The sequence below is a fragment of the Rathayibacter sp. Leaf248 genome, assembly GCF_920939495.1.
Taxonomy (GTDB): Bacteria; Actinomycetota; Actinomycetes; order Actinomycetales; family Microbacteriaceae; genus Rathayibacter; species Rathayibacter caricis.
The window spans coordinates 395129-614745 of the sequence record NZ_CAKLAV010000001.1 but is presented as its reverse complement, the minus strand read 5'-3'; the positions used below and the strand labels follow the sequence as shown (position 1 = coordinate 614745).

Below are 219617 nucleotides of genomic sequence, written 5' to 3'. Positions count from 1 at the left end.
ACTGAATACTGTCTTCATTCTGACGATGCTCAACGACGGGCCTAGGAGCAAGCGGAACATCAACGTTCGGCTCGGGCCTAGTGGCGTGACAGAAGGTTGGAAACGCATAGGCTTCCGCGCTCACGTGGGAGTGGAAGATAAGGATGCCCGGATTGAGTCTGTGGCAGACGACCTTGGAGTCGGCATTTGGAGACGAATCAACCTTATCGGCGCCGGAGAAACAGTCATCGTCAAGATCTACTCGCGAGGCGACGTTGATCGCGAACTGTATGTCCTCTTCACGGACTCTAAGGGCCGACGCTGGTATCTAGACCCAAAGATCGGTGAACCCCGTCGCGCAAAGAGCATCAACGAAGAAAAGCAAGGCGAGCAGCAAGCGGTCGTTCGCTTGGAGCGTCCAGCTCGGAAGCGGCTCAACTAGTAGCTCTTGTAATCGGGTCCAACTTTGCCTATAAGTAGTTACAAGATGACTGATTCCAGCAAGATGCCCTGCAAACTCGGATCGCCCGCATGATGGGCTCCTTCGCATTCGACTCATTCAGCTTCGGGTCATACCGCCGCATCACCGCCGCGCGTGCCCTAGTAGAGCACACGCTTAGCATTACCCTGCTCCGTGACACACCCGCGCTAACCGTAATCGGGTCCTCGTGACCGAAGGCATCACATGGCAACAACCCTCAAGATCCAGTCATTCGTCGAGAGTAACATCCGAGAACGCGGCGAGCTAGCCGCTACCGCACTCGCGGGTGCGACCTCGATCTCAGTCCGAAGCGCCGAAGGTTTCGAAGTCGGCCACACCATCTATGTCGGAGCGCTCAGCCGTGAGGGCTGCGAGCGCGTCGTCGTCGCGAGCGCGACTGATCCGACCGTCCTCAGCCTGCTCACGCCCCTGACGTTGAACCAACCGCAGTTCGAGCCCGTCACGTCCGTCGTAGGCGACCTGATCCACATCTACCGCGCGGCCAACATTGACGGTTCGGTGCCGGCCGACGACTTCTTCACCGTCTTGGCCACGCGAAACATCGATCCTGACCAGCTCTCGAGCTACTACACGGACGCTGGTGGCTCCAGTGCGTTCTGGGATCGATCGACCTACTACAACGCCACTACGAACGACGAGACGGCCTTGTCCAACTCGGAACCCGTGCGCGGCGATGACTTCGGCCACTACGCGACCATCGCGGCGATCCGTAGCGAGGCAGGCTTCGGCCAGGCTCACAACCTCAGCGACCTCGACGTCGACCAGCAGCGGCGCGCTGCTGAGACCGAGATCAACACAGCACTTGCCGGTGCCTACACGGTGCCGTTCAAGCCGGTACCTGACGCCGTCCGCGTCCTGACCGTGAAGCTGGCAGCAGCGATGCTGTTGACCAACGCCTACGGAGACGGGAACCCATACGGCCAGCGGCTCAAGGACGCACGCGCCGCGACCCAGACCTTCGCGACCAGCGCCTCCGCGATCACCGATGAGGACGGCACGAGCCTGACGACCAACGAGGGGGTGTCGAGCGACTTCGGTGACGAGCCCCGCATGTTCACCGTCAGGCAGAGGTGGTAGCGATGGCTGAGATTGTCGTCACCATCCAGGGCGGCGAGGAGCTCGCAGCTCGCATCCGCAAGTTCGGCTCATCGATCCTCGACCTCTCCGACTCCATGAACGAGATCGCTGGCTACCTCGTCGGCTTCTTCTCCGGCGAGGTCTTCGTGTCTCGTGGTGGCGTCATCGGCAAGCCGTGGCAGCCGCTGAGCGATGCGAATGCGCCGGAGAAGGCACACGAGTTCTCTGGCCGAGCACCGCCAATCGCAGGCGGTGTGACGAACGAAGGCTTCCACTTCACCGCGGACCGCAAGAGTGCCGGCTTTTGTAACGAGGACTATTTTTACTCCCAGGATGACGGCGGCGAGCCGTGCTTCGCCGCCCTCACACCCATGCTTTCGACCGTTTCTCCACAGTTCCGGTTAGTGCGTCCTCCTGTTCCTGCGTTCTCGGTCAGGGTTCGTGCGGGAGGTCTTCATGGACAAGGACGAGTTGGGTCGGCGGGGCGAGGAGATCGCTGCGGCGCATCTGAGGGCGCAGGGCTTCGAGCTCCTGGACCGCAACTGGCGGGTGCGGGAGGGCGAGCTCGACATCGTCGCGCGTGAGGGTGCGGCGTTGGTGGTGGTGGAGGTGAAGACGCGCTCCTCCGCGCGGTTCGGGATGCCGATCGAGGCGATCACGCGCGCGAAGGCGCAGCGGCTGCGGCGGTTGGCGTACGCGTGGGCGCGGGAGCACGATCAGCGGGCGCGGCATCTGCGGATCGACGCGGTGGGCATCATCGCGCCGGACGGGGTTCCGGTGCAGGTGCGGCACTTCCGGGCGGTGGCGTGATGGGCATGGGTCGCACGTCCGCGGTGGGCCTGGTTGGGTTCACGGGCGCGTTGGTCGGAGTCGAGGCGCACTCCTCCGATGGCACTCCCGCGATCGGGATCATCGGGCTGCCGGACGCGGCGCTGTCGCAGGCGAAGGAGCGGGTGCGGTCGGCGGCGATCAACTCGGGCAGTGTGATCTCGGAGTACAAGATCACGGTGAACCTCTCACCCGCCGCGATGCCCAAGCACGGTTCCGCGTTCGATCTCGCGATCGGCCTGGCTGCGCTGGCGGCACTGGGCGAGGTGAACGGCGAGTCCGTCGCGTCCTTGGTGCATGTCGGCGAGCTCGGTCTGGACGGGCGGCTCCGTTCTGTTCCGGGTGTGCTGCCCGCGGTGCTCGCCGCGGCGAGGGCGGGTCGTCGCCGCGTCATGGTGCCGCTCGAGGACCGCGCCGAGGCGGAGCTCGTCGACGGCGTGGAGATCATCGCCGTCTCGTCGCTGGCTGCAGCGGCCGTGTGGCACGGAGCGGAGTGGGAGGTCCCGGTCCTCCCCGAGCCCGCCGCACACGGGCAGGCTCCGGTCGAGCCGGTGTCGCGCCTGGACTTCGCCGACGTGATCGGCAACGAGGAGGCGGCGGAGGCGATGATCGCCGCGGCCGCGGGCGGTCACCACGTGTTCCTCCTGGGTCCGCCCGGCGCGGGCAAGACGATGCTCGCGAACCGGCTCCCGGGAATCCTGCCCGACCTCGACGACGACGCCGCCCTCGAAGCCACGTGCATGCGCTCCCTCGTCGGCGCGCCCACCAGAGGCAGCCTCGTGCGCCGCCCGCCGTTCGAGAGCCCGCACCACTCCGCCTCGGCCGCCGCGATCGTCGGAGGCGGCAGCGGACGCATCCGCCCGGGCGCCGTCGCTCGCGCCACAAGAGGGGTGCTCTTCTTGGATGAAGCTCCCGAGTTCAGCGCGGTCGCGCTCGACGCGCTCCGGCAGCCGCTGGAGTCGGGGGTCATCCGCATCCACCGCGCTAACGCGGTCGCCGAGTTCCCGGCGCGCGTGCAGCTGGTCCTCGCCGCGAACCCCTGCCCGTGCGGCCGCCACGGCATCCCGGGGGAGACGTGCACGTGCGCGCCCGCCCTACGGCGCCGCTACCTCGCCCGCTTAAGTGGACCGCTGCTCGATCGGGTCGACATCCGTCTCACCGTGCGCCGCATCGGAGCCGCTCAACTCGCCGCTCGGAGGGAGGAGCAGGGCGTCACCACGGCGGACGCACGCTCGCGGGTCACCGCGGCCCGCGAACGAGCCCGCGGGAGACTCCGGCGCACACCCTGGACGACGAACGCCGAGGTTTCCGGAAGCTGGCTCCGCTCCGGTGAGCAGCGACCGACCTCCTCGGAGTCGCGGACCCTCGACAAGGCGCTGGAGCGCGGCCTCGTTACGATGCGCGGCTACGACCGCGTTCTCCGCCTGGCCTGGACTCTCGCGGACCTCGACGGCGCCGAGAGGCCGACCGCCGGCCATCTCGGACGCGCCCTCGTCCTCCGAGGTGGTGCGGCATGACCGCGAACCTGTTCGATCGCTCCGAGCTCCGCGCCGCCCGTTCCCTCCTGGCCGAGGGGGACGCCTCCGATGCCGCTGATGTGCTCGCTCGTGCGGCATGGAGCGGCCTGACCGAGCCGGGCGACGCCGTCGCGGCGACGCTCATCGAGGCCGTCGGCGCCACGGCTGCGCTCGCGCACGTCGTCTCCTCCGCGACCGCGTCCGATGTCCTCGCCGACTCCGACTGCACACCCGGCGAACTGTCCGCCCTCGCAACAGGGCTCGAGCGCTGGCGACCGCGCTTGGACCGCGCTCTGGTCCTGCGTCGCATCGACATCGCGCAGAAGCTCAAGGCCCATCTGCTCCTGCCCGGCTCGCCCGGATGGCCGGAGGCACTCGACGACCTGGGTCCGCACGCCCCGCTCATCCTCTGGTCCCGCGGTGACCCCTCCGCGTTCGCACCCGCCCACCGGCTCGCCCTGGTCGGCGCTCGAGCGGCCACCGGGTACGGCGAGCACGTCACCGCCGAACTCGCCGCAGGAGTCGCCGACCGCGGCGTCCTCGTCGTCTCCGGAGGTGCCTTCGGCATCGATGCGGTCGGCCACCGTGCGGTCCTCGGCTCCGGCGGTCGCACGGTCGCCTTTCTCGCAGGGGGACCGGACCGGCTCTACCCAACGGCGCACTCCGAGCTGCTGCACCGGATCATCGCGACTCCCGGCTGCGCGGTGGTGACGGAGGTGCCGCCGGGGACGACGCCCACGAGATGGAGGTTTCTGCAGAGGAACAGATTGATAGCGGCTTCGTCGGGAGCGACGGTCATCGTCGAGGCCGGCGCTCGTTCTGGGTCCCTCAACACCGCCGGCCACGCGGCGGCGCTCGGCCGACCCCTCGGAGCCGTCCCCGGCCCCGTCACGAGCGCGTCCTCCGCCGGCTGCCACCGCCTCCTCCGCGAGTTCGCGGCGACCTGCGTCAGCACGGCGCCGGAGGTCCTCGAGCTCCTCGGCGTGGGGGAGAGCGTCCCGGCGGATCTCGTTCCCGGACCGGCCTCCCGCCTCGTCGCCGCGCTGCGGGAGCGCGGACAGCAGGACACCGACGCGCTCGCGCAGCATCTCGGGCTCCGCGTGTCCGAGACTCTCGCGATCCTCGGCGCGCTCCTGGCGGAGGCCCACGTGCAGCGCTCCGACGACGGGAGGTGGTCGGTGACCCCCCGCTGATCACGCGGCGCGGCCGACTGCGGCCCTTCGCGCCGGCCCCGCGGCTCGCCGGACACCCGCTGTCGGTCGTCCGCCCTACGCTGAAACCAGGTCAGCGAGGGGAGCCGCATGGACGACGAGGCGACGACGACGGCGGAGCATCCGCAGCTCGGGCACTTCCGGGCGGCCGATCGGGTGATCGCGCACCTCAGCGACACGCACTTCCTCGCCGAGGGCGCTCCGCTCTACGGAGTGGTCGACACAGTGGCGCGCCTCGACCAGGCCCTCGCACGGCTCGAGGAGCGCGGCGGTCGACTCGACGCGATCGTCGTCACGGGTGACGTGGCCGATCGGGGCGAGGAGGACGCCTACCGGCGGGTGAAGGCGGCACTCGATCCGCTCGCTCAGCGCTTCGGTGCCCCGATCGTGTGGGTGATGGGCAACCACGACGAGCGGCGGGCGTTCCGACGCGTGCTCCTCGACCAGCCGCACGACGACAGCGAGGCGCCGGTCGACCAGGTCGTCGACCTGGACGGACTGCGGCTCATCGCGCTCGACAGCGCGGTTCCCGGCTTCCATCACGGCGCGCTCACCGACGAGCAGCTCGAGCGCCTCCAGCGCGAGCTCGCGACTCCGGCTCCGCTCGGCACGATCCTCGCCCTCCACCATCCGCCGCTCCCCACTCCGCTCGGTGCGATGACGGTGCTCGAGCTCCGCGGCATCGAGCGGCTCGACGAGGTCGTCCGCGGCACCGACGTCCGCGCGATCCTCGGCGGCCACCTGCACTACCCGACGGCGGCGACCTTCGCCGGTGTCCCCGTCTTCGTCGCCGGCGCGACCAGCTACACGATGGACCTCGGCGCGCCCGAACGGGAGTTGCGTGGGATCGACGGCGCCCAGAGCTTCTCGCTCGTCCACGTGCACCCCGAGACCATCGCGACCTCGCTCGTGCCCAGCGCGACCGCTCCGATCGCCACCCGCTTCGGCACCGATCTGATCGAACGGCTCGAGGAGCTCGACGAGCAGGGCCGCATCGACCTCTGGTCGCGCATGCCGGCTGTGGAGGCGTGAGGAGACGTGCGTGACGCGAGCCTCGCCGGAGCCGTCGACGACTTCCTCCGCTACGTGCTCGACGAGCGCTCGCTCTCACCCGCGACGGCGAAGGGATACCGGGGCGACCTCGCCACCCTCCTCGCCCACGCGGCGACGAAGGGCGTCGCGAGCCTCGCCGACGTCGACCTCGAGCTCCTCCGCGACTGGCTGTGGCAGCAGACGCAGACGGGAGTCTCGCGCGCCACGCTCGCCCGTCGCACCGCGGCGGTCCGCTCCTTCTCCTCCTGGGCGCAGCGCACCGAGCGCACGCCCACCGACGTCGCCGCGCGGCTCCGCACTCCGAAAGCGGGCCGCTCCCTCCCGCGCGTCCTCACGCAGGCGCAGACGGAGCAGGTGATCGACTCCGTGACGGCGCGCGGAGCGACCGACGACCCCGTCGCACTCCGCGACCTCGCGATCATCGAGCTGCTCTACGCCTCCGGCATCCGCGTCTCGGAGCTCGTCGCGATCGACATCGGCGATCTCGACCTCTCACGTCTCACCGTCCTCGTCACCGGCAAGGGCTCGAAGCAGCGCGTCGTCCCCTTCGGCGTCCCGGCGAAGGAGGCGCTCGTCGCCTATCTCGACACGGCCCGTCCCGTCCTGGCGAAGCCCGAGTCGCAGAACGCCCTCCTGCTCGGCCGACGGGGAGCGCGCCTCACGCCCCGCACGGTCTACGGAGTGGTCACCCGCCTCCTCGAGGACGGCTCCGGCCCCTCCGGCCCGCACACGCTCCGCCACTCCGCCGCCACCCACCTGCTCGACGGGGGAGCCGACCTCCGCTCGGTGCAGGAGATGCTCGGCCACGCGAGCCTGGGGACGACCCAGATCTACACGCACGTCTCGACCGAGCGCATCCGCGACGCCTACCGGCTCGCGCACCCGCGCGCCTGACGCGCTGTCGAGAGGCAGCAGCACCGCGCGGGGGATCCCGCCGAAGAAGCGCATCGGAGAGACGTACTCCCCGTCCTCCCGGACGCCCAGGTGCACGCACCGCCCGTCGCAGTGGCCTCCGCCGCCGACCGTCCCGATCACGTCCCCCGGAGCCACCACCGCGCCCGCCGACACGGTCGCCTCCACCGGCTCGACGCTCGACACCAGCCCGTCGGCGTGCTCGATGCTCACCACCCCGCGGTCCACCACCCGCCCGGCGAACGACACCGTCCCGCCGGTCGCGGCCACGACAGGCGCTCCGGCGGTCGCCTCGAGATCGATGCCCCGGTGGCCCGCCGCGTACCGGTGCTCGGGCGCCCGCCAGGGCTCGACCACGACGAATCCGGGCACCGGTGAGACCCACAGCGATCCCGGCGGCACCGCCTCAGACGAACCCAGGAGGCCGGAGAGGAGCGCCAGGAACACGCCCGGGCGCAGGAGCATCGACGTCGTCATCCGCTCACCCTGCTGCTCGACCGCCGAGTCCGGCGGCCGCCCGCGCTGACCGGGGGAGAAGCTGCGCGAGCCCCGTCCGGTGGAGGACGGTCTCGGATCGCTCGCGAATGCAACCCGTCGAGCCCGATCCGCACTCGGGAGTAACGTCGCTTCGCGTGAATCCGGCACGGGGCGCCATCAGCGCCGCCGGCCGGCAGCCAGAGCGGAGACGATCATGACCACGGGACGATCCGAGACACCGGCCCCTTCAGCAGCCAAGCTCCGGAGGAAGGTGATCGGGCTGGCCATCGCGGCCGCGGTCGGCGGCTTCCTCTTCGGCTTCGACTCCTCCGTCGTGAACGGAGCGGTCGAGGCGGTGCAGGGCGAGTTCGACCTATCGGCCGCGCTGATCGGCTTCGCCGTCGCATCGGCGCTGCTGGGCTGCGCGCTCGGCGCGTACCTCGCGGGCCGCCTCGCCGACCGCTGGGGCCGCATCAAGGTGATGCTGCTCGGCGCCGGCCTCTTCTTCGTCTCCTCCATCGGCGCCGGCGCGGCGTTCGCCGTCTGGGACCTCGTCCTGTGGCGTGTCGTCGGAGGCCTCGGCATCGGCATCGCCTCGGTGATCGCCCCCACCTACATCTCCGAGATCGCCCCGAAGGCGATCCGCGGGGCCCTCGCCTCGCTGCAGCAGCTCGCCATCACGCTCGGCATCTTCGCCGCGCTGCTCTCGGACACCCTCATCGCGAACGGCGCGGACGGCGCCGCCGAGCCGTTCTGGTTCGGAGTCGCCGCCTGGCGCTGGATGTTCATCGCCTGCGCCGTCCCCGCCGTGATCTACGGCCTGCTCGCACTCACGCTGCCGGAGTCGCCCCGCTTCCTCGCCACCCGCGGCAAGACGGAGGAGGCGCGCCGCGTCCTCGCGACCGTCACGCCCCGCGAGGAGGTCGACGACGCCCTCGCCGACATCCAGAAGCGCATCGACGAGGACGCCGAGAACGCGAAGCGCTCGAGCCTGCGCGGCCCCGCACTGGGCCTCCTGCCCGTCGTCTGGGTCGGCATCCTGCTCTCGGTGTTCCAGCAGTTCGTCGGCATCAACGTGATCTTCTACTACTCAACCTCGCTCTGGAGCGCGGTCGGCTTCGACGAGTCGAACTCGTTCGCCATCTCGGTCTTCACCTCCGTCGTGAACGTCGTCGTCACCTTCGTGGCGATCTTCCTGGTTGACAAGGTCGGCCGGAAGCCGCTGCTGCTGGTCGGATCCGCCGGCATGGCGATCTCGCTCGCGCTGATGGCGATCGCCTTCAGCCAGTCGACCATCAACGGCGAGGACGTCTCGCTGCCCGGCGCGTGGGGCCCGATCGCCCTCGTCTCGGCCAACGCCTTCGTCGTCTTCTTCGGCGCGACCTGGGGCCCGCTGGTCTGGGTCCTGCTCGGCGAGATCTTCCCGAACCGGATCCGCGCCGCCGCGCTCGGTCTCGCCGCCTCGGCGCAGTGGATCGCCAACTTCGTCATCACGGTGACGTTCCCGATCCTGTCGCAGGACGTCTCGCTGACGCTCGCCTACGGCCTCTACGCCGCGTTCGCCGCGATCTCGTTCGTCTTCGTCTTCATGTTCGTGCCCGAGACCAAGGGCCGGTCGCTGGAGGAGATGGACACCCTGCACATCCGCACCGTGATGAAGTCGGCGCGCAACTAGCAGCGCCCCTCGACACCCCGGAGGCCGCCCTCCCGCACCAGCGGGGGAGGCGGCCTCCGCGGTGCTAGGATGCTCGGAGCACCTCGCTCGTCGGGGTGACTACGCGCGCCCATTCGGCCTCCGCTCCTACCGGTCCTCCTCCGCTCACGCGGGCGAGGCGGGAGCACGCCGGGCGCCAGGGCGACGTGCCGACCGGCCGTTGCAGACAACCGAACGGGAGTTCGGCGCCGTCGTGCGCCCGGACCCCGAGACAAGGAGAACGACTCATGGCAGTCGTCACCATGCGCCAGCTGCTCGACAGCGGCGTCCACTTCGGGCACCAGACCCGTCGCTGGAACCCGAAGATGAAGCGCTTCATCCTGACCGAGCGCTCGGGCAGCTACATCATCGACCTCCAGCAGTCGCTGGCCTACATCGACAAGACCTACGACTTCGTCAAGGAGACGGTCGCCCACGGCGGCACCATCCTCTTCGTCGGCACGAAGAAGCAGGCCCAGAACGCGATCGCCGAGCAGGCGACCCGCGTCGGCCAGCCCTACGTGAACCAGCGCTGGCTCGGTGGGCTCCTCACCAACTTCCAGACGGTCTCCAAGCGCCTCGCGCGCATGAAGGAGCTCGAGGAGCTCGACTTCGACGACACCACCAAGAGCGGCTTCACCAAGAAGGAGCTCCTCATCAAGAAGCGGGAGCTCGACAAGCTGCACAAGTCGCTCGGCGGCATCCGCAACCTGTCGAAGACCCCCTCCGCGCTGTGGGTCGTCGACACCAAGAAGGAGCACCTCGCGATCGACGAGGCCAAGAAGCTGGGCATCCCGGTCATCGGCATCCTCGACACGAACTGCGACCCGGACGAGGTCCAGTACCCGATCCCGGGCAACGACGACGCGATCCGCTCGGTGAGCCTGCTCACCCGCATCGTCGCCGACGCCGCGGCCGAGGGCCTCATCCAGCGTCACCAGAAGCCCGAGGCCGAGGGCAACGTCTCCGCCGTCGAGCCGCTGGCCGAGTGGGAGAAGGAGCTTCTCCAGGGCCAGGAGCCGCAGGCCGGCGCCGAGACCGAGAAGGTCGCCGACGCCGAGGCCGCCACGGCTGACGAGGCCGTCGCCGAGGCCGAGGCGCCCGCCGCCGACGAGGCGCCCGTCGAGGCCCCCGCCGCCGACGAGGCGACCACCGAGGCTCCGGCCGACGAGACCGCCACCGCCTGACACCCCTCCTGAGCCGGAGCCGGGCGCCGCTTACCGCAGGCGCCCGGCTCCGCTCGGACAGGCACCGATCGCCACCGCGATCACCACTTCAGACAGACTGGAGTCCCGCAGTCGACCGGGAACCACCGGGTCGACCGGACGCCAGAACCACAGAGGAGTTCGCAGAACTATGGCCACTTTCAGCCTCGCTGACGTCAAGACGCTGCGCGAGCAGCTCGGCACCGGCATGGTCGACACCAAGAACGCGCTCGTCGAGGCCGACGGCGACCTGGACAAGGCGGTCGAGATCCTCCGCCTCAAGGGCGCCAAGGGCAACGCGAAGCGCGCGGACCGCTCCACCAGCGAGGGCCTCGTCGCCGCCGCTGAGAACGGCGGCGTCGCCACCCTGATCGAGCTCGCGTGCGAGACCGACTTCGTCGCCAAGGGCACGAAGTTCATCGCCCTGGCCGACTCGGTGCTCGCCGCCGTCGTCGCCGCCGGCTCCACCACCGTCGAGGAGGCCCTCGCGGCCCCCGCCGGTGACAAGACCGTCGCCGACCTCATCAACGACGAGGCCGCGATCCTCGGCGAGAAGGTCGAGCTCCGCCGCATCGCCACCGTGCAGGGCGAGAACTTCGCCATCTACCTGCACAAGACCAACAAGGACCTGCCCCCGCAGGTCGGCGTGGTCGTGGGCTACTCCGGAGACGACGCCGAGACCGCTCGCTCGATCGCGCAGCACATCTCGTTCGCCAACCCGTCCTACCTCGCGCGCGAGGACGTTCCGCAGTCGGAGGTCGACAACGAGCGCCGCATCGTCGAGGAGATCTCCCGCGGCGAGGGCAAGCCCGAGGCCGCCCTGCCGAAGATCATCGAGGGACGCGTCAACGCGTACTTCAAGCAGGTCGCGCTGCTCGACCAGGACTACGCCAAGGACAACAAGCTGTCCGTGAGCAAGGTCGTGGCCGACGCGGGTCTGACCGTCTCGGGCTTCGCCCGGTTCAAGGTCGGCGCGTAACACGCAGCAGGGGAGTCCGGGTCGTTCAGTCGACCCGGACTCCCTTCGCTCTGCCCGGGGGAGGCCCCCGGGCGTGGTCGCGGGGCGTGCTCCGCGCGGGATAGGTTTGTACGGGTCCACGGGAGGAAGACGTCCATGACGCAGACGGATGCTACGACGACGGGCAAGCGCCGCAGGGTGCTTCTGAAGCTGTCGGGGGAGGCGTTCGGGGCCGGGACTCTCGGGGTGAACCCCGACGTGATCAGCGCACTCGCTCGCGAGATCGCCGACGCCGCCACCGAGGTCGAGATCTCGGTCGTGGTCGGCGGAGGCAACTTCTTCCGCGGCGCCGAGCTCTCGCAGCGCGGCATGGACCGCGGTCGCGCCGACTACATGGGCATGCTGGGCACCGTGATGAACGCCCTCGCCCTGCAGGACTTCCTCGAGCAGGCCGGCGCCGAGACGCGCGTCCAGTCGGCCATCGCGATGACCCAGGTCGCCGAGCCCTACATCCCCCGCCGGGCGATCCGGCACATGGAGAAGGGGCGCGTCGTGATCTTCGGCGCCGGAGCGGGACTGCCGTACTTCTCCACCGACACCGTCGCCGCTCAGCGCGCGCTCGAGACGCACGCCGACGTCGTGCTCGTCGCGAAGAACGGCGTCGACGGCGTGTACGACGCCGACCCGCGCACGAACCCCGACGCGAAGAAGCTCGACACGCTGACCTACCAGGAGGCGCTCCAGCGCGGCCTGAAGGTCGTCGACTCGACCGCGTTCAGCCTCTGCATGGACAACGGGATGCCGATGCAGGTCTTCGGCATGGAGCCGTCCGGCAACGTCGCGAAGGCCATCCGGGGCGCCCGGCTCGGCACTCTCGTCTCGAACTAGACTGACCACTTCTCTCTTCTAAGGAGCCCCCGTGATCTCGGATGTACTCGCCGACGCGACGACCAAGATGGACAAGGCCGTGGAGGTCGCCAAGGAGGACTTCGCCACCGTGCGGACCGGCCGCGCGAACCCCGGCATGTTCCAGAAGGTTCTCGTGAGCTACTACGGCACCCCGACGCCTCTCTCGCAGCTGGCCTCGATGCAGAACCAGGAGGCGCGCACCCTCCTCGTGACCCCCTACGACAAGGGCTCGCTGCGCGACATCGAGCAGGCCATCCGGGACATGCCGAACCTGGGCGCCAACCCGTCGAACGACGGCAACGTCATCCGCGTCACCCTGCCCGAGCTCACCGCCGAGCGTCGCAAGGAGTTCGTGAAGATCGTCCGGACCAAGGCCGAGGACGCCAAGGTCGCGGTCCGGAACATCCGCCGCAAGGGCAAGGACGACCTCGACGCGCTGAAGGGCGAGCTGGGCGACGACGAGGTCGGGCGCGCCGAGAAGGAGCTCGAGGCCGTCACGAAGAAGCACGTCGACGCCATCGACGAGGCGCTGAAGCGCAAGGAATCCGAGCTGCTCGAGGTCTAGTGGTGGCCGACGAATCCGAGGGCTCCGAGCGCGGGGAGGAGCGCAAGCCGCACGTCCCGGGTGCCCGGGGCTCCCGGATGGTCACCCGTGACGCCCTGGTGGCGCGCGCCCAGCAGCGCAAGGCCGACGTCGAGCGCCAGCTCGAGGCGACCAGGGCGCAGCTCGAGGCGACGAACGACCGCCTGACCGCGCGCTCCGGCCGCAACCTCGTCTCGGCCACCCTGATCGGAGTGATCGGCGTCGGCGCCATGGGCGTCAGCCTCCTCCTGATCAAGGAGCTGTTCATGGTGCTCGCGGGGGCGCTGGTCGTCCTCGCGGCGCTCGAGCTCTCGAACGCCCTCCGGCACGCCGGGCGGGACATCCCGCGGATCCCGACCGGCATCGCCGCGGTGATCGTCGTGCCGGCCGCGTACTACGGCGGTATCTCCGCCGCCTGGCTCGCCGTCCTCGGCGGCTCCGCGTTCGTCGCGCTGTGGCGCCTCGGCGAGCAGTTGCTGCGCCGGACGAGCTCGACTCGCCGCGACCTGCTCCTCGACATGGGGCTCGGCGTGTTCGTCCAGGCCTACGTGACCTTCCTCGGCGCCTTCGCCGTGCGCCTCGTGGCCGAGGAGGGCGGACAGCTCTGGGCGCTCTCGTTCCTCGTGCTCGTGATCCTCGTCGACATCGGCGCCTACGCCTCCGGCCTGACCTGGGGCAAGCGCCCCATGGCGCCGCGGATCAGCCCGAAGAAGACCTGGGAGGGCTTCGCCGGCGCCGCGGTCGCGGGGATCGTCGCGGGCGTCCTCCTCGCCGTCCTCCTCCTCGGCCAGCCGTGGTGGGTCGGCGCGGTGTTCGGCGCGGTCATGCTGTTGAGCGCGACGCTCGGCGACCTCGCGGAGTCGCTCATCAAACGCGACATCGGGATCAAGGACATGAGCTCGTGGCTCCCGGGCCACGGCGGCGTGCTTGACCGGCTCGATTCGATCCTCCCGTCGGCGGCCGCGGCCTACGTCCTCTACTTCCTCTTCGCTCACTGACGGGTCGGCAGGGCTCGGCGACGCGCCGCTGCCCGCACTCGGCTCCGCTGTTGACAGAATGTCCGGGTGACCGCTCCCTTCCCGCGCGCCCGTGACAACCGCCCCGGCTACGACGTCGAGGAGGTCGACTCCTTCCTCGCCTCGGCCCGCGAGGCGTACGCCCAGCTATCGGGCGGACCGGCCGACCTCCGCGCGGCCGACCTCCGCCACACCGCGTTCTCGCTCCGCAAGGGCGGCTACTCCGCACCGCACGTCGATGCCGCGCTCGAGCGGCTGGAGGATGCGTTCGCGAGTCGCGAGCGTCAGTACGCGATCGCCGAGAAGGGCGAGGACGTCTGGCTCAGGGAGGCCCGCGCCACCGCGCAGGAGGTCGTGAACCGGCTGGCCCGTCCGCAGCGCGAGCGCTTCCAGCGACTCAGCGCGCTGACCACCGGCTACAACATCCGGCAGGTCGACGCCTTCGCCGACCGCATCTCCGGGTACTTCCGCGACGGCTCCGTCCTCAGCGTCGACGACGTCCGCACGGTCTCCTTCGCTCCTCAGCGAGGGGGCTACTCGGAGCCGCAGGTCGACTTCGTGCTCGACACCGTCATCGACGTCATGCTGGCCGTCCGCTGACCTTCCGCGCCGTTCCTGGCCCAACGGGCCCGCGTCCGTTATGCTTTCGTAATCGTGGGTCAGCTTGAATCGAACGCCGTCGCCCAGCCACCCGTCTCCCGGCCCCTGGCCGTGAAGCCCCCGGTTCCGCGTCAGGCCCCAGCACGTCGCTCCCGAGCACGCCTCCCCTTGGCGGTGCTCGCCTTCGCGGCATCCATCGGATTCGTGATGGTGTCGGTCGTCGACCCGTCCAGCGGCGCGGTCGCCTCCCCGTACTACCAGGCCCCTGCCCGCTTCGACGGCGATCCCGCCCAGCGACTCGTGGTCGCCGCTCCGGTCGAGCGCGCCGTGCAGCGCGACACCTTCGACGCGCAGGCGAAGCCGACCCCGACGCCCACGCCCACCCCGACCCCCACCGAGACCGAGGAGGCGGAGGAGGAGGGGCAGCAGTCGGAGCGCTCGGCCGCTCCCGTCGCTCGTTCGGCCGCGCCCGATCCCGGATCCGCGAAGGCGATCGCGTACGACATGGTCGTCGCTCGCGGGTGGGCCGACAGCGAGTACGACTGCCTCGTGCTCCTGTGGACCCGCGAGTCCGGCTGGAACACCTTCGCCGAGAACAAGTCGAGCGGTGCCTACGGCATCCCGCAGGCGCTCCCCGGCAGCAAGATGGCCTCCGCCGGCTCCGACTGGCAGACCAACCCGGCGACTCAGATCACCTGGGGCCTCGGCTACATCTCCGGCCGCTACGGGTCGCCGTGCGGCGCCTGGGCGCACTCCGAGGCGATGAACTGGTACTGAGGACTCGCGTCCCTCCGCCGACGGGCCCCTCACGACAGTGACGGGGCCCGTCCGCGTTCCCGGCCCCGCTCTCGATAGCCTGAGCGCGTGGACTACGCGCTGCTCGGGGTCGCCGGGATCATCACGGTCGTCACAGTCGCGCGCTTCTCGAGTCGGCTCGGCATCGCCGCACCGCTCATCCTGGTGGTCGTCGGCATCGGCGCCTCCTATCTCCCGGGAGTCCCCGAGATCGAGGTCGAGCCCGAGCTGATCCTGGCGGGCGTGCTGCCGCCGCTGCTCTACTCCGCCGCGATCCAGGTCCCGCTGACCGACTTCCGGCGGAACCTCCGGTCGATCTTCGGCCTGTCGGTGCTGCTGGTCCTCGTGACGGCGATCGCCGTCGGCGTCTTCCTCTACCTCCTCCTCCCGGATCTCGGCCTCCCCGCGGCTATCGCGCTGGGCGCCGTCGTCAGTCCGACGGACGCCGTCGCCGCGACCTCGATCGGTAAGAAGCTCGGCCTGCCACCACGCCTCGTGACGGTGCTCGAGGGCGAGAGCCTGGTGAACGACGCGTCCGCGCTCGTGCTGCTGCGGGCCGCGACCGCGGCGACGGCGGTCGTCGGAGCGAGCGTCTCGTCCGACGCGATCGACGTCGGCGAGGTCGGCGTGCTGTTCGTCTACTCCGTCGTCATGGCGGTGGCACTCGGGCTCGTGATGGGCGTCATCACCGTCTTCGTCCGCTCGAAGCTCCGCGACCCGGTGCTCGACACCGCGGTGTCGTTCGCGGTGCCGTTCCTGGCCTACATCCCGGCGGAGGAGCTGGGCGCGTCCGGCGTCCTCGCCGTCGTGGTCACAGGGATCTACACGGGGCACAACAGCGCCCGCTTCCTCAGTCCGCAGTCGCGGATCAGCGAGCGGGTGAACTGGCGCACCGCGCAATTCCTCCTCGAGAACGGGGTGTTCCTGCTGATGGGCGCCGAGATCCGGGTGATCATCGGCGAGGTCGAGCCGGGGGAGCTCGGCATCGTCGAGGCGGTCCTGCTCGGGCTGGCGACCGTGGTGCTCCTGATCGTGCTGCGGACGCTGTTCGTCTGGCCGCTGCTCGTCTGGCTGCGGAACTCCGGGCGGCGGGCGGAGCGGATCAACCGCCGGCTGGCGGTCGGAGTGATGCGGCTGCGCAACAGCGCGACGAGCGACGACCGGTTCCGACGGCGCCAGCAGCGCGCCGAGCGCCTCTACCAGCGGCGCGAGACCGATCTCGCGGCGACGACCAGTGAGGCGTTCGGCTGGCGCGGCGGAGTGATCCTGTCGTGGTCCGGGATGCGCGGCGTGGTCACGCTCGCGGCGGCCCAATCGCTTCCCGGGGAGACGCCGTACCGCGAGCAGCTGATCCTGATCGCGTTCACGGTCGCCGTCGTGACGCTCCTGCTGCAGGGGGCGACGCTGCCGGCGCTGATCCGTCTGACGGGCATCCAGGGGAGCGACCGCGACGCCGATCGGCGCGAGCTCGCGACCCTCCTCGACGAGGTCGCGGCGACCGGCATTCAGGCGCTGCCCGAGGCCGTGGCCGAGCTGCCCGAGGGGGCGGTCGGCCCGCGGGTGCTCGAGCGCGTGCGTCGCGACACGCTGACGCGCTCGCAGGTCGCGTGGGAGCAGGTGGATCGCCAGGAGGACGCTCCGCTCGGACCTCACGCCCAGTACCTGATCCTCCGGCGTGCGGTGCTGCTGGCCGAACGGGAGGCCCTGCTCGAGGCGCGGGGCCGCGGCCTGTACTCGTCACGGATCCTGCGACGCGCGCAGCTCATGCTCGACGCCGAGGAGACGCGGCTCGAGATGGACGACACCTCGCACTGACGGTCGCCGCGTCCGGAGCGGCTCCTACACTGGAGGAATGCCGCGCAGCAATCGACCTCGGGGGAGTCGGCGCGAGGGCGACGACGAACCGCGCGACCTGTCGCAGATGATGGCCGGCTGGCGCCGCACCGAGGTGCGATCCGGCCGCGACTGGAACGTGCAGCCCGTCTCGTCCGCCCGGGCCGTGAAGAACTACCTCTGCCCCGGCTGCGGCCAGACCATCGACATCGGCCTCGCGCACGTCGTCGTCTGGCGCGGCGACGGGGCCCTCGGCGACGCGGCGGACCTCGCCGGCCGCCGTCACTGGCACAACCACTGCTGGCGCATCCAAGGAGCACGATGACGAACGAGATCCGGGGTGGCGTCGTCCTCCCCGCGCGGCGCGAGGAGATCGAGCTCCACACTTCGGACGGGCTGACGCTCGTCGGCGAGCTCGCCCTGCCGCTCGACCGCGAGCCGGTCGCGACGCTCGTGACCCTGCATCCGCTGCCCACCCACGGCGGCTTCATGGACTCGCACATCCTGCGCAAGGCCGCGGCGCGGCTCCCGGCGCTGGCCGACCTCGCCGTGCTGCGCTTCAACACCCGCGGCACGTCGTCGCCGCGAGGCACGAGCGAGGGCGCCTTCGACGGAGGGACGGGCGAGCGCGCCGACGTCGCCGCGGCGATGCAGCTGGTCGCCGAGCGCGGCCTGCCGCATCCCTGGCTGGTCGGCTGGTCGTTCGGCACCGAGCTGGCGCTGAAGTGGGGGAGGGAGCACCCGATCGAGGGGGCGATCCTCCTGTCGCCACCGCTCCACCGCGCCACGGCCGATGAGGTGGCCGCCTGGGCGGCGGACGGCCGGCCCCTGGTCGCGCTGATCCCCGAGTTCGACGACTATCTGCGTCCGGAGGCGGCCGCTGAGCGGTTCGCGTCGGTCCCGCAGAGCGAGCTGGTGCCGGTCGCCGGGGGCAAGCACCTCTGGGTCGGCGAGGCGCAGACGCGCCGCGTGCTGGACGAGATCGTGCGGGTGGTCGCTCCGGCGTCGTCGCCCCTGCCGACGGAGTGGGACGGCGAGCCGGGCTGATGTCCGGGACGGACGAGGGGAGCCCGCGTCGGCGGACTCCCCTCGGTCACGTCGGGCTCGAGCGGGTCAGCGAGTAGTACCCGTGGTGCCCTCGCGGTCGCTGTCGTCCCGATCGGCGTCGTCCGGCTCGGACCCGTCCTGCTGAGCGGCGTCCTCCGTCGCGTCGTCGCCGCGCGAGTCGTCACGGCCCGAATCGCCGCTGCCGGACTCGTCGCTCACCGAGTCCTCATCCGAGTCGTCGTCCGAGTCGAGCGAGATCTCGTCGATGTGGCCGATCAGTCCGCGGAGCCCCTTCACGTACCCGGCGATGGCGTCGCGCTCGGTGCGGATCTCGTCGAGACGCCCCTCCGCCGTCGCGACGAGCTGCCGGTTGCGCTTCTCGGCGTCGGCGAGCATCTCCTGGGCGCGCTCGCGGGCCTCGGCGAGCAGGCGGTCCGACTCGTCCTGGGCGTCGCGGCGCAGTCGCGTCGTCTCGTCGAGCGCGTCGCTGCGGAGCGCGTCGGCCTCGAGCCGCTTGTCGTTCGCGCGACGGAGCGCATCGGCGAGCTGGAGGTTCGACTCGTCGAGGTATCGCTGCGTCTGCGCGACGGCCTCCTGGTGACGGAGGAGGTGGTCGCGGTCGGCCTCCTCGCGTCGGGCGGCGAGCTCGACGGTCAGGTCGATCCGCGCCTGCTCGACCTCGCGCGAGAGCGCCGCGGCCTCGTCGGCGGCGGCGCTGCGGAGCCCGGCGACCTCGGCGTCCAGCAGAGCGACGGCCTCGGCCCGGTCGTGCGCCAGGCGCGTGCGCTGATCGTCGAGCTCGCGGGCGGCATCGGCGCGGCCGGTGGTGATCTCGGCGTCGAGCGCGGCTCGGGCCGACGCGACATCGGCGTCGAGCGCGGCGCGGGCGGACGCGACCTCGGCCGCGACGGCGGCCCGCGCCTGGGCGATCTCGGCCTCGACCGCCGCGCGCAGGCGGGCGACCTCGGAGGCTACCTCGGCGCGCTGCAGCTCGGTGCTCTGCGCGAGGCGGGCGGCCTCGGCGCGGGCGATCTCGACCTCGCGGGCGGCGACGGCGCGCATCTCGGCGGCCTCCCGCTCCGCCTCCGAGCGGATGGCTGCGGCCTCGCGCTTGGCCGTCGCGCGCGTCTCGGCCGCCTCGGTGGCCACCGTGCCGCGGATCGCCGCGGCCTCGCGGACGGCGTCCTGGGTCATCACGTCGCGGTCGTCGGCGGCCTTGCCGAGCGTGGCGGCGGCCTGCGCCTCGGACTCGTTGCGGGTGCGGTCGGCGCGACGGCGAGCCTCCGTGACCAGGCGCTCGGCCTCGTCGCGCGCCTCCTGGAGGATCCGATCACCGTCGTCGCGGGTCGAGCGCCGCAGGGCGGACGCGTCGTTCTCGGCCTGGGCGATGATGCGCTCGGACTGCTCCTCGGCGACCCGGAGCGTGTGCTCGAGCTTGGCGCCGAGGCCGGCGTAGGTGGGCGCGCCGACCTGCTGCAGCTCCTTCTCCAGCTGGTCGATGCGCGAGGCGAGCCGCTTGGACTCGCGACCGCTCTCGGCGGCCTGGGTGTTGGCGTGGATCAGCTCGCGCCGCAGACCCTGGATGGCCTTGTCGACCTCGTCGCGGTCGTACCCGCGGAACGCCTGGGTGAATTCGGCCTCGTCGCTTGCCACGTCGTCTCCTCCGGAAGGGTCAGCGCCACGCTCGCGGCACTCCGGGAAGTTTAGTCAGCGGTCCGTGCCGGGCCCGGGGGCGACACCCGCTCGCGGCGCCCGCCGCGGGCACTCTCGGCGGATCTCCTGGGTCGCGCCGAGGGCATCGGCTATCGTGGACTGTCTTTATCTGTTGCCGTCGTGCCCCGGTCCGGCCGTTCCAGCCGAACCGGCTGAGGCCGCCACCCCGATCCGGCAACGCAGGAGGAGTACTTTCGTGCGGTTCGTCTTCGCCATCATCGCCACTGTCATCGCTGCCGCGCTGATAGCGCTCGGCATCGGTCAGCGGACGGTGTGGGCCCCGCCCGAGTCCCTGACCGCGAGCACCGCCCTCGAGTCGGACGCGCCGTACGCCGTGATCGACGGCAGCGTCCTCGCCTCGAACGAGGGTCGGCAGTCGATCACCGTGGAGGGCGAGGGCGACCTCGTCCTCACCTACGCGCGCACCAGCGACGTGCTCGGCTGGGTCGGCGGGTCGGAGTACGACGAGATCGGCTACGACGCGGAGACCGACGAGCTCACCGCCTCGACCGAGACCGGCACGGCGATCGACCTGGCCGCCGACGTGCTGACGGCCGACGCCGAGATCGTGGATCCCCGGGGCGCCGACCTGTGGCTCGAGCAGCTCGAGGGCGCCGGCAGCATCGACGTCGCGCTGGACGTGCCCGAGGACATCTCGCTCCTGATCGCGACCGACGGGACCGCCCCGGCCGCGGACGAGATCCGGGTCAGCTGGCCCGTCGACACCGCGACTCCGCTCGCCGGCCCGCTGCTCGCCGGCGGTGCGCTCTTCCTCCTGATCGGCCTCGGCCTCTACATCTGGGCCTTCGTGCACCTGCGCCGCCAGCACGGCCCGCGTCGCAAGGGGCCGCAGGGCAAGGTCCCGCGCGGGGTCCGGCGTCCGCGCCCCCGCGCCGGGATCCAGGCGTCGGTCGCCTCGCCCGCGCGGAGTCGCCGCCGCGGGCTGCTCGTGCTGCCCGTCGTCCTGGGCACCAGCGCCCTGCTCGCAGGCTGCAGCTCCGACTACTGGCCCGACCTCGCAGCCGGCGCCACCGCGACTCCCACCGCCACCGCGACCTCCACCGCGGGTGCCGAGCCGGTCGCCGAGATCCCGACCCCGGTCGTCACCACTCAGCAGGCGGAGGCGATCGTCGCGTCGATCGCCGACACCGCCTCGGCCGCGGATGCGGCCCGCGACGCCGCGATCCTCGCCGAGCGCTTCCAGGGCGAGGCGCTCACCGAGCGGACGACGAACTACGAGGTCGTGAACAAGGGCGGCACGATCGACGCGCCCCAGGCGATCCCGGCGTCGCCCGTCAGCGTCGTCCTCCCGCAGGACACCGACACCTGGCCGCGGGTGGTGACGGCCGTGGTCGGGGACCCCGCCGACACCACGACCGCGCCGATCGCCCTGATGATGAGCCAGGCGAGCCCGCGGGTCGACTACAAGGTCGACTACGCGATCTCGCTCGAGGCCAACGCGCGGATCCCCGACGTGGCTCCCGTCACGGTCGGCACGTCGATCGTCGCTCCGGACTCGCGCCTGATGACCCTCGCTCCCGAGACCGTCGGGGCGGCATACGCCGACATCCTCGCCACCGGCGACGCCAGCCAGTACGCCGAGCTGTTCTCGCCCGACGGCGACACCCTCCGCGGGCAGGTCGGCGTCGACAAGAAGAACGCCGATCGGGAGGCGCTGCCCGACACCGCATCGATCGAGTTCTCGAACAAGGCCGGCACGTCTCCCACGATCGCCCTGGCGACCAACGACTCGGGCGCCCTCGTCGCCGCGAGCATCGCCGAGGTGTCGACGGTCCGGCCCACCGCGGAGGGATCGACCGTCTCGACCTCCGGTGCCTCGCAGACCCTGCTCGGCACCGACAAGTCGACGACGGGGATCGAGACCACCTACGGTTATCAGTTGTTGTTCTACGTACCGCCCGTCGGATCGGAGGAGAAGATCGTGATGCTCGGATGGAGCCAGGGACTCGTCTCGGTGGTGCAGCTGCCGTGAGCGCCGTCCCGCCCCTGCCCGGAAACCTCCGCGGCGCCGTCGACCTGTCGAGTCTGGTGAACCGGCGCGCGCCCCAGGCGCCCGCTCCGGCCGCCGCTCCCGGAGGCGCGCCCGCCGGATCCGCCCCCGCGAACCCGCTGCTGCTGACCGCCGGGGACGCCGAGTTCGACCAGGTCGTCCAGCTCTCGTCGCGCGTGCCGGTGATCGTGGACCTCCGCGGCTCCTGGTCCGAGCAGAGCACGAGCATGACCGCACTGCTCGAGAAGGTCGTCGTCTCGTACGCCGGAGCGTTCGTGCTCGTCGGCGTCGACGCGGAGTCGAGCCCCCAGCTCGCCCAGGCGTTCCAGGTGCAGTCCGTCCCGACGGTCGCCGCCGTCATCGCCGGGCGCCCGGTGCCGCTGTTCAGCGGCCTGATCGCCGAGGAGCAGCTCCGCGACCTGCTCGAGCAGCTGCTCCAGCTCGCCGCGCAGAACGGAGTGACGGGGTCGGTCCCCGTCGAGGGCGTCGCGGCCGAGGACGGTGCCGAACCCGAGGCAGCTCCGCTGCCCCCGCACCACCAGGAGGCGTACGACGCGATCGACGCCGGCGACTACGACGCCGCGATCACCGAGTACGAGACCGCCATCGCGCAGAACCCGCGCGACGACCTCGCCGTCGCCGGCCTCGCCCAGGTCAAGCTGCTCAAGCGACTCCAGGGCAGGACGCTGGAGGAGGTGCGCTCGACCGCCGCCGCCGAACCGTCCAACCTCGACGCGCAGCTCGCCGTCGCCGACCTCGACGTCTCCGGCGGCCACGTCGAGGACGCCTTCGACCGGCTCCTGTCGATCTTCCCCCGGCTCGACGCCGACGGGAAGGCCGCCGTGCGCGCCCGACTGCTCGAACTGTTCGAGATCGTCGGTACGACGGACCCGCGCGTGAACAAGGCCAGGGCGCGGCTGACGGGCCTGCTGTACTGAGCACCGGAACGAGCGCGGAGCGCTCGTTCCGGTGCTCAGTACAGTGCGGGACGAGCGCAGGCGCTCGCCCCGCCGCGGTCGGCACGGTAGGTGGTCGCGTTTTCAAGAGCGGCGTGCGATCGGCTCGCTCGAAACGCTCGCACGCGTTTCTCGCCCATCGCCTTCGAGACGGGCGGCTGGTCAGTCCGCTCGGACTCGAGCGTGGTCTCCGCTGTTCGGTCGGTTGAGTAAGTCATTGCGCCTCGTTGAGCGTGCTGCGCACGACTCGGCGGAGTGAGCGTGCTGCGCACGGCTCGGCCGCGGAGGGGCGGGCGGCGGCTTACTCCGGCGACTGCGGTGTCGCCCCGGACACGTCCCCTCGGCGCGAGGTCTCTGTTCGATGCGGTGGAACGAGAACGGCGGGCGGAGGGGCGCTGGGCGCCCGCTCCGCCCGCCGGTGAGGAGGCCCTGAGGGTCAGTCGGAGGCGGGGCGCAGGTAGAGAGCGGCCAGCGGGGGGAGGACGACCTCGGCGGAGGCGGGGCGGCCGGACCACGGCTCGTCCTTGGCCTCGACGGAGCCGAAGTTGCCCACACCGGAGCCGCCGTAGATCTCGGCGTCGGTGTTGACGAGCTCCTCCCAGCGGCCGGCGACGGGCAGGCTGACCCGGTAGCCGTGCACGGGCGAGCCCGAGAAGTTCACGATCACCGCGACCGGCCGACCCTGCTTGTCCTTGCGCAGGAACGAGATGACGTTCGGAGCGGCGGAACCGCCGTCGATCCACTCGAAGCCCGCCTGATCGAAGTCGAGCTCCCACAGCGACGGCGTCTCGCGGTACACGCGGTTCAGCTGGCCGACGAGATCGAAGAGACCGCGGTGCGCGGGCTGGTCGAGGATCCACCAGTCCAGGCCACGCTCCTCCGACCACTCGGAGTACTGGCCGAACTCCTGCCCCATGAAGAGCAGCTGCTTGCCCGGGTGCGCCCACATGAAGGCGAGGTACGCCCGCAGGTTCGCGCGCTGCTGCCAGTGGTCGCCGGGCATCTTCTGGATCAGCGACCCCTTGCCGTGCACGACCTCGTCGTGGCTGATCGGCAGGACGAAGTTCTCGCTGAACGCGTAGACGAACGAGAAGGTGATCTCGCCCAGGTGGTACTGGCGCCACAGCGGATCGTTCGCCATGTAGTTCAGCGAGTCGTGCATCCAGCCCATGTTCCACTTGAGCCCGAAGCCGAGCCCGCCCGAGACGGTGGGCTGCGTGACGCCCGGCCAGCTGGTCGACTCCTCGGCGATCATCATGATGCCGGGGTAGAGCTTGTAGGCCGTCGCGTTCACCTCCTGCAGCAAGCTGATCGCCTCGAGGTGCTCGCGACCGCCGTGCTCGTTCGGCAGCCACTCGCCCTCCTTGCGGGAGTAGTCGAGGTACAGCATCGAGGCGACCGCGTCGACGCGGAGTCCGTCGACGTGGAACTCCTCGAGCCAGTAGAGCGCGTTCGCGACGAGGAAGTTGCGCACCTGCGTGTGACCGAAGTCGAAGACGTAGGTGCCCCAGTCCATCTGCTCGCCTCGGCGCCAGTCCGGGTGCTCGTAGAGCGGCTCGCCGTCGAAGCGGGCGAGCGCGAAATCGTCCTTCGGGAAGTGCCCGGGGACCCAGTCGACGATGACACCGATGCCGGCCTGGTGGAGCCGGTCGATCAGGTACTTCAGGTCATCGGCCGTGCCGAAGCGGCTGGACGCCGCGTAGTACCCCGTGACCTGGTAGCCCCAGGAGCCGCCGAACGGGTGCTCGGCGAGCGGCATGAACTCGACGTGGGTGAAGCCGAGCTCGGTCACGTACTCGATCAGCGGATCCGCCAGATCGCGGTAGCCGAGTCCGGGACGCCAGGAGCCGAGGTGCATCTCGTAGACGCTGAGCGCCTGCGTGTGCGGGTCGACCGCCGCGCGCTGCGCCATCCAGTCGCCGTCGCTCCACTGGTGGTGCGAGACCGCGATGCGCGAGGCGGTCGCCGGCGGGACCTCGGTCGAGCGGGCCATCGGGTCGGCCTTGCGGACCCAGTGGCCGTCGCGCGAGAGCAGATCGAACTTGTAGGGCGCGCCGGGCTCGAGGCCGGGGACGAAGAGCTCCCAGACACCGGTGACGCCGAGATTGCGGAGGGCGTGGCCCTCGCCGCTCCACTGGTTGAAGTCGCCGACCACGCGGACCGCCTGGGCGTGCGGCGCCCAGACCGAGAACGAGGTGCCCCAGACACCCTCGTGCTCGCGGTGGCGGGCGCCGAGCGCCTCCCACAGCCGCTCGTGGCGGCCCTCGCCGATGAGGTAGAGGTCGAAGTCGCCGACGGTCTTCGAGAACCGGTACGGGTCGTCCGTCGTCCACTCGCTGCCGTCGCCGTAGCGGGCCTCGATCGTGTACGCCTGCGGGCCGAGGATGTGGAAGCCCTGCCAGATGCCGTCGTGGAGGTGGGTCAGCTCGACGCGGGCGCCGGTCGAGAGCACCGCGACGACCTTCTCGGCGAGGGGTCGCCGGGTGCGCACCACGGTCACGGGGTCCGCGACGCCCTGCGCAGCGACCACGTGCTGGCCGAGCACGTGGTGGGGGAGCGCGTTGCTGCCGGTCGCGAGCTGCTGGAGGATCCACTCCTCGATGACGGGGAGCTCGATGCCGGAGGAGCCTTCGACGACCGGCTCGGAGGCGGTCGAGGAGCCGCCCGACGCAGCCGCGGCCTCGTCGGTCCCGGAGCCGGTGGTCGTCGCCGAGCTCGTGCCGGTCGTCACGACGGTATCGACGCGCGGGGCGAGGCCCGCCTGCTCGGCCGAGGTGGCGGTGTCGTCGCCGGGGGTGGTGCCGCTCATCGCTCGTCCGCCTTCACGCTCAGGATGTGCACCGGCTCGACGAACGAGTCCAGCCGCACGTAGTTGTCGCTCGACCAGGTCCAGACGGCCCCGGTGATCAGGTCCTCGACCTGGAACGAGTCGCCCCACTCCAGACCCAGTGCGGGCAGGTCGAGGTGCACGGTCGTCTCGCGGGCGGAGTGAGGATCCGTGTTGACCACGACGATCAGGGTGTCGGCGCTGCCGGTGCCCGTGAACTCCTTCTGCAGGTGCTTCGTGTAGACGATGATCGCCTCGTCGTCGCTGCGGTGCACCTGGAGGTTGCGGCGCTGCGCGAGTGCGGGGTGCGTCTTCCGGATCTCGTTGAGCCGGGTGATGTACGGCGCGAGCGAGCGTCCGGAGGCGTCCGCCGCCGCCCAGTCGCGCGTCTTGTACTCGAACTTCTCGTTGTCGATGTTCTCCTCGGCGCCCGGGCGCGCGACGTTCTCGACGAGCTCGTAGCCGGCGTAGACGCCCCAGAGCGGCGAGGCCGTGGCGGCGAGGGCTGCGCGCACCTTGTAGGCCGCCGGTCCGCCGTACTGCAGGTACTCGGTGAGGATGTCCGGCGTGTTGACGAAGAGGTTCGGCCGCATGTAGTCGGCCGTCTCGTGCGAGATGCTCGTGAAGAACTCCTCGAGCTCCTCCTTGGTGTTGCGCCAGGTGAAGTACGAGTACGACTGCTGGAAGCCCACCTTGCCCAGCGCCCGCATGATCGCGGGCCGCGTGAACGCCTCGGCGAGGAACACGACGTCGGGGTGCTCGGCGTTGACCTCGTGGATGATCCACTCCCAGAAGTCGAGCGGCTTCGTGTGCGGGTTGTCGACGCGGAAGATCCGGACTCCGAGCGAGATCCAGTAGCGCAGGATCCGCAGCGACTCCTGGCGGATGCCCTGGGGGTCGTTGTCGAAGTTGATCGGGTAGATGTCCTGGTACTTCTTCGGCGGGTTCTCGGCGTAGGCGATGGTGCCGTCCGGGAGGGTCGTGAACCACTCCGGGTGGCTCGTCACCCACGGGTGATCCGGCGAGGCCTGCAGCGCGAAGTCGAGGGCGAGTTCGAGGCCCGCCTCCTTCACGGCGTCGTGGAACGCGGTGAAGTCCTCGACGGTGCCGAGGTCGGGGTGGATCGCGTCGTGGCCGCCCTCGGCCGCGCCGATCGCCCACGGCGAGCCCGGGTCGGCCGGGCCGGCGTTCAGCGTGTTGTTCGGTCCCTTGCGGAACGTGCGGCCGATCGGGTGGATCGGCGGCAGGTAGAGCACGTCGAAGCCCATGGCGGCGACGGCGGGGAGGCGGTCGGCAGCAGTGCGGAAGGTGCCGCTCGTGACCGTGCCGTCCTCGTTGCGCACCGCGCCCTCGGAGCGCGGGAAGAACTCGTACCAGGCGCCGACGCCCGCGCGGGTGCGCTCGACGTGCACGACGCGCGGCTCCGAGAGGCTCGAGAGGCTCATCACCGGGCGCGCCGTGAGCGCCCCGTGGACAGCGGCGTCCTCGGCGGCCGCGAGGCGCGCCTCCGGAGCGAGCGAGGTGTCGGCGACGCTCGCCGCCGTGTCGGCCAGCAGGGTGCGCTCGGTTCCCGAGCGCGACTCGTCGCCGGCGGCCGAGCGGAGCAGCCCCGCACCTACCGCGAAGGTGACGTCGACGTCGAGGCCGGCCGGGATCTTGATCTCGGCCGTGTGCAGCCAGGTCGCCCAGTCGTCGGCGAAGGAGCGGATGCGGTAGGTCCAGTCGCCCTCGGCGTCCAGGCGGACGAGCCGGCCGTAGCGGTCGGTCCCGGTCGCGATCAGGCTCATGCGGTGCTCGGACTCGGCGCCCGAGGGCGAGGTGAGGAGCAGGTCGACGCCGATGAGGTCGTGGCCCTCGCGGAACGCGGTCGCCGCGAACGGCACCACCTCTCCGACGAAGGCCTTCGCCGGCCAGCGGTCGTCCTCGAGCCGCGGCTGCGGGTCGATGATCGGGAGGCGCTCGGCTCGGGTGCGGTATCCGCTGCCGACGGGGGCGGGTGCCGCCGGTTCCGCGACCGGCGCGGGTTCGGGGGGCGTCACCGCCTCGGGGGTCGGAGCGGGGCGCCCGCGGGCCGCTCGCCGTGCGTCTTTGCCGTGTGAGGACGTGCCGAAAGGTGTCTGAGCCACGTCACGACAGTAGCGACCCGGGCGTGCTTCGGCACGCCGCTTGCGCCCGCACTCGGGCCTGTGCAAACGGTCCCGGGCGCGCCCGCTCCCGCGCCGCGGAGGTCCGCTAGGGTGTGCGAGCGCGCGCGACCCCCGGCGCTCTGCGCCCGTGCACGCCGGGACCCGCAGAGAGTCGAGGAGTGCCGTGAAGGCCATCCGCCGCTTCACCGTCCGTTCGGTCCTGCCGCCCGAGCTCTCCGCGCTCGGCGAGCTGGCCGGCAACCTGCGCTGGGCGTGGCACGAGCCCACCCGCCGCCTGTTCGAGCGGGTCGATCCCGCGCTGTGGCGCCGCGGAGGAGCCGATCCCACGGCGCTGCTGGGCACCGTCAGCCCCGAGCGGCTCGCCGAGCTCTCCCAGGACCGCGGCTTCGTCGAGGACGCGTGGCGCCTGCGCGAGGAGCTCGAGCGCTACCGCACCGAGCCGCGCTGGTACCAGTCGCTGCCGGAGTCGGCTCCGCGCTCCCTCGCCTACTTCTCTCCCGAGTTCGGCATCGCCGCCGCCCTCCCTCAGTACTCCGGCGGCCTCGGGATCCTGGCGGGGGACCACCTCAAGGCCTCGTCCGACCTGGGCGTCCCGCTGACCGGCGTGGGTCTCTTCTACCGGTCCGGCTACTTCTCGCAGGGTCTCTCGGCCGACGGCTGGCAGATCGAGTCGTACCCCTCCCTCGACCCCGACGGACTGCCGCTGCGCGTCGTCCGGCTCGCCGACGGGTCGGCCGCGCGGATCGTGCTCGCGCTGCCGGACGGCCGGGCCCTGTACGCGCGCGTGTGGCGGGCCGAGGTGGGCCGGGTGCCCCTCCTCCTGCTCGACACCGACATCCCCGAGAACGAGGACTCCCTCCGCTCGGTCACCGACCGCCTCTACGGCGGCGGCGGTGAGGACCGGCTGCTGCAGGAGCTGCTGCTGGGCATCGGCGGAGTCCGCGCCCTCGAGCTCTGGTCCGAGGTGTCGGGCACGCCGCTCCCGGAGGTGTTCCACACCAACGAGGGGCACGCGGGCTTCCAGGGGCTCGAGCGCATCTCGGGGCTGATCGGGTCGGGGCTCGCCTTCGACGAGGCCCTGCAGGTCGTCCGCGCCTCCACCGTCTTCACGACGCACACCCCCGTGCCCGCCGGCATCGACCGCTTCGACCGCGGGCTGATCGAGGAGTACTTCTCGACCGAGCTGCTGCCGGGCGTCCAGGTCGAGGACGTGCTCGCGCTCGGCGCCGAGTCGTACGACGGCGGCTCCGAGCACGTCTTCAACATGGCCGTGATGGGACTCCGCCTCGCGCAGCGCTCGAACGGCGTCTCGCAGCTGCACGGCGAGGTGAGCCGCGGCATGTTCTCGGGCCTGTGGCCGGGATTCGACACCGCGGAGGTGCCGATCGGCTCGGTCACGAACGGCGTGCACGCGCCGACCTGGACGGATCCGGTGCTGACGGCGCTGGCCCGGGACCGCCTCGGCACGGAGGACACCACCCGGGCCGACTGGTCCTCGGGGGCCCTCAGCGACTACGACCTCTGGGCCGCCCGGCGGACGCTGCGGGAGCAGCTGGTGCGCGACGCCCGGGTGCGCGCGGCGCGGTCGTGGCGCGAGCAGAACCCCGGCGGTCTCACTCCCGGCTGGCTCGACGAGCTGCTCGACCCGGACGTCCTGACCATCGGCTTCGCGCGGCGGGTGCCGACCTACAAGCGGCTGACGCTGATGCTGCACGACCCGGAGCGGCTGCGCGCCCTGCTCACGCACCCGCAGCACCCGATCCAGATCGTGATCGCGGGGAAGTCGCACCCGGCCGACGAGGAGGGCAAGCGGCTCATCCAGCGCCTGGTCCGCTTCGCCCAGGAGGCGGACGTTCGCCGGCGGATCGTGTTCCTGCCCGACTACGACATCGCCATGGCCCAGCTGCTCTACCCGGGCACCGACGTCTGGCTGAACAATCCCCTCCGGCCGCTCGAGGCGTGCGGCACCTCCGGGATGAAGGCGGCCCTGAACGGCTCGCTGAACCTGTCGATCCTCGACGGCTGGTGGAACGAGTACTTCGACGGCGAGAACGGCTGGGCGATCCCGTCCTCCGACCGCGCCCTCGACCCCGAGGCGCGCGACACGCTCGAGGCCGACGCCCTCTACGAGCTGCTCGAGAGCGAGGTCGTGCCCCGGTTCTACGAGCGCGACCACGACGGAGTGCCGCGCCGCTGGGTCCGCTCGATCCGGCACACGCTCGCCACGCTCTCGCCCGAGCTGTCGGCCGAGCGGATGGTGCAGCAGTACGTCGAGTCCCTGTACCGTCCCGCCGCCGAGGCGCACCGGGCGGTCGCCGTCGACCACTTCGAGCCGGCGAAGGAGCTGTCGGCGTGGAAGCGCCGCGTGCGGGCCGGCTGGCCGGGGGTGGCGGTCGCCTCCGTCGAGTCGGGTGGGATCGACGCCGTCCCGCAGCGGGGCGACCGGCTGGCCGTCCGCGCGGGAGTACTGCTCGGCGAGCTCGCGCCCGAGGACGTGACGGTGCAGGTCGTCTACGGCACGACCGCACCCGACGGCTCGCTCACCGACGTGCGCAGCCAGGACTTGGAGGTCGCCGAGTCCGCGGGCGCCGTGGTCCCCGCCGATGCCGTCGGGCGGACGCCGTACGCCGGAGTGGTCGAGCTGGATCGCAGCGGCACCTTCGGCTACACGGTGCGGGTGGTGCCGAGGCATCCCCTGCTGGCGCGAGCGGCGGAGCTCGGGCTGGTCGCGGCCGCGGGCTGAGCCGTCAGCGGCCGATGGCTGCCGTGATCGCCCCGGTCGCGGCGATCAGGTCGGCCGGGGCCAGCTCGATGTCGAAGCCGCGCCGGCCGCCCGAGACGAGGACGGTGTCGTACAGCTCGGCGGTCTCGTCGAGCACGGTGCGGTGGTGCGTCTTCTGCCCGAGGGGCGAGATGCCGCCGAGCACGTAGCCGGTGCGCCGCTGGGCGAGCGCCGGATCGGCCATGGCGGCCTTCTTGCCGCCCACCGCCGCCGCCAGCTCCTTGAGGTCGAGCGATCCACTGACCGGCACGATGCCGACCACGAGCTCGCCGTCGACGTCGGCGAGCAGCGTCTTGAACACGCGGTCCGGCTCGACTCCGAGCGCCTCGGCCGCCTCGGCGCCGTATCCGCTCGTCCCCGGATCGTGCCGGTACTCGCGCGGTGTGAACGGGATGCCCGCCGCGACCAGGGCGACGGTCGCCGGGGTGCCGGGGCCGCTCCTCGCCATCAGTCGCCCGCTCCGGAGGGGGTCACCTCTGCCGAGTGGGCCGCGAAGAGCTGCATCGACGTGCCCGCGACGCGGATCATCTGGCCCGCCTCGAAGGACTCGCCGTGCTCGAGCGGCACGGGCTCGTCGCTGCTCCACAGCCTGGTGTAGCCCGTCACGCCCTCGCTCGCGGCGAGGACGACGCTCGTCTCGTGCTCGACCCCGTGCACCACGAGGAGGACGCGGTCGAGCTCCTCGGTCTCGGGGGTGGAGGTGGCGAGGTACTGCATCGTCCGGTTCTCGGCCGAGGTCCAGTCGTGCTCGGACATCCGGCGGCCGTGGACGTCGAACCAGTGCATCGTGCTCGCGCTCGGTGTCACCTCGCCCTCCCGGCCGTAGCGGGAGGGGCGCAGCGCCGGATGCTCGCGCCGGAGCCGGATCAGCGCGCGGGTGTGCTCGCGCAGCTCGAGCTGCCACTCGCTCCGGCTGTCCCAGCGGAGCCAGGTGAGGTCCGAGTCCTGGCAGTAGGCGTTGTTGTTGCCGCGCTGGCTGCGCCCGAACTCATCGCCCGCCGTGATCATCGGCACGCCGGCCGAGAGCAGGAGCGTGCCGAGCAGGTTGCGCATGGCCTTGCGGCGGGCGAGGGTGACGCCCTCGTCCGGGGTGGGCCCCTCGAAGCCGTGGTTGAAGGAGCGGTTGTTGTCCGACCCGTCGCGGTTCGACTCGCCGTTGCCGATGTTGTGCTTGACGTTGTACGAGACGAGATCGGCGAGCGTGAATCCGTCGTGCGCGGTGACGAAGTTGACGGAGGCGAGCGGGCCGCGCTCGGTGGAGAACGTGTTGGAGGACCCGGTGAGGCGGGTGGCGAAGCCGCCGATGCCGACGGGGGCCGTACCGGCGCGCCGGGCGTAGTCGATGTCCGACAGCCAGAAGTTGCGGACCCGGTCGCGGTAGCGGTCGTTCCACTCCGACCAGCCGGTGGGGAACTGACCCGTCTGCCAGCCGCCCATGCCGACGTCCCACGGCTCGGCGATCATCTTGACGTCGGCGAGCTCCGGGTCCTCGACGGCGGCGACGAGCAGCGGGTGATCGGAGCGGAAGTGGGCGTTCTCGTCGCGCCCGAGCGTCGCGGCCAGGTCGAGCCGGAAGCCGTCGATGCCGACCTCGGACGACCAGTACCGGAGGGAGTCGAGCACCATCCGCTGCGCGACGGGACGTCCGAAGTCGATCGTGTTGCCGCAGCCGGTGACGTCGACGTAGTGGCCCTCGTCGGTCTGGCGGTACCAGCTCGCGTCGTCGATGCCGCGCAGGCTCGAGCGCGGGCCGTTCGGCCCCTCCTCGGCGGTGTGGTTGTAGACGACGTCGAGGATCACCTCGAGACCGGCCTCGTGCAGGAGCTTCACCATGCCCTTGAACTCCCGCAGCACGGCGGTCGGCCCGCCGCGCTGAGCCGCGGGGGAGGCGTAGGCGGCGTGCGGGCTGAAGAAGTTGAGGGTGTTGTAGCCCCAGTAGTTGGTCAGCCCCTGGCGCAGCAGCCGCTGCTCCGACACGAAGGCGTGCACGGGCAGCAGCTCGACGGCGGTCACCCCGAGGTCCAGGAGCGACGCGACGGTCGACTCGTGCGCGAGCCCCGCGTAAGTGCCCCGCAGCTCGACGGGCAGCGCCGTGTTGAGCTTGGTGAGGCCCTTCACGTGCGCCTCGTAGACGACGGTGCGGTCCCACAGCGTGCCCGGCTTCGCCGACCCGCCCCAGTCGAAGGAGTCGTCGACGACGACCGAGCGCCACTCGTTCTCGGCGACCCGCAGCAGGCCCTTCGAGTAGGGCTCGAGCAGTGCCGTCCGCGGATCGAACCGGTGGCGCGGTCCGTCCGGACCGTCGACGCGGATCGCGTACCGGCGGCCGGGGGTCAGCAGCGCCGACCGCGCCGACCACACGTCGCCCTCGCCCCGGACCAGCGGCACCGTGCGCGCGACCCAGGCCGGGTCCTTCTCGTCGTACAGCAGGAGGTCGATGGCGCTCGCATTCGCCGACCAGACCCGCAGCTCGCCGCCCTCCCCGTCCACGGTCACACCGAGCCGGGACAGAGGGTCGCGAGAGATCATGCGACTTACAGTAGTGAAGGGCCGGAGACCTCCTCCGCGCCCGCACGCGGACGGGGGACAGCGGTGATCTACCTCGACCACGCGGCCACGACTCCGATGCGCGCCTCGGCGCTCGCCGCCTTCGTCGAGGCCTCGCAGAGCCCGGGCAACCCCTCCTCGGTGCACGGCGCCGGGCAGGAGGCGCGCCGCCGCCTCGAGGACGCGCGCCAGATCCTCGCCGAGTCGCTGGGCTGCGAGCCCGTCGAGGTGATCCTGACCGCGGGCGGCACGGAGGCGATCAACCTCGCGCTCAAGGGCCTCTACTGGCAGCGCCGTGCCGAGGATCCGGCCCGGCGGCGGATCCTGGTCCCCGGGGGAGAGCACCACGCGACGATCGACAGCGTCGAGTGGCTCGCACAGCACGAGGACGCCGCGGTCGAGTGGCTCGAGCTCGACTCCGAGGGCGTGCTGCGCCCCGAGGTGCTCGCCGCGGCGATCGCCCGCGATCCTGCCTCCGTGGCGCTGGTGTCGGCGCTGTGGGTCAACAACGAGATCGGCACCATCGCGTCGGTCGTCGAGCTCGCGACCGTCTGCGCCGAGGCGGGCGTGCCGCTGCACCTCGACGCCGTCGCCGCGTTCGGCCACGTCCCGCTCGAGATCGCGGCGGTGCGCCGCACCTCCGGCTCGGGCGGGGGAGCGGGACTCGCAGCCGTGAGCGTCTCCGGCCACAAGGTGGGCGGGCCGATCGCGACCGGCGCGCTCGTCCTCGCACGGGACGCCCGGGTCGTCCCGGTGCTGCACGGCGGCGGCCAGCAGCGCGGCGTCCGGTCCGGGACGCAGGACGTCGCGGGCGCCGCCGCGTTCGCCGCGGCCGCCGCGGAGGCGACCGCCGAGCTCTCGGCGGAGTCCGTCCGTCTCGCCGCCCTGCGCGATCGGCTCGTCGCCGGCGTGCTCGAGGCGGTCCCCGGAGCGACGCTGACCGGCCCCGCCGTCGACTCCGACCGCCGCGTCGCGAACAACGCTCACTTCGCGTTCCCCGGCGCGCAGGGCGACTCCCTCCTGCTGCTGCTCGATCTGGCGGGGATCTCGGTCTCCACCGGGTCGGCGTGCACGGCGGGCATCCCCGAGCCCTCGCACGTGGTGATGGCGCTCGGCCGGAGCGAGGACGAGGCGCGCGGAGTGCTGCGCCTGACGCTCGGCCGCACGACGACCGACTCCGACGTGGACGCGGTCCTCGCGGCGTTGCCCGGGGCCTACGCACGCGCGGCGCGAGCCGGGCTCTCCAACCGGTCCGTCCTGCCCACCGACTGAGCGGGGACTGCGCCGTCCGCACGAGCGCTCGTAGACTCGGACGGTGAAGGTTCTCGCGGCGATGAGTGGTGGAGTGGACTCGGCGGTGGCCGCGGCCCGGGCGGTGGACGCGGGGCACGACGTGGTCGGCGTGCACCTCGCGCTCAGCCGGATGCCGGGCACGCTGCGGACGGGCAGCCGCGGCTGCTGCACGATCGAGGACTCGATGGACGCGCAGCGCGCGGCGAACGTGCTCGGCATCCCCTACTACGTGTGGGACTTCTCGGAGCGCTTCAAGCTCGACGTCGTCGACGACTTCGTGGCCGAGTACTCCGCGGGCCGCACCCCGAACCCCTGCATGCGCTGCAACGAGCGGATCAAGTTCGCCGCACTGCTCGAGAAGGCGCTCGACCTCGGCTTCGACGCGGTCTGCACCGGCCACTACGCCTCCCTCGTCACCCTGCCCGACGGCGGGCGCGAGCTGCACCGGGCGAGCGACGAGGCGAAGGACCAGTCCTACGTCCTCGGCGTCCTGACCACCGATCAGCTGGCGCATTCGATGTTCCCGCTCGGGACCACGCCGTCGAAGGCCGTGGTGCGGGCCGAGGCCGCCGAGCGCGGCCTGAGCGTCGCGAACAAGCCCGACAGCTACGACATCTGCTTCATCCCCGACGGGGACACCCGCGGCTGGCTGTCCGAGCGGGTCGCTCCGGAGCCGGGGACGATCGTCGATCGAGACGGGGCGGTCGTCGGTGCGCACGAGGGCGCCCACGGCTACACGGTCGGGCAGCGCCGGGGCCTGCACCTCGGCGTGCCGGCGCCGGACGGCCGCCCCCGCTTCGTGCTCGAGGTGCGACCGAAGACCAACGAGGTCGTCGTCGGACCGCGCGACGCCCTGCGGATCGGGCGCATCGCCGGCTCCCGGTTCACGTGGGCCGGAGCGGCGCCCGAGGACGCGACGACGCCCTTCCGCTGCGACGTGCAGATCCGCGCGCACGCCGATCCCGTGCCGGCCTCGGCCGTGGTGTCGGACGTCGATGGCAGTGTCGAGCTCGTGATCACCCCCGACTCCCCGCTCGACGGCGTCGCCCCCGGGCAGACCGCGGTCGTCTACCTCGGCACGCGCGTCCTCGGCCAGTGCACGATCGACCGCACCGTGGCCGCCGATCTCGTAGCCGCCGACCTCGGAGCCGCCTACCTCGGGGGCGCCCGCTGATGGCCGCCGACGAGACCGTCGCCGCCCGGGTCGACGAGCTGCGCGAGCGGATCCGCTCCGCGAGCGAGAACTACTACGCGGCCGACGCCTCCGTCCTCTCGGACGCCGAGTACGACTCGTTGGTGCGCGAGCTGGCCGCCCTCGAGGCCGAGCACCCCGAGCTCGCCGCCGAGGACTCGCCGACCCGCACCGTCGGCGGCGTCGTCGCGGCCGGTCTCGATCCGATCGACCACGCCGAGCGGATGCTGTCGCTCGACAACGTGTTCTCGGCCGACGAGCTGCGCGAGTGGTGCGAGAAGACCGTCGCGTCGGCCGGCCGCGAGATCGCCTGGCTCACCGAGCTCAAGATCGACGGTCTCGCGATCTCCCTCCACTACGAGAACGGGCGTCTCGTCACCGCCGCCACCCGCGGCGACGGGCGGACGGGGGAGGACGTCACGGTCAACGCCGTGCGGCTGCCCGGCATCCCCGAGCAGCTCTCCGGCGAGGGCCACCCCGCCCTGGTCGAGGTGCGCGGCGAGGTGTTCATCCCGGTGAAGGCCTTCGCCGAGCTCAACGCTCTGCAGGAGCGGCTGCGCGAGGAGGCCGTCGAGGAGTCGCGCGCCCGGTGGGCGGCTCGTCCCGAGACCACCCGCAAGCCGTTCGAGGAGGAGCGGGCCCGCGACAGCGCGCTGCGCCGGTTCCCGACCTTCGCGAACCCGCGCAACGCCGCGAGCGGAGGGCTGCGCCAGCAGCTCGACAAGAAGTCCGGGCTCGATCTGCGCGCCGGGGAGGCCCGGGTGCAGTCGCTCGCGCTCTACGTGCACGGCATCGGAGCGTGGCAGGATCCGCCGGTGTCCTCGCAGTCGGACGTGTACGGCCTGCTGGCCTCGTGGGGGCTGCCGGTCAGCGCGCACAACCGGGTGTCCGCCTCCGTCGACGAGGTGGTCGCCTTCGTCGAGCAGTACGGGCGCGAGCGCCACTCCGTCGAGCACGAGATCGACGGAGTCGTCGTCAAGGTCGACGAGCTCGCCCTCCACGACGAGCTCGGTGCCACCAGCCGCGCGCCGCGCTGGGCCATCGCCTACAAGTACCCGCCGGAGGAGGTGCACACGAAGCTCCTCGACATCGTCGTGAGCGTCGGACGCACCGGACGGGCCACTCCGTTCGCCGTGATGCAGAAGGTGAAGGTCGCCGGATCCGAGGTCCGCCAGGCCACCCTGCACAACGCCGACGTGGTCAAGGTCAAGGGCGTGCTGATCGGCGACACCGTGGTGCTGCGGAAGGCCGGCGACGTGATCCCCGAGGTGCTCGGCCCGGTCGTCGAGCTGCGCGACGGCAGCGAGCGCGAGTTCGTGATGCCGACGACCTGCCCCGAATGCGGCACGACCCTCGCTCCCTCGAAGGAGGGCGACGTCGATCTGCGCTGCCCGAACGCCGAGTCGTGCCCGGCGCAGGTGCGCGGGCGCGTCGAGCACATCGGCGGTCGCGGGGCACTCGACATCGAGGCGCTCGGCGAGGTGAGCGCCGCCGCGCTGACGCAGCCGCTCGTCCCCGCGGAGCCTCCGCTCCGCACCGAGGCAGGGCTCTTCGAGCTCACCCTCGCCGATCTGTTCCCGATCGAGGTCGTCGTCCGCGACTCCGAGACCGGTCTCGAGAAGCTCGACGCCGTGGGTCGGCCCAAGGTCGTCCGGCCCTTCCAGCGCAAGCGCCAGATCGCGAAGGACGGCCCGTTCGATCCCGACGCGGGCGTGTTCGCGGGGGACGAGTCGTCCGTCCCGTCCACCAACGCCACTCGCCTGATCGAGAACATCGACAAGGCGAAGACCAAGGAGCTCTGGCGACTGCTCGTCTCGCTGAGCATCCGGCACGTCGGTCCCGTCGCGGCGCGCGCGCTCGCGGGGTACTTCGGCTCGCTCGACGCCATCCGCTCGGCCAGCCGCGACGAACTCGCGGCCGTCGACGGGGTGGGCGGCATCATCGCCGACGCCCTGCTCGACTGGTTCGAGGTCGACTGGCACCGCGAGATCGTCGATCGCTGGGCGGCCGCGGGGGTGCGCTTCTCGACTCCGGGACACCCCGGCCCCGGTGCCGCCGAGGCGGCGGGAGGAGTGCTCGCCGGGCTCACCGTCGTCGCGACGGGATCCCTCGAGGGCTACTCCCGCGAGGGCGCTCTGGAGGCGATCATGCAGGCCGGCGGCAAGGCGGGCTCGAGCGTCTCGAAGAAGACCGACTACGTGGCGGCCGGGCCCGGTGCGGGCAGCAAGCTCGGCAAGGCGGAGCAGCTCGGCGTCCGCATCATCGACGCCGCGCAGTTCCACCTGCTCGTCACCGAGGGACCCGCGGCGATCGCCCCACCCGAGGAGGACGCCGAGTCCTCCGCTCCCGGCCAGGCCGAGCCCGACGCCGCGGAGTCGTCCGACGAGTCCTGACCCGCCTCGGTGTCCGCACCACGGCTGGCCGAGCGGCGCGGAGCCGCTCGGTACACTGGACGCCGCATCCTCACGAACCACCGATGGAGACGTATGTCCGAGATCACGGCCGAGACGGTCGCCCATCTGGCCCAGCTGGCCAGGATCGACCTCACCCCGGAGGAGATCCAGACCATGACCCGGGAGCTCGGCCAGATCGTCGACTCCGTGGCCGCCGTCCAGGCCGTGGCCACCCCCGACGTGCCCGCGACCAGCCACCCCATCCCTCTCGAGAACGTCTTCCGCCCCGACGTGGTCGGCGAGACCCTCACCCGCGAGCAGGCCCTGTCCGGTGCCCCCGAGCACGACGGCAGCCGCTTCCAGGTGTCCGCGATCCTGGGGGAGGAGCAGTGAGCGCCCACGGAGCGGAGATCATCCGCCTGAGCGCCTCCGCGCTCTCCGAGAAGCTCGTCGACGGGTCGATCTCGTCGACGGAGGCGACCCGCGCCCACCTCGACCGCATCGCGTCGGTCGACTCCGCGGTGCACGCGTTCCTGCACGTGGCAGAGGAGGCCGCCGTCGGCACCGCCGCCGACATCGACCGCCGTCGCGCCGCCGGCGAGGCCCTGCACCCGCTGGCGGGGATCCCGCTGGCCGTCAAGGACGTCATCGTCACGAACGACATGCCGACCACGAGCGGGTCGAGGATCCTCGAGGGCTGGCGTCCGCCGTACGACGCGACGGTCATGACGAAGGTCCGCGCCGCCGGCCTCGTGCCGATCGGCAAGACCAACATGGACGAGTTCGCGATGGGCTCGACCACCGAGCGCTCCGCGTACGGCCCGACCCACAACCCGTGGGATCTCGACCGCATCCCCGGCGGCTCGGGCGGCGGCTCTGCCGCGGCGGTCGCGAGCTACGAGGCGCCGCTGGCCCTCGGCTCCGACACCGGCGGCTCGATCCGCCAGCCCGCGCACGTCACAGGCACCGTCGGCGTCAAGCCGACCTACGGCGGCGTCTCGCGCTACGGAGCGATCGCACTCGCCTCGAGCCTCGACCAGATCGGACCCGTCTCGCGGACCGTCCTCGACTCCGCCCTGCTGCACGACGTGATCGCCGGGCACGACCCGCGCGACTCGACGTCGCTGCGGGACACCTGGCCCTCCTTCGCCGATGCGGTCCGCCGCGCCGACGTGAAGGGCCTGCGCATCGGAGTGCTCAAGGAGCTCGACGGTGGAGAGGGCTTCCAGCCCGGCGTCCTCGCGCGCTTCCACGAGGCGCTCGCGGTGCTCGAGGGCGCCGGAGCCGAGATCGTCGAGGTGAGCGCCCCGAGCATCGAGCACGCGGTCGCCGCCTACTACCTGATCCTGCCCGCCGAGGCCTCCAGCAACCTCGCCAAGTTCGACTCCGTCCGCTTCGGCCTGCGGGTCACGCCGAAGGGCGGCGGCACCGTCGAGCAGGTCATGGCGGCCACGCGCGAGCAGGGCTTCGGCCCGGAGGTCAAGCGCCGCATCATCCTGGGCACCTACGCCCTGTCGGCCGGCTACTACGACGCCTACTACGGCAGCGCGCAGAAGGTGCGCACGCTCGTGCAGCGCGACTTCGACCGGGCCTTCGCCTCGGTCGACGTCATCGCCTCGCCGACCGCGCCGACCACCGCCTACCGTCTCGGCGAGAAGCTCGACGACCCGCTGGCGATGTACCGCGGCGACATCGCGACGATCCCGGCGAACCTCGCGGGCATCCCCGGCATCTCGGTCCCCGCGGGGCTGGCCGACGAGGACGGGCTGCCCGTCGGCATCCAGTTCCTCGCTCCCGCCCGCGAGGACGTCCGCCTCTACACCGTCGGCGGAGCGCTCGAGGCCCTGCTCGAGGAGTCGTGGGGTCACCCGCTCCTCGCGAAGGCCCCCGATCTCGCTTCCGCCGAGCAGTTCGCCTCCGAGGAAGGTGCCGTCTGATGGCCTCCGCGCACACATCCGTCCCCGAGCTCATGGACTACGACCAGGTCTTCGAGCGCTTCGAGCCGGTCCTCGGCTTCGAGGTGCACGTCGAGCTCAACACCAAGACGAAGATGTTCTCGGACGCGCCGAACGAGTTCGGCTCCGAGCCCAACACCAACGTCACCCCGGTCGACCTGGGGCTGCCGGGCTCGCTCCCGGTCGTCAACGAGCAGGCCGTGCGCTACTCGATCAGCCTCGGCCTCGCGCTGGGCTGCTCGATCGCGCCGTCGAGCCGCTTCGCCCGGAAGAACTACTTCTACCCGGACCTCGCGAAGAACTACCAGATCTCGCAGTTCGACGAGCCGATCGCCTTCGAGGGCTCGGTCGAGGTCGAGCTGGCCGACGGCACCCTGGTCGACATCCCGATCGAGCGCGCGCACATGGAGGAGGACGCGGGCAAGCTCACGCACGTGGGCGGCTCCACCGGCCGCATCCAGGGCGCCGAGTACTCGCTCGTCGACTACAACCGCGCGGGGGTCCCGCTCGTCGAGATCGTCACGAAGCCGATCTTCGGAGCCGGGAAGAACGCACCGGAGTTCGCCAAGGCGTACGTGGCGACCATCCGCGACATCGTCCTCGCCCTCGGCATCTCCGACGCGAAGATGGAGCGCGGCAACCTCCGCTGCGACGCCAACGTCTCCCTCCGCCCGTGGGGCCAGGAGAAGCTCGGCACCCGCACCGAGACCAAGAACGTCAACTCGCTCCGCTCGGTCGAGCGCGCCGTGCGCTACGAGATCCAGCGCCAGGCGGCGATCCTCGCCGCGGGCGGCACGATCACGCAGGAGACGCGCCACTGGCACGAGGACACCGGCCGCACCTCCGCCGGCCGCCCCAAGAGCGACGCCGACGACTACCGCTACTTCCCCGAGCCCGACCTGCTCCCGGTGGTGCCCGCACCCGAGCTGATCGAGGAGCTGCGCGCCGCGCTCCCCGAGAAGCCCGCTGCCCGCCGTCGGCGGCTGAAGGCCGACTGGGGCTTCACCGACCTCGAGTTCCAGGACGTCGCCAACAGCGGCCTGCTGGTCGAGATCATCGACACGGTCGCGGCCGGAGCGACGCCCCAGGCTGCCCGCAAGTGGTGGACCGGCGAGATCGCCCGACTCGCGAACGCGGCCGGGCAGGACCCGGCGGCCCTGGTCACTCCGACCCAGGTCGCCGAGCTCGCCGGTCTCGTCGAGAGCGGCACGCTGACGGATCGGCTCGCCCGCGAGGTGCTGCAGGGCGTCGTCGCCGGGGAGGGCTCGCCGCAGGAGGTCGTCGACGCCCGCGGGCTCGCCGTCGTCTCGGACGACGGTGCGCTCATCGAGGCGATCGACACCGCCCTCGCCGCGCAGCCCGACGTCCTCGCGAAGATCCGCGACGGCAAGGTGCAGGCCGCCGGTGCCGTCATCGGCGCCGTCATGAAGGCGATGAAGGGCCAGGCCGACGCCGCCCGTGTGCGCGAGCTCGTGCTGGAGCGCGCCGCCGGCTGAGCCGGTGCGCGGGGAGCGGAGGAGACGATGAGCGACCAGCCCGACGACTCCGTCCCCGCGCGGCTCGACCTGCCGAGTGGTGACTTCCTCCGTCCCCTGGTGTCGAGCGACGCCGACCTCCTCGGTGCGGCGATCGGGGAGCGCCGCGCGTGGCTCGAAGCGCTCCTCCCAGGAGGAGCCGATCCGCATGACGATGTGGAGGCCCTCCGGCTCGTCGAGGGCGCTGCCCGCGCGGGCCGGGCGCACGCGTTCGTCCTCGTCGACGACTCCTGGACCACGGTGCGAGGAGCGTTGAGCGTCGTGCCCAACGAAGGGCGCACGGCGACCGCGTCCTGGTGGGTCCTCCCGGAGCTGCGCGGATCGCGCACCGAGGAGGAGTTCGATGCGTTCGCGCGTCGCTGGCTGCTGACACGGTGGCCGTTCGATTCCGTCGAGACTCCGGACAACCACCCCGAGGACCCGGCTGCTCTGGCCGGAGCGAACATCCTCGCGGTGCTGCCCGACGCCCCGCAGCGCACGCCCCTGCCGGAGCCCGACCTCGACGCCGCGCGGCGGCTCTGGTCCGAGTACCCGGGCTCCGGACCGCATCCGCTGCCGCCGGTCGAGTCCTTCGGCGACTCCGTCGAGCTGGCCGACGAGCTGCTCGCACTGGTCGCGCGCGGAGTGAAGACCGCGACCGCGTCCCTGGTCGGCGACGATCCGGTTCCCGTGGCCGGCGATCACTGGATCGTCTGCGACGGGACCGGCGCACCGCGGCTCGTCCTGCGCGATGACGACGTCAGGATCGGACCGCTCGACTCGGTCGACGAGGCGTTCGCCTGGGCCGAGGGGGAGGGCGATCGCACCCGCGAGTCCTGGCTGTCCGGGCATCGGCGCTACTTCGCTCGCGAGGACCCGGAGTCCGAGCTCGAGGAGGTCGTGTTCGAGCGCTTCCGGGTCGTGTGGCCGCAGGCCGCCGCCGATCGCGCCGCCGCCTTCGCGACATCCGCGGCCGCGGCGCTCCCGGACTAGGCCGACTCGGGGTCCCAGCCCCCACTCTCGGGGGTTCCCCGGATGCCGCTCCCAGGAGTGCTGCGACAGAGTGGATCCATGGCCACTCTCACTCGCCCCCGTCGGGGCACGATCATCGCCGGTGTCTGCGCCGCGCTCGCCCACCGCTTCGGCTGGAGCCCGTTCCTGGTCCGTCTGCTCTTCGTGCTCTCGTGCCTGCTGCCGGGACCGCAGATCATCGCCTACATCATTCTGTGGATCGTGATCCCGAAGCAGAGGTGATTCCGCGCTCCCGTGTGGAGCGCACTCTGAGCGCACGTTCAGGAGTCCTGCGTGCGAGCGTCCTACCGTGTCGCTGAGCGACCGCTTCCACGCGGCGCCGAGGAGGAGATCATGGGATTCCTGGACCGACTGCTGGGACGCGAAGAGCCCGCCGAGAACGCACGACGCGATTCGGGACGGCCGGACGGGCAGCAGCCCGCCTACGGCACCCCGCCCGGACGCTCCGCCCGCAGCGAGGACGAGATCGCGATCGAGCGGTACCGCTATCTCCTGCGCACCGCGCCGCCCGAGGCGCTGGAGCAGGTGCACCGTGAAGCTTTCGAGCAGCTGACTCCGGAGCAGCGCCAGCAGGTCTTCCGCGAGCTGAGCGAGGGCGCGCCGGTCGGCGACGCCCCTCGGAGCGACGACCCCCAGGCGCTCGCGCAGTCCGCGACCCGCAGCGAGCTGCGTCAGCCAGGCTTCATGGAGCGGCGGTTCGCCGGCGGCGGCGCGGGCGGGATGGGCTTCGGGGGAGTCCTGGCGTCGTCGATGCTCGGCACGATCGCCGGATTCGCCATCGGCTCGGCGATCGCCGGTGCGTTCCTCCCGGACGCCGGCGGCGAGTACGCCGGCGGTGAGGGCGGCGAAGGCGATGCCGGAGCCGACGGCGGCGACGCCGGAGCGGACGCGGGAGGCGACTACGGCGGAGGCGACTACGGCGGAGGCGGGGACTTCGGCGGAGGCGACTTCGGGGGCGGCGACTTCGGCGGCGGCTTCGACATGTGACCGCACGACGGAGCCCCCGGACCGCGCGAGCGGGGACCGGGGGCTCCGTGCTGTCCGGGGCGCTCAGCTCTCGTCGAGCAGCATCGCCTTCACCTCGCGGCGCAGCACCTTGCCGATCATGTTGGTCGGCAGCTCGTCGATGACGACGATCCTCCGCGGCACCTTGTAGGGCGTGAGCGCCTCGCGGACGAGCGCGCGCGCCTCCGACTCGTCGAAGTGCGCGCCGGGCTCGAGCACGACGGCGGCCGCGACCATCTCGCCGCTGCGGGCGTCGGGGAGGCCGACGACCGCCGCGTCCCTGACCGAGGGGAGCCGGCGCAGGACCTCCTCGACCTCGGACGGAGCGACGTTGAAGCCGCCGGTGATGATGAGCTCCTTGATGCGGTCGACGAGGCTGATGAAGCCGTCCCCGTCCATCGTGGCGATGTCGCCGGTGCGGAACCAGCCGTCCGAGGTGAACGAGTCCGCGGTCTCCTGCGGCTTCCGGTGGTATCCGCGGAACACCTGCGGTCCTCGCACCACGAGCTCGCCCTGCTCGCCGAGCGCGACGTCGACGGAGGGGTCCTCCGGTTCGACGATCCGCACGTCCGTGCCGGGCAGCGGCAGGCCGACGGTGCCCGCGCGCCGCGTGGGGCCGACGGGGTTCGCCATCAGGACCGGCGAGGTCTCGGACAGGCCGTAGCCCTCGACGAGGGTGCCTCCCGTCTCCTGCTCGAAGCGGGCGACGAGCGCGGGGTCCAGCGGCATCGCCCCCGAGATGGCGATCTCGATGCCCTGCAGCGAGACTCCCTTCTCGCGGGCCCGCGCGGCGAGCCGCTCGGCGATCGGAGGAACGGCAGGCAGGAACGTCGCGGGGTGCTTGCGCACGACCTTCAGCACGAGGTCGGGGTCGAACTTGGGGAACAGCACCAGCCGCGCCCCCATGCTCATCGCGAAGGTGAGGCAGAGGGTGAGGCCGTAGGCGTGGAACATCGGCAGCACCGCGTAGACCACGCAGTCGCCGCGGCGCACCGTCGGCACCCAGGCGCGGGACTGCGCGGCGTTCGCCGTCAGATTGCGATGCGTGAGTTCGGCGCCCTTGGGAGTGCCGGTGGTCCCGCTCGTATACTGGATCACCGCGAGGTCGTCGGCTGTCGGACGCGGGTGAGCGGAGTCGATCCGGCGACGCAGCAGCGAGTCCCACTCGATCGCGCCGCGCACGCGCCCGGTGAGGGCGGCGCGGGATTCGCGCGCCTTGCGGATCGGCAGGCGGAGGGCCGCGCGCATCGGCGCGGGCATCGCCCTGGTGAGGTCGACCGCTACGACGGTCTCGACCCCGAGATCGGCGGGCAGCTCCTGGACCAGGGGCACGATGCGATCCCAGGCGATCGCGACGCGCGCGCCGTGGTCCTCGAACTGGTGCCGCAGCTCCCGCGGCGTGTAGAGCGGGTTGTGCTCGACGACCACCGCTCCCAGCCGGAGGACGGCGTAGAAGGCGACCACGTGCTGGGGGCAGTTGGGCAGGATCAGGGCGACCGGATCGCCCTCGCGGACGCCCAGTCGGCGCAGGCCCTCGGCCACGCGCTCCACATCATCCGCGAGCTGGGCGTAGCTGGTCGCACGGCCGAAGAACTCCAGCGCGACCTTCTCGGGGTACTGCGCCGCCGACTCCGTCACGATGTCGAGGAGCGAGCCCTCGGGGGGCTCGAGCTCCGTCGGCACTCCGGGTGCGTAGCTGCGGATCCAGGGACGGGGCGCGGGGCTGCTCACCCGCACCACTCTAGGCGCACGGGCCGACGCCGCCCCTCGGGCGGGCGTCGGCCACCGGCGTCAGGCTCGGGCGACCGCGTCCTCGACGGGCACGTCACCCGAGACGAGCTCCCAGGTCCGTCCGATGGACGCGGGCTGCTCGAGCACGGCGACGACCACGGCCGCGACGTCCTCGCGGGGGATGCTGCCGCGCTCGACGGTCTCGCCCAGCTCGACCCGGCCGGTGCCCTCGTCGGTCGTGAGCCCGCCCGGGCGCAGGATGGTCCAGTCGAGATCGGTCTTCCTCAGCGCCGTGTCGGCGTCGCGCTTGGCCTCGACGTAGGCGCGCCAGACCTCCTCGGTGTCCTCGGCCAGCGGCTCGTCGACGCCGATCGCGCTGATCTGGACGAAGCGGCGGATTCCGGCCGCGGCCGCGGCCTCCTGGCTGAGCACGGAGGCGCCCAGGTCGACGGTCCGCTTGCGCTCGATCCCCGAGTCGGGGCCGGCGCCGGCGGTGAAGACGAGGGCGTCGACGCCCTCGAGCAGCGCCGCGAACTCCTCGGCGCTCGAGTTCTCGAGGTCGTGGACGAGCGGCTCGCCGCCCAGTCGCACGATGTCCTCGGCGTGCTCGGGGTTCCTGATCACTCCGACGGACTCGTGCCCGGCGTCGTAGAGCAGGTGCAGGATCTGCTGACCCACCTTGCCGTGGGCTCCGATGACGGCGACTCGTGTCATGCGTGTTCCTCTCCTCGGCGGGGCGCGGAGCCCCGGTGCTTCCTCCGCCGCGGCGGCGGTGGCCCCATCCTGCCTGCGGCGGATGGGAGTGGCGTTCAGGCTGCCAGGCGGTCGTCGCGCCCGGTGACGGCGAGCAGGCGCGTCTGCAGCGGGGCGTCCTCGCCGACGGGGACCGGAGCCGCGAACAGCCCGCTCGCGCGCAGCGTCTCCTCCTGCGGCGCGAACAGCTCCCAGACGGCCGCCACGAGCTCCTCGTCGAGCGTCTCGTCGGTCCCGGTGGCGCGGGCGAGGTCCCAGGCGTGGATGGTGACGTCCGACACCTGCTCCCTGACCAGCTCGAGCGCCGTGACGGAGTCGCGACCGAGGCGCAGGACGGCCTCCGGTCGGGCGGAGGAGGCGGCTGCACGCGTGTCGGCAGTGACGCGGCTCCACTCGCTGCGCAGGTCGCTGCCGACCGGCTCGAGGCGGATCGGGGACTCGTCTCCGCCGGACAGCAGCGTGTGCGCGCGCTGCTGCTCGCGGACGACGTGCAGCACGAGCGCGCGGGTGTCCCATTCGGTGTCGGGGGTCGGCGCCGACCAGTCCACGACGGCGGCCAGGCGGCTCTCGAAGGCGGCGTGCGCGCGCTGCTGCAGGTCGAGCCAGCGGCTCATCTCGGTGGCGGTGGGGGAGGCGGGCTCGTGCGTCATGTCTTCTCCGGAGCGTCGTCGTCGGTGCTCGGGACAACCCCGATCGGCGCCGGGCCATTCCCGCAGCGGGTGAGCGCCTCCTCCTCGCTCGTCGCCGAGCGCCGTGTCGGAGGTGCGTGCGAGCATGACAGGACGGCATCGGCAGAGGGCGAGCAGGACGGCACGTGAGCAAACAGGACGGAAGCGGCCGGCAGGTCACGCTCGACCCCGTCGACGATCCGCGCGCCAGCATCCTGCACATCGACATGGACGCGTTCTTCGCCTCCGTCGAGCTGCTCGAGCGGCCCGACCTGCGCGGTCGCCCGGTGATCGTCGGGCACATCGGGTCCCGGTCCGTCGTCACCGCCGCGACCTACGAGGCCCGGCGCTACGGGGTCAACTCGGCGATGCCCATGGCCGTGGCGCTCCGCCGCTGCCCGCAGGCCGTCGTGCTCGAGCCGCACATGGACCGCTACCGCGAGGCGTCCCGGCGGGTCATGGCCATCTTCGACTCCTTCACCCCGCTCGTCGAGCGGCTGAGCATCGACGAGGCGTTCCTCGACGTGGCGGGAGCGCGCCGCCTGTCCGGCACGCCCTTCGCCATCGGCACCGCGATCCGCGAGCGCGTCCACTCCGAGCTCGGCCTCACCTGCTCCGTCGGGATCGCCAGCACGAAGTTCGTCGCCAAGCTCGCCTCCGGACGCTCCAAGCCCGATGGCCTGCTCGTCGTGCCGTCCGACGGCGTGCGCGAGTTCCTCGATCCGCTGCCCGTGAGCGCACTCTGGGGCGTCGGAGCGAGCACGGAGGAGGCGCTGCTGCGCCGCGGATTGACCACCGTCGCCGACGTCGCCGCGACCCCGCTGGCTGTGCTGATCTCCTCGCTCGGCGAGGCGACCGGCCGCCGCCTGCACGCCCTGTCGAACGGAGTGGATCCGCGCCCCGTCGACACCCGCGTCGTCGAGAAGAGCGCAGGCCACGAGATCACCTTCGCCGACGACGTCGCCGACCCCGAGCTGGTCCGTCGCGAGCTCCTGAGGCTCTGCGACAAGGTCGCGGTCCGCCTGCGTCGCGGCGGAGTGCGCTGCCGCACGGTGGCGGTCAAGGTGCGCTTCGGCGACTTCAGCACGCTCACGCGCTCCCGGACGCTGCCCGAGGCGACGGACGTGGCGCGGGTCCTCTACGAGGCGTCGTCGGCACTGCTGGAGGCGGCGAACCCGATGCGCCGACCCGTGCGCCTCATCGGCGTGCGCGGCGAGCAGCTCGTCGACGGCGACGAGGTCGCCTTCTCGCTCTGGAACGACTCCGACGACTGGCGCGACGCCGAGCTGGCGGTCGACGGGGTCGCGGCGCGCTTCGGCACCGGGGCCGTCCGACCCGCGTCGCTGCTGGCGCGCTCGGCGCCGGAGTCGGCGAAGGGCATCGACCTCAGCGACACGCTCGCTACGCGGAGCCGATCGTCAGACTGACGGGCCGGTGGTCCGATCCGTTGGGCGGCAGTACCTCGACGGTCGCGGCGGGCACGCCGTCGGCGAGGGCGTGGTCGAGGCCGACCAGCGGGAGGAGCGACGGCCACGTGGCAGGGAACCCGATGCCCGAGGTGCGCACGAGCCCGGCCTGCTCGAGCACCGGGGCGAGCAGGTGGTCGTCGGTCGCCGTGTTGAAGTCGCCCACGACGAGAGTCCTCGGGGACTCGTCCGCCGCGAGGGCATCGGCCAGACCGGCGAGAGTCGCATCGCGCTCCTCGTGGTCGCCGAGACGGAACGAGGCCAGGTGCACGACGAGGAGCCGGCTCGTCCCCACCGTCGTGCCGATGTCGACCGCGAGCGCGCGGTCCCAGCCGAGCCCCAGATCCAGCGGCTCGCCGTTCGAGAGCACCTCCCGGCTCCAGACGCCCACTGTCCCGACGACGTAGGAGTGCGGGTAGGCCTCCGACAGCTCGTCGTCGACCGCGTCGCGCGCGTCAGCGGTCAGCTCCTGCAGCGCGATCACGTCGGGCTCGGCAGAGGCGAGCTCCGCCGCGACGGCGCCGGCCTCGCCGCTGCCGCCGATGTTCTGGCTGACGACCGTGAACGAACCGGAGCGTACAGCGGCAGCAGGCACCGCGACGGGCAGGACCAGCACCCCGTAGACCATCGCGAGCACCGTCACGGCCGCACCGGCACCGCGCGAGCGCAGGGCGACGGCCGAGGCGACGAGCAGGAGCACCGCGAGTCCGGACCACGGGATCGCGGTCTCGACGACCGACAACCAGCCCGACGCCTCCGGGAGCACGCGGTGGAAGGCGAGGAACGCGGCCAGCCCCGTGCTCGTCACCGCGACCGCGGTCGAGCGGACCGGGTGTCGACGGCGGGGGCGGGAAGGCATCCTCGATCATCGCATCGGCTCCCTCGACCGGGATGGGGGAGTGCTGTGCGCGCCCGCGCGGCGGTTGTCGCCGCCGAGAGCCGCGGAGTAGCGTTCGGGCATGCCCAACATCGCCGTGTCCCTGGCCGACAAAGTCACCTCCGCGGGTACCGCGACGATCTACGGGGAGCCCGTGAGCGTCGACGGCGCCACGATGGTCCCGGTCGCCCTCCGCTGGTTCGGCTTCGGCGGGGGCAGCGGATCCGAGGACGGTCAGGAGGGCGGCGGTGGTGGCGGCGGCGGTGCGGTCGTGCCGATCGGCGCCTACATCAAGGACGACCTCGGCCTGCGCTTCCAGCCCAACATCGTGTCGGTGCTCGCTGTCGGCATCCCGTTCGTGTGGGTGACCGGCAAGGCCCTCGCACGCATCGTGCGGGCCCTGAAGAAGTAGGGGCGCTCAGCGCGTCCGGATCGGGCGCGCGGTGAACCAGGTCGTCTTGGTGCGGCCGAATCCGACGACGAGTCGCTCCGCGTCGGTCGGGCGACGCGGGTCGTACACGACGACGACGGGCTCGCCCGCCATCCACGCGTCCCCTCGACGCTGCGGCGTCTTCAGAGCGCGCCGCTCCTCGCCGTTCTCGGGCCGGTAGGCGACGAGCAGACGCCCGGCGCGCGCTCCCGGGTCGTCCGCGATCACGCGCCCGCGGACCCGCCTGCCCTGTGCCAGCAGCTCGCGGCGGAGGCGTCGTCGCCGCTGATGGACGAGCACCTGCAGCAGCAGGAGCAGCAGGACGGCGAGAACGACGACCACCGACCACAGCATGCTGTCTATGATTGCTGACGAACACGGGAGTCCGGTGCACCGGACTGAGAGGAAGGCTTTCAGCCTTCGACCGTCGAACCTGATCTGGGTCATGCCAGCGAAGGAACGTTTCGATCTCCTCTTACTACCCGTGCCCTCCATTCGCTTCCACGAAAGGGCACGTCAGTGCAGAACACCACCACCCCCTCCGCCCGCACCGCTCCGCGCCGCGATCTGCGCTGGCGCGTCGTCGACATCGTCGTGGCGAGCGTCGTCGCCGTCGCGAGCGGCATCGTCTTCTGGGCCTGGGGCCTGGCGACGAACGTCCTCGGCCTCGCGTTCGAGTTCCTCCCCGGGCTCGGCGGGATCCTCGGCGGCGGCTGGCTCTTCGCCGGCGTCCTCGGCGGTCTCATCATCCGCAAGCCCGGTGCAGCGCTCTACACCGAGCTGCTCGCCGCGGTCGTCTCCGCGCTCATCGGCACCCAGTGGGGCTACCTGGTCCTGCTCTCCGGGCTCGTGCAGGGTCTGGGAGCCGAGCTCATCCTGGCCCTGTTCCTCTACCGCAGCGGCCGCCCGATCGTCGCTCTGCTCGCCGGAGCGGGGGCCGGGCTCGCGCTCGCGATCAACGATCTGCTCCTCTGGTACGTCGGAGTCGACGGGCTCTTCGCCACGGTCTACATCGTGTCCTCGATCGTCTCCGGCATCCTTCTCGCGGGCCTGCTCCCGTGGCTCGCGGTCCGCGGACTGGCCGCCTCCGGAGCGCTCGACCGCTTCGCCTCGGGACGCGAGGGCCGGGTGATCGACGGAGCGGCCACGGGCGCCCGATGAGCGGCGCGGCGGTCTCCGCTCGCGGATGGAGTTGGCGGCACGCCGGGCGCTCCCGTTCCGCGGTCACCGGGCTCGATCTCGAGATCGCAGCCGGGGAGCGGGTGCTCCTGCTCGGCCCCTCGGGCGCGGGCAAGAGCACTCTCCTGCACGCTCTCGCCGGAGTCCTCGGCGGCGAGGAGGACGGTGCGTCGACCGGCGAGCTCGTCCTGGACGGGGACGCACCGGTCCGTCGTCGCGGAGTCGCGGGCCTCGTGCTCCAGGATCCGGACACGCAGGCGGTGCTCGCCCGCGTGGGCGACGACGTGGGCTTCGCCTGCGAGAACCTCGGTGTCCCGGCGGGCGAGATCCCGGAGCGGGTGCGGCAGGCGCTCGACGACGTCGGGCTGGATGTCGCGCTGGACCGGTCCACCTCGGCGCTCTCGGGCGGTCAGAAGCAGAGGCTCGCGCTCGCGGGTGTGCTGGCGATGCGTCCCCGACTCCTGCTGCTGGACGAGCCGACCGCGAATCTCGACCCCGACGGGGTCCGCGAGGTGCGCGACGCGGTCCAGCGCAGCACGGCGCGCAGCGGGGCGACCCTCGTCGTCGTCGAGCACCGGGTCGACGTGTGGGTCGATCTCGTCGATCGGATCGTCGTGCTCGGCTCGGACGGCGCGGTGATCGCCGACGGTGCGCCGTCGACCGTGCTCGAGGAGACGCGTGCGGTCCTCGTGGACGCCGGCGTGTGGCTGCCGGGGGAGCGCCCCGCACGCCGCCCGGGACCGGATGGCGCCGCCCCTCGAGCGCTGCGCACCGTGGATCTGGCCATCGCGCGACCGCTCTTCGGAGTCCGCCACCCGCCCCGCGTCGCGGAGGGACTGGACGTCGAGATCGGGCAGGGCCGCGTCACCGCCGTCCTCGGGCCCAACGGAGCGGGCAAGTCGACGCTCGCGCTGACCCTGGCCGGGCTCCTGGATCCGGCGGCGGGACAGGTCATCGCGTCGGACGAGGTCCGGGCCGGGGCGTCTCCGCATCCGCACCGCTGGCGCTCGAGGGAGCTCGCGGACCGGGTCGCGATGGTCTTCCAGGAGCCGGAGCACCAGTTCCTCACGGCGCGCGTGCGGCAGGAGCTGCACCTCGGCGCCCGCGACGAGTCGGAGCGCTCCCGCGCCGACGCGATGCTCGAGCGGCTCGGGCTGTCCTCGCTGGCCGACGCCAATCCGTTCACGCTGTCGGGTGGGGAGAAGCGGCGCCTCGCCGTCGCCTCCGCTCTGGTGCGCCGGCCGTCGGTCGTCGTGCTCGACGAGCCGACCTTCGGCCAGGACCGCCGCACCTGGGACGTGGTCGTGGACCTGCTGGCCGAGCTGCGGGCGGACGGGCGCGCGATCCTCACCGTCACGCACGACGAGCACCTCGTCGACGCCCTCGCCGATGGCGTCCTGCCGCTGGGCGCGGCTCAGGAGATCCGGCGATGACCCTCCTCGACGCCGTGCCCGCCCGCGGAAGGATCGCCCGGGCGAACCCCGTGGCGAAGCTGCTCGCGAGCCTCCTGATCGCGATCGTCCTGGTCCTCACCCTCGACGCGGTCTCGGCGGCGACCGCGCTCGCCCTCGAACTGCTCGTGCTGCCGTTCGCGGGGCTGAGGCTCGGCGACCTGCTCCGCCGCACGGCTCCCGTGCTGTTCGCCGCTCCGCTGGCCGGGATGACCACCGTCCTCTACGGACGCGACAGCGGGGCGGTGCTCGCCGAGTTCCTCTTCGTCAGCGTCACCGACGGCTCGGTCGCGCTGGGAGGTGCGATCACCCTCCGCGTGCTGGCCATCGGCCTCCCGAGCGTCGTGCTGATCGCGACGACCGATCCGACGGACCTCGCCGACGGACTCGCGCAGATCCTGCGCCTGCCGTCGAGGTTCGTCCTGGGCGGTCTCGCCGGCATGCGTCTCGTGGGCCTGCTCGTCGACGACTGGCGGACGCTGTCCATGGCGCGGCGTGCCCGCGGCGTGGCCGACGGCCGCGGCCCGGTCCAGGCTCTCCGCAGCCTCGCGGGTCGCACGTTCTCCCTGCTGGTGCTCGCCATCCGGCGGGGGAGCCGACTCGCGACCGCGATGGAGGCGAAGGGGTTCGGAGCGGACACGCCGCGGACCTGGGCGCGGGTGTCCCGCTTCGGCGGCGGTGACGCCCTCCTCGTGCTCGGCGGAGCCGCGATCGCGGGCATCGCCGTCAGCGCCGCCGTGCTCGCCGGCACCTGGAGCTTCGTGCTGCGTGGCTGAGCCCCTGACTCCCCGCGTCGCTCGCGCGCTGGCCCGCCGGATCGTCGATCGACGCGCTCGCACCGTGCTCGTCGACGGTCCGAGCGGATCGGGCAAGTCGACCTTCGCGGTGGACCTGCTCGCCCGTGTCCGCGCGGCCGCCGGCGCACCCGAGGCCGCACTCGTGCGGATGGACGATCTGTATCCGGGCTGGTCGGGCCTGGACCGGGCGGCCACGGAGGTCACCCGGGATCTCGTGCGCCCGCACGCCCTGCACGGGACCGGCCGCTGGCAGCCCTGGAACTGGGCGAGCGGGACGTCGGCTGGTCCGGTCGTGGTGCGCTGCCCATTGCTCGTCGTGGAGGGCTGCGGTGCCGCGACAGCCGCGAGCCGAGCGGTGGCGGATCTCACGATCTGGATCGAGACGGGCGACGTCGAGAGGCGCCGGCGCGCACTCGCTCGGGACGGAGCGCTCTTCGAGTCGCACTGGGACGAGTGGGACGAGCAGTTCCGGCGCTACCGGCTGCGCGAGCGGCCCCGCGAGGGCGCGGACGTCGTGCTCGACACCGGCTCCTGACTGGGGCTCAGGCCCAGCCGAGCTCGTGCAGCCGGTCGTCGTCGATCCCGTAGAAGTGCGCGATCTCGTGCACGAGGGTCACGTGGATCTCGTCCCGCAGCTCGTCGAGCGTCTCGCAGGCGGCGAGGTGGGGCTCGCGGAACAGCACGATGCGGTCGGGCATCTCGCCGAAGCCGTACCGCTCGCGCTCGGTGAGCGCCACTCCGTCGTAGACGCCGAGGAGATCGAGGGAGCCGTCCTCGGGACGGTCCTCGACCACGAACACCACGTTGTCGAGGCCGTCGACCATGTCGTCCGGGAGCTCATCGAGCTCGGCGATCACGAGTCGTTCGAACGCCGCTTCGTCCAGTTCGAGCATCGTCGCCTCCGGTATGGGAAAGGGCCCGGAGTCGTGACGACTCCGGGCCCTCCTGGGGTGAGTAACGGGGCTCGAACCCGCGACCTCCTAGACCACAACCAGGCGCTCTGCCAACTGAGCTATACCCACCAGGACGGTGTTCCGAGAGGGTGACCCTCCCGAAGCAACTGTACGAGACTACTACATCCGCGAGGCGAACTCGTCCACGACGGCGGCCGACACGGCCTGGACATCGGCGGTCGACGGACCCGGCTCGGCGACGAACGCGGCCCGGCGGTAGTACCGGAGCTCGCGGATGCTCTCGAGGATGTCGGCGAGGGCCCGGTGCCCGCCGTGCTTGGCGGGGGCGTTGAAGTAGATGCGCGGGTACCAGCGCCGCGCGAGCTCCTTGATGGAGGAGACGTCGACGTTGCGGTAGTGCAGGTGCCCGTCGAGGCGGGGCATGAACTTGGCGAGGAAGGCGCGGTCGGTGCCGATCGTGTTGCCGGCGAGGGGAGCGTGCTGCTCGCTCGGCACGTGCTTCAGCACGTACTCGAGGACCTGGTACTCGGCCTCGGCGACGCTGACTCCGGAGGGGATCTCCTCGAGCAGCCCCGAGGTCTCGTGCATCGTGCGGACGAAGTCGCCCATGTGCTCGAGCGCCGACGCGTCGGGCTTGATGACGATCGAGAGGCCCTCGTCGAGGGGCTCGAGATCGAAGTCCGTGACCACGACGGCGATCTCGACGAGCTCGTCGACCGAGAGGTCGAGTCCCGTCATCTCGCAGTCGATCCAGACAAGACGGTCGGGGGCGCTACTCATGCGGGGCAGTCTATCCGCGGCCACCGACGCGCCGCGGGCGGCTCGGCCGGGCCTCGTACACTCGTTCTCCGTGATGACCCTCGTCTGCTGGATGCTGATCGCCAACGCCGTCTGGAACGCGGTGGTCTGGCCGCCCTTCCTCCGTCGCGTGCGGAAGGACCCCCGAGCCCGCGATGCGGACGGGCGCGCGACGACCTTCCTCCGGGTGCACTCGATCCTGATCGGGATCTCACTGCTGCTCGCGGCCGTCTCGCTCGTCGTCGGCGTGGTCGGGCTCGTCCGGGGCTGACCGCCCGGGTCGGTCCCGCGTCGCTCCCGACCCGCCGACGCTGTCCCGGTACTCTGGACGACGGACGCCCCCGTAGCTCAGCGGATAGAGCAGGAGCCTTCTAATCTCTTGGTCGCAGGTTCGATTCCTGCCGGGGGCACGCATCTACTGGCATCTGAGACCATCAGCATTGCTCTGAAACCGGCGGGCCAACGTTTACTCGACGAAAACCAGCACGAGGACGGGACCGGCCGCCATCGAGCGCAGGCGCCCTTGCACGTAGGGCTGATGAGAAGAGGTTCCGGATGGTCGGATGGACGGGTGAGAACCGATCGATACGTTTTGGGCTAGATGACCAGCTCGAAGCGCATTTCAGGACGAGCTTGCACCGGCACTGTCGGCGTTTCATGTCGGCGATCGAATCGCTCGAACAGGCGCTAGGGAGCGTGGGCAGCCGCAGCGACGATGTTTGGGATGCAGCGCAACGAGCCTTGACCGAAGTCGGGATGATGTCGAAGGTGTTGTGGCCAGTCGACCGCAAAGACCGAGCTCGCGGTGTTCTTCTGCGGGAGTCCATCGGCGTTCCGTTGTCGTCGATGCTGTCTGACCGAGCGGTTCGCAACGCTTTGGAGCATGCCGACGAGCGCCTCCAAGATTGGTACAACAGCAGCACGCGGCGGAACTACACGACGCTGATCGGTCCTCGTTCTCTTGTGGGCGGAATGGAAGACTCGGACGTAGTTCTTCACTACGACGAAAATCACTTCCTCCATGCCTGGGGTGAATCTGTCGACATGCGCGCGCTGCACCGCGAAGTTCGGACTTTGATGGACACACTCGAGTTCCAGGAGCAAGCGAATCCTCGTAGTAGTCGCTTTAGATTGTTCCGTTAGTTCTCGGGGTGAGCTCTAGGAGCTACGTCGAGGTCGGGCATCAGTGGCGTCGCCCGCCGCGGCCGCGCAGCTGCCCCTCGGTGTCGCCCTCCCAGACGTACATGTACCGGCCGGTGGTCGGGTTCGTCACGACTTCCCCGCCGCGCCAGAGGAGCAGCCAGGGCGCTTCCTCACCGTGGTCGCGGTACGCCTCGACGGCGGAGTCGAGGTAGCCGGTCGGCCGGTGGGGGTGGTTCGGGTCGTACTTCGTTCCCATCAGACCATCGTCGGGCTGACCACCGACATCAGCGGGTCGAGCTGCGCCAGGTGAGGAACGCGCGCGCCGCGTCCGGTAGCGTGTCGCCGCCGCCGACCACGAGCTCGTCACGAGTGACGCACACGAAGGTCGGGACGCCGGCGTAGTCGACGAGGCGGATCCACCCGAGCTCCTCGCGCTTGTCGCCCATCCGCCACTCGCCGGGCGTGATCGAACGGGAGACCATGCTCATCGGGGTCCAGTGGTGCGACATCACGGTGAGGCTAGACGGCCCTACCGACACCAGCTCAGGCCTTCGCGGGCGTAGGAGAGATGGCGCGCTGCCACCGGCCCGGCATCCGGAACGCGAAACGCAACGGGGTGCGGAGGGCGAGGCGGTAGATCACGAGGCACAGGACGGCGATCACGGCGGGGCCGACGATCGGCGCGGCCGCCGCGGCTGCGGGAGACTCGAGCGCAGTCGTCCAGTCGATGAACGACGCGGCGACCATCACGATCGGGAAGTGGAGGACGTAGATCGGAAGCGTGCTCCGGCCCACCCGGCTCAGCACCCGTCGGACCGGCGCCACACGGCAGACGAGCACGACGGCCAAGAGCCCAGCGCTCAGAGCGGCAGCGTCACGCGCGACGAAGAGAACGGCGTTCGCGAGCGGCACCTCGACGACCTGCTCGAGCACGAAGAAGACTGCGAAGACCCCGCCCGACACGACTGCACGGATCGGTGTCGCCCGGCCCGCCTGCTGCTCGATCAGCGGTCGGAGGTAGACGCCGGCCGCGAAGAAGAGGAAGTAGTAGGGCACGCGGGCCCACAGCTCGAAGCCGAGGACCGCCTGCGCCGTGGTCGAGAGGACGGCCAGTGCGGCGAGAACGTAGGCGGGCCGGGCGCGGGGGAGTGAGCAGAGGATGGCGGTGTAGACGGCCAGCGCGAGGATGAACCAGAGCGGCGTGTCAGGGATGAGGAGCTGGCCGAGGAAGTCACCCGGGCTCGTGATCCTGTCGGTGTTGACGGCGAGTGGGATGAGAGAGATGAGGCCGTAGGCGACGAGCCAGACCACGTAGAGGTAGTAGGAGCTCGCGACGCGTGCGGCATTCGATCGGTCGCTCCACCCCGCGCGGACTCGGCGGGAGACGACGAAGCCCGACACGGCGAAGAGGAGCGGCATTCGGAAGGCCGCGAGTGCCGCGCCGAGCAGAGACCACCCGGTCGTGACCGGTCCGGCAGGCGCGGCCGGTTCGAAGATCACGATGATGAAGTGGAACATGACGACAGCGAGGACGCATCCGCCGCGGGCTGCGTCGATCCACGGGATCCGCTTGCTTGCTGTCTGGTTCCCGCTCATAGAGCTGAACGATAGCTGTCGGGTACCTCCCCCGCCACCAACGACGAAACGCCCCCACCCTGCCGCCGAAGCGGAGGGTGGGGGCGTTGCCGTGTTGTCAGGCCGCTCGCATGACGACCAGCGGTGCGACGTCCGTGAGGCCGCCGGGCGCGAAGGTCGAGTTGAACGGCAGCGTGAAGCCGTTCACCTCGATGCCGGTCGTGTACGTCGCCGAGGAGAGCATCGTGTCGATGTCCGTGGAACGGAAGCCGAGGAACGGCGTCCTCCCCAGCGCCGTCCCGGCTCGGATGACCGGCAGTGTGGCCGGGCCGGACGGGACGACGCCGCCGACGTAGAAGCGCTGCCCCTCACGGACGCGGAAGTTCGCGGCCAGGCTCTTCGTGCCCGTCGTCGAGCAGTCGACTGCCGTCGACGTGAAGTGTGGGACGAGCTTGTCGCCCTCGTACCGCAGCACCATGACGTAGAACGTGGCCGACGAGGAGCCCGCCGTCGTCACCGAGATCGAGACCTGGTCGACGAGCCCGGACGCAGGTGCGACCCACTCGAGGCCACGGAACCGATCCACAGCGGACGCTGCCACCAGCGTGGTGCGGGTCGAAGCGCCCGGCATGTAGAGCCGGCCGGCCAGCAGACTTCCCGACTGGTTCCCGTCCGCGCGCAGAGATTCGATCTGACCCGTGACCGACGCCACCTTGCCCGCCGTAGAGCCGTGCTGCCGCTCGAGTGCCGACAGCCGTGAGTCGACCGTCGCGGTCCGGGCTGCGACGAACGCCTGCATCGCGGCCAGCCGATCCTTCTGCGGAACGGCGAGCACGTCCGCGGCGAGCGGCAGCCAGACGCTGCTGTCCTCCGCGCCCTGCGCCTGCACCCACTCGGCCGCCTGCTCGAGCTTCTGCGGCTGCTCGTAGGCGATCTCCCCGCCGGGCGCGAGAGCGATCACGTTGCGGTACAGGTTGAGGCCCTCGGGCACCGAGTAGTTCGTGTTCCCGAACCGTCGGGCGAAGACGTGGCGGGTAGCTCCGACGAAGGTGTTGTCGAAGATGTTGAGGTCGTGCCCGCCGGGGACCGGGTCGAAGTCGTAGGACAGGATGTCCGCGGACTTGTAGTCGGCGCCCCACGAGTAGCCGGCGAAGTAGACCGTGTTGTCGTGGATGTTGACCCGCTGGTAGCCGACGAGGGTGCCGCCCTGCTCGGTGTTGAACCAGTGCTCGAACCCCTGGGCCGCGCGGACGATCGTGTTTCCGGCGACCTCGACGTCCTGCCAGCCGTTCGATCCGCCGGGGTACGACTTGCCCTGAGCGGTCCAGCCGACGTCGAACACGTCTTCGGCGTAGTTGTTGAGCACGGCGATGCGCGATCCGGAGATGTAGGCCTGCCACGCGTTGCCGGCGCGGGTGCCTGGTCCGTGCTCGGCGCCGCCGATGCGTCGGAGGACGAGCCCGACGGTCGACCAGTCGTTGCGTTCGATGGCGGAGACGCCCATGCCGCCGGCGCCGACGATCTCGAGGTTGGTGAAGGTGGTGTTCACGCCGGGTTCGATGCCGTTGCAGTTGACGGAGATGCGCAGGTCGTCGGTGATGCTGGCCGGGTTCCCGTCCGCGCGCACGTAGGCGTACGTGGCGTCGCAGGCGTACGACCAGAGGCGCTGGTTGCCGAGCTCGCCGATCGTGTACACGCTGCGGTGGCCCTTGAGCTGTCCGTCGACGTAGAGGTGTGCGACGTTGGTCGAGGGCTCGGAGGAGTTGCCGGTGATGCCGGGCGCGCCTGCGGTGATGTTCGCCTTCCACACTCCGGCGGCATGCGGTGTCCACGAGGCGGGGTCGTTCGCGATCTTGTAGAGGTCGAAGACAGGCATGCTGTCGCCCCACTGGTCGAAGACCAGCCGGGTCGTGCCGCGCAGGGCCACCGGCGTCGCAGCCTTGATCCCTCCCGGGATGTGGATGTCGCCGCGGCCGGCTGCGACCACCAGGTCACCGCGGCCGATCTTCCCTGCGGCGATCAGAGCGTTCACCGGTGCGACGGTCTTGAACGGGAAGTAGATCGACGTTCCGACGTTCGTGTCCGAACCGGCGAGTGGGTCGATGCGGTAGATGCTCACAGTGCGCTCCACTTCTTCGGCAGGACGGCCGCCAGGCCGAGCATGCTCATGCTGAGCGGCGAGCTCGCAGGCGCGGGCAGCTGGGCAGCCGGAATGCGCGCGTCGGCGTCGAGACCGGCGACACCGTTGGGCTCGCCGATCATGTCGGGCGGGATCGCTCGGAAGGTCTCGGTCATGACGTCGCTCCGATCGTGATGGTGAGGAAGCCGTCGAGGTCTCGCCTCACGGTGAACCCGCCGGACGCCGCCTGCTCGGCCGCATCCCGTGCCTGATCGCGGTAGGCGCGAGCGGCATCCCGCGCGTCGATCGCGTCCTGCGCGGACGGGAGGAACGTGAGGTCCTTCGCGCCGACCTCGCCGGACCGGACCAGGTCAGTGACCGCGACTCGCCGGTCGTCGGGGATGACGGGCGGCAGCCGGTACAGCCCCTCCTCCGACGTTGCCCCGGGGATGTCGAGCTCGGTGTGGAACCCTGCGGATCCTGGCGGGATCTCGAGGGTCACTTCGCTGACCTCTTCGTTCCCGAGCAGCCACCTTCCGCGTTCGATCCGCAGCACGGTTGGCGCTCGGGTGACGATGCGGTCCTGGTTCGGGAAGGTGACGCGCTGGGAGATCGAGTAGCGGCCGTTGCTGACCTTCTGCTTCGTCGCGTCCACGTACCCACCCGGCGGCAGGAGCAACGTGATGGTGCCCGTGTACGTCTCTGCCGGCGCGGTGATGAAGATCGCGCGCGGCGCCGAGTCCGCCCAGTTGCCGCGAGAGTCGGTCGCGCGAACGACGAACTGCAGGGTGTAGTCGTCGCCGGTGATCGCCGCGAGGAGCGTGTCGCGCGGGATGTCGACGAACCAGCCGCCGCCCGGGTTGAGCGGCTCCATCGCGACGATGAGGCGCTTGCTGTCAGCGTCCCGAACCTCGACCGAGGAGACGGGCGAGGAGGCGTCGTAGGCGCTGGCAGTGACTCGGAGGAAATCCGGCACCACCGTGCCCTCGTTCGGCTCCACGATGACGACCACGGGCGGCGTGATGTCATCGCCGACGACGGGCGCGATCGACACCTCGATGGGTTCCGACCAGGACACGTTGCCGGTCCAGTCGACGGCGCGGATCCGGTACGACAGCAGCCCGATCGCGCGGAGCCGCTCGAGGTCGATGTCGACGCCCCACAGGTCACCGCCGAGGGGGCTGGCCGCCTCGATGGGGGTCTCGCCCCAGTAGATCGATGCGGCCGCGACTCCGGACTCGGAGTCGGACACGTCGAACCGGAACGCGACCATCGGCCCGACCAGCTCGCCCGCCTGAGGCATTCCGGGGACGATGGTCGGCGCAGCGCCATCGCGGAGAGTCGATGCGGTGACGGGCGCGGACGGCTGCGAGAAGGTCCCGTCACTGCCCTTCGCGATGACGTAGCCGGTGTGCGTGCTGCCCGGCGCGGTCGCGAGCTCGTACGAGCTGCCGTCCACCTCGATCGCCGGCTGGTTGTCGATGACCAGGAGGTAGCCGTCGATGCTGCCGGTCGCACCGAACCAGGAGAACGTGATCGTCGTGTAGGTGACGGTCGGCGCTGCCATGGTCGGAGGCGTCACGGTGACGGGCGGGGTGCCCGAGACTTCGTAGACCTGCGTCCCGACGAGGAACAGGTCTCCGACTGCGGCGTCTTCGGGGATGGCGTCCACGGAGGCGAGCTTCCGCAGGGGAGGCTCGCCTCCGGAGATGTGACCGAACGCCCCCGTCGACATCGTCAGGACGAGGTCTCCGGGCGCCAGGGTGGCGGGTATCTCGTCGACGGTGTCGGCGACGACGACGGGGATGTCGGTCACGGTCAGCTCCTCACTAGGCGGCGACCCACGAGGAGCCGTTGTACTTCTTGGACGAGAAGCCGTTGCTGGTGTCGTCCCAGCGGTCGCCGGTCAGCGGCGGCTTCGGCTCGGTGGAGCCGACGGAGTGCCACGGGGGCGAGCCGATGAGGCGCAGCATGGTGAGCGTTCCGCCGTTGCCGTGGTAGGGAAGCTCGGCGGTGGACCCGTGCACGATCGGCTTCGGTCCGCGTCGGATCGACGGGGAACCCGACTTGAGGTGGATCAGTCCGGCGGGCGAGTTGTCCTGCTCGTAGACGGTGACCTTGCCGATGTGCAGGTAGTTCTGCCCGAACGAGGCGTTCGTGCCGGAGGATGCGCCCTGCACCCAGATGCCGCGAGCGAGCAGGCCCGACGAGGGCGCGCCGGATCCGCGGTAGTCGAACACGACGTCGTCGATCAGGTACTCGGCCGATGAGCCGGACCCGCGCGGCAGCGAGTTGATGCCGATCGCCGCGAAGTTCATGCCCTTCAACGTGAGGCGCCGGAGGTCCGCGTTGTGACCGGCCGTGCTCACACCGACTTGGTCGAAGCCGTTCGGTCGGAACGTCTCGGCGGCCTCGTCGATGGTGTTCTGCTCGAGCGTGGCGAACTCGATGCGGAGGTCCTCGACGACGGACGAGAACCGAGTCGAGTCCGATGGGTACGTCTCTCCGAGGTCGACACCCACCTTCTGGATCCCGATCATCGTTCCCTGACGGACGATGGACCGGGAGTGGAGCCCGTCGTACGTGTAGCCCTTCTCCGAAATCTGCACGCCCACCGCGGCGCCGATGATCGTGAAGCGCTCGATGATCGTGCCGGTCCCGCGGGAGGAGATGCCCTTCGACGGCGAGTCCTTCCGGCCGGCGGCGCCGGAGAAGTCGACGGTGATGTCCGAGAAGTGGGCGCCGTGCACGCCGGGGTGCGTGTCGTAGGGGTGCGCCCACGTGCCGGAGGCGTCGCCGTGGATCTTCGGGAAGCGGCCCTTGCCGGCCGACGCGAGGTACGAGTAGGCGTCGGCGACCGCGTAGTTCCCCATCGACCCGTAGATGTACGAGTTGGTGGTGAACAGGTGCCGGGCGTTCGTCCCGCCGATGCGGAACTTCCCCTTGTAGGAGGCGGCGCCGTACTCGTAGTTGTAGCCGTAGGCGCCCTGCTGGTCGTAGCCGTTGTCGCCCTGGGTGGCGTCGTTCGGCTGCAGGATCGTGTTCGATTCGACGTCGGCGTTCGCCATGGCGACGCCGATGACGCCCGCCTGGTAGGAGCCGCGGACGGTGTACCGCAGGCGCGCGTTGGGGCGGCCTCCGAGGATCACCGAGGGACGCCGCTGCGCCTGGTCGATCATCGCGTCGGGATCGGTCGACGTCGGGAGCGTGTCGAGGGTCATTCCCTCGATGTCGGTGACGCGCTCCTTGTAGATGTCGAGGTAGAGGTTCGCCGTGGTGAACGTGTCCTCGAAGAGGTCCTTCAGGAGGATCGCGCCTACGTCTGCGATCGTGCCCGCCGTGGGCGCAGTCGAGGACTTCGACCCGACGCGGATCTCCTCGCCCTTCGTGAAAGCGCCTGTGAGGCTCTTCAGGACCATCTTCCCGGCGGTGAGCGTGTCGGGCGCGTACGCGGCGACGTGGCCGATGGCGCCGGAGGTGACGCCGTAGATCATGTCGCCCTCGCGCGGGCCCAGGCCGCCCTTCGTGACCGGGTAGTAGACGCCGAGGAACTGCGTGCCGGACGCCTTCAGGGGGCCCTGCGAGTCGGAGGACACGGTCTTCCACGTGTACCGCTGCGATGAGGAGTAGACGCGGCCGTAGGCGCCGACCTTGATCTTCGCGAGCGTCGTCTGCGCGGTGGGGACGAGGACGGTGAGCAGCTGCTTCCCGGACGGGTTGCGCTCGAGACCCTGCACGAACGCGGACGTCACGGAGGACAGCGCGTACCGGTCGGGGAGCTCGACGGCGGATAGCACCGGGGTCGCGCCGACGGAGTCGTAGAGCGTGAACTTCCCGTACCAGCGGATGTCCTGACCGCGAGCGGAGACGCCGGACGCGCAGTTGAAGTGCCCGTTCAGCACGACGGGCAGTCCGCGCTCGGACGCGTAGTCCTGCGCGGCCTGGATGGCGGCGGACGCATCCTTGCTGAGGTCCGCGAGCGAACCGGTGGCGCCGAACTGCTGCGGCGTGACGAAGCCGTACGCAGAAGCGAGGCCCGCCCAGTCGTAGTCGGCGGTCGCGGCCGACCCCTTCATGAGGAACTGCTTGCTCGTGCCGCCGGAGGGGACGTTTCCGGTCGCGCCGCCGACGTTGCGCCAGACGCCGTCCTCGAAGAGAACCTTCGTCGTGCTGCCGGCGGTGGCGCCGGTGCCGAGCTGACTCGGCGGCACGAGGCCGTTGACCTTGTCCGCCTTGCCGCCTGCGAGGGCAGCGAGACCGGTGACCTTGGACGAGTCGACCTCGGAGATCTGCGCGCTGGTGATCGTGTTGTCGGCGATCTTCGCCCCAGTCACTGCCTTCGCCTGCAGGTGGCTGGTCTGCACGGACCCGTCGGTCAGCCCGGTGCCGGTGCCGCCCGTGCCGTCAGCTCCCTTCGGGATGCCGAAGCTGATTGTGTAGACGTTGTCGACGCTCGTCGCGGAGGCGGTGGCCTGGGTGCCGGCGGCGAGGGTGGTGACCGTGCCGATCTGGATGGTGGGAGTGGCCCCATCGTCGCCGGGTTCGCCGTCCTCGCCCTTGAGCGAGGCGATGAACTCGGCTTCCGAGCCCGTGAAGAGCCCCAAGCGGACGGCGATGTCGTAGGCGGAAGGACCCTTCAGGTCCGCGAGTGTGGTGGTGCTGACGGCCATGAGGGCTCCTTCGGAGAAGCGGGTACGCAAAAGCCCCCGCCTGTTTGGGCGGGGGCCGGAGGGGTAGTGGAGGGGTGCGCTACTCGGCGCGGTGGCGGCCGATGGACTGCAGCGCGGACGATGTGCCGGTCGGCTTCCAGAGCCCGTAGTGGATGCCCACAGCGACGAGGAACGTCGCGACGCCCGAGAACACACCGGCCGCGAGGTCGTAGCTGACGCCCGCGTTCAGCGCCGCGAGGAGCTCCGTGCCGAGGCCGGAAGCGAACGCGAGGACCGCCAGGAGGATCGCCTTCGCCGACGCCGAGGTGGCGCGGGTGGTGACGAGGCCAACGAGCAGCGGCAGGACGATGGACACGAGCAGGCTGAGCAGCTGCGGCCAGGTGGGGTCGAACATGATCACGAGGTAGTTCCTTCCGAGGTGGTGGAGAGTCGAGTGGGTGGACGGACGCGCCAGCGAGGGCGCTCGGGCGGTCCGGGCGGATTCGGGATCAGCGGCTCGAGGAGCTGGATGTGCCGGTTCTGCTCGTCGATGACTTCACCGAGGTAGTCCATGCGCTCGGCCTGCTCGCGGAGCTGCTTCTCCTGACGGTCACGGATGTCGTTCGACCGGCGGAGCTCCTCACGGAGATCGACGAGGAGCTGGTTGCCGATGCGCTCGACAATCTCCTCGCGTGAGAGACCCATCTCGTCGATCTTGCGAGCGGCCGCGGCGCGCTCTTCCTCGGCGGCTCGGACGAGCGCGGCGTCCTCGAGCTTCACCTTCCGCTTCCAGGTGCGCCACACGACGATGCCGCCGGACACGGTGACGAGTGCACCGATCGCGGAGACCGCGGTGCCCGCCACGCGGAGGATCTCGTCGAGGGTCACCGGTCGCTCACCATCGCCGCAGCGTCGCGCGCTGCCTGGCGCTTCTGCTTCTTGAGCGCGGTCTCCTTCGCCCACTTGTTGATGAGGTCGGGGAACCGCTTGATGACGACCGCGATCGGGATGATGACCCCGCCGACGACGTAGAGCCGGCCGCCGCCGACGTCGTCGCCGAACTCGGCGAACACGAGGATCAGGAGCGTGAGCTCGTAGGCGATGAGGCCACCGCCGATGAACAGCTTCGCGATCATCTCGAGCGGCCACAGCTTCGGGATGACGACCCCGACGAGGGCGACCGCGCCGAGGGCGATGAGGGCGTAGCAGAGGGCGTCGACCATCCAGGCGGGGAGGATCTCTTCGAGCGCGGGGACTGATCCGATGGCGCCGCCGACGCCGACGAGCATGAACGCGAAGTCGACGACGACGAGGTCCCAGCGGAGTGGTTCACGGGGCTGGACGGGGGTCTCCGTCATGAGTCCTCCTCTCAGAGGAGAGGAGTCAGGACGCGAGGCTCGCCGCGAGGGTGGACGGGATCGCTGCGAAGTCGTCTTTCAGCGCCTGGTCGACCTTCTCGGCGATGAGGTCGGTGAGGCCCTGCGGGTCGACGCCCTGCGCGAGGGCGAGCGTCTGCACCGCGGCCGTGAGCGCCGTGATCCGGGCGTCGACTCCGCCGAGGATGACGCGGGTGTGGTCCGCGAGGATGCCCATGGTTACCGGCTGCGGCTCGCCCTTCTCGTTGACCAGGACGGTCGAGGGGAACGGCTGGTCGCGCGAGCCGGCGGCGGCGACCTTGGCGGCCTCGGCGGCCGCCGTGACGTGGACGAAGAGGTGGTTGAGCAGGGTGCTGATGTACACCGTCTGCTTGCCCCCTCGGAGGTCGTCGATCTCGATCTTGTCGGACAGCTGCATGTCGTACTCCTCGGGGGGTGCGGTGACGGTGGTGGCCCCGCCGCCGGTGGCGACGAGGTAGAGGGCGGGGTCGACCTGGCGGCCGTTCTTGCGCAGTTCCTGGTGGCAGTGGACGAACTTGGTCCCGGTGTTGCCCATGACGCCGATCTCTTCGGCCTGCTCGACCCACTCGCCGACCTTCGCGAGGAACTCGGCGAGGTGGGCGATGAGGGTCTCCCAGTGGTCGCCGTTCTCGTCGTAGCCGTGGTCGATGACGATGCGGTTTCCGTAGGTCCCGTACCAGCCGGCGACGGTGACCGTCCCGGCGGCGGGTGCGACGATGCGGAGGTCGTCCTTCGTGGCGTTGCCGTGGCCCCAGTCGGTGCCGCCGTGGCTCTTCACATTGGCGCCGGGGACGTTCTTCGCGCCGAACGGGCTGGTCATGCGGCCTCGAGCCGCCTTGATGATGCGCATGCGCGGCTCCTCAGTTGTCGTGGGAAGAAATGGGAGGTCAGGCGAGCGCGCCCGGCGCCGAGACCCCGCGGATCCAGCGCGCTCTGACCTGCGATGACGCGAGGAGGCTGACGGTCCCGGACCCGCCGCGGAACTGCAGCGATACGCTGAGCACGCCGCCGGGGTGGTCGACGTACGCGGTCAGGTGGGTGGGGCGTGCGGAGTAGATGTGGTCCGAGCGCACCTTCTCGACGTCCGTGCCATTCACGACGAGGACCGTCTCGCCAGTGGACGCGGTGTTCACCTCCGCGGTCCCCGCGACGCCGTTCGCGCTGATCGCGTACAGCCCGCGCGCCTGGAAGTCGCGCTTGAAGCCGACGTACTCGCCCGTCCCGCCGGGGGCCACGTTGTCGGGGTTCGTGCGCGTCGCGTCGAGGTTGCCGTCCCACGCGAACAGGTCGGTGGGGAATCCGTCAGCCATGACCGTCAGCGAGATTGTCCGCATCGCCGTGAACGCGTACGAGGCCCACACCCACCCGAGCGGCACATCGAACAGCAGGCCCGCTTCCCGATTCAGGGTCGGGAACCGCAGCGGCGGCCGCTCGGGCATCTTGTCGGCCGTGAACTGCCCGGTCGTCTCGCTCGCGATCAGCGGGTACGTGACGGTGCGCGCGCTCCAGTTGAACCGCGCGACACCGAGGAACCACTGCCCCCTCCCCGATGCAGGGGTGGGGACGTCGATCGTCACGGAGTCGGCCACTCCCTCGCGCTGCACGATGACGCCGCACGCGGACAGCCCGCCCGCGGAGAGCTGCAGTCGACGGTTGCCGCCGAGCGCTGTGAGGACGAACGACTGCCGGGTGAGGACATGACCCGTGTCGCCGGCGGCGAAGAACATGCGCGCCATCTCGCGCTCGTTGATCCGGGTGACCCTGTCGCCCTGCGTGAATCCGGTGTAGGTGACCATCTACCTGCTCTTCTCTCTGCGCGCGTTCGCTGCCGCGAGGGCGTCGATCGCGTCGCTCGTCTCGCGTGCGGGGTCGTCGACGTAGCCGCCGACGGTCGGGGTGATCACGCGCCCGTCGCGTTCGGTGATCTCGAGGCGCACCTCGGTGATGTGGTCTCGGATCGGCTCACCCGCGCCGGCGACGATCGCTATGCGTTCTCCGCGGAGGAACCCGCGGACGCCGTCGCGGTAGCCGTAGTAGAAGCTCCCCGCCTCCGCGAGCTCCGCGGACACACCCGCGGTCGGGCGGCCCTCGGCGAGCGTCTTCTGCCCGGCGGTCTCGAGAGACGTGGCGAGCTCGGCGTTCGACTCCGGAGTGACGTCGGAGCGGAGCGGCGCGTACTTCGCGACCTTCTCCGACTCGTCGAGGTCCTTCGGCCACTCCGGGGTCGCACCGGTCGCAGACGTGAACGTCTCGCCGATGAAGCCCCAGTCACGCTCGAGGCCGGTCTCGTCGCGGTACTCGGCGAAGACGCGTGCGGCGTCCTCTCCGGGCCCGCCGACGATCACGCGTGTCGAGGTGGGAGCGTCGCGGGTCCAGCTGCCCGAGACGAGAATCCCGGACTGCGCATCGATGACGGGCGCGTACTCGCCGCACTCGTACACGTCGATGTTGATGAGGGGGCTGCCGGGTTCGAGCCAGATGGACAGGCCGAGGCCTGCCGCGTCGAGGATCGGGACGATCGTCTCCTCGAGCGTCGCGAACCGGCCGACGGCGGGGAGGGCGATGGTGCCACCGCGGCCGAGGTCCTCGCGGATCGCGACCGGCAGGCCGAGGCGCTGGGCCAGGTTCGCGCCGAGCAGCCACTTCACGGCGGACTCGACAGGCATCTGAGAGGCCGGCCACGCCATCACGCCCGACTGCCCCTCGACCGTGCCGCGACGCAGCGCACCGGTCACGACGGCCTGCGCGGGATCGTCGAGGGACGTCGGCACGAGCGGCCCGTCAGGGACGATCCACGCCAGCGCTTTGCTCAGCATCGCCCAGTCGTCACCGACCGTGTAGCGGACAGCCCCGCCGGCGAGCAGCTGCCCACCAACCGAAGTCACCGGGCCGGAGTGGAAATGCTTCCCGTCGAGGCGACACACCACGCGAGCGCCAGGCGCCTGCAGGAGCCCCGAGGCCGGTGCATCGTCGTCTAGGACCAGCTCGAGCGTTCCGGCCGCCAGATGACGCACCGTGCCGTCCAGAGCCTGAAAGTGGGGGACCGGTGCGACCCGGCGGCGGCTCCGGTCCCAGACGGTGATGTCGAGGCCGTAGTCGGCCGCGTCGACGATCACCCGCGGGCCTGCCGGTACTGCGGCGTCCACTCGAGACGCGCCGACCCGGTGCCCTCACGCTCAATCGACACCGTCGACGTACGGCCAGGAGCGAGACGGGCGAAACCCCAGGAGGTCAGCTCACGCCACATGTCGATCACCTCCGCGCCGGTGTCCAGCAGTGCCGTGTTCGAGTCGGAGTCGATGCGGAGCGTCTGCCCCTCAGGGATGATGAACTTCCCGCCCACGGACCGGCCGTCGATGATCGTCTCGAACCCGTTGATCGGGCCCGTCAGGATCCACCGCACCGGCGCCGGCACGTTCCCCGGGTTCCGCAGCAGCTTCACGATCGGCAGATACGCGGGCGACAGCCACCAGTCGGGCGCACCCTCCTGGCCGTGCACCTCGTCGCGGCCGAAGAAGTCCGCGTCCGGCTCGTTCGACGCGAAGTCGTACGTCTGAAGGGGGCCCCGCCAGAGCGGATCGTCGGCGATGACGTCGACAGTCGCTTCGTAGACGTGCCGGCGGTCCGGGTTCTGGACGAAGTCGAGGTCGCCGCCGTCGAAGAACAGGTCGAGGTAGCGAGGCTGCTCGCCCTTCGTTGCGACCTCGAGCGTCGCTGGCTGGTCGTAGGACCACGCCGACGCCCAGCCACGCTCGACCGAGATCAGCTCGTTCTGCTTCCCGGTGATGTTGACGTACACCGTGATCGAGCCCGGGCGCTTCCGCAGGACTGTTGAGGTGCGCTGCTGGCCAGCGCGCGTCACGCCCTGCCGTGCACGGACCACGGGTGCAGGAGCCCCGAAGAGCCCCTGCACCCCCTCGGGTGCGACCCGCACGTCCCCGGTGAGGAGGTCACGGATTACGCCGTCTGCGCCGATGAGCTTCAGGTGCATGCCGTCACCCCCTCCTCGACGTGATCAGTGCCTTCGCCCGACGTGCGGCCTGCGCCGCCTCTTCGCGTACCTGGCCGCGGATGACGCCGAGGAACTCGCCGGAATCGAGGTACAGGTCACCCCGCAGCTCACGGCTTCCGTTGGCAGGTGCGGGACCGGACAGGCGCTGGTTCGTCTGCGCGATCATGCGGTTGACGGCGCCGGTGTCGACGATCGACTCCGGCTTGCCCGCCTCTGCGACGCGCACGATGGTTCCACCCGGTGTCGGGAGGATCGTGCCGCCTGTCGCCATGTCGGGCGGGGAGCCGACGCCCTTCGCGGGGCCCCCGCCACCGCCGCCTACGACGGACTGCGCGGCGGCCAGTGCGTTCCGGACGACAGCGACCGCTGCGGCCACGGCTCTGCCTGCCGCGGACTGGATGCCGGCGATGAGGCCGCCGATCAGGGCGGCTCCGACTCCGACCAGTGCCCCGCTGAGGTTGCCCATCGCGCCGATGAGGTCACCGACGAGACGAGCCCCAGCAGCTACGGGCTTCTGCGAGAACGTCGACCAGAACGCCGTCCAGGCGGCGCCGACCTGCGCGACGAAGCGAGCGATCGCAGCGATGCCGTCGCGGGCGAATGCCGCGATCGCTGTTGCAGCGTTCGCGAACGCTTCGCGGGCGATGTCCACCAGGTTCGCGAGTACCCGCAGGGCAGGGGCGGCGACTGTGGCGATGGTGCTGATGAGGGTGATCATCGTGCCGTTGAAGCCGGTCATCTTGCCGCCGAGCTGCTCGACGCTGGCGGAGTTCCCGTTGAAGAAGTCGGTCAGGGCGGACGCGGCCGCCCCGGCCTCCCCGAACTTCTGCACCACTGGTGCGAGGAAGTCCGCCAACGGCCCGATCAGGGACGACAGCAGCGCGACCGCGTCGACGAGTCCGACAATGAGGTCGAGCGCCGCAGGACCCTTCTCGATGAGTGAGTCGAGCGCGGCGGGCAGCTTCTCGAGGATCTCCTGCAGCGCGGCCGCGAGATCGGGCAGTCGCGCGGAGATGTCGTCGAGCAGCTGCGTGATGAGCGGCAGGAGCTCGGTGAGTCCCTTGCCGAGCGTCTCACCGAGCTCGACGGCGAGAGTGCCGGCGAGAGCGCCGAGGCTACGCACGAACTCGCCGAAGGCGGCGGGGTCGAGGTTCTCGAACAGCGAGATGATGCCGTCACGGAGGCCTGCGATGAACAGCAGGAGGCCCTGACCGACGGCAGGCTGGTTGAGGAGGTCGGACACTCCGCCGAGGAGCTCGCCGAAGGCCTGCCCGCCGACCGCGAGGAACGTCGAGAGGTCCGCGGAGCGGTCGGCGAGCATCTGCCCGAAGCGGGCGAGGCCGCCGTTGACCCCGTCGAGGGCGGCGTTCGCTCCCCGGAACAGGCCGGTGAGGCCCGTCTGGAACGCAGGGGCCGAGAGAGCTTCTGCTGCGCGGGACAGGCCGCTCGCCATGGTGGCGAGGCCGTCCCCGCCGGCAGCGGTCGCCGCTCGGGAGATCGCGGCGATGATGCGCACCGTGTCCGCGAGCACGGACCCGAGGAGCTTCGCCGACTCGATCCCGGCGTCGATCCAGCCCTTGAGGCGTCCGTCTGCAGCGGCCGCGTTGACGAAGTTGTCGAAGCGGGTCGTGAGGTTCGCGATCCACTGCGCGAGGCGGGGCAGGTAGTCGGAGCCGACGAGGCCGAGGCCGACGAGCGCAGACGCGAAGGAGTCGGTGCCGGTCGCGGCGATGTCAATGGACTCGACGATCCGGTCGAACATGCGGCCGACGCGCTCGCCAGTGAGGGCGGTGCGGAACCCGTCCGCGAGGGACGCGGTCCACTTGCCGAGAGCCGTCGAAGTGCGACCCAGGCCCTCGAGCATGGACGGGAAGAGGTCCTCGGCAAGCCGCCGGATGGGAGCCTCGGCCTCGCCCCAGAAGTTGTCGCCGATGCGGGTCTTCAGCCGGTCCCAGAGCGGAACCAGGTCGTCGAGCCGATCGCCGACCTGCGACAGCGCGACCATGAGCGTCGCGATGGACACTCCGGCGCCGGCGATGAGTGCGGGCGCCAGGGCGGAGATCGCGAGGATGGACGACAGCGATGCGGCGAGGGTGGCGAGGCCACCAGCTGCAGCGATCGCCGCGGCCGCGAGAGACGCGATACTGCTGACCATGGCGGCCATGCGGGGGAGGCTGCGGTCGAGGTTCAGGATCCCCTCGCCGAGCCGCTTTCCCAAGTCGGTGAACATCCGTCCACCGGACAGGGCCGCGATCGCCGCTCCCACTTTCGCGATTGACGCCTTCGTGACCTCGAGGTTCAGCGGGACGACGCGAGGACGGGCGGCTTGCGCGATCCTGGCGTTGCTGAGCGAGGCGCCGTTGACGTCGACGCTGAGGTGGATCTCCTCGCCGGACCAACGATCGATGAACCGCTTGATCGTGCGCTCCGCCGGCCGCATGTTCGCGTCGACGTCGATCTTCAGGATGTTGCTCTTCTCGATGCGCTCGAGCGTCTTCTTCAGGTCCTCGCGGAACCGGGTTGCGTCGGGGACCACGCGGATGGTGACGCGCCCGACGGACTTCCCTCCGCGTCCTGCAGGTCCGGCCATGGCGTCTCCTCAGGGTCAGCCCGCGAGCAGGCGCATGAATCCGTCGACGTCGAAGTCGCCAATCGAGGGGACGATCGGTTCCTCTTCTGCAACTCGAGATCGGGGGAATGCGTAGTCCGGGTCCCACTCGGGCACCTTGAGTGCCGTCAAGCGGTCGAAGAGCAGCTCCAGCGCAACCCGGGTGGGCGTGCGCCCGTACTCCTCGGGATCACTGAGTACGGCCGCGCGGAACCGCGACCAGGGGTGGTTGAGGAGCCCCTGGATGTAGAGCAGCACGGTTCGCGCTGAAACGAGCCCCACCCAGACGTCGTCGACGGTGCAGCTGTAGATCTCTGCGAGGTCCGCGACGAGCTCGACCTCGTACTTGGTGAGGAGGTCGAGCAGTTCGTCTATTCCCCCACTGCGCTCGAGTATCGAGAGAGGAGGGCGGAGAGCTGGTCGTAGGAAGCTCCCTCGGCCCACTCGACGTAGGCGGCGGGGTCTTCCGCGATGGATTCGGCGAAGTCATCCACATCACTGAAGATGTCGAGCAGATCCGCCATGCGCGGATCCTTGACGTCGATGTCGAATCCGCTGTCGTCGTCGGGCATGAACGGCATGAACTTCAGCGCGATGCGCATGATGCGGCTGCGCTGGCGAGCTCTGAGCCGATGCGGCGGCCGCAGGGCGGGCATGCCCGCGAGGAGCTCGTCCTGCTCGGCGTCGCTCTCGCGCCGTTCGGCCGCCGTGGGCGCCTTGGTCTTGTGGTCCTCGGGAACTCGCGTCTGAGCCATGATCGTGCCTTCCTGTAGCGGGTGGAGCGGGTGGGGTCCTGCCTGGCCGACCCGCTCGGCAGCCAGGCAGGACGTTCAGGGGTTACGAGCGCGCGAAGGTGAACGGCAGGCTCGTGCCCGAGTCGTTCGTGACCGTGATGTTCGCGGTGCCCGCCGACCCGGCCGGGACGACAGCGTCGATGCGCGTGTCGGACTTGACCGAGAACTGGGCGATCGCGCCACCGAACTTGACGCCGGTCGCGAGGGTGAAGTTGTGGCCGATCAGCTTCACGGTGGCGCCAGCAGCGGCAGGCGTGGCCGGGTCGGTCGAGTCGACCACCGGCAGGCCGAGGCCGGTCTTGTAGAGCTTCATGATGCCCGCGCGGCCGTCGTCGGTCGCCGGGATCTTCGCGGAGTCCGCGGACCGGATCGACGCGGTAAGCGGCATCTCGAAGAAGTTCGCGGTGTCGATCGACGGAGCGTCACCGCCCGTGATCGACGAGTTCTCCGACCAGAAGCCGAGCTTCCCGGTGTTGTCCTGCATCAGCAGGAAGAACTGCTTCTCGAGGCCGTTGTTCATGCTCGGGATGACGTAGCCGCCGTCAGCATCGAGGAAGCCGCCGAACGCGAGGTCCAGGGTCGGCTTGTCGATCTGCAGCGCGTTGATGCCGAGGGCCCAGGCGACCGACGAGTAGATCGTGTCGACGTTGTCCTCGAGCCAGGTCCCGAGGGACTCGGCCTCGCCGCCCTCGCGGCCGAACGCGGCGGTGTTCGCCTTCGACGTGTGGCCGAGGCGCTCCCACCCGGCGGGGATGGCACCCGACAGGGCGAACGCGGCCAGGGGGTTGGTGGGGAACGTGGCGGAACGGTCAGCGGTGAACATCGTGCCGTAGCCGGGGATGACCAGCTTCTTGCGGTCGACCATGGTGTGCCTCCTCAGGCATGGTGAAGTGAGCCGGCACCGGGTCCCGGGCGGCGAAGCGGGTGCAGCTACAGAGAGCTGACGAGCAGCCCGAACGAGCTGCTGTACTGCGCGAGGTCGTTGTCCGGGATCAGCGGCGCCGCGACCCGCGATGGGAGGCGGATGTCGGTGACGATGTCCACGCCAGCACGCAGCTCGACACCGTCGATCTCAGCGTCGACGACACCGACCTCCGGGATCTCCCACGTGTGCACGTGGTCGTAGAGGCGGTGGGCGAACCCGCGCGCCTCGGTTTTCGTCGAGGCGAAGATCTGCACGTCGAGGACCAGTGAGTACGCCGGCCCGTTCGACTGCTGCCCGTCGCCGTCCACCGAGTAGACGCCGTACGGCAGCGCAAACGGATCTGCCGATGCCGCGTCGACCTCGTCGAGGATCGTGAGGCCCTCGATTGCCCCGTCGAGCAACTGGAACATGAGCGCGTCGACGTCAATCACTCGGTCACCTCCGGCATGTCCCTCAGGGCGTTGCGCATGATGTGCTTCCCGGGAACGTGGGTCACGCTCGCCGACGCGCGGCGCCCACCCCTAGACCGACTGATCTTGAGGATGGAATGCCCGAACTCGATCGACAGAGCGCCCTCGCCTTCCATGACGACGAGGCGGTCGGTGACGCCGTTGCGCCCCCTCGCGTCCTCGACCTGGATGCCAGCGAGAGTCGCGCCAGTGTCCCGAGCGCGGGCGGCGTTCATCTTGGCCTTGCCTGCTAGTACCGCCGCGGCGAAGTCCATTGCGGGAGCCCGTCCAGCCATGCGCGCGACCGTGATGCCGGCGCTCTTGTACACCTGCGCCATCAGCCGACCCGCAGCTTCAGGACGACCTCGCGGTGCGCGGTGCCAGGAGACATGTCGAACTCTTGGACTCCGACGAAGTCCCACCGGCGGCCGTCACTCGTGGTGACGATCGAGTGGGCGTCGCCCGGCCACAGCTCCTTCGTGTTGAGCTGCTGCGAGACGACCTCCTGCAAGCCGTACGCGCGCGACCCGTCAGCAGACATCGGGTGCAGGTTGCCCCGCACGATGACCGGATCTCCGTCGGGCTCGTACTCGTAGCCGGCGGACTTCTTGACCCGCTTCTGCAGCTGCACCGTCACCGCATGACGCGGAGTGTCGAGTAGCCCCATCAGTGGATCCTCTGGTCCAGCGACATGCGGACCGTGCCGGGGATCATGCCCGACGCGGACCCGGTGAGCCGCTCCCGGTCGCTGTCCGTGAAGAACAGCGACCCGGACGCGACATCGGCGCGCTTCCCGTAGCCGTACGACCCGTCGTTCTCCGACGTGTACCCCTCAGGGTTCCGGAGGACACGGAGCACAGCGTCAGCGATCACGCGCTTGTACCGGTTCGCGGTGAGGCGACCCGACGTGAGGCGCTCCTCAATCTTCGAGCCCCACAGCCCGTCGGCGTCGTCGACGGCGTCCGTGATCTGCGTCTCCACCTGCGCCTTGGTGAATCGGGAGCCGAGGTCGAACCCGAGGGCCCGGCTCTCGACGTCTTCGTACGACACAGTCACGGACGCCATGCGACTACTCCTCGGTGTTGTCGGAGCCGCCGGCCGCCTTGTCGCGGTCGTCGGCCTCGAGACGGGCGATCAGGTCGTCCTTCTTGCCCTCGATGTCGAGCCCGCGGTGCACGAGCTCGGCCTTCAGGTCATCGACCTTGCCGGTGTACGGCGCGACGAGGGGGACGTACTCCCCACCGACCGAAGGCGACGCCTCGGCGGCGGGGATCGGCTCCACGGTGCCCGGCAGCGTGACCCACGCCTTCGGGTTCGGGATGAGCTCGGTGAGCTCCTCCGTCTCGACCGTGCCGGCCGGGTACAGAGTCGCGCCGATGACGCCCGGAACGTGAACGTCGGTGGCCAGGATCCGGCCGGCCATCAGAGCACGTCCACCGCGAGCGTGGCGTTCGCGTTCGTGAACGTCGGGAGGACGATCGCGGACACGAGGACGTTGTGGCCCTCGGGGTCGTCGGAGTCGATGTCGGCCGCGAAGATGCCGGGTCGCTCGGAGTCGGCGATCCCGTACTTCTGGTTGATCGCCTCGGCGGGGATGCCCCACTCGGTGGTTCCGAGCGAGCCCTGGCCGTCGAGGTCGGCGGCGGTGCTGTTCGGCTCCGGGAGGAAGAGGAGCTTGTCGGCGGACACGACGCGGGTCGCGGCGCCGCCCACGCGCACCTGGTCGTCGTTGATGACGATCCGGCCGAAGCCGTAGGTGTCGAAGACGCTGCGCACCGCGTCGATCGAGATGATCGACGGCAGGTCGCTGCCGCGCCCGAGGGCCGCCTTGATGATCGACGTGTTCTTCTGGTACGCCGACAGGATCGCCGTCGACAGCATGGCGACCGCGGGCGGGTAGCCGTTCGTCGCGACGAACACGGCTCGCGCGGTGTTCAGGTCCGCGAGCGCGTCGGCGGTGATCGTCGAGTGCGGGGTCGGCACGGTGATGCTGTGCCCGCCGGCGCGGCCGAAGTCGATCGTGAAGTTGAGCTTGTTCTCGACGATCGTGATCGTGCCGGTCTCGGCGCCCTGGCCCTGCGCGAGCGCGACGCGAGCCGCGATCTGTCCGCCGAGGCGACGGGCGTAGGTGTCGAACATGTTGCCGATCGCGTCGCTCTGGCCCATGAGGCTGAGCGTGTCGAACTCGGTGACCCGCAGCTTGCGGCTGATCGGGGGGAGCTTGCCGCTCTTCGACTGCGTCCCGGGGACCGACCCGAAGGGCGCCTCGGTGTCGAACGCGCGGTAGGTGGCCGCGTCGGTCAGGCTCAGCGCGTTCACGTCGAAGTCGAACGAGAGACCGTAGTTCTCGCGCGACGGCAGCCACGCCGCGAGCTGGAAGCCGCCGAGGAGGATCTCGGCGGCCGCACGCGCCTCAGCGGTGAGCTGAGCGGCGGTGCGGAAGGTGGAGTTGTAAGGCATCGGTGCTCCTAGCTCTCGAAGACGAAGTCGCCGGAGGTGGCGCCCGTCGTCACGTCGGACGCTCCGCCGGCGCGCTGCGCGGCGACGGGGAGCGCGGGGGTGTTGATGATGGCGTGGCGGACCACGGCGACGGCGACCTTCGCGGACGTCGCACCGTTGGCGAGCAGCAGCGGCACCTCGACGGCGGTGAAGCTGTCGTAGGCGGTCTGCCGTCCGTCGGTCGCGGTCGTGTCGTACGGGCCGTACAGCCCGCCGGCGGTGATCTTCGCGATCGCGATGCCCGACTTGAGCACCTTGGTGGCGGCGTCGTAGTGGACTCCGGAGACGAACTTGGTGACGTCGAGGGTGCGGGGCAGAGCGTTGCTGAGCCCGTGGTCGGACGCGAGCCAGGTCTTGTCCGAGCCGCCCGTCGACGTCGAGGTGATGCTGAGATCCATGAGGGATTCCTTCTCTCGATGTGTAGGTGGTTACTTCTTCGCGGTGAGCGCTTCGCGCCGCTGACGCTGCATCTCCCTGATGGATCCGCTGCCGCCACCGGCCTGCTGCTGACGCTGCCGTTCGAGCGCTTCCATGACGGGGTTGCTCGGGGGGATGGGGGTGGTCTGCTTCGTGCCGAAGGTGCCCGCGAACGCCGCGAGGGCGTCCGTGTTGATCGAGCCGTCCTGGCCCGTGAAGGTCGCGACGTCGACGTGCGCGAAGGCCGTGGCGGCCTCCTCGTCGGTCTTCCCGGTGAGTCCGATGAATCGGGCGATCACCGCGTCGCGGAGGTAGCGCTGGGCGCCGAGGTTCTCGCCGTCGCGGCGAGCTTCCTCGAGCGCCTTCTCCTGGTCCGTCTGGCCCTCGGCGCGGATGCGTGCGAGCTCCTCGGAGTCGGCCTTCAGCTGGTCGTAGTCGCCGCGGGACTTGACCGTGGCCTCGTGCCGGCGGGCGTAGTGCCTCCAGTACGCCTCCCGCTGCTCGACAGTCATCTGTTCGAGCGCGGTGTCCTTCGGGAAGCCGAGGTCCGGGCCCTGGTCCTCGTTGCCGCCCTCAGGCGGGTCGATGAACCGGAGTCCGGGGTTGCGGTAGATGCGGCGCCCGAAGGCATCGAGTACGAACATGAGCGGGTGATCCTCCGTGTCGGATGGGTGCGCCGGCCGCCGTGGCAGCGGCTGGCAGGGTCACGCGGACGCGATCTGACGATCGAGAGCCGCGAGGTAGTCGCGCAGCCGCTTGCTGGCTACGAAGAGTCGGGTCCGTTCCGGGGTTCCGGTCGCGGATGCGTCGGGGTTGGCTGCGTCGTAGGCGGCCAGAGCCGCCTCAGCGCCGGTGAGAGCGTCGCTCGCGACCTCTCGAGCGCGTCGCCGTTCGTCTGCGAGTGCGTCCTCGGTCGGGGCCTTGTACGGCTTCCTACCGACGTCGCTCGGGTCTCGGAACTTGTCGCCCTGCTTCACGAGGACGGGCCCGAGTTCGCCGTGCTCCGTGACCGTGACGCGCGTGTTCAGCAGCTCCCCGGCGGAGTTGCCTCCGGCAGCCGCGTAGACCGTCTTCAGGTCCTCCGCGTTGAGCCGGAACCCGGGGTCGTCCGAGGCCGTCACGGGGAGCGTGTCGCAGTTGCAGCCCTGGTGGAGTGGCAGCAACTCGTCCGTCGAGTAGAGGTTCGCCGCGGCGACCACGCACAGGCCGCACGTGCCCGACCGCGACAGTTCCGGGTGGATCACCCGTCGGTACGCGGAGACCCGCGCCGCCGCCTCGTACACGCGCATCGCCTCGTCGCGTTCCGCGAGGCGCACATCGGTCTCGACCAGATCCGCGAGCCGCTGCTCAGCGACCTGCTGTGCTTCCTCGACCGTCGCGCCCTGCGAGAGCGCGTACCCGTACTGCTCGACCGGCCGGCGGTACACCTCGAGAGGCGACACTCCCGACCGAGGGTAGAAGTCGAGCAGCGGCGGGAGCGCCTCGGGCAGAGCGTCGACCTCGCGGAGCGCCGACTGCAGGTACGACCGCTCGAGCCGCCTGGTGCGGGTGAGCGCGGACATCATCCGAGTCGCGGTGAGTGCCGCCTGCCCGTTGAGGAGCGGCTCGCTCCGCCACTGGTCGAACGGCCCCCACGCGCCGAGGAGGAGCTTCAGGAGCTCGACGATCAGCGACTGCCGCTTCGCCGCGTGCTGCTCCGTCAGGCGGGCGAGCTTCGCGTCGGCCACGACCTACGCCACTGCCGGCTCGAGGAAGGCCTCATCCGAGTCGTCCTGCTGCGCCTGCTCGATCTCGTCCGGGGTCAGCTGGTAGATCTTCTCCCGGATCATCCGCTTCGGCATGGTGTCCTTCGCCTGCGAAGCTGCAGAGGAGCGCTCGGTCCAGGACGCCCGCTCGAATCCGGCCCAGATGGTCTTGATGCGCGCGGCGTCGCTTCGAACGTCGTCGCCGATCGCGCGGAACGCGAGCGCATGGACGAGCGCGAATGCTCCCGCGAACCGGTCTGCGAGTTCCTCGACGGCGAAGATGTTCGTCTCCCGCGCGAGTGAGGCGCCCTCCGCGCTACCCGCAGACGCGTCTGGCGCGAGGACGTAGAGCGGAGTCGCAGAGACTGCAGCGAGGTGCCGAATGTCTCGATCCTCAGCGGTCAGCACCGGAGTGATGTCGGTCGTCGCGGACTCCCACACCTTCGCGCCTGCGGGGATTCGCCAGAGCGCAGCCGGCCCGGCCTTGAAGATGCTGTTGTAGTCGATGCGCGTCCCGCGAAGCGCCTCGTCCTCGTAGTCGTCCGGGTAGAACTCAGGGAGGTCGCCCTCGATAGCACGCTGCCGGAAGGCCTGCATCGCGATGATCGTGGTGCGGTCGAGGATTGTGCCGTTGATGCGGTCGAGCGTGTCGAGGTGCGGCTCGAAGGCGCCCTTTCCGTCCCGCGCGGCGACTCGCACGATGGGTGTGTCCTGCGTGTAGGCGAGGAGGATCGGATCTCCAGCCCAGGACCAGCCACTCCCGGGCGACCACGGGGTGCCGTCTGTCGGGAACGACGACACCTTCGCGCGACGAGTGAGGAGCCGCATGTAGCCCCGGCGGTACAGGGTGATGATGTCGACACCCATCACCGGATCGTGCCCAAAGGTCGCGGCCGACTCGGTGATCCACGGTCGGGCGCGGTACTGCTCGGTGACGGTCGACCAGCCATCGGAGCCGAGGAAGAACACCTCGCCGTCGACGGTGGGGACGTCGGGGCCGGCGACGGTGACGAACGCCTCGCCGTAGTCGGCGACTGCCGACGCCAGATCGCGGAACCCGACCGTCATGTTCGATCGGTCCCACGGCACCATGGCGAGGGCGTCTCCGTTCTTGTCGCCGGCGACCGCCGTGCGGAACCCGAGCGGACGGAGCCGGTTCGTCCGGCTGCTCGCGATGAGCTCCGCCAGGTTGAGGCGGCACCGGTTCACGAACGCGAGGTACGCCTCACGGACGGGGCCAGAAGCGAAGACGGGGACCATCACGGTGCCGTCGCGGTAGGACCGGAGCTTCCCCAGTCGGGGGAGGCCGCGGCCCCACTTCGTCGCTAGACGCTGGACGACCCAGTCGTCAGAACCGGGGACGCTCGACTCGGGGAGCATGGCGACCGTCCTTTCACTTCATCGGATCGCGAACGGCACGGACGCCTGCTTCGCGGGTTGGCTCTTCGCCGCATAGTCGGCGGCCGCCTCGAACGCGAGCGCGGCAGCCACCGCGGCGTCGATCTTCTTCGGCGAGTTCTTCTTCTCCTTGCCGATGACCGTCCCGCCGCGCCGCGACCAGCGCCGCGCGTTCAGGACATGCCGGGTGAGCGCTCGGCCGAGGTCGGTCAGGTCCTCGTGCGCCATCGTCCCCAGCGCGACCGCGGTGTGCAGACGCTCGAGCGCGAGCGCCATCTGCACGTCGCGCTTCGTCCACCAGCCGACCGAGTGCTTCCCAGACGCGTGCACCCTCAACTGCGAGCCGTACTCCTTGGCCCAAGCGTCCACGTAGTCCTGCCACAGCGGCGGGTCCGCGTAGAACCCGACGACCGTGTACTTCGCGAACGCCCGGGCGACAGCAGCATCGACCGACGGCCGGTCGACCTCCCAGTCGTCGTGCCCCGGCATGTCCGGCTTCTCCTCGATCAGCAGCGGGAACAGGTACCGGTCGGACACGCGGCACGCGATCAGCGCCGTCGCATCATTCGTCCCGGAACCGTCGAACCCGAGCGTGACCACGTCGCCGCGCTTGAGCGGCTCGGGCTGCATCCGATCGACGGCGAGCCGCCCGTGACCGCGCGACTTCCACGCCTCGATCTCGATCCACGCGTTCTCACCCTCCGTCACGGAGTTCAGCCGCATCCGCCGAGTACGGGCGACCGGCCGGCGCGGGTCGTACGCCCGGTTCAGGAGCATCTCGACGGGATTCCACGCGAGCGAGTCCCCGTACGCCTCCCGGAACGCGTCAGCGAGCTTGTCCTCGTCGCGCCAGTCCTCGTGCGAGATCTCGCCGTAGCGGTGATCGAACAGCAGCCGCGACCGGCGAGCCTTGCCCTCCGCGATCGCGTCCGCGAGCTCGTACGTCGACTCCGCCACCGACTCCTCGCCAGGGCCGAACATCGTCGTCGTCTCGAGGTACCACGGCTCCGCGTCCCCGGCACGCTTGCCGAGGTTGTCCGTGACCGTCTGGTACATCGCCCGCAGCTGCGGCGTCACGTACAGGTGCGTCTCGTCGAACACGACGAACGTCTCGAGGCCGCCATCCTTCGACGCGGCGCCGGACGTTGACCGGACGATCTGCCCGCCGCCGGGGATCACGATCTTCGATAGGCCCGGCTGCACACCCCACGCGAGTAGGTCGAACAGCGGCGCGCGCGAGTCGGTCAGGTTGAAGTAGATCGTCCCGAAGGTGTTCCCGGTCTGCTCTTCCTCGGTCGCGAGGATCCGCACCATCGGCGCGGTGATCGTCCGTCCCATCGGCTCGCCGCGGGAGTAGGTGTAGACGCGGCCGAGGTACTCGTACGTCTCCCCGCCCTCAGCCCAGCCGTCGAAACGGCACGGACCGAACGCCTCGAGCAGCGACAGCTTCGCCGCGAGCCCCGACTTGTCGCAGCCCTTCGGCCGCGAGAAGAACGCCGAGTCGTACAGCCGCCGCCCGTCACCGTCGAGCGCGTACACGTCCAGAACGAACCCGTACTGCTCATCGTTCAGCTGCACCCGCTGGCCCGTCATCGCGCCCGCCCCGTGCAGGGTGAACGTCTCGAGCCACCACGTGCCCAGATGGCCGAGCGACCGCTCCCGACTGTGCCCCGGCGCCGTGATCAGCCGGCGCGGCATCAGCCGGCAGCCGACGAGACCCGCTTGCGCCGGTCAGCATCGATCGACGTAACGTTCCCCGCCGTCGGCGCGACCGTCGACCCGGGAGTCGCGCCAGGAAGGCCCGTCCCGATCTCGACACGTAGACGCGACCGGTCCTCCGGTGTCGCACCGAACTTCGATTCACGAAGCCGCAGTTCCGCAGCGAGCTCCCACCGACCCGACGTCCAGAACTCGTGATGCACCCGAGCCGTCACCAGCAGGTACTCCCAGTCCGGAGCCGTCATCATCCGCAACGCCTGCGGCGACGTCCTCCACGACGCCCACCACTTCTTCGTCTGCGGATGCCACGGCACGAGCTTCCCGTTCATCCGCAGCTGCGGCAGGTTCGGGCCCCGCTTCTTCCCGTCCGAGACGAGCTGAGTCGTCTGCTTGTCGTTCCTCGAGCGAGTGTGCGACTCGGCGGGAGCGGGACCACGTCCGGGCATCAGGGCCTCCATGTCGGTGGCGAGACGCAGCCATGACGGCACGCCTCAGAAGGTCAAACGGCGCACCCCCACAGAGCACCCTCTGAGAGCCAGTGATCGGCGTCCTGACGGGCGCAAACCGCCCCCAGGTACCCGAGGGCGCAAAACCCCTCAGACTCCTGCGCACCGCGTCCAGCAGTACGCGAAGCGGGCGCCCATTGACCCCCCAGGGGGAGGTGGGGGCCGGGGGGGGGGTGTCAGGCGGCGATGGTGGTGGGCGCGTCGAGCTCGGTGAGCATGCGGTCGCCGCGCCGTGCGTTGCAGATGGCGTGGGCGGTGCCGAGGTTGTCGGGGTCGTCGGTGCCGCCGTGTGCCTGGGGGATGAGGTGGTCAAGGGTGGGGGCGAGCGGGTCTCCGACTGTCCACGTGGGGCTGGTCGGTGTGCCACAGAGCCAGCAGGTGTACGCGTCGCGGTCGTGGATGGCGGCGGCGTGCTTGCGGTAGGGGCGGTCGTGGTACTTGGCGCGCTGCCGTTTGCGGCAGGGCCGTGAGCAGTAGAGCTTGCCCCAGTGGGGTGAGGCGACGAACAGGGTGCCGCAGTTGAGGCAGTGGCCGTAGGTGATGGGGCACTCGGTCTTGAGCACGTACGCCCGCGGCGTGAGCGGTAGCCGCGGGCGGGCGGCGAGGACGGCGATCCCTCGGGCACTGGCTGCTGCTTGCTGGCCGGCGAGGAGGTTCGCGATGTCTCGGCAGGTGCGGTCGCAGTATCGCTGCGCCTGGTAGCGGGCGGTGTAGCCGAGGCCGCAGGCTTCGCAGGTGCGGGCCTCCGCGTACCTGGTGCGCTTCGAGTCTTGCCCGGTGATGCGACGTGCCGCCCGGTAGTGGGTGACGCAGATGCCCTTGGCGTAGTGGGGGCGGGTGCAGCCGTCGTGGTCGCAGGTACGCTCGTGCATGTTGACCTCTAGCCAGGTTGGCCATGCCCCCGGACAGTTGGCGCTGTCGCGGGGGTCTCTCGTGCCCGAGTGTACTCAGCCGTGCATGCGTCGTTCTTCGTCGACGGCGATCTGCTTGGTGATGGCTTCGTGTAGGTCGGTGGTGGTGTAGCCGAGGGCGCGGGTGGTGGCCATGGTGGCGTCGACGAGGGTGTGCAGGTCGCCGCGGTTGGGGATGGTGTCGCCTGCCCAGGTGGTGACGTCGTCGGACTCGACTTTGATCTCGACCTCGGTGGCGCCGGTGACGGTGCGGATGGTCGTGGTCGCCATGGTCAGTCCTCGTCGTCGAGCGGGTCGCGGTCGGCGGTGATGTAGTCGACCAGGTGGGTCAGGACGGCCGTGTTGTCGAGGTCGACGCTGATGCCGTCCTTCCACGGGTTGTCGCGCCAGTCCTTGTCGTGCTTCCGGTGGTAGTCGATGCCGCCGATGCGCAGGCGCTCGATGAGCTGCTCGCGGGTCAGCGTGTACGCGTCGCCCTCCCGTGCGGTGAGGCGGGCGTCGGCTGCCTTCCGATCGACGGCGAGCCGGACGATCTGCTCGGGACGGTCGCCCTCGGCGACGAGGACCGGGTGTGCGAGGACTCCTCCGGCGGAGTAGCTGGGGTCGTACGTGGCGGCGAAGATGTCGGGCTTGCAGGGGTAGAACTCGCCCTGCACGCCGCGGATGATCCAGTCGCCCGAGTCCGCCGCCATCGCCCCTTCGAGCGTCTCGATGACGACGGTCCAGTCGTCGGTGCCCTTCTTGCGCGCGGCGAGCGTGGACCCGAGCGTGAGCGGATCAGCCCAGGCGAGCACGGCGCGCGCTGACTCCTCAGTGCCGTCGTGCTGCATTGCTTCTATGACGACGGGCTTCTTGCGGTGTTTCGTGGGCAGGGACATGAGCGGGTGTCCTTCGTGTAGCGGGTGGGTGTGGATCTCGTCATCACGGGCGGTGGGCGCGAGCGTGATCCGGTTGTTCGGGCCGCGCCCGACTGTCGGAATGCGCCGTCGGGCTAGAAGCTCAGGGCTTCTATATGCCCGATATCAGCTGTGGGCTGATCAGAACGGATGCGGTCCGGGCACTGCGGGGCGGTGCCAGCGCTGCTCCGTCTCGGTGAGGAGCCCGGGGTGTTGCGGTTGGGCGGCGTCCCGCTTGGCACGGCGTGCGGCGCCGGAGGCGTAGCCGGCTTCCCGGTTGGTCTTCTCGTCGTGGTGGTGGCTGCACTTCGCTGCGAGGTTCTCGGGGCGGTGGTCGGTGCGGTCTTCGAGGTGGTCGCAGTCGGTGGCGTGTGCGCCGCAGATGCGGCCGGTGTCGTAGCGGATGTGTTGGCAGCGGTGGCCGTCGCGTTCGAGGACGTGGCGGCGGATAGTGGGCCAGTCGGGTGGGAGTGTCTGCTTGCGGGTGGAGCCGCGCCAGCCGGTAGGCATCAGGTCACTGGGTCGAGGGTGTAGCCGGTGGCGCGGAGGCTGCCGAAGAGGAGCGCTGTGGTGTTGCCGACGAGCTCGGCGAGCGTCTCGGTGTGGTTGATGATGTGCGCTCGGGCGGTCGCGTGGGGCAGCTGCTTGAGGACGGTCTCGGCGTAGACGAACAGCGCCCAGTGGGTGACCTCGTGGGCGATGACGGCCAGCCAGAGGGAGTCGGCGGCGAGGTGGATCTCGATCGCGCCGTTCTCGTAGGTGGTGGTCGCGACGGCATCACCGTTGAGGTCGCCGTAGTGGTCGGCTCGCCAGTCGCGAAGCTGTTCGACGGTGGGGTGCATGAGCACAATGACCTTGTGGGGGACGTAGTCGTCGGCGTCCCACTCGTGCCGAGTGACGAGGTGTCCGCTCACCAGTCACCGCCTTGCTCGAGCGCTTGAACGATGCCGCGGAGTGCGGCGGCGGTCGCCGGGTCGACGCGGTCCTGCAGCTGAAAGCCGTAGCCGCGTGAGGGCTCGTAGATGCCGACCATGTGCTCGACGTCCTGAGGTGTCGACATCAGCCCTCCTCGTACACTGGTCGCGTTCGGGTGGGGCTAGTAGTCCACTAGCGGCCAAGGTGGCGTCGTGCTTCGGGGCGATGCGTAGGGCATGTCTGGCGCTCCAGCTGCCTATTCGAGCGGGCCTCGTGCCCGTGTCCAGGGTTCGAATCCCTGCGGCTCCACCCGAACAGTCAGCCCTTGCCCACTGGGTTGCGGCCCTGTCTCGCGCTCGGCGGGTACCCGAAGACGTCCTCGAACCATGCGGACACCACCTGATTCACGTAGCTCGCGGGGATGTACTTGATGAGGTGACGCCGGAGCGCCGTCCAGGGGTGCGGGGATCCGCGCCACTTGGCCAGCCCGGGCCCGCGTGTCCAGTACCAGCGCAGGTAGCCCCTGCTCCCGGGTCTCGGGTCGGCGACGGCGTCAGGCTTGATCGTGGCCATCGGTGTCCTCCTCGAGCTGGTGTCGGTAGAGCGGGGCGCCCATGGCGTCGTAGCCGATCGGGGTGAGGTCCATCCGGTCCTCCGTCCATGCGGAACGCCCCCGGCCTGGTGTGGTCGAGGGCGTCCATGGTGGCGCTGGTGCGGCTACCAGATGGTGCCTGCTCCGGTGAAGATCAGGAGCACGGTGAGGCAGCCGAGGATGAGGCCGATGGTCGCGGGTGCTGCGCCTCGTCCGGCTGCATGTGCCCGGTTGAGGCTGAAGATGCCGAGGATGACCGCGAGTACCGCTGGGGGCCCGCCGAGGAGCAGCCCGACGAAGAACGGGATCGGGATGAGGAACAGGCCGATGCATCCGAGGATGAGTGCTGCGATCGCCATGCCGTTGGTGGGCCGGGGCGGTGCGAGGGGTGCTCGTTGCTCGGTCCAGGCGGTGCCGTCCCAGTAGCGCTGGGTGGCGGGCTGTGTCGGGTCCGGGTACCAGCCGGGCGCGGCGTTCGTCATGTCCGGAGTCTTTCAGGGTGGGCGCACGTCCGCCACCGTCGGCGCACCGTTGCAGCCGGTTCGGTGGGGTGCCGTGCGGGTCAGAGGGGGCGGCCGAGGAGCAGGAGCTGGGCGCGCTTCCACCAGGACGCCGCGAGGACGCACGGGCCGAGGTGGATGCTGTGCCCCTCGGCGCGGCGGCAGGTCCAGCCGGGCCGGGAGTAGGCGACGCAGGGGCGCCACGCGTCGCGCATCAGGCGAGCCTGATCTGCGCGATGTCGAGGCAGGTCGAGCACACCGGGTGGCGAATGGGGTCCGACTTCGGCACCCACACGTGACCGCAGAGGGCAGTTAACTCCAGGCCGTTCGCCTTCGCCTCGTCCACCCACTCCTGCGCGGAGGGCTTCTCCATCGGGCAGTCGACCATGTGGGTCAGCTTGCTCGCGTCCTGGTCGAGGACGGTGCCGGCGTCGAGCTCGGTCGCGATGCTCATGTGCTCTCCCTCGGTGGTGGGTGGTCCCGGCCTCGGCTGCGCTCTGGACACAGTGGGCTCGGTGGTCAGCGGGCCGGGACGTTGCAGCGTTGGTGACCCAGACGCATCCCTGGGCTTCCACGCCGGGCGTGGGGCGGTGGCGCGAGTGGGCGCCGCTCGAACGACGAAACCCACCGGGCCGCTGTGCGGTGGTGGGTTTCGTGTCGATCATCAAGGTAGATGGCGAAAACGATGGTCCGTCAAGCTTTTCGGCCGGATTCGTGTCGGATTGGCTTGGAGCTTGGTTCGGAACCAGAGGAGGAGCACGTCTTCGTCGATCTCGACGCGGTGGGTTCCGAGTCGTCGGTGGGGCATTCCGTCTCTGAGCCAGTACTGGATGGCGCGGCGGGTGCGGTGCACTCGTCGTGCTGCACCGCGAACCGAGTACACCCCCTCGGTCACGTCGTGGGCGGTTCGGGTAGCGGCTCCGGGTAACCCGCGGCGCGACGGCGGATCACGGCCTTGCCTTCGCCATCCTCAAACCAGGTGTAGATGTCGCGCTTGCCCTGCTCGCCGAACTCGGCAGGCCAGAACTCGCCGCCGTCGGGGTAGAGAATCCCGTACTCCCACATGGCCGAGTCGTCTATCGCCCGAAGCACTTCTTCCGCGGCCATCAGGCATGAAACCGCAGGCCCCCAATGTTCGGCCTTCGCGCGCTCCCACTGGTCGGGATGCATCTGCTCCAGCGGCCCGGTGAACAGCAGCTTGGCGACCGCTTCGATACGCGGGTCAATGGGGGCGGTCATGCGTTGCACCCCCACCGGCATGGTTCGTCGTGCTCGTCCTGCCCCACACACCCGGCCGTCCTGGTGTCGTCCATCAGGCAGTGGCGGCAGTGGGAGTAGACATCCGGAGCTGGGGACGCTTCCTCCCGCAGTCGACGCAGTTCGGCGATCAGCGCGGTTGCATCGACGAGCGCCACGAACGTCGCCCCGCCCCTGGTGAGCGTGTGCGTGTTGAACACCTCGTCGCCGCCGGTGGATTGGTAGCGGATCTCGGTACCGTCGAGGCAGTCGCTCACCACCTCCCAGACGGCTCCGGGGATGCGGCTTTCGGGATTGGCAAAGACGGCTCCGACCGGCAGCGCGTCGAGGTCGAGCGGTTCGGTGTCAGTCATTGCTGCTCCTGGATCTCGTGGGGGTAGTGGTCGAGGACGGCGACAGTCCGTCTCCCGTTCTGGGTGTCCCATCGGACGCGGACCTTCGTCTTCAGGTGGTGGGTGACCTGCCCCACCCAGTGGACGGTGACGGTGTGCTTCCCGCCTCGGGTCGTGGTGCGGGTGACCCGGGAGCCGATGGGCGGGAAGTTCGCCAGCCGGAGGAGGACGTCGGCGTGGCACGGCTGGTCGAGGGGGCACCAGCAGGCGAGGTCCCGGCCTCCGAGCTCGGTGCGCAGTTGCTCGAGCGTGGTCGGGTCGTAGCCGGAGACGCCGATCGGGCCCAGCAGCTTCTGGAACAGCTCAACCGCATGCGCTCGAGCCTCGGTCGCCGTCTCCACGATCGTCCCGTCGCTGACCTCCCAAGGGAACTCGCGCGGCCCGGTCTTCGCGACCCGGTACGGGTTGCCCCACTTCGACGGCCGGGACACGACGACGGCGCCTGCTGGCTTTCGGTAGCCCTTCTGCCGGGACAGGCGGATCCGCTCAGGCATCGTCGCTCTCCTCGTCGTCCTCGTAGGTACCGCCGCCTGCGGGAGAAATGTCCTCGCGCCAGTCGTCCTGCCAGGACCGATCGTCACCCGCGTCGTAGTGCGAGTAGCGATGCCCGAGGTAGTCCGTGCAGTGGCTGCCGTACGGCCCGGGCTCGGCGCATGTGTCCGGTCGCGGGGCGCTCACTGTCCGGCCTCCTCGGGGGTGGGCGGGACGGGCTCCCAGACAGCGGGGATGAAGCGCTGCTGTCTGGGCGACTGGTCGGCACGCAGCTTGACGGAGCGGATGTCGCCCACAGTCGGCTCCTCCGCCGTCTATACGGTGCGCGAGGGACCGAGGAGGGCTCGCAGGTCTGCGATCTGCTGCCGGCTGAGACGGACGCACGAGCTGTTCTGTCGAGTGCCGACTCCCACGTCGAAGCCCTCGCCCCACGTCGACGGAGCGACGTACACGTGGCGGCCCATCTCATCGTCGGGACCCCGCCCGTCGAGGTCGGCGTCCTCTCGCGAAAGGGACGCGGACAGGGCGGCGATCGCGCGGCGGGCAGTGTCGGCGGAGCGCTGGTCGAAGCACGGCCAGAGGTCGGAGCACTCGATGCACTTCCCGGTGTCGAGCCGGGACTCCTTGTGGTGAGAGGCGCTCGCGGCGACGACGGCCAGGTCGTCGATGAGGGCGCGCACCCCTTCCGGGGTGAGGGGTTCGGTCATGAGCGGTTCTCCTTCGTGGTGTGGGTGATGCCGGGGTCGCCGGCCGCGATGTGGAAGCCGACGATCGCGGCCCCAGCAGTCAGGACCGCGGCGAGGACGAGCAGCGCGGGCCTCATGACGCCTCGATCGGCTCGGTGCACTGCTCGCACTTCGACTCCGGCATCCCTGCTCGGACGACGTAGCGGGTGCCGGGTCGCGCGGGGTCGAAGTGGTAGTGGCTCTCGGGCTCCGGGCCGCACGGGTACGGCTTGATCAGCTCAGGATCGACGCCGTAGACCTCGGCTCGCTCCCACACGAGCTCGCCGCTCTCCTCGGCCGCGTGCCCGACTGCCCACGCCCACGCCTCGTCGCCAGCCATGCCCTGCGCGAGCGCGTCAGCGAGGAACGCCACGTGACGCGACAGGATCAGCTCACTGGTCCGGGCGACGGACCGCGCGCTGGCCGCAGGGGTCTTGTAGTCGAACCACCCCGTGCCCTCCACCTCGAAGCCCTGGGCTCGCGCGTACAGGTAGGGCACCTCCTCCGCGAGGGGGCGGATCTGGCCTTCCTCCGCGTGCGGGTAGAGCTCGTGGGCGTACCGGCGCTTCGTGCGGCGCTCGGGCTTGGTCTGCTCGTTCTCGGTCATGCTGCGTTCCTCTCGGTGTGGCAGTAGCACTCGCACGGCGCGAGAGCATCCTTCTCGTAGTCCCACGCGTCCCCGAAGCACGACCGATGCGATCCGACCCTGCAGTCGGGGTTCACGGGGCGGGGGAAGCCGGTCATCGCGGCACATCCTTGAATCCGAGCGCCCTCTGCGCCTCGAGTAGTGCCTCCCGGGCCCCGTCGAGAGTGAGCGACAGCGTGGTCGGGATGCCGCTTGCGGTCGGCTGAGACCAGGTGAACTGTCCGACGGCGAGCAGGTTGGCGATGCGCTGCTGCTCTGCGAGAGCGAGTGTCGCGTGCGCCATGGCTGCCAGCGGAGACGCGAGGATCGTCGCGTCGGTGAGACCTTCGCGGCTCACGAGTTCGTCATAGCCCGCGAGCCATGTGGTCGCTTCTTCGATGTGGTCGGTCATGCTGCTGCTCCTTCGGTGATGACGTGCACGATGTCCTCGCCCTCCCAGGTCTGGTTGCAGCCCGACCCGGTCTCGTGGGTGGACGAGCGGACCCCGCACATCAGGTAGGGGTGGTCGGTGCCCGCGTCGTGGAGGTAGACGCGGGCGGCGCCGCAGGTGGGGCAGACGAGGCCCGGCATGCGGCGGGGGCGGGGCGGGTCCATGGGGAACTGTCCGCGGACGCGGCGGAGGAGGTCGTCGAGCTCGTCCACCCACACGCCCGCGGTGGGGAGCGCGGCGATCGCGACCGCGTGGCTCTTCTCCCAGGCGATCACCTCCCCGAGGTACGCCTCCACCTCCCGGACGCTGTCCGTCCCGGTCGGGAATCGGTACACGTCCAGGTCCCGCACCCACGCCCGGACGAGGATCCCGGGAGGAGTGACGGCGAGCTCGGTCGCGTGGTTCTTGACCATGTCGCACAGCTGCCCGTACGCGAGGTCCACCGTCTCCCGGGCGTTCTCGTTCCACGGGAGCCGCCACTCCTGCGACGCGTCGACCCGTTCGCCGGCGGCTCTCGTGATCGACGGGCGGATGAGGGTCCACCCGTGGGCGACATTCTCCGCGATGCGGGGGAGCGCTTCGAGGGCGACGTGGTAGCAGCGGTCGCACAGACGACCGACGCGGGCGGGCGCGGGGACGCAGCCGGTGCACACCTCGAGCTGGTTCACGTCCTCGACGGTCGCGTCGCAGTCGTCGAGGTGGCGGCCCCAAAGGGCGTGACCGCGGATGCAGGGGACGGTCTGCTCCTCCCGGGTGAGGAGGGCGAGCTGCTGAGCGGTGGTCATCGGGTCTCCTTCTCGTATTCGTCGAGCGCCTTGTGGGCACGCCATCGGTTCGCGAGCTCGATCTCTGCGACGAGCCAGTCGCCATCGACCACCACGGCGTCGGGCCCGTAGTGCTTGGGTGCCGCTCCTGGCTGCGGGTAGCCGAGGTAGCTGCTCGGCTTGTCGTCGGGCATGTTCGTCCACTCGCGGTCCCGGAGGCGTTTGACCTCTTGCGCCAGTACGGCGATCAGCAGGTCGGCATCCGCGGTGCCGCCCTTCTTGGCCCAGTTCAGAGCTCGGGCGAAGTTGTGGTCGTCGAGCGGTTCGGTGTTCGTCATCGGGTTCCTCTCGATGCGCGCTCACGCCAGATGAGGGCGAGGCGACGGTGACGGCGGGCGTCGAGCTGGGCGTCCAGGACTCGCTCGTTCTGGAAGACGCCGTCGCCCTGATCGGCCGTCTGCTGGTAGACGGAAGCCAGGACTTCGTGGTGATGTGCGGCGAAGAGGCAGACCCACCGTCGGAGCGTGTTCCTCATCGGGGGTTCCTCGTCTCCTTCTTGTCGCACCAGCGGCACTGGCGCTCTTCCTGGCCCTGCCAGTTCGTGTACGTGCGGGTCCACGCGTGGTAGCCGACGGCGGCGCATCCGAGCGCGAGCAGCGGGTTCCGCATTAGAACGGGGTCTCGTCCTGGTAGCTGCCGAAGGTGGTGTCCTGCCCTCGGCTGGGCGCAGGAGTGGTCGCCCAGACGTCGCCGCCGCTCTGCGCCCCTGAGAAGCCCTGAGACTGCCCACCCCCTCCGGGAGTGCCAGAACCACCCGAACGGCCGCCACGCGAACCATCACCGGCTGCCCGGGTGACCTGAGCGGTGGCGTATCGGAGCGAGGGACCGATCTCGTCGATCTCCAGCTCGATGCTGGTGCGCTTCTCGCCTTCCTTCGTCTCGTAGGAGCGCTGCTTGAGCTTCCCCGTCGCGATGACGCGGGCGCCCTTCGTGAGGGAGGCGGCGACGTGCTCGGCGAACTCGTTCCACACCGACGCGCGGAGGAACAGCGGGTCGCCGTCGACCCAGTCGTTCGACTGGCGGTCGAAGGTGCGCGGGGTGCTCGCGATGGTCAGGTTCGCGACGGCCTTGCCGTTCTGCGTGTAGCGCAGCTCGGGGTCGGACGTGATGTTGCCGATGACAGTGATGATCGTTTCGCCAGCCATGGTCAGGCTCCTTCGTCGTAGGGGATCGCGGTGGACGGGATGTCGTAGTAGGTGAGGGAGGACAGCTGCCGCAGCGGGACCGGCGCCGGCGAGGGCTCCGCGCCCTCGGCCTCGTCGGCCGCGTCGTTCAGCTCCTGCGCGAGCTGCCGCGCCTCGGCCGGAGCGAGGCCGGTGCGCTTCCGGTGCATCCGGAGCCGCACCAGCTCCTCCTCGGCGTAGACCTCGGCGGTCGTCTCGGTCTTCTGTCGTTCGATCACGAGCGGGCTCCGTTCTGGGTGGGGGTCCACGGGAACGGCGACGCCCCGCGGGAGATGTGGGAAGGCCAGTCGCGGGCGTCGCGGTCACCGCGCCAGCGGACGAGCTTGAAGTTCGACCCGGACACCCGGCCCTGCACCTTCTGCGGGGTGATGCCGAGCCCGAACTCGGGCCAGCCGAGCAGCGCCGCCGAGCCGCGCGGCCGGAGCTCGCGGTCGCCCGTCGCGCCGGACGTCGTGTGGCCGGCGTGCGCCTCCATGAGGAGGGCGACGCCGCGGTCGCGGATCGTGTCGAGCGCGGCGAGCAGCGGCGCCGCGTCGTCGTCGGAGGTGATCGCTCGCGGGACGAGGCGGTACAGCGGCCCGATCGCGAGGACGTCGGGCTGGTGCTCGTCGATGAGCGAGTGCACCTCGGAGAGGTCAGAGTCCTTCGTGAGGTCCAGGCGCGAGGTGCACCAGAGGCGGACCTTCGCGGCCGGGTTCTCCGTCGACCGCAGAGACGCCGCCTGCACGAGCCGACGGGACGAGCGGCGCCACTGCTTCTCGGTGTTCTCCGCGTCGATGACGAGTCCGCGGACGGGCGTGATCGGCGCGAACGTGAACGGGTGGATCCCGGCCGCCGCGAGAAGCACGATCTGCCGGATCAGCATCGACTTGCCACCGCCCTCGACGCCGGTGAGGACGAGGCGGTCGCCGCGCTCGAGCAGGTCGGGGACGACCCAGTCGTAATCGTCGACGCCCTGCATGACCGCCTCGAGCTGCACAGCGAGCGCGCGACTGCGGGCGGCGCCGGAGCGGATGGCCTTGAGCCCCTCGGCGGCCTTCGCGAGGGTGACGCCCGAGTCGGTGCGGCCGGCAGCCTGCTGGATGTTCTGGCCGAGCGCGAGCAGCTGCCGACGGACGGACGCCTCCCGCACCTGCGCGGCGTACCAGGAGGCGTTTGTTGCGGTCGGCACTTCACCGGCGAGCTCGTGGAGGTCGGCGGGGGTGTAGGCGGTGACGCCCCAGTCCTGTAGGCGGCCTGCGACGGTGATGACGTCGACGGGGCGGCCCTCGGCGAGGAGACGCTTCATGCCGCGGAGGAGCTCGCCGAGGTGCGGGTCGAGGAAGTCGCCGGGGGCGACGAGCGGGGTGACCTCGCGCATCACCTTGCCGTTGAGCAGCAGCGCGCCGATGACCGCGCGCTCCGCGAGCTGGACGGACTCTTCGCCGCTCATGCCGCCACCAGCTCGACATCGTGCCCGAGGGACTCGGCGACCGCGGCCATCAGGTCACGGGCTGCGGGCGGGGTGACGGCGTTGCCGGACTGCTTGACCTGCTCGCGCTTGTTACCGAGGAGGACGTAGTCGCGGGCGAACGCCATGCCGACCTTGATCTCGTGCGGCTCGAGCATCCGGAACAGGCAGTCGTCGACATCGAGCGAGACCGGGGCGGTCGGCTCGAGCAGCGACTGGTGGCCGCCCGTGGTGAGCGTGCGCATCGTCTCCGCGACCGGGGTCGACATCTCGGCGCCGCCCTGGTTGTTCCGCATGAGCAGCCCGTGGTGGTTGCCGTTCGCGGAGACCGTGTCGATCACGGCCGTCGCGGGCTTCGTCACCCCGTGGTTCCGAAGCGGCACGACCAGTGCGTTGCGATCCACGGTGGCAACGGTCCCCATCGGATCGGCTGTTGGTCGCGCTGTGCCCGTCGAGTAGTAGGGGACCAGGAGGGCGGTCTCGTTGCGGGTCGACTGGGTCCGCATGGGCAGCCCAGCCGAGGCCGCCGACTTCCCCTCGCGCCCCTCCACCGGCACCAGGAGCGAGGCGTGCAGTCCGCCACCGACGAGGGTCGGCAGGGCGGCCGAGTGCGGCTGCGACCGGGACTCGTCCGCGCCGGACACGTGGTTGATGACCAGCGGCGGCACCGCGACGCCCTTCGACACCGACGTGTGCAGAGTCCGCAGCGGCTGCTCGGTCGGCCACGCCCGGACGTACCCGGTCTGCTCGCCGTGCGCGGGGTGCTTCGGGTCCATCGAGTCGTAGGTGTTCCCTCCCGCCTCGACGACGAGCGGACGCCAGTACCGCTCGATGCCCGCCTGGATCCGCGCTCTCGTCTTCTCCGCGAGCGCCTTGTCCCGGTCGCCGATCCGCTGGCCCGGGATTGACCAGTCAATTGCGGACGATGCGGGCAGCCAGGCCGGCTCGACGACGACCGCGCACTGCGGGCACCGGTAGACGTACTGCGCCCGGTACCGGCCCCACCGCTCGGCCTTCTTGAACACCTGCACGGCGCGGATCACGCCGTGCGTCTCGCAGAGCGCCTGCGGGCGGGTCCACTTCTGCAGCTCGGGCTTCGTCTGGCCCTTCTTCCAGAACACGACGTACATGCGGTCTCGCGACTGCGGCGCCGGGAGGCCCATGGCCTGCGCGTGCATCGAGTTCAGCCACACGATGTCGTGCTCGTAGCCGAGCAGCTCCATCGCGAGCAGCCACGCCGGGAACTGCACCCACCGGTACGCGTCGACGACGTTCTCGATGATGATCGCCCGGTACTGGTGGTACTCGGCGAAGCGAGGGACGTCCCACATCGTGGCCCGCGATCGGATCGCGGCCTCGTCGGCGAGAGGCTTCTCCTCCATCCCCGGCAGCGCGGCCTGCAGGGCGCGCTGCCGCTTGATGCCCTTCGCCACCGAGTGGTTCGTGCACTCCGGCGACGCCCACAGGATGTCCGTCGTTGGGTACCGGGACGGCTCCACCTGCGAGAGGTCCGCAGAGTCGTGGTCGGTGTCGGGGTGGTTGGTCTGGTGGGACTCGATCGCGAGGTTCCAGTGGTTCGCGGCCATGCGGATGCGCACGCCGGGGATCTGGACCATGCCCGACGAGGACCCTCCTGCTCCGCAGAACAGGTCGGTGACGGTCAGCACGATGACTCTCTCTCTGCCCGGATGTGGGCGTGCTTCTTGGCGGTACGGATGAGCCGGAGGACGTTCTGCCCCCGGGCGAGGACGAGGTACGGGTCGTCTGAGTGCCAGACGATCCAGTCGCAGCGAGGACCGGGCTCGAGGGTGACGAGCACCGCGAGCCGACCCCGCGCGCCGGGGACCGGGACGCGGACCGCGCGCTCGCCGCTCGGCGGCATGTAGGTCTGCGCACGCAAGGCAGTCGAGGGCGTTGTCCCGATAAGGTCGCGAGCATGATCGATAGAGACGGCGCAGCCCTGCTCGCGCAGATAGTGGCGACAGTGCTTGTTGCGGTAGCCGTCAGCACCTTCATGACGGTCCGAGTAACCGCGGCGTACAGCCGACTTCTCTACGTGGTAGAGACTGTTCTCTCGCTCGCGCTGGTGCCTCTGCTGATAATCACGACTAACGATGCCGTCGCGGGGAACACGATTAGCGGAGGCCGCTACACCTTGGTCGTCGCCCTTTGCTACGTCAGCGCCCCGCTCTTCTTCTTCTTGACCGGCGCCAGTGTCGTCAGTCGGGCGCGCGACCGCGCAGCCAAGAATGCGACCGGCTGAACACCTCACGAGCGGACCGCCAGCCAGTCGAGGCCCTCGTCGTCATCCGAGTAGGCGCGCGGCCGGTCGGAGCGCTCGGGCAGCGCCTCGTCCTCCCAGCCCTCGCGGTTCAGCCAGGTCGCGGGGTACGGGATGAACTGCTTCTCCGGCAGGTTCGGGTCCTGAGCGAGACGACGAGCGCCGGCGATGATCTGCTCGACGTCGTGCTTCTTCGCCATCCGGAGGAACGCAGCCCGCGCCGCACCCTTGCCTGCGGCCCTCGGGTAGGCGGCCCAGAACTCGTCGAAGCGGTCGCTCGCGCTCGGCCCGGCAGGGACGAGCATGAGTACTTCCGAATGGTCTTCTTCTAGATGTTCTTCTTTGTGGCCGGATTCACCGGATACGGATGAACCGGATACGGATAACCCGGAAGCGGTCGAGTGCGGGTCGCGGAGGCGATAGTCGACCTCACCGAAGAGACCGCCCTCAGCGTGCCCCTGCGTGCGCTCGAGGTACCCGTGCTCGACGAGCTCGGCGACCGCGGCGTAGACCGCGTCTCGGCCCTCCTTGCCGACCTTCGCGAGCTGTCGGACGGACACCTTCCAGCCAGGACGGTGCGAGAGCAGCTCGGCGAGGAGTCCCTTCGCCTTGCGGGAGAGGCGCGGGTCCCGGGCCCATGCGTTCGGGATGAGGGTGAAGTGTCCCTCGAAGCCGAGGTTCGGACGTTCGATCATCGGAGTCGCCTCCTTTCTGTGGATCGTGGTTCGTGAGTGGGATAGCCGTGCTCGGCCATGAAGGCCTGCGCCTTGAGGGCGTCGATCGGGTGGAAGGCGCCGACGTCGTCGAGGCGGATCCAGCCGTGCGGGGTGAGGAGCGGGACCTCGGCGGGGAGCGGCCCGTACTGGCGGACGAGGAACCCGCGAGCGAGGGCGTCCGTCCGGCGGGACTCCATCTCGCCGTGGCAGAGGGTGGTGGCCGAGCCGTGCACGAGGCAGAGGTTCCCGGCGAGATTCGTGTCGGGCCGGCCGCTGCCGCCTGCGGCGCGGGGCCGGCGGTGCTGCAGCGAGTAGTCGCTGAGATCCACCGGGCGCCCGCACCAGCGGCAGCGGCCGGAGTCGCGGTCGATGACCAGGCGGCGCACCGCCGGTCGGACCGCGGAGGCGGTCACTTCCGGGGAACGACGGTGAGGCGGGCCGTCTCGGTGAAACCGGGGACCGGGCGCCCCTTCTCGGTCTCGAGGAACGCGACCTGGTAGGTGATCCCCGCCGCGTCCTGCCTGTCCTCGACTCGGGCGACGACGTAGACCGAGCCGCCCCGTCCGACGCGCACCCGGTCGCGCCGCCGGATCGTCTGCCCGGTCACGGCCGGTACCGTCCCGAGCCCGACATCGTCGACTCGACGAGGCGCGCCTGCGTCTGCACAGCCGACTGCCGCTTCTCCGCGAGGGACGCGAGGCCCTTCGCGTAGTCGTACGCGATCTCCGCCGCGTCGACCCGGTCCTGCAGCTCGGCCGTCTCGAGCGTGATCGCCGCGTCCCGAGCCGCCTGCGTCGACCCGGCGACCGTGCCCTTCAGCGTCGCCTTCCGCCGCTCGAGCGCCGCTTTCGACGCGCGCTTCGTCTTGTCCGCGTCGCGCACGATGACCAGCACGTCGGCGAGCACGTCGTGCACCGCGTCGAGCTCGTCGATCACGTCGTCGGGCGTCTTGATCGTGCTCGCCTGCGACAAGCGGAGCATCGGCACCCGGTCCTCGACCAGCGCCTCCGTCGCCTCCGGATCCACCAGCGCGCTCACGACTGCTGCTCCTCGTCGGCGAGCGCCGCCTCGAGCTGCTCGGTGCGGCGAGCGAACGCCTCGGCGACCGCGTCGTCCCATTCGTTCCGACGCTCGCACGCCGCCCGCAGGTCGAGCAGGTCGGCCATGTCCGTGGCGCCGCCCATCATGTCGGTCCACGGCATCGGCAGCTGAGGCTGCGCCTCCGCCTGGCTCGGTGCCGGGGGAGCGGTCTCGAGAGCGCGCTTCCGAGCCCAGAGCATGTCGCGCACCGTCTCGCCCGACTCGAGCACGTCGCCGAAGACGCCCGCCTGCTCGGCCTCCTCGTACAGCGGCCGCAGCTGAGCCATCGACGTGCACTCGATCGCCCGCTGCTGCCAGCTGTCGTCGGCGACGACCGTCGCGTCCTGCGGCTCGTCGGCCCGCCCCTGGGGTTCGGGGGCCTGCCGCTCCTGCTGTCGCGTCTGAGCGCCGTTCACCGGCGCGGAGGTGGTAGCGGGCGCCGCGTTCGTCGCCTGCGCCATCTCCTCGCCCGAGTACAGGCCCGACAGGTCGTTCGGGAACGCCTTCCGGAGCGCGAGCATCTCGGCGACCTTCGCGAGCATCAGGTCCGGCATCTTCTGCCACATCGCGCCGACGCGCTTCTCGCCCGTCTTCGCACCGCGCTCCCACACGTCCTCCATCGGGGCGTAGGACTCCCACCGGGCGACGACGGACAGCGCCTCCCGGAAGCCCGCCTTGTAGACGCCGACCCGAGCGAATGCCGGGTAGGGGCGATCGGTCGTCGGCATCCACGCGGCCGACCACGACTGGCCGTCGTTCGAGAACTCCGGCGAGGTCTGCCCCTCGTACTTCCCGGACCGCTCGGCGACCAGGCGGGCGCCGTCGATGCTGATCTGCGTCTGCCACTTCCCGCCCCGCTCGATGCAGTAGATCTGCCGAGCGAACGGGTCGAGCTGCGTCCGCTGGCACTGCAGCAGGAACGCCTCGACCACGGCGCGCGGCGCGAGCTGCGGCGGCTGGTTCCGCTTCCGCGACACCAGGCCCGCCGCGTCGACGAGCGCCTTCTCCTGCTCGGTCCACGACGCCGAGTCGCCGGACGTCGGCAGCGCCAGCACTCCAGCGCCAGCCCTCACCATGTCGGTCGTCATGCCGCCTGCTCCTTCGTCTTGGCCGGCGTGACCCGCAGGGTCGCCGCCTTCGTCGTCTCTCTCGTCGTCGTGAAGGTCGCGGCGTGCGCGGCCCATCCGGTGCGCGCGGCCTCGTACAGCTGCCACAGCGCAGGCGCCGCCTCCTTCGCGGCCGCCTCGTCCGGTGCGCTGACCGTCGAGGTCCCGCCCGGCTTGTACGTCACGAGTCCCGCGGGGGTCCGCTCGGAGAACTCCTCGCCCTTCTCCGTGCCGATCCGCAGCAGCTCCGACTTCGCGAGCTCCTTGCGGCGAGCGCCCTCGGCCTCCGTCGCGAGCGCCTCGGCGTACTGCGCCACCCACACCTCGAGCTCCGACGGCTCCGCCTGCTCCTCGGCTGCGGGCTGCTCGGCGCGGGCCCGGTCGAGGGCGTCGAGGAAGACGTCGGCCTGCTCCACGAGGAACGCGATCCGCTCCTCGTCGCGGAGGAAGATCCGCGTCCGGACCGTCTCGACCGTCGGGCCCTCGTCTGGCCAGCGCGAGTAGTCGCCGTCGTGCCGCTCCCACGCGAACACGACACGTTCGGCGCCCGTCACGTGCAGCTGCCACTGCATCTGGTCGTAGTAGCCCGTCGACCAGAACTTCGGCGGCCGCGGCCGCTGCATCATCGTGCGCACCACGTCGAGCGGGACGACCCCCGCACCGGGCGCGGGCGCCAGGTCGAACTTCGACGCCTTGCACTCCAGCAGCTCCATCGCCCCGAGGAACGACTCGCCGATCCCGTCCGGCGTCGCGATGTGCCGCTCGTTCCCGAGCGCGTGCACCAGCCACGAGTTGCCGTCGATGTGCGGCCACTCCGACTGCACCGCCGCCACGATGTGCGGCTCGCGAATGTTCCCCCACTCCATAGCCGGCGTCGCCCGGATCGACTTCGGTGCGAGCTTGTCGCGCAGGACCGCCATGCCGTCGCCGGCTGCGATCTTCGCGATCTCCGTCGCCGTCACTCCGCCGAGCCGCTTCTCGAGCCAGACCTCGCGGTCGTCCGAAGTCGCGACGCGGCGCGACATCAGCGCCTGCAGTGCGCTCACTCGGCGTCACCGCCCTCGATGTCCAGGTCGAGCTGAACGTCCGGCGCGGCCGCCATGAAGCCGCCCCGGGTGTTGCAGTACTCGCGCATCATCGCGATCGCCTTGTCCTCGTCGCCGACCGGCACGAGCTCGACCTGCTTGATGACGGCCTTCGCGACCCGCGAGCCGTCCTCCTTGATCGACAGGTCCGATCGCTCGACGCGAGCGATGACGAGCACGCCGTGCGGCGACTCCACCCGCGACCAGTCGCTCTCGAGCGCGGTCATGCCGTTCTGCTCCTCGCCCGGGAACTTGCCGGCGAGGGTGATCTTGTTCGTGGTGGTCATCGGTCCTGGTCCTTCTGGTTGGGCCACGGGAGGTGTGCTCCGGCGGCGGTCTGCTTCTTGCTGATCGGCTCGGCCTCGAGAGGACGGCCGAGGTTTCGGGAGCCCATCGCCAGCAGGGCGAGGGCGTCGGCGGCGTTGTCGTCGGACACCCGCACGTCCGGGAAGGCGGCCCGCATCGCGGCGAGCACCTCCGGCTTCTTCGCCTTCCCGGAGCCCGTCGCGTACATCGCGCGGGTCGCCTGGGAGACGGTCATCACCTGGCCGCGGCGCAGGAGCACCCGGACGATCAGGTAGTAGAGGGCGTGACGCTCGACGGCGAGGCCGCCGGTGAGCATCGGGGGAGGGGTCTCGATCACGAACAGACCCGAGGTCGGCAGCCACTCCAGCGCGCGCGCCGCGACGTACTCAATGCGGTCGGACTGCGCCCGCAGGTCCTCGCCCTGCTTCCGCGTCCTGACGACCGCAGTCACGAGACGCTCACCCTCGACGTGTCGAGCGAGCCCGCACGCCGTCAGCGACGAGTCGATGCCGGAGACGTTCATCGGCGGAACGGCGCGATCGCAACGAGCGACAGCAGGTCCCGCTCGGAGTGGAAGCACTTCTTGCACGCCCACCCCGCGACGAACTTGTCGAGCTCGAGGTCTACGGTCAGATGCTCACCGCAGAGGAGATCGACGTGTCCGCAATGGCGGCACTGGCCGGAGAAGTCAGCAGCGTTGTCGCACTTCTCGCGGCCACACGGCGTCTCGAAGTCGAGGTGCTCGACGGTCGCGACGTCGATGTCCTGGTCGACGGCGCTCATGCGGTCGCGTCGATCCACGCGAACACCGCGGCGGCGAGGAGGAACAGCGAGAGCGCCACGGTCCCGTCGATGAGCGGGATCTGCGGGAGGCCGGCGAGGGCGAGCGCAGTGTGCACGGCGAGCTTGATGACGATCAGGATCAGCACGACCGCGAGGAGCAGCAGGATGATGCGGCGGTTCTTCATGCCGCACCGCCGTGAAGCTCGATGAGGGCGCGGACTGCCTCGACGGGGACCTGCGAGTAGACGGTGCCCGTGGGGTGGTTCTCGTCCTCGACCCACTCGGACCACTCGCCCCAGGGCTCGGGCCGCTCCGAGGGGTAGCCCACCTCGACGGCCGTGTACGGCCCCTCGAAGTCCTCGTCGGCGGTGAAGAAGGGACGCGGCGAGCAGTACATCCCGTTGCCGGCCTGCACGGACAAGCGGAACCCGTCGGCGCAGTCGATGTGGCCCGAGGGCTTCCCGGTGCGTCTGTAGTCGGCGCGGATGGTGCCTTCCGCGATGATCTGGTCGAGCTGCGACATGGTGATCGGTTCCTTCCGGCGGCTTCAGGGCGCGCCGATCAGCGCCCCCCGGAGGGCGCATCGAATACGGGAGAAGGGGTGGGGCCGGTTGGTCTCCGTCAGCGACTCAGAACGTCGTGTGGACCGGCCCCGGCCAGCGGGATTGCTGGCGGTCTAGGCGGAGCGCCGGCTGGCGATCGACGTCACGTTCGACGTCGGCAGCTGAGCCGCGATCCATGCATCGACGTCTTCACGACGCCAGCGCAGGTACTTCCCGACCTTGAAGGCCGGAGGGAGCGCGTCGGGGTTCCGGTTGCGCAGTTGGTAGACGGTCGCCTCGTCGATCTGCAGCTCGCCGGCCAGGTCGGAGACGGTCAGGTGGACGGCCATCAGGCCACCGCCTGCACGTTCCGGACCTGCTCGGCGAGCGATTCGGTCGGCACGACCTCGAAGGCCTCGCCGATCCCGAGCCCGAAGGTGTCCACCATCGCGACGATGAACGCCGCGGAAGGCTGGGACCCCTCGTCGACCCTGCGGAGGGTCGCCCGGTTCACGCCCATGAGGCGCGCCTGGTGCTCCTCGGTGGGGATCTCGCGAAGCTCTCGGAGCCTCTTGAGCAATCCCGGCTTGATCCGGAGCGTGCTTGCCATTCGGTCCTCCTCGTTGCGGTTCCGCGTTGTGGTGTCGCAAGTATGCGACGCTGTGACGCACATATGCAACACCAACGGGGGGCGTTGTTGCACAAGTGTTAGTCAAGATTCCCGTGATTCCGCGGCTGAATGGCTTGCGGATGTTGCAAAGTTGCGACATGCTCGCAGTGTGAATGACGCGCTTCGGGAACACATCGAACATCTGGCCGGGACGAAGAGTCTCCGATCGGTCGCCCTCGCCGCCGGGATGCACCCGAGCACCCTCGTCCGCCAGCTCGACGGTGAAGTGAAGGTCGGGACGGTCGTCGCCATCTGCCGCGCATACGGTGCGCCGATCCTCCCCGCGTTCGTCGCCGCCGGCTTCATCACCAGCGACGAGGCAGAGCGCACCTCGACCGAGGCCGCTCTCCGCGACGCCTCCGACCGGCAGCTCGCCGAAGAGATCCTGCGCCGCGTCATCGAGGCGGAGGGGGAACACCCCGAGCTGACCGAACCGCTCGACGACGACCAGGTCGAACAAGCGGTCGAGAAGTCCAACATCCGTCGGCTGAATGTCGGAGGTCGACCCGACACTCTGACCGACGAAGAGATCGCAGAGCGCTACGGCGATCGCATCGCAGCAGACACCTCAGACCCCGAGCAGGACCTCGACCACAGGACGCCATGACGCACAGCCCAGCCGCCTATGACCCGTACGAACACGCGGAGCGGCTGGGCATCCCGGTCCTTCACGGGCGGATCCGCTCGGCGAACGGCCTCTGGATCCCCGAGGAGCGCGTCATCATCCTGAAGCGCGGGCTCCGCTCCTGGCACGAACGTCAGACCCTCGCCCACGAGCTCGGCCACGTCTGCCTCGGTCACTGCGAGACCACGCCGCGGATCGAGCGCCTCGCCGACCGGTGGGCGGCCCGGAAGCTCATCGCTCCCGACCACCTCGCCGACGTCGCCCGCATGAGCCCCGACCCTGGCGTCTGGGCTCTCGAGCTCGGCGTCACCGACCACCTCCTCGAGCTCTACCTCCGAGACCACCGCGCCGCCTAGGAGACCCGCATGCCACGTCCGCCGCTACCGATCGGCTCGAACGGGATCGTCACCGTCACCCCCGCAGCGAAGGCCAAGGGGCCATGGGTCGCCCGAACCCGGTTCCGGGACTACGACGGCGTCACTCGCACCGTCGAGCGCAAGAGCGCGCAGAGCGCAGGGAACGCGCGCGAACTACTCGCCCGCGCGCTCCTCGAGCGGCGCGCACCGGGCGGCGACGACCTCACGGCCGAGACACGCATGAAGGCCGCGGGGGAGAAGTGGTGGGCGGACGAGATCGACGGGCAGCGCGCGACGACCACCGAGCGCCGCTATCGGCAGACGCTCGCGCACATCGACCAGGGCGTCGGCGGCCTCCGGCTCCGCGAGATGACCACCGCCCGCTGCGACACGTTCCTCCGCACCCTCGCGCGCACCCGCGGCCCCGCGACCGCGAAGCAGGCGAAGAGCGTCCTCTCGGGCATCCTCGGCATGGCGGCCCGCCTCGACGCGATCCCTGCGAACCCCATCCGCGACGTCGGGGCCATCCGGCAGATCACCCCCGAGGTCCGCGCGCTCACCCTCGACGAGCTCCGCGCTTTCCGGACCGCGCTCGCGGCCGACCGGCGCAGCGTCCTCGGCGACGTCGTCGGCCCCGTCGACTTCATGGTCGGGACGGGTGCGCGCGTCGGTGAGGTGTTCGCGCTCCGCTGGGCCGACGTCGACCTCGACGCGGCGACTCCGACCGCGACGATCAACGGGACGACCCTCTGGACGAAGGGCTCCGGCATGACGATCCAGACGCACCCGAAGTCCGCGACTTCGCGCCGGCGGTTGCTGCTCCCCGACTTCGTCGTCGAGATGCTCGCGGCGCGCGACCGCGACGCCGAGCTGGTGTTCCCGTCGCTGTTCCTGACCCGGTCGACGGTCCGCGATCCGAACAACTTCCGGAAGCAGCTGCGCCGGTTCACCGAGGGCACGGACTGGGAGTGGGTGACGCCGCACACGTTCCGCAAGTCGGTCGCGACGCTCGTCGAGGACCTCGGCGAGGCGTCCCGGCAGCTCGGCCACGCGGGCACCGACATCACCGAGCGGCACTACCGCGTGCGCACGCACGAAGGCCCCGATCTCCGTGCACGCCTGCAGCTGGTGGCAGGGTGACGGAGGCCGGGGCACTCATCGTTTACTCGACGAAAACAGGGCTACGAGCGGCCATCGACGGCAAGGCAGCGCGAGTCAGCGCCGCACATTCGGCCCGGTCAGCGCCAGGAAGCGGCACTCAGTGTCAGCCATAGCAAGGCATCGGGTCGGATTCTCTTGGTCGCAGGTTCGATTCCTGCCGGGGGCACGTCGACGCCGGTATCGCCGTTGTGCAGGCGATCGGTCTTCGTCGCGCAGCGCCTCCTCACCGAGGACGAGGGCTGACGGTCCGCATCCGGCAGCCGCGCTTCGGGGTGAAGTGCAGAGCCGTGCTTCCTTTTCCGCCGATTTCCAACCCTGAATGGGTGGCAAAGTCGGCTTTTCTCGCCTAACACACTGCTCTTTTCCGGGCAACACCGGCGTGTTTTCGAGTTTTGAGCACTGTGCTCGCCTTTGGGCACCTAGTCTGGGGGTGTCCGGAATTACAACGACGTAACGAACGGAGGTACGACCATGCTGCTCCTCGCTCTTCTCGCTGGAATCGCGGTTGCGTGGACGATCATCGCGGCGCCCCTCGCCGTACTGGTCGGCCGGGTTGCGCGTGCACGTGACGCGCACATCTGAGACGTGTGATCTACACCACAGAGAAGGCCCCGACCGCATCAGCGGTCGGGGCCTTCTCGACATGAGGGGCTCGGCTCACTCGACGGGGCGGGCGGCGTGCGCCGTGCGGGCGTCGTCGGAGTGCTCGCCCTCGACCCCGGTCTGCGGCGCGGAAGTCGTCGTCTGCTCGTGCTCGACGGGCGGGAGCTCTTCGACCGGGCGCTCGCGCGAGGGCACGTCGAGGCGGTCGACGTCGTCCAGAAGCTGGCGCGTTTCGTCGTGTCCATCGTTCTCGGAGGCGGCCGGCAGGACGATCGTCGGCGTCGAGGACGGACGCTGGTAGTCGGTCGCTCCCTCCGAGGCGCCGACCACGACGGGAGCGGGGGTCGCCGCGCGCTCGGGCTCCGGCGTCGGGCGGGCGGACTGCCCTTCGGGCTGGACGGCCTTCGTCTCGGGACGCGAGGTCTCGGAGAAGCGCCAGCGCTCGAGGTCGGCGAGGAACGCCTTGCGGGCACGCCCGGGCTTGTCGCGCCAGAGCACGAGGCGGTCGCGGAACTCGCCCACGCTCGCCTGGGTCTGATAGCCGCCGGTCGCCGAGGAGTGCTTCAGATCGGCGAGCTCGTGCGCGGCCCAGTTCGCCGCGACTCCGGAGCCCTTGACGGGCAGGAGGCGCAGGTGCGTCTCGGCCTGAGCGGACGCGCGGTCGCTCAGGATGCGCTCGGTCTGGCTGAGCACGTTCCACGCGGAGGCATCGACGGCGGCGTCGATCAGGGTCGCGATCACGGCGTTCTTGCGCTCGTGATCCTGCTGCCGGATCAGCCGCGCGATGGCGGAGCGGAACACGGCGGCCGTGATGACCACTCCGATCACCACCGAGAGCAGGACGATCACCGCCAGGAACACCGCCCGGTAGCCGTCCGCCGTCTGGATCCATTGCACGAAATCGCTCCACCACTGCATGTGCCGAACGTTAGCCCGGGCGCGCGGCGACAGGCGATCGGCACGCCGACCACCGGACGATCGATGCCCTCAGGCGACGCGGAAGACCTCGATCGCGTCGTCGACGCTCCAGAACTCGCCGAGCTGCGGACCCGCGGGCATCCCGGCGCGCAGGAGGCGGGCGCGGTACTTCTCGCCCTGCGGGTCGTCGACCAGCTCGATGTGGCCGACGATCGCGCCGGACGCGGTGCTCACGCGCCAGAGCCGCCCGTTCACCCGGGTCAGCTTCGGGGGAGTGCGGGTCGCGTGCAGAGTGGACAGGGACATCGGTTCCTCCTGCTCGGATCGGGGAGCACCCACCGGCCAGGGTGCTCTCGCAGACTACGAGCGACCACCGACATCCCCGTCGGCTCCGCGGACTCAGCGCAGAGCGGTCCCGTGCACGGCGAACTCCTCGATCGCCGCCGTCTCCGACTCCGTCAGCGGACCGGCGTCGAGCGCCGCGACGTTCTGCTCGAGCTGGGCGACACTCGAGGCGCCGATGACCGCGCTCGTGACGGTGGGAACGCGCAGGACCCAGCTCAGCGCGAGCTGCGCGAGGGTCTGGCCGCGTCCCTCCGCGATCGCGTTCAGTCCGCGCGCCCGGGCGAGGTAGTCCTCGTCGATCCGGTCGGAGGAGAGGAAGCGCGAGGTCGCGGCGCGCGATCCGTCCGGGACGGTCCCGTCGAGGTAGCGGTCGGTCAGCAGCCCCTGGGCGAGCGGCGAGAACACGATGCAGCCCGTCCCCAGCTCGTCGAGGACCGGGAAGAGGCCGTCCTCGATGTGGCGGTCGAACATCGAGTACCGCGGCTGGTGGATGAGCAGCGGCACTCCGGTGGACGCGAGGGCGGCCTGGGCGGCGCGGGTCTGCTCGGGGTCGTAGTTCGAGACTCCGACGTAGAGCGCCTTGCCCTGCTGGACCGCGGAGGCAAGCGCTCCCATCGTCTCCTCGATCGGCGTCTCGGGGTCCGGCCGGTGCGAGTAGAAGACGTCGACGTAGTCGACTCCGAGGCGCTCGAGGCTCTGGTCGAGGGAGGAGAGGAGGTACTTGCGGGACCCGCCGTCGCCGTACGGTCCTGGCCACATGTCGTACCCGGCCTTGGAGGAGATCACGATCTCGTCGCGGTAGCGACGGAAGTCCTCGGCGAAGATCCGGCCGAACGCCGTCTCGGCCGCGCCGTAGGGCGGTCCGTAGTTGTTCGCGAGGTCGAAGTGGGTGATCCCCAGGTCGAACGCGCGGCGCAGGATCGCGCGCTGCGTGTCGAGGGGGCGGTCGGAGCCGAAGTTGTGCCAGAGGCCGAGGGAGAGCGCGGGAAGCTTCAGCCCGCTCCGTCCCACTCGTCGGTAGTCCATGCGGTCGTAGCGGTCGGGGGCTGCGTCGTAGCTCACTCCTGGACTCTATGCCAGCCGCCCCCGGGCGCGGAATGCCGCGGGCCCGGAGGGTGTTGACTCAGACGACGCGCCCGGCACTCCGGATGCGTCGCCGCGACAGGAAGTGAGTCACACGCACATGCGCACATTCGTACTCGCCGGGGGATGCTTCTGGTGCCTCGACGCCGTCTACCGCGTCCTCGACGGCGTGAGCGACGTCGTCTCCGGCTACACCGGCGGATCCACCGTCGATCCCGACTACGAGGACGTCTGCACGGGACGCACCGGCCACGCCGAGGCCGTCGCCGTGACGTTCGATCCCGACGTCATCCCGGAGCAGGTGATGCTCGACGTCTTCTTCACCCTCCACGACCCCCGTCAGCTCAACCGCCAGGGCAACGACGTCGGAACGCAGTACCGCTCCGCGATGTACTACTCCACCGACGAGGAGAAGGAGCTGTTCGAGGCGGCCCGCGACCGCGCCTCGGAGTGGTGGGACGGCTCGATCGTCACCGAGATCTCGCCCCTCGGCGTCTACTACCCGGCCGAGGACTACCACCAGGACTTCTTCGCGAAGAACCCGGGTCAGGGCTACTGCCTCGCTGTGGCACTTCCCAAGGTGAACAAGATCCGCAAGTCGTACTCGAAGTACATCACCGCGTCGTAGTCGTCCTCCCCAGGCGTCGATGACGCCGGTCGTCCCCAGAAGGGCCCGTCTCCACTCCGGAGGCGGGCCCTTCGTCACGACACTGTCCTCACGGCACCCGGGTGGTACCAGCCCCCTCCGCCCGGGTGCCGCTCCGGTCGCGATCGCGACCATCGACGAGAGGACACGACCATGACCGACACCCTCACCCTCATCGGAGTCATCGGCACCGATCCGCGGAGCATCGACACCGCGAACGGCAGCACGATGGCCAGCTTCCGGCTGGCCTCGGCGCAGCGCCGCTACGACCGCACCGAGCAGCGCTGGGTCGACGGATCCACGAACTGGTACACCGTGAACGCCTTCAACGGACTGGCCGGCAACGCCCTCGCCTCGCTCGCCCGCGGCGACCGGGTCATCGTCACGGGGCGGCTCGCCGTGCGCTCGTGGGAGAGCGGCGGCAAGTCCGGCACCGACGTCGCACTGACGGCCGAGGGGATCGGCCACGATCTCGCGTGGGGGACCACCCGCTACACGAAGACCGTCGCGCGAGCGGCGCCCGTGGCGGCCCCCACCGCGCCCGAGGCCTGGAGCGAGGAGCCACCCAAGGCCGTCGACGGAGCGGCCACGGGGGACTGGGGCGCGGTGACGACGCCGCTCGAGCCGTCGTTAGAATCGGTCGACACCCCGTTCTGACGAGGGTGTCCGGCGCGAGATCCGCGGCCGCCGGAAGGAGTCGAGTGAGCACACGGACCCCGGTCGACGAGCGCCTGCGCCGTGTCGCCGCCCTGCTCGCCGGCCCCGTCCTCGCCGTCGGGATGCTCGCCGGCTGCACCGCTCCCGCCGCTCCCGAGACCACCGCGTCGTCTCCCGTCGCGGAGGCGACCGCCGGTGCTCCGGCGGAGCCGGCACCGGTCGCCCTCGTCCCGGGCGGCTCCGCAGAGGAGAACCTGCCCTTCTTCGAGCAGGTGATCAGCGGACTGGTCTCCGCTGACGCCGAGGCACCCGGACTCAGCGTCGTCGACGCCCTGGTCGCGGCCGGATTCTCGAAGGAGTCGATGCAACTCACGGCCGACGAGACCTCGATCGGGCTCGACGCCGACACGGTGCTCGTCTCGGTGAAGCTCGGCGACTCCTGCCTGCTCGGCCAGTACGGGCCCAAGAGCGACGGCGTCCACGCGGTGGTCGCCGCGCCGATCGCGACCGGCGCCTGCCTGGTCGGCCGGACCGTCCCGCTCGAAGGCTGATCCCGCGTCCCCCCAGCCGGTAGCCTGGTCACGGCCCCCGGCCTCCGATCCGTCTGCGCGAACCGCGCCGCGACCGACGGAGGCCGTCATCCGGCCGCGGGTCTCCCGGTCACCGGGGAGGTCCCGCCGGAACGCGGGGCTCCGAGAACGTACGAGCGGTTGAGGGACTGAAGTGGCTGAATACATTTACTCGATGGTGCGCGCCCGCAAGGCGGTCGGCGACAAGCTGATCCTGGACGACGTCACCATGTCGTTCCTGCCCGGCGCCAAGATCGGCGTGGTCGGCCCGAACGGCGCCGGCAAGTCGACGATCCTGAAGATCATGGCCGGGCTCGACACCCCGAGCAACGGCGAGGCGCGGCTGAGCCCGGGCTACTCCGTCGGCATCCTGATGCAGGAGCCCGAGCTCGACGAGACCAAGACCGTGCTCGAGAACGTCCAGGAGGGCGTGGGCGAGATCAAGGGCAAGATCGACCGCTTCAACGAGATCTCCCTCGCGATGGCCGACCCCGACGCCGACTTCGACTCGCTGCTCGCCGAGATGGGCACCCTGCAGGAGGCCATCGACGCCGCCGACGCGTGGGATCTCGACTCCCAGCTCGAGCAGGCGATGGACGCTCTGCGGACGCCCCCGGGCGACTCGCTCGTGACGAACCTGTCGGGCGGTGAGAAGCGCCGCGTGGCGCTGACCAAGCTCCTCCTGCAGAAGCCCGACCTGCTGCTGCTCGACGAGCCCACCAACCACCTCGACGCCGAGAGCGTGCTCTGGCTCGAGCAGTTCCTCTCGAAGTACCCCGGCGCCGTCCTCGCCGTCACCCACGACCGGTACTTCCTCGACAACGTCGCGGAGTGGATCGCCGAGGTCGACCGCGGACACCTCTACCCCTACGAGGGCAACTACTCGACCTACCTCGAGAAGAAGCGCGCGCGGCTGGAGGTCCAGGGCAAGAAGGACGCCAAGCTCGCCAAGCGCCTGACCACCGAGCTCGAGTGGGTGCGCAGCAACGCGAAGGGCCGCCAGGCCAAGTCGAAGGCCCGCCTCGCCCGGTACGAGGAGATGGCCGCCGAGGCCGAGAAGACGCGCGTGCTCGACTTCGAGGAGATCGTGATCCCCGTGGGCCCGCGCCTCGGAGCCCAGGTCATCGATGCGAAGAAGCTGCACAAGTCGTTCGGCGAGCGCGTGCTCATCGAGGACCTCAGCTTCACGCTCCCGCGCAACGGCATCGTCGGAGTCATCGGCCCGAACGGCGTCGGCAAGACCACGCTGTTCAAGACGATCGTCGGCTTCGAGCCGCTCGACGGCGGCGACCTCAAGATCGGCGAGACCGTCGACATCTCCTACGTCGACCAGAGCCGCGGCGGCATCGACCCGAACAAGAACCTCTGGGAGGTCGTCTCGGACGGGCACGACTACATCCAGGTCGGGAAGACCGAGATCCCGTCGCGCGCGTACGTCTCGCAGTTCGGCTTCAAGGGCCCGGACCAGCAGAAGAAGGCGGGTGTGCTCTCCGGTGGAGAGCGGAACCGCCTCAACCTCGCGCTGACGCTCAAGCAGGGCGGCAACCTGCTGCTGCTCGACGAGCCCACCAACGACCTGGACGTCGAGACCCTCGGGAGCCTCGAGAACGCGCTGCTCGAGTTCCCCGGCTGCGCCGTCGTGATCACCCACGACCGGTGGTTCCTCGACCGGATCGCGACGCACATCCTGTCCTACGAGGGCACCGAGGAGGACCCGGCGAACTGGTACTGGTTCGAGGGCAACTTCGAGGCGTACGAGGAGAACAAGATCGAGCGCCTCGGTCCCGACGCGGCGAAGCCGCACCGCTCCGCCTACCGCAAGCTGACGCGCGACTGATGCGCCTGCACGTCGCCATCCCGCTGCGCTGGTCGGACTTCGACGCCTACGCGCACGTCAACAACGCCGAGATGCTGCGTCTGCTCGAGGAGGCGCGCATCCAGGCGTTCTGGCGGCCGGACTCTCCCGGCGCAGCGGGGATGGCGACGGCGGTGCTGGACGCCCGACCGGGCGCCCCGACGATCAGCCTGATCGCGCGGCAGGAGATCGAGTACCTCGCTCCGATCCCGTACATGCGGGCGCCGATCGACATCGAGATGTGGATCGGGCGGATCGGCGGCGCCAGCCTCGAGATCTGCTACGAGCTGTACTCGCCCGCCGGCGTCGAGCCGCGCATCCTGTACACGAAGGCGGCGACCACGCTCGTCATGGTCACCGCCGCCACGGGCCGTCCCGAGCGGATCCCCGACGAGCTCCGCGAGGTGTGGGCTCCGTACGTCGACGAACCGGTGCGCTTCGCGAAGCGAGGCTGACCGAGCGCGTCCCGCTCAGTGCAGCGGGACGCGCACCATGCCCTCCTGCGCGACACTGGCGACCAGCAGTCCGTCGCGCGAGTAGATGCGACCGAGCGAGAGTCCGCGGCCGCCCGAGGCGCTCGGAGCCTCCTGGACGTAGAGCAGCCACTCGTCGACGCGTGCCGGGCGGTGCCACCACATCGCGTGGTCGAGGCTGGCGATCCGGAGCCCGGGCGTCGTCCACGCGGCACCGTGCCGGCGCAGCGTCGACTCCAGGATCGTGTAGTCGCTCGCGTACGCGAGAGCTGCGCGGTGCAGCATCGGATCGTCGGGCAGGGTGCCGAGGGAGCGCATCCAGACGCTCTGATGCGCCCGGCGGTCGGGATCGGCACGGAGGTAGACCGGCTGCTCCACGTGCCGCACGTCGAACGGCCGCTGCGTCGCCCAGAAGCTGCCGACCGGGTGGTCGACACCGGCGAGGATCTCGGCGGTGCTGGGCAGCGACTCCGGATCGGGCACGCCCTCCGGCATCGGAGTCTGGTGGTCCAGGCCCTCGTCCTCCGTCTGGAACGACGCGATCATCGACAGGATCGGCGCGCCGTTCTGGTACGCCTGGGTGCGCCGGGTGCAGAACGACCGGCCGTCGTGGATCCGATCGACCGAGAACGTGATCGGCAGCTCCACGTCGCCCGGGCGGAGGAAGTAGCCGTGCATCGAGTGGACGCTGCGGCCCTCGACCGTGCGGCCCGCCGCGATCAGCGACTGCGCGAGCACCTGGCCGCCGAACACGCGACCTTCCGGCATCCACTGCGACGGTCCCGTGAAGATGTCCTCGCTGGTCCGCGCCCCCGTGTCGGTCAGATCGAGCGCGGTGAGGAACGAGGACAGGGGATCGGACACGGTACCTCCGGGATGTCGGCCGATCGGTCGAGCGGCTCGGGGTAAGTTTATCGATGCGATGAATGCGTCCTTCTCCCTCGCGGATCCGCCCAGCCTCTCGGATCTGCGGGTCTTCCTCGGCCGGTCCGCCCGCGTCGACGACGGGGCGGTCCGACTGGTCGCCGACGACCACGTCCTGGCCACCTACACCGCGATCCTGCAGCCGCGCGGGATCCTCGACCGCTCCGCGACCGTGCTCGGACTCCGCGTCTTCGCGCTCGATCAGCCGGCCGCGTTCGACCGGGTGATCCCGATCCGCGCGCTCAACGACCGCCTGGCCCGCCTGCAGTGGGAGCCGGGAGGAGCCGACGGCAAGCCCGTCGTGCTCCCCGACGGTGACGACGCGACAGCCGGCGCCTGGGCGGGCATCGCGCCTCCGCGCGGCGGCTGGGCCCGACGCGAGCCGGTGGACCCCGCCTTCCTCGAGAAGGTCGCCCGCGACGGGATCGACGAGATCGCGGCGGCCGTCGGCTCGGCGACCGGGGAGCAGATCGTCGGACGGGTGCGCTCCTCCGTCTGGGGCCGGCCCCTCGACGGTCTCGAGGACGTGCCCGCCGGAGCCGCCTTCGCCCTCTTCGCGCTCGGCTTCCTCGGAGCGGACGACCCGGTCGCCCTCCTCGAGAGCGGTCCGTGGCGCCGCCTCACGTCGAGGCGGGGCCACGTCCTCGTCCGCACCCCCGCCTGACTACTCCTCGAAGGTGTTGACCATGGCGTGCGCGGCGCGCTCGAGGTAGTCCCAGAGCAGAGCGTCGTCCGCGGGTGCCAGCTCGAGCTCGTCGACGGCGACGCGCATGTGCTGCAGCCAGTGATCGCGGGCCGCGGTATTGACGCGGAACGGCTGGTGGCGCATCCGCAGCCTCGGGTGCCCGCGCTCCTGGCTGTAGGTGCCCGGGCCGCCCCAGTACTGCTCGAGGAAGCCCGTCAGCCGCTGGATCGCACCCTCGAGGTCGTCCTCGGGGTACATCGGCCAGAGCACCTCGTCCTCCCGCACGCCCTCGTAGAAGCGCCGCACGAGCCGTTCGAACGTCGGGCGGCCGCCGATGTGCTCCCAGAAGCTCCGGAGCGGCGGGGTGCCGCCGATCTGCAGTCCGCTCACGAGCGGGGTCCTTCCGTCGGGGGAGTCGGGTCGCCGTCGCGCGGACGGGAGCGGAGGGCCCGGGGGAGCCGCACGGGCTTCCCGTGCTCGGTGGTGACGGTCGGGGACGGCGTGGTGCGCGGCGGCTTGGCTCCTCCGACGCTGGTCGCCCCCTCGAACCCGCTCAGCACGACCGCGTTGAGCGAGGGCAGCTTGACGTCGAGCGCATCGAGGGCCCGCTTCAGACGCAGACGGAGCTCGCGGGCGACGTCGTCCTTGGCGGTCGTGCGGGTCTTGATCACCAGGCGCACGACGAGCGCGTCGTCGGCGATCGACTCCAGGCCCCACAGCTCGGGCTTGTCGATGATGCGGGCCCGCCAGCGGCTGCTGCCGGCCAGCTCAGTCGCGGTGGCGAGGACGGTGCTCTGCACCTGCTCGAGGTCGGTCTCGTACGGCACCGCGAGGTCGATGATGACCCGCGACCAGCCCTGCGACATGTTGCCGACCCGCGTGATCTCTCCGTTGCGCACGAACCACAGCGTGCCGTTGACGTCGCGGATCTGGGTGATGCGGACGCCGACCGCTTCGACGACCCCCGTCGCCTGCCCGGTGTCGACGACGTCGCCGACGCCCAGCTGGTCCTCCGCGACCATGAACAGGCCGTTCAGCACGTCCTTGACGATGTTCTGGGCGCCGAAACCGAGGCCGGCGCCGAGTGCCGCGGTCAGCAGGGCGAAGGAGCCGATCAAGGTGCTGTCGATCGTGTTGACGATCATCACGAGCGCGATGACCACGATCAGGATCGAGCTGATGTTGTTCAGGATCGACCCGAGGGTGCGGGTGCGCTGGACCACGCGGACGGCGGCGAGCGGTGAGGCCGCGATCGACTGGGTGTCCTCGACGCGCTGGCGCCGCTTGACGCCCGAGACGATCTGGTCGACCACCCGGCCGACGACGAAGTGCGCGATGACCCGGGCGATCAGCGCGCCGAGCACGATCGCGAGGACCCAGACGCTCTTCCAGAACACCGGGGTGTCGAAGAACGAGATGGTGGCGGAGACGGGATTCGGGGTGGAGGTCTCGAAGAGCAGCATGACCCCTCCAGGCTACGGGACGCCCTCCTCCCCGTCCGGTGTGCGCGCACCGCTCCTGGGTGCCGCGCGGGGTGTATAGATTCGGGAGGAGGGCCGCGAGGCGGTCCGCCACCGAGGGAAGGACCTCCCGTTGCTGCACTCGACCCGGACGCCCGCCGACAAGCGCCGACTCCTCCGCGAACGCCTCGCCACGGGCGAGCTGCTGCAGCTGCCGGGCGCGTTCACCCCGCTCTCGGCGCGGCTGATCGAGGCGAAGGGCTTCGACGGCGTGTACGTCTCAGGCGCCGTGCTCTCGGCCGAGCTGGGGCTGCCGGACATCGGCCTCACCACGCTCTCGGAGGTCGCGGGTCGCGGTCAGCAGATCGCGCGCATGACCGACCTGCCGGTCCTCGTCGACGCCGACACCGGCTTCGGCGAGCCCCTGAACGTCGCGCGCACCGTGCAGATGCTGGAGGACGCGGGAGTGGCGGCCCTGCACATCGAGGACCAGGTCAACCCGAAGCGGTGCGGGCACCTCGACGGCAAGGCCGTGGTCGACGAGAGCACCTCGGTGCGCCGCATCGCCGCGGCGGTCGACGCGCGCCGCGATCCCGACCTCCTCGTCATGGCGCGGACCGACATCCGGGCCCTCGAGGGTCTGCAGGCGGCGATCGACCGCGCGAAGCGGCTGGTAGACGCGGGAGCGGACGCGATCTTCCCCGAGGCGATGCGCGACCTGAGCGAGTTCGAGGCGGTGCGCGCCGCGGTCGACGTGCCGGTGCTCGCCAACATGACCGAGTTCGGCAAGAGCGAGCTGTTCACGACGCAGCAGCTGGCGGACGTCGGCGTGAACATCGTCATCTACCCCGTGTCGCTCCTGCGCATCGCGATGGGCGCGGCGATGCGCGCGCTCGACGGTCTGAAGGCCGAGGGCTCGCTCCGCTCCGAGGTGCCCGGCATGCAGACCCGTGCCGAGCTCTACGAGCTGCTCGACTACGAGTCCTACGGCCGTTTCGACGAGGGCGTCTTCGACTTCAGCCTGGCCGACCACTACGGCGCCTGAGCGCCCGCACTCCCCGGTGCGGCGCCGCACCGGGTCCGTCTCGCGAAGGAGCGATGCATGAGCACGACGAGTCAGGACATCAGGAAGGGCCTCGCGGGGGTCGTCGTCGACACCACGTCGATCTCGAAGGTCGACCCGGAGTCGAACTCCCTGCTGTACCGCGGGTACCCGGTGCAGGAGCTCGCGTCGCGGTGCTCGTTCGAGGACGTGGCCTGGCTGCTGTGGCACGGGGAGCTCCCGACGGCGGAGGAGGCGGCGGCGTTGTCCGACATCGAGCGCGCCCACCGCGCCCTGGACCCCGCCGTGCGGGCCGTGATCGATCTCCTGCCGCTGACGGCCCATCCGATGGACGTCGTCCGGACCGCCGTCAGCGTCCTCGGCGCCCTCGATCCGGAGCCGGGAGCGGACGCGCCGGGGGAGGTGCTCGCGCGCTCGGTGCGAATCTGGGCCGCACTGCCCGCCGTCGTCTCCTTCGCGCAGCGACGTCGGCGCGGCCAGGAGCCGATCGCGCCGCGGGACGACCTCGACTACTCCGAGAACTTCCTCTGGACGACCTTCGGCGAGGTGCCCGACCCGGTCGTCGTCGACGCCTTCCGCGTCTCGCTGATCCTGTACGCCGAGCACTCGTTCAACGCCTCGACCTTCACCGCGCGGGTCGTCACCTCCACGCTGTCCGATGTCTACTCAGCGGTCACGGCGGCAGTCGGCGCCCTCAAGGGGCCGCTGCACGGAGGCGCGAACGAGGCGGTCCTGCACGTCTTCGACGAGATCGGCCTCGGCCCCGACGCACCTGCGCGCTCCCGGGAGTGGCTGGCCGATGCGCTGGCCGCCAAGCGGAAGATCATGGGCTTCGGTCATCGGGTCTACAAGTCGGGGGACTCGCGCGTGCCGACGATGGACGCCGCGATGCGCCGTCTGGCCGAGCACGCGGGCCGTCCGGACGTCGTGGAGCTGTCGGACGCGCTGGCCGAGGCCATGGCGGAGCGCACGGGCATCCTGCCCAACCTCGACTACCCCTCCGGACCGGCCTACCGGCTGATGGGCTTCGACACCGAGGTCTTCACTCCGCTGTTCGTCGCGGCGCGGGTCGTGGGCTGGACGGCGCACGTGATCGAGCAGCGCTCCGCGAACGCGCTCATCCGACCCCTGTCGCAGTACGACGGCGTCGCTCGACGATCGGTGCCCGAGCGCTAGGGTCGCTCGCCGATCGGCGCCCGAGCGGTAGGGACGAAAAAGGGGCGCCGGATCGCTCCGACGCCCCTCCGGGACCGATCAGCGGGTCGATCAGCGCCCGTCGCGCTCCTGGGCGCGCAGGGCGCGCTCCACACCCGCCAGGTTCTCGACGACGAGACGGCGCAGTGCCGGCACCTCGGGGTTCGCCTCGAGCCACTCCCGCGTCGCCGCGACGATCTCGGGTGTCGGGGTGGCAGCCGGGTAGAAGCCGACGACGAGGTACTCGGCGATCTTGTAGCTCTTCGAGTCCCACAGCTCGCGCAGAGCGTCGAAGTAGACCGGCACCATCGCGTCGAGCAGCTGCGGGTCGCTCGTGCGCTGGAAGCCGAGGCCCGTCGAGCGCACGATCGTGTTCGGCGCGGAGTCGTCGGCCGTGACCGACTCCCAGGCCGCGCGCTTCGCCTCGGCGGTCGGGATCGCGGCGCGGGCCTGCGCCGCCGACTGCTGACCGGTGGCCGTGGTGTCGGCGGCGAGAGCGGAGTCGATCTCCTCCGTGCCGGCCCGCCCGCCCGCGACGAGCGCGATCAGCAGCTCCCAGGAGAGGTCGGTGTCGATCTCGAGGCCCTCGAGCGAGGTCGAGCCGCTGCGCAGCGCCTCGAGCGCGTCGAGGTGCTCGGGCGTCGACGCGACGGCGGCGAAGAACTTCACGAACTGGAACTGCGCGTCGCTGCCGGCCTCCGCCTCCTCGGCCAGGGTGCGGAGCCGGTCGCCGACCTGAGCGACGGTCTCGGAGCGGTGCTCCGGAGCGACGTACTGGGTCGCGGTCGTGACCAGCTGGCCCAGCACCGTGCGGAGCGTGGTCGACTCGGTCTCGGTGGCGATGTTGCCCAGCACGAGGCGGACGAAGTCGCGGGGAGCCGACTCGGCGTCCCGCGTCGCATCCCAGGCCGAGCCCCAGACGAGCGAACGCGCCAGGGGGCTCTCGATGCTCGCGAGGTGCTCGATCGCGACGTCGAGCGAGGCGTCGTCGAGCCGGATCTTGGCGTACGCCAGGTCGTCGTCGTTGAGCAGCACGAGGGCCGGGCGGGTGCGGCCGATCAGCTCGGGCACCTCGGTCCGCTCGCCGTCGACGTCGAGCTCGAGCCGGTCGATCCGCACGAGGCGGTCGCCCTCGAAGTCGTAGAGGCCGATCGCGAGGCGGTGCGGACGGATCGTCGGGTACTCCTCGACGGCGCTCTGCAGGATCGCGAAGGAGGCGATCGAGCCGGACTCGTCGACCGCGATCTCGGGACGCAGGGTGTTCACTCCGGCCGTCTCGAGCCACTGCGCGGACCACTCGGTCAGGTCGCGGCCGCTCGTCGCCTCCAGCTCGACGAGCAGGTCGCGCAGCTCGGTGTTCGAGAACGCGTGCTTCACGAAGTACTCGTGGACGCCCGCGAGGAACTCCTCCTCGCCGACCCAGGCCACCAGCTGCTTGAGCACCGAGGCGCCCTTGGCGTAGGTGATGCCGTCGAAGTTGACCTGGACGTCCTCGAGGTCGTTGATCGTCGCGACGATCGGATGCGTCGAGGGCAGCTGGTCCTGGCGGTACGCCCAGCTCTTCTCCATCGCGGCGAAGGTCGTCCAGGCCTCGGTCCACTCGGTCGCCTCGGCGGTGGCCAGGGTGGACGCGTACTCGGCGAAGGACTCGTTCAGCCAGAGGTCGTTCCACCACTTCATGGTCACCAGGTCGCCGAACCACATGTGCGCGAGCTCGTGCAGGATCGTGACGACCCGGCGCTCCTTGATCGCGTCGGTGACCTTGGAACGGAACACGTAGGTCTCGGTGAAGGTGACCGCTCCCGCGTTCTCCATCGCGCCGGCGTTGAACTCGGGGACGAAGAGCTGGTCGTACTTGTCGAACGGGTACGGGACGCCGAACTTCTCCTCGTAGAACGCGAAGCCCTGCTTGGTCTTCTCGAAGACGTAGTCGGCGTCGAGATGGGGAGCGAGCGAGGCGCGGGCGAAGACGCCCAGGGGCACGGTGCGGCCGTCGGAGGAGACGAGCGAGTCGCGCTCGACCACGTACGGTCCCGCGATGAGGGCCGTGATGTAGGAGGAGATGCGCGGCGTGGGCTCGAAGCTCCAGGTCGCGACGCCCTCGCCGGCCGGCACCGGCTCCGGGGTCGGCTGGTTGGAGACGACCTGCCAGGCGGCGGGCGCGGTGACGGTGAAGCGGAACTCCGCCTTGAGGTCGGGCTGCTCGAACACCGCGAACACGCGGCGGGAGTCCGGCACCTCGAACTGCGAGTACAGGTAGACCTCGCCGTCGACGGGGTCGACGAAGCGGTGCAGGCCCTCGCCGGTGTTGGTGTACATCGCGTCGGCGACGACGGTCAGCTCGTTCCGGGCGGCGAGGGAGTCGAGGCGGATCCGCACGCCGTCGGCGACCTCGGCCGCGTCGAGCTCGACGCCGTTCAGCACGACCGAGTGGACGGTCCGCGTGATCGCGTCGAGGAAGGTCGACGCACCCTCCACCGCGGTGAAGCGCACGGTCGTCGTGCTGAGGAACGTCTCCGGCCCCTGCGTGAGGTCGAGGCTGATGTCGTAGTCGATGACCTGGATCAGCGAGGCGCGCTCCTGCGCTTCGCTCCGGGTGAGGTTTTCTCCTGGCACGGGTGCTCCATCCGTTCGTCTCGGGCGCGGCCGCCGGGCGCCGGGGTGCGGGCGCCGACGATCAAGCCTAGGGCCGTGGCGCCCGGTGGCACCCGGGCGGCGCTCAGGCGCACGGAGGGTGCGGACGGCGGCGTAACGTGAGGGCATGACCTCCGTGGATTTCTGGTTCGACCCCTCCTGCCCCTGGGCCTGGATGACCTCCCGCTTCGTCGACGAGGTGACGCCCGCCCGCGACCTCGACGTCACCTGGCGCATCATGAGCCTCGCCGTCCTCAACGAGGACAAGGACGTCGACGAGTCCTACCGCAGCTTCCTCCCGCGGGCGCTGCGCTACACGCGCCTCGTCGCGGCCGTCGGCGAGCGCGAGGGCCGCGAGAAGGTCAAGCCGCTCTACGACGCTCTCGGCACCCGGATCCACGTCGGTGGCCGCACGGACGTCGACACGATCATCGCCGAGTCGCTCGCCGAGATCGGAGTTCCGGCCGAGCTGGCCGCCTACGCCGACTCGGAGGAGTACGACGCCCCGATGCGCGCCTCGCACTTCGAGGGGATCGACCGCGTCGGCCAGGACGTCGGCACCCCCGTCATCGCGATCGGCGACGTCGCCTTCTTCGGCCCCGTCCTCTCGCCCACTCCGCGCGGCGAGCAGGCGCTGACCCTGTGGGACGGCATCGTCGCCGCCGCCTCGTACGACGGATTCTTCGAGCTCAAGCGCTCGCGGACCCGCGACCCCCAGTTCGACTGAGGGCGACCGCCCTCCGCGGGCGGTACTCTGACTCCCGGCCCGCTCGAGCGGGCATCGATTCGGCACTCTCAAAGGACGAGCGCGTGCGCATCCACATCGCAACGGACCACGCCGGGCTGGACTTCAGCCGGCACCTGATCGAGCACCTCGGTGCGGCGGGCCACGAGGTCGTCGACCACGGTCCGACCTCCTACGACCCGCTCGACGACTACCCGTCGTTCTGCATCAACGCGGCAGCGGCGGTCGTTCGCGACCAGGAGGCCGGCGTGCAGGCGCTCGGAGTCGTCTTCGGCGGCTCCGGGAACGGCGAGCAGATCGCGGCGAACAAGGTGGCGGGCGTCCGCGCCGCCCTGGTCTGGAACCTCAGCACCGCGGTCCTCGCCCGCCAGCACAACGACGCCAACGTGATCTCGATCGGCGCCCGCCAGCACACGGTCGACGAGGCGACGGGATTCATCGACGCGTTCGTCGCCGAGCCCTTCACCTTCGAGGAGCGGCACGTGCGCCGCATCGCGCAGCTCGCCGAGTACGAGGCCACCGGCGACATCGCCGGCCGAGCCGTCGACTCGACCGCGAAGAGCCGCTAGGTGCCGGAGGGGCACTCCGTCCACCGCATCGCGCTGCAGTTCGAGCGCGACGTGGTCGGGCACGCGGTGGCCGTCAGCAGTCCGCAGGGACGGTTCGCGGAGGGCGCCGCGGTGCTCGACGGGCGGACCGTCCTCGAGTCGACCGCGGTCGGCAAGCACCTGCTGCTGCGCTTCGAGGGCGATCTGTTCCTGCACGTGCATCTCGGCCTCTACGGGGCGTGGGACTTCCTCGGGCACGTCTCTCCGCTCTTCCCCGACGGGAAGGCGGGCAGCAGCATCGGTGCCCCGCGGCGGCGGCGCGCGGTCCGGCTCTCCGAGACGGAGCACGAGACCGACAGCGACCTCGACGAGTTCCCGCCCCCGCCGATCGGCGCCGTGCGCGTGCGCCTGCAGACGGAGGAGACGGTCGCCGACCTGCGCGGACCGACGGCGTGCGAGGTGATGGACCCGTCGCAGGTCGAGGCCCTGCTGGCGCGGCTCGGCCCCGATCCGGCCGCCGACGACTCCGATGCCGCGCGCGAGCGCTTCGTGACGCGGCTGCGCAAGACGGCCACTCCGGTCGGACTGGTGCTGATGGACCAGTCGGTCGTCAGCGGCATCGGCAACATCTACCGGGCCGAGCTGCTCTACCGCGCGGCGCTGGACCCGCACACGCCCGGCAAGCAGGTGCCGCTCGAGCTCGCGAACGAGCTGTGGGCCGACTGGGCGCTCCTGCTCGAGGACGGCATCCGCACCGGCATGATGATCACCCGGCGCGGGCTGACCGCCTCCGAGCGGTCGAAGGCCGTCCGCAGCCGCGCCGAGCGCAACTACGTCTACAAGCGCGAGGGCCTGCCCTGCCGCGTCTGCGGCACGAACGTCCTCCTCGAGGAGATCGGCGCGCGCAAGCTCTACTGGTGCCCGGTGTGCCAGTCGTGATCGAGGCCGGACGACGATGAGCGGATCGCTGCTGCTGCGCGGCGCGAGGCTGCTGGGCGCCGATGCTCCGGTCGACCTGGTGGTGCGGGACGGGGTGATCGACTCCGTCGGCGCCGCGGCCGGACCGGTCGACCACGTCCGCGACCTCGACGGCCGGTGGCTGCTGCCCGGACTGTGGGACGAGCACGTGCACTTCTCGCAGTGGGCGATGACCGCTCCGCGCCTGGACGTCTCGTCGGCCGTCTCGGCTGCCGAGGTCGTGGCGGCGGTCCGCGACCGGCTCGCCGTCTCGCCCGCGGGAGCGACGACCACGCTCGTCGGCTTCGGCTACCGCGACGGCCTGTGGCCCGAGCCGCCGACCACCGGGCAGCTCGACGCCGTCGCGCCCGAGCGGCCCGTGGTGCTCGTCGGCGGCGACCTGCACTCGGTCTGGCTCAACTCCGCGGCGCTCCGGCGCTACTCCGTGCCGTGGACGGACGATCTCCTGCGCGAGGACCCGTGCTTCGAGCTCGTCACGGCGCTCGGCGCCATGACCGACGACGAGCTCGACCTGCTCGTCGACACGGCGGCCCGGCAGGCGGCCGCGCGCGGGGTCGTCGGAGTCGTCGATCTCGAGATGCGCTGGAACGTCGGCGACTGGACCCGCCGCGTCGCTCACGGCACGCGGTCCCTCCGGGTGGACGCCGGGGTGTACCGGGACGACCTGGACCGCGCGATCCGCGAGGGGCTGCGCAGCGGGGACGAGCTCGCCGGGGGAGAGGGCCTGCTCCGGATGGGCCCGCTCAAGGTGCTGATCGACGGCTCCCTCAACACGCGGACCGCCTTCTGCGAGCACCCGTACGAGGGTGCCGGCGCGGGGCGCGGGGTCCTCACCGTCGATCCGGTCGAGCTCGACGAGCTGCTCGCCCGCGCGGCGGCGGCCGGGATCCGGTCGACCGTGCACGCCATCGGCGACGCGGCCGCCACGGTCGCGCTCGACGCCCTCGCGCGGGTGGGCGGCGGCCGGATCGAGCACGCGCAGCTGCTCTCGGACGCCGACATCCCGCGGTTCGCCGGCCTGGGAGTCGTGGCCGGCGTGCAGCCCGAGCACGCTCTCGACGACCGCGACGTCGCCGACCGCTACTGGGCGGGACGGACCGGCCGCGCCTTCGCGCTCCGCTCGCTGATCGACTCCGGAGCGACGGTCGTGCTGGGATCGGACGCCCCCGTCGCGCCGCTGGACCCGTGGGTCGCGATGGCGGCGGCCGTGGCCCGGGCTCGCCTCGGCGATGAGCCCTGGCACCCCGAGCAGCGCCTCGATGCTCGGGAGGCGATCACCGCCTCGACGAGGTCGCGACGGCTGCGGCCGATGGCGGGCGACCCCGCCGACCTCGTCGTCGTCGAGCGCGACCCGCTCACCGCGGGTCCGGACCGGCTGCGGACCATGCCCGTGGCGCTGACGCTCCTCGCGGGCCGCGTCACCCACGAGGCCTGACGCCGGTCCCGGCCGACCGGGCAGACGGAAGGCCCACCGGATCCGAGGATCGGGCGGGCCTTCCGGGTGCGTCCGGGGGCGGGTGCTCAGCTCTCGCTGACGTGCGCGAAGAGGAACCAGCGGTCCTTCTCGAGGCCGCGGCCGATCTCGATGGCGACGTCCTGGCTGCTGGCGTCGATCTCGGCGAGCTCGGCGATCGCGGTGTTCACCGTGGCGATCGCGACGTCCATCTGGGTGATGATCTCGACGATGGCGTTCTCGGAGCGCTGGAACCCGGGGGTGAGGGGCTGGGTCCGCGTCGCCGAGGCGACGGTCTGGATGCGGGCGTCGACGGGGAGGCCGAGGGCGACGACGCGCTCGGCGGCGAGGTCGGCCCACTCGATCGAGTGCGCGACGATCGTGTCGAGGAGCTCGTGCACGCCGATGAAGTTGGCGCCGCGCACGTGCCAGTGCGCCTGCTTGCCGTTGACGGCCAGCGCGGTCATCTCGACGACGACGGGGCTGAGGAACTGAGCGACTCCGGATGCGACATCCGGGTTCGACGAGGTGAGCGACGTGACGGATGCAGTGGACATCGATCGGGTCCTTTCGAGAGGGGGTGACTGATCGTCAACTGTACGCCGCAGCCCCGTAGCCGCAAGGAAGCGGAGGCTCCGCTAAGCGCCGCTGAGGTGAGGCTGTCCTCCTCCGCGAGGGCCGCAGGAGCGACGGAGACGGGGGTCCGCCCCCGGGTGCCGAGAGGGCGCCGCCGATACGCTCGGACCGGCGTCCCCCTCCCGCGGCGGGCGTGAAGGAGGGCCGTGATGAGCGCTGCGTCGTCACCGCTGGCCGAGGCGACCCGCGCCTACCTCCGCCTCTGGCGCGGGGTGCCGCGTGAGGCGCTCGCGCTGGTCGTCGCGGTGCCGTTCGCGGTCGTCGGAGCGACGACGGTCGGCCTCGCGCTCGTCGCCGCGCTCGGGCTCATCGGGGTGCTGATCGGGGTCGTCCTGGTCCCGGTCGCCCTGATCGTCGCGCGCTTCTTCGCGCGCGGCACCCGGTGGCTCGACCTGCTCGCCGGTCGCCCGGACATCCCCGAGCCCCGAGCGCGCCGGGCGCCCGCCGGTGTGGCCCCCGCCACCTTCGCGCTCTACGGTCCCGTGATCGACGGCCACTACTGGCTGGCTCTGCTGCACACGCTGATCGTGGCTCCGCTGCTCTCGACGGTGCTCGGGGCCGTGCTGGTGCTGTGGCTCTGGGCGGGGGCGGGGACCCTCGTGACGGCGCTCGACGGCACGGGAGGCGGCTCAGCGACCGCCGCGCGCTGGGTGGCCGACCGCGTGAGCTCACTGCTCGGCGTGCCCGAGCCGCCGGAGATCCTCGTCGTCCTGGCCGCAGTCGCCGTCGTGGTGCTGTTCGTCTCGACCCTGCCGTTCGCGACGCGCGGCCTCACCCTCGCCCGCTACCTGGTCGACAGGCTGCTGCTGGGCCCGTGGAGCTCGGAGGCGCTGCAGCGCGAGGTCGAGGAGTTGAGCGCCTCTCGCGGAGCCGCCGTCGCCGCCGAGGACCGCGAGCTGCGCCGGCTGGAGCGGGACATCCACGACGGACCGCAGCAGCGGCTCCTCCGGGTGCAGATGGACCTCGCGTCGGCGGAACGCCGTATCGGCGCGGATCCGGAGGGAGCGACGGCCCTGATCGCGCAGGCCCGCGAGCACGTCGGCGCGGCGCTGGACGAGCTGCGCGCCCTGTCGCGCGGCGTCGCCCCGCCGATCCTGCAGGACCGCGGGTTCGAGGCGGCCGTGCACTCGATCGCCGCGCTAAGCCCCGTTCCGGTGGACGTCGTCGTCGACCATCCGATCCGGGGGGTGCCGCCGGAGGTCGAGCGGAGCGTCTACTTCGTCGTGGCGGAGCTGCTCGCGAACGCATCGAAGCACGCGAGGGCCCGGCGCATCCGGGTCCACCTCGACGTGCGCGATCCGGGCGCGTCCGGGGAGAGCTGGCTCGACGTCTGGGTGATCGACGACGGAGTCGGCGGGGCGGCCGCGATCCCCGGCCACGGACTCGAGGGGGTCGAGGGGAGGCTCCGAGGTCTCCGCGGAGTCCTCCGCCTGGACTCACCCGCGGGAGGACCGACGATCGTCGGCGTCCACGTGCCGTTCCGCCCGCTCCCCGCCGATGCCCCCCGCTCTAGGCTGACGGAGTGAGCTCCGCACCCGTGATCCGCGTCGCCCTCGCCGAGGACTCGGTACTCCTCCGGGAGGGCCTCGTCCGACTGTTCGAGGACGCGGGGTTCGCCGTGGCCGGAGCGTTCGGCGACGCCGAGGGACTCGTGGCCCTCCTCGAGCGCGAGCCCGCGGCGGTCGACGTCGCCGTGCTCGACGTCCGCATGCCGCCGACCTTCCGCGACGAGGGGGTGCGTGCGGCCCTCCGGATCCGCGCCGCGCACCCGTCCGTCGCGGTCCTCCTGCTGAGCCAGTACGTCGAGGTGACCTACGCGCACGAGCTGCTCGGATCCGGCGAGGGCGGGATGGGCTACCTCCTGAAGGACCGGGTCGCCTCCGTCGACGAGTTGCGTGACGCGGTCGAGAGGGTGGCGGCCGGAGGGACCGTGCTCGACCCGCAGGTCGTGGCGTCGCTCCTGCAGCGCCAGCGCGATCCGCTCGCCTCGCTGACCCCGCGGGAGCGGGAGGTGCTCGAGGCGATGGCGGAGGGGCGCACGAACGCGGGCATCGCGGCGTCGCTCTTCATCGGGGTCGGTGCGGTCGAGAAGAACGTGACCGCGATCTTCCAGAAGCTCGGTCTCGAGGACTCGGGATCGGACCACCGGCGCGTCCTCGCCGTGCTCGCCTGGCTGCGCTCTGCCCGCTGAGGTCCCGCTCGCCGGGCGACGGTGCGAGGATGCGGGACGAGCGTCCCGGAACGACGAGAGGAAGACGACGATGTCGAACGATCAGCAGGGGCCGCGCCTCCTCGGGCTCGGCGAGGGGCGATCGCCCCGCCTCGCCCGCACCGCCTGGGCGGCGCCCGGCGCCGTCCTCGTCGGCGACGTCGCCGTGGGGGAGCGCGCGAGCGTCTGGTACGGGGCGGTGCTGCGGGCCGAGAGCGCGTCGATCCGACTCGGCGAGGGCAGCAACCTGCAGGACGGCGTGATCGTGCACGTCGACGCCGGGTTCGGTGCGACGATCGGCGCCGGGGTCTCGGTGGGGCACAACGCCGTGCTGCACGGCTGCACGCTCGAGGACGACGTGCTGGTCGGGATGAACGCGACGGTGCTGAACGGCGCCGTCATCGGGACCGGCTCCCTCGTGGCGGCGGGTGCCGTCGTGCTGGAGGGCACCGTCGTCCCGCCCGGGTCACTCGTGGCCGGAGTGCCGGCGAAGGTGCGTCGCGAGCTGACGGAGGAGGAGCGCGCCGGCATCCGCAGGAACGCCGAGTCGTACCGAGCGCTGACCGAGCTGCACCGCGGAGCGTCGGACGCGACGGCCTGACGCGGCCGATGCGGTTCCGAAGACCGGGCCGTTCAGAAGAGGGGCTGACGAGAATCGAACTCGCATCATCTGTTTGGAAGACAGAGGCTTTACCACTAAGCTACAGCCCCGGATCCGCGGCGCGAGGCTGCGGAGCGAGTGTGCGCCCGTCTCTCGATCGGGCACCATGACACTGTAGTACATCCCGCGGCCGAGGCGGACACGTCCTCGCGGCACTGCTCGCGGCGCGCGGTCGGTACCTCGTTCCTGCCGGGCGAGTCGTGGTGGAGTACACTTGCGAAGGCCATTTCGGCGTGTCGCGAGAGCGGACGTGCGGAGAGGGCTCGACGAGAGTCTCACAGCACGGTGCCCCGGCCCGCGCATCCGGGGCGTAGCTCAGCTTGGCTAGAGCGCCCGCTTTGGGAGCGGGAGGTCGCAGGTTCGAATCCTGTCGCCCCGACCACGATTCTCATCGTGACGACCTCGACCCGTGACGACCGTTTGCACGGCGCCGACACCAACCAGCACAGGAGATCCCCTCACGTGAAGACCACGGTAGAAAAGCTGAGCCCGACCCGCGTCAAGCTCGCGATTTCGGTCACCCCCGACGAGCTCGGCCCCAGCATCACGCACGCGTACGGCCACATCGCCGAGCAGATCAACGTCCCCGGCTTCCGCAAGGGCAAGGTCCCGCCGGCGATCGTCGACCAGCGCGTCGGCAAGGCGGCCGTGCTCGAGCACGCCGTCAACGAGGGCCTCGACGGCTTCTACCGCGAGGCCGTGCGCGAGTCCGAGGTGCGCCCCCTGGGCCGCCCGCAGGCCGACATCGTCGCCTGGCCGAGCGACAAGGACTTCACCGGCGATCTCGAGCTCGCGATCGAGGTCGACGTCCGTCCCGAGGTCGACGTGCCCGACTACGACGGCATCGAGCTGACGGTCGACGCGGCCGAGGTCACCGACGCCGACGTCGACGCGGAGCTCGACCGCCTGCGCAGCCGCTTCGGCACGCTCGTCACGGTCGACCGTCCTGCGAAGACGGGCGACTTCGCCCAGATCGACCTGATCGCGACCATCGACGGCGTCGAGGTCGACACCGCCAACGCGATCTCCTACGAGCTCGGCTCGGGCGAGCTCATCGAGGGCATCGACGAGGCGCTCGACTCCCTCACCGCCGGTGAGAGCACCACCTTCACCGCTCCGCTGCTCGGCGGCGACCACGCCGGCGAGCAGGCCGAGATCGCCGTCACCCTGACCGCCGTCAAGGAGCGCGAGCTCCCCGACGCCGACGACGACTTCGCGCAGATCGCCAGCGAGTTCGACACGATCGCCGAGCTCCGCGAGTCGCTCAAGGAGCAGGCCGCTCAGCAGAAGACCTTCGGCCAGGGCGGCCAGGCGCGCGAGAAGCTCGTCGACGCCCTCCTCGCCCTCGTCGAGGTGCCGGTCCCCGCGTCGCTCGTCGAGGACGAGGTGCGCCGCCACCTCGAGGGCGAGAACCGCCTCGAGGACGACGAGCACCGCGCCGAGGTCACCGAGGCGAGCGAGAAGACCTTCAAGACCCAGATCCTCCTCGACCACGTCGTCGAGCAGGAGAAGGTCCAGGTCAGCCAGGACGAGCTCACGCAGTACCTGATCCAGGGCGCTGCGCAGTACGGCATGGAGCCGAACGAGTTCATCAAGATCCTGTCCGAGAACAACCAGATCGGTCAGATGGTCGGCGAGGTCGCCCGCAACAAGGCGCTCGCGATCGTCCTCGGCAAGGCGAAGGTCGTCGACACCGACGGCAAGGCCGTCGACCTGACCGCGTTCACCGCCGTTCCCGGCGAGGACGACGAGTCGTCGACCGACGAGACCGCTCCCGCGGTCGAGGACGCCGCCGCCGACGCCCCGGTCGAGGCGCCCGCAGAGGCCGGCGACGCTCCTGCCGAGACGACCGAGGCTCCGGCCGAGGCCGCAGCGGAGGAGCCCGCCCCGGCTCCGAAGAAGAAGCGCGCCCCCGCCAAGAAGAAGGTCGCCGCTCCCGCCGAGGAGACCCCGGCCGCCGAGTAGCACTCGCGCAGACGACCACAGGAGCCGCCCCCGATCCGTCGGGGGCGGCTCCTGTCGTTCCGGCGCAGGCGCGCCGCCGGTCCGCCCCCGGCGAACACCGGCCGCTCCCGCTCCGCCCCGGGCGAACACGGCCGGATCGGCGGGGGAGCGTCCGATAGATTCGCCTCCGAAGCGACAACTGAAACGGAGCAATACATGGCCGACATGGTTATGCCCAACAGTGTTTTCGACCGCCTGCTCAAGGACCGGATCATCTGGCTCGGTTCCGAGGTGCGCGACGAGAACGCGAACGAGATCGCCGCGAAGCTCCTCCTCCTCGCGGCCGAGGACGCAGAGAAGGACATCTTCCTGTACATCAACTCGCCCGGCGGCTCCATCACCGCCGGCATGGCGATCTACGACACGATGCAGTTCGTCCCGAACGACATCGTGACCGTGGGCATCGGGATGGCGGCCTCGATGGGCCAGCTCCTCCTCACCGCCGGCACGCAGGGCAAGCGGTACATCACGCCGAACGCCCGCGTCCTGCTGCACCAGCCGCACGGCGGCTTCGGCGGCACCGCGTCCGACATCCAGACCCAGGCGCAGCTCATCCTCGACATGAAGAAGCGCCTCGCCGAGATCACCGCGAAGGCGACCGGCAAGACCGTCGAGCAGGTCAACGAGGACGGCGACCGCGACCGCTGGTTCAGCGCCGAGGAGGCCCTGGCCTACGGATTCGTCGACCACATCCGCTCCTCCGCGACCGACGTCGCCGGCGGCGGCGGAACCGCCACCGAGTGAGCCTTCCAGACGCGCCGAGAGATCAGGAACAGACAATGAACGCACCCACCTTCGGCGGAACGGCCTTCGGCTCCGGAGCCGCGCCGTCCTCGCGCTACATCCTCCCCACCTTCGAGGAGCGCACGGCCTACGGCTACAAGCGCCAGGACCCCTACGCCAAGCTCTTCGAGGACCGCATCATCTTCCTCGGCGTGCAGGTCGACGACGCCTCGGCGGACGACATCATGGCTCAGCTCCTCGTGCTCGAGAGCCAGGACCCCGACCGCGACATCGTCATGTACATCAACTCGCCCGGTGGATCCTTCACCGCGATGACGGCGATCTACGACACGATGCAGTACATCCGACCGCACATCCAGACGGTCGTCCTCGGGCAGGCGGCGTCCGCCGCCGCCGTGCTGACCGCCGCGGGCACGCCGGGCAAGCGCCTCGCGCTCCCCAACGCGCGCATCCTCATCCACCAGCCCGCCGTCCAGCAGGGCGGTGGCCAGGCCTCGGACATCGAGATCCAGGCGGCCGAGATCATGCGCATGCGCGAGTGGCTCGAGGAGACGCTGTCGAAGCACTCCAACCGCTCGATCGAGCAGGTCAAGAAGGACATCGACCGCGACAAGATCCTCGGCGCGGACGACGCGCTCGAGTACGGGCTGATCGACCAGATCCTGACCAGCCGCAAGAGCCTCCCGGCTCTCACGGCCTGATCGACCCTCGGAAGGGCCGGCGCGGAGAGATCCGCGACCGGCCCTTCCGCACACCCGGGGTCCCGCCCGGGCGTCCGTAGCAAACCGTCACGACGGGCGCAACGGCCGCGAATCCCGGCCCGCCTGCCGAGCCCTCGCGATGCAGAGGCTAGGCTCGGAACCAGTTCCTCGGTCCCCGCACGACCGACGCACGACACGACCGACGCACGACAAGGAAGTGGGGCATCCCCGTGGCACGTATTGGCGAAAGCGCCGACCTGCTGAAGTGCTCGTTCTGCGGCAAGAGCCAGAAGCAGGTCCAGCAGCTCATCGCCGGTCCCGGCGTCTACATCTGCGACGAGTGCGTCGAGCTGTGCAACGAGATCATCGAGGAGCGGCTCTCGGAGTCGAGCGAGGAGACGAGCCACGAGTTCGACCTCCCGAAGCCCAAGGAGATCTTCGGCTTCCTCGAGGAGTACGTGATCGGCCAGGAGCAGGCCAAGCGAGCCCTCGCCGTCGCGGTCTACAACCACTACAAGCGGGTGCGCGTGCGCAACACGATCACCGCGGCCGATGCGATCCACGACGAGATCGAGATCGCCAAGAGCAACATCCTGCTGATCGGCCCGACCGGCTGCGGCAAGACCTACCTCGCGCAGACGCTCGCGAAGCGGCTCAACGTGCCCTTCGCAGTCGCCGACGCCACGGCCCTCACCGAGGCGGGCTACGTCGGCGAGGACGTCGAGAACATCCTGCTGAAGCTCATCCAGGCTGCCGACTACGACGTCAAGCGCGCCGAGACCGGCATCATCTACATCGACGAGGTCGACAAGATCGCGCGCAAGGCCGAGAACCCGTCGATCACGCGCGACGTCTCGGGCGAGGGCGTCCAGCAGGCCCTGCTGAAGATCCTCGAGGGCACGGTCGCCTCCGTGCCGCCGCAGGGCGGTCGCAAGCACCCGCATCAGGAGTTCATCCAGATCGACACGACGAACGTGCTGTTCATCGTCGCGGGAGCGTTCGCCGGACTCGAGGACATCATCTCGTCGCGCGCCGGCAAGCGCGGCATCGGGTTCGGTGCCCCGCTGCACAGCAAGGGCGACGAGATCAACATCTTCAGCGAGGTCCTCCCGGAGGATCTGCACAAGTTCGGGCTCATCCCCGAGTTCATCGGCCGCCTCCCGGTCGTCACCACGGTGACGCAGCTCGACCAGGATGCGCTGATGCAGATCCTGACCGAGCCGCGCAACGCGCTCGTCAAGCAGTACCAGCGCATGTTCGAGCTCGACGGCGTCGAGCTGGAGTTCGACCGCGGCGCCCTCGAGGCGATCGCCGACCTCGCCGTGCTGCGGCAGACGGGCGCTCGCGGGCTCCGCGCGATCCTCGAGGAGGTGCTCGGGCCGATCATGTTCGAGGTGCCGTCGTCCGACGAGGTCGCCCGGGTCGTCGTCACCCGCGCCGCCGTGCTCGACAACGCCGCGCCGACGATCGTGCCGCACGCGCCGCGCCGCCAGGAGAAGAGCGCCTGACCCCCTCCGCCCCCGTCGCGCCAGTTCACCAGGATTGGCCCGGCGGGGGCGTCGTCGTGCCCGCTCCGGTTCCCTAGCCTGGCGGAGCGGGTCGTGGACGCGCCGCCCGGCCGGTCCGGGCGTCCGCGAACGGAGGAGCCGTCATCGTCCAGCCCCTGCTCGCCGGGATCGTCGCCGCCCTCACCGGCTTCTCGAGCTCCTTCGCGATCGTCCTCGCCGGCGTCGTCGCCGTCGGCGCGACCGATCGCCAGGCTGCGTCAGGACTCCTGGCGGTCTGCGTGCTGCAGGGTCTGCTGTGCATCCTGCTGAGCATCCGCTACCGCGTTCCGATGACCTTCGCGTGGAGCACCCCCGGAGCCGCACTGCTCGCGGCGACGGCGGCGCTCCCCGGCGGCTTCGACCGCGCGGTGGGCGCGTTCCTGGTGGCGTCGCTCCTCCTGGTGATCACGGGGCTCTGGCCGGCGCTGGGGCGGCTGGTGTCGCGCATCCCGCGACCGCTCGCCAACGGAATGCTCGCGGGGATCCTGTTCCCTCTCGTGCTCGCGCCCGTCCGGGCGGCGGTCGAGATCCCGGCGCTGGCTCTGCCGGTGATCCTGGTCTGGCTCGTGCTCGTGCGGCTGCTCCCGCGCTGGGCCGTGCCGGCCGCGATCGGCCTGGCGATCGTGCTGCTGCTGGTCACCGACGGCGCGGCCCTCGCCGGTGCACCGCTGCTGCCGGCGCCCGAGTTCGTCGCTCCGGTCTTCGAGATCGGCGCGATCGTCGGCATCGGACTCCCGCTCTACGTGGTGACGATGGCGGGGCAGAACATCCCAGGCATCGCCGTGCTGTCGAGCTTCGGCTTCGCGCCGCACTCCCGGCCGGCGATCGTCTCCTCGGGAGCGCTCTCGGGCGTCGCCGCCGTCTTCGGCGGAGTGCCGATCAACCTCGCGGCGCTGAGCGCGGCGCTGACCGCGGGACCGGAGGCGTCCCCCCTGCCGGAGCGCCGGTGGATCGCGTCGGTCTCGGCGGGCGCGTCCTACCTCGTCCTCGGCCTCGTGGCCGGCGCCGCGACGGCGCTGGTCTCCTCCGCGAGCCCGCTGCTCATCGAGGCCGTCGCCGGGCTGGCGCTGCTCGGAGTGTTCGTCGCGGCGGTCCAGGCTGCCGTCGACGAGCCGCGGCTGCGCCTGCCCGCCGCGGCGACCCTCCTCGTCACCGCGTCCGGCACCACCGTCGCGGGGATCGGATCCGCTTTCTGGGGGCTGGTCGTCGGGCTCGTCGTGCTGGCGTGGCTCGTGCCGCGCCGGTCCGCCGCGTGAGAGCTCAGCCGCGGGGGAGCAGTCCCCGTCGTCGCAGCAGCGGCTCGGTGCGGGCGTCGCGACCGCGGAACCCGCGGTAGGCGTCGAGCGGATCGCGCGAGCCGCCGATCCCGAGGATCGTCCGGCGGAAGCGCTCGCCCGCCGCGCGATCCAGACCGCCGTTCTCCTCGAACCACTCGACGGTGTCGGCGTCGAGGATCTCGCTCCAGATGTAGGAGTAGTAGCCCGCGGAGTAGCCGCCAGAGAACACGTGCGCGAAGTAGGTGCTGCCGTACCGCGGCGGGATCGCGTCGAGCAGCAGGCCGGCGCGGCGCAGCGCGTCGTCCTCGAAGTCGCGCACGTCGACGCGCTCGACCGGATGGGCGCGCTCGTGCCAGGCGAGGTCCAGGAGCGCCGAGGCGAGGTACTCCGCCGTGGCGAAGCCCTCACCCCAGAGGGCGGACTCCTCGAGCCGCCGCACGAGCTCGGCGCTCAGCGGCTCACCGGTCTCGACGTGGCGCGCGTAGGAGGACAGGAGCTCCGGTCGGCGCACCCACATCTCGTTCACCTGACTCGGGAACTCGACGAAGTCGCGGTAGACGCTCGTGCCGCCGAACCGCGGATACCGCACCGAGGCGAGGAGGCCGTGGAGGGCGTGCCCGAACTCGTGGAAGAGCGTGTCGACCTCGTCCAGAGCGAGCAGTGCAGGCTCGCCCTCGCCGGGCGCCGAGATGTTCAGGGTGTTGACGACGACGGCGGAGTCGCCGAGGAGGCTCGTGCGCGTCGACAGCGAGTTCATCCAGGCGCCGCCCCGCTTCGAGTCGCGGGTGAAGGGGTCGAAGAGGAAGAGCCCGAGCGCGGAGCCGTCCTCCTCGTGCACCTCGAAGACGCGGACGTGCTCGCTGTGGCCGACGAGGTCCGTCCGCTCCTCGAATCGCAGACCGTAGAGTCCCGCCGCCGCGGCGAAGACGCCCTCGTGCAGCACCCGCTCCAGCTCGAAGTAGGGCCGCAGCGCGCTCGAGTCGACGTCGTAGGACGCGGAGCGCACCCGCTCCTCGTAGTACGCGCGATCCCAGGCCTCGAGGACGAACCGCGGTGCACCCGCGGCGTCCTGCTCCGCGTCGGCGAACGCCTGCATCCTGGCGAGCTCCTCGGACGCGTTCCGGGCGGCGGGCTCGGCGAGCTCCTCCAGCAGAGTCCGCACCCGCTCCGGGGAGCCGGCCGTCTGCCCCGAGATCACGAACTCGGCGTGCGAGGTCGCCCCGAGCAGAGCGGCGCGCTCCGCCCTCAGCGCGACGGTGTCCTGCAGAACCTCGCGGTTGTCGTGCTCGCCGCCCTCGCCCGCCCGGCCGACGGAGGCCCGCAGGATGCGCTCGCGCACCCAGCGATCGCGCAGACGGGCGAGCCACGGGTGGCCGGAGAAGAGCGGCAGCGTGACGAGGACGCCCTCGAGACCGCGTTCCCCGGCGGCCCGCTGAGCAGCGGACACCTCGGAGTCGTCGAGCCCGTCGAGTGCCGAGGCGTCGTCGAACGCGACGGCGCGCGCGTTGGTCTCGGCGAGCAGGTTCTTCTGGAAGAGCGTGGTGAGGGTCGAGAGCCGCTCGTTCAGCTCGCCGAGACGGGCCTTCCCGTCGTCGTCGAGGAGCGCTCCTGCGCGGGCGAACCGCGTGAGCACCCGTTCGAGCAGGTAGGCCGTCTCGTCGTCGAGGTCGAGTCGATCCCTCTGCTCGCCGAGGACGCGGAGCCGCTCGTAGAGCCGCGGGTCGAGGGTGATCGCGTCGTCGTGCGCCGACAGCAGGGGAGCGAGCTCCTGCTCCAGCGCATCGGTCTGCGCCGTGCGATCGGACGCGCAGACGGTGAAGAAGACCGCGCTCACCCGGCGCAGGGCGCGACCGGAGCGCTCGAGCGCCACGAGCGTGTTCTCGATGCTCGGCGCCGCCTCCGTGGAGACGATGACGTCGATCTCGGTGCGGTGCCGGCGCAGCGCCTCCTCGAAGGCGGGCCGGTAGGCGTCCGGGTCGACCGCCGCGAAGTCGGGCAGACCGTGGGGGAGGGTGCTGGGCTCGAGGAGGACGGCGACGGAGTCGATCATCCTGCGAGCCTAGGCCGCACCCGGCGGGCTCAGCCCCAGTCGTCGTCCTCGCCCTCGACGCCGCCCTGCGGCTGCGTGATGTAGGCCGCGTCCTCGTCGGGACGGTAGGTGACCGTCGTACCGTCGTCGAGCTCGAGGACTGGCTTGCCCTCGAGCCAGGTGAGCTGCCAGCGCCAGTCCGCCGTCTCGGTGCCCGCCTCGGCGAGCTCGTGCTCGACGTCGCGGACCGCGGTGACGACGATCTCCGGGAGGGTGGTCGGCGGCCGGCCGCCGAGGTTCCAGCGTGTTCCGAGCTGCATGGTGCGTCCTCTCGTCGGTGCTCGGGAGGCGGGCCGGTCGGGCCCGCCTCCCGGCGCGTCCTAGACCTCGGTCTCGAGCTCGATCTCCACCGACAGTGTCGCACCCTCGGCGAAGTCGAGGGCGGCGATCCGGCCCACTGCGGCGATGTCACCCGCGGCGAGGCGGAGCGAGGCGATCAGGTCGGCGGGAGCCGTGACGACGGCCGCGCGGGCCGGCGTCTTCTGCGAGGCCTTCGCATCCGTCTTCGCGCGGCGGACCGCCGTGAGCACGGTGCTGGCGGCGGCGAGGACCGAGGCGTCCCCACCGAGACCGGTCTGCTCGGGCCACGGCTGCGTGTGGATCGAGGCGTCGTGCGACCACGACCACGTCTCCTCGGTGGCGAAGGGGATGAACGGAGCGAAGAGGCGCAGCAGCGCATCGAGCGCGAGGTGGAGTGCGGCGGCCGCCGAGGCGCCGTCCTCGCCGTACGCTCGCTCCTTGACGAGCTCGAGGTAGTCGTCGCAGAAGGTCCAGAAGAACGCCTCGGTGCTCTCGAGCGCCCGCGCGTGGTCGTAGTTCTCGAGGGCGGTCGTCGCCTCGGCCACCACGGCGTCGAGCGTCGCGAGCATGCTCAGATCGAGCGGATCGGTCACCTCGGCGCCCTCGGCCTGCGCGAAGCCGTGGATGAACTTCGCCGCGTTCAGGACCTTGATCGCGAGACGCCGGCCGATCTTGATCTGGGTCGGGTTCTGCGGATCGAACGCCGCGTCGGTCCCGAGCCGCGACGAGGCCGCCCAATAGCGCACCGCGTCCGAGCCGTGCTGCTCGAGCATGCCCGCCGGGGTGACGACGTTGCCCTTCGACTTCGACATCTTCTTGCGGTCCGGATCGACGATGAAGCCCGAGATCGTCGCGTTGCCCCAGGGCGCGCGCGAGTCCTCGAGCTGCGAGCGCAGCAGGGTCGAGAAGAGCCAGGTGCGGATGATGTCCTGGCCCTGGGGGCGGAGGTCGTACGGAGCCACGAGCTGCCAGAGCTCGTCGTCGCGCTCCCAGCCGCCCGCGAGCTGCGGGGTGAGCGAGGAGGTGGCCCAGGTGTCCATGACGTCGAGCTCGCCCTGGAAGCCGCCGGGCACGCCGCGCTGGTCCTCGGAGTAGCCGGGGGCGGGGTCCGAGGACGGATCGACGGGCAGCGCCGACTCCTCGGGAACGAGCGGGCGGTCGAAGACGGGGTTGCCGTCGCCGTCCAGCGGGTACCAGACGGGGATCGGCACGCCGAAGAAGCGCTGGCGCGAGACGAGCCAGTCGCCCGAGAGGCCGTTGACCCAGTTCTCGTAGCGCACGCGCATGAACTCGGGCACGAAGCGGACGTCGCGGCCGAGCTCCAGCAGGCGCTCCTTGAGCGCGGCGTCGCGAGCGCCGTTCACCAGGTACCACTGGCGGGTCGAGACGATCTCGAGCGGCTTGTCGCCCTTCTCGAAGAACTTCACGGGGTGGGTGATGGGACGCGGCTCGCCAGTCATCTCCCCTGACTCGGTGAGGAGCGCGACGACGGCCTGCTTGGCCGAGAACACCGTCTTGCCGGCGAGCTGCGCGTACGCCTCGCGGCCCGCGTCGCTCGTGATCGCCTGCGGCGCCTCCGAGACGATGCGGCCGTCGAAGCCGATGATCGCGCGGTTGGGCAGGTCGAGCTCGCGCCACCAGACCACATCGGTGACGTCGCCGAAGGTGCAGATCATGGCGATGCCCGAGCCCTTGTCCTTCTGCGCGAGGTGGTGCGCGAGCACGGGCACCTCGACGTCGAAGAGCGGGGTGCGGACGGTCGTGCCGAAGAGCGGCTGGTACCGCTCGTCGTCGGGGTGCGCGACGAGTGCGACGCAGGCGGGCAGCAGCTCCGGGCGGGTCGTCTCGATGAAGACGTCCTCCGCGCCCTCGCGGTGGAACGCGATCCGGTGGTACGCCCCGGGCTGCTCCTTGTCCTCGAGCTCGGCCTGGGCGACCGCGGTGCGGAAGGTGATGTCCCACAGGGTCGGCGCCTGGGCCTGGTAGGCCTCGCCGCGGGCGAGATTCCGGAGGAACGCGCGCTGCGAGGCGGCCTGCGACTCCGCGCCGATGGTGCGGTAGGTCTGCGACCAGTCGACGGAGAGGCCGAGGCTGCGCCAGAGGTCCTCGAACTGCTTCTCGTCCTCGAGGGTGAGGCGCTCGCACAGCTCGATGAAGTTGCGGCGCGAGATCGGCTTCTGGTCGGCCGCCTTGCTGCTCTTGTTGTCGCCGCCCTCGAACGGAGGAGTGAAGTCGGCCTCGTAGGGCAGCGTCGGGTCGCAGCGGACGCCGTAGTAGTTCTGCACGCGGCGCTCCGTCGGCAGGCCGTTGTCGTCCCAGCCCATCGGGTAGAAGACCTTGCGGCCGCGCATGCGCTGGAACCGCGCGACGACGTCGGTGTGCGTGTACGAGAAGACGTGCCCGATGTGCAGCGAGCCCGACGCGGTGGGCGGGGGCGTGTCGATCGAGTAGACGTCGGCGCGGGTGAGACCGGTGCGGTCGAACCGGTACGTGCCGTCGGTCTGCCAGACGAGGCCCCACTTGCTCTCGAGCCCCTCGAGGGCGGGCTTCGCGGGGAGTTGCGCGGCGAAGGTCATGATTCTCCGGTTCGATATGGGCGGCACCGTGTCGGTGGTGATGATGCCTGGATGGCGGCTCCGGAGCGGATCGCTCACCGGCCGCGCCGATCCTATCGCGGAGCCGCGGTGCGGCCGTCGGGAGCGGCCCGGCCGACGACCGGGGCGAATCCGGCGCAGACCGGGGCGAGCGCCTCGTCGAGGTAGGGCACGAGCTCGCCGCGGGTGGGCCCCGCCGCTGCCCACGCCTGCACCGCGGCGACGGCCGCTCCGACGCTGGCGTAGGCGATCGCCCGGGAGAGATGGGTCGGGAGCGGTCGCGCGGCCCGCTGCTCCACGAAGGCGGCCACGATCGCCGCCTGGCGCGCGAGCCGCGACAGGGCCGACGCCTGCAGCTCGTGCACGCTGCCGATCAGCGCGCTCTGGGTGAGCGCCCAGGGCACGGAGGAGGGACCGAAGCCGGCGCCGACCGCCAGCAGCGCGTCGCGCAGCGCGTCCATCGCCGGCCGCTCCGGCGCCGTCGCCCCGAGTGCGGCGGGCAGCTCGGCCAGCCGGTCGTCGACGAGGACCCAGAAGACGTCGCTCTTGGACTCGAAGTAGTTGAAGAACGTGTTGCGCGAGACGCCGGCGCGCTGGGCGATCTGCTCGACGGTCGTGCCCGCGTAGCTCTGCTCCAGGAACAGGTCCAGCGCGGCGTCCTCGAGCATCGAGCGCGACGAGGCGCGCGGCCGTCCCCTGCTCGTCGCTCCCGCCATGTGCGCTCCTGCTCCTCCCGCCCCCGACGCGCTACGATAGCCCTCAACGACTTCGACCCGGCCATCACCGGCGAGTCTCCGGAAGAACGGCGTCGGCTCCGGCCCCCGCCCAGTAGAACCGGACGGGTGCGGCCCGTGACAGCCGGTCGAGTGGGGACGTCTCCGAGGCAGCGCCGAGGGAGGTCCCAAGCGAGGTGGTACCGCGACCCCGGCCCGGGCTGACAGATCCGGGCGGGCCGTCCTCGTGCAGCCCAGCATCACTGCCAGGAGAACGCACGTGACCTATCCCTTGACCCCTCCCACTTCCGGCGACTCCGGATCCGCCTTCGGCCGCGGGGTGACCCCGTCGCCGCGCTTCCCCGAGATCGAGGAGGCCGTCCTCGCGCACTGGAAGGCCGACGACACCTTCCAGGAGTCGATCCGCTCGCGCGAGGGCTCTCCCGAGTGGGTGTTCTACGACGGACCGCCCTTCGCCAACGGCCTGCCGCACTACGGGCACCTGCTGACCGGGTACGCGAAGGACCTCTTCCCGCGCTTCCAGACCATGCGCGGCAAGCAGGTGCACCGCCGCTTCGGCTGGGACACCCACGGTCTGCCCGCCGAGCTCGAGGCCGAGCGGCAGCTGGGCATCACCGACAAGTCCCAGATCGAGGAGATGGGCATCGCCGCGTTCAACGCCGCGGCGAAGGAGTCGGTGCTGCGCTACACGGGCGAGTGGCAGGACTACGTCACCCGCCAGGCGCGCTGGGTCGACTTCGAGAACGACTACAAGACGCTCGACCCCTCCTTCATGGAGTCGGTCATCTGGGCGTTCAAGCAGCTCTACGACGAGGGCCTCGCCTACGAGGGCTACCGGGTGCTGCCCTACTGCTGGCGCGACCAGACCCCGCTCTCGAACCACGAGCTGCGGATGGACGACGACGTCTACAAGATGCGCCAGGACCAGACGGTGACGGTCACGTTCCCGCTGGTCGGCGAGACGGCGGAGGCGCTGAACCTGACCGCCGTGCGCGCGCTCGCCTGGACGACGACTCCCTGGACCCTGCCGACCAACGCCGCGCTGGCCGTCGGCCCCGACATCGAGTACGCCGTGCTCGCCGCGGGCCCGAACGGCGCCGCCGACGGGAAGGGCGAGCCGGAGGAGCGCGAGCTCTCGGCCGAGTACCTCCTCGCCATCGACCAGGTCGGCGCGTACGCGAAGGACCTGGGCTACGACGACGCCGAGTCCGCGCGCGCCGCCGTCTCGCGCACCCTCCGCGGTCGCGAGCTCGAGGGCGTCAGCTACGACCGCCTCTGGGACCACTACGCCGACACCGAGACCTGGGGCACGCAGAACGCGTGGCGCATCCTGGTCGCCGACTACGTGACGACGAGCGAGGGCACGGGCATCGTGCACCAGGCCCCCGCCTACGGCGAGGACGACCAGAAGGTCTGCGAGGCCGCGGGCATCCCGGTCATCATCTCCGTCGACGACGGCGGCCGCTTCCTCCCGCAGATCGCCGAGGTGGCCGGCCTGCAGGTGTTCGAGGCGAACAAGCCCCTCACGCAGCTGCTCAAGGCGCAGCACCGGCTCCTCCGCCAGGCCAGCTACGAGCACTCGTACCCGCACTGCTGGCGCTGCCGGAACCCGCTGATCTACAAGGCGGTCTCGAGCTGGTTCGTGCGCGTCACCGCGTTCCGCGACCGCATGGAGGAGCTCAACCAGGAGATCACCTGGGTCCCCGAGAACGTGAAGGACGGCCAGTTCGGCAAGTGGCTCTCGGGCGCGCGCGACTGGTCGATCAGCCGGAACCGCTACTTCGGCTCGCCGATCCCGGTGTGGAAGAGCGACGACCCCGACTACCCGCGCATGGACGTGTACGGCTCGCTCGACGAGCTCGAGCGCGACTTCGGCGTGCGCCCGGAGGACCTGCACCGCCCCTTCATCGACGAGCTCACACGGCCGAACCCCGACGACCCGACCGGGCGCTCGACGATGCGCCGCATCACCGACGTCCTCGACGTCTGGTTCGACTCGGGCTCCATGCCGTTCGCGCAGGTGCACTACCCGTTCGAGAACGCGGACTGGTTCGACTCGCACAACCCCGCCGACTTCATCGTCGAGTACATCGGGCAGACGCGCGGCTGGTTCTACACGCTGCACGTGCTCTCGACCGCGCTCTTCGACCGGCCGGCGTTCCGCAACGTCGTCAGTCACGGCATCGTCCTCGGCAACGACGGCCAGAAGATGTCGAAGTCGCTGCGCAACTACCCAGACGTCGCCGAGGTCTTCGACCGCGACGGATCCGACGCGATGCGCTGGTTCCTGATGTCGAGCCCGGTGCTGCGCGGCGGCAACCTGGTCGTCACCGAGGAGGGGATCCGCGAGGGCGTGCGCCAGGTGCTGCTGCCGCTCTGGAACACCTGGTACTTCTTCTCGCTCTACGCCAACGCCTCCGGCGAGGACGGCTACGAGGCGCGCCGCCGCACCGACTCCGAGGACGTCCTCGACCGGTACCTGCTCGCCAAGACCCACGACCTGATCGAGACCGTCACCGGGCACCTCGAGGCGCTCGACTCGACCCTCGCCGCGGCCGCGCTGCGCGACTTCGCCGACGTCCTCACCAACTGGTACGTGCGCCGCTCCCGCGACCGCTTCTGGCAGGGTGCCGACTCGGACGGCCGGGGCGCGGAGGCGTTCGACACGCTGTACACCGTCCTCGAGACCGTGACACGCGTCGCCGCTCCGCTGCTCCCGCTGATCTCGGAGGAGATCTGGCGGGGACTGACCGGCGGGCGCAGCGTGCACCTGACCGACTGGCCCACCGCCGACGAGTTCCCGGTCGACGAGGCCCTCGTCCATGCGATGGACGCCGTGCGCGGCATCTCGTCGACGGCGCTCTCGCTCCGCAAGCAGGCGGGACTGCGCGTGCGCCTGCCGCTCGCGCGCCTCACCGTGGTCGTCGCGGACGCCGACGAGCTCGCGCCGTTCGAGGCGATCCTGCGCGACGAGCTGAACGTGAAGGAGGTGACCCTCGTGCCGCTCGTCGAGACGAGCGCGTCCGACTACGGAGTCACCTCCCGCCTGGCCGTCAACGCCCGTGCCGCCGGACCGCGGCTCGGACGCGGCGTGCAGACGGTCATCAAGGCCGCGAAGGCGGGCGACTGGAGCGAGGTCGACGGAGTCGTGACCGCGGGCGGCGTCGAGCTGGCCGGGGGGGAGTACGAGCTCACGCTCGAGGTCGGGGGAGCGGGCGCCGACGATCGCGCCATCGCGCTCCTCCCGCGCGGAGGGTTCGTCCTCCTCGACACCGCCACCACGCCCGAGCTCGAGGCCGAGGGGCTCGCCCGCGATCTCATCCGCGCCGTGCAGGACGCCCGCAAGGGAGCCGGTCTCGACGTGAGCGACCGCATCGTGCTCGACGTGATGCTCGACGAGGTCAGCCTCGGCGCGCTCGAGCCGCACGCGACCTGGATCGCCGAGGAGACCCTCGCGACCGGGTTCGCCTTCACCCCGCTGACCATCGCCCTCGAGGGCGGCGAGGGGGCCGTCGCCTTCGGTCCCGCCGGCACCGCCATCATCCGCGTCGAGAAGGTCGAGGCCGCCGATGTCTGATCCCCTCGAGAACGACGCCGACCGGGCGGCGGCCGACGCCGTCTACGCGACCCTGCTCGAGCGCCTGGGCGAGTCGAACGTCCGCCCGAGGCTCGCCCCGACGCGACGCGCCGTCGAGATACTCGGCGACCCGCAGCGGGCCTACCCGGTGATCCAGGTGGCCGGCACGAACGGCAAGACCTCCACGAGCCGGATGATCGAGAGCCTCCTGCGGGCCCACGGCCTGCGCGTCGGGCTGTTCACGAGCCCGCACCTCGAGCGCTTCAACGAGCGCATCGTCATCGACGGCGAGCCCATCTCCGACGAGAGCCTCGTCGCGAACTGGCAGGACGTCGAGCCCTACATCCGCATGACCGACGCCGAGCTCGCCGAGCAGGACGAGCCGCCGCTCTCCTTCTTCGAGGTCATCACCGTGCTCGCGTACGCGGCCTTCGCCGACGCGCCGGTCGACGTGGCCGTCATCGAGGTCGGGATGGGCGGCGAGTGGGACTCGACGAACGTCGCCGACGCGCAGGTGGCCGTCTTCACGCCGATCGCGCTCGACCACACGGACCGCCTCGGCTCGACGATCGACGAGATCGCGCGCACCAAGTCGGGCATCGTGAAGCCACTGGCCGCCGTGGTGTCGGCGAAGCAGACCCCCGAAGCGGAGGCGGTGCTGCGGCACGCGGCCGAGGCCACCGAGTCCTCCATCGCCTTCGAGGGCTCGGAGTTCGACGTCACCTCGACCACCGTCGCCGTCGGCGGCCAACTGGTCTCGGTCCGCGGTCTCGCGACCTCCTACGACCAGCTCCTGCTGCCCTTCTTCGGCGACCACCAGGCCGAGAACGCCGCCGTCGCCATCGCCGCGGTCGAGACGTTCATCGGAGGCGGCACTCAGGAGCTGACCGGCGACGTCCTCGACGAGGGGCTCGCGGCCGCGACCTCCCCGGGGCGTCTCCAGGTGGTCGGCAACTCCCCGCGCACCCTCGTCGACGCCGCGCACAACCCGCACGGCGCCGCCTCGCTCGCTGCAGCGCTCGGCCGCTACTTCGACTTCGACCGCGTCACCGCGGTCGTCGGCGTCCTCGCCGAGAAGGACGCCGAGGGCATCCTCCGCGCGCTCCTGCCGGTCGTGGACGAGCTCATCGTGACCCGCGCGCCGAGCGATCGCACCCTCGCGGCCGACGACCTCGCGGCACTCGCGCGCACCGTGTTCCCGGAGGAGTCGGTGCACGTCGCCGAGGACGCGGCGGGAGCGCTGACCGCGGGTCGCCTGCTCGCGGCGCGCACCGACAAGGGCGCCCTCGTGATCACAGGGTCGATCACTCTCGTCGGGCGCGCGATCGCCGTCGCCCGCGACGAGAACTGGCAGGGCTCGTGAGAGCCGGGCGCCCGCGCCGGGCGAGGACCGTCCGCGAGAGCCTCGCGTCGATCGTCCTCGGCTTCGAGGTCGTCATCGTGTTCCTCGCGACCCTCGTGGGCTTCGGCCTGAAGGTCGCCGATCCGGTGGTGGTGCTGGTCGGCGGGGGAGTGCTCTGCCTCGCGATGCTGGCGACGCTCCGCCTCCTCGACCGCCCGCTCGGCATACGGATCGGCTGGGTGCTGCAGTTCGTTATCGTTGCCTCGGGTCTGCTCGTCCCGATCATGTTCGTCATCGGCGCGGCCTTCGTCGCCCTCTGGACGTACTGCATCGTGACCGGCACCCGCCTCGACTCCCAGGCCGGCCCTCCGGCGGCCGGGACCACCGACCCCACCGAAGGAGACCGCTGAACCATGGCCATCCAGGAGACCCTCGTCCTCGTCAAGCCCGACGGAGTCGCGCGCAACCTCACCGGCGAGATCCTCCGCCGCATCGAGGCGAAGGGCTACTCGCTCGTCGACATCAAGCTCGTGGAGGCCGACCGCGACCTCCTCGGCGCCCACTACGCCGAGCACGAGGGCAAGCCGTTCTACGAGCCGCTCGTGGAGTTCATGGAGAGCGGTCCGATCGTCGCGATCCGCATCGCCGGCGACCGCGTCATCGAGGGCTTCCGCTCCCTCGCCGGAACGACCGACCCGACGACCGCGGCGCCCGGCACGATCCGCGGCGATCTCGGCCGCGACTGGGGCCTGAAGGTGCAGCAGAACCTCGTCCACGGCTCCGACTCCGTTGAATCCGCGGAGCGCGAACTCGCGCTCTGGTTCTCCTGAGTTCGTCGCTCCGCGGTAGCCCGCGGAGCCGCGGTCGGCTCGTGTAGGCGGTCCGATCTGCAGAGCGTCGCGCCTCCGGCGACGGGAAAGCGCTCGAACGCGCTTTCCCGGATACGCCTCGCGATGCTCGGCGATCCGGTGAAGGGCACCTCGGGACGTTCCCGGGGTGCCCCGTCACCGGGTTAGTCGTCACCCCGTCGGTGTCTCGAACGGTGCGCCAGCTCCCTGCTGATCGAGTAGCCCGCGGAGCGGGCGTATCGAGATCCACGTGCTCCAGGAGGAGTGCTGCCGTCAGCGCCCGAGCAGCCTCACAGGTACGAGAGCACGTCCAGGCGGAGCTGCGCGATCACCGCGATCGCGAGGTAGCAGAGCAGCGTGATGAACGGGATCCAGCCGTAGGCGGCTCCCGCGAAGCGCCGCACCGCGGCCGGGACCGGGAACACGCCCTCGCGCAGGTTCCGCAGGGTCACGAGCCAGAAGCCAGGGATCACGACCGCCCAGGTGAGCATGCACCACGGGCAGAGCGTGCCGAGGAGGAAGACGCTCTGCGTGATCAGCCAGATCACGAAGCCCAGGGCGAAGACGAAGCCCAGGTTGAAGACCGCCCAGAACCAGCGGTCGAAGCGCGCCCCGGCGAGCAGTCCGAATCCGACCACGATCGGCGCGATCCACGCCGCCACGCCGATCAGCGGATTGGGGAAGCCGAAGACCGCTCCCTGAGGCGAGTCCAGATTGGCGCTGCACTGCACCAGGATGCTGAAGTCGCACCCCAGTCCCGTCGACGGATCGGTCAGCGCCGCGAACTTGTCGAGCGTCAGCGCGAAGGCCGCGATCCACCCCGTGATCCCCAGGACGACCAGCAGTGCGGCGAACAGGATCGGGCGTCGGGGGGCGGGGGCGTCGGACACCGGGGGATTATCGCACGGGCCGAATCGGCGCCTCTGGGAATGCGTGCGATAATCGGAGCCGTCGGTCCGGAAGATCCCGCGCCGGCACCAGAAGGTTTACCGGGCGAACACCGGGCCACAGGAGATCGACCGCGTTCCGCGAATGGACGCGACGGGTCACCCGCTCCACCACGACGCGACCGACGGTCGCAGCGAGACGGAGCACGTGTCGGATAGTCAGTTCCGAGAACGAAGCTGCACCCGGAGTCCTGCGCCACGTGAGCGACCGGATCGGGGGAGCGGAAGGATTCGCGACGGGCCCCACGCGGCCCCTCGCACGAGGAGAGATCCGGGTAGGAAGGCGCGGCGGACGACCCGGCCGAGGAGTGCACCAGGAATGGTGGAAGACAAGAATTCGAGCGGATCCGATCCGGACCGCGACGAGCCCCGCAGCGGGGCCAAGAAGATCAGCCGCCTCTTCGGTGGCCGCCGGGCGACCCGGCGGACCGAGTCGAGCGCGCCAGCGACAGGGGGAACGATCATCGATACCGACGAGACCGACACGACCGCGCAGGAGACGCCGACCGAGGACGTGAGCGAGGCTCAGAGCCCCACGTCCTCCGTCGCGTTCTTCAACGCCCTTCCCGAGACGGCGCCCGGCCAGGAGGACGCGCGACCCGCCCGTCCCGCACTGCCGAGCACGTCGCTCCTGTTCCAGGCGCCCGAGCTGCCCGACTACGTCGAGCTCGCGCCGCTTCCCCCGCGCGGCGCCCCGCTGGGTCTGCGCGAGGAGCGCGAGGCGCCCGCGGAGGAGCAGGGCTCCGTCCGCCGCCGCTCGCGCCGCCGCACCGGCGAGAGCGACCGCGGCGGGTCGGACGACCCCGAGAACACCGTCGTCCGGGTCCGTCAGCCGCGGGAGCCCCGCGAGCAGCGCGAGCCCGAGCTGATCACCGAGCCTCAGCGCATCAAGGGCTCCACTCGTCTCGAGGCCAAGAAGCAGCGCCGCCGCGACGGCCGCGACGCCGGCCGCCGACGCACGGTGGTCACCGAGTCAGAGTTCCTCGCCCGCCGCGAGGCCGTCGATCGCGTGATGGTGGTCCGCTCGAAGCAGGACAGCATCCGCATCGGCGTCCTGGAGGACGGCGTCCTGGCCGAGCACTACGTCGCCCGCTCGCAGGAGGCGTCCCTCATCGGCAACGTCTACCTCGGTCGCGTGCAGAACGTCCTCCCGAGCATGGAGGCGGCGTTCGTCGACATCGGTCGCGGACGCAACGCGGTCCTCTACTCCGGCGAGGTCGATTGGGACGCCGCGGCGAACCCCGGCGGCCCCCGTCGCATCGAGCTCGCCCTCAAGCCCGGCGACCGCGTCCTCGTGCAGGTCACGAAGGACCCCGTCGGCCACAAGGGCGCCCGCCTGACGAGCCAGATCTCGCTCCCGGGCCGCTACCTCGTCTACGTGCCCAACGGCTCGATGAACGGCATCTCCCGCAAGCTCCCCGACACCGAGCGCGCCCGCCTGAAGAAGATCCTCAAGGAGGTCCTCCCCGAGAACGTCGGCGTCATCGTGCGCACGGCGGCCGAGGGAGCCACCGAGGAGCAGTTGACCGTCGACGTCGAGCGCCTCACCGCGCAGTGGACGGCGCTCAGCGAGAAGGCCGCGACCGGCCAGGCGCCGGCTCTCCTGCACAGCGAGCCCGACCTGCTGATCAAGATCGTCCGCGACGTCTTCAACGAGGACTTCGAGAAGATGGTCATCGCCGGCGAGGACGCCCGCGAGACCATCGAGCTCTACCTCAGCCAGGTCGCCCCCGACCTGCTCGAGCGCGTCGAGGTGTACTCGGGCGAGCAGGACGCGTTCGACGAGTTCCGCATCACCGAGCAGATCGAGAAGGCTCTCGAGCGCAAGGTGTGGCTGCCCAGCGGCGGCTCGCTCGTCATCGACCGCACCGAGGCGATGACCGTCGTCGACGTCAACACCGGCAAGTTCGTCGGCTCGGGCGGCAACCTCGAGGAGACCGTCACCAAGAACAACCTCGAGGCCGCGGAGGAGATCGTCCGCCAGCTGCGCCTGCGCGACATCGGCGGCATCATCGTGGTCGACTTCATCGACATGGTGCTCGAGTCCAACCGCGACCTCGTGCTGCGCCGCCTGGTCGAGTGCCTCAGCCGCGACCGCACCAAGCACCAGGTCGCCGAGGTCACCTCGCTCGGCCTCGTGCAGATGACCCGCAAGAAGCTCGGCCTGGGCCTCCTCGAGACCTTCAGCGAGAACTGCGAGGTGTGCGCGGGCCGCGGAGTCATCGTGCAGCACGACCCGGTCGTCAAGCACCGCTCCACCGCCGCCCCGCAGCAGGAGCGCCGCCGCGGCGGCCGCTCGGGCGACAGCGCGTCCGGAGGCTCACCCCGCCAGAACGGCTCCAGCGGCTCGTCCGCCGCGAACGGCCAGAACGGCTCCGGAGCGAAGAGCGTCAGCACGCACGCCATCACCGACGACGCGAAGAACGCCCTCGCTCAGATCGCGGCGAGCACCATCCACCCCGCGAACGTGCGCCAGGCCGCCGAGGAGGCCGCCGCGCTCGTCGACGAGGCGTCCGCCGAGTCCGCCCGCACCGAGCCCGTCGAGACCGTCGAGACCGGGGACTCGGAGCAGGCCGAGCAGACCGCACCGCGCGAGCAGTCGCGTCGCGGCGAGCGTCCCGCCCGGGGTGAGCGCCGCCGCCGGGGCCGCGACCGCGAGCCGCGCCAGGAGAGCGCGGGCGATGAGACGGTCGAGGCGCCGGCGGAGCAGTCCGCTCCGCCCGCCGTCGAGGCGCCGGTCGTGCCGATCCTCGACATACCGATCCCGCCCGCTCCCGCGACCACCGGTCGTCGGGTGCGCAGCGAGGTCGCCGAGCACCTGCTCGACTCCGTCCTCGATGCACTCCCGGCCCCCAAGCAGCCGGGTCAGGGCCGCGCCAAGAGCCGCCGGGTGACCACCGCCGCTCTCACGGGCGTCGCGGTCATCCCGGAGCAGACCCCGCGCCGCGCCGAGCAGCAGTAGCGACCGCGCGAGCGATCAGTGGGGCCCGGTGCCCGGCGAGAGCCGGCGCCGGGCCCTCTCCGTCTCCCGGTCCCGGCCCTTCACGCGCAGACCGCTGCTCCGGAGCCGCTCCACCAGTTCGCGTGCGCCGACGGGGATCGCGCCCGCGGCGAGCAGCTCGGCACGGCGCTCCTCGGGGACGTCGTAGTGGTCGAGGTCGAAGCTGCGCTCGGGGACTCCGGTGCGCCGCGCGAACGCGTGCAGCTCCTCCAACGACTCGTCGCTGACCAGGTGCGCCCAGAGCGTGTCGTGGGCCGGCCACCGCGCCGCGTCGAGAAGGATCGCCATCCGTCGATCGTAGGCGGCGCGCCTGCCGCCCCGGCCCGCCGCCGTCCACTATCGTGACGGGGTCGTCGGAACGGGCGCGCCGTGCCGAGAGGCCGTGCGGCCGTGCGATGCCCGCTCTCCGGAGCGGGCGTTTGACCGTCGAGCTCCCATCCCGTACTCTTGACCGTTGGTGTGGCGCGATCCATGTGCTCACGCAGATTTCCGTCGTCGCCCGTCTCCTCACGGAGAGCGGGACGCGGTACCGGTTCCCTCGTTCGGTGTGGGAGACGGGAAAGAAACGGGGCCCCGCCCCTTCCATACAAGCCCCGGATGGCGCCGTCTCACGACAGCGCCCGTCCAGACGAGAAACAGGTACGAGAAGTGGTTTACGCAGTTGTGCGCGCCGGCGGTCGGCAGGAGAAGGTCGAGGTCGGCACCATCGTGACGATGGACCGCGTCAAGGCCGACGAGAACGGCACCGTGCAGCTGGCTGCCGTGCTCCTCGTCGACGGAGACTCGATCACCTCGGACGCCTCGGCGCTCGAGAAGGTCTCGGTCACCGCGGAGGTGCTCGAAGAGCTCCGCGGCCCGAAGATCGTCATCCAGAAGTTCAAGAACAAGACCGGCTACAAGAAGCGCCAGGGGCACCGTCAGGAGCTCACGCGCGTGAAGGTCACTGGCATCAAGTAACCGCTGACCGCGGAGCGAGCCATCGCACCGCGGATGTTCAGCACGGGGCTGCGGCCCCCCGGTCTCGAGGAGATGAGAAATGGCACACAAGAAGGGCGCGAGCTCCACTCGCAACGGTCGTGACTCGAACGCGCAGCGTCTCGGCGTCAAGCGCTTCGGCGGTCAGGTCGTGAACGCAGGCGAGATCATCGTCCGCCAGCGCGGCACCCACTTCCACCCCGGCGCCAACGTCGGGCGCGGCGGCGACGACACCCTGTTCGCCCTGTCGGCCGGCGCGGTCGAGTTCGGCACCAAGGGCGGCCGCAAGGTCGTCAACATCGTGGCGGCCGCCCAGTAGGGTCGGTCTCCTCGGCCGAGCAGGCACAGGACGCAAGGGGCGGGCTTCGGCTCGCCCCTTGCGCGTTGCAGCGGCCCGCCGGCCTCCGGCGCACGGGAACCCCGGCGCCCCCACTCCCGATCGGACGGACAGAACAACCATGGTCACCTTCGTCGACAACGTCACGCTGCACCTGCGTGCCGGCCACGGCGGGAACGGCTGCGTCTCCGTCCGCCGCGAGAAGTTCAAGCCGCTCGCCGGCCCCGACGGCGGGAACGGCGGTCACGGCGGCGACATCGTCCTCGTCGCCGACCCGCAGGTCACGACACTCCTCGCCTACCACCGCCACCCGCACCAGTCCTCCGAGAACGGCGGGCCCGGGATGGGCGACCACCGAGCCGGAGGCAACGGCGAGCTCCTCGAGCTGACCGTCCCGGTCGGCACCGTCGTGAAGTCGCCCGACGGCGAGCAGCTCATCGACATGGACGAGCCGGGTCTCCGCTTCGTCATCGCTCCTGGCGGTCAGGGCGGTCTGGGCAACGCGTCGCTCGCCACCACGAAGCGCAAGGCCCCCGGGTTCGCGCTGCTCGGCACCCCGGGCTGGGAGGGCGACGTCGTCCTCGAGCTCAAGACCGTCGCCGACGTCGCACTCGTCGGGTTCCCCTCCGCGGGCAAGTCGAGCCTCGTCGCCGCCATCTCGGCCGCGAAGCCGAAGATCGCCGACTACCCCTTCACCACGCTCGCCCCGAACCTCGGCGTCGTGCAGGCGGGGGAGTCGCGCTACACCGTCGCCGACGTCCCCGGCCTGATCGAGGGCGCGAGCGAGGGCAAGGGGCTCGGCCTCGAATTCCTCCGGCATGTCGAGCGCTGCACGGCGCTCGTGCACGTCCTGGACTGCGCCACTCTCGAGCCGGGTCGCGACCCGCTGACCGACCTCGACGTCATCCTGGGCGAGCTCGCGGCCTACCCCGTCGGCGACGGCCAGGTCCCGCTGCTGGAGCGTCCTCAGCTGATCGCCCTCAACAAGGTCGACGTGCCCGAGGCTCAGGAGCTCGCCGCGTTCGTGCGCAACGACCTCGAAGCGCGCGGCTACCGCGTCTTCGAGATCTCGACCGTCAGCCACAAGGGCCTCCGCCAGCTGACCTTCGCCCTGGCCGAGATCGTCGAGCAGCACCGCGCCGAGCTCGCTGCGGCACCCCAGGTGGAGCGGATCACCATCCGTCCGCGGGCCGTCGACGAGAAGGACTTCGAGATCCGCGTCGAGGGCGGCTCCTACGGCAACATCTACCGGGTGCTGGGCACGAAGCCTGTGCGCTGGGTCGCGCAGACCGACTTCACCAACGACGAGGCCGTCGGCTTCCTCGCCGACCGGCTCGCGAAGCTGGGCGTCGAGAACGGCCTGTTCGCGGCGGGAGCCGTCGCCGGCTCCACCGTCGTCATCGGCCGGGGCGACGGAGTCGTCTTCGACTGGGAGCCGACCCTCACCTCCACGGCGGAGCTCCTCACCGCGCCCCGCGGCACCGATGTGCGGCTCGAGGACAACCGCCGCAAGACGCGCAACGAGCGCCGCGACGAGTACTTCGAGCGGATGGACGCCAAGGCGGAGGCCCGCGCGGAGCTCGAGCGCGAGCGCCTGGGCGGCGTGTGGCGCGTCTCGGACGAGGACGATGCCGTCGACACCGTCGAAGCGGACCGCGAGGACTGACCTCCGGAGCCCGGCGCCCGCGGAGGTGCCGGGCTCCGTCCGTCGTCCGCAACGGAGCACTACACTGTCCGGATGCCGCAGACGACCCTCGACAGCACCGCTCTGACGGAGCGGTTCGCCGCCTCCCGCACCGCCTCCCGATCCCTCCGGAGTGCGACGACCGAGCTGAAGAACCGCGCGCTCCTCGCGATCGCCGACGCCGTCCGCTCGGGCGCCGACCGCATCGTGCCGGCGAACGACCTCGATCTCGCGAACGGGCGGGAGAACGGGATGAGCACCGGTCTGCAGGACCGCCTCCGCCTCGACGAGGCGCGACTGGGCTCCCTGGCCGACGCCGTCGTCGCCGTCGCCGGTCTCGTCGACCCGGTGGGGCAGACCGTCCGGGGGTCGAACCTGCCCAACGGCGCCTCGCTCACGCAGGTGCGCGTCCCGTTCGGCGTCGTCGGAGCGATCTACGAGGCGCGCCCGAACGTGACGATCGACATCGCCGCGCTCGCGCTCAAGAGCGGCAACGCGGTGATCCTGCGCGGCGGGTCCGCCGCCGAGAACACGAACCGGGTGCTGGTCGAGCTGCTGCAGGAGGCGATCGCCTCCGTCGGACTGCCGCGCGAGCTGGTGCAGACCGTCGACGACCACGGCCGCGAGGGCGCGAAGGCGCTCATGCGCGCCCGGGGCTACGTCGACGTCCTCGTCCCGCGGGGGAGCGCAGGGCTCATCGAGTCCGTCGTCACCGAGTCCACCGTGCCGGTGATCGAGACCGGGGCGGGAGTGGTGCACGTCTTCCTCGACGCCTCGGCCGACGAGCAGTGGGCGGTCGACATCGTGCACAACGCCAAGACGCAGCGTCCGAGCACCTGCAACGCCCTCGAGACCCTGCTGGTGCACCGCGACGCGGCGGAGCGCCTGCTGCCGCCGGTCCTCGGCCGGCTCGAGCGCGCGGGCGTCACGGTCCACGGCGACGACCGCGTCCGCGCCGTGCACCCCTCCGCGGTCGCGGCGACGGAGGAGGACTGGTCGGCCGAGTACTACTCGCTCGACATCGCCGTCGCGATCGTCGACGACCTCGACGCGGCGATGGACCACATCGCGCGCTACTCCACGCACCACACCGAGTCGATCGTGACCAACGACCTCGCGAACGCCGAGCGGTTCCTCGCCGAGGTCGACTCGGCCGTCGTCATGGTGAACGCGTCGACCCGCTTCACCGACGGAGGCGAGTTCGGCTTCGGGGCCGAGGTCGGCATCTCCACGCAGAAGCTGCACGCGCGCGGGCCGATGGGGCTGCCCGAGCTGACGAGCACCAAATGGCTGCTGCGCGGTGCCGGGCAGGTCCGCGCCTAGTCCCGACAGCGGCCGGGTAGACTCGACAGCGCCCGCGCGGGCACCACGACCTTCAAGGAGCACCGAATGTCCCTGGCCACGACCGTCCTGGCAGAAGCATCGACGCACGTCGAGCTGCCGTTCCCCGCGATCGTGTTCGGCCTCATCGCCGCCGTCGCGTTCGTCGGCCTCGGCTTCGTGACCTGGAGCTACCGCGACGTGTCGAACCGCCACGCGCACAAGACCTCCGGATCGGCCGACCAGCACGGACACGGCCACTAGGCCGGAGGCTCCGCGATCGTGACGTCCGCCGCGAGCGGCGATCCCCGGCGTCCGCGTATCGGCGTGATGGGCGGAACGTTCGACCCCATCCATCACGGGCACCTCGTCGCGGCGTCCGAGGTCGCGCAGTCGTTCGACCTCGACGAGGTCGTCTTCGTCCCCACCGGGCAGCCCTGGCACAAGAAGACGGTGACCTCCGCCGAGCACCGCTACCTGATGACGGTCATCGCGACCGCCTCGAACCCGAGCTTCACCGTGAGCCGTGTCGACGTCGACCGGATCGGCACCACCTACACGATCGACACCCTGCGCGACATCCACGCCGCGCATCCCGATGCCGAGCTCTTCTTCATCACCGGAGCCGACGCGGTCGCGCAGATCCTGAGCTGGAAGGACTACGACGAGCTCTGGGAGCTCGCGCACTTCGTCGCTGTCAGCAGGCCCGGCCACGTCCTGAACGTTTCGGGATTGCCGGCACAGGACGTATCCTTGTTGGAGATTCCGGCGCTCGCGATTTCCTCGACTGACTGTCGGAGCCGCGTGAACCGGGGTCGTCCGGTCTGGTACCTGGTTCCCGACGGTGTCGTCCAGTACATCTCGAAGCACCATCTGTATCGGAGTACGTCATGACAGTCCAGCCCGAGGAGAAGCCGCTCACCCGGCGCGAGATCCGCGAGCGCGAACGCCGCGAGGCGGGGCTCGCCGCGGCGCCCACGACCTCGCGACGCGCCGCCACCGCCTCGGTGACCGCGGCGGGAGACATGCCCGTGCTCACGCCGGTCCAGACCCTCCGCATCGAGGCGCCCCAGGCGTCTCCCGCCCGGGAGCCGGACCTGCGGACGTCCGCTCTCGAGGTCGTGCTGCCGGAGGGCGTCGAGCGTTCCAGCCTCACGCGCCGCGAGCTCCGCGCGCTGCACGCGCAGCAGCAAGCCGCGAAGGTCGCCGCCTCGCCGACGACCGCTTCCGCGCCCGGAGTGGCGACGACGCAGCCGGACGAGCCGGCCTCGGTCGACGACGCCGTCGGGCGCGCCTCCGAGCTCCCCTCCTCCGAGTCCGACTCGGGCGACTCCGACTCGGGCGACTCCGACTCGGGCGACTCCGACGAGCGGGCGCAGCAGGACGACGACGCGACCCGTGACTCCGGGACCGTCGAGCCCAAGCTCAACACCGCCCTCTTCGCGACCGTGGGCACGCTCGACCTCGGCGACGAGAAGGCGACGGAGATCACGGGCAGCTTCCACCCGCCGATCGAGCACCTCGCGATCACGGAGGAGCTCGACAGCAAGTCGAAGGAGGAGGTCGACGCCTCGTTCGACGAGCTCATCGCCCGCGGGGTCTCCTCCACCGGAGCGGTGACGACGACCAACGCCCTGATCCTCCCCACGACCGGTGCCGGCGACGTCGTCGAGGGGCGCTCGGACACCGGCGAGGTCCTCGTGACCGGCACCTTCGAGCTTCCGCGGAGCCTCGGGTCGACGGGCCAGCACCCGAACCTGTACGACTCGCCCGACGTCGACCGCTACGTCGACCGGATCGACCGCGAGCAGCCCGCCGCCGACTCCGAGCCGGTCCGTGCGTCCAGCGCCGTCTCGACCCACGCCGCCGGTACCGCGATGATCGCCCCGCAGAAGAAGCGCGGCATCAGCGCTCCCGTCGTCCTCGCGATCACGGCGGCCGTCCTCCTCGTCGCCTCGATCGCGCTGTTCATCGGCGGCTTCGTCCTCAACATCTTCTGATCCGCTCTCCCCGACAATGAAGGCTTTATGACTGCGACCGATTCCGCCCGCGCACTGCTCGACATCGCGGCCACCGCCGCCGACTCCAAGGGCGGGGAGGATCTGGTCGCGCTCGACGTGTCGGGCCCGCTGCCGCTGGTCGACATCTTCCTGCTCGTGACCGGGCGCTCCGAGCGCAACGTGGTCGCCATCGCCAACGAGGTCGAGGACCGCCTGATCGCCTCGGGCAGGAAGCCGCTGCGCCGTGAGGGCCGCTCCGAGGGGCGCTGGATCCTGCTCGACTTCGGCGACCTCGTCGTCCACGTCTTCCACGAGGAGGACCGGATGTACTACTCGCTCGAGCGCCTGTGGAAGGACTGCCCGACCGTGCCCTTCACCGTCGACCAGCCCGTGCCCGCCGACTCCTCGGCTCCCTCGCACTGACGAACACGCCCGGTGGCAGGGCTCGATTTCGTCTGACGCACTTCGTGTTGTAGATTATTCGAGTTGCTTCCGCCGGGCGGAGGGAACGGAACAGGCAAGACGAACGGGTCCGTGGCGCAGCTGGTAGCGCACCTGCATGGCATGCAGGGGGTCAGGGGTTCGAATCCCCTCGGATCCACCGAGACAGAAGAGCCGCCCCTCGGGGCGGCTCTTCTGCGTTGAGGGCGCACATGCTCTCCGGGTGAGCGTCGGCCGTGCGGAATCCGGAAACCCGCCCGACACGTCCGACCGGTACGGTGAGAGGGTCCGCCTCCGCCGAGCCGGATCGACCGGCCGCCGCGGAGCGAGCGGCCTCTGCAGGAAGAGAAGCCATGTCCCCCCACGACGACGCCGCGGGTCGCGCATCCTCCACCTCCTCCTCCCTCCGGCGGCGGACCATCGTCGGCGGGGCGCTCTCCGGTGCTCTCGCGCTGGGAGCCGCGACGCTTCCCGCCACGGCCGCCTCCGCAGCTCCGATCCGCGGTCTGCCCGGCGAGATCAGCCGCAAGATCAACGTGCCGACGCAGAACAAGCGCGTGCTCTACGACAACCTCGTCGTCTCCATCGGCGGCGACTCGGCACGGATCTTCATCCCGCAGAGCGTGAAGCCGAACCAGACGACCCCGGTGCCGGTCATCTGGTTCATCCACTCGGCGCAGGCCGACCACAACTCGCTGAACAGCGTCTTCAAGTACCCCGCCGAGCTGGCGGTCGAGAAGGGCGCGATCGCGATCTGCCAGACCCTCGGCGGCACGCTCTGGACGAACGACACGGCGCAGGGCCATCAGCGCAACGGCTACGCCTACCTGTCCGGCCTGTTCCCGATCCGAGCGAGCTACATGTGGTCGCTGTCGGCCGGCGGAGCGCTCGCCTGCGAGAACTACGGCTCCAAGGTCATCCCCGGCATCAACGGCCTCTACCTCGTCAACGGCGTCTACGACCTCCGCGACATCCACGACCGCTCGCTCCGCGGCCGGATCTCGATCGGCGACGCCTTCGGCAGCACCGCGCAGATCGACGCGCACAACCCCAAGCGCCTGCCCTCCTCCGCGTGGGCCGGGACGAACATCCGCGTGGTCGTCTCCGATGCCGACCACGTCGACACGAGCGTCCCGCCGACGCTGCACGGCCTCGCTCTCGTCGCCAAGGCGAAGTCGACGGCCAAGGAGGCGAGCGTGCGGTACCACACGCTCGGCCACAACCCGCCGTCGTGGGCCAATCAAGACGGCATCGACGCCATCTTCCGCTGGCACGCCGCGCTCGGGACGACCACCCCGCCCACGACGACGCCCGTGGCCGTCCCGGCCCCGGTGGCCCGATGGGACTTCGCGCAGACATCCGGCCCCTTCACCGCCTCCAACGGCGCGTTCCCGCTCTCGCAGATCGGATCGACCGCGGCGGCGACGATCGCGACCCCCTTCGGCCGCGGGCTCGCCCTCAAGGGCTCCTCGGCCCTCGCGGTGCCGAAGGCCTCGGTCGGCGCGCTCAACCGTGGCGCGGGCTCCGGCAAGGTCACCGTCGCCGCGTGGGTGCGGCAGAACGACCCGAACACCGGCTGCGTCGCCGGCGTGTGGAGCGACTCCGCGGGCGCGGCGGGCCGCTCCTACGGCCTCTTCTACGACGTGAGCAGCTACGGTGGCGCGGATCGCGCCTGCTTCTACGTCTCCCGCTCGGGAGGAGCCACGCCGGGCTACCCGTATCCGCGCGACTACTCCGCGACGAAGACGCTCATGACTCCCGGGGTCTGGCAGCTCCACGTCGGCACCTACGACGGCGCCGTCGCGACCAGCTACCTCAACGGTGTCGCCTCCGCGTACCCGTCGTTCACCGACTCCACCGGGGCGACCTACGCGCGGAACCCCTACCCCTTCAGCTCCGGCCTCAACCCCCTGCCGGCCGACTTCACCGTCGGCGCGAGCCGGACCGGCGGCGTGCTCGGCAACTTCGCGATCGCGGACGTGGCGCGGCTGCGGGTCTGGGACGTCGCCCTGACGGCCGCGCAGGTCAAGGCGATCTACACCCAGGAGTCGGCCCTCCTCTGAGCCGTCCGGCCGACCGGCAGGACCGCTGCAGTGGCGGTCCTGCCGGTCGCCACGAACGGGGGACAGGCGGGTCGACCACCCTCCACCAGACTGACTGCATGCCGACTCCGACCGCTCCGCGCGGCCTCATCACGCAGTTCTCCCTCGTCGACGCCCTGCTCGCCGGTCTCTTCGACGGAGTCGTGACGCGCGCCGAAGTCGACGCCGCCGGCGACTTCGGTCTGGGCTGCGGCGACCGGATGGACGGCGAGCTGGTGATCCTCGACGGCGTCCACCGGCTGTTCCGCGGCGACGGCTCGGTCGCGGTGCTCGCACCGGACGACCGCGTGGCCTTCGCCGAGGTCTCCCGCTTCGAGGCCGATGTCGCGGTCCCTCTGCACGGCGTGCCGTCGCTGGACGGCCTGCTGGTGGCCGTCCGGAGCCTCGTCGCGAGCCACAACGTCTTCCTCGGCCTCCGCGTCCGGGGGAGCTTCGACCGCCTGACCCTGCGTCAGCCGATCGCGCAGGTGAAGCCGTACCTCCGTCTCGCCGACGCGATGCACGACCAGCGCGAGCTGCACCTCGACCGCGTCGAGGGCACACTGCTCGGCTTCGTCGCGCCGAAGGCGTTCCAGGGCATCAGCGTGGCCGGTCTGCACACCCACTTCGTCGACGTCACCGGCACACTCGGCGGCCACGTCCTCGCCGTCTCGGGTCTCGCCGGCACGCTCGAGGTCGAGCAGTACGGCGGCATCACCGTGCGGCTGCCGGAGTCGGAGGACTACCTCGCCGCGGACCTCGACGAGGACGCGGCGGTCTCGGACGCCGCCATCCGCGCGGTCGAGTCCGATCACGCCCGCTGACCGCCGCGCCTACCCTGGACCCATGCCCTCCCTTCGCGACGTCCACGCCGTCATCGATCGTCTCTGGCCCGAGGCCGCCGCCGAGAGCTGGGACGCGCCCGGCCTCGTGACCGGTGACCCCGACTCCTCCGTGGAGCGGATCCTGCTCACGGTCGACGTCGTGTCCGACACCGTGCGCGAGGCGGTCCGCGGCGGCTACCAGCTGCTCGTCGCGCACCACCCGCTCCTCCTGCGCGGCGTGACCTCGATCGCCGAGGACGGCTACAAGGGGAGGCTGCTCGCCGACCTGATCCGCGGCGGCTGCGCCCTGGTCTCGGCGCACACGAACGCCGACATCGTCGCCGACGGGGTGTCGGACGTGATCGCGACCCGTCTCGGCCTGACGGGAGCCACGCCGATCGTGCCCGGCGCCGATCCGTCGGTGGGGCTGGGACGCGTGGGCGATCTGCCCGAGGAGGTGACTCTCGGCCGGCTCGCGGCGGCCGTGGCCGATCTGCTGCCCGCCACCGCCGGGGGAGTGCGCGCCGCCGGAGGGTACGAGACGGCCGTGCGCCGCGTGTCGCTCTGCGGCGGAGCCGGTGACTCCCTCCTGGACGCCCCCGCCGTGCGGACGAGCGACGTCTACATCACGGCCGACCTCCGGCACCACCCGGCGTCGGAGGCGCGCGAGAAGGCCCTCCACGGCACCGGCCCGGCACTCATCGACGTCTCGCACTGGGCGAGCGAGTGGCTCTGGCTCGACGTCGCCGCCGCCGCTCTCCGCGAGGCACTGCCGACCGTCGCGGTCGACGTCAGCGAGACACGCACCGATCCGTGGGATTTCGCGATCGTCCACTGAGCACGGCGCGACACGCGAGAATGGACCCGGCACGACCTCCTGTGCCGGGAACGAGGACCGCGACGTGAAAGCCAGCCCCGCCGACCAGCGCGAGCTACTGACCCTGCAGACTCTCGACACGCGAGGCGCGCAGCTGCGCCACGCGATCGCCACGCTGCCGCAGATCGCGAAGATCCAGGCCCTGCAGGCGCGCAACAACGAGACCCGCCGAACCCTCGCCGAGCGTCTCGGTCGTCTCGAGGACGTCCGCACCGAGCTGGGCCGGATCGAGTCCGACGTCGGCGTGGTCGAGAAGCGGCTCGCCCGCGACCGCCACCGCCTGCAGACCGCCTCGTCGGCGAAGGACATCGCCGCCCTCGAGGGCGAGATCACTTCGCTGGTGAAGCGGCGCGGCGACCTCGAGGACATCGAGCTGACCCTGATGGAGCGCATCGAGGGCATCGACGCCGAGGTCGCCGCCGCTCAGGCTGAGCGCGACGAGGTCGTCGCCGCACTCGACACCCTCGCCGAGGAGAAGGACGCCCAGGCCGAGAAGCTGGCGGGCAAGCAGGACGCGCTCGCCCGCGACCGCGCCGCGCTCGTCGAGAAGATCCCCGTCGACCTCGTCGAGCTCTACGAGACGCAGCGCGCCCGCTACGGGGTCGGAGCCGCCCTCCTGCGCGGCAAGGTGTCCGAGGGCAGCGGAGTCGCTCTGACCGAGTCCGATCTGTCGTGGATCCGCGCGAGCGCTCCCGACGACGTCGTGCTCTGCCCGGACAGCGGCTGCATCCTCGTCCGAGGGGACGAGTCGACGCTCGCCTGAGCCCGGCCTACACTGGACGGGCGAACGGGTCGGCAAGACGGCCGCGTCGCCGGAGCGAGAGCGCCGGCGCCGAGGAACGTCCGGGCTCCGCAGAGCAGGGCGGTGGGCAACACCCACCCGGGGCGACCCGCGAGACAGTGCCACAGAGAACAGACCGCCACGGGCTCCGGCCCGCGGTAAGGGTGAAACGGTGGTGTAAGAGACCACCAGGGGCCGGAGTGATCCGGTCCGCTCGGTAAACCTCGCCCGGAGCAAGGTCAGACAGAGGACGATGCGGCTGCTCGTCGGGTCCTCGGGTAGACCGCTGGAGGGTCGCGGCGACGCGACTCCGAGAGAGATGGCCGTCCAGCGCCCGCCGAGAGGCGCGGCGTGAACAGAACCCGGCGTATCAGCCGGCCCCTTCGCACGAAGACCCCGCAGCATCCGGTGCTGCGGGGTCTTCGACGTTCGAGGCGGGACGCTCAGGAGTGGACGCCGCCTCCGGCGAGTGCGGCAGCCCCGAGGATCCCCGCGTTGTTGCGGAGTTCTGCGGGCACGATGGGGGTCCGGAGGTCCAGCAGCGGCAGGAACTCCTTGTAGTGCTTCGAGATGCCGCCGCCGACGATGAAGAGGTCGGGCCAGAGAAGCGCCTCGAGGTGGGAGTAGTAGCGCTGGAGCCGCTTCGCCCAGTGCTTGTAGTCGAGGTCCTCGCGCTCCTTGGCGGCGAAGGACGCCTTCTTCTCGTAGTCGCCGCCGTGGATCTCGAGGTGGCCCAGTTCGGCGTTGGGGATGAGCACGCCGTTGTAGATCTGAGCGGTGCCGATGCCGGTGCCGAGGGTGGTCATCAGCACGAGACCCGGCTTGTCCTTCGCCGCGCCGAACCGCGCCTCGGCGTAGCCGGCAGCGTCGGCGTCGTTCACGAAGAAGATGTCGCGGCCGATCGCGTCCTCGAACAGCTTCTCGGCCTCGAGGCCGATCCACTCGTCCGAGACGTTGGCCGCGGACATCGTCCTTCCGTGCACGACGGCGGCCGGGAAGCAGATGCCCACCGGGGTGTCGGCGGCCACGTCCGGAAGGGCGTCGATGATCTGCGTGACGACGGCGATGATGTCCTTCGGCCGTCCGCCCTCGGGGGTCGCGAGCTTCACGCGCTCGCTGAGGAGGGCGCCTGCATCGAGGTCGACGAACGCGCCCTTGATCCCGGTCCCACCGATGTCGATGCCGATGGCCGTCGTCGATGAAGTCATACCGGTCATGCTAGCGAAGCGCGCCCGACGGCTCCCCGGCGACCGAGCGTAGGATCGGCGCCATGGCTGACGGCGACGAGACCTCCTGGTGGTACAACTCCAAGACCGGTGCGGTGGAGCAGGGGTACCAGTCCCCGTCCGTCGACCGCGTCGGACCCTTCTCCTCCCGCGAGGAGGCGGCGGCGGCTCCGGAGCGACTCCGCGAGAACAGCCGGAAGTGGGCCGAGGAGGAGGCCGCGGAGGACCGCTGAGCCCGGCTACTCGTAGCTGTGCTCGGGGCCGGGGTACTCCCCGGACTCGACGTCCTCGCGGTAGGCGGTGACGGCCCCGGTGAGCACGCCCCGCAGATCGGCGTACTGCTTGACGAAGCGGGGGACTCGGCCGGTGGTGAAGCCGGCGAAGTCCGTCCAGACGAGCAGCTGACCGTCCACGTGCGGTCCGGCACCCACTCCGATCGTCGGGATGCGGAGCTCCTCGGTGACCCGGCGGGCCGCCTCGCTCGGCACCATCTCGAGCACGACCGCGAACGCGCCGGCCTCCTCCACCGCGCGAGCGTCGGCGAGCAGCTGCTCGAGGCCCTCGCCTCGCCCCTGCACGATGTGGCCGCCCAGTCCGTGCTCGCTCTGCGGAGTGAAGCCGATGTGCGCCATCACCGGGATGCCCGCGTCGACGATCCGGCGGATCTGCTCGGCCGAGCGCACCCCGCCCTCGAGCTTGACCGCGTGGGCGTGCGTCTCCTTCATGAAGCGGAACGCCGTGTGCAGTGCGTCGTCCGGGCCCGACTCGTAGGAGCCGAACGGCATGTCGGCGACGACGAAGGCCCGCTCCACCGCTCCGGCGACCGCACGCGCGAAGGGGATCAGCTCGTCGACCGTGACCGGGAGGGTCGTGTCGTAGCCGAGCACGTTGTTGCCGGCGGAGTCGCCCACCAGGAGGAAGTCGATGCCCGCCTCGTCGAAGATCCGTGCGGTGAGCTGGTCGTAGCTCGTCAGACCCGTGATCCGGACACCGGAGTCCTTCGCGTTCTGGAAGTGGCGGGTTCGAACGCGTTTCACGGGCTGCGCTGACATGCGCGCCAGTCTACCGGCGGGGCGGCGCACGGCCCGGGCCCCTGCGCACCGCCCCGCGGACGGTGAGCGGAGCCACTAGCCTTAGAGCCGAGCAGGAAGGGCCTTGATGGACAAGCAAAGGGACTTCGTTCTTCGCACCATTGAAGAGCGAGGGATCAAATTCGTTCGCCTCTGGTTCACGGACGTCGTCGGCACTCTGAAGTCGGTCGCGATCGCGCCGGCGGAGGTCGAGGGGGCGTTCGCCGAGGGCCTCGGTTTCGACGGATCGGCCATCGAGGGTCTGACCCGCTCGTTCGAGGCCGACGTGCTCGCGCACCCGGATCCGTCGACCTTCCAGATCCTCCCGTGGCGCGGCGAGATCGATCCGACCGCGCGCATGTTCTGCGACATCACGACTCCCGACGGCCAGCCCGCCGTCGCCGACCCGCGCAACGTGCTGAAGCGGACGCTCGCCAAGGCCGCCGAGCGAGGGTTCACGTTCTACACGCACCCCGAGATCGAGTTCTACCTGTTGAAGTCGTCGACCTTCGGCGCGGAGGGCCCCGAGCCCGTCGACTCCGCCGGCTACTTCGACAACGTCCCCGGTGGCACCGCGCACGACTTCCGCCGCCGGTCGGTGCGGATGCTCGAGGACCTCGGGATCTCGGTCGAGTTCAGCCACCACGAGGCGGGGCCCGGCCAGAACGAGATCGACCTGCGCTACGCGGACGCCCTCACGACCGCCGACAACATCATGACGTTCCGCACGGTCATCAAGGAGGTGGCGATCGAGCAGGGCGTTTACGCGACCTTCATGCCCAAGCCCCTCTCCGGCCACCCCGGATCGGGCATGCACACCCACCTCTCGCTCTTCGAGGGCGACGTCAACGTGTTCTACGAGCAGGGCGCGCAGTACCAGCTGTCGAAGCTGGGGCGTCAGTTCATCGCGGGACTGCTCAAGCACGCCCCCGAGATCACGGCGGTCACCAACCAGTTCGTGAACTCCTACAAGCGGCTCTGGGGCGGCGACGAGGCCCCCAGCTACGTCTCGTGGGGCCACAACAACCGCTCCGCTCTCGTGCGCGTGCCGCTGTACAAGCCGAACAAGGGCCAGTCCTCGCGCATCGAGTACCGCGCTCTCGACTCGGCCGCCAACCCCTACCTCGCCTACTCGCTGCTGCTGGCCGCGGGACTCAAGGGCATCGAGGAGGGCTACGAGCTCCCCGCCGAGGCCGAGGACAACGTCTGGTCGCTCACCGACGCCGAGCGCCGCGCCCTCGGCTACAGCCCGCTGCCGGCGAGCCTCGACCGCGCCATCTCGCTGATGGAGGAGTCGGAGCTTGTCGCCGAGACGCTCGGCGAGCAGGTGTTCAACTTCGTGCTGCTCAACAAGCGGAAGGACTGGGCCGAGTACCGCGCCCAGGTCACTCCGTACGAGCTGCGCAGCAACCTCGAGATGCTCTGATCCGCTCGTCGCATGGCTCGCGAACGCACGCTCAGTGACATCGCGCGCCTCGGTTTCGCCGAGCTCGGCGAGACCGGGGCGCGGATCGCGGAGGCGGAGCGGCTCGCCGGGCGGTCCCTGGGCTCCGTCGTTCCGGCGTTCGCGTCGGTCGCGGACCCGGATGCGGCGCTCCAGGCGCTGATCGATCTGCTGCGCAGCCACCGCGATCGGATGGACGCCGTCCTCGCGGACGACGACGCCCTCGTCCGGCTCCTGAAGGTCACGGGGGCGTCCTCGGGCATCGCCGACTTCCTGCAGCGGCGTCCCGACGAGCTGCGGAGCCTCCTCGATCCGGTCCTCACCCTGCCCGGCCGTGCCGAGCTCCGCGACGACCTCCTCGAGTCCGTGGGCGCCGTCGACGGTTTCGCGGCGGTCGGCGAGGAGGCCGGCTGGGTCGCGCTCCGCGTCCGCTACCGGCGACTCCTGACCCGCATCGCCGTGCACGACCTGTCGCAGGCCGATCCGGTCGCCGCGATCGACCGGGTGACCCGGGCCCTCGCCGACCTCGCGGGCGCGGCCCTGGAGGCCTCTCTCGCCGTGGCCCGGGCCGATCTCGTCGCCGGAGTCGGTCCGGGCCGCTTCACGCGCGACGAGGTCGCCGCGACCCGCCTCGCGGTCATCGGGATGGGCAAGGCCGGGGCGCACGAGCTCAACTACGTCAGTGACGTCGACGTCATCTTCGTCGCCGAGGGCGACCCCGAGCACGAGCTGTCGAACGCGCGGGCGATCGACATCGCGACCCGGCTGGCCGTCCTCCTCATGCGCGGCGCTTCTGCGTTGGCGGTCGAGCCCGAGCTCTGGGAGGTCGACCCGAACCTGCGGCCCGAGGGCAAGCAGGGCGCTCTGGTGCGCACGCTCGAGTCGCACGTCACGTACTACGACCGCTGGGCGAAGAGCTGGGAGTTCCAGGCCCTGCTGAAAGCCCGTCCGCTCGCGGGCGACGTCGGGCTCGGTCAGGCCTACGTCGACGCGGTCGCTCCGAAGGTCTGGACGAGCGCCTCGCGCGAGAACTTCGTCGAGTCGGTGCAGCGGATGCGCGAGCGCGTCACCGAGCACATCCCGCAGAACGACGTGCACTACCAGCTCAAGCTCGGCCCGGGTGGTCTGCGCGACATCGAGTTCACCGTCCAGCTCCTGCAGCTCGTGCACGGGCAGACGGACGACGAGATCCACATGCCCGGCACGCTCCTCGCACTCGGTGCACTTGCCGACCGCGGGTACATCGGACGCTCCGCCGCCGACGAGTTCTCGAAGGACTACCGAGCGCTCCGCCTGCTCGAGCACCGCCTCCAGCTCCGCCGGCTGCGCCGCACGCACCTCATGCCCCGCGACGAGCACGAGCTGCGGACGCTGGCGCGCTCGAGCGGTCTCGCGCGGTCCGCCGAGGAGCTCCTCGTCCTCTGGAACGGCATCAAGCACCGCGTCCGGGGCCTGCACGAGCGCCTCTTCTACCGCCCGCTGCTCTCGGCCGTCGCGTCGCTCCCGGACGGCGGGGCCGAGCTCTCGACCGTGCAGGCGGAGGCGCGACTCGCCGCCATCGGCTTCACCGACGCCCGGGGTGCGCTCGGCCACATCGCCGCGATGACCTCCGGAGTCTCGCGCCGCGCGAGCATCCAGCGGCACCTGGTCCCGGTGATGCTGCAGTGGTTCGCCGACGGCGCCGATCCGGACTACGGGCTGCTCGCCTTCCGGCGACTGAGCGACACCCTCGGCGGCACGCCCTGGTTCCTGCGCATGCTGCGCGACTCCTCCGGTGCCGCGAAGCGACTCACCACGGTGCTGTCCGGCTCCCGCTACGTCGGCGAGCTGCTCGACCGCATCCCGGAGTCCGCCGCCTGGCTGGAGGACGACGACGACCTCCGTCCGCGCAGCGCCGCCCAGCTGGCCGAGGAGGTCCGCGCGGTCCTGGCCCGTCACGATACTCCGGAGGCCGTCGCGGGCGTCCTGCGCGCCATGCGCCGACGTGAGGTCCTGCGGACGGCCGTCGGCGGCGTCCTCGGCCTGAGCACCATCGAGCAGATCGCGCAGAGCCTCACCGACATCATCTCGGCGCTGCTGACCGGTGTGCTGGCGTCGGTGCGCCGCGCGAGCGCCGACCGCCCGGGCGCCGACCTCGAGTTCGCCGTCATCGGGATGGGCCGCTACGGGGGAGCGGAGCTCGGCTTCGGCTCGGACGCCGACGTCGTGTACGTGCAGCGCCCCGGCACGGGGGAGCCGCGCGACGCCCAGCTCTATGCGCAGTTCCTCGTCTCAGAACTCGTCCGCCTCACCGAGGACTCACGGCTGCCCTTGGACCTCGACGCGGATCTGAGGCCGGAGGGGAAGAACGGCCTGCTCGTGCGCTCGCTCGACTCCTACCGCGCCTACTACGCGCGCTGGTCACTGACGTGGGAGGCGCAGGCGCTCCTCCGAGCCCGCGGGGTCGCCGGCGACGAGGCGCTGATCCGCGACTTCGCCGCCCTCGCGGACGGCATCCGCTACCCGTCCGCGATCTCGGACCGCGACATCCGCGAGGTGAAGCGGATCAAGGCGCGCGTCGAGAACGAGCGCCTGCCGCAGGGCGCCGACCCGAAGCGCCACCTCAAGCTGGGCCGCGGCTCGCTGAGCGACGTCGAGTGGCTCGTGCAGCTCCTCCAGCTGCAGCACGCGCACGCGATCCCGGAGCTGCGCACGACGTCGACCCTGACGGCTCTGCGCGTGGCCGAGGAGGCGGAGCTGCTGTCGGCGAGCGACGCCGAGCGGCTCCGCGCCGCCTGGCTGCTCTCCTCCCGGGTGCGCTCGGCGATGACGCTCTGGTCGAACCGGACGAGCGACGTGCTCCCGACCGACAGGATGCAGCTCGAGGGCGTCGCCCGACTCCTCGAGTACCCGGCCGGCTCCGCCACGCAGCTCGAGGACGACTACCTCGGGGTCACCCGGCGCGCCCGCGCGGTCTTCGAGCGTCGCTTCTACGGGCCCGCCGACGGCGAGCCGACCACCCGCTGAGCCGCTCCGGGAACGGCGGAGGGCCGCCCTCCCGAAGGAGAGCGGCCCTCTGCGATCCGAAGTGGATCGTGCCGAGTCGGCTCAGACGCCGTAGTACAGCTCGAACTTTACGCCCGTGATTGGCTGGGGTGGTGCAGGGTAGGGATCCGCGTCATGCCGCCGATTTCGCGGTGGTACGGAGTTGTCTCTGAGAGGCCCGAATCGGGACTCTTGCGGACTGACTGCGGACTGAGGGTGTGGATCCGCTCCACCCCCTCAGGGGTACGCGCTGAATGCGCACCCTACGGCGCGATGGTCTGGTGCCCGCACTCCTGGCACCGCCAGACGGACTGGCCCTTCGCGGCGTCGGTCTTGCGCTGCAGCATGGTGCGCTGATCGCAGACGGGGCACTGGCGGCGTTCTCGTGAAGGGCTCATGCATCGAGCCTAAGAACGAGCGCCGACATCGCCGCTAGACGCTCCTCTCACGCGTCGGCCCCGCCGACCGTCCGAGAGTGCCTAGACGCTGCGGAGGGCCGGGAGCGGCTAGAACACCGGCTCTCATCTCGTCCCGAGGAGTGCAATGTCGGTCGACCGCGCTCGTCCCGTCGGCGGTGTCCCGCATCATGGTGAGGTGCTGCATGCCTTCCTCGACGAGTCGTACTTCAAGAACGACGTCCACATCGTTGGCGCCCTCGTTCTGACATCGGACCAGATCCACGTCGTCGACACCGCTTTGAACGACATCATCTGGGAGACGAGCAGGGTCCACCCCCAGGTACCGCTCGACATCGAGTTCCACGGCCAGAACCTGTTCCAGCGCCACCAGGACTGGACCTGCCTCCGGAACCCGGTGGACCAACCGAAGCTCGCATTCGCGATCTATCGCCGAGCACTGTCCAGGATTGTGCAGGCGGGTGGCATCTGGATCATCGGTGGAATCCAACAGATCGACCGCCTTGCGAGACGCGGCTACCCCGAACCATGGCCGCCCCACCAGATCGCCCTGCAGTTCACGCTCGAGCGAGTCCACGACTACGCAGCCAGCGTCGGAGAGCAGGTCCGAATCGTCTGCGACGAGGTCCCTGACCAGGCGCACCACGAACAACGCATGCAGCAGTTCCGCCTCGCCGGCCGCACGCCGGGATGGGAGCCCAGAACGCTCTCCACGATCGAGCCCGACTGGACCTGGACTGACAGCAGACACCACCGCTCGCTGCAGGCGATCGACATGCTCACGTACGTCTACCTCCGCAAGCGCTTCGTCCCGGGAGGAGACGAGCGGGTGAAAGCTGAGGTCGTGAAGATGCGCGACATCATCCATCCGCACCTTCACCGCGAAAAGATCTGGACCCCTTAAGCACTGAAGGCCCCGCTCAGCGGGGCCCCAGGCGGATAGCGTTCCCGAAGGCCCGCCATGCGTAACAGTCTGCCACGGCCCCGCGGGATCCGCGAGGCATGAGCTCCCAAGCCGAGGTGACGGCACCGGTCTTCAGTCTCCAGTGCATCAAGGTCATCGACTTCTACATCGACGAGAAGAACCGAAGTCGCTGTGCGCCTCCGCGCGATCATCGAACTTGGGTTCGCGACGATCTCCGTGCGCAGGAGGCGTCAGCGAGTCGAGCGAGCGTGTGTGCGTCAGCCGTTGTTGAACCAGCCCTTCCCTCGGTCCTTTCGGTCGGAGAGCCGGCTGATGTCGAGTGCGGCCCGCAGGTCTCTCGAAAGGGCGTCCGCGTCGTGCTTCCTGCCATGGTGACGGAGGTACGCGATCGCCCGCTCGCCGACGGCCACGGCCGCGTCGAGCTGCCGCTGCAGGCGGTCCTCGACCGTTTCGCGCTTCGTTCCGTCCGGCTCGTAGCCGCACCAGTCCCGAAGCTGTGCGACCACGGGCTGCGTCTCCTCGCGATACGTCTTGCGGTAGTGCTCCGCCGGGACCTTCACGAACTCGCCGGGGTGAGTCAGCGACTCGACCGTGTCCCCTTGCGCGCACTGCTCGAGCGCTTGCTCTTCCAGCTGCGCGACGAACGCGAGGACCTTGGCGGGTCGGGAGCGGGCCACGGCCATCGCCATCCGGTAGACGCCCTCGATCGACAGGTGCAGTCCGTCGGTATCACGGTAGTGAGGCAGCCCCTCAGTGATCTCGGACGCAGATACTCCGGTCATTCGCTCGAATTCCGCTTCGTCGCGGATCACGCCGACAGGACTGCGCTCTTCGGCGACGTGAGCCGGCATGCCGCTCATCGCAATCGCGAGCGTGAGGTCCTCGTCACCGGTGGTGCGACGTGTGTAGATCGAGTCCTCGAGCTTCTCGCGCTCGAGGAACGCGGCGAGCTCCGGCCACGGCGCGATCAGAGTCCGGCGAGTCACCCACCGCTGCAGCCCTTCGAAACGATCGTCAACGAGCTCGATCTTCACCTTCGGCGCGCCGGCGTTGGTCCCGAGCGTGAGGATGCGCGCCTCGACGGGAGCCTTCCTCGCCGTCTCTCTGTAGGCCCAGACCTGTCCACGTTCCACGGGTGAGCGTTGCGTGCGCTGGGTCAGAATCCGAACGAGTCGTCGAACTGCTGCTCGAGGTTGTCTCCTGCTGACTTCTCGGCGGCTGCGTCGATCTCGGCTTGCGTGGCTTCGGCGGGAACTTCGATGTCGATCTTCTTCTCATCACTCATGCGGACAAGCTAGCCACCGGTTGCGCACCTGTCCACGGTCAGTGGCGGCGTCCGCCGCGACCTCGCAGCTGCCCCTCCGTGTCGCCCTCCCAGACGTACATGTACCGGCCGGTAGTCGGGTCGGTGACGACTTCCCCGCCGCGCCAGAGGAGCAGCCAAGGTGCTTCCTCGCCGTGATCGCGGTACGCCTGGGTGGCAGTGTCGATGTAGCCGCGGGGGCGGGCGGGGTGGTTCGGATCGAAGTACGTTCCCATGCGATCAGGATGTGGCTGACGTCTGACACCAGGTTGAGCTTGACGAGCATCGTCGAAGTCCTCGGGATCCGCGTCAAAGTGAAATCACCGCCAGCAAAGTCCTCAACGAGGACGGGTTGCCCACGTCCTTCGCGAGCGGCAGGACTGACGCACCATCCCGATCGCGACCCAACGCGCTAGAGGCCTTCAGCTGCAAAATGGACGGGCCAGGGCGGAAGCTCTCCAAGGCGAACGATCAGAGCATAGGTACCGGGTCTTGGGACTCCTACCCCGACCGTCGGCAGGGACGAGGACAGAATCACGGGCACTGTCGCTTCTTCTGGAGGTGCCCCCGTAAACGTGGCCCTCAGGCTGAAGGGGCTGTAGAGCTCGGGGCCGTCATCTGTGGTGACAAGGTCCACTTGCAGGTCGACGTGCGCGTCGTCTCCGGGCTCGCGCTCGATTGCTAGATAGAGATCCGAGCCCAGCGACGTCGGGAAGATTTCTCGCTGCACGAACGACACGCCGCCACCGAGGATGTAGCTGAGGTTTTCTGCAATGTCGATACCCCGCACCAAGAAGGCGCCCACAATCCTCATCGGAGGACCTCGACGTTGGGGGATCGTCGCTGGTGTACTAGAACCGTTTCGCCGGGCGTGTCTTCGGTTACGAGACTGATGAACTGATCGCTGCCTGTCCTCCACGTCTCTGCTTGGTACGCCGCGCCGAGCTCCACCGCTCCCGTCTTAATGTCCCAGTCGACGACGTACGAGTTGCGAAGCGGCCTCAGCACCGAATCAGTGAAGACCCAGGGGTTGCTGAACAGCTTGCTGGGACGCTTGTTGGAAAGCACGCTGGAGCTCCAGCTGCTGGCCTCCACACGATGCTCCCCAGACACCGTGTGGTGGATTCGCGCCCCTACCGCCAGCGCGTACCGGCGGATGGTTGCGAGCGTAGGGTTGGAGTCGTAGCGCTCGAAGGTGGAGACCGTCGACTGGCTGACCCCCATGCGCTCAGCGACCACAGCCTGCGAAAGTTTGTGCTCGCGACGCATCCCGATCAGGTCTTCGAGGAGCCGCTGGTGACTCTCTACGAGGTCGTCTGCGCGAGCTTGGATGGCTTCGAGCGGTTCGTCGGTCATGGATCAGACTCTATATTCGCTCCCTGGAGGTCACAACTCGATCCCCCAGCGGCTCGCTTCACCTTGGTGGTAGCTGTGCTTCGCGCGCGCGATTGCTGCGTCCTGCAGCTCGCGGGTGCGCTCGGTGATCGCCTTCTCCTCGATGTGGTGGCCGATGAAATGCGCGGGGGCTCCCGCGGGCTCAGAGTGGTACATCCGAACGAGAATCTTTCGGTGGCGCTGCTTGCTCTGCGCGTCCACCTCGGTAACCGAGATGCCCTGCCACCGGAGTTCGTAGAGTGGCGGCGGGTTCCTGACGTCCACTGGCTTGACTTGCTGGCGAGGCTTCAGCCCGCCCTTCGCAGCCAGCTCAACGCGCTTGCGGAATTCGCTACGCGCCATCGCGGCGTTGTATGGGTTCCAGCGCCGGGACGGCCCATCGATCGCCCTGAGGAAGATTTCAGTGGCAGCATCCAACGCGTCGCCGACGCACGGCCCCGAGCTGTCAAACCAGTGGAATGTGTGCGGCGTACCGCTGCTACACCGCGACGGCGCATTGAACGTCGGCATTGGCACATCCTATGCGGGGGACCCGCTCCCGAAGCAGTTGCGAGGCGGCGTAGGGTCAGCCGGCCATGCTCATCGAGGGTGTGCGACGCAGGCGGACGCCTCAGCCGGCGACAAAGCGACTCTCAGCGCGGTCGATCAATCTCTCAAGTTCGTCGAGCCAAGGGTGAAGGTCTGCGCGAAGATCGAACCCATCGGGCGCGTCGTCCATGCTCTGCTCGATCTTCAACGCTTCCGGGCTGGCCGTGAACACGATCGTTTTGCTGCCGTCGGGGAGCCGAACATGCCACCCGGATCGTCCGAGCTGATCGCCGACGAAGCGCGACTCCGCCCCTGCTGGAGCATCCCTCATCAAATCAGCGGTGCGGACTATCGCGCCGGAGACTCTGATGAATGAATCACCGAGAGTGCCCTGCTTCTCAAGTCGATTCCGCAGCTCGACAAACCACTTCGCCTTCGGGTCGAGCCGCATTTCCTTCATCTGATCGTCGTACCAGGCCCTGAAGTCCTCGCCGAACAAGTCCTTGCTCTGCAGATTCTGCAGAACGAACGTGACGCTTCTGCCGTTGGAAATGGCGTTGTGCAGGCCCACAGATACGCGCTCGGCCCCTGCCTGGAAATCGGCGGCTCCATCTCGCGCAAAGGCGAGAACTTGCCGAGCTGAAGCAATGACAGACGAAGCGTCGGGATGCAGGGTCACGACGTCGAACGGTAGCGACGGCGAACGATAGCCGCAATGGCGCGCATGAGAGAACGTCCCCGCCTTCCGCCAGCCGCTAGTATCCGGCCATGATCACTGTTGCCGGGTCCTCGCCGCCGAGTGAGCAGCGGACCGAACTGAACGGTCACTCGTGCCCCCAGTGTCAGCACGCGGCCTTCGGCGTAGCTCCGCTCGCGATTGAGCGGGCGTTTTATTCGCTGCTGCGCATGCCTGCGCCTTCCGCGCGATGCGCGACGCTCAATGACGATCTGACGGTGCTCATGGACGAAGTCGAGTGTCTGTGCCGGGATGCTTTCCACGCCGTGGAGATCACCTCCCGCGACCTGAAGTCACGCCCGCGCGAGTAGGCCCGAACGCAAGAATGGCCCCCTCGCCGCTCCCGAAGGAGAAGCGAGGGGGCCATTCTTGTCTGGTTAGACGGGCGCGAGCACCATCGAGTCGAGCGACAGTCCGGCGAGGTTGCCGCCCGAACCGACGCCGGCGAAGCCGGAGCCGACGATGGGGCTGGTATCGATGTAGCTGGCGCTGGTAACGCCGTTCACGATGACGGTGATTGTGGCGGTACCAGCGCCGCTCTTGACACGAATGCCGATGCGATCGCCTACAGCTGCGGTCAGGCCCGCCGCCAGCGACGTGCTGACCGCGGCGACGCGCTTCACGAGTTGCATCGTGATCGTCGCCGGGGGCGCGCCGGCGACTGTGGGCGCCGCCGCAACCGTTGCGGACAGTCGGTACCCGTCCGGCGCAGGCGAGACGGCCAGAGCCGCGCGCCGGACGTCGAGCAGGAAGTTCGCCTGCGCGACGGGCGCAGTCGCGACGACGAAGGACAGCTCGTAGTCGGCGACCGGTGACGCCACCGCGACCGCGGCAGCTGTCGTAGCCAGCGGTACGAGTCGCTCCGACGCGATGCCCCAGACCCCGCTCGTGCCCTGCCAGAGGAGCCGCGAGCCGCCGAGGGCGACGTCGGTCGAGCGGCCGACGATGTTCGCGGTGTCCGATCCGGAGAAGGAGTCCGACGTGAGCGGAAGCCGGAGGACGGGCGCCTCCGGGTCGGGATTGGTGATGACGCCAGCGGCGCGGGATGCGGTGACCATGTCGTGCTCCTCAGTGGATGATCGGGCCGCCGGAGACCTTCAGGATGAAGGCGGCGAGGTCGGCCGAGATGAAGCGGGCGGGGGTGTTGTGTCCGACGTCGCCGGTGTTGAGCAGCTGCACGTCGTTCGTGGTCGCGAGCTTCGTGGCGAGCTTGTCGGCGTGCGCGGTCTTCGGGACGACGGTGTCGCCCGTGGAGCAGACGATGCGCACGGGAACTCCTCGCCAGGCGGAAGCGGGCTGCAGCGCCGGGTCGTACCCGGCGGTCTTCGCCGTGTAGTCGGATCCGTCGGCCGCGAGCCCGTACGCGGCGGTGACCTCGTCCTTCCGGCCCCCGTCGTACCGCTGGCGCAGGTCGTAGGTCGGATCGACCAGGTACAGGCCTGTCACGTTCGGGACGTCCCCGCGGATGAGCGCGTTCTGCGCAGCGATCCCGCCCATGCTGTTGCCGACGAGGATGACGTGGGAGATCGGCGCGATCTCGAGCGCCTTCCGGTAGAGCTCGGCGGCGTCGCTCATCGCGGCCGCCGACCCGTACGAGTCGCCGTGGAAGGCGCTGCGCGCGTAGATCACTCCGGCGGTGTTCTGGATGCCTGCCCATCCCGCGCGGACGTCGAGGCCGGTGTAGGCCCCGACGCCCTCGAAGACGATCACGAGCGGCAGCGGCGTGGCGTCGGTCCGCGACGTCGGGAACGTGAGCCTCGACGGCTGTTCCGTGGACGATGTGAAGTTGTACGGGTTCGCCGGCAGCGCGACACCGTCCGCGTACCGGCCGGCGCCTCGTGCGATCGACGAGAGCAGCGGGGCGAGGGCTGCGTGCGCTCCGACCGCGAGGTCCGACTTCACGGTCAGCCCCACCGGGGAGAAGACCCCTTGTAGGAATGGCACCAGGAGCGGAGCGAGACGCGGCGCCTGCCGCTTCAGGACGAAGTCGGCGACTCCTCCGTCGCTCGAGCGGACGGTGAGGTCAGTCGGCACTCCGTTCGCGTCGGTGACGCTGTAGAGCAGACCGGGTCCTGTCCCGTCGCCGAGGTTGAAGATCCGCAGCATCGCGCGAAGGAACTTCTCGGCGATCGCCGACGGCCCCCCCGTGCTGCGCCGAGCCGAGAGCCAGGTGAGCACTCCCGTCTTGTCGGTGATCGCGACGAGCAGGTCCTCCTCCGTGTCGAGGTACTCGCGGAAGACCCCGGGGTCGGTCTTCCCGACGACGTCGAGATCGTCGATCTTCTCCTCGACCCTGATGTCGACGGCTTCCGACACGATCGTCGAGGTCGCCGGATCTGCGAGGGCCGCTGCGGTCGCCGGAGCGACGCGAGCGTCGATCGCCGATTGAGTGAGCGACCCCTCCTTCTCGATGTTCGCGGCCATCGTGCCGTCTGCGACGGGCTCGAGCTCGCCGAGCCTGGTCATGGTGGTCATGCGGGACTGCCTTTCAGGTAGAGGACAGCTCGGTCGCCCGAGAGGTCGAAGTACACGGGGTAGTCGCGATCCGGAGGTCCGTACCCCCATGCCGTGACGCCCGGAGGCGCTGGCGCGTCGAGGAGGTCCCCGATGGGGCCGCCCTCGTCGGGCACGCGCAGCTTGAACGGCAGGCACTCGTAGGCGGAGGCTTGCCCTGCCACGAGTCGCGAGAGCTCAACGGTCAGCCACACCTCCGGACTGATGGTCGTCGTCGAGAACACCTCGACGGCGAAGGTGCCGCCAGCCTCGACCTGAACCTCGATGGGACGCTTCGACAGCAGGCGACTGTGCCACACGCCCGGACCCGAGGGGACGAAGCGCAGCGACACTTCGTCATCGCCGAGCGGCTCGTTCGTGAGGTCGGTGAGCGTGCCGTAGACGAGTGCCATGGGAAGGTCCTCCGGGACGTAGGGGGTCGGGACAGGTCCCGTCCCGGGGTCCGGCTCGGGGTCAGTGCCCGGGTCGGGGTCGGTGCCGGGGTCCGGGTCGGTGCCGGGGTCCGGGTCGGGATCGGTCCCCGGGTCGGGGTCCGGGTCCGTCCCGGGATCGGGGTCGGGTTCCGGGTCCGTCGGCGCCACGGCGAGGTACGCGGTCGGCGTCCACAGCAGCAGGCCCTCGAGCGCCGCCTCGTAGATCGCGTCGTGGCCGTCGTGACTCGGGTGGAGCATGTCTCCGAGCCGGAGGCTGTAGACGTTCGGCGGATACCAGCGGTCGACGATCGAGCCGGGGATGCCGCCGAACGTGCCGTCGCGTCCGAACTCGTCGAACACGTCCTCCTGCAGCTGCCGGAAGACGTCGAACGCACCCATGTCCGGCTGCGGCGACGGGTACAGCAGGAGCCCGAAGGTCGTCGCCTTCGCGGGCGGCAGCATCAGCGTGAAGGGCATGTCCCGCACGTCGTCCTGCCACACGTGCAGCGAGTCCACGATCAGCGGATCGCCCGGCGCGCCGGTGTGCGTGATGACCACCTTGTGCGGCCCCGGGGCGAGGTCGCGGAAGTGGATCGGCTGCACCGAGTTCTTCGTCTTGTCGGTCCCGGTGAGGCCCTGCGCTGCGGTCGATCGTGCGACGGGCTCGCCGTCGTCGAGTGCCCACGTGTACGCCGACCCGGCGAGGTTCCCGCCGTCGTAGTCGGTGTAGCCGAGCATCGCCAGCGTCGCGCCCGTGCCCGTGAACCGCAGCGTCTCCGTCGACCCGGGGGTCGTGGACTTCCGGGTGGAGCCGGAGTACTGGTTCTCCGACTGGCCCCACGTTCCGGTCTCGCCGGCGGCGCCGGGCAGCACCTTCAATTTCGAGCGGGTGATGCCGAGGATCAGCGACGTCGCGTTCTTGAAGCCGCGCTTGCCGGCCTCGCTGTTCCAGAAGTGGCCGACGTCGTTGCCGCCGGCCGCCTGGATGACGAGCCGGTAGACGTCCGCCAGGAACGCCGAGGTGCCCGCGGTGAGCAGCGCGAGCGCGACGTCGACACGGGTCCGGCCGCCGTTGTGCTGGTTGACGGACGTAGTCCCGAGGCGGCGCGCGAGCTGGTTGGTCCAGAGGTCGAACGCCGTGTAGTCGGGGGTGTTGATCGCGTCGTCCGCGACGACGATGCCCTCGGAGGACCCGATGTTCAGGATCTTCGTCGTGCCGATCGCCGTCTCCCACAGCTGCTCGGGGTCGTCCGGCAGGTTCGGGAGCCCCGGGATGGTGGGGTTCCCGGGCTCCTCGGGCTCGGTCGGGGTCTCCGGGTCCTCGGGGTCGACCGGCGGCCCGACTTCTCCCGCGAGGGTGCGGAAGGTGACGGGCGCGGACGGCGCGCTCTCGGCGGTGTCGGTCTCGAGGGTGGTGAGCGCGAGCACGTACTCCGTCGCCGGGGTGAGCTCGCGCAGCAGCAGCGGCGACTCCTCCGCTGCGACCGCCGGCTCTCCGTTCAGGGAGACCCGGAAGCCGAGCGGAGCGTCCCCGGTCCAGGTCACGAGCGCATCTGTGGCGGAGATGGCGGTGACCTGGACGGCGGCCGGGACCGGCAGCGGCGGGGGCGGCGGGACCGGCAGGCCGTCTCCGACTCCGAAGGGCGACGTTCCGAATGGCTGGGTTCCGAATCCAGCCATCTGCTACACCCAGCTCGAGGTCGGGATCGCCTTGCGGGTGACCCCTGCGTAGCCGGCGGCGTCCGTCTTGAGCAGCGGGATCTTCGTGTCGCCGGTCAGGTTCCGGATCTCCCCGGAGCCTCGGATGATCGTCTTGCCGCTGATCGGGTTCACCCAAGCCGACGGCGTGGTCGTCGCCGACTTCTTCTGCACGACGTCGACGTCGCCCGGGAGGACGAGCGTCGTGATCCCGGCGGTCGCATGGCCGGCGACGCGGATGAGGTCCACGCCGGCGGGCGCCTCCGAGTAGTCGGCGAAGGTGTCCCCGATGAAACCGATCGAGTACGGGATCGGCTTCGTCGGCTTGGGGCCGGGGTCGCCGTCCTTCCAGTAGCCGCCGGGCGCGAGGTCGACCATCGCGAGGGTGTTGTAGCCGAAGATCGGGTCGATGACCCACGTGTCGACGCCGGTGAGGCGCATGCCGACGGTCTTGTAGCGCGAGTCCTTCTTGCCGCGCATCTCGCAGCCGACGTAGATGACGGAGTGGTGCACGGACTCCGCAGCGAGGCCCTGCCGGAAGCCGACCTCCTCGTAGTCGAGCGCACGGCAGAAGAGGTAGCTCGTCCTCGAGTGGACCGGGGTGAGCGGCCAGACCGCGGTCGAGTCCGGGTTGGGGTTCCCCTGGGGGACGGTGAATCCTGCGGTCGCGTCGTTGAAGCCGTTGCGGCCGCCGATGGTCGTGCAGTGGACGAACCACGTGTTCGAGCCGCGCGTCTGACCGGCCGAGCCGCCCGCGTCCTTCTCGCCGAGGGTGAGCACGTTGGTCCAGGTGCAGCCCTTGAAGAAGACGCTGTCGCAGCCGTGGTGCGTGTCGCCGCCCGGCCCGTACGTGTTGAAGGTGAGGTGGTTCTCGACGGAGACGAAGCGCTGGATGCCGTGACGCAGCGTGTCGTCCGCCGCCGAGAGGAACATCGAGTTCCCGGTGGGGTTGGTGGTGAAGCCGTGCCGGACGTTGTGCGAGACGCATCCGAGGACCGAGAAGTTCTGCGTGGTCCCCTCGACCTCGACGTGGTAGCCGAAGCCGCCCTCGGTGGTCGCGTCGTTGGGCAGCGCCTCGGCGACCGAGTTGGCGATCGTCCCGCCGAATCCGGACGCGATGCGGTAGCCGTTCCGGTAGCCGTTCTTGAAGACGTCGCCGACGTGGTGCTCGTACACGGCGCCGCGGATGTCGACCGCCGCGCCGCGGACCTTGTCGACGCCGTTCGGGTCGCCGATCGTGTCGAACGTGAGGTTCTCGGTCCGGCTGATCAGGTTCGAGAAGTAGTCGCCGACGGGGAACAGGGGGCGGGGGGTGTAGCCGCCCTGAGAGCCGCCGAGCTTGCGCAGCGTGACCTCGACGGCGACCTTCGACCAGTCGTAGAGAGTCGTGCCCTTCGAGACGACCTGGCCGGCGGCCGCGATCTTCCCGACGATGGTCGTTCCGCGGAGGAGGTTCTCGCCCACCTGGAACGAGCTGACGGTGCCATTCGATGCGACACCCGGCACGACGCGCCGCGTCGAGATCCGCATGTTCTTCGAGCCGTTGAGGTCCTCGCCCGCGGCCTCGAGCTTCATCGTCGCGCCGGAGGTCTGGCCCTTGACGACGTCGTTCTCGGCGAGCGTGGCGGATCCGCCGCTGATGAGGTACGTGACGCCGAGGATCGGAATCGCCTCGGCCATGACGGCCTTGCCCGCGGCGAGCGGCGTGTCACCGCTCGAGAGCAGGTCGTGCACGACGGAGCCGGGGAGGCTCCACGAGAAGAAGCCGGAGGTCGCGGTACTCGTCTCAGACTTCTTCGCGCCAGAGGCGACGATCTGCCAGGCCATGTCCGCGGCGAACTTGGGGATGTCGGCCTGCGGGACGTCGAAGAAGTTGACGCCGTGGCGGTTCGACGCGCCGACCGACTTCGTGGCGAAGCCGCTGACCACGACGCCGGCAGACGGCGCGATGATCTGGCGGAGGATCGTGCCGCCCTCACCGATGAATCCTCCGCCGCCCACGGAGACGACGTGCATGTTCCGGTCATCGAAGTTGCCGGTCTTCGTCGTGTCCTTGAGCTTGTAGACCGCCGGGACGATGACGCCCTTCTTCTGCGCGTGCGCCGCGGCCGCGAGCGGGCCGATGTCGTTCTCCCACGGCGCCGCCGGGTCCCACTTCTTGAGGCCCCACTTCGGGTCGGCGGCGTTGAGGTAGCCGACGGACTGCTCCGCGACACCGCCCGCCATCAGCTCGAGGACCGTCTGGCGGAGGGAGTCGTACGCCTCGCGCCAGTTGGTGCTGTTCAGCGCGGGCGTCGGCATCGGTTCGGTGTAGGCCACGGCGGGTCTCCAATCAGGGGTCGGCGATCACGCCGGGCATGCGAAAGCCCCCGCCGGGAGTGGCGGGGGCCGGGGTGGAGCTCAGAGCGGGTGGTGCTATTCGGCGCGGTGGTCGGGTCCGGGCCGCACGTCGAGCCCGGTGAGGATCAGCTGGCCCGCCTCGTTCACGGCGACTCCGCGCGCTGCTCGGGTGGAGGGTGCGTTGGGGACGACGGCGATGCCGATCGCGAGGAAGGCTGCGATGATCGCGCCGGCCCAGTCGTCGAAGGTGATCGCCGCCCACTGGTTCCATCCGACGAGTACGGAGAACGGGACGACGAGCGCCTGCAGCCCGGCGAGGCCGAACGCGGCCGCCGTCTTGATGGCGGTGCCCGTCAGGAAGAAGACGGGGAGGAGGGTGATCGCCTGGATGAGCAGCTGCAGCCCCTCGACGGGGACGATGCCGCCGCCGAGCGATGCGCGGATGGATGCGAAGAGGGTGACGGCGATCACGAGGATCGCCTTCGTCGCCTCCTGCGGAGTCTTGGGGATGAGGGCCACGGTGGGCTCGGAGTTGGTCACGGGGTCTCCTTGAGTGGTGTGGGGGTGGTGCTGGCGGGCAGGGCCTCGATGGCGGGCCAGGGTGGGATCTCGGTGGCGCCGAGCTCGGCGAGGAGGCGGCGCAGGTGTCCGGCGTGCTCTTCGATGCGACGGCGGTTGCGGTCGGAGATCTCGGCGCGCTGGTACTCGCGGTCGCGCTGCGCGACCAGGTCGTTCTTGCGGTGGGACTCGCGGGCGGACATGCCGTTGCGGATCTTGAGGTAGATGGAGACGCCGCGGGAGCTGAATGCTCCGATGCCGCCGGCGCCGAGGATGGCGACGATGAGAGGGACGAGGTTGTCGTCGGTCAGCACTCGTTGCCCCCTACTCGTGCCGCGGTGCGACGTTCTGCGTTCGCCTCCGCAGTGCGTCGGTCAGTCGGTCGGTGAGGTCTTGGTGGCTGGGGTCCGTGCCGAAGATCTGCAGCTCGACGTAGCGGCGCAGCAGACCGAGGAAGGCGGCGAGGACGAGGACTGTGGCGACGGCCGCGGTGACGGACTCGAGCGCTGTGCTGCCGAGGATCACGACGTAGATCGCGACTCCGAACATGCCGGCGGGCCCGGCGGGCACCTCGAGCACCCAGAAGCGCGTGATGCGGCCGAGGGCGCCGAGCCCGCCTCCGACCAGGAGCAGCGACGCCCAGACGCCGATGAGCCACTCGAAGCCGCGCAGCTCCGTGGTGACGCTGTCGGGGGTGAACGCGAGCGCATAGATCCCGCCCGTCAGCACGGCGAGGTACGCGACGATGTCGATCCACCGGATGATCGCCTCCGCGCGCCGGCGGCGGCTCTCCGGGATGGGGTTCCGGTCCATCGGCTCAGGACGCCAGGCTCGCGGCGAGCGTGGACGGGATGGCCGCGAAGTCGTCCTTGAGGGCCTGGTCGACCTTCTCGGCGATCAGGTCCGTCAGCGCCTGCGGGTCGACGCCCTGCGCGAGGGCGAGCGTCTGCACGGCGGCGGTGAGCGCGGTGATGCGCGCGTCGACTCCGCCGAGGATGACGCGGGTGTGGTCGGCGAGGATGCCCATGGTCACGGGCTGCGGCTCGCCCTTCTCGTTGACCATGACGGTCGAGGGGAACGGCTGGTCGCGCGAGCCGGCGGCGGCGACCTTCGCGGCCTCGGCGGCCGCGGTGACGTGGACGAAGAGGTGGTTGAGCAGGGTGCTGATGTAGACCTTCTGCTTGCCCCCTCGGAGGTCGTCGATCTCGATGATGTCGGACAGCTGCATGTCGTACTCCTCAGGGGGTGCGGTGACGGTGGTGGCCCCGCCGCCGGTGGCGGCGAGGTAGAGGGCGGGGTCGACCTGGCGGCCGTTCTTGCGGAGCTCCTGGTGGCAGTGGACGTACTTCGTGCCCGTGTTGCCCATGACGCCGATCTCTTCGGCCTGCGCGACCTGGTCGCCGACCTTCGCGAGGAACTCGGCGAGGTGGGCGATGAGGGTCTCCCAGTGGTCGCCGTTCTCGTCGTAGCCGTGGTCGATGACGATGCGGTTCCCGTAGGTCCCGTACCAGCCGGCGACGGTGACCGTCCCGGCGGCGGGTGCGACGATGCGGAGGTCGTCCTTGGTCGCGTTGCCGTGGCCCCAGTCGGTGCCGCCGTGCGTCTTCACGTTCGCGCCCGGGACGTTCTTCGCGCCGAAGGGGCTGGTCATGCGGCCGCGGGCCGCCTTGATGATGCGCATGCGCGTCTCCTAGAGGTCGAGGGTCACGTGGCAGACCGGAACAGGCGCCCGGTCGCAGGGTCGACCTGCAAGTCGCCGGAGCCTGTGTCGGTGCGAGACAGGCGGTCGCTGGCACTCGCGCCGACGTTGCCGGCGCCGTTCGCGCTGCGGAAGAAGCGGCCGTCGACGGTGATCGAGAGATTCCCGCCGCCCGGGTCCCCGGGGTCGTTCGGGTTCTCACCCGGGGCCTCGCCGTCGTCGCCTGAGTCGGGCCAGTCGCCGGCGAGCGCCGCGCGGATCGCTGGCTCCGGGTCCATCAGCCCGTCGGTGATGCCCTGCCAGATGCCGTCGCTCGTGCCGTAGGTGTCGTGGGAGTGGGAGCCGGACCAGAGGGAGCCTGTGAAGTCGCCGCTCTTGGCGGCGTAGCCGATGACGTCGCCGGGGTCGACGTGCTGACCGACGGCGACGGTGATGCCCCAGAGGTGCGCCCAGGCGGTGCGCTTGTCGGAGTCGTCGATGCGGATGCCGACGACGGGGCCGAGGCCGCCGGTGCTGCTGACGACGTAGACGGTGCCGGACGCCCAGACGGGGATGGCCTGGCGGGGCGCGGCGGCGATGTCGAGGCCGCGGTGTCCGAACGATGAGTAGTAGGGGCCCTGCTCGCGGAAGCGGTTGCGGAAGTTGGATGGGTCGTAGAACGCCCGCCAGTTCGCCGTTGCCATCAGCTGTCAGGCAGGTTCCGGAAGTAGATCCCGTCGCTCTTGAGCTCGATCCACGGGCCGGCCGCGCCCGCGGGTGACACGATCTGGATGCCGTCGTTGGTCATCGTGATCGTTCCGCCGCCGCCGCCGATCTGCAGGCCGTTCTCGTTGAGCTGCACGTAGGTCGCCCAGGCGCGGAGTTCGACGGGGACGCCGAACGCGACGAGCTTGCCCTTGCCGTCCTCGAAGAGGACCCGCATGGAGTAGTTCGCGTCGCCCTCCTGCGAGACGATGACGCTGCCACCGCCCTTGACGTGCATGGTGCCGGTGACGTCGACCTTGCCCTGCAGCTGCACGGGACCGTCCCAGTCGATCGTCCCGTCGCCGTTCAGGGTGCCGGTGACGTTGAGGGTGCCGTAGACCTTCTGCGAGCCCTGACCGGCACCATCCCCGTCCGCCTTGCCGACGACGAGCCCCTCGGGGGAGGTGATCTCGAGAGCGCCGCGCGACACGGACGAGAAGCCGATCGGGGCCTGCGACTGCAGGGAGCGGATCGCGTCCCAGAGGCGCTCAAGTTCGCCGCGGTCGATGTCGGACACCTTCATGGGCTACCTCCGCTGCACGGTGAGGGGGACGGCTTCGGTGAGGTCCCAGCGGTACGCGATGACGTGGTGCTGGTGCCCGCCCGCCGGGGAGTCAGGGATGATCGGGTCGCGCTGCACGTGGATCGCGATCGTCGATCCGAGGCGCAGCTCGGCGAGGCCAGGCAGGCCGGGACTCGTCGGGGTCGCGCGCATCGTGTACGCCCACTGCTCGACGGGCTCGCGGGTCGTCGCGAGGTCGGAGGTGGCGTGCTGGTTGAGGACCGCCTGGTCGTCGATGTCCTTGTAGGAGTCGGCGCGGTCGCGGATCAGCGCGGTCGACCCGGGTCGGCTGTAAGCGAACCCGACGCGCATGGACTCCTCCGACCCCTTCCCGACTGCCATGGAGCCGGTGCGGAGGTCCTGGCCGTTCAGGCGGTAGAGGACGCCGGTGAGGGCGCTCTCGGGTGCGTCGATGTCGAACTCGAACGCGCCGCCGCTCAGGCGAGGCGTGCCGGCGCGGACGACCCACTCGATGCCGCCGTCGGGACGGTAGCGGGGCTCGAAGTCGACGTCCGGGCCGTCCTCGAGGTTCTGGATCTCCGTGAATGCCTTCTCCGCGGACCACATCTCGTAGAACCACCAGGTGCGGTCGATCGGCCCGGGGCCGTCGTCGGGGAGGACGATGGGCAGGTCCCAGTTGCCGCCGCGCCCCTGCGTCGAGGCGGAGAGGATCGCGCGGAGCGTCGCGGCGTGGCTGCGGGCGATGACCGAGCGGGTGCCGTTGCGGTAGCTGGTCTCGTCGACCGGGTACAGGTAGCGGTTGGAGAGGAAGTCGCGGACGCACACCGACCGCAACGCGAGGGTGCGCGCGGCGCGGTCCCACGGTTCGACGTCGCGGATGTAGCCGGCGTACTTCGCGACACCGTTCCACGCGGCGACGATGATGCGGTCCCAGAGGGGGAAGACCAGCGGCTTCCAGTCGACGCCCGCCTCGAGGTGGAAGCCGTGCGAGCCCTGCCCGACACCGTTCAGGACCCGGTCACCGGACGACGAGGTCGGTCGCACGTCGGCGAGCCGGTCGCCGGTATGGCCGTTGTGGATGCTGTGCGTCCAGACCACGGCTGCCTCCTAGATGTAGGTGTCCGTCAGATAGGTGCGCAGCACGGCGAGGTTTGTCGCGGAGTGCTTGAACCGCTGGCCTGGCGCGATCGTCCACTGGTCAGGCCGCGGCATCCCCCCGAGGACGACCGTGCCGTCGCTGCGCAGCGTCGAGTCGCGCAGGTCGATCGAGTGCACCTCGCCGACCGCGCACGGGCGGGTCACGGTGATGCTGCGACCCTCAGGGCCGTTGATCGTGTATCCCGCGGGGAGCACACCCTCGACCTCGAAGCGCGGGATCGCCGGGAAGTTCCCGCGGTGGAACGCGGCGGTCTGCTCGAACTCACGCTCCTCGCCGTACTTGCGCGGGTCGGGGTAGCGGAGCTGGATCTGCCACCGCGCGAGGCAGCTGTCCTCGCCGAGGACCTCGAAGCGAGGCACCGCGGTCGCGAGCTTCCCGCGCGCCCACTGGGTCCCCTTCTCGCGTTCGACGGAGACGATCTTCGACGCGCCCGAGGAGACGATGCCGGTGAGGTGCTCGCCGAGGCGCGCGGTCTCCCCGGGTGTGGGTGCGACTGCCCAGCCGGAGAACGACGTCACGCGGGCGCCGAGGTACGACGGGAGGTCGTACTCGCCGTGCTGCCCGTCGCGGTTGACGGACGTGAAGCGGACGTCGACGTCGCCGTCCCAGCCGGTAAAGCCGCCGGGCTCGAGGAAGAAGCCCTCCCTGAGCCCGACACCGCTCCCTTGGATGCGGAGCCCGTTGACGGTGATGGTCATCATCAGCGGACACTCCTCAGCGCGTAGGTCAGCTGGTCTTTCGCGACGCGCGCGATCTCGGCAGCGGAGGTGCCGTCGCCGCCGTGGATGTTCTGCGTCACGTTCGGACCGCCGGGACCGCCCGACCCGGGCTCGAGGTCGGCCTGGTCGACAGCGCTCGTGCGCGCGAGCGCGTCCGAGTAGGCGACGGTCGGCGCGAGAGTGCCGCTCTCGGGGACCGAGAGCAGTGCGTCCATGCGGTCGTCGACGACGCCCTGGCTCGCTTCGAGGCCGCCGGCGAACTGGTCGCCGATGGCCTCGCCTGCGGTGCGGAGCCCGGTCCAGCCGGAGCCGGAGAACGGGCCGCGCTTCGCGGGGGAGTGGGGGAAGAAGTCGGCGACTCCGCCCATCAGGTCGCCGACGACGTCGCCGATGTTCGCGGCGGCGCTGACGAGACCGTCGACGAACATCTGCCAGACGGCGCCGCCCGCGTCCAGGAGCCACTGGCCGAGCGCGTCGAAAGCGGCGCCGATCATGTCGGGCAGGCCTTCGAAGAACGCGACCAGGTCGTCGCCGGCGGTGCCCGCGCCGGTCACGAGCTCGACGAAGAACGAGATCGCCTGGACGATCCAGCCGATGACCGCGGCGAGGACGGAGATCACGATGCCGAGGGCCCACGCGAGCCCGTCGACGAGCGGTCCGATGAGGGCGAGGATCGGCACGAGGAGCGCGGTGAGGAGCGCGATCAGTGGAGTGAGCAGCGCGCCGACGAGCTGAATGATCGGCTCGAGGAGCGGCAGCAGGGCCGCGACGAGACCGAGCAGGGGCTCGAGCAGCGGTAGGACCGCGAGGAGCAGCTGGCCGATGAACCCGGCGAGGAGCGCCACGAGGGGGGCGACGGTGAGAAGCACCTGGCCGAGGGTCTCGCCGAGGGTGGTCGCGATCGAGAGGACGATCGGGATCAGCATGACGAGTGCGGCGCCGAGCTGTCCCACGAGCATCTCGACGAGCGGACCGAGGATCGCGAGCAGCGGCGGCAGGATCGTCGTGAGGAGCTGGGCGAACACGGTCACGAGCTGCGCGAGGACCGTCGCGATGACGGGGATCACGGGCAGCAGTGCCGAGAAGGCGCCGGTGAGGGCGCCGATGAGGACCTCGGCGATGGGCTGCAGGATCGTCATCAGGGTCGAGAGGACCGTGACGAGCAGCCCGCCGACGCTCGCGGCGAGCCCGCCGAACGCGGACATCAGCGCGGGGAGGATCGGCTGGATGGCCTGCAGGATCAGCGACAGCGGCGAGAACGACGTCCACAGGTCGAGGACGGTTCCGGCGAGCGGGCCGATCGCGCCGAAGAGGTCGATCGCGCCGTCGCGGACTCCGAGGAGGAGACCGACGATCGGCGCGTCTTCCTCGACGTCGAACGCCTTGCGGAAGCCGGAGGTGAAGTCGCCGCCGACGACGAGGTCGTAGATGCCGACGATGCCGCCGCGGAGGTCCTGCAGGAACGTGACCAGGCCGGTCTCGTCCTCGGTCTGCAGCGCCGCGGCGAGGCCGCCGTCCGCTTCGCCGTTGCGGATGATCGAGAAGAGGTCGGTGGCTACCTCGATGCCCTGCTCGAAGCCGGACGCGATCTTCGGCCCGAGCTCGATCGACTTGTCGGCGAGGTAGCCCATGCCGTTGCCGGCGAGGTTGAAGACGGCGGTGCCGAGCGGCTCGAGCGCGAGGAGGCCGTTGTTCTTGACGATCTGCCAGGACTCGCCGAAGTCGGCGGTCGCCTTGCCGACGCCGAGGATCGTGTCCTCGGTGGTGCCCGCGGCGCCCATGAGGTCGTCGAGGTTGATCTTCCCGGACTGGATGGCGCCGACGAACTGAGCGGCGCCCTTCGTGCCGAAGACCTTCCCGGCGAGGTCGAGGGCGCCCGCGGTGTTGCCGGTGTCGACGAACGACTGGATCTCGCCGGTGACGCGCTTGAACGCGGCCTGCGGCTCCTCGCCGTCCTTCGCGAGGGTGACCATGCCCTTCGACATGGATCCGAGCACGGCGGTCGCGTTCAGGCCCGCCTTGTCGAGCGTGCCCATGAGGGCGACGGACTCGCCGAACCCGAAGCCCATGTTCTGCAGCGCGGGCGCGACGGTCTGCACGCCGGAGGCGAGCTCGTTCATGCCGACGCCGGTGGCCTGCGACACCCGGAACAGGTCGTCCATGCCGCCCTCGACGGCGGCGCCCTCGATGCGGAACGCGGAGAAGGCGGCCGTCGTCTGCTGGACGTCGACTTCCTCGTCGAGAATGCGGCCGGCCTCGAGGTACTGCTTCGCGACGGTCTGCAGCGTGTCGCCGGAGAGACCGAGACGGGTGTTGAGGTCGGAGACGGTGGAGCCCGCGGCCTCGAAGCTGGTCGGGATCGACGTCGCGACGCGCTTCGCGTCCTCCTCGAGCCCAGCGAGTGCTTCGCCGGTCGCGCCGGTGCCGACCCGGATCGTGTCGGAGACCTCGTCGAAGACGGAGCCCGCCTTGTAGAACCCGGCGAACGCGGCGCCGAGAGTCGCGCCGACGGCGGCGACCGGCAGGGCGCCCTTGAGCGCCCCGCCGAATCGGTTCCCCGCCTCCTTGCCGCCGGCGTCTCCGGCGATCCCCGCTTCCTTCGTGATCGCGGCCGCAATGACGCCCTGAGCGCCTTGCATCGACGGAACGAGTGCAAGGTAGGCGGTGGCGAGTTCGACGGTGTCAGCCACGTTCACCGCCTCTCAGGGGGTCAGGGGGTCCGCGGTGTGTAGCCGAGGAGCCGGTCCATCGCCTCGAGCGAGAGGACGGTGGTGCCGATGCGGCGGTGCGACTTCGGCCGGGGGATCGGCTTGGGCTTGCCGCCCTTGCCGCCGCCGCGCTGCCAGTTGCCCGCGCCGAGGCGATCGGCGACGACGGCGAGCAGCTGCACGGTCATGTCCCACTCGGCGACCTCGCCGTGCACGGACCGGTAGTAGGCCGAGCCGCGGGGCGAGTGGCGCATGATCGCGCGCAGGTCGAGCCACGAGAGCTCCGGGGTGCCGAGCAGGTCGATGGATCGGCCGGCCATGTAGAGGTCGTAGCGGAGGGCCTCCCCGTGCTCGGCTAGCTGGCGGTGGAGGCCGACGATTCCCCCGGCGTGATCCCGGAGGCCTCCGCCCACGCCTCGTAGAGCGCGGTGAGCTGCTCGAGCGACTCGAACTTCTCGAACGTGTCGGGGAGGTAGTGCTCCATCAGCAGCCGGACGATGTCGGCCTTCGCGCTGCCGTTGATCTGCAGGACCAGCGCGGGCTTCACGAACTGCAGCTTCGGGAGCGAGTGGGTGGTCTTGGTGTCGCCGGGCATCTTGAACTCGAAGCGGTTCTGCTTGATCGACGCCTTGGACGCGGGGACGGTGAACATGGGGACCTCCGTGGGATGGGTGGGACCGCGGGTGTGGAAGCCGACCGGGCAGGGTCCCGTCTGCCCGGTCGGCGATCGTGGGGCGAGGGTCAGGCGGCGACCTTGATGCCGTCGTCGGAGAGCTCGCGGTAGAAGCCGCCGAGCTCGTCGTCGAAGTAGGCGGTGAGAGTCACCTGTCGCAGCGCGGCGCCGGACGTGTTGTAGGAGGTGTCGCCGGTCGCGGTGACCTGCGCGTCCGGGACCTCGATGGAGATGACGGCGTCGCCGTCGGCCATGTCGAAGATCCACGCGAGGCGGGGCGACTCCTTGCCGGAGACGGTGACGATCATCTGCTCGCCGTGCTCGGCGGTCGCGGGGGTGACTACGACCGCGTCGTCGCCGTAGATCGCCTTCGCGGCGTCAGCGTTGAGGTACTCGAGGAACGCGAACGAGAACTCGACCTCGAAGCCGGTCTGCGTGCGCTTCACGACGAGGCCCGACCACTCCTTGATGGTCGTCACGTCGCGGTTCTCGGTCTTCGAGAGACCGTCCTCGGACACGTACCCGTTGGCGGAGTAGCCGGCGGGGACGCCGCTCTTCGGGTCGGTGCGTCCGGTGGTGCCGGCGGGGGCGGTGAGGACGCCTCCGGTGACCTTGGACTTGCCGGAGATCACCTTGCCTGCGGTGTTCGTCATGGGTGGCCCCTTTCTGGGCAGCACGAGGTGACCGTCCGGAGACGGTCGAGGGGGTGGGTGGGACCGTTCCGCGCCGGGTGGCGGGGAGTCAGAGGGCTGTGCGGCGGGCGGCGATCGCGTAGGTCGCGGTCGCGCGCGCGACTTCGGGCAGCAGCGGGTCGGGGAGGAAGTCGGGCGTGGATTCGACGTCGACGCGGCGGACAGTGACCTCGCCGATGCGACCAGCGCGGCCCGCAGCAAGGAGGATCGCGTCGTTCTGCAGCGCGAGCTTCATGGCGGCGTCCTCGGTGGAGGCGTAGGCCTCGACGGTGACTCGATGGACGACGGTGACGAGGTCCTCATCGAAGCCGCCGACGGGGCGGACGCGGGTGAAGATCTTCGGCCGCGGCGAGGGGATGCGGCCGTAGGCGGGGGCGCCGGTGCGCGCGGAGTGCGTGTCGAGGTGCTGGTAGACGGCGGCGCGGGTGTCGGGTGCGACGAGGATCTCGGGCTCGGCCACGGTCACCTCCCGGCGTCGAGCGCGCGGGTGAGCGCGCGGTCCTCGGCTTCGGCCTTCCGCCCCTCGCGGGAGGTGGTGATGACGTAGGCACCGGCACGGTTGCGGCCGACGGCCTCGAGAACGGTGAAGTCCTCGTCGGAACCGGCGGCGGCGCGGATCGCGTCGGCGCGGCGCTTGAGCTCGGCCTGCACCTCGGGGCCCTTGAGGATCGCGGCGGCACCCGCGGAGTTCATCTCGACGCGAACCTTCCCGGCCATCAGCCCTCCCATCGCTGGATCGTGAGCTGCGTGTGAGTGAGCGCGCCGGTGGGTGAGGGGATGGTGAGAACGTCGCCGAGGACCTCGTACTCGATGCCGCGGTACTTGACGTGGTCGTCTGCGCGGATGTCGGCGTCCGGGGGAGCAGCGACGGTCCAGCCGGTAAAGACGGCGGCGCGGCCGTCGGTGTTCTCGGCGGAGCGTGCGGGCTCGAGCCAGCAGCCGGAGATGGTCGTCTCGGTCGGGTTGTCGCGGTCGGCGACCTCGACGCCGCCGTCGGTGACGCGCGGGTAGCGGATCCGGGTGATGGTCTCGCGAGCGAAGCTGGGGAGCATCAGTACCTCGCGATCGCGTAGGCGTCGACAGTGGCCTGCTCGTTCTCGAGGATCACGTTGCCGCCCGCGACGCCGGGGGCGGTCGCGGAGTTGACGATGGAGGCGCTGAGCGTCTGCTCGCGGACGACTCCGGTGCGCGCTGTGAGCGCGCGGGAGGCCATCTGCATGCAGAGCGTCTCGAGGTCGGCAGGCACGGCGGAGAAGCCGTGGCGGAATGTGGCCACGACGGCGCCCGGAGTGGTGGACCAGGTGCGTCCGTGGATCTGCCCGTCGACGGTTTCGTCGTCGTCCTGCGCGACGTCGTAGCTGAGGCGGGAGACGGGGATGGAGACGCCGCTGTCGACGATCGAGACGAGCTCGAGCAGGTGCAGCGTGGGCAGCCATGCCGTGCCGTCGCGGCGGATGCGCAGTGTGCGCGTGTCCTCGCGTGTGGTGGCGATGTGCCAGCCAGCGCGGTTGCGGATCTTCTTCGTCGCGGAGGCGAGCTCGCGACGGACGTCCGGGTCGTCTGCGGCGAACACTCCTTGCCCGCGGGCGACGAGGTCGGCCGGGAGGACGAAGAGCGTCCCGCCCGCTTCCTCCTCCTGGCCGGCCACTACTTCGTCTCGACCTTGGGGCGGCTGGTCTTCTTCGGCGCCGCGGCGGGCTCGGGCGCTGTGACCGGCTTGGTCTCGACCTCGGAGAGCCAAGAGACCGTGGTGGTCACGGGGCCGCCTGTGTCGTGCTCGACGACGACGGGCTGGTCGAGGTGGGCGACGGAGGTGGTTCCCGGGGGAATGTGCGCGACAGCGCCGGTCGAGCGGTTGTCGGCGGGGAGCTCGGTGACGACGGGCGCGCCGTCGAAGGGCGCCGCGCCGGTGCTCTTGGGGACGGTGACTTCGGGGGCAACGGTGAGGGCCACGGTGGTCTCCTTCGGTGAGGTGTGAGGGGTGGGGCGCCGGCGAGTGGCCGGCGCCCCGTGGGTGGCGAGGTCAGCCGTTGAGGGCGGTGACCAGGCCGAAGGCGCCCGGGCGGTAGACCGCGAGGGCGAGGCGCTCCTCGGCGCGGAGCGCGGTGAGGTTCTTCTGGAAGTAGTCGGCGTGCGAGTTGCTCGCCTCGACGGTGATGCCGCCCTTCCGGAAGATCTGGCCGCCCTGCGCGAAGGCGCCGACGAGCGCGGTGCTCGCGGCGATCGCGGGGGTGCTGACGACGCGCTTGCCCCAGAGCGACGGGGTCGCCTCGGTGACGAACGGGCCCTGCGAGTAGTACGCGCCCTGCGCGTTCTTCGAGAGGGCGATGCCCTCCCAGCCGAGCGGGTCGATGACGACCGCGTCGGGCTCGAGGAACTGCGTGGTGCGGATGCGCGTGATCTGGCGGTAGATCGCGTCCATCGCGTTGTCGTCCGCAGCCGACGGCGCCGCACCGCGAGCGATCGGCGTCGCGAGGCCGGGGCGGTTGAGCAGGCCGACGAGGTTCGCGCCGGTGCCGTCACCCGAGAGCAGCTGCGCCTCCTCGGCGAGCTTGACGAACAGGATCAGGCGGGCGTCGATGTACGAGCGCGCCTGCGCCCAGTCCTCGAGCATCTCGTCGGAGATGGGCAGGAAGGTCGCGATCTTGTGCAGGACCTCGTCGACCTTCGTGAACGCGAGGGTCGACTCGGGCTTCACGCCGCCCTCGGGCACGGCGGCCGCGCCGTTGGTGACGACGGACTCGACGAGGTAGCGGATCAGCGGCGAGGTGGTCGTGCCGCCCGGGAACAGGTCGGAGATCGTGAGCGTGCGGAAGCGCTGCTCGACGACACCGGCCTGGACGGCGGGCTGGTTGGTGACCTGGTAACCACCGGCCGGGGCGCCGGCGGTGCCCTGCAGCAGGGGCGCCTTCACCTCGACATCGCTGGTGGTCCAGTTGCCCTTGAGGCCGCGCTCGATCAGGCTCTTGTAGCCCTGCGAGTTGACGAACTGGTGGCCGATCGACTCGGCGACCGCGGACTTGCGGTCCTCGGAGCTGGCGTCGTCGAGTGAGCCGCCGGCACCGGCGAAGCGCTTGCGCGCGCCGTCGATGTACTCGAGCTCCTGGACCTCGGTGGTCCACTTCTTGATGTCCGCCTCGAGCGGGTCGAGCGCGGCCTTCTGGTCCGCGAACGACTTGTAGGTCCCGTCGGTGTTCTCGGCGACGGCGAGCGCCTTCTGGGAGAGCTCGCGGACCTTGTCCTGGGCGTCCTTCAGCTTGGTCATGGGTTACTCCTCCGGAGTGGTGATGGTGGCGAGTGCGAGCCGCGCGCGGATGCTGGCGGCCTTGTTGGCGAGGTACTCGGCTTCATCGCCGGAGGAGGACGAGGGGGCGCCGGCGGCGGGCTCGGTCGAGCCGGCGGCGGGGGCCTTCTGTTCTCCGTCGGGGGATGCTTTCGCCTCTGATTCCTCAGGGTCCGGCGTGAGAACTTCCGTCACGCCCGCGGCCGTGCGCTCACCGGTGAGGGTGATCGTCGTGCCGTCGTCGGTGTAGCTCTGTCGCCAGAGCTGGGTCTCGTAGGTGTCTCGGTCCTCGGACTCGAAGACAAGCTCGCCCGCGCCGTCGCCGGCCGGGATCGTGCCGCGCAGCCATGCCCACGAGCCGGGGTAGGCGGCGCGCAGCGCGGCGCGGGCGCGGTCCTGGATCGCCTCGAGGCTGCCCGCGATGCTCTTCGTCTCGCGGTGCCCGAACGCCTTGCCCTCGGGCTTGGCGGCGCCGAGCGCGAGAGCGGCGTCGAGGATCGCCTGGATGAGCTCGGAGTCGGCCGCGCTGTTGCGCGCGCCAGCCTTCGCCGCGATCGACTTCGACGTCAGCACGAGCGCCTCGCGGTTGGACGGCACGGCGACGAAGGCGCCGTTGAGCAGCTCGCGGGTGGACTTGGCGTCGGGCCCCTTGCCCTCCTTCGTCGACATGAACGCGACGGAGGTGGTGCGGATGTGCTGCTCGTTGACGAGGGTGCGGACCTCCTGCGCGCGGGCGAGCGAGCTGTAGGTGCCGCGCACGATGAGGTTGCCCGTCTCCTCGTCGAGCTCCGGCTTGCCGGATCCGACCGTGGTCGCGACGGACATGCCGTGGTCCTGGTCGAAGGTGATGTGCTCGGGCAGCGGCTGCTTCCACTCTCCGGGGAGGAGGGTGTCGCCGTCGCGGTCGAGGGTGGGCGCGGAGAGGATCACCTCGAACTCGCCGGGGAACGCGTCGTCCGGTCCGGTGTTGGTGATCGTGGCGTCCTTGCGGATGACGTTCATGAGGCTCCTCAGGTGACGTTGATGGTGATGCCGCACATGCAGCCGGCGACCTCGTCCGCGCCGCCCGCGGGATCGCCGGGTGCGTTCATGCCGTTCGAGAACAGCTCGTCGATGCCGACGGTCTCGCCGTCCATCGCGGCGTGAGCCGAGCGGGGGTTCCCGGACTCGGTGTTCCAGGTCTTCGTGACCTGCTTGTCGAGCTGCTGCCCCGCCTGCTGCCCGGCGACGATCGCCGCGAAGCCCATGACGCTGGCGACGCGCGAGGTCGCGATCTCGGTCGCGCGTGTCGACGTCTGCCCCTCATCGAAGAGCCGGCCGAGCGTGTCGGCCGGGTCGTCGTCGTCCTCGAGGCTGTCGAGTGCGGCGTCGATCTGGTCGGCCGTCGTGCGGTTGATGCGCTTCGCGGAGTCCGTGGCGTCGGAGTCGATCCAGCCCTGCACGGTGCTCGGGTCGTAGGTCGCGCCGAGAGACGCGGCGGTGGCGCCGCCGGCGACCTTCGCGGTCGCCGTGGACAGCGAGCCGAGGATCTCGGCGAGCGGCTCGTCCCAGTCGGCCGGGTCGAAGACGCCGGACGCCTTCGACGAGGCCGCCGAGACGACCGAGTCGCGTTGGATCTCGAAGAAGCTCTCGAGCTGGTCGACGTGCTCGGTGACGAGCTTGTCGCGCGCCGCGGTCTTCTTCGCCTTGACGCGGCCGCGGCGCCCGGCTGCCGATCGGGCCTCGCGGGTGTGCTCGATGGCGCGTTGCACCGGAGTGGGGATCAGGGTCCCGTCCGTCGCGACCTGCTGGCCGCCGGGCTGACGAGGCTGCTGCGCCGCGACCGCCGAGAGGGGCAGGAGCGCGGCGTTCGCGAACAGCTGGTCGGCCTCGTCGCCCGCGCGGGGCAGGCCGAACATCGGCCGCGCCTCCGACGGCTTCACGACGCCGGTCTGGATGAGGCTGGTGACGGCGGTGGCGCGCGTCTCGAAGTCCCCGCGGAGGACCTCGTCCATGTTGAACTTCGTGAAGACGTCCCGGTCGGGGTAGAAGTCGGGGACGAGCTGGCTGTCGACGACCGACTCGAACTTCTCGAACCGCGGCGCCATCGTGTCGCGGTACATCGACCGCAGCTGCTCGGTGATGTTCGAGAAGGTCGCCTTGTCGAGGATGTGCACGACCGGCGGCGGGACGTCGTAGGCCGAGCACACCTCCTCGCGGTTGAGCTTGCGGCCCTCGATGTACTGCATCTCCTCGGCGGAGAGCTGCACGGTGGTCGGCTCCATCGCCTCCTCGACGACGAGCACGCGGCCCATGTTGTCGGCGCCGGAGAGGTCGCCCTCGATCTGCTTGCGCAGGCGGGTAACCGCGGCGTCGGAGAGGTTCTTGGGGTGCTTGAGCACGAGCGAGGGGCGGGCGCCGTTGCGCCACCAGGCGGCGTTCGCGCGGCGGGACGCGTCCTCGTTGAGGAGCGTCATGCGCAGGCCCTCGAGGTTCGAGAGGCCGCGCCGGATGTTGTCGGGGTTGTAGTTCTTGAACACGACGACGTCTGCGGCCGGCCACTCGATCGGCTGACCGGACGCGTTCACCGCGGACCCGTACCGGTAGATCAGCTCGCCGCGCTCGTTGCGGTGCGCAGTGATGTTCGTCGGGTGGACCGGGTGCAGCTCGCGCACGCGTCCGTCGGTGCCGCGCAGCTTGAGCCAGAACGCCTCGCCGTAGATGTCGTACGTCGACGACGTCCACTCCCACAGATCGAAGCCGGACATGTGCTCGTTCGGCGACGCGAGCAGCGCGGAGAGGTTCCCGGCCTCGGGCTCCTGCTCGGTGCCCTCGAGCTGGCGCTTCACGTCGAAGGGGTTGCGAGCGGTCGCCATGGCCAGCTTGCGGATGACGATGCCAACCCAGAGCTGCTCGCTGTAGATCTTCCCGAAGGCGGTCATCTGGCCCAGGCCGGCACCGCTGGCGTAGTAGCTGCCCTGGTTGAACATCGGAGTCAGGTCGCCGAGCGCGGAGGTCGGCACGGAGACGAGGGCGCCGTTGGAGATGATCACTCGGGCCTCCTCGTCACTTCGTCTGCTGCATGTAGGCGATGCCCAGCCGGGGCAGCCAGAGGCGACCCTCGACGGGGACCCGGTCGCCGTTGGGCGCGAGCGCGAAAGCGTTCGCGAGGATCACGTGCGTGTCGTCGGCCTCGACGAGGACCCCGTCGAAGGTCTCCTCGCTGAGGAGGGTGACGACGATGCTCGAGCGCAGCTGGCTCCGGATAAGCCGGTCGGGGTGGGCCATGGTGTGCTCCTCGCAGGTCAGAGCGCGATCAGGCCGCGCTCCTCGTAGACAGATGGGCCGGCGGTCGGGTGCGCTCGCATGAGCCAGTGGGCGCCGATGACGCCCATGAGTGGCGAGGCGTCGCCGGGCGAGTTGACGCGGTCGGGGACGTAGACGTCGCCGAGCTTCTTGACGACGGCCGGGCCGGCGGCGACGTCGAGGACCGGCTGGTCGCGGTGCCACGCCTTGCAGTTGTGCACGGCGTTGAGGAGCATGCCGGTGCCGATGCCGAGGTCAGGGCCCTGCCACTCGGTGAGTTCGAAGCCGGCGGCCTCGAGCTCGGGGATCAGCGAGGACGCGGGGGCTCCCCGGCTCTGCAGCGTGATGCCGCCGATCGGGAACTTGCGGTCCGGTGAGGTCAGCCAGGGCACGAGCCAGTCGGTGCCCGGCCGGGACTTCATCACGCCGACGTGCGCGTCGCCGTCATCACGCTCGGCGGCGAAGGCGATGTGCGTCCACTCGAGATTGTGCGAGACCTCGATGCAGAGGTAGACCGGCGTCTCGGGACTCGCGCGCTTCGACAGCGGATCACGCTGTCTCGCCCACGTACCGATGTGGAACGGGCCGCCGCTGCTGTCGTCGGGGAACCGATTCATCACCTCGGCGAGGAACACCGGAGCGGGGTCGGTGCTGTAGTCGCCCGCGAGCGTGTCCGCCTCGATGGTGTAGCCAAGGGACGGATTGCCGTACGCCCACGTCGCCGGATCGTCCGCAGGAGCCCCGTCAGGCGGGGACCACCAGAAGAGCCCGATCGACGTCGACGCGTCCCCCGCCTCGATCGCGTCCATCGCCTGCTTGTGCAGGTGCCGCTGCACGACGGCGTCGAGGGCGCCCGTGTTGCCGGCCGCGAGGATCTGAGCTCGGCGCCGCGCGTTCGTCGTCTTCGACAGGGCGGACCAGGAGGAGAACGTCTTGTGCTTCAGGATCTCGTCGATGAAGACGAAGTCGAACGTGAGCCCTCGGCCGCCGTTGTCGGCGGAGTCGACCCAGTAGGACTGCTCGCCGGTGAGCTCGAACCACAGCTCGCCGTTCGTGCCGGACTCGCGCGCGAACTCCTGCTTCAGCCGAGGCACCGCGGCGATGATCTTCTTCGCCTGCTTCCACGGCTTCTTCGCCGTCGCCAGCTTCTGCGCGACGCCGAGCACCTGGGCGTCACCGTCCATGAACATCCGGAAGAGGATCATGATCGCGGCGACGAAGGTCTTACCGTTCTGGCGCGCGACCCACAGCAGGAGCAGCTTGAAGCGGTAGGAGCCGTTCGGGTTCAGCTCGAGCGCGTGGATCAGGAACCAGCGTTCCCACGGCAGTAGCGGCGGGACGAGCTCCTCGTCCTTCGTCCCGACGACCTGGTCGTGCAGGTACTCCGCGAACTTGATCGCCGCGAAGCCGGCCGACGTCTGCGGCGTCAGCTTCCGCCGAGGCGGCGTGAAGACGCGCGGGATCTCGTGACCGAGGACCGGCTTGCCGCTACGAGCTCCTCCGGTCACTCTGTGTACCTCCGCTATAGAAGTCCCGACGCATCTCGTCGAGCGGGTCCACCTCGCGAGCGCGGGAGGCGTCGCGCAGCTGCGACCGCATGTCGACGTAGAGCTTCATCAGCCCGGCGCGCTGCGGGACGTTCGCGGGCTCGTCCAGGTCGCGTGCCAGGAGCAGCAGCGCCGACGCGAAGTCGAGCGCCGACTCGGGGACATCGAGGCGCGCGATCAGCTGCTGAGCCGCCTCGGTCAGTGTCGCCGGGACTGGTCCAGCAGGCGGCGAGTGTGGGACAGATGTCCCACCTCGTGTCCCACTCTGTGTCCCACCATTCGGACGTTTCGGCGCATCGATCTCCGTGACCGTCGCAAGCTGCCCCGTGCCCTTGTTCGCCGCGCGCTGCTTGGCCTTCCGCTCTCGATCGCGGACTCGTCGCTGCTCCGGAGTCATCGGCATGAGAGCCACCTCCTCGAGGTGGAACGGGCGGGACAGGTGGGACAACAGTGCTGGGAGGGGGACAGATCACTGCCGGTGGAGGTCTTCGTGCAATTGAGCCAGAGATTTTCGAGGCCCTGCCCCCGAGTCGCGTCACCAGACTTCGGACGGATCACCGAGCCCGGGCCGCTGATCTCCGGCGCCCTTGTTCTTGTTGCAGCGTGCGTGGCTCGGCTGCCCGTTCGCGGGATCGTCGGCCAGCTCGGGGTAGGCGATGCGCGACTTCTTGTGGTCGTAGGCGAAGGACTGCGGGTCTCGCCAGTCGAGCGTCGTGTCGATCGGTTCGCCGCAGATGGCGCACGGCAGGTTGTGCTCGCGCGTCATCTTCTTGAGGTCGGCGCGGTTCTTCCGGTGGGCGGCGGTGGTGCGGCCGGGGATGCCTGCTGCCACGCATGCCTCCAAGGGGCTTTCATACGGCTACCTGAAGGACAGCGGACGTGCGCCCCTACGATTGCGTCGTGTCTGAAACGTTGATCCTCGGCTTGTTCTCTACCGTCTTCACCGCCATCTGCGTGCTGCTCAAGGGGGTGCTCGACGAAAAAGCAAGAGCCAAGGAGCGGAGTGAGCAGTTGGCCGACCGGCAGGCCGAGCGGAAAGTTGCTGAAGACACTGCTGCGGAGGAGGTTCGGCAGCGCGCCGAGGAACGCCGCGAGACAAACAACGAGCTAGAGAAACTGCGGACCGTCGCGCGCGCGGAACGGGAGCGCGCCGAGGTTTACGCCGATGGCAAAGCAGTGGCGAACGACCTCCTGAGAGCCCTTACCGATCTGCAGAGCGCATGGCGGCCGGATACGTCGAGGTCCGGAACCTATGACTACGAGCCGGAAATTTCTGCTCGGATCAGGAATTACGGTCTCCTGGTCCCCAATGCGGACGTACGCGAGACCGTCGAGCAAGCGATGGACGTGATTGACCACGTGTGGGTGGCAGATCAACTCGGGGAGCTCGAAGCGAAGAAGGAACAACGACGGGTCCTGAAGGCTCTCATGCGCGAGGTCGCTGCCTTCATCCGTCGGGACAGCCAAGATCCGACTCTTCTCGCTGACCTGAAGACGACGAACAAGTTGATCGCCGAGACGGTGACGGAGCTTGACGAGCCTTCCTGAGCGCCGAATGTGTTGACGCGCTCGCCACCGTCAATGACCCTGCGACCGGTTCGGCGAGGTGAAGCGCGGGTCGTGGGGCTCTACGTTGAGCGAATGGACTGGAAGCTCATCCTCAACACCGCCGCGATCCTTCTCTTTGTCGCTGCTGCCGTCGTCGAGCTCATCGCGTTGAGCGAGCCAACTCCGTCGATGGAGAAGGTAGAGAACGAGATCGGCGTGCGAGTCAAAATGGCGGACCCCAAAACGGCGAAGAAGTTCCGCAAGCTCACGGCGTGGGCGCTTTTGCTGACCACCGCAGGCGGCCTCGTCTCGTTCTTCGCTCCCGGCCTCTGGGAGTGAAGGGGTGGTCCCGGCCTCGGCTGCTCGGCAGTCAAGGGGCTCGGTGGTCAGCGGGCCGGGACGGGGTGGTGGAGTAGGCGCGTGGCGACGCCTCGTTCTTAGGCCGCAGTGCAGCGTCAGTCTCGCTGGGCTTTCAGGAGCCGCCCTGCTTCAACTTGCTGACCTCGCGCGCACCTCTGGGGACATGCCCTTGTACCGCGCTGCGGTCTCCACCGAGTTGTTGGGGGCGGGTGTCGCGCCGCTGTCGTGGCGACTCTGTGGCGGCACCCGCCCGGGTACGACGAAACCCACCAGGCCGCGATGCGGTGGTGGGTTTCGTGGTAATCATCAAGGTAGATGGTCGTACACCGTGGGTGTCAAATCCTTTCTCGAAAATCGGGCATTTTTCTGACGAATCAGGGTCTCGCGCCACCACGAGGTCAGGTCGTCTTCGTCGATCTCGACCTCATGGGTGCCTATGCGGCGATGGGGCAGGCCGAGTCTCATCCATCTCTGGATCGTTGAGCGGTGACGGTGGACCCGTCGTGCTGCACCGCGGACCGAGTACGGAGGGCCAATCGCCATCGGGCCTCCTAACGGTCGATCTCGCCGAGGGGACGCCCGACGACGGTTGTGATGTTGCGCGTCCCCTGGTGGCGGTGAAGCCGCGGCGACAGCGGTTGGTCCGGGTCGCGCCCTTCGAGCACCCAGAACGACTCCTCGAGGAATTGTTCGTCCGTGTCGCTAGCGCCCTCGTAGACGATGATGCGTCGGTCGCCGTCCCGTTCGCGGATTTCCCCGACGAGCAGGAACCGCCCACTGACGTCTCTCTGTATCGACGGGATCTTGAGGGGCTCGAGGAAGGTCATGACCTCTTCCGAAGACCGATCTTCGGCAGGCCGAGCATCTCGTGCCGGCGCTCAGGCTGGTCCGCGTTGAGGCGGTCAACGTTGTCGGCTTCGAGAAGAAGCCAGCCGGCGAGAGCTCGAGCTTGCTCAGCCGTGACGGTCTCCTCCTCGAGCCCGAGGTACAGGTGCCAGTTACCGTCCTCCTTCGAGACGTCGCGCATGTCGAGAACCGGCCGAGGTCCCCACTCGCCATCGTTCTCGGCTTCGTACGAAGGCCGCGCCAGTGGGAAGCGAGCGTGGCGGGTGGCAGAGTGCGAGTCCTTGATGGGGTCGGCGTCCTGATGGCCCGAGCCGAGGGTGTCGTAGACGTCGAGGCGGCCGTTGCAGTGGGGGAAGGCGCAGGGCTCGCCTTGGCGTGCTTCGAGTTCGGGAGTAATCATGGGGTCGTTCCTCTCGTGAGCTTCTTGCTGTCGCTCTTCAGTGGCTGCGGTGTCTGGGTCTCGGAGACCTCAGCCGGTCGGTGGTCTTTCCGTCATCTCGGAGAGAGAATCGGACGGTCGCTTCCGGCAGGAAGTGACCCTGGTAGTTGAATCACTGGTCTTTCACTGGTCTTTCACTAGTAGTACGCAACCGTTGCCGGTTGAAAGCGAAATGGTTGCCGGTTCGTACACGCAACCGTTGCCGGTGGTTGCGAAATGGTTGCCGGTTGTCGAAGGGGCTAGCCGCAACGGTTGCCGGTTCAGCAGTGAAGGCGCATCCACTCCGGGTCGCTATCGCGGAACCGTTGGGGTACGTCGAAGACGTAGACGTTCCGGAACCACTTCCCCGATCGGGAGCGTCGCTTCTCGATAGTGAAGGCTCCCGCCGTTGCCAGCGTCGCCGTGTGCGACTGCACCGTACGGACCGAGCATCCGATGACATCTGCGATGGTGTCGTGAGACGGGAAGGCAAAGCCTTCCTCCACGTTCTCCATCTCCGCGATGTACACCAGCACGAACTTCTCGATCGGGTGGAGTCGACGCATCTGACCGTCGACGCGGATGGACTGAACTGCGTAGGCCCAGTTGCGGGCCGAGAGGCTCATCCATCGCCGTCCCGCGATTCGGGTGCGCGGAGCTCAGCAAGAGAAACCGCTGCACTCAGCGCGCGCGCCAACCCCGCCGCCTGCTCAAGGGTGAGGTCCTCACCGCCTTTCCAAGCGCCGAGCCACACGGTTGTCGCACCACCGGGAGTCTGCATCAGCTGGACGTCGACCGACTCGACTCGCGTCGCCATGCTCTGGTGGACCTCGTCGTCGTGGCGGTCACACCATGCGGGGTGCGAATGCCCGGTCAGCACGGCGGCTCCATCTCGTCGGCCCAGTCGTCGGGCACGGGCTGCTCGGCCCGGTGAGCGGCAGCGATGAGCTCGACGGCCAGCCGCACGGCCTCCGCGGGGTAGAGGGGCACCGAGACGCCCGGGAGTTTCAGATCGACGACGGGCTGCTCGAGAAACTTGCCCGGCTCGACGGTGACGGTGCCGCCGGCGTGACGGACGTCGACGGCGGTCACCGGGACACCGCTGGCAGCGCGTTCAGGCGGCGTGCCTCGTCGGCGGCGGTGCTGAGCGCCAGCGCGAGCGCCGCGGCCGTGTCCCCGGTGTACTCGTCGCCGACCAACAACTCGATGCGCCACTCGGACTCCGCGTCGATGCGGAACACCTCGACCCGCCACTGTTCCTCGGGGTCCTCGAGGATGAGCGCGCGGTGGACGTGCCACGGGTCACAATCGCAGTCGAGCGCGTGCACGCCGAGGTAGTCCAGGCAGCCGGGCTCCCGGCACTGCACGAGAGGACCGCCGGAAGGCGTGGACGAGAGCGTAACGACTCTCCGGCCGTCGGCGAGCTCGTTCCACGGGAGCCGCGCGTACATGCCAGCGCGGACCTGCTGCAGGGTGTGCTGCATCTGGCGAAGGTCGCCGAGCGTGGATCCTGCGTACATGCGGATGGTGAACGCCCGCAACAACTCGTCCTCGACCAGGGCCCCGGCGAACCGGTACCCGTCGGATTCGTACACGGGGCGGGTCAACAACCGGACGGACGTCGACCACCCCTCGAAGCGGGACGCGTAGTCCACCTCGAGCGGGCTGACCGGAGTGCGATCGTCGATGACGGTCGCGCGACTTGACGAGGGGACGGGGGCGGGCGGTACGGTTACTGCGGACATGATGCTTCCTCTTCCTGGCGGTTGGGGTGGGCGTCTTCGGGTCGGAGAGCCAGTGATGATGGCGCTCCGGCCCTTTTTCGTTGCTGACGGGTGTCGGGGTGAGTGGGTGGCGCTGGGGCCTCAGATCGGCTCACAGCTGCCGGCCCTTCGCGGGGTATTCCTCCCGGCTGCGCATCCGCTTGAGGGTCTCGGCGAGATCTCGGACGAGCGCCGGGAGGAGCCGTAATAACAAGGCGGCCGTGATGGATTTGTTCCGGGTCAGTGCCACTGCGAAGAGGGCCGTCGACCCCTCGATCAGGAGCTGCGCGCGGACCTCGCTGAGCTTCGCGTCGGCCACTACGAGGCCTCCTCGAACGCGGCGGCGATGAACGCCTCGACGTCGGCCTCTCGGAACATGCGGCGACCGCCGATGAGTCCCGACTTCGGGGCGGAGTTGCGATGGATCATCCATCGGAGCTGCGCTTCTGTCTTCCTCAGGCGCTCGGCCGTCTCGGCCAGGGTGAGCAGGACCACCAGGGGTCCGGCTTCGGTGCGATCTACCATGCGCTATTCCTCTCAACGCTGTGTTGTGCTGAACGAAACACATCGTTGCACGACAACCGCCGACCGCGCAACCCAGTGTTGAGAGCGCCGCTACATGGTGGTGTAGCGTTGGCGACCATGGACTTACAGTGGGAACGCAACTTCCGCGAGCAGATGCGACGACGGCGCGAAGCGCTCGGAGAGTCGCAATCGTCCTTCGCCCGGATCCTCTCTGCGCGAGGCCTGCAGTTCCATCAGCCGACCGTGCAGCGCGTCGAGGACGGGTCCCGCGCCGTCCGTCTGGACGAGGCGCACGTGATCGCGGCGGTCCTCGGAACGACCGTCGCCACGATGGTGGCCTCGTCCAGCGACACGACGGTCGACGCGACGATGGCGGTCGATCGGATTCGTCGGCAGGCCGCCGAGCTCGAAGAGGCGGTCCGTTACCACTACAGCGACTGGGCCGAGGACTGGGCTCCGGTGCTGGAAGCGCTGGAGAGCTCGCTCGACCTGAGCGGGGCGACTCCCGCTCCGATCGCCAGGTGGCTCGGCGCGTGGGTCGCGCGCGCTGCGGCCCTGCACGCCGAGCTGCGCACGCTGCACGACAGCGCGTCAGCGTTCGATGCGGAGTGGGAGCCCGGCTCGTTCGTGGACAACTACTGGTCGGAACAGGCCGAGACGCTGCTCACGGACAAGCGATGGTCGGACGTGCCGGAAGACGAGCGGCCGGGAGCCCTCGCAGCCCTGTCGACTCAGGAGCTTGACGATTACCTCCGGGTGCGCGTTGCAGAGGAGGTTGAGCTCGATGGCGAGCATCGCGAAGCGCACTGACGGCACCTGGCGCGCCCGCTACCGAGACGCCGACGGCAAGGAGCACGCCCGGCACTTCCCGTTCAAGAACAACCCGAAGAAGCCCGCGGAGTCCGCGCAGCACTGGCTCGATTCGGTGACGGCCTCCGTCGTCCGCGGCGACTACCTCGACCCCGAGACGGCGCGCATGACGGTGGGGGAGTGGTGCGACCGCTGGCTCGCCGGCTACGCGACGAAGCGCCCGTCGACCGTCCGGCAGGCGCGTACGCACCTGAAGCACATTCGCGCCGCGTTCGGCTCGCGCCCTCTGGCGAGCGTGCGCCCGTCTGAAGTGAAGATGTGGACCGCGGCACTGAAGGAGCAGGGCCTCGCGGACTCGACGGTCTACGCCCTGCACGCTCGCCTCTCGCACCTGTTCTCCGATGCTGTGCACGACGGGCTGGTGCCGCGCTCCCCGGTCTCGAGACGCACGTCTCCGGGCGCAGGGAAGCAACGCCCGTACGTGGCGACAACCGAGCAGATCTGGGCTCTCTACGACGCCATGCCCGAGGGGATGAAGCCGGTGATCCTGCTCGGCGCGTTCGCCGGCCTGCGGATCGCCGAGATCGCCGCGCTGCGCACCGTCGACGTCGACTTCATGCGCGGCATCATCACCCCCGCGATCCAGTACCCGGCGGAGCCGCTCAAGACGGAGATGTCGCGCACCCCGATCCCGATCCCTACTGAGCTCGCGCTCGAGCTGAACAGGGTACCGGCGAAGTGGGGGAGCAGCACGCTCGTCGTCGGCGCCTACGGCCGTCCCGTCGCGCCGTACACGATCGAGACGGCGTTCCGGGCCGCGCGGGACACGATCGACGGCCTGCCCGAGGGCTTCCGGATTCACGACTGCCGGCACTACTTCGCGTCGCTGCTGATCGCGTCAGGGCTCGACGTGAAGGTCGTGCAGGCCCGCCTCCGGCACGCGTCCGCGAAGACCACGCTCGACACCTACGGGCACATGTGGCCAGACAAAGACGAGTCCGCACGAGCGGCCGTTGCACATGTGCTGGCCGCTCGTGCGGACTCGTTGCGGACTGACCCCGCTACTTCCGCGGGTTCTAGCTACACCCCGTAGTACAGCTCGAACTCGAAGGGGTGCGGGCGCTGCGCGAGCGGCTTGATCTCCTTCTCGCGCTTGTACTCGATCCAGGTGTCGATGAGCTCCTGGGTGAACACGCCGCCCTGCAGCAGGAAGTCGTGGTCGGCCTCGAGGGCGTCGAGAGCCTCGCCGAGGGTCGCGGGGACCTGCGGGATGAGCTTCGCCTCCTCGGGGGGCAGCTCGTAGAGGTCCTTGTCGACCGGCTCGTGCGGCTCGATGCGGTTCTTGATGCCGTCGAGGCCCGCCATCAGCTGCGCGGCGAAGGCGAGGTACGGGTTGCCCGAGGCGTCGGGCGCACGGAACTCGATGCGCTTGGCCTTGGGGTTGGTGCCCGTGATCGGGATGCGGATCGACGCGGAGCGGTTGCCGGCCGAGTAGACCAGGTTGACCGGCGCCTCGAAGCCCGGGATCAGGCGGTGGTAGGAGTTCACCGTCGGGTTCGTGAACGCGAGCACGGCGGGGGCGTGCTTGAGCAGGCCTCCGATGTACCAGCGGGCGAGGTCGGAGAGTCCGCCGTAGCCGTTCTCGTCGTAGAAGAGCGGCGTGCCGTCGTTCCACAGCGACTGGTGGGTGTGCATGCCCGAGCCGTTGTCGCCGAAGAGGGGCTTCGGCATGAACGTGGCGGTCTTGCCCCACTGCTCGGCCGTGTTCTTGACGATGTACTTGAACTTCAGGATGTCGTCGGCCGCGTGCACCATGGTGTCGAAGCGGTAGTTGATCTCGGCCTGTCCGCCGGTGCCCACCTCGTGGTGCGAGCGCTCGAGGATGAGGCCGGCGTCGATCAGCTTGAGGCAGATGTCGTCGCGCAGGTCGGCCTGCTTGTCGACGGGGCTCACGGGGAAGTAGCCGCCCTTGTAGGGCGTCTTGTTGCCGAGGTTGCCGCCCTCTTCGACGCGGCCCGAGTTCCAGGCGCCCTCGACGGAGTCGACGGAGTGGAACGCCGAGTTCTGCGTGATCTCGTAGCGGACGTCGTCGAAGATGTAGAACTCGGCCTCGGGGGCGAAGAACGCGGTGTCGGCGATGCCGGTCGAGGCGAGGTACTTCTCGGCCTTCTTGGCCACCTGGCGCGGGTCCTTCGAGTAGATCTCGCCGTTGCGCGGGTTGTAGATGTCGAAGACGAGGATCAGGGTGCGCTCGACGCGGAACGGGTCCACGTAGGCGGTCGTCACATCGGGGATCAGCTGCATGTCCGACTCGTGGATGTTCGCGAATCCACGGATCGAGGACCCGTCGAAGAGCTGGCCGACCGAGAAGAACTCCTCGTCGACGGTCGAGGCGGGGATGTTGAAGTGCTGCTGGACACCGGGGAGATCGGTGAACCGGATGTCGAGGAACTTGACGTCCGTGTCCTTGATGAACTTGAGCACCTCGGAAGAATCTTTGAACATGCAGAAGTCTCCTATGGCATAACGGGTTACTGCTGAGCGCAGCCGTCCCAGGCTAGTCACGGGGTGTGTCCCTGGAGTGTCCCCCTTGTTTCGAGCATGTTACGTGAGTCTGACTCATCCTGGCTCCGCAGGCCGGCCGTGGTGCTCAGGGGGCGCCGATACGATGGATCCATGCCCGGACCGGAACGCAGGACCTTCGCCGATGTGCCCCCGAGCCACTGGCCGGGGGAGCGGCTCGGCCTGCCCCGTGAGGGCCGGATGTCGATCGCGCGACCGGGTCGCCGCTTCGCCGCGCTGGCGGTCGACTTCGCGATCGCGGCGCTGATCTCGCTGGCGTTCTTCTCCTACGACCGCTGGGCGAGCCTGATCCTGTTCGTGGTCCTGCAGGCGGTCTTCATCCCGACCATCGGCGGTGGCATCGGGCACCGCCTGCTCCGGATGCGCGTCGTCCGACTCGGCGGCGGCTGGGTGGGGGCGTGGCGCCCGCTGGTGCGCTCGCTGCTCCTGGCCGTGCTCGTTCCCGCGCTGGTCTGGGACTCCGACCAGCGCGGCTTCCACGACAAGGTCGCGGGAACGGTGCTCGTCCGCTACTGAGCGGTCGACGCCGAGCGGTCGACGCCGAGCGGTCGACGCCGAGCGGTCGACGCCGAGCGGTCGGCGCCGCGCTCAGCGCGAGCGCTGCGGGCGCACCTTGAAGGGGTCGACGCCCTTCGGGATCGGCAGCGACGTGTTCAGCGAGGCCAGCCGGTTCTTCACCGCGAGGACCTCGGCCTTGGTGAGGGCCTTCTTCGTCTTCGCGAGGGTTCGCGGGATGCGGTGCAGCGGAACCGAGTCGGCGTCGGGGCCGACGTGGACGAACGTGACCGGCACGTTCGGGAGGATCCGGGTCACCTTGCGGCGCTCGTCGTCGAGCATGCGCTTCGTCCGGCCGGAGGGGCCCTCGGCGATGAGCACGACACCGCCGCGGCCGACGGCGCGGTACACGGCGTCCTGGGTCTTCCCGTTCACGGCGACGGGCATCTCGGTCCCGGTCCACGTGCCGCGGAGGCCGCTGCGGAGCACCGCTCCCACGGCGCCGGGCTGGCCTGCGATCTGACCGTAGGCCGCGCGCTCGGCGCGACGGGAGAGCACGGCGAGTCCGGCCACCATGCCGGCGAGCACGCCGACGAGCACCCAGAGCGCGATGACGAAGCCGTTGCCTCCGCCCAGCAGGATCCCGAGGAGGACGCCGAGGAGCACGGGCAGCAGCGTCGCGAGCAGGATGATCCAGACCGCGCTGCTGTCGTAGCGGCGGGTCATCTGGAACACCTGCCACATCTGCTTGAGACGTCCGGGTTCCTTGACCGCCTTCGTCGACGGTTCCGTGCTGCGTGCCATGTGCTCAAGGATACCGAGCCGCCCCGGCCGCAGGGACCGTTCCCCCTCGATCAGCGAGAGGCTCCTCCCCGGCGGCCGCTGTGCCCGGTCGTCCCCAGATCAGGATCGGCGGCCCTTGGCGGGCGGTGCGTCGGTCGATCCTCGGGGGATGGGATCGGAGACGGGGCGGGTGCAGGAGGAGCGAGGACGACGGGTCGCGGGATACGAGGTCGTGGGCCCGTCGGCGCGCGGGCACCTCGTGCGCGGGCCCGAGGGGGAGGGCCTCGAGGCGCGCCTCTGCTCCGTCGACGACGCCGCCGTCGCCCTGCGGAACGGGGTGGCCCTGCTGCCCGAGCACGGGCACCGCGAGACCCTGGTCGACCTCTGCGTGGACGACGGGGTCGTGGTCCTGCTGACGCGACCGGCGGTCGTGGAGACGCTCGCCCGGGTCCTGGAGCGAGGGCACCGGCTGCCGGCGGGCGCCGCGGTGACCGTCCTCGCTCCGATCGCGCAGGCGCTGCGGGACGCCGCGGACCACGGCGTCGTCCTGTCGATCGGCACCGGATCCGTCGGCCTGACGGCGGAAGGGAGGCCCGTCCTCCTGCTGGGAGAGGCGGGGGCCGAATCCACGCCGGCGTCGGCCTTCCGCGCGGTGCTGCTCGCGGCCGCTCCGGAGTCGAGTCCTCCGGAGGACGCCGATCTCGCTGGACTCGAAGCGCACCTCTACCGCTGGGCGGCGCCCGCTCCTCTCGGAGAGCTGCTCACGGCGCCGGCGGTCCCGGCCGCGTCCGAAGGTCCGGAGCCGGGGCCGACCGGCTCGCCCAGCGCTCGCACGCGCATCGCCGGGATCACCGCGACGTGGCGACTCCGATTGCGGCGTCGCTCCGCGGCGGCCGGAGCCTCAGCACTCGCCCGGCACCGGCGCGTGCACCCGCTCGACGGCTGGAGGAGTCGGGCCGTCGCGATGGCGACCGCGCGTCGCGGTCCGCTGCTCGCTGCGGCAGCGGTCGTCGTAGGTGCTCTCGTCGCCGGACTCGTCGCGGGGAACGAGCAGGACGTCAGCGCGCCGCGCGAGCGAGCCACGTCGGCCGCTCCGACCGGAAATGTCTCAGGGGTCCCGCCCCGACCTCCCTCCGCCGACCTCCCGGCCGCCGAAGCGGCGACCGCGCTGCTCCGGAGCTTCGCGTCCTGCTCCGGAGCGACGGATCGGAGCTGCATCGACAGCCTGAGCGCTGAGGATTCACCGCTGCGCTCGGACGGCGGACCGGATTTCGTGGCGGCACTCGGAACGGTCGACCACGCCGCTCTGACGGACGAGCAAGGGGCGTCCGCTCTCCTCTCGATCGATGCGACGGCCGAGGCGGGGGAGACGACAGCGGCCTCCGTCCTGATCATCAGGACGGAGGCCGGCTGGCTCCTGCGCGAGGTGTTCACCGAGGAGGGCGGCTAGGCCGTCCCCTCAGCGGACGAGTCCGCTCAGATGCCGAGGTCGTTCTCGAACGAGCCCTCCTCGAGGCGCTCCTTGATCGCGACCAGGAAGCGCGCCGCGTCGGCACCGTCGACCGTGCGGTGGTCGTACGAGAGCGCGAGGTACACGGTCGAGCGGATCGCGATGACGTCCTGACCGTCGACCTGCAGCACGGCGGGCTTCTTGGTCACGATGCCGGTCCCGAGGATCGCGGTCTGCGGAAGGAAGACCACCGGGGTGTCGAAGAGCGCGCCGCGCGATCCGGTGTTGGTCAGCGTGAAGGTGCCGCCGGCCAGCTCGTCGGGCTTGAGCTTGTTGTTGCGGGTGCGCTCGGCGAGGTCCCCGATGGTGGAGGCGATCTGCGCGAGGTTCAGGTCGGACGCGTTCTTCAGGACCGGGGTCAGCAGGCCGCGCTCGGTGTCGACCGCGATGCTGATGTTCTCGTGGTCCGGGTAGACGATCGAGTCGCCGTCGAGGGTGGAGTTGATGACCGGGTAGGCCTTCAGCGCCTCGGCGGCCGCCAGCGCGAAGAACGGGAGGAAGGACAGCTTGGCGCCGGTCTTCTCCTGGAAGCTCTTCTTCACCGAGTCGCGGAAGCGGGCGACGTTCGTCACGTCGACCTCGACCACCGAGGTGAGCTGAGCGGTCGACTGCATCGACTCGACGGCGCGCTGGGCGAGGACCTTGCGCAGGCGCGACAGCGACTGCGTCGTTCCGCGCAGCGGCGAGGTCTCGAGCGGGGTGCGAGCGGCCTTCGCCGCGGCGGCGGCGGGAGCCGAGACCGGGGCGGGAGCCGACTTCGCGGCCTCGACGGCGTCGAGCACGTCCTGCTTGCGGATGCGGCCGCCGACACCGGTGCCGGTGAGCGACGCGAGGTCGATGCCGTGCTCGCTCGCGAGCTTGCGCACGAGCGGGGTCACGTAGCCGGGGTCCGAGTCGGTGGGCTCGGGGGTCGCGGCCTGGGCGGGCGCGGCGGCCGCGGGCGCCGGTGCGGGAACGGAGGGAGCCGGTGCGGCGGCCTCGGGGGCGGCGGGCTTCTCGGCGGCGGGGGCCGGCTCGGGCTCGGCGGGGGCCGGAGCCTCCTCCTCGCTGTCGGAGTCGACCGACGGGGTCGCCACGTCGGTGGGCTCGGTCTCGGCGGCTTCGACCTCCGGAGCCTCCTCGGCGGCGGGGGCCTCGGGCTCGGCGGGCGCCGCGGACGCGGAACCGTCGCCGATCCGGACCAGCTCGGCGCCGACCTCGACGGTCTCGTCCTCCTGGACGAGGATCTCCTCGATGACACCGGCGACGGGCGACGGGATCTCGGTGTCGACCTTGTCGGTCGACACCTCGAGCAGGGGCTCGTCGACCTCGACGCGATCCCCGACGTTCTTCAGCCAGCGGGTGACCGTTCCTTCCGTGACACTCTCTCCGAGTGCCGGGAGGCTGACGGATTCGCTCATGATCCTGTCTCCTTAAGACGTGTGCGTACAGTGTTCAGCTTAGTGATGCGGGAGCGGCGGGTCGCCGCCCCGCGGTGGTGCTAGAGGGCGTGCAGGGGCTTCCCGGCCAGCGCGAGATGCGCCTCGCCGAGCGCCTCGTTCTGGGTCGGATGCGCGTGCACGAAGGGTGCGACGTCCTCCGGGTGCGCCTCCCAGTTCACGATGAGCTGGGCCTCGCCGATCAGCTCGCCGACCCGGGCGCCGACCATGTGCACGCCGACGACCGGTCCGTCCACGACGCGGACGACCTTCACCGATCCGCTGGTGCCCAGGATCGTGCTGCGCGCGTTGCCGCCGAGGCCGTAGTCGTACGCGGCGACGCGCTCGGCTCCGTACTCCGCCACGGCGCCCGCCTCGGTCAGCCCGATGGAGGCCACCTCGGGATCGCTGTAGGTCACCTTCGGCACGTTGAGGTCGCTCACGACCTGCGGGGCGAGACCGGCGATCTCCTCGGCGACGAAGATCCCCTGCTGGAAGCTGCGGTGCGCGAGCTGCAGTCCGGGGACGATGTCGCCGACGGCGTAGACGCCCGGGACCGAGGTCCGCAGGCGCTCGTCCGTGACGACGAAGCCGCGATCGAGCGCGACTCCGGCCTCTTCGAGCCCGATGCCGGCCGTGACCGGACCCCGGCCGACGGCGACGAGCAGCAGCTCGCCCTCGACGACGGTGCCGTTCTCGAGCGAGACGCTCACTCCGGTGTCGGACTGGGAGACGGAGGAGACCCGCGAGCCGAGCTCGAACGCGATGCCGCGCTTGCGGAACGCACGCTCGAGCTGTCGGCTCGCGCTCTCGTCCTCGTTCGGCACGAGGTGGGGGAGCGCCTCCACGATGGTGACCTCGGCGCCGAAGGAGCGCCACACGCTCGCGAACTCGACGCCGATGACTCCGCCGCCCAGCACGACGACGCGAGCCGGCACGTGATCGAGCTCGAGCGCCTCGTCGCTGGTGAGGATCCGGCCGCCGATCGTGATGCCCGGGAGCGTCCGCGACGCGGAGCCGGTCGCGACGACGATCGAGCGTCCGTGGAGGACGTGCTCGCCCACCGTCACGGTGCTCGGACCGGAGAGTCGGCCGTCGCCCTCGACCACGGTGATGCCCCGCGAGGAGATGAGGCTCTGCAGTCCCTTGTACTTGCCGGCGACGACGCCGCGGCGGTACTCCGTCACCTGCTCGACGTCGATGCCGTCGAAACTTGCGCGGACGCCGTACTTCTGCGCGTCCTTGGCGCCGTCCGCCAGCTCCGCGGCGTGCAGGAGGGCCTTGGTGGGGACGCAGCCCCGGTGGAGGCAGGTGCCGCCGAGCTTGTCGCGCTCGACGAGAGCGACGTTCATCCCCAGCTGAGTGGCCCGCAGCGCCGCGGCGTACCCGCCGCTGCCCCCGCCGAGCACGACCAGGTCGTAGCTCTCTTCCGACACCCGGTGACTCCCTTGCGACGTGCGATCCCCGGTCGCTCCGTACCGGTCGCGACGCGGAGCGCAGCGCGGGAGGAGGAGGGGACGAGGCGGGATCTCCCGCCCCGTCGACCCTACTACGCGCTCGCGAAGCCCTCGGCCAGCGCGACGAGCGCCCGCACGGAGACCCCGGTCGGCCCGGCGCCCGTGAAGCCGTAGGCGCTGCCCGAGTTGTTCGCCGGACCGGCGATGTCGAGGTGGGCCCACGGGATCGTGGTGGCGTCTTCGCCCTCGCCGCGCGTGCCGACGAACTCGCGGAGGAAGTGCCCGGCGATGAGCATGCCCCCGGCGGTGCTGCCGATCTTCACGTTGGCGAGGTCGGCGACGTCGGAGTTGAGCAGTGGCCGCAGCTCCGGCGGGAACGGCATCTGCCAGAACGGCTCGCCCGCAGCGGTGGCCGTGCCGATCACGCGGGCCACCAGCTCGTCGTCGCCCATCACTCCCGTGTAGCGGTTGCCGAGGGCGACCATCGCCGCACCCGTGAGGGTGGCGACGTCGATGATCGCGTCGGGCTGCTCCTCGCTCGCGGCGACGATGCCGTCGGCGAGCACGAGGCGTCCCTCCGCGTCGGTGTTCAGGACCTCGACGGTCGTGCCGCCGCGGATGGTCAGCACGTCGTTGGGGCGGATCGCGCTGCCCGAGGGCAGGTTCTCGGCGATGCAGAGCCAGGCCGTCACCCGCACGGGCAGGGCCAGCTCGGCGACGGCGCGGGCGACCGCCCAGACGGTCGCCGCACCGGTCATGTCGTACTTCATCCCGACCATCGACGCCGGCGGCTTGAGCGAGAGTCCGCCGCTGTCGAACGTGATGCCCTTGCCCACGAGCGCGAGGTGGGCGGTCGCCCCCTCGGGCGAGTAGGCGACCTTGACCAGGCGCGGGGGCCGGGTCGATCCGCTGCCGACCCCGAGGATCCCGCCGAAGCCGTCCTCGGCCAGGGCCGCCTCGTCCCAGACGGTGACCTCGAGGGGCAGGCCGGCCGCTCCGTCCTGCACCGCCTCGGCGAGGGTCTGCGGGTAGAGGTGCGACGGAGGGGTGTTGACGAGGTCCTTGACGGCGGCGACCGCGCGGCCCAGCACGAGGGCGCGCTCGAGGAGCGCCGGGTCCGACTCGGCATCGGTCGTGACGACCACCACGGACTCGACCGGTGTCTTCACCGTCTCGGCCGTGGTGCCGCGGAAGGCCGAGAAGGAGTAGGCGCCGAGCGCGGCTCCCTCGGCGACGGCGGCGAGTGCCTCCGGCGTGCTCGTGGGAAGGGCGAGGGCCACGGAGGCGGTCCCCGCGAGGGTGCGCACGGCGAGGCCGGCGGCGGTGCGCAGGACCGTGGGGGAGGGGTCGTCCGAGCCGAGGCCGACCAGCACGAGGACGCCCGCGGGACCGGCCGACGGGACCCGGAGGACCGACTCGACGGATCCGGTCGCACCCAGCGACGGAAGGGCCCTGACCACGTCCTCGAAGCCGTCCGCGCCGACGATCCGGGGGCCGTCCGGCCCCGGAGCGACGCCGAGGACGAGGGCGTCGGTGTCGATGTCGGAGGCGGGCGCGGTCGTGTACTCGAGAGAGGAGAGGGGCATGGCGGCCATGCTAGGCCGTGTTCCCGAGCACTGTTCGCTCAGGGCTCAGCGCCGCTCGCCGGCCCCTGCTGGGCGCCGTCTACAGTGGAAGGCATGCTGGATCCGGAAGACCTGTTCGAGATCGAGGGCGACCTCGCCGACGTGCCGCGCGGGCTCCACCTCGTCGCCGGACTGACCGGCTTCACCGACGCCGGGGGCGCCGTCGGCCAGCTGAACGAGTACCTCCTCGACACGCTCCAGCACCGGGCGATCGTGGCGTTCGACCAGGATCAGCTCCTCGACTACCGCGCGCGGCGCCCCATCATCACGTTCGACCAGGACCACCTGACCGACTACCGCCCGGCGACGCTGCGCCTCTCGCTCGCACATGACGAGCTGCACCAGCCGTTCCTCCTCCTCACCGGTTTCGAGCCCGACTTCCAGTGGGAGCGGTTCACCCGCGCGGTGGTCGGCCTCATCGACCGCCTCGAGGTCGCCGGGACCACCTGGGTGCACGCGATCCCGATGCCCGTGCCGCACACGCGGCCGGTGGGCGTCACCGTCAGCGGCAACCGCGAGGACCTCGTCGAGGCGATGTCGGTCTGGCGCCCGCACACGCAGATCCCCTCGAACGTCCTGCACCTGCTCGAGTACCGCCTCTACGAGCTCGGGATGCCCGCCGTCGGCTTCGCACTGCTCATCCCGCACTACCTCTCGGACACCGAGTACCCGCAGGCCGCCGTGGCCGCGCTCGAGAGCATCTCGGCGTCGACCGGCCTCATCTTCCCGACCGACCGGCTGCGCGAGAGCGGGCGGGAGTTCCTCGCGAAGGTCGACGAGCAGGTGGGCGGCAACGACGAGCTGCAGAAGCTGGTCGCGGCGCTGGAGTCCCGTCACGACACCTACATGGAGGGCACGAGCCTCCGTTCGCCCCTGACGGACGAGGACGGAGCGGTTCCGAGTGCGGACGCGCTGGCCGCGGAGCTCGAGAAGTTCCTGGCCATCCGCCGCCCGGGCGACGAGGCCTCGGGCGCCTAGCCCTGCCCCCCGGTGGGGGCGCGCGGGCTTGATAGGCTCGGGCGAGTGCGATCTCGTCGAGCGTGGTTCGTCTTCGGAGCCGGTGCCTTCGCCTACCTGGTGGCGGTCCTCGACCGCACCACGCTGGGCGTCGCAGGGGTCGACGCGGCTGAGCGCTTCGACATCACCGCCGCGGTGCTGTCCTCGCTCGCCGTCGTCCAGCTGATCGTCTACGCGGGGATGCAGATCCCCGTCGGCATCCTGATCGACCGGTACGGGCCTCGGACGCTCATCCTCTCGGGCACGGCGCTCATGATGGTCGGCCAGGTGGTGCTGGCACTCGCCCCGTCGATCGGAGTCGCGATCGTCGGCCGGATCCTGGTCGGCGCGGGCGACGCCGCGATCTTCACGTCCGTCATCCGCCTCACCGTCGCCTGGTTCAGCGGTCCGATCGTGCCCCAGCTGTCGCAGTGGATCGGGAACATCGGCCAGGTGGGCCAGATCCTCTCCGCCCTCCCGTTCGCGGCGGTCCTGCACTCGGCGGGATGGACGCCCGCCTTCCTCTCGGCGGCGGGCCTGGGTGCGGTCGCCTTCCTCGGCGTGCTCCTCCTCGTCAGCGATCTTCCGCCCCGGACCGAGCCGATCGTCCTGACACCGCCGACGCTGCGGGCGACGATCGCGCAGCTCGGGGTGAGCCTGCGGAGGCCGGGGACCCAGCTCGGCTTCTGGTCGCACTTCGTGACGCAGTCCTCCGGGACGGTCTTCACCCTCCTCTGGGGATACCCCTTCCTCGTCTACGCCATCGGCCTGCCGCCCGCGGTCGCGGCCCCGACGCTGACCATCGTGGTGATCGCCGGCATCGTGGTGGGGCCGATCCTGGGCGTGCTCACGGCGCGGCATCCGATGCGCCGGAGCAACCTGGTGCTGGGGATCGTCTCGACCATGGCGCTCGCCTGGACCGTCGTGCTGCTCTGGCCGGGAGTGCCGCCGTACTGGCTCGTCGTGCTCCTCCTGGTCGTGATCGGCGCGGGCGGGCCCGGATCGATGATCGGCTTCGACTTCGCCCGCACCTTCAACCCGTCGCGGAGTCTCGGTGCCGCGAACGGAGTCGTGAACGTCGGCGGGTTCCTGGCGAGCTTCACGATGATGTTCGCCATCGGGCTCATCCTGGACGCGCTCGCCGGGCCCGGAGCGGACTCCGCCTCGCTGTACTCCCTGGAGAGCTTCCGTCTCGCGTGGTGCGTGCAGTACGTCGTGGTCGGGCTCGGCGTGCTCGGTCTGATCAGCGCCCGTCGGCGCACCCGCCGTCGCCTGGCGGAGGACGAGGGAATAACGGTGGCCCCTCTCTGGGTTGCATTGAATGACCGTCTGCGCCGAGGACGATCCGGCCGCTGACGAAGCGCGCCGGCCCTTCCTCCGGCGGGGATCGCGGGTCGACGGGATCGGCGCCGGCGGCTCGCGGCCGATCGATCCGGGCCTTCCACGGCTCCGCGCGCGACCGCACTACTCAGGCGTGCAATAATTGTCAATAGGACCCGTTCGGGTCGAGGAGCACCAGGCCCACGTCGGGCGTGCGACGTCCTCGACTTGACATGGGTCCTCGTAATGCCCACCGACGGACGGCGCTCTCCGGAGCCGCCCGCGACCGGGACGCAACGGATGGAGAGGTGCCGCCATGGCCACCAGAGCTACCAAGACCGCAACGCTCGACGCCGTCGACGACGACGTGACGACGACCAAGAAGCCCGCAGCACGCAAGCCCGCCGCGGCGAAGGCCCCGCGCAAGACCGCGGCGACGAAGGCCGCCGCCCCCGCTGAGGACGAGGAGCCGACCGAGGCCGTCGAGCCCGAGGAGGCCGACGACGACGACACCGAGGTGGTCGTCGTCGAGGACACCGAGACCGAGGCCAAGGACGACGCCGAGACCCCCGACGCTCCCGTCGCACCGGTCGCCGCACCGGAGGCACCGCTGCCCAGCGGTGCGCTGGTGCTCTCGTTCGGCGGAGACGACGACGAGGTCCCCGTCTACTCGACGGCGATCACCGGAGCGACCGCCGACCCGGTCAAGGACTACCTCAAGCAGATCGGCAAGGTCGCGCTCCTGAACGCGGCCGAGGAGGTCGAGCTCGCGATGCGCATCGAGGCGGGTCTCTTCGCCGAGGACAAGCTGGCGAACTCGACCGACCTCAGCCCCGAGCTCGTCCGCGAGCTGCGCTGGGTCGCGAAGGACGGACAGCGCGCGAAGAGCCACCTGCTCGGAGCGAACCTCCGCCTGGTGGTCAGCCTCGCGAAGCGCTACACCGGCCGCGGCATGCAGTTCCTGGACCTGATCCAGGAGGGCAACCTCGGTCTGATCCGCGCCGTCGAGAAGTTCGACTACACCAAGGGCTTCAAGTTCTCGACCTACGCGACGTGGTGGATCCGCCAGGCGATCACCCGCGCGATGGCCGACCAGGCCCGTACCATCCGCATCCCGGTGCACATGGTCGAGGTCATCAACAAGCTGGCCCGCGTGCAGCGTCAGATGCTCCAGGACCTGGGTCGCGAGCCCACGCCCGAGGAGCTGTCGCGCGAGCTCGACATGACCCCCGAGAAGGTCATCGAGGTGCAGAAGTACGGCCGCGAGCCGATCTCGCTGCACACGCCCCTGGGCGAGGACGGCGACAGCGAGTTCGGCGACCTCATCGAGGACACCGAGGCCGTCGTCCCCGCCGACGCCGTGGGCTTCACGATGCTGCAGAAGCAGCTCGAGTCGCTCCTGGACTCCCTCTCCGAGCGCGAGGCGGGCGTGATCCGCATGCGCTTCGGCCTCGGCGACGGGATGCCCAAGACCCTCGACCAGATCGGCGACACCTTCGGCGTGACGCGCGAGCGCATCCGCCAGATCGAGTCCAAGACGATGGCGAAGCTGCGCCACCCGTCCCGGTCGCAGTCGCTCCGCGACTACCTCGAGTAGACCGGTGATCCGCTACGCGCCGGCGGTCCTCCTCGGGAGGGCCGCCCGGTTCGCGGCGCGCGTCCGGAAGCCCGGCGGGGGATCCGCCGTGCCCGGACTCGTCGTGAACCGCGTCGCGCCCGGATTCCTGCCCGCGGTCCTCGACGGGTTCCCGGAGGGACTCGTCGTGGTCAGCGGTTCCGCCGGCAAGTCCACGACGACGAAGATGCTGGTCGCCGTCCTGCGCGCCCACGGGCTGCGCGTCTTCACGAACCCCTCGACCGCCAACATCGCGCAGGGGCTCACCTCCGCTCTGCTCGAGCGGACGGACCTGCGGGGCCGGATCGACGCGGACATCGCCGTCCTCGAGATGGACGAGGGTCACGGCGCCCGCCTCGCTCCGCGCATGCGCCCCCGCGTGGTCGCCCTCACCAACGTGGTCGTCGATCAGATCGACCGCTTCTTCGACCCCGCGATGGTCGCCCGGATGCTCGCCACCATCTCCGAGCGCGCCACCGGTCACGTGATCCTCAACGCCGACGATCGGCATGTCGCCGCCCTCGCCGCGGCCCTGCCGGACGAGCGCGTGCGCTGGTACGGCGTCTCCGCGGACGTCCGCGGCGAGGCTCCCGGCGGGCTGGGATACGCGGCCGAGGCCGAGTCCGGCACGGATCGCGCCACGACCGTCGTCTCGGCGACGAGCGGAGCGGCCGCCTCGATCGACAGCGACGGCGAGCGACTCGACGTCCGACTCCCGGCGCGCGGAGTGCACTACGCCGTCGACGCCGCGGCCGCCGTCTCCGCCGCCCGCGCGGTGCTCGGGGAGCGCTTCATCGCGGCCACCGCGTCCACCGCACTGTCGTCGATCGACCCCGTGTTCGGACGGGGGGAGGTCGTCGTCGTGCGCGGACAGGAGGTCGAGTTCGTCCTGGTGCAGAACCCGGCGAGCTACCGACTGAACATCGCGGAGATCCCGTCGGGGACCGAGCAGATCATGCTCGCTATCGGCTCCGACGTGCGCGATCCGTCCTACTTCTGGCCGGTGGACACCTCCGGACTCGGCCGCGTCAGCGCCGTCTCGGGGTCCAAGGCCCACGAGGCGGCGCTGCACCTGCAGTACGACGGCGTCGAGATCGACTCCGTCGACGACGATCTCGGACGCGCGCTCGACCGCTTCCTCGCGCTGCCCGCGCCCTCCGTGGGCCGGAAGACGATCGTGTTCTCAGCCGATTCGATGCGCCGCACGCGGGCCCACCTCCAGCTCACCTCCAACCGCGAGGAGACCTCGTGACCGTCCTGCGGATCGGCGTGCTCGCCCCCGACGTCCTCGACAGCAACGGGGACGCCGCGAACGCGCGCGTGCTCGTCGCCCGTGCACGCTGGGCGGGGCTGGAGGCCGAGCTGGTCGGCCTGCACCACCGCGACGACTTCCGCGAGCGGCCGGACGTCCTGGTGGCCGGCACCGGCGCGGATCAGGATCTCCCGGGAGTGCTCGACGTTCTCCGCGACGTCGACGCCACCGTCCGCGGCTGGGCCGACTCCGGAACCGAGTTCGTCGCGATCGGCGCGGGCTGGGAGCTCCTCGCCGAGTCCTTCAGCACGCTGGAAGGTGTCGTGAGCGGGATCGGGGTCTTCCCGGGCCGGAGCGTTCCCGCTGCGGAGCGGGTGACCGACGACCTCGTCCTCGACAGCGCCTCCGGGGTGCTCGTCGGGTTCGAGAACCACGTCCGGCGCTTCGAGGGCATCGATCCGGGCTCGGTGCTCGGGCGGGTGCTGCACGGAGTGGGCGACGGGAACGGCGTCGAGGGGTACCTCGCCGGATCGCTGCTCGGCAGCCATCTGCACGGGCCCCTGCTCGCGAAGAACCCGGTCCTGGCGGACAGGATCCTCCACCGGGTCGCGGAGCGGCACGGCCTCGACTACGAGGCTGACGACCCGCGGCTGCGTCAGGCAGACGACACAGCACGAGCCGCCCGCGAGGTCATCGCGAAGCGGCTCGGTGTCGGACGGTAGGACGCGCTCAGCGCCCTGACGGCCGATCGGGGGCGGATGCCCGGACGATCAGGGGCGCTGCTCCTCGAAGAGCCGCGCGGACTCGTCGTGCCAGCTCTGAGCGATGCTGGAGAGCTTCTCCTGGTACTTCTTGCCGTGGTGCGCGCAGAACAGCAGTTCTCCGTTGTTCACGACGACGCGGATGTACGCCTGGGCGCCGCAGCTGTCGCAGCGGTCGGCGGCGGAGAGCTGGTGGGCACCCGCGAGCTCGTCCACGCCATTAGGGGTTGCGGTGGTCGACATGACTTGGCCTCCTGCACTCGGTCTTCGATCTCTGCTTGATGGAACCCATCCAAGCACGCGATTGTTTCCGCGCAGAGACGATCGAGGGGCATTTCGCTCTGCGCGTAGGGGCGCCCGAGCACTGGCGCTCGGCCCCTCGGAGTGCCGCGTCGCGTCGGGGCGGGACGACCCCGCGAAAGTAAACTGGAGGAATGGCCTCCACCGACTACTCCGCCCGTCACCTCTCCGTGCTGGAGGGCCTCGAGGCGGTCCGGAAGCGGCCGGGCATGTACATCGGCTCGACCGATTCGCGCGGCCTCATGCACTGCCTGTGGGAGATCATCGACAACTCCGTCGACGAGGCCCTGGGCGGGCACGGAAGCGAGATCAGCGTCGTGCTGCACGCCGACGACAGCGTCGAGGTGCGCGACCGCGCGCGGGGCATCCCGGTCGACATCGAGCCCAAGACGGGGCTGTCCGGCGTCGAGGTCGTGTTCACGAAGCTCCACGCGGGCGGCAAGTTCGGCTCCGGCTCCTATGCGGCGTCCGGCGGCCTGCACGGCGTCGGCGCGTCCGTCGTCAACGCGCTGTCCGAGCGACTCGACGTCGAGGTCGACCGCAACGGCCGTACCTACCGGATGTCCTTCCACCGCGGCGAGCCCGGGCGGTTCGCCGATGCGGGGGAGCCGACTCCGGACGCCCCGTTCACGCCCTTCGAGAACGGCTCGGAGCTGACCGTCGTCGGCAAGGTGGCGAAGGGCGTCACCGGCACGCGTGTGCGCTACTGGGCCGATCGGCAGATCTTCACCAAGGGCGCC

The 219617-nt window shown here is 70.4% G+C and carries 240 protein-coding genes, 6 tRNA genes, 1 other RNA gene, 1 pseudogene and 1 riboswitch (2 of these 249 running past the window's edge); of the genes and pseudogenes, 101 read left to right on the top strand and 147 right to left on the bottom strand.

Annotated elements, in window-relative coordinates; all coding sequences use genetic code 11:
- The 7 genes from LRG51_RS03115 to LRG51_RS03085 form a co-directional block, all read left to right on the top strand.
- Nucleotides 1–421 carry the 3' portion of a hypothetical protein gene (locus LRG51_RS03115; RefSeq protein WP_230671123.1) on the top strand. It extends 203 nt beyond the left edge of the window, so only the last 421 of its 624 coding nucleotides appear in the window; its start codon lies off the left edge, out of view; it ends in the stop codon at nucleotides 419–421.
- A 243-nt stretch (nucleotides 422–664) separates the two neighbouring features.
- Nucleotides 665–1558, top strand: a complete 894-nt coding sequence (locus tag LRG51_RS03110) for a phage protein Gp36 family protein (protein ID WP_230671122.1) — start codon at nucleotides 665–667, stop codon at nucleotides 1556–1558.
- 456 nt (nucleotides 1559–2014) lie between these two features.
- Nucleotides 2015–2368 carry a YraN family protein gene (locus tag LRG51_RS03105; RefSeq protein ID WP_230671120.1) on the top strand — a complete coding sequence of 118 codons (354 nt, stop codon included), beginning with the start codon at nucleotides 2015–2017 and terminating at the stop codon, nucleotides 2366–2368.
- Nucleotides 2368–3903: a YifB family Mg chelatase-like AAA ATPase gene (locus tag LRG51_RS03100; protein WP_230671118.1), complete on the top strand. Its 1536-nt coding sequence runs from the start codon at nucleotides 2368–2370 to the stop codon at nucleotides 3901–3903. Before LRG51_RS03105 ends, LRG51_RS03100 begins: the two co-directional genes overlap by 1 nt.
- Nucleotides 3900–5096, top strand: coding sequence for a DNA-processing protein DprA (dprA, locus tag LRG51_RS03095; RefSeq protein ID WP_230671116.1), 1197 nt, complete (start codon nucleotides 3900–3902; stop codon nucleotides 5094–5096). The genes LRG51_RS03100 and dprA overlap by 4 nt, the downstream gene beginning before the upstream one ends.
- 108 nt (nucleotides 5097–5204) lie before the next feature.
- Nucleotides 5205–6146, top strand: coding sequence for a phosphodiesterase (locus LRG51_RS03090; protein ID WP_230671114.1), 942 nt, complete (start codon nucleotides 5205–5207; stop codon nucleotides 6144–6146).
- A gap of 6 nt (nucleotides 6147–6152) precedes the next feature.
- On the top strand, nucleotides 6153–7061 hold the full coding sequence (locus LRG51_RS03085; RefSeq protein WP_230671112.1) for a tyrosine recombinase XerC: 909 nt from the start codon (nucleotides 6153–6155) through the stop codon (nucleotides 7059–7061).
- A gap of 66 nt (nucleotides 7062–7127) precedes the next feature.
- Here LRG51_RS03085 and LRG51_RS19615 read toward each other — a convergent pair.
- Nucleotides 7128–7544 (bottom strand): annotated as a pseudogene (locus tag LRG51_RS19615) (murein hydrolase activator EnvC family protein); the annotation flags it as partial.
- A 226-nt stretch (nucleotides 7545–7770) separates the two neighbouring features.
- Between LRG51_RS19615 and LRG51_RS03080 the strand changes: the two are divergent.
- The 11 genes from LRG51_RS03080 (at nucleotide 7771) to LRG51_RS03030 (ending at nucleotide 18195) form a co-directional block, all read left to right on the top strand.
- Nucleotides 7771–9231, top strand: coding sequence for a sugar porter family MFS transporter (locus tag LRG51_RS03080; protein ID WP_107575088.1), 1461 nt, complete (start codon nucleotides 7771–7773; stop codon nucleotides 9229–9231).
- Between the two features lie 266 nt (nucleotides 9232–9497).
- Nucleotides 9498–10436, top strand: a complete 939-nt coding sequence (gene rpsB, locus LRG51_RS03075) for a 30S ribosomal protein S2 (protein ID WP_055792555.1) — start codon at nucleotides 9498–9500, stop codon at nucleotides 10434–10436.
- A gap of 169 nt (nucleotides 10437–10605) precedes the next feature.
- Nucleotides 10606–11433 carry a translation elongation factor Ts gene (tsf, locus tag LRG51_RS03070; protein ID WP_230671110.1) on the top strand — a complete coding sequence of 276 codons (828 nt, stop codon included), beginning with the start codon at nucleotides 10606–10608 and terminating at the stop codon, nucleotides 11431–11433.
- A 135-nt stretch (nucleotides 11434–11568) separates the two neighbouring features.
- On the top strand, nucleotides 11569–12300 hold the full coding sequence (gene pyrH, locus LRG51_RS03065) for a UMP kinase (protein WP_055792548.1): 732 nt from the start codon (nucleotides 11569–11571) through the stop codon (nucleotides 12298–12300).
- Nucleotides 12301–12331: 31 nt separating this feature from the next.
- Nucleotides 12332–12886: a ribosome recycling factor gene (gene frr, locus LRG51_RS03060; RefSeq protein ID WP_056867011.1), complete on the top strand. Its 555-nt coding sequence runs from the start codon at nucleotides 12332–12334 to the stop codon at nucleotides 12884–12886.
- Nucleotides 12887–12888: 2 nt separating this feature from the next.
- Nucleotides 12889–13902, top strand: coding sequence for a phosphatidate cytidylyltransferase (locus LRG51_RS03055; protein WP_230671108.1), 1014 nt, complete (start codon nucleotides 12889–12891; stop codon nucleotides 13900–13902).
- 66 nt (nucleotides 13903–13968) lie between these two features.
- Complete coding sequence (locus LRG51_RS03050; RefSeq protein WP_055792541.1) at nucleotides 13969–14520, top strand: DivIVA domain-containing protein; 552 nt, start codon at nucleotides 13969–13971, stop codon at nucleotides 14518–14520.
- A 174-nt stretch (nucleotides 14521–14694) separates the two neighbouring features.
- Entirely contained in the window at nucleotides 14695–15297 is a 603-nt protein-coding gene (locus tag LRG51_RS03045; RefSeq protein ID WP_230673073.1) for a lytic transglycosylase domain-containing protein, read from the top strand.
- An 87-nt stretch (nucleotides 15298–15384) separates the two neighbouring features.
- Nucleotides 15385–17130, top strand: a complete 1746-nt coding sequence (locus LRG51_RS03040; protein ID WP_055792535.1) for a cation:proton antiporter — start codon at nucleotides 15385–15387, stop codon at nucleotides 17128–17130.
- 37 nt (nucleotides 17131–17167) lie between these two features.
- Nucleotides 17168–17473: a hypothetical protein gene (locus LRG51_RS03035; RefSeq protein WP_055792532.1), complete on the top strand. Its 306-nt coding sequence runs from the start codon at nucleotides 17168–17170 to the stop codon at nucleotides 17471–17473.
- Nucleotides 17470–18195, top strand: coding sequence for an alpha/beta hydrolase (locus LRG51_RS03030; RefSeq protein WP_230671106.1), 726 nt, complete (start codon nucleotides 17470–17472; stop codon nucleotides 18193–18195). Before LRG51_RS03035 ends, LRG51_RS03030 begins: the two co-directional genes overlap by 4 nt.
- Before the next feature lie 66 nt (nucleotides 18196–18261).
- On the opposite strand, the gene LRG51_RS03025 is transcribed toward LRG51_RS03030, so the two are convergent.
- On the bottom strand, nucleotides 18262–19848 hold the full coding sequence (locus tag LRG51_RS03025; protein ID WP_055792526.1) for a DivIVA domain-containing protein: 1587 nt from the start codon (nucleotides 19846–19848) through the stop codon (nucleotides 18262–18264).
- A gap of 256 nt (nucleotides 19849–20104) precedes the next feature.
- On the opposite strand from LRG51_RS03025, the gene LRG51_RS03020 reads away from it, so the two are divergent.
- Together LRG51_RS03020 and LRG51_RS03015 are read left to right on the top strand one after the other, a co-directional pair.
- On the top strand, nucleotides 20105–21901 hold the full coding sequence (locus LRG51_RS03020; protein ID WP_055792523.1) for a hypothetical protein: 1797 nt from the start codon (nucleotides 20105–20107) through the stop codon (nucleotides 21899–21901).
- The gene (locus LRG51_RS03015) at nucleotides 21898–22857 is read left to right on the top strand and encodes a tetratricopeptide repeat protein (protein WP_230671104.1); all 960 of its coding nucleotides are present in this window, start codon (nucleotides 21898–21900) and stop codon (nucleotides 22855–22857) included. The genes LRG51_RS03020 and LRG51_RS03015 overlap by 4 nt, the downstream gene beginning before the upstream one ends.
- Before the next feature lie 454 nt (nucleotides 22858–23311).
- Here the strand turns inward: LRG51_RS03015 and glgB are convergent, their stop codons facing one another.
- Nucleotides 23312–25684 (bottom strand): 1,4-alpha-glucan branching protein GlgB, encoded by a 2373-nt coding sequence (glgB, locus tag LRG51_RS03010; protein ID WP_230671102.1) that lies wholly within the window; start codon nucleotides 25682–25684, stop codon nucleotides 23312–23314.
- Nucleotides 25681–27828 carry an alpha-1,4-glucan--maltose-1-phosphate maltosyltransferase gene (locus LRG51_RS03005; RefSeq protein WP_442966638.1) on the bottom strand — a complete coding sequence of 716 codons (2148 nt, stop codon included), beginning with the start codon at nucleotides 27826–27828 and terminating at the stop codon, nucleotides 25681–25683. The genes glgB and LRG51_RS03005 overlap by 4 nt, the downstream gene beginning before the upstream one ends.
- Before the next feature lie 184 nt (nucleotides 27829–28012).
- On the opposite strand from LRG51_RS03005, the gene glgP reads away from it, so the two are divergent.
- Entirely contained in the window at nucleotides 28013–30592 is a 2580-nt protein-coding gene (glgP, locus tag LRG51_RS03000) for an alpha-glucan family phosphorylase (protein WP_230671100.1), read from the top strand.
- A 4-nt stretch (nucleotides 30593–30596) separates the two neighbouring features.
- Here glgP and ybaK read toward each other — a convergent pair whose 3' ends face one another.
- Nucleotides 30597–31079, bottom strand: coding sequence for a Cys-tRNA(Pro) deacylase (gene ybaK, locus LRG51_RS02995; protein ID WP_055792513.1), 483 nt, complete (start codon nucleotides 31077–31079; stop codon nucleotides 30597–30599).
- Nucleotides 31079–33160, bottom strand: coding sequence for a glycogen debranching protein GlgX (glgX, locus tag LRG51_RS02990; protein ID WP_055792511.1), 2082 nt, complete (start codon nucleotides 33158–33160; stop codon nucleotides 31079–31081). Before glgX ends, ybaK begins: the two co-directional genes overlap by 1 nt.
- Nucleotides 33161–33256: 96 nt before the next feature.
- Between glgX and LRG51_RS02985 the strand changes: the two genes are divergently transcribed.
- The 9 genes from LRG51_RS02985 (at nucleotide 33257) to LRG51_RS02945 (ending at nucleotide 43544) form a co-directional block, all read left to right on the top strand.
- Nucleotides 33257–34450, top strand: a complete 1194-nt coding sequence (locus tag LRG51_RS02985) for a cysteine desulfurase family protein (protein ID WP_055793179.1) — start codon at nucleotides 33257–33259, stop codon at nucleotides 34448–34450.
- Nucleotides 34451–34493: 43 nt separating this feature from the next.
- Complete coding sequence (mnmA, locus tag LRG51_RS02980) at nucleotides 34494–35645, top strand: tRNA 2-thiouridine(34) synthase MnmA (RefSeq protein WP_230671098.1); 1152 nt, start codon at nucleotides 34494–34496, stop codon at nucleotides 35643–35645.
- Nucleotides 35645–38056, top strand: coding sequence for an NAD-dependent DNA ligase LigA (ligA, locus tag LRG51_RS02975; protein ID WP_230671096.1), 2412 nt, complete (start codon nucleotides 35645–35647; stop codon nucleotides 38054–38056). Before mnmA ends, ligA begins: the two co-directional genes overlap by 1 nt.
- Nucleotides 38057–38149: 93 nt before the next feature.
- A complete protein-coding gene (gene gatC, locus LRG51_RS02970) occupies nucleotides 38150–38449 on the top strand; it encodes an Asp-tRNA(Asn)/Glu-tRNA(Gln) amidotransferase subunit GatC (RefSeq protein ID WP_107575100.1) in 300 nt (99 codons plus the stop codon).
- Nucleotides 38446–39993: an Asp-tRNA(Asn)/Glu-tRNA(Gln) amidotransferase subunit GatA gene (gatA, locus tag LRG51_RS02965; RefSeq protein WP_230671094.1), complete on the top strand. Its 1548-nt coding sequence runs from the start codon at nucleotides 38446–38448 to the stop codon at nucleotides 39991–39993. Before gatC ends, gatA begins: the two co-directional genes overlap by 4 nt.
- Entirely contained in the window at nucleotides 39993–41507 is a 1515-nt protein-coding gene (gene gatB, locus LRG51_RS02960; protein ID WP_230671092.1) for an Asp-tRNA(Asn)/Glu-tRNA(Gln) amidotransferase subunit GatB, read from the top strand. Before gatA ends, gatB begins: the two co-directional genes overlap by 1 nt.
- Nucleotides 41508–41534: 27 nt before the next feature.
- The gene (locus tag LRG51_RS02955) at nucleotides 41535–42518 is read left to right on the top strand and encodes an ASCH domain-containing protein (protein WP_230671090.1); all 984 of its coding nucleotides are present in this window, start codon (nucleotides 41535–41537) and stop codon (nucleotides 42516–42518) included.
- A gap of 78 nt (nucleotides 42519–42596) precedes the next feature.
- The gene (locus LRG51_RS02950) at nucleotides 42597–42779 is read left to right on the top strand and encodes a PspC domain-containing protein (protein WP_055792497.1); all 183 of its coding nucleotides are present in this window, start codon (nucleotides 42597–42599) and stop codon (nucleotides 42777–42779) included.
- A 111-nt stretch (nucleotides 42780–42890) separates the two neighbouring features.
- Complete coding sequence (locus LRG51_RS02945) at nucleotides 42891–43544, top strand: hypothetical protein (RefSeq protein WP_230671088.1); 654 nt, start codon at nucleotides 42891–42893, stop codon at nucleotides 43542–43544.
- Nucleotides 43545–43607: 63 nt separating this feature from the next.
- Here the strand turns inward: LRG51_RS02945 and LRG51_RS02940 are convergent, their stop codons facing one another.
- From LRG51_RS02940 to LRG51_RS02930, 3 genes are all read right to left on the bottom strand, one after another.
- The gene (locus LRG51_RS02940) at nucleotides 43608–45293 is read right to left on the bottom strand and encodes a long-chain-fatty-acid--CoA ligase (RefSeq protein WP_230671086.1); all 1686 of its coding nucleotides are present in this window, start codon (nucleotides 45291–45293) and stop codon (nucleotides 43608–43610) included.
- Between the two features lie 60 nt (nucleotides 45294–45353).
- Entirely contained in the window at nucleotides 45354–46007 is a 654-nt protein-coding gene (locus tag LRG51_RS02935) for an SDR family oxidoreductase (protein ID WP_055792487.1), read from the bottom strand.
- 95 nt (nucleotides 46008–46102) lie between these two features.
- Nucleotides 46103–46696: a TIGR03086 family metal-binding protein gene (locus tag LRG51_RS02930; protein WP_200931014.1), complete on the bottom strand. Its 594-nt coding sequence runs from the start codon at nucleotides 46694–46696 to the stop codon at nucleotides 46103–46105.
- Between the two features lie 164 nt (nucleotides 46697–46860).
- Between LRG51_RS02930 and dinB the strand changes: the two genes are divergently transcribed.
- Nucleotides 46861–48141 (top strand): DNA polymerase IV, encoded by a 1281-nt coding sequence (gene dinB, locus LRG51_RS02925; protein WP_230671084.1) that lies wholly within the window; start codon nucleotides 46861–46863, stop codon nucleotides 48139–48141.
- On the opposite strand, the gene LRG51_RS02920 is transcribed toward dinB, so the two are convergent.
- Nucleotides 48116–49039: an endonuclease/exonuclease/phosphatase family protein gene (locus LRG51_RS02920; protein WP_230671082.1), complete on the bottom strand. Its 924-nt coding sequence runs from the start codon at nucleotides 49037–49039 to the stop codon at nucleotides 48116–48118. The two genes, dinB and LRG51_RS02920, sit on opposite strands and share 26 nt — an antisense overlap.
- Before the next feature lie 100 nt (nucleotides 49040–49139).
- On the opposite strand from LRG51_RS02920, the gene LRG51_RS02915 reads away from it, so the two are divergent.
- A complete protein-coding gene (locus LRG51_RS02915) occupies nucleotides 49140–49469 on the top strand; it encodes a hypothetical protein (protein ID WP_055792478.1) in 330 nt (109 codons plus the stop codon).
- A 6-nt stretch (nucleotides 49470–49475) separates the two neighbouring features.
- Here LRG51_RS02915 and LRG51_RS02910 read toward each other — a convergent pair whose 3' ends face one another.
- Nucleotides 49476–49841 carry a DUF3592 domain-containing protein gene (locus LRG51_RS02910; RefSeq protein ID WP_230671077.1) on the bottom strand — a complete coding sequence of 122 codons (366 nt, stop codon included), beginning with the start codon at nucleotides 49839–49841 and terminating at the stop codon, nucleotides 49476–49478.
- 14 nt (nucleotides 49842–49855) lie between these two features.
- A riboswitch (TPP riboswitch) is annotated at nucleotides 49856–49964 on the top strand.
- 42 nt (nucleotides 49965–50006) lie between these two features.
- Between LRG51_RS02910 and LRG51_RS02905 the strand changes: the two genes are divergently transcribed.
- From LRG51_RS02905 to LRG51_RS02890, 4 genes are read left to right on the top strand one after another with little or no spacing between them, the layout of a single operon-like run.
- Complete coding sequence (locus tag LRG51_RS02905) at nucleotides 50007–50648, top strand: ECF transporter S component (protein WP_230671075.1); 642 nt, start codon at nucleotides 50007–50009, stop codon at nucleotides 50646–50648.
- Nucleotides 50645–52099, top strand: a complete 1455-nt coding sequence (locus LRG51_RS02900; RefSeq protein ID WP_230671073.1) for an ABC transporter ATP-binding protein — start codon at nucleotides 50645–50647, stop codon at nucleotides 52097–52099. Before LRG51_RS02905 ends, LRG51_RS02900 begins: the two co-directional genes overlap by 4 nt.
- Nucleotides 52096–52893: an energy-coupling factor transporter transmembrane component T family protein gene (locus tag LRG51_RS02895; RefSeq protein WP_230671070.1), complete on the top strand. Its 798-nt coding sequence runs from the start codon at nucleotides 52096–52098 to the stop codon at nucleotides 52891–52893. Before LRG51_RS02900 ends, LRG51_RS02895 begins: the two co-directional genes overlap by 4 nt.
- Entirely contained in the window at nucleotides 52886–53449 is a 564-nt protein-coding gene (locus LRG51_RS02890) for an ATP-binding protein (protein WP_230671068.1), read from the top strand. The genes LRG51_RS02895 and LRG51_RS02890 overlap by 8 nt, the downstream gene beginning before the upstream one ends.
- Before the next feature lie 7 nt (nucleotides 53450–53456).
- Here the strand turns inward: LRG51_RS02890 and LRG51_RS02885 are convergent, their stop codons facing one another.
- From LRG51_RS02885 to orn, 3 genes are all read right to left on the bottom strand, one after another.
- Nucleotides 53457–53807 (bottom strand): metallopeptidase family protein, encoded by a 351-nt coding sequence (locus tag LRG51_RS02885; protein ID WP_230671067.1) that lies wholly within the window; start codon nucleotides 53805–53807, stop codon nucleotides 53457–53459.
- Between the two features lie 53 nt (nucleotides 53808–53860).
- Nucleotides 53861–53936, bottom strand: a tRNA-His gene (locus tag LRG51_RS02880).
- A 51-nt stretch (nucleotides 53937–53987) separates the two neighbouring features.
- Nucleotides 53988–54608: an oligoribonuclease gene (gene orn, locus LRG51_RS02875; protein WP_055792465.1), complete on the bottom strand. Its 621-nt coding sequence runs from the start codon at nucleotides 54606–54608 to the stop codon at nucleotides 53988–53990.
- 73 nt (nucleotides 54609–54681) lie between these two features.
- Between orn and LRG51_RS02870 the strand changes: the two genes are divergently transcribed.
- From LRG51_RS02870 to LRG51_RS02860, 3 genes are all read left to right on the top strand, one after another.
- Nucleotides 54682–54897, top strand: a complete 216-nt coding sequence (locus tag LRG51_RS02870; RefSeq protein WP_442965581.1) for an SCO4848 family membrane protein — start codon at nucleotides 54682–54684, stop codon at nucleotides 54895–54897.
- Between the two features lie 66 nt (nucleotides 54898–54963).
- Nucleotides 54964–55036 (top strand) — tRNA-Arg (locus tag LRG51_RS02865).
- A 145-nt stretch (nucleotides 55037–55181) separates the two neighbouring features.
- The gene (locus LRG51_RS02860; RefSeq protein WP_230671065.1) at nucleotides 55182–55769 is read left to right on the top strand and encodes a hypothetical protein; all 588 of its coding nucleotides are present in this window, start codon (nucleotides 55182–55184) and stop codon (nucleotides 55767–55769) included.
- A gap of 40 nt (nucleotides 55770–55809) precedes the next feature.
- Here the strand turns inward: LRG51_RS02860 and LRG51_RS02855 are convergent, their stop codons facing one another.
- The 36 genes from LRG51_RS02855 to LRG51_RS02680 all read right to left on the bottom strand — a co-directional run bounded on the left by LRG51_RS02855 (nucleotide 55810) and on the right by LRG51_RS02680 (nucleotide 85448).
- Nucleotides 55810–56025, bottom strand: a complete 216-nt coding sequence (locus LRG51_RS02855; protein WP_230671063.1) for a hypothetical protein — start codon at nucleotides 56023–56025, stop codon at nucleotides 55810–55812.
- A gap of 28 nt (nucleotides 56026–56053) precedes the next feature.
- Complete coding sequence (locus tag LRG51_RS02850) at nucleotides 56054–56278, bottom strand: hypothetical protein (protein ID WP_230671062.1); 225 nt, start codon at nucleotides 56276–56278, stop codon at nucleotides 56054–56056.
- Between the two features lie 34 nt (nucleotides 56279–56312).
- Nucleotides 56313–57365 (bottom strand): acyltransferase family protein, encoded by a 1053-nt coding sequence (locus LRG51_RS02845; RefSeq protein ID WP_230671060.1) that lies wholly within the window; start codon nucleotides 57363–57365, stop codon nucleotides 56313–56315.
- Between the two features lie 97 nt (nucleotides 57366–57462).
- Nucleotides 57463–59463 carry a hypothetical protein gene (locus LRG51_RS02840; RefSeq protein ID WP_230671058.1) on the bottom strand — a complete coding sequence of 667 codons (2001 nt, stop codon included), beginning with the start codon at nucleotides 59461–59463 and terminating at the stop codon, nucleotides 57463–57465.
- Nucleotides 59460–59639 carry a hypothetical protein gene (locus LRG51_RS02835; protein WP_055787254.1) on the bottom strand — a complete coding sequence of 60 codons (180 nt, stop codon included), beginning with the start codon at nucleotides 59637–59639 and terminating at the stop codon, nucleotides 59460–59462. The genes LRG51_RS02840 and LRG51_RS02835 overlap by 4 nt, the downstream gene beginning before the upstream one ends.
- Nucleotides 59636–61279 carry a hypothetical protein gene (locus tag LRG51_RS02830; RefSeq protein WP_230671056.1) on the bottom strand — a complete coding sequence of 548 codons (1644 nt, stop codon included), beginning with the start codon at nucleotides 61277–61279 and terminating at the stop codon, nucleotides 59636–59638. The genes LRG51_RS02835 and LRG51_RS02830 overlap by 4 nt, the downstream gene beginning before the upstream one ends.
- Nucleotides 61280–61292: 13 nt before the next feature.
- On the bottom strand, nucleotides 61293–64133 hold the full coding sequence (locus LRG51_RS02825; RefSeq protein ID WP_230671054.1) for a hypothetical protein: 2841 nt from the start codon (nucleotides 64131–64133) through the stop codon (nucleotides 61293–61295).
- 79 nt (nucleotides 64134–64212) lie between these two features.
- A complete protein-coding gene (locus LRG51_RS02820) occupies nucleotides 64213–64533 on the bottom strand; it encodes a hypothetical protein (protein WP_230671052.1) in 321 nt (106 codons plus the stop codon).
- Complete coding sequence (locus LRG51_RS02815) at nucleotides 64530–65000, bottom strand: hypothetical protein (protein WP_230671050.1); 471 nt, start codon at nucleotides 64998–65000, stop codon at nucleotides 64530–64532. The genes LRG51_RS02820 and LRG51_RS02815 overlap by 4 nt, the downstream gene beginning before the upstream one ends.
- Complete coding sequence (locus tag LRG51_RS02810) at nucleotides 64997–65470, bottom strand: hypothetical protein (RefSeq protein ID WP_230671048.1); 474 nt, start codon at nucleotides 65468–65470, stop codon at nucleotides 64997–64999. Before LRG51_RS02810 ends, LRG51_RS02815 begins: the two co-directional genes overlap by 4 nt.
- A gap of 25 nt (nucleotides 65471–65495) precedes the next feature.
- A complete protein-coding gene (locus LRG51_RS02805) occupies nucleotides 65496–66359 on the bottom strand; it encodes a M23 family metallopeptidase (RefSeq protein ID WP_230671046.1) in 864 nt (287 codons plus the stop codon).
- A gap of 37 nt (nucleotides 66360–66396) precedes the next feature.
- A complete protein-coding gene (locus LRG51_RS02800) occupies nucleotides 66397–67305 on the bottom strand; it encodes a hypothetical protein (protein WP_055787275.1) in 909 nt (302 codons plus the stop codon).
- The gene (locus tag LRG51_RS02795) at nucleotides 67306–68625 is read right to left on the bottom strand and encodes a Gp37-like protein (protein WP_268966557.1); all 1320 of its coding nucleotides are present in this window, start codon (nucleotides 68623–68625) and stop codon (nucleotides 67306–67308) included.
- On the bottom strand, nucleotides 68622–69371 hold the full coding sequence (locus tag LRG51_RS02790) for a hypothetical protein (RefSeq protein WP_230671044.1): 750 nt from the start codon (nucleotides 69369–69371) through the stop codon (nucleotides 68622–68624). The genes LRG51_RS02795 and LRG51_RS02790 overlap by 4 nt, the downstream gene beginning before the upstream one ends.
- 133 nt (nucleotides 69372–69504) lie before the next feature.
- The gene (locus LRG51_RS02785; protein ID WP_230671042.1) at nucleotides 69505–72111 is read right to left on the bottom strand and encodes a hypothetical protein; all 2607 of its coding nucleotides are present in this window, start codon (nucleotides 72109–72111) and stop codon (nucleotides 69505–69507) included.
- A gap of 15 nt (nucleotides 72112–72126) precedes the next feature.
- A complete protein-coding gene (locus LRG51_RS02780; RefSeq protein WP_230671040.1) occupies nucleotides 72127–72387 on the bottom strand; it encodes a hypothetical protein in 261 nt (86 codons plus the stop codon).
- Between the two features lie 113 nt (nucleotides 72388–72500).
- Nucleotides 72501–72884 (bottom strand): hypothetical protein, encoded by a 384-nt coding sequence (locus tag LRG51_RS02775; protein WP_230671038.1) that lies wholly within the window; start codon nucleotides 72882–72884, stop codon nucleotides 72501–72503.
- Nucleotides 72885–72966: 82 nt separating this feature from the next.
- On the bottom strand, nucleotides 72967–73788 hold the full coding sequence (locus tag LRG51_RS02770; protein ID WP_230671037.1) for an IPT/TIG domain-containing protein: 822 nt from the start codon (nucleotides 73786–73788) through the stop codon (nucleotides 72967–72969).
- 65 nt (nucleotides 73789–73853) lie between these two features.
- Nucleotides 73854–74279 carry a hypothetical protein gene (locus LRG51_RS02765; protein ID WP_230671035.1) on the bottom strand — a complete coding sequence of 142 codons (426 nt, stop codon included), beginning with the start codon at nucleotides 74277–74279 and terminating at the stop codon, nucleotides 73854–73856.
- Nucleotides 74276–74635: a DUF5403 family protein gene (locus tag LRG51_RS02760; protein WP_055787305.1), complete on the bottom strand. Its 360-nt coding sequence runs from the start codon at nucleotides 74633–74635 to the stop codon at nucleotides 74276–74278. The genes LRG51_RS02765 and LRG51_RS02760 overlap by 4 nt, the downstream gene beginning before the upstream one ends.
- The gene (locus tag LRG51_RS02755; protein WP_157603054.1) at nucleotides 74635–74964 is read right to left on the bottom strand and encodes a hypothetical protein; all 330 of its coding nucleotides are present in this window, start codon (nucleotides 74962–74964) and stop codon (nucleotides 74635–74637) included. The genes LRG51_RS02760 and LRG51_RS02755 overlap by 1 nt, the downstream gene beginning before the upstream one ends.
- Nucleotides 74964–75362 carry a Gp19/Gp15/Gp42 family protein gene (locus tag LRG51_RS02750; protein ID WP_230671033.1) on the bottom strand — a complete coding sequence of 133 codons (399 nt, stop codon included), beginning with the start codon at nucleotides 75360–75362 and terminating at the stop codon, nucleotides 74964–74966. Before LRG51_RS02750 ends, LRG51_RS02755 begins: the two co-directional genes overlap by 1 nt.
- A 4-nt stretch (nucleotides 75363–75366) precedes the next feature.
- Complete coding sequence (locus LRG51_RS02745; protein WP_230671031.1) at nucleotides 75367–75720, bottom strand: SAP domain-containing protein; 354 nt, start codon at nucleotides 75718–75720, stop codon at nucleotides 75367–75369.
- Nucleotides 75720–76757 (bottom strand): major capsid protein, encoded by a 1038-nt coding sequence (locus LRG51_RS02740; protein ID WP_230671030.1) that lies wholly within the window; start codon nucleotides 76755–76757, stop codon nucleotides 75720–75722. Before LRG51_RS02740 ends, LRG51_RS02745 begins: the two co-directional genes overlap by 1 nt.
- 8 nt (nucleotides 76758–76765) lie before the next feature.
- Complete coding sequence (locus LRG51_RS02735) at nucleotides 76766–77194, bottom strand: head decoration protein (RefSeq protein ID WP_055787320.1); 429 nt, start codon at nucleotides 77192–77194, stop codon at nucleotides 76766–76768.
- Between the two features lie 30 nt (nucleotides 77195–77224).
- Complete coding sequence (locus tag LRG51_RS02730; RefSeq protein WP_055787323.1) at nucleotides 77225–77857, bottom strand: hypothetical protein; 633 nt, start codon at nucleotides 77855–77857, stop codon at nucleotides 77225–77227.
- A 60-nt stretch (nucleotides 77858–77917) separates the two neighbouring features.
- Complete coding sequence (locus tag LRG51_RS02725) at nucleotides 77918–78940, bottom strand: hypothetical protein (RefSeq protein WP_230671028.1); 1023 nt, start codon at nucleotides 78938–78940, stop codon at nucleotides 77918–77920.
- 3 nt (nucleotides 78941–78943) lie between these two features.
- The gene (locus LRG51_RS02720) at nucleotides 78944–80338 is read right to left on the bottom strand and encodes a hypothetical protein (RefSeq protein WP_230671027.1); all 1395 of its coding nucleotides are present in this window, start codon (nucleotides 80336–80338) and stop codon (nucleotides 78944–78946) included.
- Between the two features lie 18 nt (nucleotides 80339–80356).
- Nucleotides 80357–82054 (bottom strand): hypothetical protein, encoded by a 1698-nt coding sequence (locus LRG51_RS02715; RefSeq protein WP_230671026.1) that lies wholly within the window; start codon nucleotides 82052–82054, stop codon nucleotides 80357–80359.
- Nucleotides 82054–82563, bottom strand: coding sequence for a phage terminase small subunit (locus LRG51_RS02710; RefSeq protein WP_230671024.1), 510 nt, complete (start codon nucleotides 82561–82563; stop codon nucleotides 82054–82056). The genes LRG51_RS02715 and LRG51_RS02710 overlap by 1 nt, the downstream gene beginning before the upstream one ends.
- 194 nt (nucleotides 82564–82757) lie before the next feature.
- Complete coding sequence (locus LRG51_RS02705) at nucleotides 82758–83453, bottom strand: HNH endonuclease (protein ID WP_230671022.1); 696 nt, start codon at nucleotides 83451–83453, stop codon at nucleotides 82758–82760.
- 75 nt (nucleotides 83454–83528) lie between these two features.
- The gene (locus LRG51_RS02700) at nucleotides 83529–83762 is read right to left on the bottom strand and encodes a hypothetical protein (protein ID WP_230671014.1); all 234 of its coding nucleotides are present in this window, start codon (nucleotides 83760–83762) and stop codon (nucleotides 83529–83531) included.
- 2 nt (nucleotides 83763–83764) lie between these two features.
- Nucleotides 83765–84370, bottom strand: a complete 606-nt coding sequence (locus LRG51_RS02695) for a hypothetical protein (protein ID WP_230671012.1) — start codon at nucleotides 84368–84370, stop codon at nucleotides 83765–83767.
- Between the two features lie 159 nt (nucleotides 84371–84529).
- Entirely contained in the window at nucleotides 84530–84898 is a 369-nt protein-coding gene (locus tag LRG51_RS02690) for an HNH endonuclease (protein WP_230671010.1), read from the bottom strand.
- A complete protein-coding gene (locus LRG51_RS02685; RefSeq protein ID WP_230671008.1) occupies nucleotides 84898–85302 on the bottom strand; it encodes a hypothetical protein in 405 nt (134 codons plus the stop codon). Before LRG51_RS02685 ends, LRG51_RS02690 begins: the two co-directional genes overlap by 1 nt.
- On the bottom strand, nucleotides 85299–85448 hold the full coding sequence (locus LRG51_RS02680; protein WP_230671005.1) for a hypothetical protein: 150 nt from the start codon (nucleotides 85446–85448) through the stop codon (nucleotides 85299–85301). The genes LRG51_RS02685 and LRG51_RS02680 overlap by 4 nt, the downstream gene beginning before the upstream one ends.
- 32 nt (nucleotides 85449–85480) lie before the next feature.
- Between LRG51_RS02680 and LRG51_RS02675 the strand changes: the two genes are divergently transcribed.
- Nucleotides 85481–85612, top strand: a tRNA-OTHER gene (locus LRG51_RS02675).
- Nucleotides 85613–85621: 9 nt separating this feature from the next.
- On the opposite strand, the gene LRG51_RS02670 is transcribed toward LRG51_RS02675, so the two are convergent.
- The 18 genes from LRG51_RS02670 to LRG51_RS02585 form a co-directional block, all read right to left on the bottom strand.
- Complete coding sequence (locus LRG51_RS02670; protein WP_230671003.1) at nucleotides 85622–85876, bottom strand: hypothetical protein; 255 nt, start codon at nucleotides 85874–85876, stop codon at nucleotides 85622–85624.
- 144 nt (nucleotides 85877–86020) lie between these two features.
- Nucleotides 86021–86377 carry a DUF2510 domain-containing protein gene (locus tag LRG51_RS02665; protein ID WP_230671001.1) on the bottom strand — a complete coding sequence of 119 codons (357 nt, stop codon included), beginning with the start codon at nucleotides 86375–86377 and terminating at the stop codon, nucleotides 86021–86023.
- 80 nt (nucleotides 86378–86457) lie between these two features.
- A complete protein-coding gene (locus tag LRG51_RS02660; protein ID WP_230670999.1) occupies nucleotides 86458–86610 on the bottom strand; it encodes a hypothetical protein in 153 nt (50 codons plus the stop codon).
- Nucleotides 86610–86849 (bottom strand): DUF3039 domain-containing protein, encoded by a 240-nt coding sequence (locus LRG51_RS02655; protein WP_230670997.1) that lies wholly within the window; start codon nucleotides 86847–86849, stop codon nucleotides 86610–86612. The genes LRG51_RS02660 and LRG51_RS02655 overlap by 1 nt, the downstream gene beginning before the upstream one ends.
- 437 nt (nucleotides 86850–87286) lie before the next feature.
- Complete coding sequence (locus tag LRG51_RS02650; protein ID WP_230670991.1) at nucleotides 87287–87634, bottom strand: hypothetical protein; 348 nt, start codon at nucleotides 87632–87634, stop codon at nucleotides 87287–87289.
- Nucleotides 87631–88005 carry a hypothetical protein gene (locus tag LRG51_RS02645; protein WP_230670987.1) on the bottom strand — a complete coding sequence of 125 codons (375 nt, stop codon included), beginning with the start codon at nucleotides 88003–88005 and terminating at the stop codon, nucleotides 87631–87633. Before LRG51_RS02645 ends, LRG51_RS02650 begins: the two co-directional genes overlap by 4 nt.
- Nucleotides 88002–88538, bottom strand: coding sequence for a DUF4326 domain-containing protein (locus tag LRG51_RS02640; RefSeq protein ID WP_230670981.1), 537 nt, complete (start codon nucleotides 88536–88538; stop codon nucleotides 88002–88004). Before LRG51_RS02640 ends, LRG51_RS02645 begins: the two co-directional genes overlap by 4 nt.
- Nucleotides 88531–88722: a hypothetical protein gene (locus LRG51_RS02635; RefSeq protein WP_230670979.1), complete on the bottom strand. Its 192-nt coding sequence runs from the start codon at nucleotides 88720–88722 to the stop codon at nucleotides 88531–88533. The genes LRG51_RS02640 and LRG51_RS02635 overlap by 8 nt, the downstream gene beginning before the upstream one ends.
- A 128-nt stretch (nucleotides 88723–88850) precedes the next feature.
- A complete protein-coding gene (locus tag LRG51_RS02630) occupies nucleotides 88851–89243 on the bottom strand; it encodes a hypothetical protein (RefSeq protein ID WP_230670977.1) in 393 nt (130 codons plus the stop codon).
- Nucleotides 89244–89355: 112 nt separating this feature from the next.
- Nucleotides 89356–89868, bottom strand: coding sequence for a hypothetical protein (locus LRG51_RS02625; RefSeq protein ID WP_230670975.1), 513 nt, complete (start codon nucleotides 89866–89868; stop codon nucleotides 89356–89358).
- A gap of 133 nt (nucleotides 89869–90001) precedes the next feature.
- Nucleotides 90002–90298 carry a hypothetical protein gene (locus tag LRG51_RS02620; protein WP_230670973.1) on the bottom strand — a complete coding sequence of 99 codons (297 nt, stop codon included), beginning with the start codon at nucleotides 90296–90298 and terminating at the stop codon, nucleotides 90002–90004.
- Nucleotides 90295–91122 (bottom strand): hypothetical protein, encoded by an 828-nt coding sequence (locus LRG51_RS02615; protein ID WP_230670971.1) that lies wholly within the window; start codon nucleotides 91120–91122, stop codon nucleotides 90295–90297. The genes LRG51_RS02620 and LRG51_RS02615 overlap by 4 nt, the downstream gene beginning before the upstream one ends.
- Nucleotides 91119–91439 (bottom strand): hypothetical protein, encoded by a 321-nt coding sequence (locus tag LRG51_RS02610; protein ID WP_230670969.1) that lies wholly within the window; start codon nucleotides 91437–91439, stop codon nucleotides 91119–91121. The genes LRG51_RS02615 and LRG51_RS02610 overlap by 4 nt, the downstream gene beginning before the upstream one ends.
- A complete protein-coding gene (locus LRG51_RS02605) occupies nucleotides 91436–91636 on the bottom strand; it encodes a hypothetical protein (RefSeq protein WP_230670967.1) in 201 nt (66 codons plus the stop codon). The genes LRG51_RS02610 and LRG51_RS02605 overlap by 4 nt, the downstream gene beginning before the upstream one ends.
- A 133-nt stretch (nucleotides 91637–91769) precedes the next feature.
- Nucleotides 91770–92306, bottom strand: coding sequence for a single-stranded DNA-binding protein (locus LRG51_RS02600; protein ID WP_230670965.1), 537 nt, complete (start codon nucleotides 92304–92306; stop codon nucleotides 91770–91772).
- A 2-nt stretch (nucleotides 92307–92308) separates the two neighbouring features.
- Nucleotides 92309–92563, bottom strand: coding sequence for a hypothetical protein (locus LRG51_RS02595; RefSeq protein ID WP_230670963.1), 255 nt, complete (start codon nucleotides 92561–92563; stop codon nucleotides 92309–92311).
- Complete coding sequence (locus LRG51_RS02590) at nucleotides 92560–93777, bottom strand: AAA family ATPase (protein WP_230670961.1); 1218 nt, start codon at nucleotides 93775–93777, stop codon at nucleotides 92560–92562. The genes LRG51_RS02595 and LRG51_RS02590 overlap by 4 nt, the downstream gene beginning before the upstream one ends.
- Complete coding sequence (locus tag LRG51_RS02585; RefSeq protein ID WP_230670957.1) at nucleotides 93774–95462, bottom strand: DNA cytosine methyltransferase; 1689 nt, start codon at nucleotides 95460–95462, stop codon at nucleotides 93774–93776. The genes LRG51_RS02590 and LRG51_RS02585 overlap by 4 nt, the downstream gene beginning before the upstream one ends.
- 269 nt (nucleotides 95463–95731) lie before the next feature.
- Between LRG51_RS02585 and LRG51_RS02580 the strand changes: the two genes are divergently transcribed.
- Nucleotides 95732–96058 carry a hypothetical protein gene (locus LRG51_RS02580; protein ID WP_230670955.1) on the top strand — a complete coding sequence of 109 codons (327 nt, stop codon included), beginning with the start codon at nucleotides 95732–95734 and terminating at the stop codon, nucleotides 96056–96058.
- A 5-nt stretch (nucleotides 96059–96063) separates the two neighbouring features.
- Here LRG51_RS02580 and LRG51_RS02575 read toward each other — a convergent pair whose 3' ends face one another.
- The 13 genes from LRG51_RS02575 to LRG51_RS02515 form a co-directional block, all read right to left on the bottom strand.
- On the bottom strand, nucleotides 96064–96771 hold the full coding sequence (locus tag LRG51_RS02575; protein WP_230670953.1) for a helix-turn-helix domain-containing protein: 708 nt from the start codon (nucleotides 96769–96771) through the stop codon (nucleotides 96064–96066).
- Nucleotides 96768–97205, bottom strand: coding sequence for an HNH endonuclease (locus tag LRG51_RS02570; RefSeq protein ID WP_230670951.1), 438 nt, complete (start codon nucleotides 97203–97205; stop codon nucleotides 96768–96770). The genes LRG51_RS02575 and LRG51_RS02570 overlap by 4 nt, the downstream gene beginning before the upstream one ends.
- Nucleotides 97202–97399: a hypothetical protein gene (locus tag LRG51_RS02565; RefSeq protein WP_230670949.1), complete on the bottom strand. Its 198-nt coding sequence runs from the start codon at nucleotides 97397–97399 to the stop codon at nucleotides 97202–97204. The genes LRG51_RS02570 and LRG51_RS02565 overlap by 4 nt, the downstream gene beginning before the upstream one ends.
- On the bottom strand, nucleotides 97396–97830 hold the full coding sequence (locus LRG51_RS02560; RefSeq protein ID WP_230670947.1) for a hypothetical protein: 435 nt from the start codon (nucleotides 97828–97830) through the stop codon (nucleotides 97396–97398). The genes LRG51_RS02565 and LRG51_RS02560 overlap by 4 nt, the downstream gene beginning before the upstream one ends.
- Nucleotides 97827–98960 (bottom strand): phage recombination protein Bet, encoded by a 1134-nt coding sequence (bet, locus tag LRG51_RS02555; protein ID WP_230670945.1) that lies wholly within the window; start codon nucleotides 98958–98960, stop codon nucleotides 97827–97829. Before bet ends, LRG51_RS02560 begins: the two co-directional genes overlap by 4 nt.
- On the bottom strand, nucleotides 98957–100024 hold the full coding sequence (locus LRG51_RS02550) for a YqaJ viral recombinase family protein (RefSeq protein ID WP_230670943.1): 1068 nt from the start codon (nucleotides 100022–100024) through the stop codon (nucleotides 98957–98959). Before LRG51_RS02550 ends, bet begins: the two co-directional genes overlap by 4 nt.
- Nucleotides 100021–100350: a hypothetical protein gene (locus LRG51_RS02545; RefSeq protein ID WP_230670941.1), complete on the bottom strand. Its 330-nt coding sequence runs from the start codon at nucleotides 100348–100350 to the stop codon at nucleotides 100021–100023. The genes LRG51_RS02550 and LRG51_RS02545 overlap by 4 nt, the downstream gene beginning before the upstream one ends.
- Nucleotides 100347–100892 carry a hypothetical protein gene (locus tag LRG51_RS02540; RefSeq protein ID WP_230670939.1) on the bottom strand — a complete coding sequence of 182 codons (546 nt, stop codon included), beginning with the start codon at nucleotides 100890–100892 and terminating at the stop codon, nucleotides 100347–100349. The genes LRG51_RS02545 and LRG51_RS02540 overlap by 4 nt, the downstream gene beginning before the upstream one ends.
- Nucleotides 100889–101152 (bottom strand): hypothetical protein, encoded by a 264-nt coding sequence (locus LRG51_RS02535; protein WP_230670937.1) that lies wholly within the window; start codon nucleotides 101150–101152, stop codon nucleotides 100889–100891. The genes LRG51_RS02540 and LRG51_RS02535 overlap by 4 nt, the downstream gene beginning before the upstream one ends.
- Nucleotides 101149–101337 (bottom strand): hypothetical protein, encoded by a 189-nt coding sequence (locus LRG51_RS02530; RefSeq protein WP_230670935.1) that lies wholly within the window; start codon nucleotides 101335–101337, stop codon nucleotides 101149–101151. Before LRG51_RS02530 ends, LRG51_RS02535 begins: the two co-directional genes overlap by 4 nt.
- Nucleotides 101334–101675: a hypothetical protein gene (locus tag LRG51_RS02525; RefSeq protein WP_230670933.1), complete on the bottom strand. Its 342-nt coding sequence runs from the start codon at nucleotides 101673–101675 to the stop codon at nucleotides 101334–101336. Before LRG51_RS02525 ends, LRG51_RS02530 begins: the two co-directional genes overlap by 4 nt.
- Nucleotides 101676–101828: 153 nt before the next feature.
- The gene (locus LRG51_RS02520) at nucleotides 101829–102044 is read right to left on the bottom strand and encodes a helix-turn-helix transcriptional regulator (protein ID WP_230670931.1); all 216 of its coding nucleotides are present in this window, start codon (nucleotides 102042–102044) and stop codon (nucleotides 101829–101831) included.
- Nucleotides 102044–102304: a hypothetical protein gene (locus LRG51_RS02515; RefSeq protein WP_158078095.1), complete on the bottom strand. Its 261-nt coding sequence runs from the start codon at nucleotides 102302–102304 to the stop codon at nucleotides 102044–102046. Before LRG51_RS02515 ends, LRG51_RS02520 begins: the two co-directional genes overlap by 1 nt.
- 169 nt (nucleotides 102305–102473) lie before the next feature.
- On the opposite strand from LRG51_RS02515, the gene LRG51_RS02510 reads away from it, so the two are divergent.
- From LRG51_RS02510 to LRG51_RS02500, 3 genes are read left to right on the top strand one after another with little or no spacing between them, the layout of a single operon-like run.
- Nucleotides 102474–102971 carry a hypothetical protein gene (locus LRG51_RS02510; protein ID WP_230670929.1) on the top strand — a complete coding sequence of 166 codons (498 nt, stop codon included), beginning with the start codon at nucleotides 102474–102476 and terminating at the stop codon, nucleotides 102969–102971.
- A complete protein-coding gene (locus LRG51_RS02505; protein ID WP_077223006.1) occupies nucleotides 102968–103345 on the top strand; it encodes an ImmA/IrrE family metallo-endopeptidase in 378 nt (125 codons plus the stop codon). The genes LRG51_RS02510 and LRG51_RS02505 overlap by 4 nt, the downstream gene beginning before the upstream one ends.
- A gap of 9 nt (nucleotides 103346–103354) precedes the next feature.
- On the top strand, nucleotides 103355–104485 hold the full coding sequence (locus tag LRG51_RS02500) for a site-specific integrase (RefSeq protein ID WP_230670927.1): 1131 nt from the start codon (nucleotides 103355–103357) through the stop codon (nucleotides 104483–104485).
- Between the two features lie 678 nt (nucleotides 104486–105163).
- Here the strand turns inward: LRG51_RS02500 and LRG51_RS02495 are convergent.
- From LRG51_RS02495 to LRG51_RS02485, 3 genes are all read right to left on the bottom strand, one after another.
- Complete coding sequence (locus LRG51_RS02495) at nucleotides 105164–106027, bottom strand: hypothetical protein (protein WP_230670925.1); 864 nt, start codon at nucleotides 106025–106027, stop codon at nucleotides 105164–105166.
- Nucleotides 106028–106096: 69 nt separating this feature from the next.
- Nucleotides 106097–106333 carry a hypothetical protein gene (locus tag LRG51_RS02490; RefSeq protein WP_230670923.1) on the bottom strand — a complete coding sequence of 79 codons (237 nt, stop codon included), beginning with the start codon at nucleotides 106331–106333 and terminating at the stop codon, nucleotides 106097–106099.
- A 93-nt stretch (nucleotides 106334–106426) separates the two neighbouring features.
- Complete coding sequence (locus LRG51_RS02485; protein ID WP_230670921.1) at nucleotides 106427–107434, bottom strand: aldo/keto reductase; 1008 nt, start codon at nucleotides 107432–107434, stop codon at nucleotides 106427–106429.
- Nucleotides 107435–107555: 121 nt separating this feature from the next.
- On the opposite strand from LRG51_RS02485, the gene msrA reads away from it, so the two are divergent.
- The 5 genes from msrA (at nucleotide 107556) to LRG51_RS02460 (ending at nucleotide 111637) form a co-directional block, all read left to right on the top strand.
- Nucleotides 107556–108083: a peptide-methionine (S)-S-oxide reductase MsrA gene (gene msrA, locus LRG51_RS02480; RefSeq protein WP_230670914.1), complete on the top strand. Its 528-nt coding sequence runs from the start codon at nucleotides 107556–107558 to the stop codon at nucleotides 108081–108083.
- A gap of 171 nt (nucleotides 108084–108254) precedes the next feature.
- Nucleotides 108255–108758, top strand: a complete 504-nt coding sequence (locus tag LRG51_RS02475) for a single-stranded DNA-binding protein (RefSeq protein WP_230670905.1) — start codon at nucleotides 108255–108257, stop codon at nucleotides 108756–108758.
- 44 nt (nucleotides 108759–108802) lie between these two features.
- Nucleotides 108803–109309: a DUF6993 domain-containing protein gene (locus LRG51_RS02470; RefSeq protein ID WP_230670903.1), complete on the top strand. Its 507-nt coding sequence runs from the start codon at nucleotides 108803–108805 to the stop codon at nucleotides 109307–109309.
- Nucleotides 109310–109481: 172 nt separating this feature from the next.
- On the top strand, nucleotides 109482–111164 hold the full coding sequence (gene ettA, locus LRG51_RS02465) for an energy-dependent translational throttle protein EttA (protein ID WP_055792444.1): 1683 nt from the start codon (nucleotides 109482–109484) through the stop codon (nucleotides 111162–111164).
- Entirely contained in the window at nucleotides 111164–111637 is a 474-nt protein-coding gene (locus tag LRG51_RS02460; protein ID WP_055792441.1) for an acyl-CoA thioesterase, read from the top strand. The genes ettA and LRG51_RS02460 overlap by 1 nt, the downstream gene beginning before the upstream one ends.
- A 15-nt stretch (nucleotides 111638–111652) precedes the next feature.
- Here the strand turns inward: LRG51_RS02460 and LRG51_RS02455 are convergent, their stop codons facing one another.
- A complete protein-coding gene (locus tag LRG51_RS02455) occupies nucleotides 111653–112519 on the bottom strand; it encodes an acyl-CoA thioesterase (protein ID WP_230670901.1) in 867 nt (288 codons plus the stop codon).
- Nucleotides 112520–112577: 58 nt separating this feature from the next.
- Here LRG51_RS02455 and LRG51_RS02450 point away from each other — a divergent pair, with 58 nt between their 5' ends.
- On the top strand, nucleotides 112578–113243 hold the full coding sequence (locus LRG51_RS02450) for a hypothetical protein (RefSeq protein WP_055792438.1): 666 nt from the start codon (nucleotides 112578–112580) through the stop codon (nucleotides 113241–113243).
- Here the strand turns inward: LRG51_RS02450 and LRG51_RS02445 are convergent, their stop codons facing one another.
- Nucleotides 113244–113654, bottom strand: coding sequence for a globin (locus LRG51_RS02445; RefSeq protein WP_082481461.1), 411 nt, complete (start codon nucleotides 113652–113654; stop codon nucleotides 113244–113246).
- The gene (locus LRG51_RS02440; RefSeq protein ID WP_082481459.1) at nucleotides 113651–114727 is read right to left on the bottom strand and encodes a mechanosensitive ion channel family protein; all 1077 of its coding nucleotides are present in this window, start codon (nucleotides 114725–114727) and stop codon (nucleotides 113651–113653) included. The genes LRG51_RS02445 and LRG51_RS02440 overlap by 4 nt, the downstream gene beginning before the upstream one ends.
- 130 nt (nucleotides 114728–114857) lie before the next feature.
- Here LRG51_RS02440 and prpB point away from each other — a divergent pair, with 130 nt between their 5' ends.
- Entirely contained in the window at nucleotides 114858–115769 is a 912-nt protein-coding gene (gene prpB / locus LRG51_RS02435; protein ID WP_055792436.1) for a methylisocitrate lyase, read from the top strand.
- 57 nt (nucleotides 115770–115826) lie between these two features.
- Entirely contained in the window at nucleotides 115827–116963 is a 1137-nt protein-coding gene (locus LRG51_RS02430; protein ID WP_230670899.1) for a bifunctional 2-methylcitrate synthase/citrate synthase, read from the top strand.
- Nucleotides 116964–117053: 90 nt separating this feature from the next.
- On the opposite strand, the gene pepN is transcribed toward LRG51_RS02430, so the two are convergent.
- A complete protein-coding gene (gene pepN / locus LRG51_RS02425) occupies nucleotides 117054–119597 on the bottom strand; it encodes an aminopeptidase N (RefSeq protein WP_230670897.1) in 2544 nt (847 codons plus the stop codon).
- Nucleotides 119598–119742: 145 nt separating this feature from the next.
- On the opposite strand from pepN, the gene LRG51_RS02420 reads away from it, so the two are divergent.
- From LRG51_RS02420 to LRG51_RS02405, 4 genes are all read left to right on the top strand, one after another.
- On the top strand, nucleotides 119743–120342 hold the full coding sequence (locus LRG51_RS02420; protein WP_230670894.1) for a mycothiol-dependent nitroreductase Rv2466c family protein: 600 nt from the start codon (nucleotides 119743–119745) through the stop codon (nucleotides 120340–120342).
- Between the two features lie 83 nt (nucleotides 120343–120425).
- Nucleotides 120426–120929: a ribose-5-phosphate isomerase gene (locus LRG51_RS02415; RefSeq protein ID WP_055792425.1), complete on the top strand. Its 504-nt coding sequence runs from the start codon at nucleotides 120426–120428 to the stop codon at nucleotides 120927–120929.
- Nucleotides 120930–121847 carry an Fpg/Nei family DNA glycosylase gene (locus tag LRG51_RS02410; protein WP_055792422.1) on the top strand — a complete coding sequence of 306 codons (918 nt, stop codon included), beginning with the start codon at nucleotides 120930–120932 and terminating at the stop codon, nucleotides 121845–121847. It begins immediately after the preceding gene.
- 16 nt (nucleotides 121848–121863) lie between these two features.
- Nucleotides 121864–123321: an amidohydrolase gene (locus LRG51_RS02405; protein WP_230670890.1), complete on the top strand. Its 1458-nt coding sequence runs from the start codon at nucleotides 121864–121866 to the stop codon at nucleotides 123319–123321.
- 86 nt (nucleotides 123322–123407) lie between these two features.
- On the opposite strand, the gene LRG51_RS02400 is transcribed toward LRG51_RS02405, so the two are convergent.
- Nucleotides 123408–123896, bottom strand: a complete 489-nt coding sequence (locus LRG51_RS02400; RefSeq protein ID WP_055792411.1) for a Dps family protein — start codon at nucleotides 123894–123896, stop codon at nucleotides 123408–123410.
- 228 nt (nucleotides 123897–124124) lie between these two features.
- Between LRG51_RS02400 and LRG51_RS02395 the strand changes: the two genes are divergently transcribed.
- From LRG51_RS02395 to LRG51_RS02385, 3 genes are all read left to right on the top strand, one after another.
- Nucleotides 124125–125501, top strand: a complete 1377-nt coding sequence (locus tag LRG51_RS02395; protein ID WP_230670887.1) for a sensor histidine kinase — start codon at nucleotides 124125–124127, stop codon at nucleotides 125499–125501.
- A complete protein-coding gene (locus LRG51_RS02390) occupies nucleotides 125498–126166 on the top strand; it encodes a response regulator transcription factor (RefSeq protein WP_055792406.1) in 669 nt (222 codons plus the stop codon). Before LRG51_RS02395 ends, LRG51_RS02390 begins: the two co-directional genes overlap by 4 nt.
- Before the next feature lie 70 nt (nucleotides 126167–126236).
- A complete protein-coding gene (locus tag LRG51_RS02385) occupies nucleotides 126237–126785 on the top strand; it encodes a gamma carbonic anhydrase family protein (protein ID WP_055792402.1) in 549 nt (182 codons plus the stop codon).
- Between the two features lie 39 nt (nucleotides 126786–126824).
- On the opposite strand, the gene LRG51_RS02380 is transcribed toward LRG51_RS02385, so the two are convergent.
- Nucleotides 126825–126895 (bottom strand) — tRNA-Gly (locus LRG51_RS02380).
- Nucleotides 126896–127149: 254 nt separating this feature from the next.
- Here LRG51_RS02380 and LRG51_RS02375 point away from each other — a divergent pair.
- From LRG51_RS02375 to LRG51_RS02350, 6 genes are all read left to right on the top strand, one after another.
- A tRNA-Pro gene (locus LRG51_RS02375) sits at nucleotides 127150–127227 on the top strand.
- Nucleotides 127228–127307: 80 nt separating this feature from the next.
- Entirely contained in the window at nucleotides 127308–128810 is a 1503-nt protein-coding gene (gene tig / locus LRG51_RS02370) for a trigger factor (RefSeq protein ID WP_230670884.1), read from the top strand.
- 195 nt (nucleotides 128811–129005) lie between these two features.
- Entirely contained in the window at nucleotides 129006–129593 is a 588-nt protein-coding gene (locus LRG51_RS02365; protein WP_055792396.1) for an ATP-dependent Clp protease proteolytic subunit, read from the top strand.
- 35 nt (nucleotides 129594–129628) lie between these two features.
- Entirely contained in the window at nucleotides 129629–130294 is a 666-nt protein-coding gene (locus LRG51_RS02360) for an ATP-dependent Clp protease proteolytic subunit (protein WP_055792392.1), read from the top strand.
- Between the two features lie 230 nt (nucleotides 130295–130524).
- Nucleotides 130525–131802 (top strand): ATP-dependent Clp protease ATP-binding subunit ClpX, encoded by a 1278-nt coding sequence (clpX, locus tag LRG51_RS02355; protein WP_055792389.1) that lies wholly within the window; start codon nucleotides 130525–130527, stop codon nucleotides 131800–131802.
- Between the two features lie 143 nt (nucleotides 131803–131945).
- Nucleotides 131946–133097 (top strand): benzoate/H(+) symporter BenE family transporter, encoded by a 1152-nt coding sequence (locus LRG51_RS02350; RefSeq protein WP_055792387.1) that lies wholly within the window; start codon nucleotides 131946–131948, stop codon nucleotides 133095–133097.
- Nucleotides 133098–133101: 4 nt separating this feature from the next.
- Here the strand turns inward: LRG51_RS02350 and LRG51_RS02345 are convergent, their stop codons facing one another.
- The 4 genes from LRG51_RS02345 to LRG51_RS02330 form a co-directional block, all read right to left on the bottom strand.
- Nucleotides 133102–135168: a M3 family metallopeptidase gene (locus LRG51_RS02345; RefSeq protein ID WP_230670881.1), complete on the bottom strand. Its 2067-nt coding sequence runs from the start codon at nucleotides 135166–135168 to the stop codon at nucleotides 133102–133104.
- Between the two features lie 29 nt (nucleotides 135169–135197).
- Nucleotides 135198–135467, bottom strand: coding sequence for a hypothetical protein (locus LRG51_RS02340; RefSeq protein ID WP_055792382.1), 270 nt, complete (start codon nucleotides 135465–135467; stop codon nucleotides 135198–135200).
- Nucleotides 135468–135527: 60 nt separating this feature from the next.
- Nucleotides 135528–138083 (bottom strand): valine--tRNA ligase, encoded by a 2556-nt coding sequence (valS, locus tag LRG51_RS02335; RefSeq protein ID WP_055792379.1) that lies wholly within the window; start codon nucleotides 138081–138083, stop codon nucleotides 135528–135530.
- Between the two features lie 92 nt (nucleotides 138084–138175).
- On the bottom strand, nucleotides 138176–138817 hold the full coding sequence (locus tag LRG51_RS02330; protein WP_055792378.1) for a TetR/AcrR family transcriptional regulator: 642 nt from the start codon (nucleotides 138815–138817) through the stop codon (nucleotides 138176–138178).
- Nucleotides 138818–139094: 277 nt separating this feature from the next.
- On the opposite strand from LRG51_RS02330, the gene ileS reads away from it, so the two are divergent.
- Genes ileS through ndk form a run of 4 tightly spaced genes read left to right on the top strand, consistent with a single transcriptional unit; the run spans nucleotide 139095 to nucleotide 144584 of the window.
- Nucleotides 139095–142412 carry an isoleucine--tRNA ligase gene (gene ileS / locus LRG51_RS02325; RefSeq protein WP_230670878.1) on the top strand — a complete coding sequence of 1106 codons (3318 nt, stop codon included), beginning with the start codon at nucleotides 139095–139097 and terminating at the stop codon, nucleotides 142410–142412.
- Nucleotides 142405–143775: a bifunctional folylpolyglutamate synthase/dihydrofolate synthase gene (locus tag LRG51_RS02320; RefSeq protein ID WP_055792372.1), complete on the top strand. Its 1371-nt coding sequence runs from the start codon at nucleotides 142405–142407 to the stop codon at nucleotides 143773–143775. Before ileS ends, LRG51_RS02320 begins: the two co-directional genes overlap by 8 nt.
- Nucleotides 143772–144164, top strand: coding sequence for a DUF4233 domain-containing protein (locus LRG51_RS02315; protein ID WP_230670862.1), 393 nt, complete (start codon nucleotides 143772–143774; stop codon nucleotides 144162–144164). The genes LRG51_RS02320 and LRG51_RS02315 overlap by 4 nt, the downstream gene beginning before the upstream one ends.
- A 3-nt stretch (nucleotides 144165–144167) precedes the next feature.
- Nucleotides 144168–144584: a nucleoside-diphosphate kinase gene (ndk, locus tag LRG51_RS02310; RefSeq protein ID WP_055792369.1), complete on the top strand. Its 417-nt coding sequence runs from the start codon at nucleotides 144168–144170 to the stop codon at nucleotides 144582–144584.
- A 308-nt stretch (nucleotides 144585–144892) separates the two neighbouring features.
- Here the strand turns inward: ndk and LRG51_RS02305 are convergent, their stop codons facing one another.
- Nucleotides 144893–145492 carry a vitamin K epoxide reductase family protein gene (locus LRG51_RS02305; RefSeq protein ID WP_055792366.1) on the bottom strand — a complete coding sequence of 200 codons (600 nt, stop codon included), beginning with the start codon at nucleotides 145490–145492 and terminating at the stop codon, nucleotides 144893–144895.
- 376 nt (nucleotides 145493–145868) lie between these two features.
- On the opposite strand from LRG51_RS02305, the gene LRG51_RS02300 reads away from it, so the two are divergent.
- Nucleotides 145869–148511: an Rne/Rng family ribonuclease gene (locus LRG51_RS02300; RefSeq protein ID WP_082481457.1), complete on the top strand. Its 2643-nt coding sequence runs from the start codon at nucleotides 145869–145871 to the stop codon at nucleotides 148509–148511.
- A 15-nt stretch (nucleotides 148512–148526) separates the two neighbouring features.
- Here the strand turns inward: LRG51_RS02300 and LRG51_RS02295 are convergent, their stop codons facing one another.
- The gene (locus LRG51_RS02295; RefSeq protein WP_055792363.1) at nucleotides 148527–148838 is read right to left on the bottom strand and encodes a DUF4031 domain-containing protein; all 312 of its coding nucleotides are present in this window, start codon (nucleotides 148836–148838) and stop codon (nucleotides 148527–148529) included.
- A gap of 360 nt (nucleotides 148839–149198) precedes the next feature.
- Here LRG51_RS02295 and rplU point away from each other — a divergent pair, with 360 nt between their 5' ends.
- The 14 genes from rplU (at nucleotide 149199) to rnpB (ending at nucleotide 160256) form a co-directional block, all read left to right on the top strand.
- On the top strand, nucleotides 149199–149507 hold the full coding sequence (gene rplU, locus LRG51_RS02290; protein WP_077223659.1) for a 50S ribosomal protein L21: 309 nt from the start codon (nucleotides 149199–149201) through the stop codon (nucleotides 149505–149507).
- A 79-nt stretch (nucleotides 149508–149586) separates the two neighbouring features.
- Nucleotides 149587–149844, top strand: a complete 258-nt coding sequence (gene rpmA, locus LRG51_RS02285) for a 50S ribosomal protein L27 (protein WP_055792356.1) — start codon at nucleotides 149587–149589, stop codon at nucleotides 149842–149844.
- A gap of 139 nt (nucleotides 149845–149983) precedes the next feature.
- Nucleotides 149984–151528 (top strand): GTPase ObgE, encoded by a 1545-nt coding sequence (obgE, locus tag LRG51_RS02280; protein WP_107575138.1) that lies wholly within the window; start codon nucleotides 149984–149986, stop codon nucleotides 151526–151528.
- A gap of 72 nt (nucleotides 151529–151600) precedes the next feature.
- Nucleotides 151601–152869, top strand: coding sequence for a glutamate-5-semialdehyde dehydrogenase (locus tag LRG51_RS02275; RefSeq protein ID WP_230670858.1), 1269 nt, complete (start codon nucleotides 151601–151603; stop codon nucleotides 152867–152869).
- 66 nt (nucleotides 152870–152935) lie between these two features.
- Nucleotides 152936–153130 carry a hypothetical protein gene (locus LRG51_RS02270; protein ID WP_055792346.1) on the top strand — a complete coding sequence of 65 codons (195 nt, stop codon included), beginning with the start codon at nucleotides 152936–152938 and terminating at the stop codon, nucleotides 153128–153130.
- 18 nt (nucleotides 153131–153148) lie between these two features.
- A complete protein-coding gene (gene nadD, locus LRG51_RS02265) occupies nucleotides 153149–153760 on the top strand; it encodes a nicotinate-nucleotide adenylyltransferase (RefSeq protein ID WP_082481455.1) in 612 nt (203 codons plus the stop codon).
- Nucleotides 153757–154866 (top strand): hypothetical protein, encoded by a 1110-nt coding sequence (locus LRG51_RS02260; RefSeq protein WP_230670849.1) that lies wholly within the window; start codon nucleotides 153757–153759, stop codon nucleotides 154864–154866. Before nadD ends, LRG51_RS02260 begins: the two co-directional genes overlap by 4 nt.
- Nucleotides 154867–154893: 27 nt before the next feature.
- A complete protein-coding gene (gene rsfS, locus LRG51_RS02255) occupies nucleotides 154894–155289 on the top strand; it encodes a ribosome silencing factor (RefSeq protein ID WP_055792340.1) in 396 nt (131 codons plus the stop codon).
- Nucleotides 155290–155394: 105 nt separating this feature from the next.
- Nucleotides 155395–155467 (top strand) — tRNA-Ala (locus LRG51_RS02250).
- Nucleotides 155468–155660: 193 nt separating this feature from the next.
- Nucleotides 155661–157370, top strand: coding sequence for a LamG domain-containing protein (locus tag LRG51_RS02245; RefSeq protein ID WP_230670847.1), 1710 nt, complete (start codon nucleotides 155661–155663; stop codon nucleotides 157368–157370).
- A gap of 98 nt (nucleotides 157371–157468) precedes the next feature.
- Nucleotides 157469–158212 (top strand): acetolactate decarboxylase, encoded by a 744-nt coding sequence (locus LRG51_RS02240; protein ID WP_230670844.1) that lies wholly within the window; start codon nucleotides 157469–157471, stop codon nucleotides 158210–158212.
- Nucleotides 158213–158234: 22 nt separating this feature from the next.
- Nucleotides 158235–159050: a Nif3-like dinuclear metal center hexameric protein gene (locus LRG51_RS02235; protein ID WP_230670841.1), complete on the top strand. Its 816-nt coding sequence runs from the start codon at nucleotides 158235–158237 to the stop codon at nucleotides 159048–159050.
- A 64-nt stretch (nucleotides 159051–159114) separates the two neighbouring features.
- Nucleotides 159115–159852: a zinc ribbon domain-containing protein gene (locus LRG51_RS02230; protein ID WP_230670837.1), complete on the top strand. Its 738-nt coding sequence runs from the start codon at nucleotides 159115–159117 to the stop codon at nucleotides 159850–159852.
- Nucleotides 159853–159877: 25 nt separating this feature from the next.
- An RNA gene (gene rnpB / locus LRG51_RS02225) (RNase P RNA component class A) lies at nucleotides 159878–160256 on the top strand.
- Between the two features lie 57 nt (nucleotides 160257–160313).
- On the opposite strand, the gene ppgK is transcribed toward rnpB, so the two are convergent.
- Nucleotides 160314–161078, bottom strand: a complete 765-nt coding sequence (ppgK, locus tag LRG51_RS02220; RefSeq protein ID WP_055792327.1) for a polyphosphate--glucose phosphotransferase — start codon at nucleotides 161076–161078, stop codon at nucleotides 160314–160316.
- Between the two features lie 62 nt (nucleotides 161079–161140).
- On the opposite strand from ppgK, the gene LRG51_RS02215 reads away from it, so the two are divergent.
- Entirely contained in the window at nucleotides 161141–161329 is a 189-nt protein-coding gene (locus LRG51_RS02215) for a hypothetical protein (RefSeq protein ID WP_055792325.1), read from the top strand.
- Nucleotides 161330–161335: 6 nt separating this feature from the next.
- Here the strand turns inward: LRG51_RS02215 and panB are convergent, their stop codons facing one another.
- On the bottom strand, nucleotides 161336–162148 hold the full coding sequence (gene panB / locus LRG51_RS02210; protein ID WP_055792322.1) for a 3-methyl-2-oxobutanoate hydroxymethyltransferase: 813 nt from the start codon (nucleotides 162146–162148) through the stop codon (nucleotides 161336–161338).
- A gap of 106 nt (nucleotides 162149–162254) precedes the next feature.
- Between panB and LRG51_RS02205 the strand changes: the two genes are divergently transcribed.
- Nucleotides 162255–163592 (top strand): glutamine synthetase family protein, encoded by a 1338-nt coding sequence (locus LRG51_RS02205; RefSeq protein ID WP_055792319.1) that lies wholly within the window; start codon nucleotides 162255–162257, stop codon nucleotides 163590–163592.
- A gap of 12 nt (nucleotides 163593–163604) precedes the next feature.
- Nucleotides 163605–166616, top strand: coding sequence for a bifunctional [glutamine synthetase] adenylyltransferase/[glutamine synthetase]-adenylyl-L-tyrosine phosphorylase (locus LRG51_RS02200; RefSeq protein ID WP_055792317.1), 3012 nt, complete (start codon nucleotides 163605–163607; stop codon nucleotides 166614–166616).
- Nucleotides 166617–166897: 281 nt separating this feature from the next.
- Here the strand turns inward: LRG51_RS02200 and LRG51_RS19500 are convergent, their stop codons facing one another.
- Nucleotides 166898–167032, bottom strand: a complete 135-nt coding sequence (locus tag LRG51_RS19500) for a hypothetical protein (RefSeq protein ID WP_268966555.1) — start codon at nucleotides 167030–167032, stop codon at nucleotides 166898–166900.
- A gap of 145 nt (nucleotides 167033–167177) precedes the next feature.
- Between LRG51_RS19500 and LRG51_RS02195 the strand changes: the two genes are divergently transcribed.
- A complete protein-coding gene (locus LRG51_RS02195) occupies nucleotides 167178–167954 on the top strand; it encodes a DUF3800 domain-containing protein (protein WP_230670834.1) in 777 nt (258 codons plus the stop codon).
- 278 nt (nucleotides 167955–168232) lie between these two features.
- Here LRG51_RS02195 and LRG51_RS02190 read toward each other — a convergent pair whose 3' ends face one another.
- The 7 genes from LRG51_RS02190 to LRG51_RS02165 all read right to left on the bottom strand — a co-directional run bounded on the left by LRG51_RS02190 (nucleotide 168233) and on the right by LRG51_RS02165 (nucleotide 171880).
- Nucleotides 168233–169108 carry a hypothetical protein gene (locus LRG51_RS02190; RefSeq protein WP_230670830.1) on the bottom strand — a complete coding sequence of 292 codons (876 nt, stop codon included), beginning with the start codon at nucleotides 169106–169108 and terminating at the stop codon, nucleotides 168233–168235.
- A 23-nt stretch (nucleotides 169109–169131) separates the two neighbouring features.
- Nucleotides 169132–169260 carry a hypothetical protein gene (locus tag LRG51_RS19495; RefSeq protein WP_268966554.1) on the bottom strand — a complete coding sequence of 43 codons (129 nt, stop codon included), beginning with the start codon at nucleotides 169258–169260 and terminating at the stop codon, nucleotides 169132–169134.
- Nucleotides 169261–169298: 38 nt separating this feature from the next.
- Complete coding sequence (locus LRG51_RS02185) at nucleotides 169299–169514, bottom strand: hypothetical protein (protein WP_230670827.1); 216 nt, start codon at nucleotides 169512–169514, stop codon at nucleotides 169299–169301.
- Between the two features lie 176 nt (nucleotides 169515–169690).
- Nucleotides 169691–170083, bottom strand: a complete 393-nt coding sequence (locus tag LRG51_RS02180) for a hypothetical protein (RefSeq protein WP_230670825.1) — start codon at nucleotides 170081–170083, stop codon at nucleotides 169691–169693.
- Nucleotides 170084–170088: 5 nt separating this feature from the next.
- On the bottom strand, nucleotides 170089–170634 hold the full coding sequence (locus LRG51_RS02175; RefSeq protein ID WP_230670823.1) for a helix-turn-helix domain-containing protein: 546 nt from the start codon (nucleotides 170632–170634) through the stop codon (nucleotides 170089–170091).
- 30 nt (nucleotides 170635–170664) lie between these two features.
- Nucleotides 170665–171183 (bottom strand): hypothetical protein, encoded by a 519-nt coding sequence (locus LRG51_RS02170; RefSeq protein WP_230670821.1) that lies wholly within the window; start codon nucleotides 171181–171183, stop codon nucleotides 170665–170667.
- Nucleotides 171184–171283: 100 nt separating this feature from the next.
- Entirely contained in the window at nucleotides 171284–171880 is a 597-nt protein-coding gene (locus LRG51_RS02165) for a hypothetical protein (protein WP_230670811.1), read from the bottom strand.
- Between the two features lie 89 nt (nucleotides 171881–171969).
- Here LRG51_RS02165 and LRG51_RS02160 point away from each other — a divergent pair, with 89 nt between their 5' ends.
- Nucleotides 171970–172248 (top strand): hypothetical protein, encoded by a 279-nt coding sequence (locus LRG51_RS02160; protein WP_230670808.1) that lies wholly within the window; start codon nucleotides 171970–171972, stop codon nucleotides 172246–172248.
- A gap of 66 nt (nucleotides 172249–172314) precedes the next feature.
- On the opposite strand, the gene LRG51_RS02155 is transcribed toward LRG51_RS02160, so the two are convergent.
- From LRG51_RS02155 to LRG51_RS02020, 28 genes are all read right to left on the bottom strand, one after another.
- A complete protein-coding gene (locus LRG51_RS02155) occupies nucleotides 172315–172995 on the bottom strand; it encodes a hypothetical protein (RefSeq protein ID WP_230670806.1) in 681 nt (226 codons plus the stop codon).
- Nucleotides 172996–173005: 10 nt separating this feature from the next.
- Nucleotides 173006–174412 carry an alpha/beta fold hydrolase gene (locus LRG51_RS02150; protein WP_230670805.1) on the bottom strand — a complete coding sequence of 469 codons (1407 nt, stop codon included), beginning with the start codon at nucleotides 174410–174412 and terminating at the stop codon, nucleotides 173006–173008.
- On the bottom strand, nucleotides 174409–176544 hold the full coding sequence (locus tag LRG51_RS02145) for a hypothetical protein (protein ID WP_230670803.1): 2136 nt from the start codon (nucleotides 176542–176544) through the stop codon (nucleotides 174409–174411). Before LRG51_RS02145 ends, LRG51_RS02150 begins: the two co-directional genes overlap by 4 nt.
- 3 nt (nucleotides 176545–176547) lie before the next feature.
- Nucleotides 176548–178881, bottom strand: a complete 2334-nt coding sequence (locus LRG51_RS02140) for a hypothetical protein (protein WP_230670800.1) — start codon at nucleotides 178879–178881, stop codon at nucleotides 176548–176550.
- 96 nt (nucleotides 178882–178977) lie between these two features.
- Complete coding sequence (locus LRG51_RS02135; RefSeq protein WP_230670797.1) at nucleotides 178978–179442, bottom strand: hypothetical protein; 465 nt, start codon at nucleotides 179440–179442, stop codon at nucleotides 178978–178980.
- On the bottom strand, nucleotides 179439–179774 hold the full coding sequence (locus LRG51_RS02130; protein WP_230670795.1) for a hypothetical protein: 336 nt from the start codon (nucleotides 179772–179774) through the stop codon (nucleotides 179439–179441). The genes LRG51_RS02135 and LRG51_RS02130 overlap by 4 nt, the downstream gene beginning before the upstream one ends.
- 10 nt (nucleotides 179775–179784) lie before the next feature.
- Complete coding sequence (locus LRG51_RS02125) at nucleotides 179785–180273, bottom strand: hypothetical protein (protein ID WP_230670792.1); 489 nt, start codon at nucleotides 180271–180273, stop codon at nucleotides 179785–179787.
- 4 nt (nucleotides 180274–180277) lie between these two features.
- Entirely contained in the window at nucleotides 180278–181141 is an 864-nt protein-coding gene (locus LRG51_RS02120; protein ID WP_230670789.1) for a M23 family metallopeptidase, read from the bottom strand.
- A gap of 23 nt (nucleotides 181142–181164) precedes the next feature.
- Nucleotides 181165–181842 carry a M23 family metallopeptidase gene (locus LRG51_RS02115; protein WP_230670786.1) on the bottom strand — a complete coding sequence of 226 codons (678 nt, stop codon included), beginning with the start codon at nucleotides 181840–181842 and terminating at the stop codon, nucleotides 181165–181167.
- On the bottom strand, nucleotides 181842–182426 hold the full coding sequence (locus tag LRG51_RS02110; RefSeq protein ID WP_230670782.1) for a hypothetical protein: 585 nt from the start codon (nucleotides 182424–182426) through the stop codon (nucleotides 181842–181844). Before LRG51_RS02110 ends, LRG51_RS02115 begins: the two co-directional genes overlap by 1 nt.
- 3 nt (nucleotides 182427–182429) lie before the next feature.
- Nucleotides 182430–183524 carry a hypothetical protein gene (locus LRG51_RS02105; RefSeq protein WP_230670779.1) on the bottom strand — a complete coding sequence of 365 codons (1095 nt, stop codon included), beginning with the start codon at nucleotides 183522–183524 and terminating at the stop codon, nucleotides 182430–182432.
- Nucleotides 183525–183533: 9 nt separating this feature from the next.
- Nucleotides 183534–184286 carry a hypothetical protein gene (locus LRG51_RS02100; RefSeq protein ID WP_230670776.1) on the bottom strand — a complete coding sequence of 251 codons (753 nt, stop codon included), beginning with the start codon at nucleotides 184284–184286 and terminating at the stop codon, nucleotides 183534–183536.
- Nucleotides 184286–186994, bottom strand: a complete 2709-nt coding sequence (locus tag LRG51_RS02095; RefSeq protein WP_230670774.1) for a phage tail tape measure protein — start codon at nucleotides 186992–186994, stop codon at nucleotides 184286–184288. Before LRG51_RS02095 ends, LRG51_RS02100 begins: the two co-directional genes overlap by 1 nt.
- Nucleotides 186995–187014: 20 nt before the next feature.
- Complete coding sequence (locus LRG51_RS02090; protein ID WP_230670771.1) at nucleotides 187015–187332, bottom strand: hypothetical protein; 318 nt, start codon at nucleotides 187330–187332, stop codon at nucleotides 187015–187017.
- A 35-nt stretch (nucleotides 187333–187367) separates the two neighbouring features.
- Nucleotides 187368–187664 carry a hypothetical protein gene (locus LRG51_RS02085; RefSeq protein WP_230670768.1) on the bottom strand — a complete coding sequence of 99 codons (297 nt, stop codon included), beginning with the start codon at nucleotides 187662–187664 and terminating at the stop codon, nucleotides 187368–187370.
- Nucleotides 187665–187753: 89 nt separating this feature from the next.
- Nucleotides 187754–188338, bottom strand: a complete 585-nt coding sequence (locus LRG51_RS02080) for a phage tail tube protein (RefSeq protein ID WP_230670765.1) — start codon at nucleotides 188336–188338, stop codon at nucleotides 187754–187756.
- 88 nt (nucleotides 188339–188426) lie between these two features.
- Nucleotides 188427–188837: a hypothetical protein gene (locus tag LRG51_RS02075; protein ID WP_230670762.1), complete on the bottom strand. Its 411-nt coding sequence runs from the start codon at nucleotides 188835–188837 to the stop codon at nucleotides 188427–188429.
- Between the two features lie 2 nt (nucleotides 188838–188839).
- Entirely contained in the window at nucleotides 188840–189094 is a 255-nt protein-coding gene (locus tag LRG51_RS02070) for a hypothetical protein (protein WP_230670759.1), read from the bottom strand.
- Nucleotides 189094–189429: a hypothetical protein gene (locus LRG51_RS02065; protein ID WP_230670757.1), complete on the bottom strand. Its 336-nt coding sequence runs from the start codon at nucleotides 189427–189429 to the stop codon at nucleotides 189094–189096. Before LRG51_RS02065 ends, LRG51_RS02070 begins: the two co-directional genes overlap by 1 nt.
- Nucleotides 189429–190025 (bottom strand): hypothetical protein, encoded by a 597-nt coding sequence (locus LRG51_RS02060; RefSeq protein WP_230670755.1) that lies wholly within the window; start codon nucleotides 190023–190025, stop codon nucleotides 189429–189431. Before LRG51_RS02060 ends, LRG51_RS02065 begins: the two co-directional genes overlap by 1 nt.
- Complete coding sequence (locus LRG51_RS02055; RefSeq protein WP_077223405.1) at nucleotides 190025–190330, bottom strand: hypothetical protein; 306 nt, start codon at nucleotides 190328–190330, stop codon at nucleotides 190025–190027. The genes LRG51_RS02060 and LRG51_RS02055 overlap by 1 nt, the downstream gene beginning before the upstream one ends.
- A gap of 70 nt (nucleotides 190331–190400) precedes the next feature.
- Nucleotides 190401–191642 (bottom strand): phage major capsid protein, encoded by a 1242-nt coding sequence (locus LRG51_RS02050; protein WP_230670752.1) that lies wholly within the window; start codon nucleotides 191640–191642, stop codon nucleotides 190401–190403.
- Nucleotides 191643–191645: 3 nt separating this feature from the next.
- The gene (locus tag LRG51_RS02045) at nucleotides 191646–192662 is read right to left on the bottom strand and encodes a hypothetical protein (RefSeq protein WP_230670749.1); all 1017 of its coding nucleotides are present in this window, start codon (nucleotides 192660–192662) and stop codon (nucleotides 191646–191648) included.
- Nucleotides 192663–192670: 8 nt separating this feature from the next.
- Complete coding sequence (locus LRG51_RS02040) at nucleotides 192671–194692, bottom strand: phage portal protein (protein WP_230670745.1); 2022 nt, start codon at nucleotides 194690–194692, stop codon at nucleotides 192671–192673.
- Between the two features lie 13 nt (nucleotides 194693–194705).
- A complete protein-coding gene (locus LRG51_RS02035) occupies nucleotides 194706–194927 on the bottom strand; it encodes a hypothetical protein (protein WP_230670742.1) in 222 nt (73 codons plus the stop codon).
- Nucleotides 194928–194944: 17 nt separating this feature from the next.
- Entirely contained in the window at nucleotides 194945–196453 is a 1509-nt protein-coding gene (locus LRG51_RS02030) for a terminase large subunit (RefSeq protein WP_230670739.1), read from the bottom strand.
- Nucleotides 196434–196895 carry a hypothetical protein gene (locus LRG51_RS02025; protein ID WP_230670736.1) on the bottom strand — a complete coding sequence of 154 codons (462 nt, stop codon included), beginning with the start codon at nucleotides 196893–196895 and terminating at the stop codon, nucleotides 196434–196436. The genes LRG51_RS02030 and LRG51_RS02025 overlap by 20 nt, the downstream gene beginning before the upstream one ends.
- A 132-nt stretch (nucleotides 196896–197027) precedes the next feature.
- Nucleotides 197028–197324 (bottom strand): HNH endonuclease signature motif containing protein, encoded by a 297-nt coding sequence (locus LRG51_RS02020; RefSeq protein WP_230670733.1) that lies wholly within the window; start codon nucleotides 197322–197324, stop codon nucleotides 197028–197030.
- A gap of 68 nt (nucleotides 197325–197392) precedes the next feature.
- Here LRG51_RS02020 and LRG51_RS02015 point away from each other — a divergent pair, with 68 nt between their 5' ends.
- Together LRG51_RS02015 and LRG51_RS02010 are read left to right on the top strand one after the other, a co-directional pair.
- Nucleotides 197393–198040 (top strand): hypothetical protein, encoded by a 648-nt coding sequence (locus tag LRG51_RS02015; protein ID WP_230670731.1) that lies wholly within the window; start codon nucleotides 197393–197395, stop codon nucleotides 198038–198040.
- Nucleotides 198041–198133: 93 nt separating this feature from the next.
- The gene (locus tag LRG51_RS02010) at nucleotides 198134–198379 is read left to right on the top strand and encodes a hypothetical protein (protein ID WP_230670728.1); all 246 of its coding nucleotides are present in this window, start codon (nucleotides 198134–198136) and stop codon (nucleotides 198377–198379) included.
- A 572-nt stretch (nucleotides 198380–198951) separates the two neighbouring features.
- On the opposite strand, the gene LRG51_RS02005 is transcribed toward LRG51_RS02010, so the two are convergent.
- The 7 genes from LRG51_RS02005 to LRG51_RS01975 form a co-directional block, all read right to left on the bottom strand.
- On the bottom strand, nucleotides 198952–199227 hold the full coding sequence (locus tag LRG51_RS02005) for a hypothetical protein (RefSeq protein WP_230670725.1): 276 nt from the start codon (nucleotides 199225–199227) through the stop codon (nucleotides 198952–198954).
- The gene (locus LRG51_RS02000) at nucleotides 199224–199646 is read right to left on the bottom strand and encodes a hypothetical protein (RefSeq protein WP_230670722.1); all 423 of its coding nucleotides are present in this window, start codon (nucleotides 199644–199646) and stop codon (nucleotides 199224–199226) included. The genes LRG51_RS02005 and LRG51_RS02000 overlap by 4 nt, the downstream gene beginning before the upstream one ends.
- A gap of 299 nt (nucleotides 199647–199945) precedes the next feature.
- Nucleotides 199946–200290, bottom strand: a complete 345-nt coding sequence (locus LRG51_RS01995) for a helix-turn-helix domain-containing protein (RefSeq protein ID WP_230670718.1) — start codon at nucleotides 200288–200290, stop codon at nucleotides 199946–199948.
- Between the two features lie 247 nt (nucleotides 200291–200537).
- Nucleotides 200538–200756: a hypothetical protein gene (locus LRG51_RS01990; protein ID WP_230670714.1), complete on the bottom strand. Its 219-nt coding sequence runs from the start codon at nucleotides 200754–200756 to the stop codon at nucleotides 200538–200540.
- Nucleotides 200753–201409, bottom strand: a complete 657-nt coding sequence (locus tag LRG51_RS01985; RefSeq protein ID WP_230670712.1) for a hypothetical protein — start codon at nucleotides 201407–201409, stop codon at nucleotides 200753–200755. Before LRG51_RS01985 ends, LRG51_RS01990 begins: the two co-directional genes overlap by 4 nt.
- 130 nt (nucleotides 201410–201539) lie before the next feature.
- Complete coding sequence (locus LRG51_RS01980; RefSeq protein ID WP_230670709.1) at nucleotides 201540–201746, bottom strand: hypothetical protein; 207 nt, start codon at nucleotides 201744–201746, stop codon at nucleotides 201540–201542.
- Nucleotides 201746–201952, bottom strand: coding sequence for a helix-turn-helix domain-containing protein (locus LRG51_RS01975; RefSeq protein WP_230670705.1), 207 nt, complete (start codon nucleotides 201950–201952; stop codon nucleotides 201746–201748). Before LRG51_RS01975 ends, LRG51_RS01980 begins: the two co-directional genes overlap by 1 nt.
- A 108-nt stretch (nucleotides 201953–202060) precedes the next feature.
- On the opposite strand from LRG51_RS01975, the gene LRG51_RS01970 reads away from it, so the two are divergent.
- Both LRG51_RS01970 and LRG51_RS01965 read left to right on the top strand, forming a co-directional pair.
- Complete coding sequence (locus LRG51_RS01970; protein ID WP_230670703.1) at nucleotides 202061–202762, top strand: helix-turn-helix domain-containing protein; 702 nt, start codon at nucleotides 202061–202063, stop codon at nucleotides 202760–202762.
- Complete coding sequence (locus tag LRG51_RS01965; protein ID WP_230670700.1) at nucleotides 202737–203855, top strand: tyrosine-type recombinase/integrase; 1119 nt, start codon at nucleotides 202737–202739, stop codon at nucleotides 203853–203855. Before LRG51_RS01970 ends, LRG51_RS01965 begins: the two co-directional genes overlap by 26 nt.
- On the opposite strand, the gene glnA is transcribed toward LRG51_RS01965, so the two are convergent.
- On the bottom strand, nucleotides 203843–205267 hold the full coding sequence (gene glnA / locus LRG51_RS01960) for a type I glutamate--ammonia ligase (RefSeq protein ID WP_055792314.1): 1425 nt from the start codon (nucleotides 205265–205267) through the stop codon (nucleotides 203843–203845). The two genes, LRG51_RS01965 and glnA, sit on opposite strands and share 13 nt — an antisense overlap.
- A 171-nt stretch (nucleotides 205268–205438) precedes the next feature.
- Between glnA and LRG51_RS01955 the strand changes: the two genes are divergently transcribed.
- Entirely contained in the window at nucleotides 205439–205861 is a 423-nt protein-coding gene (locus LRG51_RS01955; RefSeq protein WP_055792311.1) for a transporter, read from the top strand.
- A gap of 72 nt (nucleotides 205862–205933) precedes the next feature.
- On the opposite strand, the gene LRG51_RS01950 is transcribed toward LRG51_RS01955, so the two are convergent.
- Nucleotides 205934–206644 (bottom strand): DUF4191 domain-containing protein, encoded by a 711-nt coding sequence (locus LRG51_RS01950; RefSeq protein WP_055792309.1) that lies wholly within the window; start codon nucleotides 206642–206644, stop codon nucleotides 205934–205936.
- Nucleotides 206645–206792: 148 nt separating this feature from the next.
- Here LRG51_RS01950 and LRG51_RS01945 point away from each other — a divergent pair, with 148 nt between their 5' ends.
- Complete coding sequence (locus LRG51_RS01945; RefSeq protein ID WP_055792306.1) at nucleotides 206793–208073, top strand: hypothetical protein; 1281 nt, start codon at nucleotides 206793–206795, stop codon at nucleotides 208071–208073.
- 26 nt (nucleotides 208074–208099) lie between these two features.
- Here LRG51_RS01945 and sucB read toward each other — a convergent pair whose 3' ends face one another.
- The 3 genes from sucB to LRG51_RS01930 form a co-directional block, all read right to left on the bottom strand.
- Nucleotides 208100–209533: a 2-oxoglutarate dehydrogenase, E2 component, dihydrolipoamide succinyltransferase gene (sucB, locus tag LRG51_RS01940; protein ID WP_230670698.1), complete on the bottom strand. Its 1434-nt coding sequence runs from the start codon at nucleotides 209531–209533 to the stop codon at nucleotides 208100–208102.
- A gap of 80 nt (nucleotides 209534–209613) precedes the next feature.
- Nucleotides 209614–210987: a dihydrolipoyl dehydrogenase gene (gene lpdA, locus LRG51_RS01935; RefSeq protein WP_055792301.1), complete on the bottom strand. Its 1374-nt coding sequence runs from the start codon at nucleotides 210985–210987 to the stop codon at nucleotides 209614–209616.
- A 113-nt stretch (nucleotides 210988–211100) separates the two neighbouring features.
- Complete coding sequence (locus tag LRG51_RS01930) at nucleotides 211101–212594, bottom strand: leucyl aminopeptidase (protein ID WP_055793142.1); 1494 nt, start codon at nucleotides 212592–212594, stop codon at nucleotides 211101–211103.
- A gap of 93 nt (nucleotides 212595–212687) precedes the next feature.
- Here LRG51_RS01930 and LRG51_RS01925 point away from each other — a divergent pair, with 93 nt between their 5' ends.
- From LRG51_RS01925 to LRG51_RS01905, 5 genes are all read left to right on the top strand, one after another.
- Nucleotides 212688–213611, top strand: coding sequence for a proteasome assembly chaperone family protein (locus LRG51_RS01925; protein WP_055792297.1), 924 nt, complete (start codon nucleotides 212688–212690; stop codon nucleotides 213609–213611).
- Between the two features lie 45 nt (nucleotides 213612–213656).
- Complete coding sequence (locus LRG51_RS01920; protein ID WP_055792294.1) at nucleotides 213657–214985, top strand: MFS transporter; 1329 nt, start codon at nucleotides 213657–213659, stop codon at nucleotides 214983–214985.
- A gap of 280 nt (nucleotides 214986–215265) precedes the next feature.
- Nucleotides 215266–216546, top strand: coding sequence for an RNA polymerase sigma factor (locus tag LRG51_RS01915; protein ID WP_055792292.1), 1281 nt, complete (start codon nucleotides 215266–215268; stop codon nucleotides 216544–216546).
- Between the two features lie 4 nt (nucleotides 216547–216550).
- Nucleotides 216551–217816: a Mur ligase family protein gene (locus LRG51_RS01910; RefSeq protein ID WP_055792290.1), complete on the top strand. Its 1266-nt coding sequence runs from the start codon at nucleotides 216551–216553 to the stop codon at nucleotides 217814–217816.
- Nucleotides 217813–218538 (top strand): type 1 glutamine amidotransferase, encoded by a 726-nt coding sequence (locus LRG51_RS01905; protein ID WP_055792287.1) that lies wholly within the window; start codon nucleotides 217813–217815, stop codon nucleotides 218536–218538. Before LRG51_RS01910 ends, LRG51_RS01905 begins: the two co-directional genes overlap by 4 nt.
- Before the next feature lie 48 nt (nucleotides 218539–218586).
- Here the strand turns inward: LRG51_RS01905 and LRG51_RS01900 are convergent, their stop codons facing one another.
- The gene (locus LRG51_RS01900; RefSeq protein ID WP_055792284.1) at nucleotides 218587–218820 is read right to left on the bottom strand and encodes a DUF7455 domain-containing protein; all 234 of its coding nucleotides are present in this window, start codon (nucleotides 218818–218820) and stop codon (nucleotides 218587–218589) included.
- Between the two features lie 191 nt (nucleotides 218821–219011).
- Here LRG51_RS01900 and LRG51_RS01895 point away from each other — a divergent pair, with 191 nt between their 5' ends.
- A protein-coding gene (locus LRG51_RS01895) for a DNA gyrase/topoisomerase IV subunit B (protein ID WP_055792282.1) crosses the window boundary here: on the top strand, nucleotides 219012–219617 show its start. 1476 nt of this gene lie beyond the right edge of the window; 606 of the gene's 2082 nt are visible here — the first part of the coding sequence; the start codon lies at nucleotides 219012–219014; its stop codon lies beyond the right edge, outside the window.

What these genes read in the sequence shown, in the direction of transcription:
- LRG51_RS03110 (WP_230671122.1), top strand. Translation starts at nt 665, where the DNA reads ATGGCAACAACCCTCAAGATCCAGTCATTCGTCGAGAGTAACATCCGA.
- LRG51_RS03105 (WP_230671120.1), top strand. Translation starts at nt 2,015, where the DNA reads ATGGACAAGGACGAGTTGGGTCGGCGGGGCGAGGAGATCGCTGCGGCG.
- LRG51_RS03100 (WP_230671118.1), top strand. Translation starts at nt 2,368, where the DNA reads ATGGGCATGGGTCGCACGTCCGCGGTGGGCCTGGTTGGGTTCACGGGC.
- dprA (WP_230671116.1), top strand. Translation starts at nt 3,900, where the DNA reads ATGACCGCGAACCTGTTCGATCGCTCCGAGCTCCGCGCCGCCCGTTCC.
- LRG51_RS03090 (WP_230671114.1), top strand. Translation starts at nt 5,205, where the DNA reads ATGGACGACGAGGCGACGACGACGGCGGAGCATCCGCAGCTCGGGCAC.
- LRG51_RS03080 (WP_107575088.1), top strand. Translation starts at nt 7,771, where the DNA reads ATGACCACGGGACGATCCGAGACACCGGCCCCTTCAGCAGCCAAGCTC.
- rpsB (WP_055792555.1), top strand. Translation starts at nt 9,498, where the DNA reads ATGGCAGTCGTCACCATGCGCCAGCTGCTCGACAGCGGCGTCCACTTC.
- tsf (WP_230671110.1), top strand. Translation starts at nt 10,606, where the DNA reads ATGGCCACTTTCAGCCTCGCTGACGTCAAGACGCTGCGCGAGCAGCTC.
- pyrH (WP_055792548.1), top strand. Translation starts at nt 11,569, where the DNA reads ATGACGCAGACGGATGCTACGACGACGGGCAAGCGCCGCAGGGTGCTT.
- LRG51_RS03035 (WP_055792532.1), top strand. Translation starts at nt 17,168, where the DNA reads ATGCCGCGCAGCAATCGACCTCGGGGGAGTCGGCGCGAGGGCGACGAC.
- LRG51_RS03030 (WP_230671106.1), top strand. Translation starts at nt 17,470, where the DNA reads ATGACGAACGAGATCCGGGGTGGCGTCGTCCTCCCCGCGCGGCGCGAG.
- glgB (WP_230671102.1), bottom strand. Translation starts at nt 25,684, where the DNA reads ATGAGCGGCACCACCCCCGGCGACGACACCGCCACCTCGGCCGAGCAG.
- ybaK (WP_055792513.1), bottom strand. Translation starts at nt 31,079, where the DNA reads ATGGCGAGGAGCGGCCCCGGCACCCCGGCGACCGTCGCCCTGGTCGCG.
- glgX (WP_055792511.1), bottom strand. Translation starts at nt 33,160, where the DNA reads ATGATCTCTCGCGACCCTCTGTCCCGGCTCGGTGTGACCGTGGACGGG.
- LRG51_RS02985 (WP_055793179.1), top strand. Translation starts at nt 33,257, where the DNA reads ATGCGCGCCTCGGCGCTCGCCGCCTTCGTCGAGGCCTCGCAGAGCCCG.
- ligA (WP_230671096.1), top strand. Translation starts at nt 35,645, where the DNA reads ATGGCCGCCGACGAGACCGTCGCCGCCCGGGTCGACGAGCTGCGCGAG.
- gatC (WP_107575100.1), top strand. Translation starts at nt 38,150, where the DNA reads ATGTCCGAGATCACGGCCGAGACGGTCGCCCATCTGGCCCAGCTGGCC.
- gatB (WP_230671092.1), top strand. Translation starts at nt 39,993, where the DNA reads ATGGCCTCCGCGCACACATCCGTCCCCGAGCTCATGGACTACGACCAG.
- LRG51_RS02955 (WP_230671090.1), top strand. Translation starts at nt 41,535, where the DNA reads ATGAGCGACCAGCCCGACGACTCCGTCCCCGCGCGGCTCGACCTGCCG.
- LRG51_RS02950 (WP_055792497.1), top strand. Translation starts at nt 42,597, where the DNA reads ATGGCCACTCTCACTCGCCCCCGTCGGGGCACGATCATCGCCGGTGTC.
- LRG51_RS02945 (WP_230671088.1), top strand. Translation starts at nt 42,891, where the DNA reads ATGGGATTCCTGGACCGACTGCTGGGACGCGAAGAGCCCGCCGAGAAC.
- LRG51_RS02935 (WP_055792487.1), bottom strand. Translation starts at nt 46,007, where the DNA reads ATGACACGAGTCGCCGTCATCGGAGCCCACGGCAAGGTGGGTCAGCAG.
- LRG51_RS02930 (WP_200931014.1), bottom strand. Translation starts at nt 46,696, where the DNA reads ATGACGCACGAGCCCGCCTCCCCCACCGCCACCGAGATGAGCCGCTGG.
- LRG51_RS02920 (WP_230671082.1), bottom strand. Translation starts at nt 49,039, where the DNA reads ATGCCTTCCCGCCCCCGCCGTCGACACCCGGTCCGCTCGACCGCGGTC.
- LRG51_RS02915 (WP_055792478.1), top strand. Translation starts at nt 49,140, where the DNA reads ATGCCCAACATCGCCGTGTCCCTGGCCGACAAAGTCACCTCCGCGGGT.
- LRG51_RS02910 (WP_230671077.1), bottom strand. Translation starts at nt 49,841, where the DNA reads ATGCTGTGGTCGGTGGTCGTCGTTCTCGCCGTCCTGCTGCTCCTGCTG.
- LRG51_RS02900 (WP_230671073.1), top strand. Translation starts at nt 50,645, where the DNA reads ATGAGCGGCGCGGCGGTCTCCGCTCGCGGATGGAGTTGGCGGCACGCC.
- LRG51_RS02895 (WP_230671070.1), top strand. Translation starts at nt 52,096, where the DNA reads ATGACCCTCCTCGACGCCGTGCCCGCCCGCGGAAGGATCGCCCGGGCG.
- LRG51_RS02885 (WP_230671067.1), bottom strand. Translation starts at nt 53,807, where the DNA reads ATGCTCGAACTGGACGAAGCGGCGTTCGAACGACTCGTGATCGCCGAG.
- orn (WP_055792465.1), bottom strand. Translation starts at nt 54,608, where the DNA reads ATGAGTAGCGCCCCCGACCGTCTTGTCTGGATCGACTGCGAGATGACG.
- LRG51_RS02870 (WP_442965581.1), top strand. Translation starts at nt 54,682, where the DNA reads ATGACCCTCGTCTGCTGGATGCTGATCGCCAACGCCGTCTGGAACGCG.
- LRG51_RS02860 (WP_230671065.1), top strand. Translation starts at nt 55,182, where the DNA reads ATGGTCGGATGGACGGGTGAGAACCGATCGATACGTTTTGGGCTAGAT.
- LRG51_RS02855 (WP_230671063.1), bottom strand. Translation starts at nt 56,025, where the DNA reads ATGGGAACGAAGTACGACCCGAACCACCCCCACCGGCCGACCGGCTAC.
- LRG51_RS02850 (WP_230671062.1), bottom strand. Translation starts at nt 56,278, where the DNA reads ATGTCGCACCACTGGACCCCGATGAGCATGGTCTCCCGTTCGATCACG.
- LRG51_RS02845 (WP_230671060.1), bottom strand. Translation starts at nt 57,365, where the DNA reads ATGAGCGGGAACCAGACAGCAAGCAAGCGGATCCCGTGGATCGACGCA.
- LRG51_RS02835 (WP_055787254.1), bottom strand. Translation starts at nt 59,639, where the DNA reads ATGACCGAGACCTTCCGAGCGATCCCGCCCGACATGATCGGCGAGCCC.
- LRG51_RS02825 (WP_230671054.1), bottom strand. Translation starts at nt 64,133, where the DNA reads ATGGCCGTCAGCACCACCACACTCGCGGACCTGAAGGGTCCTTCCGCC.
- LRG51_RS02810 (WP_230671048.1), bottom strand. Translation starts at nt 65,470, where the DNA reads ATGACGGAGACCCCCGTCCAGCCCCGTGAACCACTCCGCTGGGACCTC.
- LRG51_RS02805 (WP_230671046.1), bottom strand. Translation starts at nt 66,359, where the DNA reads ATGCGCATCATCAAGGCGGCTCGAGGCCGCATGACCAGCCCGTTCGGC.
- LRG51_RS02800 (WP_055787275.1), bottom strand. Translation starts at nt 67,305, where the DNA reads ATGGTCACCTACACCGGATTCACGCAGGGCGACAGGGTCACCCGGATC.
- LRG51_RS02785 (WP_230671042.1), bottom strand. Translation starts at nt 72,111, where the DNA reads ATGGCCGGACCTGCAGGACGCGGAGGGAAGTCCGTCGGGCGCGTCACC.
- LRG51_RS02775 (WP_230671038.1), bottom strand. Translation starts at nt 72,884, where the DNA reads ATGGCTCAGACGCGAGTTCCCGAGGACCACAAGACCAAGGCGCCCACG.
- LRG51_RS02770 (WP_230671037.1), bottom strand. Translation starts at nt 73,788, where the DNA reads ATGGTCGACCGCAAGAAGCTGGTCATCCCCGGCTACGGCACGATGTTC.
- LRG51_RS02760 (WP_055787305.1), bottom strand. Translation starts at nt 74,635, where the DNA reads ATGGCGCAGGTGTACAAGAGCGCCGGCATCACGGTCGCGCGCATGGCT.
- LRG51_RS02755 (WP_157603054.1), bottom strand. Translation starts at nt 74,964, where the DNA reads ATGGGGCTACTCGACACTCCGCGTCATGCGGTGACGGTGCAGCTGCAG.
- LRG51_RS02750 (WP_230671033.1), bottom strand. Translation starts at nt 75,362, where the DNA reads ATGGCGTCCGTGACTGTGTCGTACGAAGACGTCGAGAGCCGGGCCCTC.
- LRG51_RS02745 (WP_230671031.1), bottom strand. Translation starts at nt 75,720, where the DNA reads ATGGCCGGCCGGATCCTGGCCACCGACGTTCACGTTCCGGGCGTCATC.
- LRG51_RS02740 (WP_230671030.1), bottom strand. Translation starts at nt 76,757, where the DNA reads ATGCCTTACAACTCCACCTTCCGCACCGCCGCTCAGCTCACCGCTGAG.
- LRG51_RS02735 (WP_055787320.1), bottom strand. Translation starts at nt 77,194, where the DNA reads ATGGATCTCAGCATCACCTCGACGTCGACGGGCGGCTCGGACAAGACC.
- LRG51_RS02730 (WP_055787323.1), bottom strand. Translation starts at nt 77,857, where the DNA reads ATGTTCGTACTCGATGCCTTCGGGCGCCGCATCTACCGCAACCCCGGA.
- LRG51_RS02720 (WP_230671027.1), bottom strand. Translation starts at nt 80,338, where the DNA reads ATGCTCCCCGAGTCGAGCGTCCCCGGTTCTGACGACTGGGTCGTCCAG.
- LRG51_RS02715 (WP_230671026.1), bottom strand. Translation starts at nt 82,054, where the DNA reads ATGCCGCGCCGGCTGATCACGGCGCCGGGGCACAGTCGGGAGCGGTCG.
- LRG51_RS02705 (WP_230671022.1), bottom strand. Translation starts at nt 83,453, where the DNA reads ATGCACGAGCGTACCTGCGACCACGACGGCTGCACCCGCCCCCACTAC.
- LRG51_RS02700 (WP_230671014.1), bottom strand. Translation starts at nt 83,762, where the DNA reads ATGGCGACCACGACCATCCGCACCGTCACCGGCGCCACCGAGGTCGAG.
- LRG51_RS02695 (WP_230671012.1), bottom strand. Translation starts at nt 84,370, where the DNA reads ATGTCCCTGCCCACGAAACACCGCAAGAAGCCCGTCGTCATAGAAGCA.
- LRG51_RS02690 (WP_230671010.1), bottom strand. Translation starts at nt 84,898, where the DNA reads ATGCCTACCGGCTGGCGCGGCTCCACCCGCAAGCAGACACTCCCACCC.
- LRG51_RS02680 (WP_230671005.1), bottom strand. Translation starts at nt 85,448, where the DNA reads ATGTCGACACCTCAGGACGTCGAGCACATGGTCGGCATCTACGAGCCC.
- LRG51_RS02670 (WP_230671003.1), bottom strand. Translation starts at nt 85,876, where the DNA reads ATGGCCACGATCAAGCCTGACGCCGTCGCCGACCCGAGACCCGGGAGC.
- LRG51_RS02665 (WP_230671001.1), bottom strand. Translation starts at nt 86,377, where the DNA reads ATGACGAACGCCGCGCCCGGCTGGTACCCGGACCCGACACAGCCCGCC.
- LRG51_RS02660 (WP_230670999.1), bottom strand. Translation starts at nt 86,610, where the DNA reads ATGCGCGACGCGTGGCGCCCCTGCGTCGCCTACTCCCGGCCCGGCTGG.
- LRG51_RS02655 (WP_230670997.1), bottom strand. Translation starts at nt 86,849, where the DNA reads ATGAGCATCGCGACCGAGCTCGACGCCGGCACCGTCCTCGACCAGGAC.
- LRG51_RS02650 (WP_230670991.1), bottom strand. Translation starts at nt 87,634, where the DNA reads ATGACCGCCCCCATTGACCCGCGTATCGAAGCGGTCGCCAAGCTGCTG.
- LRG51_RS02645 (WP_230670987.1), bottom strand. Translation starts at nt 88,005, where the DNA reads ATGACTGACACCGAACCGCTCGACCTCGACGCGCTGCCGGTCGGAGCC.
- LRG51_RS02640 (WP_230670981.1), bottom strand. Translation starts at nt 88,538, where the DNA reads ATGCCTGAGCGGATCCGCCTGTCCCGGCAGAAGGGCTACCGAAAGCCA.
- LRG51_RS02630 (WP_230670977.1), bottom strand. Translation starts at nt 89,243, where the DNA reads ATGACCGAACCCCTCACCCCGGAAGGGGTGCGCGCCCTCATCGACGAC.
- LRG51_RS02625 (WP_230670975.1), bottom strand. Translation starts at nt 89,868, where the DNA reads ATGACCGAGAACGAGCAGACCAAGCCCGAGCGCCGCACGAAGCGCCGG.
- LRG51_RS02620 (WP_230670973.1), bottom strand. Translation starts at nt 90,298, where the DNA reads ATGACCGACCACATCGAAGAAGCGACCACATGGCTCGCGGGCTATGAC.
- LRG51_RS02615 (WP_230670971.1), bottom strand. Translation starts at nt 91,122, where the DNA reads ATGACCACCGCTCAGCAGCTCGCCCTCCTCACCCGGGAGGAGCAGACC.
- LRG51_RS02610 (WP_230670969.1), bottom strand. Translation starts at nt 91,439, where the DNA reads ATGACGAACACCGAACCGCTCGACGACCACAACTTCGCCCGAGCTCTG.
- LRG51_RS02605 (WP_230670967.1), bottom strand. Translation starts at nt 91,636, where the DNA reads ATGAGGAACACGCTCCGACGGTGGGTCTGCCTCTTCGCCGCACATCAC.
- LRG51_RS02600 (WP_230670965.1), bottom strand. Translation starts at nt 92,306, where the DNA reads ATGGCTGGCGAAACGATCATCACTGTCATCGGCAACATCACGTCCGAC.
- LRG51_RS02590 (WP_230670961.1), bottom strand. Translation starts at nt 93,777, where the DNA reads ATGAGCGGCGAAGAGTCCGTCCAGCTCGCGGAGCGCGCGGTCATCGGC.
- LRG51_RS02580 (WP_230670955.1), top strand. Translation starts at nt 95,732, where the DNA reads ATGATCGATAGAGACGGCGCAGCCCTGCTCGCGCAGATAGTGGCGACA.
- LRG51_RS02575 (WP_230670953.1), bottom strand. Translation starts at nt 96,771, where the DNA reads ATGATCGAACGTCCGAACCTCGGCTTCGAGGGACACTTCACCCTCATC.
- bet (WP_230670945.1), bottom strand. Translation starts at nt 98,960, where the DNA reads ATGACGACCGACATGGTGAGGGCTGGCGCTGGAGTGCTGGCGCTGCCG.
- LRG51_RS02545 (WP_230670941.1), bottom strand. Translation starts at nt 100,350, where the DNA reads ATGACCACCACGAACAAGATCACCCTCGCCGGCAAGTTCCCGGGCGAG.
- LRG51_RS02540 (WP_230670939.1), bottom strand. Translation starts at nt 100,892, where the DNA reads ATGAACGTCTCCGGCATCGACTCGTCGCTGACGGCGTGCGGGCTCGCT.
- LRG51_RS02535 (WP_230670937.1), bottom strand. Translation starts at nt 101,152, where the DNA reads ATGAGCGCCGTCGACCAGGACATCGACGTCGCGACCGTCGAGCACCTC.
- LRG51_RS02530 (WP_230670935.1), bottom strand. Translation starts at nt 101,337, where the DNA reads ATGAAGAACCGCCGCATCATCCTGCTGCTCCTCGCGGTCGTGCTGATC.
- LRG51_RS02525 (WP_230670933.1), bottom strand. Translation starts at nt 101,675, where the DNA reads ATGTCGCAGCTCGACCAGATCATCGCGGAAGGCACCATCCGCGCCGAC.
- LRG51_RS02520 (WP_230670931.1), bottom strand. Translation starts at nt 102,044, where the DNA reads ATGGCCGTCCACCTGACCGTCTCCGACCTGGCCGGCGAGCTGCAGATC.
- LRG51_RS02515 (WP_158078095.1), bottom strand. Translation starts at nt 102,304, where the DNA reads ATGGCAAGCACGCTCCGGATCAAGCCGGGATTGCTCAAGAGGCTCCGA.
- LRG51_RS02505 (WP_077223006.1), top strand. Translation starts at nt 102,968, where the DNA reads ATGACGCACAGCCCAGCCGCCTATGACCCGTACGAACACGCGGAGCGG.
- LRG51_RS02500 (WP_230670927.1), top strand. Translation starts at nt 103,355, where the DNA reads ATGCCACGTCCGCCGCTACCGATCGGCTCGAACGGGATCGTCACCGTC.
- LRG51_RS02495 (WP_230670925.1), bottom strand. Translation starts at nt 106,027, where the DNA reads ATGCAGTGGTGGAGCGATTTCGTGCAATGGATCCAGACGGCGGACGGC.
- LRG51_RS02490 (WP_230670923.1), bottom strand. Translation starts at nt 106,333, where the DNA reads ATGTCCCTGTCCACTCTGCACGCGACCCGCACTCCCCCGAAGCTGACC.
- msrA (WP_230670914.1), top strand. Translation starts at nt 107,556, where the DNA reads ATGCGCACATTCGTACTCGCCGGGGGATGCTTCTGGTGCCTCGACGCC.
- LRG51_RS02475 (WP_230670905.1), top strand. Translation starts at nt 108,255, where the DNA reads ATGACCGACACCCTCACCCTCATCGGAGTCATCGGCACCGATCCGCGG.
- LRG51_RS02460 (WP_055792441.1), top strand. Translation starts at nt 111,164, where the DNA reads ATGCGCCTGCACGTCGCCATCCCGCTGCGCTGGTCGGACTTCGACGCC.
- LRG51_RS02450 (WP_055792438.1), top strand. Translation starts at nt 112,578, where the DNA reads ATGAATGCGTCCTTCTCCCTCGCGGATCCGCCCAGCCTCTCGGATCTG.
- LRG51_RS02440 (WP_082481459.1), bottom strand. Translation starts at nt 114,727, where the DNA reads ATGCTGCTCTTCGAGACCTCCACCCCGAATCCCGTCTCCGCCACCATC.
- LRG51_RS02430 (WP_230670899.1), top strand. Translation starts at nt 115,827, where the DNA reads ATGAGCACGACGAGTCAGGACATCAGGAAGGGCCTCGCGGGGGTCGTC.
- LRG51_RS02420 (WP_230670894.1), top strand. Translation starts at nt 119,743, where the DNA reads ATGACCTCCGTGGATTTCTGGTTCGACCCCTCCTGCCCCTGGGCCTGG.
- LRG51_RS02405 (WP_230670890.1), top strand. Translation starts at nt 121,864, where the DNA reads ATGAGCGGATCGCTGCTGCTGCGCGGCGCGAGGCTGCTGGGCGCCGAT.
- LRG51_RS02400 (WP_055792411.1), bottom strand. Translation starts at nt 123,896, where the DNA reads ATGTCCACTGCATCCGTCACGTCGCTCACCTCGTCGAACCCGGATGTC.
- LRG51_RS02395 (WP_230670887.1), top strand. Translation starts at nt 124,125, where the DNA reads ATGAGCGCTGCGTCGTCACCGCTGGCCGAGGCGACCCGCGCCTACCTC.
- LRG51_RS02385 (WP_055792402.1), top strand. Translation starts at nt 126,237, where the DNA reads ATGTCGAACGATCAGCAGGGGCCGCGCCTCCTCGGGCTCGGCGAGGGG.
- LRG51_RS02365 (WP_055792396.1), top strand. Translation starts at nt 129,006, where the DNA reads ATGGCCGACATGGTTATGCCCAACAGTGTTTTCGACCGCCTGCTCAAG.
- LRG51_RS02360 (WP_055792392.1), top strand. Translation starts at nt 129,629, where the DNA reads ATGAACGCACCCACCTTCGGCGGAACGGCCTTCGGCTCCGGAGCCGCG.
- LRG51_RS02345 (WP_230670881.1), bottom strand. Translation starts at nt 135,168, where the DNA reads ATGATCGACTCCGTCGCCGTCCTCCTCGAGCCCAGCACCCTCCCCCAC.
- LRG51_RS02340 (WP_055792382.1), bottom strand. Translation starts at nt 135,467, where the DNA reads ATGCAGCTCGGAACACGCTGGAACCTCGGCGGCCGGCCGCCGACCACC.
- valS (WP_055792379.1), bottom strand. Translation starts at nt 138,083, where the DNA reads ATGACCTTCGCCGCGCAACTCCCCGCGAAGCCCGCCCTCGAGGGGCTC.
- LRG51_RS02330 (WP_055792378.1), bottom strand. Translation starts at nt 138,817, where the DNA reads ATGGCGGGAGCGACGAGCAGGGGACGGCCGCGCGCCTCGTCGCGCTCG.
- LRG51_RS02320 (WP_055792372.1), top strand. Translation starts at nt 142,405, where the DNA reads ATGTCTGATCCCCTCGAGAACGACGCCGACCGGGCGGCGGCCGACGCC.
- ndk (WP_055792369.1), top strand. Translation starts at nt 144,168, where the DNA reads ATGGCCATCCAGGAGACCCTCGTCCTCGTCAAGCCCGACGGAGTCGCG.
- LRG51_RS02300 (WP_082481457.1), top strand. Translation starts at nt 145,869, where the DNA reads ATGGTGGAAGACAAGAATTCGAGCGGATCCGATCCGGACCGCGACGAG.
- LRG51_RS02295 (WP_055792363.1), bottom strand. Translation starts at nt 148,838, where the DNA reads ATGGCGATCCTTCTCGACGCGGCGCGGTGGCCGGCCCACGACACGCTC.
- rpmA (WP_055792356.1), top strand. Translation starts at nt 149,587, where the DNA reads ATGGCACACAAGAAGGGCGCGAGCTCCACTCGCAACGGTCGTGACTCG.
- obgE (WP_107575138.1), top strand. Translation starts at nt 149,984, where the DNA reads ATGGTCACCTTCGTCGACAACGTCACGCTGCACCTGCGTGCCGGCCAC.
- LRG51_RS02275 (WP_230670858.1), top strand. Translation starts at nt 151,601, where the DNA reads ATGCCGCAGACGACCCTCGACAGCACCGCTCTGACGGAGCGGTTCGCC.
- LRG51_RS02270 (WP_055792346.1), top strand. Translation starts at nt 152,936, where the DNA reads ATGTCCCTGGCCACGACCGTCCTGGCAGAAGCATCGACGCACGTCGAG.
- LRG51_RS02260 (WP_230670849.1), top strand. Translation starts at nt 153,757, where the DNA reads ATGACAGTCCAGCCCGAGGAGAAGCCGCTCACCCGGCGCGAGATCCGC.
- rsfS (WP_055792340.1), top strand. Translation starts at nt 154,894, where the DNA reads ATGACTGCGACCGATTCCGCCCGCGCACTGCTCGACATCGCGGCCACC.
- LRG51_RS02245 (WP_230670847.1), top strand. Translation starts at nt 155,661, where the DNA reads ATGTCCCCCCACGACGACGCCGCGGGTCGCGCATCCTCCACCTCCTCC.
- LRG51_RS02240 (WP_230670844.1), top strand. Translation starts at nt 157,469, where the DNA reads ATGCCGACTCCGACCGCTCCGCGCGGCCTCATCACGCAGTTCTCCCTC.
- LRG51_RS02235 (WP_230670841.1), top strand. Translation starts at nt 158,235, where the DNA reads ATGCCCTCCCTTCGCGACGTCCACGCCGTCATCGATCGTCTCTGGCCC.
- ppgK (WP_055792327.1), bottom strand. Translation starts at nt 161,078, where the DNA reads ATGACTTCATCGACGACGGCCATCGGCATCGACATCGGTGGGACCGGG.
- LRG51_RS02215 (WP_055792325.1), top strand. Translation starts at nt 161,141, where the DNA reads ATGGCTGACGGCGACGAGACCTCCTGGTGGTACAACTCCAAGACCGGT.
- panB (WP_055792322.1), bottom strand. Translation starts at nt 162,148, where the DNA reads ATGTCAGCGCAGCCCGTGAAACGCGTTCGAACCCGCCACTTCCAGAAC.
- LRG51_RS02205 (WP_055792319.1), top strand. Translation starts at nt 162,255, where the DNA reads ATGGACAAGCAAAGGGACTTCGTTCTTCGCACCATTGAAGAGCGAGGG.
- LRG51_RS02200 (WP_055792317.1), top strand. Translation starts at nt 163,605, where the DNA reads ATGGCTCGCGAACGCACGCTCAGTGACATCGCGCGCCTCGGTTTCGCC.
- LRG51_RS19500 (WP_268966555.1), bottom strand. Translation starts at nt 167,032, where the DNA reads ATGAGCCCTTCACGAGAACGCCGCCAGTGCCCCGTCTGCGATCAGCGC.
- LRG51_RS02195 (WP_230670834.1), top strand. Translation starts at nt 167,178, where the DNA reads ATGTCGGTCGACCGCGCTCGTCCCGTCGGCGGTGTCCCGCATCATGGT.
- LRG51_RS19495 (WP_268966554.1), bottom strand. Translation starts at nt 169,260, where the DNA reads ATGAGTGATGAGAAGAAGATCGACATCGAAGTTCCCGCCGAAGCCACG.
- LRG51_RS02185 (WP_230670827.1), bottom strand. Translation starts at nt 169,514, where the DNA reads ATGGGAACGTACTTCGATCCGAACCACCCCGCCCGCCCCCGCGGCTAC.
- LRG51_RS02175 (WP_230670823.1), bottom strand. Translation starts at nt 170,634, where the DNA reads ATGACCGACGAACCGCTCGAAGCCATCCAAGCTCGCGCAGACGACCTC.
- LRG51_RS02170 (WP_230670821.1), bottom strand. Translation starts at nt 171,183, where the DNA reads ATGCCGACGTTCAATGCGCCGTCGCGGTGTAGCAGCGGTACGCCGCAC.
- LRG51_RS02160 (WP_230670808.1), top strand. Translation starts at nt 171,970, where the DNA reads ATGATCACTGTTGCCGGGTCCTCGCCGCCGAGTGAGCAGCGGACCGAA.
- LRG51_RS02155 (WP_230670806.1), bottom strand. Translation starts at nt 172,995, where the DNA reads ATGGTCACCGCATCCCGCGCCGCTGGCGTCATCACCAATCCCGACCCG.
- LRG51_RS02150 (WP_230670805.1), bottom strand. Translation starts at nt 174,412, where the DNA reads ATGACCACCATGACCAGGCTCGGCGAGCTCGAGCCCGTCGCAGACGGC.
- LRG51_RS02145 (WP_230670803.1), bottom strand. Translation starts at nt 176,544, where the DNA reads ATGGCTGGATTCGGAACCCAGCCATTCGGAACGTCGCCCTTCGGAGTC.
- LRG51_RS02125 (WP_230670792.1), bottom strand. Translation starts at nt 180,273, where the DNA reads ATGGACCGGAACCCCATCCCGGAGAGCCGCCGCCGGCGCGCGGAGGCG.
- LRG51_RS02120 (WP_230670789.1), bottom strand. Translation starts at nt 181,141, where the DNA reads ATGCGCATCATCAAGGCGGCCCGCGGCCGCATGACCAGCCCCTTCGGC.
- LRG51_RS02115 (WP_230670786.1), bottom strand. Translation starts at nt 181,842, where the DNA reads ATGGCAACGGCGAACTGGCGGGCGTTCTACGACCCATCCAACTTCCGC.
- LRG51_RS02110 (WP_230670782.1), bottom strand. Translation starts at nt 182,426, where the DNA reads ATGAAGGTGTCCGACATCGACCGCGGCGAACTTGAGCGCCTCTGGGAC.
- LRG51_RS02100 (WP_230670776.1), bottom strand. Translation starts at nt 184,286, where the DNA reads ATGATGACCATCACCGTCAACGGGCTCCGCATCCAAGGGAGCGGTGTC.
- LRG51_RS02090 (WP_230670771.1), bottom strand. Translation starts at nt 187,332, where the DNA reads ATGGCCGGCCGATCCATCGACCTGCTCGGCACCCCGGAGCTCTCGTGG.
- LRG51_RS02085 (WP_230670768.1), bottom strand. Translation starts at nt 187,664, where the DNA reads ATGTTCACCGTCCCCGCGTCCAAGGCGTCGATCAAGCAGAACCGCTTC.
- LRG51_RS02080 (WP_230670765.1), bottom strand. Translation starts at nt 188,338, where the DNA reads ATGACGAACACCGCAGGCAAGGTGATCTCCGGCAAGTCCAAGGTCACC.
- LRG51_RS02070 (WP_230670759.1), bottom strand. Translation starts at nt 189,094, where the DNA reads ATGGCCGGGAAGGTTCGCGTCGAGATGAACTCCGCGGGTGCCGCCGCG.
- LRG51_RS02065 (WP_230670757.1), bottom strand. Translation starts at nt 189,429, where the DNA reads ATGCTCCCCAGCTTCGCTCGCGAGACCATCACCCGGATCCGCTACCCG.
- LRG51_RS02050 (WP_230670752.1), bottom strand. Translation starts at nt 191,642, where the DNA reads ATGACCAAGCTGAAGGACGCCCAGGACAAGGTCCGCGAGCTCTCCCAG.
- LRG51_RS02045 (WP_230670749.1), bottom strand. Translation starts at nt 192,662, where the DNA reads ATGAACGTCATCCGCAAGGACGCCACGATCACCAACACCGGACCGGAC.
- LRG51_RS02035 (WP_230670742.1), bottom strand. Translation starts at nt 194,927, where the DNA reads ATGGCCCACCCCGACCGGCTTATCCGGAGCCAGCTGCGCTCGAGCATC.
- LRG51_RS02025 (WP_230670736.1), bottom strand. Translation starts at nt 196,895, where the DNA reads ATGCCGATGACTCCGGAGCAGCGACGAGTCCGCGATCGAGAGCGGAAG.
- LRG51_RS02010 (WP_230670728.1), top strand. Translation starts at nt 198,134, where the DNA reads ATGGACTGGAAGCTCATCCTCAACACCGCCGCGATCCTTCTCTTTGTC.
- LRG51_RS02005 (WP_230670725.1), bottom strand. Translation starts at nt 199,227, where the DNA reads ATGACCTTCCTCGAGCCCCTCAAGATCCCGTCGATACAGAGAGACGTC.
- LRG51_RS02000 (WP_230670722.1), bottom strand. Translation starts at nt 199,646, where the DNA reads ATGATTACTCCCGAACTCGAAGCACGCCAAGGCGAGCCCTGCGCCTTC.
- LRG51_RS01995 (WP_230670718.1), bottom strand. Translation starts at nt 200,290, where the DNA reads ATGAGCCTCTCGGCCCGCAACTGGGCCTACGCAGTTCAGTCCATCCGC.
- LRG51_RS01985 (WP_230670712.1), bottom strand. Translation starts at nt 201,409, where the DNA reads ATGTCCGCAGTAACCGTACCGCCCGCCCCCGTCCCCTCGTCAAGTCGC.
- LRG51_RS01975 (WP_230670705.1), bottom strand. Translation starts at nt 201,952, where the DNA reads ATGGTAGATCGCACCGAAGCCGGACCCCTGGTGGTCCTGCTCACCCTG.
- LRG51_RS01965 (WP_230670700.1), top strand. Translation starts at nt 202,737, where the DNA reads ATGGCGAGCATCGCGAAGCGCACTGACGGCACCTGGCGCGCCCGCTAC.
- glnA (WP_055792314.1), bottom strand. Translation starts at nt 205,267, where the DNA reads ATGTTCAAAGATTCTTCCGAGGTGCTCAAGTTCATCAAGGACACGGAC.
- LRG51_RS01955 (WP_055792311.1), top strand. Translation starts at nt 205,439, where the DNA reads ATGCCCGGACCGGAACGCAGGACCTTCGCCGATGTGCCCCCGAGCCAC.
- LRG51_RS01950 (WP_055792309.1), bottom strand. Translation starts at nt 206,644, where the DNA reads ATGGCACGCAGCACGGAACCGTCGACGAAGGCGGTCAAGGAACCCGGA.
- LRG51_RS01945 (WP_055792306.1), top strand. Translation starts at nt 206,793, where the DNA reads ATGGGATCGGAGACGGGGCGGGTGCAGGAGGAGCGAGGACGACGGGTC.
- sucB (WP_230670698.1), bottom strand. Translation starts at nt 209,533, where the DNA reads ATGAGCGAATCCGTCAGCCTCCCGGCACTCGGAGAGAGTGTCACGGAA.
- LRG51_RS01930 (WP_055793142.1), bottom strand. Translation starts at nt 212,594, where the DNA reads ATGCCCCTCTCCTCTCTCGAGTACACGACCGCGCCCGCCTCCGACATC.
- LRG51_RS01925 (WP_055792297.1), top strand. Translation starts at nt 212,688, where the DNA reads ATGCTGGATCCGGAAGACCTGTTCGAGATCGAGGGCGACCTCGCCGAC.
- LRG51_RS01915 (WP_055792292.1), top strand. Translation starts at nt 215,266, where the DNA reads ATGGCCACCAGAGCTACCAAGACCGCAACGCTCGACGCCGTCGACGAC.
- LRG51_RS01900 (WP_055792284.1), bottom strand. Translation starts at nt 218,820, where the DNA reads ATGTCGACCACCGCAACCCCTAATGGCGTGGACGAGCTCGCGGGTGCC.